This is a genomic window from Nitrospirillum amazonense, from assembly GCF_029594735.1.
Lineage (GTDB): Bacteria > Pseudomonadota > Alphaproteobacteria > Azospirillales > Azospirillaceae > Nitrospirillum > Nitrospirillum amazonense.
Genome location: NZ_JARPAF010000004.1, coordinates 1 through 230,686, shown reverse-complemented (window position 1 = coordinate 230,686; position 230,686 = coordinate 1). Strand labels below are relative to the sequence as shown.

At 68.8% G+C, this 230,686-nt stretch carries 179 protein-coding genes and 2 riboswitches (1 of these 181 cut by a window edge); of the genes, 92 read left to right on the top strand and 87 right to left on the bottom strand.

Annotation, left to right across the window (positions count from 1 at the left end):
- Nucleotides 1–267, top strand: partial view of a beta-galactosidase gene (locus tag P5F91_RS21800; protein WP_145608733.1) — the final stretch only. 684 nt of this gene lie to the left of the window's left edge; the window shows 267 of its 951 coding nt (coding positions 685–951); its start codon lies beyond the left edge, outside the window; the stop codon is at nt 265–267.
- Between the two features lie 97 nt (nt 268–364).
- Nucleotides 365–1,252 (top strand): DUF4349 domain-containing protein, encoded by an 888-nt coding sequence (locus P5F91_RS21795; RefSeq protein WP_277908246.1) that lies wholly within the window; start codon nt 365–367, stop codon nt 1,250–1,252.
- Here P5F91_RS21795 and P5F91_RS21790 read toward each other — a convergent pair.
- Genes P5F91_RS21790 through P5F91_RS21770 form a run of 5 tightly spaced genes read right to left on the bottom strand, consistent with a single transcriptional unit; the run spans nt 1,249 to nt 5,991 of the window.
- A complete protein-coding gene (locus P5F91_RS21790; protein WP_277908245.1) occupies nt 1,249–1,998 on the bottom strand; it encodes an SDR family oxidoreductase in 750 nt (249 codons plus the stop codon). The genes P5F91_RS21795 and P5F91_RS21790 overlap by 4 nt on opposite strands.
- 9 nt (nt 1,999–2,007) lie before the next feature.
- Nucleotides 2,008–2,727, bottom strand: coding sequence for a histidine phosphatase family protein (locus tag P5F91_RS21785; protein WP_277908244.1), 720 nt, complete (start codon nt 2,725–2,727; stop codon nt 2,008–2,010).
- Between the two features lie 4 nt (nt 2,728–2,731).
- Nucleotides 2,732–3,859: a phosphotransferase family protein gene (locus P5F91_RS21780; protein ID WP_277908243.1), complete on the bottom strand. Its 1,128-nt coding sequence runs from the start codon at nt 3,857–3,859 to the stop codon at nt 2,732–2,734.
- Nucleotides 3,856–4,743 carry an SDR family oxidoreductase gene (locus P5F91_RS21775; protein WP_277908242.1) on the bottom strand — a complete coding sequence of 296 codons (888 nt, stop codon included), beginning with the start codon at nt 4,741–4,743 and terminating at the stop codon, nt 3,856–3,858. The genes P5F91_RS21780 and P5F91_RS21775 overlap by 4 nt, the downstream gene beginning before the upstream one ends.
- 3 nt (nt 4,744–4,746) lie before the next feature.
- Complete coding sequence (locus P5F91_RS21770) at nt 4,747–5,991, bottom strand: acyl-CoA dehydrogenase family protein (RefSeq protein ID WP_145608739.1); 1,245 nt, start codon at nt 5,989–5,991, stop codon at nt 4,747–4,749.
- 107 nt (nt 5,992–6,098) lie between these two features.
- Between P5F91_RS21770 and P5F91_RS21765 the strand changes: the two genes are divergently transcribed.
- A complete protein-coding gene (locus P5F91_RS21765; RefSeq protein ID WP_277908241.1) occupies nt 6,099–7,052 on the top strand; it encodes a LysR family transcriptional regulator in 954 nt (317 codons plus the stop codon).
- Between the two features lie 32 nt (nt 7,053–7,084).
- Nucleotides 7,085–8,071 (top strand): tetratricopeptide repeat protein, encoded by a 987-nt coding sequence (locus tag P5F91_RS21760; RefSeq protein ID WP_145608741.1) that lies wholly within the window; start codon nt 7,085–7,087, stop codon nt 8,069–8,071.
- 28 nt (nt 8,072–8,099) lie between these two features.
- Here P5F91_RS21760 and P5F91_RS21755 read toward each other — a convergent pair whose 3' ends face one another.
- The 5 genes from P5F91_RS21755 to P5F91_RS21735 all read right to left on the bottom strand — a co-directional run bounded on the left by P5F91_RS21755 (nt 8,100) and on the right by P5F91_RS21735 (nt 16,562).
- Nucleotides 8,100–9,656, bottom strand: coding sequence for an EAL domain-containing protein (locus P5F91_RS21755; RefSeq protein WP_186454523.1), 1,557 nt, complete (start codon nt 9,654–9,656; stop codon nt 8,100–8,102).
- 114 nt (nt 9,657–9,770) lie between these two features.
- A complete protein-coding gene (locus P5F91_RS21750) occupies nt 9,771–11,360 on the bottom strand; it encodes an MFS transporter (protein WP_211106816.1) in 1,590 nt (529 codons plus the stop codon).
- 98 nt (nt 11,361–11,458) lie between these two features.
- A complete protein-coding gene (xylE, locus tag P5F91_RS21745; RefSeq protein ID WP_145608742.1) occupies nt 11,459–12,913 on the bottom strand; it encodes a D-xylose transporter XylE in 1,455 nt (484 codons plus the stop codon).
- 53 nt (nt 12,914–12,966) lie between these two features.
- Nucleotides 12,967–14,034, bottom strand: coding sequence for a LacI family DNA-binding transcriptional regulator (locus P5F91_RS21740; protein WP_145608743.1), 1,068 nt, complete (start codon nt 14,032–14,034; stop codon nt 12,967–12,969).
- Nucleotides 14,035–14,258: 224 nt separating this feature from the next.
- Nucleotides 14,259–16,562: a TonB-dependent receptor gene (locus tag P5F91_RS21735; protein WP_277908240.1), complete on the bottom strand. Its 2,304-nt coding sequence runs from the start codon at nt 16,560–16,562 to the stop codon at nt 14,259–14,261.
- Nucleotides 16,563–16,917: 355 nt separating this feature from the next.
- Here P5F91_RS21735 and P5F91_RS21730 point away from each other — a divergent pair, with 355 nt between their 5' ends.
- Complete coding sequence (locus tag P5F91_RS21730; protein ID WP_277908239.1) at nt 16,918–18,570, top strand: tryptophan halogenase family protein; 1,653 nt, start codon at nt 16,918–16,920, stop codon at nt 18,568–18,570.
- Nucleotides 18,571–18,589: 19 nt separating this feature from the next.
- Here P5F91_RS21730 and P5F91_RS21725 read toward each other — a convergent pair whose 3' ends face one another.
- Complete coding sequence (locus P5F91_RS21725; RefSeq protein WP_004274201.1) at nt 18,590–19,639, bottom strand: LacI family DNA-binding transcriptional regulator; 1,050 nt, start codon at nt 19,637–19,639, stop codon at nt 18,590–18,592.
- A gap of 280 nt (nt 19,640–19,919) precedes the next feature.
- Between P5F91_RS21725 and P5F91_RS21720 the strand changes: the two genes are divergently transcribed.
- Nucleotides 19,920–21,434: an MFS transporter gene (locus P5F91_RS21720; RefSeq protein ID WP_186454525.1), complete on the top strand. Its 1,515-nt coding sequence runs from the start codon at nt 19,920–19,922 to the stop codon at nt 21,432–21,434.
- On the opposite strand, the gene P5F91_RS21715 is transcribed toward P5F91_RS21720, so the two are convergent.
- On the bottom strand, nt 21,378–21,881 hold the full coding sequence (locus tag P5F91_RS21715; RefSeq protein ID WP_145608745.1) for a PaaI family thioesterase: 504 nt from the start codon (nt 21,879–21,881) through the stop codon (nt 21,378–21,380). The genes P5F91_RS21720 and P5F91_RS21715 overlap by 57 nt on opposite strands.
- Nucleotides 21,882–22,065: 184 nt before the next feature.
- On the opposite strand from P5F91_RS21715, the gene ppk2 reads away from it, so the two are divergent.
- Complete coding sequence (gene ppk2, locus P5F91_RS21710) at nt 22,066–23,049, top strand: polyphosphate kinase 2 (protein ID WP_246134191.1); 984 nt, start codon at nt 22,066–22,068, stop codon at nt 23,047–23,049.
- A gap of 45 nt (nt 23,050–23,094) precedes the next feature.
- On the opposite strand, the gene P5F91_RS21705 is transcribed toward ppk2, so the two are convergent.
- Nucleotides 23,095–23,883 carry a class II aldolase/adducin family protein gene (locus tag P5F91_RS21705; RefSeq protein WP_277908238.1) on the bottom strand — a complete coding sequence of 263 codons (789 nt, stop codon included), beginning with the start codon at nt 23,881–23,883 and terminating at the stop codon, nt 23,095–23,097.
- A 105-nt stretch (nt 23,884–23,988) separates the two neighbouring features.
- Here P5F91_RS21705 and P5F91_RS21700 point away from each other — a divergent pair, with 105 nt between their 5' ends.
- The 12 genes from P5F91_RS21700 (at nt 23,989) to P5F91_RS21645 (ending at nt 35,433) form a co-directional block, all read left to right on the top strand.
- Nucleotides 23,989–24,684 carry a Crp/Fnr family transcriptional regulator gene (locus P5F91_RS21700; protein WP_186454526.1) on the top strand — a complete coding sequence of 232 codons (696 nt, stop codon included), beginning with the start codon at nt 23,989–23,991 and terminating at the stop codon, nt 24,682–24,684.
- A 7-nt stretch (nt 24,685–24,691) separates the two neighbouring features.
- Nucleotides 24,692–25,609, top strand: a complete 918-nt coding sequence (locus P5F91_RS21695) for a LysR family transcriptional regulator (RefSeq protein WP_277908237.1) — start codon at nt 24,692–24,694, stop codon at nt 25,607–25,609.
- A 69-nt stretch (nt 25,610–25,678) separates the two neighbouring features.
- The gene (leuC, locus tag P5F91_RS21690; RefSeq protein WP_277908236.1) at nt 25,679–27,103 is read left to right on the top strand and encodes a 3-isopropylmalate dehydratase large subunit; all 1,425 of its coding nucleotides are present in this window, start codon (nt 25,679–25,681) and stop codon (nt 27,101–27,103) included.
- Entirely contained in the window at nt 27,103–27,717 is a 615-nt protein-coding gene (gene leuD / locus P5F91_RS21685; RefSeq protein WP_145608749.1) for a 3-isopropylmalate dehydratase small subunit, read from the top strand. Before leuC ends, leuD begins: the two co-directional genes overlap by 1 nt.
- A gap of 107 nt (nt 27,718–27,824) precedes the next feature.
- On the top strand, nt 27,825–29,153 hold the full coding sequence (locus tag P5F91_RS21680; protein ID WP_277908235.1) for a 2-hydroxycarboxylate transporter family protein: 1,329 nt from the start codon (nt 27,825–27,827) through the stop codon (nt 29,151–29,153).
- Nucleotides 29,154–29,323: 170 nt separating this feature from the next.
- Nucleotides 29,324–29,728 carry a VOC family protein gene (locus tag P5F91_RS21675; RefSeq protein ID WP_277908935.1) on the top strand — a complete coding sequence of 135 codons (405 nt, stop codon included), beginning with the start codon at nt 29,324–29,326 and terminating at the stop codon, nt 29,726–29,728.
- Nucleotides 29,729–29,829: 101 nt separating this feature from the next.
- Complete coding sequence (locus P5F91_RS21670; RefSeq protein ID WP_277908234.1) at nt 29,830–31,101, top strand: aspartyl protease family protein; 1,272 nt, start codon at nt 29,830–29,832, stop codon at nt 31,099–31,101.
- 437 nt (nt 31,102–31,538) lie between these two features.
- On the top strand, nt 31,539–32,114 hold the full coding sequence (locus P5F91_RS21665; RefSeq protein WP_277908233.1) for an RDD family protein: 576 nt from the start codon (nt 31,539–31,541) through the stop codon (nt 32,112–32,114).
- Nucleotides 32,115–32,206: 92 nt separating this feature from the next.
- On the top strand, nt 32,207–33,622 hold the full coding sequence (locus tag P5F91_RS21660; protein ID WP_277908232.1) for a short-chain fatty acid transporter: 1,416 nt from the start codon (nt 32,207–32,209) through the stop codon (nt 33,620–33,622).
- Between the two features lie 121 nt (nt 33,623–33,743).
- Nucleotides 33,744–34,181 carry a hypothetical protein gene (locus tag P5F91_RS21655; protein ID WP_145608756.1) on the top strand — a complete coding sequence of 146 codons (438 nt, stop codon included), beginning with the start codon at nt 33,744–33,746 and terminating at the stop codon, nt 34,179–34,181.
- Between the two features lie 106 nt (nt 34,182–34,287).
- On the top strand, nt 34,288–34,716 hold the full coding sequence (locus tag P5F91_RS21650) for a hypothetical protein (protein WP_145608757.1): 429 nt from the start codon (nt 34,288–34,290) through the stop codon (nt 34,714–34,716).
- A gap of 99 nt (nt 34,717–34,815) precedes the next feature.
- On the top strand, nt 34,816–35,433 hold the full coding sequence (locus tag P5F91_RS21645; RefSeq protein WP_277908231.1) for a GNAT family N-acetyltransferase: 618 nt from the start codon (nt 34,816–34,818) through the stop codon (nt 35,431–35,433).
- Between the two features lie 98 nt (nt 35,434–35,531).
- Here P5F91_RS21645 and P5F91_RS21640 read toward each other — a convergent pair whose 3' ends face one another.
- Together P5F91_RS21640 and P5F91_RS21635 are read right to left on the bottom strand one after the other, a co-directional pair.
- Entirely contained in the window at nt 35,532–36,014 is a 483-nt protein-coding gene (locus P5F91_RS21640; RefSeq protein ID WP_145618319.1) for a glutathione peroxidase, read from the bottom strand.
- 111 nt (nt 36,015–36,125) lie between these two features.
- A complete protein-coding gene (locus tag P5F91_RS21635; protein WP_145608760.1) occupies nt 36,126–36,500 on the bottom strand; it encodes a hypothetical protein in 375 nt (124 codons plus the stop codon).
- Between the two features lie 286 nt (nt 36,501–36,786).
- On the opposite strand from P5F91_RS21635, the gene modA reads away from it, so the two are divergent.
- Genes modA through modC form a run of 3 tightly spaced genes read left to right on the top strand, consistent with a single transcriptional unit; the run spans nt 36,787 to nt 39,426 of the window.
- Nucleotides 36,787–37,605, top strand: coding sequence for a molybdate ABC transporter substrate-binding protein (gene modA, locus P5F91_RS21630; RefSeq protein ID WP_246134193.1), 819 nt, complete (start codon nt 36,787–36,789; stop codon nt 37,603–37,605).
- Between the two features lie 24 nt (nt 37,606–37,629).
- The gene (gene modB, locus P5F91_RS21625) at nt 37,630–38,331 is read left to right on the top strand and encodes a molybdate ABC transporter permease subunit (protein WP_145608761.1); all 702 of its coding nucleotides are present in this window, start codon (nt 37,630–37,632) and stop codon (nt 38,329–38,331) included.
- A complete protein-coding gene (modC, locus tag P5F91_RS21620; RefSeq protein WP_145608762.1) occupies nt 38,332–39,426 on the top strand; it encodes a molybdenum ABC transporter ATP-binding protein in 1,095 nt (364 codons plus the stop codon).
- On the opposite strand, the gene P5F91_RS21615 is transcribed toward modC, so the two are convergent.
- Complete coding sequence (locus P5F91_RS21615) at nt 39,423–40,406, bottom strand: TolB family protein (RefSeq protein ID WP_145608763.1); 984 nt, start codon at nt 40,404–40,406, stop codon at nt 39,423–39,425. The two genes, modC and P5F91_RS21615, sit on opposite strands and share 4 nt — an antisense overlap.
- A 94-nt stretch (nt 40,407–40,500) precedes the next feature.
- A complete protein-coding gene (locus P5F91_RS21610) occupies nt 40,501–40,848 on the bottom strand; it encodes a winged helix-turn-helix domain-containing protein (RefSeq protein WP_145608764.1) in 348 nt (115 codons plus the stop codon).
- A 137-nt stretch (nt 40,849–40,985) separates the two neighbouring features.
- Here P5F91_RS21610 and P5F91_RS21605 point away from each other — a divergent pair, with 137 nt between their 5' ends.
- The 5 genes from P5F91_RS21605 to P5F91_RS21585 all read left to right on the top strand — a co-directional run bounded on the left by P5F91_RS21605 (nt 40,986) and on the right by P5F91_RS21585 (nt 45,528).
- Entirely contained in the window at nt 40,986–41,693 is a 708-nt protein-coding gene (locus P5F91_RS21605; RefSeq protein WP_145608765.1) for a PadR family transcriptional regulator, read from the top strand.
- Nucleotides 41,694–41,702: 9 nt separating this feature from the next.
- Entirely contained in the window at nt 41,703–43,070 is a 1,368-nt protein-coding gene (locus P5F91_RS21600) for an MFS transporter (RefSeq protein ID WP_145608766.1), read from the top strand.
- Between the two features lie 123 nt (nt 43,071–43,193).
- The gene (locus tag P5F91_RS21595) at nt 43,194–43,523 is read left to right on the top strand and encodes a hypothetical protein (protein WP_186454529.1); all 330 of its coding nucleotides are present in this window, start codon (nt 43,194–43,196) and stop codon (nt 43,521–43,523) included.
- Between the two features lie 134 nt (nt 43,524–43,657).
- Nucleotides 43,658–44,491: a substrate-binding periplasmic protein gene (locus P5F91_RS21590; protein ID WP_145608768.1), complete on the top strand. Its 834-nt coding sequence runs from the start codon at nt 43,658–43,660 to the stop codon at nt 44,489–44,491.
- Nucleotides 44,492–44,574: 83 nt separating this feature from the next.
- Entirely contained in the window at nt 44,575–45,528 is a 954-nt protein-coding gene (locus P5F91_RS21585; RefSeq protein ID WP_145608769.1) for an NAD-dependent epimerase/dehydratase family protein, read from the top strand.
- Here the strand turns inward: P5F91_RS21585 and P5F91_RS21580 are convergent.
- Nucleotides 45,518–46,405: a LysR family transcriptional regulator gene (locus P5F91_RS21580; RefSeq protein ID WP_145608770.1), complete on the bottom strand. Its 888-nt coding sequence runs from the start codon at nt 46,403–46,405 to the stop codon at nt 45,518–45,520. The two genes, P5F91_RS21585 and P5F91_RS21580, sit on opposite strands and share 11 nt — an antisense overlap.
- A 145-nt stretch (nt 46,406–46,550) precedes the next feature.
- Here P5F91_RS21580 and P5F91_RS21575 point away from each other — a divergent pair, with 145 nt between their 5' ends.
- The 4 genes from P5F91_RS21575 to P5F91_RS21560 all read left to right on the top strand — a co-directional run bounded on the left by P5F91_RS21575 (nt 46,551) and on the right by P5F91_RS21560 (nt 50,044).
- The gene (locus P5F91_RS21575) at nt 46,551–47,309 is read left to right on the top strand and encodes an SDR family oxidoreductase (RefSeq protein ID WP_145608771.1); all 759 of its coding nucleotides are present in this window, start codon (nt 46,551–46,553) and stop codon (nt 47,307–47,309) included.
- 33 nt (nt 47,310–47,342) lie between these two features.
- Nucleotides 47,343–48,236 (top strand): SDR family oxidoreductase, encoded by an 894-nt coding sequence (locus tag P5F91_RS21570; RefSeq protein WP_211106818.1) that lies wholly within the window; start codon nt 47,343–47,345, stop codon nt 48,234–48,236.
- Nucleotides 48,237–48,506: 270 nt separating this feature from the next.
- Entirely contained in the window at nt 48,507–48,788 is a 282-nt protein-coding gene (locus tag P5F91_RS21565; RefSeq protein WP_145608773.1) for a hypothetical protein, read from the top strand.
- Nucleotides 48,789–49,069: 281 nt separating this feature from the next.
- Nucleotides 49,070–50,044 carry an NAD(P)H-dependent flavin oxidoreductase gene (locus P5F91_RS21560; protein WP_277908230.1) on the top strand — a complete coding sequence of 325 codons (975 nt, stop codon included), beginning with the start codon at nt 49,070–49,072 and terminating at the stop codon, nt 50,042–50,044.
- Nucleotides 50,045–50,100: 56 nt separating this feature from the next.
- Here P5F91_RS21560 and P5F91_RS21555 read toward each other — a convergent pair whose 3' ends face one another.
- From P5F91_RS21555 to P5F91_RS21545, 3 genes are all read right to left on the bottom strand, one after another.
- On the bottom strand, nt 50,101–50,445 hold the full coding sequence (locus P5F91_RS21555) for a hypothetical protein (RefSeq protein WP_004272344.1): 345 nt from the start codon (nt 50,443–50,445) through the stop codon (nt 50,101–50,103).
- A gap of 119 nt (nt 50,446–50,564) precedes the next feature.
- Nucleotides 50,565–51,968, bottom strand: a complete 1,404-nt coding sequence (locus tag P5F91_RS21550) for an O-antigen ligase family protein (protein WP_277908229.1) — start codon at nt 51,966–51,968, stop codon at nt 50,565–50,567.
- Between the two features lie 100 nt (nt 51,969–52,068).
- Nucleotides 52,069–53,043: a glycosyltransferase family 9 protein gene (locus P5F91_RS21545; RefSeq protein ID WP_145608776.1), complete on the bottom strand. Its 975-nt coding sequence runs from the start codon at nt 53,041–53,043 to the stop codon at nt 52,069–52,071.
- 183 nt (nt 53,044–53,226) lie between these two features.
- Here P5F91_RS21545 and ygfZ point away from each other — a divergent pair, with 183 nt between their 5' ends.
- Entirely contained in the window at nt 53,227–54,150 is a 924-nt protein-coding gene (ygfZ, locus tag P5F91_RS21540) for a CAF17-like 4Fe-4S cluster assembly/insertion protein YgfZ (protein ID WP_277908228.1), read from the top strand.
- Here the strand turns inward: ygfZ and P5F91_RS21535 are convergent.
- The gene (locus tag P5F91_RS21535; protein ID WP_145608778.1) at nt 54,119–55,303 is read right to left on the bottom strand and encodes a glycosyltransferase; all 1,185 of its coding nucleotides are present in this window, start codon (nt 55,301–55,303) and stop codon (nt 54,119–54,121) included. The genes ygfZ and P5F91_RS21535 overlap by 32 nt on opposite strands.
- A 397-nt stretch (nt 55,304–55,700) precedes the next feature.
- Here P5F91_RS21535 and P5F91_RS21530 point away from each other — a divergent pair, with 397 nt between their 5' ends.
- Complete coding sequence (locus P5F91_RS21530; protein ID WP_277908227.1) at nt 55,701–58,073, top strand: HAMP domain-containing protein; 2,373 nt, start codon at nt 55,701–55,703, stop codon at nt 58,071–58,073.
- Nucleotides 58,074–58,170: 97 nt separating this feature from the next.
- Here P5F91_RS21530 and P5F91_RS21525 read toward each other — a convergent pair whose 3' ends face one another.
- Nucleotides 58,171–58,620, bottom strand: coding sequence for a hypothetical protein (locus P5F91_RS21525; RefSeq protein WP_145608780.1), 450 nt, complete (start codon nt 58,618–58,620; stop codon nt 58,171–58,173).
- A 129-nt stretch (nt 58,621–58,749) separates the two neighbouring features.
- Entirely contained in the window at nt 58,750–59,151 is a 402-nt protein-coding gene (locus tag P5F91_RS21520) for a winged helix-turn-helix transcriptional regulator (protein WP_277908226.1), read from the bottom strand.
- 215 nt (nt 59,152–59,366) lie between these two features.
- Between P5F91_RS21520 and P5F91_RS21515 the strand changes: the two genes are divergently transcribed.
- Together P5F91_RS21515 and P5F91_RS21510 are read left to right on the top strand one after the other, a co-directional pair.
- Complete coding sequence (locus P5F91_RS21515) at nt 59,367–59,981, top strand: NAD(P)-dependent oxidoreductase (protein WP_277908225.1); 615 nt, start codon at nt 59,367–59,369, stop codon at nt 59,979–59,981.
- Nucleotides 59,982–60,215: 234 nt separating this feature from the next.
- Nucleotides 60,216–60,959, top strand: coding sequence for an acetoacetate decarboxylase (locus P5F91_RS21510; RefSeq protein WP_040847588.1), 744 nt, complete (start codon nt 60,216–60,218; stop codon nt 60,957–60,959).
- Nucleotides 60,960–61,013: 54 nt separating this feature from the next.
- On the opposite strand, the gene P5F91_RS21505 is transcribed toward P5F91_RS21510, so the two are convergent.
- Both P5F91_RS21505 and P5F91_RS21500 read right to left on the bottom strand, forming a co-directional pair.
- Nucleotides 61,014–61,676, bottom strand: a complete 663-nt coding sequence (locus P5F91_RS21505) for a LysE family translocator (RefSeq protein ID WP_145608783.1) — start codon at nt 61,674–61,676, stop codon at nt 61,014–61,016.
- Between the two features lie 25 nt (nt 61,677–61,701).
- A riboswitch (ZMP/ZTP riboswitch) is annotated at nt 61,702–61,800 on the bottom strand.
- A gap of 20 nt (nt 61,801–61,820) precedes the next feature.
- Nucleotides 61,821–63,098 (bottom strand): MFS transporter, encoded by a 1,278-nt coding sequence (locus P5F91_RS21500; protein WP_277908224.1) that lies wholly within the window; start codon nt 63,096–63,098, stop codon nt 61,821–61,823.
- Nucleotides 63,099–63,941: 843 nt separating this feature from the next.
- On the opposite strand from P5F91_RS21500, the gene P5F91_RS21495 reads away from it, so the two are divergent.
- From P5F91_RS21495 to P5F91_RS21475, 5 genes are all read left to right on the top strand, one after another.
- Nucleotides 63,942–64,508 carry a RidA family protein gene (locus P5F91_RS21495; protein WP_277908223.1) on the top strand — a complete coding sequence of 189 codons (567 nt, stop codon included), beginning with the start codon at nt 63,942–63,944 and terminating at the stop codon, nt 64,506–64,508.
- Nucleotides 64,509–64,590: 82 nt separating this feature from the next.
- On the top strand, nt 64,591–66,192 hold the full coding sequence (locus P5F91_RS21490) for a flavin monoamine oxidase family protein (protein ID WP_246134195.1): 1,602 nt from the start codon (nt 64,591–64,593) through the stop codon (nt 66,190–66,192).
- An 11-nt stretch (nt 66,193–66,203) separates the two neighbouring features.
- Nucleotides 66,204–66,614: a c-type cytochrome gene (locus P5F91_RS21485; RefSeq protein WP_145608785.1), complete on the top strand. Its 411-nt coding sequence runs from the start codon at nt 66,204–66,206 to the stop codon at nt 66,612–66,614.
- A 291-nt stretch (nt 66,615–66,905) separates the two neighbouring features.
- Entirely contained in the window at nt 66,906–69,359 is a 2,454-nt protein-coding gene (locus P5F91_RS21480; protein WP_246134196.1) for a TonB-dependent receptor plug domain-containing protein, read from the top strand.
- A gap of 127 nt (nt 69,360–69,486) precedes the next feature.
- Nucleotides 69,487–69,849, top strand: coding sequence for a DUF1304 domain-containing protein (locus P5F91_RS21475; RefSeq protein WP_145608786.1), 363 nt, complete (start codon nt 69,487–69,489; stop codon nt 69,847–69,849).
- 25 nt (nt 69,850–69,874) lie between these two features.
- On the opposite strand, the gene P5F91_RS21470 is transcribed toward P5F91_RS21475, so the two are convergent.
- Both P5F91_RS21470 and P5F91_RS21465 read right to left on the bottom strand, forming a co-directional pair.
- Nucleotides 69,875–70,906, bottom strand: coding sequence for a DUF6607 family protein (locus P5F91_RS21470; protein WP_211106819.1), 1,032 nt, complete (start codon nt 70,904–70,906; stop codon nt 69,875–69,877).
- 123 nt (nt 70,907–71,029) lie between these two features.
- Nucleotides 71,030–73,312 carry a TonB-dependent hemoglobin/transferrin/lactoferrin family receptor gene (locus tag P5F91_RS21465; protein WP_277908222.1) on the bottom strand — a complete coding sequence of 761 codons (2,283 nt, stop codon included), beginning with the start codon at nt 73,310–73,312 and terminating at the stop codon, nt 71,030–71,032.
- A 241-nt stretch (nt 73,313–73,553) separates the two neighbouring features.
- Here P5F91_RS21465 and P5F91_RS21460 point away from each other — a divergent pair, with 241 nt between their 5' ends.
- Genes P5F91_RS21460 through pnuC form a run of 3 tightly spaced genes read left to right on the top strand, consistent with a single transcriptional unit; the run spans nt 73,554 to nt 77,543 of the window.
- A complete protein-coding gene (locus P5F91_RS21460) occupies nt 73,554–75,737 on the top strand; it encodes a TonB-dependent siderophore receptor (protein WP_277908221.1) in 2,184 nt (727 codons plus the stop codon).
- Between the two features lie 17 nt (nt 75,738–75,754).
- On the top strand, nt 75,755–76,942 hold the full coding sequence (locus tag P5F91_RS21455; RefSeq protein ID WP_211106820.1) for a phosphotransferase enzyme family protein: 1,188 nt from the start codon (nt 75,755–75,757) through the stop codon (nt 76,940–76,942).
- Nucleotides 76,943–76,967: 25 nt separating this feature from the next.
- Nucleotides 76,968–77,543, top strand: a complete 576-nt coding sequence (gene pnuC / locus P5F91_RS21450; protein ID WP_145608788.1) for a nicotinamide riboside transporter PnuC — start codon at nt 76,968–76,970, stop codon at nt 77,541–77,543.
- Nucleotides 77,544–77,618: 75 nt separating this feature from the next.
- On the opposite strand, the gene P5F91_RS21445 is transcribed toward pnuC, so the two are convergent.
- Nucleotides 77,619–77,894 (bottom strand): hypothetical protein, encoded by a 276-nt coding sequence (locus tag P5F91_RS21445; RefSeq protein WP_145608789.1) that lies wholly within the window; start codon nt 77,892–77,894, stop codon nt 77,619–77,621.
- Nucleotides 77,891–78,250 (bottom strand): hypothetical protein, encoded by a 360-nt coding sequence (locus tag P5F91_RS21440; RefSeq protein ID WP_145608790.1) that lies wholly within the window; start codon nt 78,248–78,250, stop codon nt 77,891–77,893. The genes P5F91_RS21445 and P5F91_RS21440 overlap by 4 nt, the downstream gene beginning before the upstream one ends.
- A gap of 138 nt (nt 78,251–78,388) precedes the next feature.
- On the opposite strand from P5F91_RS21440, the gene P5F91_RS21435 reads away from it, so the two are divergent.
- The gene (locus P5F91_RS21435; RefSeq protein ID WP_088873899.1) at nt 78,389–78,877 is read left to right on the top strand and encodes an Lrp/AsnC family transcriptional regulator; all 489 of its coding nucleotides are present in this window, start codon (nt 78,389–78,391) and stop codon (nt 78,875–78,877) included.
- A 61-nt stretch (nt 78,878–78,938) separates the two neighbouring features.
- Nucleotides 78,939–79,724 carry a type 2 periplasmic-binding domain-containing protein gene (locus P5F91_RS21430; RefSeq protein ID WP_277908220.1) on the top strand — a complete coding sequence of 262 codons (786 nt, stop codon included), beginning with the start codon at nt 78,939–78,941 and terminating at the stop codon, nt 79,722–79,724.
- An 80-nt stretch (nt 79,725–79,804) separates the two neighbouring features.
- Here the strand turns inward: P5F91_RS21430 and ppdK are convergent, their stop codons facing one another.
- From ppdK to P5F91_RS21415, 3 genes are all read right to left on the bottom strand, one after another.
- Complete coding sequence (ppdK, locus tag P5F91_RS21425) at nt 79,805–82,489, bottom strand: pyruvate, phosphate dikinase (protein WP_277908219.1); 2,685 nt, start codon at nt 82,487–82,489, stop codon at nt 79,805–79,807.
- A 240-nt stretch (nt 82,490–82,729) separates the two neighbouring features.
- Nucleotides 82,730–84,862 carry a glycine--tRNA ligase subunit beta gene (glyS, locus tag P5F91_RS21420; protein ID WP_277908218.1) on the bottom strand — a complete coding sequence of 711 codons (2,133 nt, stop codon included), beginning with the start codon at nt 84,860–84,862 and terminating at the stop codon, nt 82,730–82,732.
- A 3-nt stretch (nt 84,863–84,865) separates the two neighbouring features.
- Nucleotides 84,866–85,795: a glycine--tRNA ligase subunit alpha gene (locus tag P5F91_RS21415; protein WP_277908217.1), complete on the bottom strand. Its 930-nt coding sequence runs from the start codon at nt 85,793–85,795 to the stop codon at nt 84,866–84,868.
- Nucleotides 85,796–86,154: 359 nt separating this feature from the next.
- On the opposite strand from P5F91_RS21415, the gene P5F91_RS21410 reads away from it, so the two are divergent.
- The 4 genes from P5F91_RS21410 to adhP all read left to right on the top strand — a co-directional run bounded on the left by P5F91_RS21410 (nt 86,155) and on the right by adhP (nt 90,312).
- On the top strand, nt 86,155–87,864 hold the full coding sequence (locus P5F91_RS21410; protein ID WP_277908216.1) for a bifunctional aminoglycoside phosphotransferase/ATP-binding protein: 1,710 nt from the start codon (nt 86,155–86,157) through the stop codon (nt 87,862–87,864).
- 6 nt (nt 87,865–87,870) lie between these two features.
- A complete protein-coding gene (locus P5F91_RS21405) occupies nt 87,871–88,821 on the top strand; it encodes a DnaJ C-terminal domain-containing protein (RefSeq protein ID WP_277908215.1) in 951 nt (316 codons plus the stop codon).
- Nucleotides 88,822–88,824: 3 nt separating this feature from the next.
- Complete coding sequence (locus tag P5F91_RS21400) at nt 88,825–89,190, top strand: chaperone modulator CbpM (protein ID WP_145608796.1); 366 nt, start codon at nt 88,825–88,827, stop codon at nt 89,188–89,190.
- Between the two features lie 93 nt (nt 89,191–89,283).
- Nucleotides 89,284–90,312 carry an alcohol dehydrogenase AdhP gene (gene adhP / locus P5F91_RS21395; protein WP_145608797.1) on the top strand — a complete coding sequence of 343 codons (1,029 nt, stop codon included), beginning with the start codon at nt 89,284–89,286 and terminating at the stop codon, nt 90,310–90,312.
- 31 nt (nt 90,313–90,343) lie between these two features.
- On the opposite strand, the gene P5F91_RS21390 is transcribed toward adhP, so the two are convergent.
- The 3 genes from P5F91_RS21390 to P5F91_RS21380 form a co-directional block, all read right to left on the bottom strand.
- Entirely contained in the window at nt 90,344–90,589 is a 246-nt protein-coding gene (locus P5F91_RS21390) for a hypothetical protein (RefSeq protein WP_145608798.1), read from the bottom strand.
- A 161-nt stretch (nt 90,590–90,750) separates the two neighbouring features.
- The gene (locus tag P5F91_RS21385; RefSeq protein WP_277908214.1) at nt 90,751–92,229 is read right to left on the bottom strand and encodes a class I SAM-dependent methyltransferase; all 1,479 of its coding nucleotides are present in this window, start codon (nt 92,227–92,229) and stop codon (nt 90,751–90,753) included.
- 68 nt (nt 92,230–92,297) lie between these two features.
- Nucleotides 92,298–93,254 (bottom strand): glycosyltransferase family protein, encoded by a 957-nt coding sequence (locus tag P5F91_RS21380; protein ID WP_277908213.1) that lies wholly within the window; start codon nt 93,252–93,254, stop codon nt 92,298–92,300.
- 342 nt (nt 93,255–93,596) lie between these two features.
- On the opposite strand from P5F91_RS21380, the gene P5F91_RS21375 reads away from it, so the two are divergent.
- A complete protein-coding gene (locus P5F91_RS21375) occupies nt 93,597–95,483 on the top strand; it encodes a glycosyltransferase (RefSeq protein ID WP_277908212.1) in 1,887 nt (628 codons plus the stop codon).
- A 118-nt stretch (nt 95,484–95,601) separates the two neighbouring features.
- Here P5F91_RS21375 and P5F91_RS21370 read toward each other — a convergent pair whose 3' ends face one another.
- Together P5F91_RS21370 and P5F91_RS21365 are read right to left on the bottom strand one after the other, a co-directional pair.
- Nucleotides 95,602–99,153 carry a ligand-binding sensor domain-containing diguanylate cyclase gene (locus tag P5F91_RS21370; protein ID WP_145608802.1) on the bottom strand — a complete coding sequence of 1,184 codons (3,552 nt, stop codon included), beginning with the start codon at nt 99,151–99,153 and terminating at the stop codon, nt 95,602–95,604.
- 180 nt (nt 99,154–99,333) lie between these two features.
- On the bottom strand, nt 99,334–101,805 hold the full coding sequence (locus P5F91_RS21365; RefSeq protein WP_277908211.1) for a tetratricopeptide repeat protein: 2,472 nt from the start codon (nt 101,803–101,805) through the stop codon (nt 99,334–99,336).
- Between the two features lie 126 nt (nt 101,806–101,931).
- Between P5F91_RS21365 and P5F91_RS21360 the strand changes: the two genes are divergently transcribed.
- Nucleotides 101,932–102,837 (top strand): hypothetical protein, encoded by a 906-nt coding sequence (locus P5F91_RS21360; protein ID WP_145608804.1) that lies wholly within the window; start codon nt 101,932–101,934, stop codon nt 102,835–102,837.
- A gap of 3 nt (nt 102,838–102,840) precedes the next feature.
- Here the strand turns inward: P5F91_RS21360 and P5F91_RS21355 are convergent, their stop codons facing one another.
- The 3 genes from P5F91_RS21355 to P5F91_RS21345 all read right to left on the bottom strand — a co-directional run bounded on the left by P5F91_RS21355 (nt 102,841) and on the right by P5F91_RS21345 (nt 107,178).
- Nucleotides 102,841–104,049: an MFS transporter gene (locus P5F91_RS21355; protein ID WP_145608805.1), complete on the bottom strand. Its 1,209-nt coding sequence runs from the start codon at nt 104,047–104,049 to the stop codon at nt 102,841–102,843.
- A gap of 122 nt (nt 104,050–104,171) precedes the next feature.
- Nucleotides 104,172–104,759: a nucleotidyltransferase family protein gene (locus P5F91_RS21350; RefSeq protein ID WP_145608806.1), complete on the bottom strand. Its 588-nt coding sequence runs from the start codon at nt 104,757–104,759 to the stop codon at nt 104,172–104,174.
- Between the two features lie 148 nt (nt 104,760–104,907).
- Nucleotides 104,908–107,178, bottom strand: coding sequence for a TonB-dependent receptor (locus P5F91_RS21345; RefSeq protein ID WP_145608807.1), 2,271 nt, complete (start codon nt 107,176–107,178; stop codon nt 104,908–104,910).
- A gap of 487 nt (nt 107,179–107,665) precedes the next feature.
- Between P5F91_RS21345 and P5F91_RS21340 the strand changes: the two genes are divergently transcribed.
- The 3 genes from P5F91_RS21340 to P5F91_RS21330 all read left to right on the top strand — a co-directional run bounded on the left by P5F91_RS21340 (nt 107,666) and on the right by P5F91_RS21330 (nt 112,812).
- Nucleotides 107,666–108,862: a glycosyltransferase family protein gene (locus tag P5F91_RS21340; RefSeq protein ID WP_277908210.1), complete on the top strand. Its 1,197-nt coding sequence runs from the start codon at nt 107,666–107,668 to the stop codon at nt 108,860–108,862.
- A 379-nt stretch (nt 108,863–109,241) separates the two neighbouring features.
- Nucleotides 109,242–111,593, top strand: a complete 2,352-nt coding sequence (locus tag P5F91_RS21335; protein ID WP_145608809.1) for a TonB-dependent receptor — start codon at nt 109,242–109,244, stop codon at nt 111,591–111,593.
- A 64-nt stretch (nt 111,594–111,657) separates the two neighbouring features.
- Nucleotides 111,658–112,812, top strand: coding sequence for a metallophosphoesterase family protein (locus P5F91_RS21330; RefSeq protein WP_145608810.1), 1,155 nt, complete (start codon nt 111,658–111,660; stop codon nt 112,810–112,812).
- A gap of 7 nt (nt 112,813–112,819) precedes the next feature.
- Here P5F91_RS21330 and P5F91_RS21325 read toward each other — a convergent pair whose 3' ends face one another.
- On the bottom strand, nt 112,820–121,363 hold the full coding sequence (locus tag P5F91_RS21325; RefSeq protein ID WP_277908209.1) for a tetratricopeptide repeat protein: 8,544 nt from the start codon (nt 121,361–121,363) through the stop codon (nt 112,820–112,822).
- A gap of 247 nt (nt 121,364–121,610) precedes the next feature.
- Between P5F91_RS21325 and pseB the strand changes: the two genes are divergently transcribed.
- Both pseB and pseC read left to right on the top strand, forming a co-directional pair.
- Nucleotides 121,611–122,633, top strand: a complete 1,023-nt coding sequence (gene pseB, locus P5F91_RS21320) for a UDP-N-acetylglucosamine 4,6-dehydratase (inverting) (RefSeq protein ID WP_145608812.1) — start codon at nt 121,611–121,613, stop codon at nt 122,631–122,633.
- The gene (gene pseC / locus P5F91_RS21315; RefSeq protein WP_277908208.1) at nt 122,633–123,868 is read left to right on the top strand and encodes a UDP-4-amino-4,6-dideoxy-N-acetyl-beta-L-altrosamine transaminase; all 1,236 of its coding nucleotides are present in this window, start codon (nt 122,633–122,635) and stop codon (nt 123,866–123,868) included. The genes pseB and pseC overlap by 1 nt, the downstream gene beginning before the upstream one ends.
- Nucleotides 123,869–123,887: 19 nt before the next feature.
- Here pseC and P5F91_RS21310 read toward each other — a convergent pair whose 3' ends face one another.
- The 7 genes from P5F91_RS21310 to P5F91_RS21280 form a co-directional block, all read right to left on the bottom strand.
- A complete protein-coding gene (locus P5F91_RS21310) occupies nt 123,888–125,129 on the bottom strand; it encodes a tetratricopeptide repeat protein (protein WP_277908207.1) in 1,242 nt (413 codons plus the stop codon).
- A 68-nt stretch (nt 125,130–125,197) separates the two neighbouring features.
- Nucleotides 125,198–125,584 carry a response regulator gene (locus P5F91_RS21305; protein WP_088873923.1) on the bottom strand — a complete coding sequence of 129 codons (387 nt, stop codon included), beginning with the start codon at nt 125,582–125,584 and terminating at the stop codon, nt 125,198–125,200.
- 25 nt (nt 125,585–125,609) lie between these two features.
- Entirely contained in the window at nt 125,610–129,887 is a 4,278-nt protein-coding gene (locus tag P5F91_RS21300; RefSeq protein WP_277908206.1) for a response regulator, read from the bottom strand.
- Nucleotides 129,888–130,023: 136 nt separating this feature from the next.
- A complete protein-coding gene (locus tag P5F91_RS21295) occupies nt 130,024–132,189 on the bottom strand; it encodes a prolyl oligopeptidase family serine peptidase (RefSeq protein ID WP_145608817.1) in 2,166 nt (721 codons plus the stop codon).
- Between the two features lie 117 nt (nt 132,190–132,306).
- Nucleotides 132,307–134,436, bottom strand: coding sequence for a prolyl oligopeptidase family serine peptidase (locus P5F91_RS21290; protein WP_277908205.1), 2,130 nt, complete (start codon nt 134,434–134,436; stop codon nt 132,307–132,309).
- Between the two features lie 136 nt (nt 134,437–134,572).
- Entirely contained in the window at nt 134,573–135,187 is a 615-nt protein-coding gene (locus P5F91_RS21285) for a helix-turn-helix domain-containing protein (protein ID WP_145608819.1), read from the bottom strand.
- Between the two features lie 257 nt (nt 135,188–135,444).
- Complete coding sequence (locus P5F91_RS21280) at nt 135,445–137,970, bottom strand: methyl-accepting chemotaxis protein (protein ID WP_277908204.1); 2,526 nt, start codon at nt 137,968–137,970, stop codon at nt 135,445–135,447.
- 334 nt (nt 137,971–138,304) lie between these two features.
- Between P5F91_RS21280 and P5F91_RS21275 the strand changes: the two genes are divergently transcribed.
- Entirely contained in the window at nt 138,305–138,721 is a 417-nt protein-coding gene (locus tag P5F91_RS21275; protein WP_277908203.1) for a hypothetical protein, read from the top strand.
- Between the two features lie 38 nt (nt 138,722–138,759).
- On the opposite strand, the gene P5F91_RS21270 is transcribed toward P5F91_RS21275, so the two are convergent.
- The 3 genes from P5F91_RS21270 to P5F91_RS21260 all read right to left on the bottom strand — a co-directional run bounded on the left by P5F91_RS21270 (nt 138,760) and on the right by P5F91_RS21260 (nt 140,933).
- Nucleotides 138,760–139,947, bottom strand: coding sequence for a GGDEF domain-containing protein (locus tag P5F91_RS21270; RefSeq protein ID WP_145608822.1), 1,188 nt, complete (start codon nt 139,945–139,947; stop codon nt 138,760–138,762).
- A 130-nt stretch (nt 139,948–140,077) separates the two neighbouring features.
- Nucleotides 140,078–140,275, bottom strand: coding sequence for a hypothetical protein (locus P5F91_RS21265; protein ID WP_145608823.1), 198 nt, complete (start codon nt 140,273–140,275; stop codon nt 140,078–140,080).
- 31 nt (nt 140,276–140,306) lie between these two features.
- Nucleotides 140,307–140,933: a PadR family transcriptional regulator gene (locus P5F91_RS21260; RefSeq protein ID WP_277908202.1), complete on the bottom strand. Its 627-nt coding sequence runs from the start codon at nt 140,931–140,933 to the stop codon at nt 140,307–140,309.
- A 163-nt stretch (nt 140,934–141,096) separates the two neighbouring features.
- Between P5F91_RS21260 and P5F91_RS21255 the strand changes: the two genes are divergently transcribed.
- The 5 genes from P5F91_RS21255 to P5F91_RS21235 all read left to right on the top strand — a co-directional run bounded on the left by P5F91_RS21255 (nt 141,097) and on the right by P5F91_RS21235 (nt 144,831).
- The gene (locus tag P5F91_RS21255; RefSeq protein WP_277908201.1) at nt 141,097–141,873 is read left to right on the top strand and encodes an SDR family NAD(P)-dependent oxidoreductase; all 777 of its coding nucleotides are present in this window, start codon (nt 141,097–141,099) and stop codon (nt 141,871–141,873) included.
- Nucleotides 141,870–142,265, top strand: a complete 396-nt coding sequence (locus tag P5F91_RS21250; protein WP_277908200.1) for a Rieske 2Fe-2S domain-containing protein — start codon at nt 141,870–141,872, stop codon at nt 142,263–142,265. The genes P5F91_RS21255 and P5F91_RS21250 overlap by 4 nt, the downstream gene beginning before the upstream one ends.
- Nucleotides 142,265–143,221, top strand: coding sequence for an RHO alpha subunit C-terminal catalytic domain-containing protein (locus P5F91_RS21245; protein ID WP_277908199.1), 957 nt, complete (start codon nt 142,265–142,267; stop codon nt 143,219–143,221). Before P5F91_RS21250 ends, P5F91_RS21245 begins: the two co-directional genes overlap by 1 nt.
- The gene (locus tag P5F91_RS21240) at nt 143,218–143,778 is read left to right on the top strand and encodes a GNAT family N-acetyltransferase (RefSeq protein ID WP_145608827.1); all 561 of its coding nucleotides are present in this window, start codon (nt 143,218–143,220) and stop codon (nt 143,776–143,778) included. Before P5F91_RS21245 ends, P5F91_RS21240 begins: the two co-directional genes overlap by 4 nt.
- A gap of 81 nt (nt 143,779–143,859) precedes the next feature.
- On the top strand, nt 143,860–144,831 hold the full coding sequence (locus P5F91_RS21235; protein ID WP_145608828.1) for a rhamnan synthesis F family protein: 972 nt from the start codon (nt 143,860–143,862) through the stop codon (nt 144,829–144,831).
- A 6-nt stretch (nt 144,832–144,837) separates the two neighbouring features.
- On the opposite strand, the gene P5F91_RS21230 is transcribed toward P5F91_RS21235, so the two are convergent.
- From P5F91_RS21230 to P5F91_RS21205, 6 genes are all read right to left on the bottom strand, one after another.
- Complete coding sequence (locus P5F91_RS21230) at nt 144,838–146,520, bottom strand: methyl-accepting chemotaxis protein (RefSeq protein ID WP_145608829.1); 1,683 nt, start codon at nt 146,518–146,520, stop codon at nt 144,838–144,840.
- Between the two features lie 162 nt (nt 146,521–146,682).
- Entirely contained in the window at nt 146,683–147,243 is a 561-nt protein-coding gene (locus tag P5F91_RS21225) for a TetR/AcrR family transcriptional regulator (RefSeq protein WP_145608830.1), read from the bottom strand.
- Nucleotides 147,244–147,246: 3 nt separating this feature from the next.
- The gene (locus P5F91_RS21220) at nt 147,247–147,711 is read right to left on the bottom strand and encodes a nuclear transport factor 2 family protein (RefSeq protein ID WP_145608831.1); all 465 of its coding nucleotides are present in this window, start codon (nt 147,709–147,711) and stop codon (nt 147,247–147,249) included.
- Nucleotides 147,712–147,830: 119 nt separating this feature from the next.
- Entirely contained in the window at nt 147,831–148,508 is a 678-nt protein-coding gene (gene ribB, locus P5F91_RS21215) for a 3,4-dihydroxy-2-butanone-4-phosphate synthase (RefSeq protein WP_277908198.1), read from the bottom strand.
- 159 nt (nt 148,509–148,667) lie between these two features.
- Nucleotides 148,668–148,824, bottom strand: a riboswitch (FMN riboswitch).
- 95 nt (nt 148,825–148,919) lie between these two features.
- Nucleotides 148,920–149,840 carry a heme-dependent oxidative N-demethylase family protein gene (locus P5F91_RS21210; RefSeq protein ID WP_277908197.1) on the bottom strand — a complete coding sequence of 307 codons (921 nt, stop codon included), beginning with the start codon at nt 149,838–149,840 and terminating at the stop codon, nt 148,920–148,922.
- A gap of 5 nt (nt 149,841–149,845) precedes the next feature.
- Complete coding sequence (locus P5F91_RS21205; RefSeq protein WP_145608833.1) at nt 149,846–150,928, bottom strand: 3-oxoacyl-ACP synthase III family protein; 1,083 nt, start codon at nt 150,926–150,928, stop codon at nt 149,846–149,848.
- A 75-nt stretch (nt 150,929–151,003) separates the two neighbouring features.
- Here P5F91_RS21205 and pseG point away from each other — a divergent pair, with 75 nt between their 5' ends.
- The 4 genes from pseG to P5F91_RS21185 are packed head-to-tail and all read left to right on the top strand — an operon-like array spanning nt 151,004 to nt 156,658.
- On the top strand, nt 151,004–152,065 hold the full coding sequence (gene pseG / locus P5F91_RS21200) for a UDP-2,4-diacetamido-2,4,6-trideoxy-beta-L-altropyranose hydrolase (RefSeq protein ID WP_277908196.1): 1,062 nt from the start codon (nt 151,004–151,006) through the stop codon (nt 152,063–152,065).
- A 19-nt stretch (nt 152,066–152,084) separates the two neighbouring features.
- Nucleotides 152,085–156,176: a DEAD/DEAH box helicase gene (locus tag P5F91_RS21195; protein ID WP_277908195.1), complete on the top strand. Its 4,092-nt coding sequence runs from the start codon at nt 152,085–152,087 to the stop codon at nt 156,174–156,176.
- A gap of 27 nt (nt 156,177–156,203) precedes the next feature.
- Nucleotides 156,204–156,386 carry a hypothetical protein gene (locus P5F91_RS21190; protein WP_277908194.1) on the top strand — a complete coding sequence of 61 codons (183 nt, stop codon included), beginning with the start codon at nt 156,204–156,206 and terminating at the stop codon, nt 156,384–156,386.
- On the top strand, nt 156,383–156,658 hold the full coding sequence (locus P5F91_RS21185; RefSeq protein WP_277908193.1) for a type II toxin-antitoxin system RelE/ParE family toxin: 276 nt from the start codon (nt 156,383–156,385) through the stop codon (nt 156,656–156,658). Before P5F91_RS21190 ends, P5F91_RS21185 begins: the two co-directional genes overlap by 4 nt.
- Before the next feature lie 5 nt (nt 156,659–156,663).
- Here P5F91_RS21185 and P5F91_RS21180 read toward each other — a convergent pair whose 3' ends face one another.
- From P5F91_RS21180 to pseI, 8 genes are all read right to left on the bottom strand, one after another.
- Nucleotides 156,664–156,897, bottom strand: a complete 234-nt coding sequence (locus P5F91_RS21180; protein WP_277908192.1) for a hypothetical protein — start codon at nt 156,895–156,897, stop codon at nt 156,664–156,666.
- Nucleotides 156,898–156,968: 71 nt separating this feature from the next.
- Entirely contained in the window at nt 156,969–158,288 is a 1,320-nt protein-coding gene (locus P5F91_RS21175) for an amidohydrolase family protein (protein ID WP_211106822.1), read from the bottom strand.
- Nucleotides 158,285–159,814 (bottom strand): amidohydrolase, encoded by a 1,530-nt coding sequence (locus P5F91_RS21170; protein WP_277908191.1) that lies wholly within the window; start codon nt 159,812–159,814, stop codon nt 158,285–158,287. Before P5F91_RS21170 ends, P5F91_RS21175 begins: the two co-directional genes overlap by 4 nt.
- A 258-nt stretch (nt 159,815–160,072) precedes the next feature.
- Nucleotides 160,073–160,339, bottom strand: coding sequence for an acyl carrier protein (locus P5F91_RS21165; RefSeq protein ID WP_145608837.1), 267 nt, complete (start codon nt 160,337–160,339; stop codon nt 160,073–160,075).
- A complete protein-coding gene (locus P5F91_RS21160) occupies nt 160,336–161,172 on the bottom strand; it encodes an alpha/beta fold hydrolase (protein ID WP_277908190.1) in 837 nt (278 codons plus the stop codon). Before P5F91_RS21160 ends, P5F91_RS21165 begins: the two co-directional genes overlap by 4 nt.
- 3 nt (nt 161,173–161,175) lie before the next feature.
- Entirely contained in the window at nt 161,176–161,409 is a 234-nt protein-coding gene (locus tag P5F91_RS21155) for a phosphopantetheine-binding protein (RefSeq protein WP_145608839.1), read from the bottom strand.
- Between the two features lie 14 nt (nt 161,410–161,423).
- Nucleotides 161,424–162,188 carry a cytidylyltransferase domain-containing protein gene (locus P5F91_RS21150; protein WP_145608840.1) on the bottom strand — a complete coding sequence of 255 codons (765 nt, stop codon included), beginning with the start codon at nt 162,186–162,188 and terminating at the stop codon, nt 161,424–161,426.
- Entirely contained in the window at nt 162,185–163,237 is a 1,053-nt protein-coding gene (gene pseI, locus P5F91_RS21145) for a pseudaminic acid synthase (RefSeq protein ID WP_277908189.1), read from the bottom strand. The genes P5F91_RS21150 and pseI overlap by 4 nt, the downstream gene beginning before the upstream one ends.
- A 191-nt stretch (nt 163,238–163,428) precedes the next feature.
- Here pseI and P5F91_RS21140 point away from each other — a divergent pair, with 191 nt between their 5' ends.
- Nucleotides 163,429–164,085 (top strand): hypothetical protein, encoded by a 657-nt coding sequence (locus P5F91_RS21140; protein ID WP_277908188.1) that lies wholly within the window; start codon nt 163,429–163,431, stop codon nt 164,083–164,085.
- Between the two features lie 142 nt (nt 164,086–164,227).
- Nucleotides 164,228–165,022, top strand: a complete 795-nt coding sequence (locus P5F91_RS21135) for a HEAT repeat domain-containing protein (protein WP_277908187.1) — start codon at nt 164,228–164,230, stop codon at nt 165,020–165,022.
- Here the strand turns inward: P5F91_RS21135 and P5F91_RS21130 are convergent.
- From P5F91_RS21130 to P5F91_RS21120, 3 genes are all read right to left on the bottom strand, one after another.
- On the bottom strand, nt 165,019–166,014 hold the full coding sequence (locus P5F91_RS21130) for a KpsF/GutQ family sugar-phosphate isomerase (protein WP_088873952.1): 996 nt from the start codon (nt 166,012–166,014) through the stop codon (nt 165,019–165,021). The two genes, P5F91_RS21135 and P5F91_RS21130, sit on opposite strands and share 4 nt — an antisense overlap.
- Nucleotides 166,015–166,173: 159 nt before the next feature.
- Nucleotides 166,174–168,255, bottom strand: coding sequence for an O-linked N-acetylglucosamine transferase, SPINDLY family protein (locus P5F91_RS21125; RefSeq protein ID WP_277908186.1), 2,082 nt, complete (start codon nt 168,253–168,255; stop codon nt 166,174–166,176).
- Nucleotides 168,252–169,739: a tetratricopeptide repeat protein gene (locus tag P5F91_RS21120; RefSeq protein WP_277908185.1), complete on the bottom strand. Its 1,488-nt coding sequence runs from the start codon at nt 169,737–169,739 to the stop codon at nt 168,252–168,254. Before P5F91_RS21120 ends, P5F91_RS21125 begins: the two co-directional genes overlap by 4 nt.
- A gap of 99 nt (nt 169,740–169,838) precedes the next feature.
- Between P5F91_RS21120 and P5F91_RS21115 the strand changes: the two genes are divergently transcribed.
- Nucleotides 169,839–170,957: an aromatic ring-hydroxylating oxygenase subunit alpha gene (locus P5F91_RS21115; RefSeq protein ID WP_277908184.1), complete on the top strand. Its 1,119-nt coding sequence runs from the start codon at nt 169,839–169,841 to the stop codon at nt 170,955–170,957.
- Here P5F91_RS21115 and P5F91_RS21110 read toward each other — a convergent pair.
- From P5F91_RS21110 to P5F91_RS21100, 3 genes are all read right to left on the bottom strand, one after another.
- Entirely contained in the window at nt 170,954–172,666 is a 1,713-nt protein-coding gene (locus tag P5F91_RS21110) for a DUF885 domain-containing protein (RefSeq protein ID WP_277908183.1), read from the bottom strand. The genes P5F91_RS21115 and P5F91_RS21110 overlap by 4 nt on opposite strands.
- A 124-nt stretch (nt 172,667–172,790) precedes the next feature.
- Entirely contained in the window at nt 172,791–173,912 is a 1,122-nt protein-coding gene (locus tag P5F91_RS21105; RefSeq protein WP_277908181.1) for a glycosyltransferase, read from the bottom strand.
- A gap of 262 nt (nt 173,913–174,174) precedes the next feature.
- Entirely contained in the window at nt 174,175–174,813 is a 639-nt protein-coding gene (locus tag P5F91_RS21100) for an RT0821/Lpp0805 family surface protein (protein ID WP_277908180.1), read from the bottom strand.
- 340 nt (nt 174,814–175,153) lie between these two features.
- Between P5F91_RS21100 and P5F91_RS21095 the strand changes: the two genes are divergently transcribed.
- The 3 genes from P5F91_RS21095 (at nt 175,154) to P5F91_RS21085 (ending at nt 178,893) form a co-directional block, all read left to right on the top strand.
- Nucleotides 175,154–175,372, top strand: coding sequence for a hypothetical protein (locus P5F91_RS21095; RefSeq protein ID WP_040845900.1), 219 nt, complete (start codon nt 175,154–175,156; stop codon nt 175,370–175,372).
- A gap of 438 nt (nt 175,373–175,810) precedes the next feature.
- Nucleotides 175,811–177,910: a methyl-accepting chemotaxis protein gene (locus P5F91_RS21090; protein ID WP_186454536.1), complete on the top strand. Its 2,100-nt coding sequence runs from the start codon at nt 175,811–175,813 to the stop codon at nt 177,908–177,910.
- Nucleotides 177,911–177,921: 11 nt separating this feature from the next.
- Nucleotides 177,922–178,893 carry a BMP family lipoprotein gene (locus tag P5F91_RS21085; RefSeq protein ID WP_145608851.1) on the top strand — a complete coding sequence of 324 codons (972 nt, stop codon included), beginning with the start codon at nt 177,922–177,924 and terminating at the stop codon, nt 178,891–178,893.
- A gap of 203 nt (nt 178,894–179,096) precedes the next feature.
- Here P5F91_RS21085 and P5F91_RS21080 read toward each other — a convergent pair whose 3' ends face one another.
- Both P5F91_RS21080 and ada read right to left on the bottom strand, forming a co-directional pair.
- Nucleotides 179,097–179,834, bottom strand: coding sequence for a 2OG-Fe(II) oxygenase (locus P5F91_RS21080; RefSeq protein WP_145608852.1), 738 nt, complete (start codon nt 179,832–179,834; stop codon nt 179,097–179,099).
- Nucleotides 179,834–180,907, bottom strand: a complete 1,074-nt coding sequence (gene ada, locus P5F91_RS21075) for a bifunctional DNA-binding transcriptional regulator/O6-methylguanine-DNA methyltransferase Ada (RefSeq protein ID WP_145608853.1) — start codon at nt 180,905–180,907, stop codon at nt 179,834–179,836. The genes P5F91_RS21080 and ada overlap by 1 nt, the downstream gene beginning before the upstream one ends.
- A gap of 232 nt (nt 180,908–181,139) precedes the next feature.
- Between ada and P5F91_RS21070 the strand changes: the two genes are divergently transcribed.
- Nucleotides 181,140–181,406: a metal-sensing transcriptional repressor gene (locus P5F91_RS21070; protein WP_145608854.1), complete on the top strand. Its 267-nt coding sequence runs from the start codon at nt 181,140–181,142 to the stop codon at nt 181,404–181,406.
- A gap of 111 nt (nt 181,407–181,517) precedes the next feature.
- Entirely contained in the window at nt 181,518–182,678 is a 1,161-nt protein-coding gene (locus P5F91_RS21065; protein WP_277908179.1) for a hypothetical protein, read from the top strand.
- A gap of 192 nt (nt 182,679–182,870) precedes the next feature.
- On the opposite strand, the gene P5F91_RS21060 is transcribed toward P5F91_RS21065, so the two are convergent.
- Together P5F91_RS21060 and repA are read right to left on the bottom strand one after the other, a co-directional pair.
- Nucleotides 182,871–183,869, bottom strand: a complete 999-nt coding sequence (locus tag P5F91_RS21060; protein ID WP_277908178.1) for a ParB/RepB/Spo0J family partition protein — start codon at nt 183,867–183,869, stop codon at nt 182,871–182,873.
- Nucleotides 183,866–185,122, bottom strand: coding sequence for a plasmid partitioning protein RepA (repA, locus tag P5F91_RS21055; RefSeq protein WP_145608857.1), 1,257 nt, complete (start codon nt 185,120–185,122; stop codon nt 183,866–183,868). The genes P5F91_RS21060 and repA overlap by 4 nt, the downstream gene beginning before the upstream one ends.
- A gap of 1,159 nt (nt 185,123–186,281) precedes the next feature.
- Here repA and P5F91_RS21050 point away from each other — a divergent pair.
- From P5F91_RS21050 to P5F91_RS21005, 10 genes are all read left to right on the top strand, one after another.
- Nucleotides 186,282–187,220, top strand: a complete 939-nt coding sequence (locus P5F91_RS21050; protein WP_145608858.1) for a replication initiator protein A — start codon at nt 186,282–186,284, stop codon at nt 187,218–187,220.
- A 100-nt stretch (nt 187,221–187,320) separates the two neighbouring features.
- On the top strand, nt 187,321–189,432 hold the full coding sequence (locus P5F91_RS21045) for a S46 family peptidase (RefSeq protein ID WP_277908177.1): 2,112 nt from the start codon (nt 187,321–187,323) through the stop codon (nt 189,430–189,432).
- Nucleotides 189,433–189,666: 234 nt separating this feature from the next.
- Entirely contained in the window at nt 189,667–190,116 is a 450-nt protein-coding gene (locus P5F91_RS21040; protein ID WP_246134200.1) for a hypothetical protein, read from the top strand.
- Nucleotides 190,117–190,384: 268 nt separating this feature from the next.
- A complete protein-coding gene (locus tag P5F91_RS21035) occupies nt 190,385–192,430 on the top strand; it encodes a S46 family peptidase (protein WP_246134201.1) in 2,046 nt (681 codons plus the stop codon).
- A 362-nt stretch (nt 192,431–192,792) separates the two neighbouring features.
- A complete protein-coding gene (locus P5F91_RS21030) occupies nt 192,793–193,857 on the top strand; it encodes an HlyD family secretion protein (RefSeq protein WP_277908176.1) in 1,065 nt (354 codons plus the stop codon).
- Between the two features lie 11 nt (nt 193,858–193,868).
- Nucleotides 193,869–195,476 carry a DHA2 family efflux MFS transporter permease subunit gene (locus P5F91_RS21025; protein ID WP_211106824.1) on the top strand — a complete coding sequence of 536 codons (1,608 nt, stop codon included), beginning with the start codon at nt 193,869–193,871 and terminating at the stop codon, nt 195,474–195,476.
- 5 nt (nt 195,477–195,481) lie between these two features.
- The gene (locus P5F91_RS21020) at nt 195,482–196,984 is read left to right on the top strand and encodes an efflux transporter outer membrane subunit (protein ID WP_277908175.1); all 1,503 of its coding nucleotides are present in this window, start codon (nt 195,482–195,484) and stop codon (nt 196,982–196,984) included.
- A gap of 38 nt (nt 196,985–197,022) precedes the next feature.
- Nucleotides 197,023–197,664 (top strand): TetR/AcrR family transcriptional regulator, encoded by a 642-nt coding sequence (locus P5F91_RS21015; RefSeq protein WP_186454537.1) that lies wholly within the window; start codon nt 197,023–197,025, stop codon nt 197,662–197,664.
- Nucleotides 197,665–197,942: 278 nt separating this feature from the next.
- Complete coding sequence (locus P5F91_RS21010) at nt 197,943–199,454, top strand: efflux transporter outer membrane subunit (protein WP_277908174.1); 1,512 nt, start codon at nt 197,943–197,945, stop codon at nt 199,452–199,454.
- A gap of 138 nt (nt 199,455–199,592) precedes the next feature.
- Nucleotides 199,593–200,822: an acyltransferase family protein gene (locus P5F91_RS21005; protein WP_277908173.1), complete on the top strand. Its 1,230-nt coding sequence runs from the start codon at nt 199,593–199,595 to the stop codon at nt 200,820–200,822.
- Between the two features lie 19 nt (nt 200,823–200,841).
- Here P5F91_RS21005 and P5F91_RS21000 read toward each other — a convergent pair whose 3' ends face one another.
- Nucleotides 200,842–202,209: a sensor histidine kinase gene (locus P5F91_RS21000; RefSeq protein ID WP_145608866.1), complete on the bottom strand. Its 1,368-nt coding sequence runs from the start codon at nt 202,207–202,209 to the stop codon at nt 200,842–200,844.
- Between the two features lie 28 nt (nt 202,210–202,237).
- Nucleotides 202,238–202,909, bottom strand: a complete 672-nt coding sequence (locus tag P5F91_RS20995; RefSeq protein ID WP_145608867.1) for a response regulator transcription factor — start codon at nt 202,907–202,909, stop codon at nt 202,238–202,240.
- A gap of 193 nt (nt 202,910–203,102) precedes the next feature.
- Between P5F91_RS20995 and P5F91_RS20990 the strand changes: the two genes are divergently transcribed.
- Nucleotides 203,103–204,098, top strand: coding sequence for an FkbM family methyltransferase (locus P5F91_RS20990; protein WP_277908172.1), 996 nt, complete (start codon nt 203,103–203,105; stop codon nt 204,096–204,098).
- 84 nt (nt 204,099–204,182) lie between these two features.
- Here P5F91_RS20990 and P5F91_RS20985 read toward each other — a convergent pair whose 3' ends face one another.
- From P5F91_RS20985 to P5F91_RS20975, 3 genes are read right to left on the bottom strand one after another with little or no spacing between them, the layout of a single operon-like run.
- Nucleotides 204,183–207,302: an efflux RND transporter permease subunit gene (locus P5F91_RS20985; RefSeq protein WP_145608869.1), complete on the bottom strand. Its 3,120-nt coding sequence runs from the start codon at nt 207,300–207,302 to the stop codon at nt 204,183–204,185.
- Between the two features lie 19 nt (nt 207,303–207,321).
- Nucleotides 207,322–210,534, bottom strand: coding sequence for an efflux RND transporter permease subunit (locus tag P5F91_RS20980; protein WP_145608870.1), 3,213 nt, complete (start codon nt 210,532–210,534; stop codon nt 207,322–207,324).
- Entirely contained in the window at nt 210,531–211,979 is a 1,449-nt protein-coding gene (locus P5F91_RS20975; protein ID WP_277908171.1) for an efflux RND transporter periplasmic adaptor subunit, read from the bottom strand. Before P5F91_RS20975 ends, P5F91_RS20980 begins: the two co-directional genes overlap by 4 nt.
- A 718-nt stretch (nt 211,980–212,697) precedes the next feature.
- Between P5F91_RS20975 and P5F91_RS20970 the strand changes: the two genes are divergently transcribed.
- The 7 genes from P5F91_RS20970 to P5F91_RS20940 all read left to right on the top strand — a co-directional run bounded on the left by P5F91_RS20970 (nt 212,698) and on the right by P5F91_RS20940 (nt 221,805).
- Complete coding sequence (locus P5F91_RS20970) at nt 212,698–212,943, top strand: hypothetical protein (protein ID WP_040842394.1); 246 nt, start codon at nt 212,698–212,700, stop codon at nt 212,941–212,943.
- Between the two features lie 75 nt (nt 212,944–213,018).
- Nucleotides 213,019–214,773 (top strand): ABC transporter permease, encoded by a 1,755-nt coding sequence (locus tag P5F91_RS20965; protein WP_326486335.1) that lies wholly within the window; start codon nt 213,019–213,021, stop codon nt 214,771–214,773.
- Between the two features lie 19 nt (nt 214,774–214,792).
- Nucleotides 214,793–216,202, top strand: coding sequence for an ABC transporter ATP-binding protein (locus P5F91_RS20960; RefSeq protein WP_246134202.1), 1,410 nt, complete (start codon nt 214,793–214,795; stop codon nt 216,200–216,202).
- Nucleotides 216,203–216,411: 209 nt separating this feature from the next.
- The gene (locus P5F91_RS20955) at nt 216,412–218,616 is read left to right on the top strand and encodes a prolyl oligopeptidase family serine peptidase (RefSeq protein ID WP_246134203.1); all 2,205 of its coding nucleotides are present in this window, start codon (nt 216,412–216,414) and stop codon (nt 218,614–218,616) included.
- A 108-nt stretch (nt 218,617–218,724) separates the two neighbouring features.
- Nucleotides 218,725–220,017: an AMP-binding protein gene (locus P5F91_RS20950; RefSeq protein WP_246134204.1), complete on the top strand. Its 1,293-nt coding sequence runs from the start codon at nt 218,725–218,727 to the stop codon at nt 220,015–220,017.
- Entirely contained in the window at nt 220,014–220,757 is a 744-nt protein-coding gene (locus P5F91_RS20945; RefSeq protein WP_186454538.1) for an SDR family NAD(P)-dependent oxidoreductase, read from the top strand. Before P5F91_RS20950 ends, P5F91_RS20945 begins: the two co-directional genes overlap by 4 nt.
- 13 nt (nt 220,758–220,770) lie before the next feature.
- Nucleotides 220,771–221,805 carry a 3-oxoacyl-ACP synthase III family protein gene (locus tag P5F91_RS20940; RefSeq protein ID WP_145608872.1) on the top strand — a complete coding sequence of 345 codons (1,035 nt, stop codon included), beginning with the start codon at nt 220,771–220,773 and terminating at the stop codon, nt 221,803–221,805.
- Nucleotides 221,806–221,976: 171 nt separating this feature from the next.
- Here P5F91_RS20940 and P5F91_RS20935 read toward each other — a convergent pair whose 3' ends face one another.
- The 6 genes from P5F91_RS20935 to P5F91_RS20910 all read right to left on the bottom strand — a co-directional run bounded on the left by P5F91_RS20935 (nt 221,977) and on the right by P5F91_RS20910 (nt 230,620).
- Nucleotides 221,977–222,429: a flagellar biosynthesis repressor FlbT gene (locus P5F91_RS20935; RefSeq protein WP_145608873.1), complete on the bottom strand. Its 453-nt coding sequence runs from the start codon at nt 222,427–222,429 to the stop codon at nt 221,977–221,979.
- Between the two features lie 262 nt (nt 222,430–222,691).
- Nucleotides 222,692–224,548 carry a flagellin N-terminal helical domain-containing protein gene (locus tag P5F91_RS20930; RefSeq protein ID WP_145618213.1) on the bottom strand — a complete coding sequence of 619 codons (1,857 nt, stop codon included), beginning with the start codon at nt 224,546–224,548 and terminating at the stop codon, nt 222,692–222,694.
- 199 nt (nt 224,549–224,747) lie between these two features.
- Nucleotides 224,748–226,694: a tetratricopeptide repeat protein gene (locus P5F91_RS20925; RefSeq protein WP_277908170.1), complete on the bottom strand. Its 1,947-nt coding sequence runs from the start codon at nt 226,692–226,694 to the stop codon at nt 224,748–224,750.
- 160 nt (nt 226,695–226,854) lie between these two features.
- Nucleotides 226,855–227,448, bottom strand: coding sequence for an RAD23 family protein (locus P5F91_RS20920; protein WP_186454540.1), 594 nt, complete (start codon nt 227,446–227,448; stop codon nt 226,855–226,857).
- 346 nt (nt 227,449–227,794) lie between these two features.
- Nucleotides 227,795–229,882 carry a tetratricopeptide repeat protein gene (locus P5F91_RS20915; RefSeq protein ID WP_277908169.1) on the bottom strand — a complete coding sequence of 696 codons (2,088 nt, stop codon included), beginning with the start codon at nt 229,880–229,882 and terminating at the stop codon, nt 227,795–227,797.
- Between the two features lie 21 nt (nt 229,883–229,903).
- Entirely contained in the window at nt 229,904–230,620 is a 717-nt protein-coding gene (locus P5F91_RS20910; RefSeq protein ID WP_145608877.1) for an MBL fold metallo-hydrolase, read from the bottom strand.
- Nucleotides 230,621–230,686 lie beyond the last annotated feature (66 nt).

Below are 230,686 nucleotides of genomic sequence, written 5' to 3'. Positions count from 1 at the left end.
TTCGCCGCCGCCAACGGCGTGGGCCTGGGCGGGCCGGACATCGTCCCCGGCCGCAAGGCCCAGATGGCCAACGCCTATCCCTTCTTCAACCGATATCGGGGCCGCCTGCCCCTGGTCGCCATGGCGGTGCAGGAACCCACCCTGACCTACACCAACCCCGAGACCGGCAAGCCCTTCACCAGGCAGGCGCTGGTGGACTATGCCGAGCGCTATCTGGGCGTGGACATCATCTTCTGGACACCGGCCGCCCCCTGGCTGCGGCGATAGATGAATCGAGGCGATAAAGCCACGATTCCTTCCGAGATTTGCCACTAAGGGCTCTAAGGATCCACCAACGTTCAATTTCTGCGATGGGGATCGTACCATGATGCGATGGAGGGGCCAGCGGCGCCTGCTGCTGGTGGCGGCCGCTTGCCTGGCGCTGGGGGCCTGCGGCAAGGCACCGGAAAAGAGGGAAATGGCGGCGGTACCCCGGCCGATGGGGCCCGTCCCAGGATCGAAGGAGGATTTCGTCCCCTCTTTTGGCATGGCGCCACAGCCGGGCCTGGAGGCCATGAAGCGTCGATATGTGGCCCTCAGCCACAGCTATACCCTGCGCCTGCCGGCCGAGGCGGTGGAGGCGGCACAGCGGCGCGACCTGGACGCCTGCGCCAAGCTGGGGTGCCAGATTCTCGAGTCCCAGTTGAACCGCAACGGGTATCGGGGCCAGATCAACGCCCACACCAGCCTGCGCCTGCCGCCGGCGGCCTTGGCCCCCTTCACCGCCAGCCTGGCGGCCCCGCCGGCGGAGATCGCCGCCCATTCCGAAACCAGCGAGGACAAGACGCTGGCCGTGCTGGATGTCGACAAACGCTTGGAGACCAAGATCGCCCTGCGCGAGCGGCTGACCACCCTGCTGCGGGAGACCAGCACCAAGAACGTCGGCGACCTGCTGAACGTGGAACACACCCTGGCCCAGGTGCAGGGCGACATCGAAAGCGCCACCGCCCAGCGCGACTATCTGCGCACCCAGACGGAGATGGTGAAGGTCGACATCCGCTATGACGGCATCCAGCCGGATGAGCCCAAGCCCAACGGCGTGGATTGGCGGCCACTGAAAACCGCCGCCAAGGATTTCGGCGACATCCTGGTGGACTCGTTGGCCAACGTCATGACCTTCACCGCCCGCATCCTGCCCTGGCTGCCGCTGGCGGCTTTGACCGGCTGGCTGCTGCGGGTGGTCTGGCGCCGCTGGCGGCGCAAGGGCACTTAAGCCAGCTTGGCCACCAGCGACAGGGGCAGCAGTTTCATGATCGGCGCCATGTAGGCCCAGGGCCAGGCGGGGACATAGGCCTTGGCCGGCTCCCGCTCGATGGCGCGCACCAGCAGGCGGCTGCCCACGTCGCCGGGGACGGCGAAGGGCAGGCGCTTGGCGCCCTCGTTCAGTTCGGTGCGGATATAGCCGGGCAGGATGCTGCTGACCCGGATGGGGCTGCGCAGCAGGTCGGCCTGGATGCCCTCCGTCAGGGCGGCCAGGCCGGCCTTGGTGGCGGCGTAGGTGGTCATATGCTTGGGCAGGCCGCGCAGCGCGCTCATGGAAGAAATGACCACCAGATGGCCTTTGTTCCGGGGTCGGAATAGTTCCAGTGCCGCCTCGCACTGTGCCAGGGCCGCCACGAAGTTGGTCTGGGCCGTTGCCAGGTTGTCGGCGAAGTGCCCAGTGCCGATGCGCCGGCCGGAACCGATGCCGGCATTCACGATGACACGGTCCAACCCACCCATTTCGGCATCGAAAGCACGAAAGGTTTCGAATACCGCCGCATGGTCGGTGACGTCCAGCAGGCGGATGGATACCCGGATGCCGGGATGGGCCCGCAGCAGCTCGTCCCGCAGCGCCTCCAGCCTGTCGGTGCGGCGGGCGCACAGGGCGAGGTCGCGGCCCAGGGCGGCGAATTCCCGGGCCATGCCCAGGCCCAGGCCGGAGCTGGCACCGGTGATGAGGATGGTCTTGGCCGGCATCTTGGTTCCTCAGCGATACGTCAGCAGGCCGTCTGGCCCGTCTAGGCCCGCCTGCTCGTTCAGGCTGGACAGCGACCAGCCCGTCCCCACCCGGCCCACGGCCTTGGATGAGGCCAGCAGCTTGGTGACGCCGCCGTTGACCAGGGCCCAGTGCACCTGACGGGCACCGGCGTCATCCAGGCCCAGCACCGCCTGCACCGCCGCCATGATGGGCCCGCCGGAGGTGAAAACCAGGACGGTGTTGCCCGCCTGGGCGCCCGCTTGCGCCGCCCGGGCCAGGCCGGCCAGCACACGGTTGCGGAACACCGGCCAACATTCGGCGTAGTCGGCATCGTGCTGGCCGCCCATCCAGCGGGCCACCGCCTCGGCGAACAGGGCCTGGTAGGCCCGCCGGGGATCAGGCGCCGTGGCCAGTTCCGCCCTGAGCGCGGCGGCGTCAGCCAAATCGGGACGATGGCAGGCGACCACGTCGGCCGGGTCGTACTCATTCAGGTCGGGATCGACGGACAAGGCCGTGCCGCCCCGACCCATGGCCTCAAGGCAGGCGGCGGCGGTGTCGCGGTGACGGTTCAGGCTGCCGCTGACGGCGACGATGTCCCCCGCCCCGAGCCGGGCGCCCAGCTGCCGGCCCACCACCCGGCCCTGGGCGATGCCCAGCGCCGACAGCCGGTCGTAATCGTCCGCCCCGAAGGAGGCCTGGCCATGGCGGATCAGGTGCAGCGCCACCATGGGATCAGCGCCCCGCCCGGCGCAGGATGCGGCGGCAGCGCCAATCCAGGTAGGTCACAAGCAGCCAGAAGCGCTTGAAGGCCGGGTTGCGGGTCTGGCGGTGGTGATAGCGGTAATAGATCTGCTGGGCGATGACGGCCAGGCGGAACAGGCCGAACACCTCATAGAAGGTCCAGTCCACCGCCTTCGCATCCAGCCGGTCACCCATGGCCGCCAGGTAGTGCGCCACCACTTGGTCCCGCGTCAGCATGCCCGGCAGGTGAGTTGGCTGGCGGCGGATGGAACGCATGAAGAAGTCGTCGTCCGCCTGCACCCAGTAGGCCAACGCCCCGCCCAGATCCATCAGCGGGTCGCCGATGGTGGCCATTTCCCAATCCAGCACGCCGATGACATGGGTAGGGTCGGCCGCGTCCAGCACCAGGTTGTCGAAACGCCAGTCGTTATGGATGACGCACGCGGCGCTGTCCGCCGGCGTGTTGGCGGCCAGCCAGGCCCGCACCTTGGCGAAGGAGGGCACGTTCCAGGTGCGCGCCTTCTGGTAGCGGCCGGACCAGCCCTCCACCTGGCGGCGGCAATAGCCGTCGCCCTTGCCTAGGGCCGACAGGCCGGCAGCGTCCGGGTCCACGCGGTGCAGGGCCACCAGCTTGTCCACCATCGCCAGGCACAGGCGGCGCACGGCATCCGGCCCCATGTCCAGGCCGCGCGGCAGGTTGGCCCGGGGGATGATGCCGGCGATGCGTTCCATGACATAGAAATCGGCGCCGATGACCCGTTCGTCCTGGCACAGCCCCACCATGGTGGGCACCCAGGGAAACACGGGCTTCAGCGCCTGCTGCACGCGGAATTCACGCGCCATGTCGTGGGCGGACTTGGCCTTGGTGCCGGCCGGTGGCCGGCGCAGGATGAAGTCGCCCTCCGCCCCATCCTCGCCATAGGCCAGGCGGTAGGTCCAGTTGCTGGCCCCGCCGGAATACTGCGTCACGGCCGGCAGGCCCCGCAGGTCCGGCCGCCGTTCCTTCAGCCAGCGGTCGACCACCGCCACGTCCAGATCCTCGCCCGGCCGAACCGGGCCCGCCCGGTCGGTCACGGGACGGGGCGGGGTCTCCCCCGCCGCCACCGATGTCGCCGTCATCCGCGCGACCCGGTTGGGGCCGCCGGCTGCGGGGGCTGGGCGGCGGCGGTGCGCGACGGGGTCGCCATGCTGCGTGCCCGCTTGTCGATCATGGCCACGTACCAGGCGCGCGGCATCAGCCGCTTCATCAGCCAGAAGCGGCGGCCTTCCTTGTGCGGCAGCAGATGGCAGCGGCCCGCGGCCACGCCCTGGTAGACATACTCCGCCACATCGTCGGCCGTGATACCGGGGCGGTTCAGCAGCTTGTCCACCCGGGCGCGCAGGCGCGGGTCGGTGGTCCGCAGGCTGCTGGCCAGGTTGGTCTTGAAGAAGGAGGGGCAGATGACGCTGACGCCGATGCCGCTGGGCGCCAGTTCGTGCTGCAGCGTTTCGGAAAGGGAAACCACCGCCGCCTTGGTCGCGTTGTAGGCGCTCATCGTCGGCATATCGAGCAAGCCGGCCATGGAGGCGGTGTTCACGAAATAGCCGTGACCCTGCGCCTTGAACATCGGCGTGAAGGCCTTGCAGCCCCGCACCACGCCCATCAGGTTGATGTCGATGATCCAGCGCCAATCATCCAGCGGCGTGTCGTCGATATTGCCGGCCTGGGCCACGCCGGCGTTGTTGACGACGATGTCGACCCCGCCCCAGCGCTGGGTCAGGGCCTGGGCCGCCGCGTCCAGCGCCGCGTCATCGCGCACGTCGCAGGGGATGGAAAAGGCATCGGGAGCGATGGCCGACAGTTCCGCCACCGCCGACGCCATGGCGTCGGGGTTGATGTCGCCCACGGCCACGCGCCAGCCGGCGCGGGCGTAGCGCTTGCCCAGCGCCAGGCCCAGGCCGCTGGCCCCGCCGGTGATGAAGATACGCCCGCCCTGAGGCCCCGTCTTCGGCGTGATACCCATCCCTCAACCCTCCCCTTTTGTCTTTTTGTAACCGCGCCTGGCCAGCTCGATACGGGCGATCATGGCCTTGTGCACTTCATCCGGTCCATCAGCCAGGCGCAGGGACCGCGCCTGGGCGTAGAAGCCCGCCAGCGGCGTATCGCCCGACACGCCGGCGCCGCCGTGCATCTGGATGGCATCGTCCACCACCCGTTCCAGCACGCTGGGCGCCACCACCTTGATGGCGGAAATCTCTGTCAAGGCCGCCTGGGTTCCCACCTTGTCCATCTTCCAGGCGGCGTAGAGGGTTAGCAGCCGGGCTTGGTCGATGGCCACGCGGGCCTCCGCCACGCGTTCGCGGTTGCCGCCCAGATCGATCAAGGGGCGGCCGAAGGCAGTGCGGCTGGTGCCTCGGCGGATCATGAGGTCCAGCGCCGCCTCGGCCGCGCCCAGGCAGCGCATGCAGTGGTGGATGCGGCCGGGGCCCAGGCGCCCCTGCGCGATTTCGAACCCCATGCCAGGGCCCGCGATCAGGTTGGACGCGGGCACGCGCACCCGGTCGAACACCACCTCGCCATGGCCGTGGGGGGCGTCCCAGGCGCCGAAGACGGGCAGCATGCGTTCGATGCGTACGCCCGGCGTGTCCAAGGGCACCAGGACCATGGAATGCTGGTGATGGCGGTCGCGGCTCTCATCCGGCGTGCGGGCCATGACGATGGCGATGCGGGCGCGGGGATCGCCGATGCCGCTGGACCACCATTTGCGCCCCGTGACCACCACCTCGTCCCCCTCGACCACCGCAGTGGCCGCCATGTTGGTGGCGTCGGAAGAGGCCACCTCGGGCTCGGTCATGCTGAAAACGCTGCGGATTTCCCCGGCCAGTAGGGGTTTCAGCCACCGTTCCTGCTGCTCCTTGCTGCCGTACCGCCACAGCACCTCCATATTGCCGGTGTCGGGGGCGTTGCAGTTGAACACCTCCGGCGCCATCAGGCTGTGTCCCGTGGCCTCGGCGATGGGGGCGTATTCCAGGGTGCTGAGGCCGGCGCCCAATTCCGCGTCAGGCAGGAACATGTTCCACAGGCCCTCGGCCTTGGCCCGGGCCTTCAGCTCTTCCATCTTGGGGGGCACGCGCCAGGCGGTCCAGTCGGGGCCATCATGGGCGGCCACGTCGCGCCAGTACTGGGCCTCCACCGGGGCGATATGGTCGGCGATGAAGCGGCGGACACGATCCAGGTAATCCTGGCCACGGGCGCTGGGCTGGAAGTCCATCGGCGTTCTCTCCCTTTTTTTCCGGCGGACGCCATCGCGTCCCAGGTTTGAAAGGAGTGTAGCGCCGGATTGACATGAACCGATGGGAAGTTTATGCGCGATAAACCATGAATGACGTTCATGATATCCGCCTGCTGGCCAGGTTGGACCTTAACCTGCTGCGGGTGTTCGACGCGGTCTACCGGGCGCGCAGCCTGACGCGCGCGGCGGATGAGCTGGCGCTGTCGCAATCGGCTGTCAGCCACGCCCTGGCCCGGCTGCGGGACCAGTTGGGCCCGCATCTGGGCACCGGAAACGAACCGCTGTTCCCCCGCGACGGCCGGGGCGTGGCGCCTTCCGCCCTGGCCCGCCGGCTGGCCCCCCGGGTGCGCGAGGCGCTGGCGGCCCTGGGCCGGGCCCTGGCCGACGCCCAGGATTTCCAGCCGGACCGCGATCTGCGCCAGGCCGTCATTGCCATGCCGGAGGCCGTGGAACCCGCCTTGTTGCCAGCCATGATGGCCCGCCTGCGCCGGCACCTGGCGGAGGGGTCCAGCCCCCGGCTGGACAGCGTGCGGCTGGACCGGGCCACCATGAAGGCGGACCTGGCGCGGGGCCGCATGGATCTGGCGGTGGACGTGACCCTGGCGCCCGACCCGGACCTGCGCCATCTGCCGCTGTTGAGCGACGACTACTGCCTGGTCGCGGCCGCGGGCCATGCCCCCGTTGATCTGGAGGGGTATATGGCGGCGGGGCACATCGCCGTCTCCTCCCGTCGCAGCGGTCCGGCGGTGGAGGACTACGCCCTGTTGCGCCTGGGCATACAGCGGAAAATTTCGCTGCGCTGCCAACGGTATGAGACCGCCTGCCGCGTGGTAGCGGAGGCGGGCCTGAAAGGCGGCGGCTTGCTGCTGACCATGGGCCGGCATCACAGCCAGCCTCTGGTGGACGGCAGCCGGGGGGCCCTGGTCACCCTGCCCCTGCCTCTGGACATGCCGCCATTGGCGTTTAATCTCTACTGGCATCGCGCCAGTGACGATGACCCCGCCAACCGCTGGCTGCGCGACGTTCTGCGCCCGACCTGACGGGCCCCATTTTCGGCCAAGGACCTGACCCCATGCCGCGATCCCCGCACCAAACCGCCCATCACCGGTCGACGCTGGCCATGGCCCTGGCCGTCTTCGCCCTGCTGGCGTTCGGCGGGGGCGCCAGTCCAGCCTGGGCCGACAACGCGTCCGACCTGGCCATGGCGCGCCTGGCCATGGCCAGGCACGATTACGCCGGGGCACTGCCCACGCTGACCCAGTTGGCCAACCAGGGTGACGCCGGCGCCATGGTCGAGCTGGCCAAGATTTACGGCCAGGGCCTGGGCGTGACGGTGGACCAGGACAAGGCGCTGGCCTATCTGCGCCAGGCGGTGGAGAAGGGCAACGCCCAGGCCCAGGTGGGGCTGGCCGTGCTGTACGACCAGGGCAGCAACGGCCTGCCCAAGGACCCGGCGGAGGCCGCGCGCCTGTACAAGCTGGCGGCCGACCAGGGCAACGCCCGCGGCCAGGTCAGCCTGGGCTGGCATTACGAGAACGGCAGCGGGGTCCCCAAGAACGTGGCCGAAGCGGTGCGCCTCTACACCCTGGGCGCCCGCCAGGGCGACCCCGCCGGCCAGACCAACCTGGGCTGGATGTATCAGAACGGTACCGGCGTACCCCCCAACCCGACGGAGGCGGCGCGCCTGTACAAGCAGGCGGCCAGCCAGGGCTTCGTCCGCGCCCAGGGCCAGATGGGGGCCATCTACCTGGCCGGCGTGGGCGTCACCAAGGACCCGGTGGAGGCCGCGCGCTGGAACATGATGGCGGCCGAACGCGGTTGGGTTCCCGCCCAGTTCGCCCTGGGCTTCCAATACCGCCAGGGCGAGGGCGTCGCCCGCGACGACGCCCAGGCGCTGCACTGGCTGCGCAAGGCGGCGGACGGCGGCGAACAGGGCGCCATAGCCCTGCTGGCGCAGATGTACGAGAACGGCGACGGCGCGCCCAAGGACCCGGCGGAGGCGCGGCGCCTCTGGGCCAAGCTGCCCCCCGATCGGCGGCCGGGGGCCAAAGCGCAGTAGGAGCCGTCTCCTTTAAGGGCTCTGCTTTCTAAGAGGGCGGCTGCCGGGAATTGGCCAGCAGATCGACGCGGGACATGCGCACGATGTGTTCCGGCGCTTCCGTCCAACCACCGATCAGGTCGCCGGCAATGAAATCGGCGCCCACGCGGTCCACCAGCCCCTCCGTCTCCACCGAATCCACGCCCTCGACATAGAGTTTCAGGCGATGGCGCCGGGCCTCGGCCGCCACCAGGCCCAGGTCGGTCGCCACCCGTTCCGGGCTGGGGCGCTCCGCCCCGGGGTGATCAATGGCCGTCCTGTCCCCGGCGCCGGGCAGGATGATGCCCACGCCCTTGACCCCCGCCGCGGCCAGCGTGGCCATGTCCTGGCGCCCCAGGGCCACGCCCACCATCAGGTTGCGGCCAAAGGGGCGCAGGGCGGTGACGAAGTCCGCCAGCCGCCCGGTGGGCGTGCCCTCGGGCAGGCCCACCAGATGATAAGTCAGGAAAGGGATGAGGTGGGACGGGATGCGGCTGGCCAGCGCCACGTAGGACCGGCGGCGCTGCAACCCGGCCAGCGTCTCATAATGCACCGGTAGGGAAAGGAAGAAGCGGAAGCGGTTGTCGTAAAGTTCCAGGTAGGTGGCGATGGCCTGGCGCATCGCTTCCTCATCCAAATCCAGGATGGCGTTCAGGGTCTCGGCCGACAAGGTCCCACCAACCGAAGTCTTGGAGACCGAGTCGTAGCCATAGACAGCCTGCCCGCCCCGGCGCATGCGTCGCCCCCGGGTGATGTAAAGACATAGCGCCTGGTGGTTGGCGTCCCAGACCGGGCGGTAGACGATTTCCAGCGGCCCGAGCTGACCATGCGCCGCCCAGGCGGCCGTGACCTCGCCCTGGCTGAAGCCTGTCCGGCCGCCCTGGCTGGGCAAGGGCATCCAGCCGGGGGCGCCGGCAACGCCGGCCGCGCCCTGGATGAGGGTGCCGCCGCCCACGTCGCGGCCCGGCGCGCCGTGCAACTCGGTCCAGCCGGGCGCGGCCCTTCCCGACGCCGCTGCCTCCTCCCGTCCCTTGGCCACGGCCTCGGCGCGGGCGGTGCCGGCCAACAGGTCGGCCAGGCGATGGGGTTTCAGCACCAGGTCGCCCGTGACCTGGCGCACGGCGGTGCGCACTACGATGGTGGCGGTGTCGGCATCGCCCAGAAGCAGGCGCTGCAGGTCCTGCAGCACGCGGGCGCACAGCAGGCCGGCCGCGCGCTCGTCCATCTGGGCGAAGACAACCAGGTAGGTGTCGGGTCCATAGGGAAAAACCACGTCGCCGGGGCCCAGCGACTGGTTCAGCAGGCGTTCGGTCAACTGGTGTACGCGGTCGCGTACCGAGGGCCAGCGGGACCCGAGCTTTTCCTTCAGGCTTTCCAGGCCGAGAAGCTGGACGGTTCCGGCACTGACCCGCGCCTGATGCTCCAGGATGGCGCCCAGCCTGCCCTGGATATCGTCCGGGCCCGCGTCGGGCGTGATTGGCTCAACGGCGTCCGGACGGGTGGGACGGGCAGGTGTCACCGGCTGCTCGCCCTCGCCCAGCCACCAGGTCGCAATTTTGTTGATCAAATTTGGCATGCCGTCGCCAACACTCCCGTTCGCACAGCGCCGAATGGCTATGGTGCCGCTACCGCAAGCCGGGGAGAACTCGCACGATCGGGGTACCCCTCTGGAGAGAGTGGCTCAAGCGCCGCTGGTTTCCGCCGCCGCGGCCGTCGGCGGCGGATCCGCATCCCGCCGGCCAACCCGTGTTTCGGATCCAAAATAGATGACCAGCAGCAGCGCGGCCGCCATCAGGCCGCCGATGGCCAGCGCCAGGGTCCCCAAGCCGGGCACCAGCGCCGCGATGGCGAGGCATTGGGTCACCAGGCCGCCGGCCTTGCTGCAGCCGGCGACCCAGCCGGTGGCGCGGCCGCGCAGGCCTACGGCGTAGTTCTCGGCCGTGTAGGGCAGCAGCACGGCCAGGATGCCGTTACTGCCGACGATCAGCAGCGCCACCGGCGCCACCACGTCCAGCAGGCCGGCCCCGTCGCCCAGGCGCATGACGCCGCCCAGGCCGGCGATGGCGACGACGATCATCAGCGCCAGCGTCCACTTCGTGCTCCAGCGGAAATAGAGCAGCGCCGCCACCGCGATGGTCGGGCAAGCGATAAGGGCGGACGCCGCCAACAGGCGGCTGGACATGACCACGTCCATGCCCCTGGCCGTCAATTCGGCCGGCAGCCACAGCAGCAGCCCGAAATTGGTGAAGCTCCAGGCCAGGGCGGTGACCGTCAGGGCCAGGGTCCGGCCGCTGAGGAAGTGGGTTTCGCCCCCCTTGGACGCGGGCGCGCCCTCCGCCTCGCGCGTCAGGGCGGCGCCGAAGCGGGCCAGCGTGCGCTCCGCCTCGCGCAGGCGGCCGCGCAGCAGCAGGAAATGGGGCGATTCCGGGATTTGGCCGTTGAGAAAGACCAGGATCAAGCCCGTGGGCAGGTTCAGCAGCCACATGATGCGCCAGCCATACAGGGGCTGGAGCAGGGCCGACAGGCCGCTGGCCGCCAGGTAACCGCCAATGCCCCCCAGGCCACCCACCAGCACCAGGTTCCAGCCACGGTGGCGCAGCGGCATGGTTTCCGCCAGCAGCGCGTAGGCCACCGGCAACATGCCGCCCGCCGCCGCCCCCATGAGGAAGCACATGGCCACGTTCCACCAGAAATCGGGCATGGCCCCGCAGATGGATGTGCCGACGAACATGACGGAAGACAGCAGGATGGAGGCGCGGCGGCCATAGACGTCCGCCAGCGCCCCCCATATCAAGGAGCCCACGACCGTGCCCGCCAGCGCCGCCATGGGCAGCCAGGCCACCGTCATCTTGTCCACGCCGTATTCATCGCGCATGCCGGGCAGGACGAAGCCCAGGCTGGCCGGCTTCATGACGTCGATGACCAGGGCCACGACGATGACCGCCATCAGCCGCCAGTGCGCCGCGCGCAACGGGCCGTCGTCATGCACCACGGCGAGGTCGACGGCCGCCACCGCCGTCTTGCGCGGCAGCAGGCCATAGGCGGCGATAAGGACGCCCACGATGATCAGGCCCATGCCGATGGTCATACCCATGTCCATCGGCATGTCGGCCAGGCGATAGCCGACGTCCTTGGCCATCAGGAACATGGGCAAATGCAGGACCACGCCCGCGGTCACCACGGCGCACCCGACCCAGAAGGCCAGCACCGCCCGCCGGTCGGCCAGCACCCTGTCCCCGTCCCCGGGACTAGTCTCGAACAACGACGCCACCGGAACCACCCTGTCGGAGAAAAGGAAGCGGCGCGCCCATGCCCAGGCGGGCCGCCCAACCTATAGCTGTGACCGCTATCAACCGCCAGAAGGAAGGCTCAGCGACCGGCCGCTTTCCACACGCCCTCCATCTCCTCCAGGCTGCGTCCCTTGGTTTCGGGGACGAAGCGCCAGACGAACAGGCCGGCCAGGATGCTGAAGGCGCCATAGAGATAATAGGCGAAGCCATGGTTGAACATGGCGTTCAGCGCGGCGTTGCCATCCAGCACCTTGAACGACCAGGACACCACCCAGTTGGCGATCCACTGCGCCGCCACGGCGATGCTGAGCGCCTTGCCCTTGATGGGGTTGGGGAAAATCTCCGCCAGCAGCACCCAGACGACCGGGCCCCACGAGAAGGCGAAGCCGGCGACGTAGACCACCACCGCCACCAGCGCGCCGATGCCCATCTGGTGCTGGTTCAAGAGGAAACCCAGGGCCAGCATGGCGACCGCCATGACGGCGGCGCCGGCGATCAGCAGCGGCTTGCGCCCCAGCCGGTCCACCGTGACCATCGCCACCAGGGTGAACAGCACGTTGGCCGCCCCCACCACCACGGTCTGCAACAGCGCGCTGTCGGTGCCCGCCCCCATGTTCTCGAACATCAGCGGAGCGTAGTAGAGCACAGCGTTGATGCCCACCAGCTGCTGGAACAGCGACAGCATGATGCCCACCACCAGCACCAGGACGCCGTAGGCCAGCAGGCGGTCGGTATGCTGCACCAGGCTGCCTTCGATCTCGCGCCGGGTGAGGGCGGCCTCGGCCGGCCCCATCAGACGGGTCAGCGTGGCCTCGGCCTCCGCCGTGCGGCCCACCTTGATCAGCCAGCGCGGCGTGTCGGGCACGAAGGCCAGCAGCACCAGGAACAGGGCGGCGGGCAATGCCTCCGATCCCAGCATCCAGCGCCAGCCGACGCTATTCAGCCAGGCGGTGTCGCCCTGGGCGGCGATGGCCCAGTTGACGAAATAGACGCCGGCGATGCCCAGCACAATGGCCATCTGGTTGAAGGAGATGAGGCGGCCGCGGGCGTGCGGCGGCGCGATCTCCGCGATGTACAGCGGCGACAGCATGCTGGCGATGCCCACGCCGACGCCGCAGATGACGCGGTAGATGATGAAGGGCGTCAGCGCCGCCGGCCCCATCCGCCCGACGGTGCCCAGCCCCAGTTCCGGCAAGGCCGACCCGATGGCGGAGACCAGGAACAGCACGGCCGCCAGGAACAGGCCGCGCTTGCGCCCGAAGCGATCGGCCACCCACCCGGCGATCATGCCGCCGACGATGCAGCCGATGAGGGCGCTGGAGATGGTGAAGCCGGACAGGCTGTCGCGCGCCGTGTCGGCCAGGCCCAAGGGGTCGATGAAGTTGGCGTCGATGGACTTCACAGCCCCTGAGATGACGGCGGTGTCGTAGCCGAACAGCAGGCCGCCCAGGGTGGCGACCAGGGTCAGCATCACCACCAGGCCGGAGCCGGCATGCGCGTCATGCCCGCCCTTAAGTCTCACATCACTGGCCATGACAGTCCTCCCGCGCGGAACCGGTGCCCGCGCGCCTTGGGTGTTGGGTTGGATCAGCGCCGGGCGCGGCCGAGGGACGGCACGCTGGAGGGCGGGGCGGTCGATTCCCGCACCACCACCTCGAACTCCAGCAGACGGCGGGGCATGGGATGGGTCCAGGGCTGGCGCCGCACCGCCCGGTCGATCAACAGGTCGGCCGCCGCCGCCGCCATGCGGCTGATGGGCTGGCGGATGGTGGTGAGCTGCGGCCAGATGATGCGCGCCACCGGCGTGTCGTCGAAGCCCGCGACCGACAGGTCGGCCGGCACCGACAGGCCCAGACGCTGGGCCACCGCGACGGATGCCGCCGCCATGTCGTCGTTGCTGGCGAAGATGGCGGTGGGACGGTCGGCCAGGGTCAGCAGCTGTTCCGCGCATGCCATGCCGGTGCGGTAGGAGAAGTGACCGGGACGCACCAGTTCCGGATCCAGGGGGATGCGGTGTTCCGCCAGTTCATCCCGGAAGCCGCGGTAGCGCTGTTCAGTGGCGCCGTGTTCCGGATGGCCCAGCAGGAAGCCGATGCGGCGGTGGCCCAGGCTGATGAGGTAGGCCGCCATCTGGCGGGAGGCCGCGTAGTCGTCCATGTAGACGAAGGGCGCCGTCTCGCGGTCCGTGTCCGGCGCTATGCGCACCAGCGGAATGCGCGAGGCGCGCAGGGCGTCGAGCACACCGGCGTGGTCGACCAGCGGCGGCGTCAGGATGACACCCTCCAGCCGCAGCTGGGAAATGAGGTTCAGGACCTGGTCGCCCACGTTGGGGTCGGTGCTGTCCCAGGGCTCCACCAGCAGGTGGAAGCCGCCCTCGCGGCAGCGGGCCACGGCGCCGGCCTGCACGTCGCTCATATAATGGGCGCTGGGGTTGTCATAGAACAGGCCGATGAGGAAGGAGCGGTCGCCGGCAAGGCCCCGGGCGTTCAGGTTGGGGCGGTAGTCCAGGCGGGCGATGGCGTCCATGACCCGGGCGTGCGTCTCGTGGGAAACGCCGGCCTCGCGGTTGATGACCCGCGACACGGTCTTGATGGACACCTTGGCCAGGTCCGCGACCTCCCGAATTGTGATCGACCGCTTCTCTGGCTGGGCCAATGGGGTCTCCCAAATCAGGGGCGACATCAGGCGACGTGACGCGTTGTCATCGTGGCGTCGGACGGCGATGGCGACAGGGGGATAAAGGGATGGGCGGTGCGGGGGCACCGCCCATCAAGGCGCAGGATTCGGGGAGAGAGTATCCTGCCAAGAAGGGAAAACACCGGGGCGCGGGAGAGGAGAGCCCCCGCGCCCCGGGGGTCGAACAACGCGAACGAACCGGATCAGAAGCTGGCGTGGGCCCGCACACCCCAGGTCTGGGGCGGCTGGTACACGGCCGTCCACACCGGGGTCGCCGGGCCGCCGAAGGCACCGGCATTGGACTTGATGTTGGCGTTTTCCACGTTCTGGACGAAGCCTTCCAAGGACCACTTGCCGCTGGGCGCGTCGTAACGGACGGCCAGGTCGGTGCGGGTATAGGCTTTCTGCTCGTCGTACGTGCCAGCGTTGAAGAAGGACAGGTAGCTGCGGGTCTCGAAATGGGTGGAGACGCGGGGGGTCAGCGTGCCGCCGTTGGGCAGGTCGAACACGTGCTCGTACCCGACGGTGCCCGACAGGGCCGGGGCGTGGGGCAGCTCGTTGCCCTTCAGCTCGACCAGGTGGGACACATCGCCGCCGCTGTACAGGCGGGCGTCGATGCTCTGCAGCTCTTCCATCTCGGTGTGCTGGGCGGACAGCGACAGGTTGATCGTGTCACGCGGCGTGACCTTGGCGGCCAGTTCAGCTTCCAGGCCGTAGGCCTTGGCGCCCTGGGCGTTCTGGGTCACGATCTGCGAGCCGATGACATGGCCGGCGGCGTCACGGGTGGTGACCGCCTGGTTCACCTGATAACCCGTGAAGTCTTCATAATAGGCCGCCACGTTGAAGGTGGCGCGGCCGCCGAACAGCGTCGTCTTGGCGCCGACTTCATAGTTGGTCAGCGTCTCGGGGCCGGCCAGCTTGCCGCCGTCCTCGATGTTGCCCGACTTGAAGCCCGTGCCGACGCTGGCATAGGTCATCAGCACGTCCTTGATGATGTCGGCATCGGCGCGGACCAGCCACGTGGCCTTGCTCCACTGGCCATAGACGTCGTTGGGCGACGCCGTGTAGCCGGGGATGGAGTAGGGATCGCGGCCGAAGATGCCCTGGGTGCAGCCGTTGCAGGTGACGTTGCGGCCACCGATGTCTTCCTTGTCGTCGCGGGTGTAGCGCACACCACCCGTCAGGCGGATGTCGTCGGTGACATGCCAGGTCGCTTGGCCGAAGCCGGCGGCCGACTCGATCTCACGATCGGACTGGATGAAGCTGCCGGCCCAGCTGAAGGTGCCCAGGCGATAGCCGTTGGCCTGGTCGATGTCGAAGCGGATCTTGTTGGTTTCGTGCGAGTAGTACGCGCCCAGGATCCAGTCGATGGTGTGCGTGCCCGACGACTTCAGCTGCAATTCGTGGCTGAAGAAGTCGTAGCTGGACCAGACGGTGCTGTTCTGCTCGAACGCGCCGGACGGCGTGGTGGCGCTGGTCGGCGGCAGCACGCCGCTGTCCGCGTCCACCTGGTTGTTGCCACCCAGCCAGGACGCGCCGGCGATGTAGGACAGCTGCAGGTAGTCGTTGATGTCGTAGTCCATCTTGCTGTGGACGGACTTCGCGGTGCGGTCCTGGAACGGCGCGGTGTCGGCCTGCACCGACCACAGGTTCGTGCCCGGACGCGGGGTCTGCATCAGCGGCTCGACCGGGGTGCCGGTGTCTTCATACCATTCGAAGTTCAGGTCCCAGCTGAAGCTGTCCGTCGGGCGCCAGGCGCCGCTGACGCGGAACGACTTCTGGTCGCCGGCGTAGTACTTCGGGCCGCTGGTCACGTAGGCGGCCGGGTTCACGCCCGGCACGTTGGGGGCCGGCTGGTAGTCGACATAGCCATCGTGCTTGTCCGTCACGAAAGCGACGCGGAAGGCCAGCTTGTCGGAGACGGGCATGTTGAACATGCCGCGGGTGCCGAAGCGACCGTAGGAGCCGGCCACGACCTCGGCGTTGCCGTATTCCTTGTCGAAGGTCGGCTTGGCGGAGATCAGGCTGACGGCGCCGACGGTGGCGTTGCGGCCGAACAGGGTGCCCTGCGGACCGCGCAGCACTTCCACGCGTTCCATGTCGTACATCAGCACCGAGGCGCCCTGGGCGCGCGGCGAGTAGATGCCGTCGACGTACATGGCGACCTCGGGGTCGGCCACTTCGGTGTAGGCGCTGTCGTTGCCGATGCCGCGCAGGGTCAGGGTGATGGCGTTCTGGTCGCCCTGCTGACCGAACTGCAGGCTGGGCACGAACTTGGACAGATCGGTGATGTCTTTGACCTGCTGCTTGTCCAGGCTTTCCTGGCTGAACGCCGAGACGGCGATCGGGGTTTCCTGCAGCTTGGTTTCACGCTTGGTCGCGGTAACGACGATTTCGGCAATGGTGTCGGAGGGACCGGCCGGGGCCGTCGCGGTCTGCGCGTACGCGCCACCGGACAGCGCAATCACGGCCGCTGCTTGCAGATAGAGTCCGAGTCTCGCCTTCATCTCGCTTCCTCCCTTTTATTCTAGCCTGGTTGCTCTAGGCGGATATTCGACGGTCACCGCCCACATCCAATGGGTGCGGCGCCGTTGTGGGTCGCATGTTTAGCGGGGCTGACAATGCTGTCAACAAAATTATGACAACGTTGTCGCACAGCGCTGTCATATGGCGGCAACCGTGGTATTCTGGCCTCATGCGCGGGACGAAGCCTGCGGCAGCGCAACGATCCGGTCGGCAACCCCTGGGTGACGGGGCGGCGGGCGCCGCCACGAAAAGCGACGATCCCGCCGTAACGGTTTGAGAAACATAAGAACTGCCGCCGTTCCGCCAAGGGGACAGGCGGCCATGAGGGAGGAAGTGATGACCGCAGCGGATGGCGCCCGGCGCCGTATCCTGATCGTGGGCGGGGGCACCGCCGGCTGGCTGACCGCCGCCTACCTGGCCAAGACCTTGGGCGCCAATCTGTCCGGCGGGACAGAAATCACCCTGATCGAATCGAGCGACATCGGCATCATCGGCGTGGGCGAGGGCACCTTCCCCACCATCCGTTCCACCCTGGCCGCCATCGGCATCGACGAGGCACGCTTCCTGCGGGAAAGCAGCGCCACGTTCAAGCAGGGCGTCCATTTCGTGGACTGGGCGGAAACACCGGCGCCGGACGCATCGCCGACCCAGGCCCTGGGAGCCGTGCCCGGGCACACCCACTATTTCCACCCCTTCAACTTCCCTCACCAGGGTAACGGGCCGGAACTGTTGCCCTACTGGCTGCTGGGCGAGGCGGGGGACCTGCCCTTCGCCGAGGCCGTAACCCTGCAGAAGGCGGTGGCGGACGCCGCGCGCGGGCCCAAGCGGCCCATCGACCCGCCCTATGCAGCGCCCCTGAACTACGCCTATCACTTCGACGCCAACCGCCTGGCCGTGCTGCTGCGCACCGTGGCCATCGAACTGGGCGTACGCCACCGGGTGGGCACCGTCACCGACGTGGTGCTGGACGGCAGTGGTGCGGTGGCGCGGGTGGACACGCGCGAGCACGGCAGCCTGAGCGCCGACCTCTACATCGACTGCAGCGGCTTTAGGGCGGAGATCATCGGCCGGGCGCTGAAGGTGCCCTTCAAGTCCTATCAGGACGTACTGTTCAACGACCGGGCGGTGGCGCTGCAGGTGCCCTACGACCGGCCCGACGCGCCCATCCCCTCCTACACCGTGGCCACGGCTCATGAAGCGGGGTGGACCTGGGACATCGGCCTGAACGACCGCCGGGGCACCGGCTATGTCTATTCCAGCCGTCACACCGACGACACCCGGGCGGAGGAAGTGTTGCGCCGCTACCTGGGCCCGGTGGCCGAAGGGCGCGACGTCCGCCTGCTGAAGTTCGACTCGGGCTGCCGTGCTGCCCAATGGGTGGGCAACTGCGTGGCCGTGGGCCTGTCCGGCGGCTTTTTCGAGCCCTTGGAATCGACCGGCATCATGCTGATTGAGGTGGCGGCCCACATGATCGCCCAGTACTTCCCCTGGGGGGAAACAGGCCTGGACAGCGCCCAGACGGCCGCGTCCATGGCCGCGACGGCCCGCACCTACAACGCGCTGATGGGCAAGCGGTATGAGCGCATCGTCGATTTCCTGAAGCTGCACTACTGCATCACCCGCCGTACCGACAGCGCCTATTGGCGGGACAACGCCGACCCGGCCACCATACCGGAGAGCCTGCGCGACCGCCTGGCCGCATGGGCGCATCGGCCGCCCGGGCGCTTCGATTTCGTGGCCGACCACGAGACCTTCCTGCCGGCCAGCTACCAATACGTCCTGTACGGCATGGGCTTCAAAACCGACCTGGAGCCGGCGCGCGCCCTGCACCGCCGCATAGATGAGGCGCGGCACGAGTTCCGGGGCCTGCGCACCGTGACCCCGCAGGCGATGTCCAGCCTGCCCACCCATCGCGACTTGGTGGAGGAGGTCTACCGCAACGGTTTCCGCCCGCCCCAGGCGGCACCGGCCGTGGGCGGACGCCGCTAGGCGTCCTTGCCGCGGGGAATCAGGCCTTGCCCGGCGGGCGGGCCGTGGATTGGCGCAGCAGGATGGTGTGGGCCAGCACCTGGTGCGGCACGGGCTTGGGCCAGTCCACCTTGCCGCGCTGGGACAGCAGGCCGATCAGGATGTCGGCCGCCGTTTCCGCCATTTCCCGCACCGGCTGGCGCACCGTGGTCAGCGGCGGCCACATCATCTCGGCCAGCGGCGTGTCGTCGAAGCCCACCACCGACAGGTTGGCCGGCAGGCTGAAGCCGCGGTTGTGCGCCTCCGCCACCACGGCGGCGGCCATTTCGTCGTTACTGGCGAAGATGGCGGTGGGGCGGTGCGGCTGGTCCAGCAGGCGGCGGGCGCAGGCCACGGCGGAGGCATAAGTGAACTCCCCCTGCTCCACCAGCACCGGGTCCACCGTCACGCCGGCGTCGGTCAGCGCCTCGCAATAGCCGGTGTAGCGCAGAATGGTGGCGGTGTGGTTGGCCTTGCCCTTGATGAAGCCAATGCGCCGGTGGCCCAGGGCGAGCAGATGCTGGGTCAGGGTATAGGCCGCTTGCCGCTCATCGATGCGGACGGAGGGAGAGGTTTCCGATTCCTGCTGCGGCGTGACGCGGACATAGGGGACGCCCGCCTCCTCCAAAATCCGCAGCACGATGGGGTTGTCGGTCACGGGGGCCGTCAGCACCACGCCGTCCAGGCGCATCTGGTTGACGATGGCGCTGGCCCGCTGTTCCACGTTGGGGCTGCGATAATCGATTTCCTCGATCATCAGGTGGTAGCCGTGGGCCCGGCAGCGGTTCAGCAGGCCCACCTGGATTTCCAGGGTATAGGGGCCGCCGGCATCGCCGTAGAGGTGGCCGATGAGGTTGGAGCGTTCGCTGGCCAGGCTGCGGGCCATCATGTTGGGCTGGTAGCCCAACTCGGCCACAGCCTTCTCGATGCGCTCCTGCATGTCGGGGCTGACATAGCGTTCCTTGTTGATGACCCGCGACACCGTCTTGATGGACGCCCCCGCCAGGCGCGCCACATCGATGATCGTCGGCTTGCGGTCAGGCCCCGCCATATGTCCACTCCCATCCTTATATCGGCGCCGCTTCCCCATTCCCGGGGCGGGCGCGGGCCCACAATCGCCCAAAGCGCCGGGCTGCGGCAATCCTGCATCGATGGCGCAAAAAAGCGCGCCCGTCCATCATTTGACCGCCACCGTCCGAAAGGCATGCTGGCGTGACCGCCACCGGATGTTGTTTCCTGGGGTTGGCCTGGGTCGGAAGGGGGAGGACGGCACCGCTGTCATTTCCGCCGCCGCCACCCCGGCCCCAAGAGAAGAATTCCCCGGGGGGAAGATGGCATACGGACAGGCGCCCGTCGCCTTGAAGACCAAGCTGGGCTACGCCATCGGTGACTTGGGCCTGAACCTGCACTGGCAGGCGATGACCCTGTTCCTGGCCTATTTCCAGACGGATGTGCAGGGCGTGCCCCCGGTGTGGGTGGGCGTGGGTTTTCTGGTGGCCGCCATCGCCGACGGCCTGGCCAATCCCCTGATGGGCGTGTGGGCCGACCGCACCAGCACGCGATTGGGCCGGTACCGACCCTTCATCCTGTGGGGCGGCGTGCCGCTGGGCGCCGTCATGGCGGCCTGCTTCACCGCGCCCGGCTTCGGCCAGGGCGGCCTGATCGCCTACGCCATCCTGAGCCACATGGCCTGGCGCGGCGTCTACACCATTGTCTCCATCCCCTACGCCTCGCTGTCCGCCCGCATCACCCAGGACGCGGAGGAACGGTCCAGCCTGACCGGCTATCGCATGACCTGCGCCTTCATCGGCGGCATCACCGTGTCCTTCCTGCTGCCGGCCCTGGCCGCCCGCATCGACCACATGGCAAGCGGCGGGCACGGCGGGACGGCGGGGGCCGGCCTGGGCTACAGCATCAGCGGCCTGGTGGTGGGCAGCCTGTCCGTCGCCTTGTTCTGGCTGTGCGCCAGCGTGGTCAAGGAACAGCCATACCCGGCCCTGACACCGGCTTCGCGCGCCGCGCTTGACAGCGATGTCGTCGGCTTCCTGCGCACGCTGGGCCGCTCCGGCCCGCTGATGCGCCTGCTGGTGTCCATCGGCCTGATCCAGGTGGCGGGCGCCCTTCAGTTCCGCAACCTGGTCTATTTCTTCAAGTACGACGTGGGCGACATGGACCTGGCCGCCTATGCCATGCCCGCCTTCTCCGCCGCCAGCGCCGTCAGCGTGCCCTTCTGGGTATGGCTGTCCCGCCGTACCAGCAAGAAGGTGTCGTGGCAGACGGGAACGGGCCTGGCGGCGCTGTCCTCCCTGGCCTTCCTGATGGCGCCCAGCGACCGGCCGGCCCTGGCGGTGGCGGCCATCGCCGCCCTGTTCGTGGGCTGCACCGTCCACGCCGTGGGCTTCTGGGCGATGCTGCCCGACCTGGTCGATTACAACGAGTGGCGCTTCGGCCGCCGGGACGAGGCCAAGATATTCGGCGTGGCCTCATTGGCGCAGAAGGTGGCGCTGGGCCTGGCCGGCGCCCTGCTGGGCTGGCTGCTGTCCGCCATCGGCTTCGTGCCCAACGCCACCCAATCGGCTGAAACCTTGAGCGGCCTGCGCCTGCTCATGTCCCTGCTGCCCTGCGGCCTGTTCATCGCCACCCTGGCGTTGATGGCGGGGTACCCGCTGGACGGTGCCCTGCACCGGCGCATCGTGGAGGAACTGGACGGGCGGCCGGCCGGCGGAACACCGCCCACCGCGCCTTCACCGGCCAACAATCCAGTCGCCGGCAGCCCAGCTCAAAGTGGGTCAGGCCTTGGGCGGCCGGGGGTCGAACACCAGGCACGTGGTGGTGCCGTGGGCTAGCAACCGGCCCTGGGCATCGATCAGGCGGCCTTCGGAGGTGGCCGTGCGGCCGCCGCTGTGGATGACGCGGCCTTCGGCCCGCACCGGGCCCGTCGCCTCCGTCACCGCGCGGATATAGTTGATCTTCAGTTCCAGCGTGGTGTAGCCGCGCCCGCCGGTCAGCGTGGTCTGCACGGCGCAGGCCATGCAACTGTCCAGCAGGGTGGCGATCCAGCCGCCATGGACCGAACCGATGGGGTTGTAGTAGGCGTGGACCGGCGTGCCGGTGAAGACGGCGTAGCCGTGTTCGGCATGGCTGAGCGTGAAGCCCAGGGTGTGGGAGATGGGCGGCGGCGGCAGGTCGCCCGCCATCATGGCGTGCAGGAAATCCAGCCCATCCATGCGGGCCAGCGCCGCCATGCGTTCCGCCTCGCCCACCTGCTTGTCGGCCTTACCCGCGGCAACCATCGTTGATCCTCTTGAACGTAGCGCGTCACCGCCATCTTGCCCTTGTCACTTTCATTATGCAATCCACATAACCGAAGGGCGCATTGACATGGCGCAAGGATGGGGCGCCCCATTCAGGGACAAGGTGCTTGGCAAGGAACCGCAACGGTTCACCCGCGCACATTACTGGGAGGCCTGAGACGCCATGGCCGGCAAGTCCAAGAAGCACGCGAACCAGAACACGCAACACACGAATGGCGCCGCCCAGAGCGGCGAGGTGGGCGAGCCCACCCCGGAAGAGATGGCGGACATCAGCCCGGCCCCGCCGCTGGACGGCGAGATCCTGCGCAACGCCAAGGAACATAAGCGCATCGAGGACCGCTGGAACATCCTGGGCCCGGGCAAGCCGGGCCGGCCGCCCAAGCACTACAAGTATATCGATGAGATGGCCCGCCTGCAGTTCGAGCTGCTGAAGCTGCAGGAATGGGTGCGCATCCAGGGTCTGAAGGTGGTGGTGCTGTTCGAGGGTCGCGACGCCGCCGGCAAGGGCGGCGTGATCAAGCGCATCACCGAAAGCCTGAACCCCCGCATCTGCCGCGTGGTGGCCCTGGGCACGCCCACGGAGCGGGAGAAGGGCCAGTGGTATTTCCAGCGCTATGTCCAGCATCTGCCGGGCCCCGGCGAGATGATCCTGTTCGACCGCAGCTGGTACAACCGCGCCGGTGTCGAGAAGGTCATGGGCTTCTGCACCGAGGATGAGTACCAGGAGTTCCTGCGCGCCTGCCCCCTGTTCGAGGAGATGCTGGTGAAGTCCGGCATCATCCTGATCAAATACTGGTTCTCGGTCAGCGATGAGGAGCAGGAGAAGCGCTTCGTGGAGCGCATGCACAACCCCATGAAGCGCTGGAAGCTGTCGCCCATGGACCTGGAGTCGCGCGGCCGCTGGGTGGAATATTCCAAAGCCAAGGACGTGATGCTGGCCCACACCGACCATGCCCATGCCCCCTGGTACATCGTCGACGCCGACAACAAAAAGAAGGCGCGCCTGAACTGCATCGCGCACCTGCTGCACCAGATCCCCTACAAGGATCTGAGCCCGGTGGAACTGCCCCTGCCCCCGCGCCAGCCCGACAACGGCTACAAGCGTCCCAAGAAGTCCACGCAGCACTGGGTGGATGAAGGGTATTGATGGGAATGGGCGGGAGGTTGGCGCCCCTCGCCCACGCCCCATTTGTCAGTCCTGATACCCCGGCATCTGGCGGTCCAGCCGGCGCAGCAGGGCCGGCCAGACCAGCAGGTTGGCGGCCTGGGACACGCCCATGCGGCTGATGTGGATATTACGCTCGATGGCTTCATGGGCGGCAGGGTAGAGCGGCCGGCCCATGGTGAGCGTGCGCACCTGCATGGTGCAGGACCGTTCCAGGAAATACATGCGCGTGAACGCCTCCGCCACCGTGCGGCCGACGGTCAGGGTGCCGTGGTTGCGCAGCAGCATGGTGTTCTTGGTGCCCAGGTCGCGCTGCAGGCGCGGGCGCTCGTCATGCTCGAACGCCACCCCTTCGTAGTCATGATAGGCCAAGTCGTCGATGACCAGCTGCGCCGTCTGGTTCAGGGGCAGCAGCCCTTCCTCCAAGGTCGAGACCGCCGTGCCGTCGGCGGTGTGCAGATGCAGGACGCAGCCCGCGTCCTCGCGCACCTGGTGTACGGCGGAGTGGATGGTGAAGCCCGCCGGATTGACGGGGAAGCCGGTGTCCAGCACCACCTTGCCGTTCATGCCCACCTTCACCAGGCTGCTGGCCGTGATCTCCTCAAACAGCATGCCGTAGGGATTGATCAGGAAATGGTGCTCCGGCCCCGGCACCCGGGCCGAGATGTGGGTGAACACCAGATCGTCCCAGCCGAACAGGGCCACCAGCCGGTAGGCCGCCGCCAGATCGACGCGCAGCCGCCATTCCTCGGCCGAGACGCGGTCACGCAAGGGCGGCTGGTCGGCGGGGGCCAGCTTGGGCGCGGTGTCGAACATGGGGTCCTCCCGGTGTTTTTATGATGTGCACAGCCTACGCCCGGACGGCTTCCAAGAATGTCGCGGATTTGACAATCTGAGCCGAACCGTTTGGGGGAAGCGAAGGTGGACAAGCACGCGGCGGCCCAGGTGCTGGAGGCGCGGGGGTGGCTGGCGGAGCAGCCGGCGGATCTGCGCGCCGAGATCCTGGCGCGGGGGCGCCTGCGCACGTACCCCGACGGCCAGGCGGTCTATCGTGGCGGCGACGCGCCGGATGGACTGTACGCCCTGGTCACGGGCCGCATGCGCTTGGCCACGGTGCAGGAGGATGGGCGGGAGGTGGTGATCCTGCATGCCGGGCCGGGGCACTGGTTCGGCGAGGTGTCCATGGTCGATGGCCTGCCCCGGGGGCAGACGGCGGTGGCGCGGGGGGAAAGCGTGGTGCTGCACCTGGCGGCCCAGGCCTTCACGCAAATCGTGGAGGCCGACCCCCGCCGCTGGGCCAATTTCGCCGGCATTCTCAGCCGCCACCTGCGTCAGGCCACGCATTACCTGGGGGAGGTGCTGGCCCTGCCCACGCCCCAGCGCACCGCCCGCCTGCTGGCCCTGCTGTGCCGGCTGGAGGAGGCGCCGCCGGGGAATGCGGGAAGCGGCCCTGTGCTTCTGCCGTTGTCGCAGGAGGATCTGGCCGGCATGCTGGGGCTCAGCCGCCAGACGGCCAACCGCGCCCTGGGCCGGCTGGCGCGACTGGGCCTGGTGCGCCGGGGCTATGGGGGTGTCGAGGTGCTGGACGCCACGGCGCTGGAGCGCTTTGTCGGTTAAAGGCGGGATGGATATGGAAGTCGCGTGGCTGGAGGATTTCCTGGCGGTGGTGGCGCACGGCGGCTTTTCCCGCGCGGCGGAGAACCGCAACATCACCCAGCCGGCGCTGAGCCGCCGCATCCGCGCGCTGGAGGACTGGGTGGGCACGCCCCTGTTCCACCGCACCACCCACACGGTGGAGCTGACCGCCGCCGGCGAGTCCTTCCAGGTGACGGCGGAGGAGACGCTGCGCCGCCTGGCCAGCGGCCGCGATGAGGCGCGGGAGGTGGCGCAGGGGCATACCGAACTGCTGCGCTTCGCCGCCACCAACGCCCTGTCGCTGACCTTTTTCCCCGCCTGGCTGCGGCGGGTGGAGGCGACGCTGCCCTTCAACATCAACGTCCAGATGGTGGCCAACCATATGGAGATCTGCGAACGCATGATGATCCAGGGCCAGTCGCAGTTTCTGCTGTGCCATCATTATCCGGCGGCCAGCACCCTGCTGGCGCCCGGCCAGTTCCGCTCCGTCCACATCGGTGACGACATGCTGGTGCCGGTCAGCGCGCCGGACGCGGCGGGGCGGCCGCTGCACACCCTGCCGGGCCATACCGACGCGCCCGTGGCCTATGTCGCCTATCGCCCGGAATCCGGCATGGGGCGCATCGTGGCAGCGGCGCTGGAGACCGCCCTGCCCGCCACCCACCTGAAGCCCACCTTCACCTCGCACCTGGCCAAGCTGCTGGTGACCATGGCGCTGGACGGGCGCGGCCTGGGGTGGTCGCCGCTGAGCCTGGTGGCGGAGCATCTGGATCGGGGGGAGCTGGTGCGCGCCGGCGATGAAAGCTGGGACATCCCCATGGAAATCCACCTCTACCGGTCGCGCGCGCGGCAATCCGCCGTGGCGGAGAAGTTCTGGGCGCATGTGGCGGGACGTGCCCCCGCATAAGCTTATACGGAGACGGCATTGGGCAAGGAGCCGACGGGGCTTCCATAGTGCGTCCATAGGGAGAAAGAGATGCCCCGGACGCTCTACGACAAGATCATCGACGCCCATACCGTCTGCCGCCTGGACGACCATGGACAGGTACTGCTGTATGTCGACCGCACCATCCTGAACGAATACACCAGCCCCCAGGCCTTCAGCGGCCTGCGCGAGGCCGGACGCACGGTGTGGAACCCGTCCGCCGCCCTGATGGTGGTGGACCATGTGAACCCCACCGTCAGCCACCGCACCCTGGAGGTGGCGGACAAGGAAGCGGCGGCGCAGATCGCCTATTTCCGCGAGAACGCCCGCGATTTCGGCATCGAGCTGTTCGACATCCTGGACCCGCGCCAGGGCATCGAGCATGTGGTGGCACCGGAGCAGGGGCTGGTCATGCCGGGCATGGTGGTGGCGGCCGGCGACAGCCACACCACGGCCTATGGCGCGCTGGGCGCCCTGGGCTTCGGCATCGGCACCTCGGACATCGAGCATTACCTGGCGACCCAGACCCTGGTGTACCGCCGGCTGAAAACCCTGCGCATCACGGTGGACGGCGATCTCGCCCCCGGCGTGACGCCCAAGGATCTGGTGATGGAGGTCATCCGCCGCATCGGTGCCGACGGTGCCACCGGCTACGCCGTGGAATTCGCCGGGCCCGCCATCGACGCCATGGGCGTGGAGGGGCGCATGACCGTCTGCACCATGATCGTGGAGGCCGGCGCCCGTGGTGCCGTCATCGCGGCGGATGAGAAGGTGCTGGCCTACATCCAGGGCCGGCCCCGGGCCCCCAAAGGGGCGCTGTGGAGCCAGGCGGCGGAGGCCTGGCTGGCGCTCAGGACCGACGAGGGTGCCATCTTCGACCGCGAAGTCCACCTGGTCGCGGAAGACGTGGCGCCCATGGTCACGTGGGGCACCAGCCCCGACCAGGCGGCGGTCATCACAGGCACCGTGCCGGCGCCGGAAGCGGAGGCGGAGCCTGGCCGCCGCGCGGCGCTTTCCCGCGCGCTGGACTATATGGGTCTGGCGCCGGGCGCGGCGCTGGACGGCATCACCATCAGCCACGCCTTCATCGGGTCCTGCACCAATGCCCGCATCGAGGATCTGCGCGACGCCGCCCGCGTTCTGCGCGGCCGGCGGGTGGCGGCCGGCGTGCGCGCCATCATCGTGCCGGGATCGACCCAGGTGCGGGCGCAGGCGGAGCGCGAGGGGCTGGACCGGGTGTTCAGCGCAGCAGGCTTCGAATGGCGGCAGTCCGGCTGTTCCATGTGCCTGGCCATGAACGACGACGTGCTGCGGCCGGGCGACCGCTGTGCCTCCAGCACCAACCGCAATTTCGAGGGTCGGCAGGGCAAGGGCGCCCGTACCCACCTGATGAGCCCCGCCATGGTGGCCGCCGCCGCCATCGCCGGCCACCTGGCCGACGTCCGCACGTTCAGCACCCAGGAGGAGGTCGCCTGATGCAGCCCTTCATCCGCGTCACCGGCCCCGCCGCCCCCTTCCCCCAGCCCAATGTCGATACCGACGTCATCATGCCCAAGCAGTTCCTGAAGGGCGTGGACCGCAAGGGGCTGGACCGGGGCGTATTCTATGACCTGCGTTTCGGTCCCGACGGCCAGCCGCGTGCCGACTTCATCCTGAACCGCCCCGGCTGGCAGGGCGCCCGCTTCCTGGTGGTGGGGCCCAACTTCGGCTGCGGCTCCTCCCGCGAGCATGCGGTGTGGGGCTTGGCCCAACTGGGCATCCGCGCCCTGATCGGCACCAGCTTCGCCGGCATTTTCAACGACAATTGCCAGCGCAACGGCATCCTGACCGTAACCCTGGACGCCGCTGTGATTGATGATCTCATGACCCGGGTCGGCCAGCCGAGCGCCAACGGTCTGACCATTGACCTGCCGGAGCAGACCATCACCGTGGATGCCGACGGCCACATCATACCCTTCGCCATCGAGGCCTTGCGCCGCGACGCCCTGATCCAGGGCCTGGACGGCGTCAGCGCCACGCTGGCCCGACACGCCCAGGCCATCCGCGCATTCGAGGACGGCCACCGCCAGGCCAATCCCTGGTTCTACTGAGCCGCTGCCCCCGTCAGCGTGCCGCCTCGCACCCCACCGGGGCGCCGGCAGCGGCCCCGCCTTGCCAAAATAAGAATGGCCAAAATAAGAATGGGAGGACCCAAGACGTGACCGAGATCCCCGCCGCCATCCCCGGCACACCCTCGGCGCCGGCGCGCCTGGCCGCCCTGCGCATCGGGCCGCTGCCCCTGCCCGTCTATATCGCGTTGTGCGCCGTCACCGTCCTGGCCGCCGTGTCCGGGCGCCTGCCCAATGATGTCATCGGCGGACTGTCGGTGCTGATGCTGACCGGTTTCCTGTTGGGGGAGCTGGGCGCCCGGCTGCCCGTGCTGCGCCATATCGGCGGCACCGCCATCCTGTGCCTGTTCGTGCCGGCGGCCCTGGTGGGTACCGGTGTCGCCGACCCGGCCATGATCAAGGCGGTGACCACCACCTTCAAGACCGCCAATTTCCAGTATTTCTACATCGCCTGCCTGGTGGCGGGCAGCATCTTGGGTATGCCGCACCGGGTGCTGGTCCAGGGTTTCCTGCGCATGTTCGTGCCCCTGCTGGGCGGCACGCTGGCGGCGCTGGGCACGGGAATCTGCGTCGGCCTGGCCTTCGGCTACGGTCCTGCCCACACCTTCTTCTTCATCCTGGTGCCCATCCTGGGCGGCGGCCTGGGCGAGGGCGTGCTGCCCCTGTCGGCGGGGTATGCCGAGATCCTGGGCCGGCCCCAGGCCGACCTGATGGGCATGATGGTGCCGGCGGCCCTGCTGGGCAATGTGGCGGCCATCATCGGCTGCGGCCTGCTGAACCGCTTCGGCCAGCGCAACCCGCGCTACAACGGCAACGGCATGCTGGTGCGCTCCGGCGCCGACCAGGACCTGCTGGCGGAGCGCGCGCCCGACCGGCCCATCGAGCTGCGCCTGATGGGGGCCGGGCTGCTGCTGGCCTGCGGCCTGTTCATCCTGGGCACGCAACTGGCGCCCCTGACCGGCATTCCCGCCCCCATCCTCATGATCGTGGGGTCCGCCCTTTTGAAGCTGACCCGCATCCTGCCGGCGGAGATGGAGCTGGGCGCCTATCAGATCAACCGCTTCATGTCGACCAACCTGACCTTCGCCATCCTGGTGGCCATGGGCGCCCTGCTGGTGTCGTGGCCGCAGCTGGTGGGGGCCTTCACGGTCGGCTATGTCGCCATCTGCACCGCCACCGTGGCCGCCATGATCGCCACCGGCTTCTTCATCGGTCACAAGATGCGCATGTACGCGGTGGAGGCCGCCATCGTCACCGCCTGCCACAGCGGCCTGGGCGGCACCGGCGACGTGGCCATCCTGTCGGCGTCCGACCGCATGGGCCTGATGCCCTTCGCCCAGATCTCCACCCGCATCGGCGGGGCCGCCATGGTGGTCATCGCCACCGTCCTGCTGCGAGCCCTGGGCGGCGTATCCTGAAGGGTGCGGAGGGAAGCGCCTAAGCGTCATTCCAACCGTGTAGAATGGTGGGCGCCGGTCAGCGGACATCTGGCCGGCCACGACACCGAACCGGGAGGAGACCAGCCATGACCGAGCCCAATCCACGCCATCCCCTGCCCCACCTGACGGTCTAGGGCGCCGCCGCCGCCATCGACTTCTATACCCGGGCCTTCGGCGCCACCGAGGCGAGCCGCCACCTGACACCGGATGGCCGCGTGCTCCACGCCAGCCTGGTGTTCCCCGATGGCGGCGTGCTGATGCTGAACGACGACTTCCCGGAATTTGCCGGCGGCCGCAGCCGCAGCCCCAAGGCGGTGGGCATCTGTTCCATCACCCTGCACATCACCGTGGCCGACGTGGACGCCGCCTGGGAACGGGCCGTCGCCGCCGGCGCCACCATCGCCATGCCCCTGGCCGATCAGTTCTGGGGCGACCGCTACGGCAAGCTGACCGACCCCTTCGGCCAGGACTGGTCGCTGTCCAGCCCCCGCCGCAAGCCGTCGGCGGAAGAGATGGCCGACGTCACGGCCAGGATGTTCCCGACCAAGGGCTGACCGCTTGGAGACTCATGCAGGCCCCCGTGTCGGCGCCGTATTATCCCACTGTGAGCACAGGCGCGCCGGCACGGGGACGCATAATCCGGAATTAGGGAAAGGTGGGCCTGCACCTGTCCCGCCCCATCAGCGGAGGCGGGCCGCAGGCCATAAACCTGCCACGTGCGGACGCCGCGGCATCGCCAGTCTGCTTCCGCGTCACCGCGACAGGAACGCGCCCGCACGCGCTTGCGCTTCATGTTCCAACGTGCGACACGCCTTTGGGGGCTGGTCCCGGACCGGCTGGGGGACCTGTGGTGGGTTTGATGCTGTTCGGTGGAAAGACTCGTCGCCAATGGGCGCTCGGCATCCTGCTCGGCTTTGTAGCCGCGACGGCACTTGCAGGCCCAACCGTGGCCGGCGCGGCAAGATGCCATCTCTATCCCGTCGGAACGCTGGGCCTGACCATGGATGGCAACGCGCCCCTGGTGGCCGTGGAGGTGAACGCACGGAAGGTCTTTCTGCTGCTGGATACAGGAGCCGCCACCGGTATGCTGACGGGCCCGGCCGCAAAACGACTCGGCCTCGCCCCGCATTGGGTGCCCAACCTGTACACCGAGGGTGTCGGTGGCCGCGTCGGCGTCGATGTGGCCAAGGTGAAGGAATTCAAGCTGGGGGAATGGACGGCCCACAACCTTGACTTCCCCGTTGCCGGTAACCACGATATCGGGTCGGTGCCGGACATAGTCGGCCTTTTGGGCGAAAGCTTCCTGTCGCAGTTCGACCTTGACCTGGATATCGCCCACAACGTCGTGAAGCTGTTCAAGCCCCAGGACTGCGACGAAACGGCACTAGCCTATTGGGGCGGTTCCTATATCGAGGCTGATATCGGTCGATCCAGCCAAGCCAATCCCAAGATTTGGCTGACGGTGGAGGTGAACGGCGTGGAGATTCGCGCGGCCCTGGATACAGGTGCCTACACCTCGGTGATGACGGAGCGGGCGGCGCAAAAAGCCGGCATCACCAAGGATAGCCCCGGCATCACCCGCACTGGCACGACCAGGGGCATAGGCGACAACGCCGTCGATGACTATATCGGCGTCTTCGACAGCTTCCGGCTTGGGGATGAGGAGATTAAACACGTCCGCCTGCGCTTTGGCGAACTGTTCAGCCATGGCGGGCGTGAGATGCCCGAAATGCTGCTGGGCCTGGACTTTCTACGTGCCCACCGCATGTTCGTCTCCCACAGCCAACGCAAGATTTATTTCTCGTATGTCGGCGGTCCGGTTTTCCAGGTGATGGGTCCACGCCTGCGCCGGGTGACGCCGGAGGCGGAACCGGCGGCGGAGGGCGAATCCCCCGCACCCCAGCCGGACGATAAAAAGCAGCCCTGAGCCGTATGCCCATCACCGCGCCAGGGCCTGCCCACCCTGGCGATTATGGTGAGCTGCCCGCAATGCCCCCCGGGGATTGAAATGCGCTGATCCAAGGCGCCAGGACGTTGCGCGACCTGTCACAACTCATCACAAGTCGCCGCGCAGTCAACAAATCGTAACGCTCACCCCCTTGCCCTATTGGAGAGAGGATGATAAGAGTCGTCACACAATAATCACAGCGCCATTTACTTGGGATGAACGGCCAATTAACTCGGCAAACCATCCTGATTTAACGTAAACGGCGCTTTAATGGCGATAATATTTCAGGCACTGCCGCCGCCTTCACCGGCCCCGTCTCATTCAAGACGGTGACACTTGTTGTGGCGGCATTGTCCTCATGCTCCGATGGGCCTACCCTCATGGACCCGCCCCTCAACCAACGGACAAGAGGGACCATGAGCGTCGAGACGACCGTCCCCACCCTTCCCTTGCAAAACAGCACCATCCCCGTTGGCTGGACCTACGGCGGCTTTTGGCGCCGGGCGCTCGCGGCCCTCATCGACACGTTGATCCTGTTCGTCGTCTCCCTGACCCTGGCCGTGGCTTTCGGCTATCCGCTCGCGCCGCAGATGTCGGCCGGATCCGGGGCATCACCGGTGGCCCTAGGCACGGCGACGGTGGTGAACATCGCGCTGTATCTGGGCTATCATACTTTGTTCGTCGCCAGCGGCATGCGGGCGACGCCGGGCAAGCGCTTCATGACCCTGGTCGTGGCCCGGCCTGATGGTGGACGGGTGGGCCCCGGCATCGCCTTCGCCCGCATCGGCGTGCAGGAACTGCTGACCCTGCCGCTGCTGCTGATGCAATCCCAGGCCAAGACGGCCCCCTTGCTGTATATGGTCGTGGTGCTGGTCTTCTTGGTGGCCCTGCCGGTCAACTACCTGATGGTTGCCTTTACCGACCAGAAAACCGCCGGCCACGACCGCATCTGCGGCACCCGCGTGTTCAAGACCCCGGATGAGTGGGTATGACCGCTGTGACACCCCACCTTGCCGCTGGTTTTCCCCGTTCTCGCCGCTAAGGTTAATGGCGGCGGGGGAAGGCCCGCGTGGAGGGAACGTGAATGGCAATCAATAAGATGGAAAGCGCCGGGGCGGGCGGCGAGGGGGTGCTGGCGCGCTGCGCCGTCGCCTTCACCCGCTGGGCGGAAAAATGGTTCCCCGACGCCTTCGTTTTCGTCGTCCTGGGGGTCATCATCGTCGCCGCCGGCAACCTGGTAACGGGCGCGCCGGTGGGTGCCGTCGCCACCGGCGTGGGCGATGGGTTCTGGTCCCTGATCCCCTTCACCATCCAGATGTCCATGGTGGTGATCACCGGCTATGTCGTGGCCAGCTCGCCGCCCGTGCTGCGGCTGATCGAATGGCTGGCGCGGGTGCCGGCCACCGGCCGGGGGGCGGTCGCCTTCACCGCCTTTGTCAGCATGGCGGCCTCCTACCTCAACTACGCCCTCAGCCTGGTGCTGGGCGCCTTGCTGGTGCGGGCGCTGGCCCGGCGCCAGGACATCCGTGTGGATTACCGCGCGGCGGGGGCGGCCGCCTACCTGGGCCTGGGCGCCACCTGGGCCCTGGGCCTCAGCTCCTCGGCCGCCATGCTGCAGGCCAACCCGGCCAGCCTGCCCAAGGCGGTGGCCGACATCACCGGCATCATCCCCCTGAGCCAGACCATCTTCCTCTGGCAGTCCATGGTGATGGGCCTGGTGATTCTGCTGGTGTCCGTCGCCATCGCCTATTATTCCGCCCCCGGCGACGCGCGGGCCCGCACCGCCGCCGACCTGGGCGTGGACGTAACGGAGGCCGCCGCCGAAAAAGGAAGCGCCACCCGGCCGGGCGATTGGCTGGAGCTGACGCCCATCCTGCCGCTGGTCATCGTGGCCCTGGGCGCCGGCTTCCTGGTGCATGAGTTCCAAAACAAACCGGCCCTCGGCGTCATCTCCAACCTCAACACCTACAATTTCTTCTTCATCATGCTTGGCCTGCTGCTGCACGGGCGGCTGCGCAGCTTCCTGGCCGCCGTGTCCAAGGCGGTGCCCAGCACCGCGGGCGTGCTGATCCAGTTCCCCTTCTATGGCGCCATCGCCCAGCTGCTGACCCAGGTGCCGGGGTCGGATGGGCAGTCCATCTCCCACCATCTGGCGCATCTGTTCGTCAGCCTGGCCAGCGGCAGCACCTTCCCCGTCGTCATCGGCATCTATTCCGCCATCCTGGGCTTCCTGGTGCCCTCGGGCGGCGGCAAATGGATCATCGAGGCGCCCTACGTCATGCAGGCCGCCATCGACGTGAACGCCCACAAGGGCTGGGCGGTGCAGGTCTACAACGCGGCCGAGGCCTTGCCCAACCTGATCAACCCCTTCTGGATGCTGCCGCTGCTGGGCGTGCTGGGCCTGAAGGCCAAGGATATTGTGGGCTTCAGCTTTACCCAGCTGCTGTTCCACCTACCTTTGGTGCTGTTCCTGCTGTGGCTGCTGGCGCCGGCGGCCTAGCCTCGCGCACCGGTAGCGGTGATTGTATAAAATGCCGCATCCACCCTCCATGAGTTGAGGGGATGGTGGATGCGATGCTACGGTGAGCGCACGCCCCTTCCTCGCTTGAGGCCCACGCCTGATGAAGACCACCCTCGTCCTGGCCACCGCTTTCCTGCTGCTGGCTGGCTGCGCCGCCCCGCCGGCCACTTCGCCAACCACATCCTACGATGCGGTCCAACGGGCGGCGGCGGCGGCGCCGGACGGTGTGTTCGACACCTATGCCCTGGAGGTGCGGGCCACAGGGCGTGAGCATGGTCACATCTATCTAAATTCGGAAATGGACTACCGTGACCAGCGCAACGTGACGGTCGAGATCTTGCCCACCGCCATCCCGGCTTTTCGCCAAGCCTACGGCCAGGACGCCGACACCTACCTACAAGGCCGGCGCATCCTGGTCAGCGGCGAAGCCAAGCGGGTAACCATCTGGTTCTTCGCCAACGGCAAGCAAACCGATAAATATTATTACCAGACACACATTCTGGTGGCCGACCCGAGCCAAATCCAGTTGGGTTCCTGAACCGGTCCGGATAAGTCTGAAGGGACGGGCGCCGTGTCGCCGTCAAATTGAACGGACGCTCCTCCGCCTTATCTTGGTGACGCGCTTATCGTCATTGGAGAGCCCTATGAAGACCGCCGCATTGTCGATTCTTGCCGCCGCGCTGCTGGCCGGCTGCGCCACCCAGCCGCTGACGCCTGAGGACGCCATCCACTACGCCGCCGCTGTGGCGCCGGACGTCTATTCCGATACCTATGTCATGGACGTGGTCGCGACCGGCCGGCAGAACGGCCGCATCTTCCTGAATTCGCAGGAGGACTATCGCGACCCGCACACCTTGACGATCGAGATCCTGCCCAGCGCCCTGCCCGCCTTCAAACAGGCCTACGGCGAGGATGCCGACGCCCATTTCAAGGGCCATCGCGTCACGGTGCTGGGTGAGGCGCGACGCGTCACCATCTGGTACCTGAACCAGAGCGGCGAGCGCACCGGCCAGTCCTATTACCAGACCCATATCGTGGTGTCCGATCCGGACCAGATCAAGATCGAGTCGTGACGGCCCCATATCGCCGTCCTATTCCGCCTGACGCCTTGCCAGGCCCGCGTCCCCTCGTGGAAGGTGGGGCATGGGATTTGGTGATGTAAGGATGCCCTCATGGCGGATGCAGATGCGATACCCGCCCCAATGATCGTGCCCACCCTGGGCGACGGCGGCGTCATTCTGCGGCCCTTGCGCCTGGATGATGTCGTCGCCCGCCTGGCCCTGGGCCGCGATCCGGAAATCCACCACCTGATGGGCTGGGACGGCAGCGGCGCGCCGGCAGGGTACACCCAGGCCGACGCCGACCTATGGATGGCCGACCAGCTGAAGTTCCCCTACAGCTGGGCCATAGCCCTGCCGGAGCCGGGGGCGCAGGGGGCGGACGGCCCCCTGCCTGACCGCATGGTGGGCAGCGTGCGCCTGGGCGGAGTGAACGACGCGCTGGCGCCGGGCCTGCGCACCGCCAGCCTGGGTATCGGCCTGCTGGACCCGGCGGTGCTGGACCGGGGGCTGGGCATGCGCGCGATGCGCCTGCTGTTCCCCTACGCCTTCGGTCCCCTGGGTCTGCACCGCATAGGCCTGCGCGTGCTGGCCATCAACACCCGCGCCGTCCATTGCTATGAAAAACTGGGCTTCCAGATCGAGGGACGGGAGCGGCAAACCTATTCCCTAATGGGCCAATGGCACGACAGCCTGGTCATGGGCCTGCTGGCCGAAGAATACCGAGGCTGACGCCACCGGCCACCATCCTGGCAAGGGCGGCCGGTGACCGTGGGCGCGGCAGGGCGCGGGCCGAGGCCAAACCAGCGGACGCCCCCGCCTTGGGCCTGTCAGGCGGCCAGCGCGGCCTGGATGGCCTTTTCCAGCTTCTCGGGCTTGGCCACCGGCGGATACCGCTTCACCTTGCCATCCTTGCCCACCAGGAACTTGGTGAAGTTCCACTTGATGGACTTGCTGCCCAGGAAACCGCGGGCGCGACCCTTCAGATGCTCATACAACGGCTCGGCCTTGTCGCCGTTGACCTCGACCTTGGCCAAGACGGGGAAGGTGACGTCGTAGGTCAGGGAGCAGAAGTTCTGGATTTCCTGGGCGTCACCCGGTTCCTGCTGGCCGAACTGGTTGCAGGGGAATCCCAGGATGACCAGCCCCTGGTCCTTGTACTTGCGGTACAGGGCCTCCAGCCCCTTGTACTGCGGGGTGAAGCCACACTTGCTGGCGACGTTGACCACCAGCACGACCTTGCCCTTGTAGGCCGCCATGTCCACCGGGCCGCCAGCCGCGTCCCGCACCGTGTAGTCGTAAACCGTGGCCATGGCCTTCCCCCGTTTCGTCCTGGCGGGAAGGCCCAAGGGTCCGGTGCCCCGGGGATTCCCGATCTTTCCCAAGGCTACAGGATGAATTATATTGTGCGCAAGGTAATTTGATTACACCAGCATGTTGACGGCGCTGATCTGCCCACCCTGGCCACCATCGTTGCTGGCGCTGCTGGCATCGCTGTCGCCCATTCCCGAACCGTCCTTGGCCGCCGCCTGGGTGGCCGGCGTCGTGGTCGTGGTGGTGGAGCCGTCGGAGTAGGTGACGGTGGTGGTGGTCGAGCCATCCGGCGCCGTGGTGGTGACCGTGCTGGTTACCGTCTTGGTCGAGGAGCTGCTGCTGGTGCCGCCGGCCGAGCCGCTGCTGTCCGACGATGCGGTGGACGATGACGCCGAAGACGACGCGCCGCCGGACGTGGTCCCCCCGCTCTGCAGGAGGGAGCTGAGCGAGACGGTCATGTTGGTGCCGGACGAGATGCTGGTCATGGCGATGATCCCCAAGGCTTGAACAGGCGCAGGGCGAAGCCCCCGCAGATTGGCCGGAAGCCAGGGTGATGCCGCCCCCGGCCCGCCGCCAGCGGTAAGAGGGCATGCGGTCCGCCTGCAAATTCCGCGACTGCCTTTGGCCTGTCCGCCGTTGCGGAAGGCAGTCGTTCGCAGCACTGCGATGAAATGATCGAATCCGGGCGGCGGATACGCGTGGCGACGGCCCCAATCACACGCTATATTCATCAGGATATAGCGTGTGATTGAAACGCGAGGGGGCAAGACAATGCATGAAATGTGGAGCCGGCGGATGCTGGGCCGGCTGGCGATGGCTGGCGCGACGGTGGCGGTCGCGATTGCCCTGGGCACCGCCACCGCCCTGGCCCAGGGCGGTGGCCCCCTGGTGTTCGCGGCCGCCAGCCTGAAGAACGCGCTGGACAACGCCAATGCCGCTTTCGTCGCCGGCGGGAGGCCCAAGGCCACCGTCACCTACGCCGCCAGTTCCGCGCTGGCCAAGCAGATCGAGGCGGGCGCCCCCGCCGACGTGTTCATCTCGGCTGACGAGGACTGGATGGACTATCTGGCCGGCAAGGGTCTGATCCAGCCCGCCACCCGCCGCGATCTGCTGGGCAACGATTTGGTGCTGGTGGCCCCCGCCGATGCCAAAACCACCATCGAGATCAAGCAGGGCTTCGCCCTGGACCAGGCACTGGATGCCGCGCAGAAGGGAGGCCGCCTGGCCGTGGGCGACACGGCCGCCGTGCCCGCCGGCAAGTACGCCAAGGCCGCCTTGCAGAAGCTGGGCGCCTGGGACAAGGTGCAGGACCGCCTGGCCCCGGCAGAGAACGTGCGCGCCGCCCTGGCCCTGGTGGCCCGGGGGGAGGCGCCGTTCGGCATCGTCTACAAGACCGACGCGGTGGCGGAACCGGGCGTGCGCATCGTCGCCACCTTCCCCGCCGACAGCCACGCCCCCATCCTCTATCCCATCGCCCTGGCCAAGGAGGCCACCAACGCCCAGGCGCGGGCCTTTCTGGATTTCCTGGCCGGCCCCAACGCGCGCCCCCTGTTCGAGGCGCAGGGTTTCACCGTACTGTCGGCGAAGTGATTCCTTCCTGACCGCTCGGCCCTCATGAACGACTTCGGTTTTGGTCCGGATGAGGTGGCGGCCATCCATCTCAGCCTGAAGGTGGCCATCTGGGCCACCCTGGCGTCGCTGCCCCCCGGCATCGCCGTGGCCCTGGCGCTGGCCCGTGGCCGGTTCTGGGGGCGGGATCTGTTGAATGGCCTTGTCCACCTGCCCTTGATCCTGCCCCCTGTGGTGACGGGCTATGCCCTGTTGCTGCTGATGGGGCGCCAGGGCTGGGTGGGCAAGCCCCTGGCCAGCATCGGCATCGTCTTCGCCTTCAACTGGACGGGCGCGGCGCTGGCCGCCGGCGTCATGGGCTTCCCCCTGATGGTGCGGGCCATCCGCCTGTCCATCGAGGCGGTGGACACCAGGCTGGAGCAGGCGGCCGGCACCCTGGGCGCGCCACCCCTGTGGGTGTTCGCCACGGTGACCCTGCCCCTGATGCTGCCCGGCGTGCTGGCCGGCGCGGTGCTGGCCTTCGCCAAGGCGCTGGGCGAATTCGGCGCCACCATCACCTTCGTCTCCAACATCCCCGGCCGCACCCAGACCCTGTCGGGCGCCATCTACGCCTATACCCAGTCGCCCGGCGGCGACGCCGGCGCCCTGCGCCTGGTGGCGGTCTCGGTGGTGCTGTCGCTGATGGCATTGCTGCTGTCGGAAGCGCTGGCGCGCAGCGTCAGCCGGCGCATCGGCGGGGTGGCGTGAATGAGCGCGCCGCCCGCCCTTGACCTTGATGTAACCCTGCGCCAAGGCGCTTTCGATCTGGTGGCGCAAATGACGGCCGGCCGGGGCCTGACCGTGCTGTTCGGCCAGTCAGGTTCAGGCAAGAGCACGCTGATCGACCTGGTGGCGGGCCTGAAGCGTCCAGACCGGGGCCGCATCGCCGTGAATGGCGTGCCCCTGGTGGATACGGCGGCCGGCCTGTGGCTGCCACCCCATCGCCGCCGCGTCGGTTATGTCTTCCAGGAGGCCCGGCTGCTGCCCCACCTGACGGTGCGGCAGAACCTGCTGTATGGCCGCTGGTTCGCCCGCCGCCATGTGGCGGCGGAGGCGCCTACGCTGGACTCGGTTACCGACCTGCTGGGAATCGGCCCCCTGCTGGCCCGCCGTCCCACCACCCTGTCGGGTGGGGAGAAGGCGCGCGTGGCCCTGGGCCGCGCCCTGCTGGCGGCCCCGCGCATCCTGCTGATGGATGAGCCGCTGGCGGCATTGGATGAGGCGCGCAAGGCCGAGATCCTGCCCTATCTGGAACGGCTGCGCGACCACGCCGGCCTGCCCATCCTGTACGTCACCCACGCGGTGGCGGAGGTCGCGCGCCTGGCCACCACGGTGGTGATGGTAGACCAGGGGCGGGTGCGCGCCGTGGGCACCCCGTCCACCCTATGGTCCCGTCCCGACCTGATGGACCTGACCGGCGGGGCGGAGGCGGGGTCGCTGCTGGACGCCGTGGTGGGGGCCTGCACGGATGACGGGTTGTTCCAGCTGGACACCCCCGCCGGCCGCATCCTGGTGCCCCATCTGCCGGCCCACCTGGCGCCGGGCGCCCGCACGCGCCTGCGCATCCCCGCCCGCGACGTGCTGCTGTCCGACAGGGCGCCTCAGGGCCTGTCGGCCCTGAACATCCTGCCCGGCATCGTCGCCGACGTACGAGAGGACGCGGATGGCAGCCGGGTGGTGCGCCTGGAATGCGTGGGCGCCCCCGTGCTGGCCCGCGTCACCCGTACCAGCGCCGACACCCTGGGTATCGCACCGGGCCAGCCCCTGTGGGCCATCGTCAAGGCCGTGGCCTTGGGAAGTTAGGGCAGCGGTTCGTAGCTAACAAAGGCGAAGCGCTGGCTGTCCGGCGACCAGGAATTGACATTCAGGGAGCCCTGGCCGCCGAAGAAGGTCAGCAGGCTGCGGATGGGGGCGTCGGCCTTGGGCGTCCCGTCGCCCGGCAGATCCATCAGGCGCAGTTGCACACCGGGGATGCGGCCGTCATGCGTCCTGGTGCCGGCGGGGAAGGACAGCATCAGCAGGTGGCGCCCATCCGGCGAGGGGTGGGGGAACCAGTCCTCCAGCGCGTCGTGTGTCACCCGCTGCGCCCGCGACTCCTTGGGCCCCGCGCCATCGGCCGGCAAACGCCAGATGTCCCAGCCATCCTGGCGGTCGGAATTGATGTAGATCCAGCGCCCATCGGGGCTGTAGTCCGGGCCGTCGTCGCTGGCGGCGATGTTGGTCAGGCGCTGTTCGGCGCTTCCATCCACCGGGCCGTCCACCGGCACGCGGTAGAGGTTGTAGGTCTGGGCGCCGTCGCGCTTGGCGACGAAGGACAGCCACTGGCCATCCGGCGACCAGCCGTGGAAATAGCTGGGTGTCGCGGGCGTCATGCGCCGCGCGTCCCCGGTCCTGGCCACGCCGTCCTTGCCCACCACATAGACGAAGCTATCGCGCATGGACCCCACCCCGCAGGATGCGGCGATCTTGTCCCCGATGCGGGTATAGGCCTTGTCGTTGTTGCAGCGCAGGTCGCCCATGGGGATGGCCTTCGGATGGCCGGCGTCCGGCCCCGCGACTGGGATGCGGTAGAGGACGCCCTGGCTGTTGGCCAGCAGCGACCGGCCATCCGGCGCCCAGTTTGGCGCTTCCCACACCGTATCGTCGGTGAAAAGCACCGTGGTCTTGCCGCTGGCGATGTCGAACAGCGTGATGCGGCTGCGGAAATGGTCGTTGTCGGCCGCATGGGCGATGACGGCCGTGGCCATGGCGGCGACGAACGTCGCGAAGCCGGCGAAACGCATGGGTGTCCCTCCTGCCAATTCTTATGGTGGGAGGGATAACATGAGGGCCGCGCGGTGTCTTCTGACAACGCTGTCCAACCGGCCGCTTGCGACCTTAGGCGCCGGGTGGCCGCAGGCGGCCGGCCAAACCGGCGCGGATGTCGGCCGTGGCCTCGGCTGCCGCCTTTTCCATGGCGCGATAAGCCGCCACCAGCTCATGCCCGAACTCCGTCAGGGCAGCGCCGCCGCCCCCGCCGCCGCCTACCTGGGTGGTGACCGAAGGCTGGACGAAGGTCTGGTTCAGGGCGTCGACCAGTTGCCAGGCGCGGCGGTAGGACATGCCCATGGCCCGCCCGGCGGCGGAGATGGAGTGGTGCTCGGCGATGGCTTCCAGCAGACGAATCTTGCCGGGGCCGACGGCGCCCTGGTCACCGAAATCAATGCGGAGGGTGAGGCGGTTCATGGGGGCGCATTGAATCGCGGGCGGCGCCCGCCCGCAAGGGGCATGCGCGGGACCCGAATGGAAAACCGTCACGGCCATAAAACCCGGGTAAAAAGGCGATTGATAGTTTAATCCAACTATATTAGTTTGTTTAAACTATGAAAGCGGAACTCCTCATCCTGGGCGTGCTGCAGGGCGGCGACCTGCACCCCTATGAAATCAAGCGCCGGCTGACGGCGGCCCATGTCGACCATTACATCGACGTGGACGTGGGCACGCTGTACTACGCCGTGCGCAGCCTGGCGCGCGACGGCCTGATCGAGGCCAAGGGGGTGGAGGCGGTGGCCCGCGGGGGCGAGCGCACCACCTATGGCCTGACACCCGCCGGCCGCGCCCGGTTCCACGCCCTGATGGCGGAACGGCTGGCCGACGTCTCGCCCCGCTATCACCCGCTCTATCCCGCGCTGATGTTCCTGCACCACGCCGATCCCGACGCGGTGGCGGACGCGCTGCGCCAACGCCTGGCCGTGCAGCGGGACTATCACCGTCCCCTGAAGGCCTTGGCCGACTATCTGGCGCCCGTCCAATCCACCGGCATGCGGGCCATCCTGGAAAACGGCCTTGCTCACCTGGAAACGGAGAACGCATGGCTGGCCAAGCTGCTGGAAACCATCGAGGCAGGCGACATCCGTCCGCCCGACTATGACCGGGCGCGCCTGATGGCACTGTTTCCGGCGGGTCAGCCGCCCTTACCCCCGGGATATGCCCAGGCGCCCCCGCCAGTACCCCCGCTGCCGGTGCCCCCGCTGCCGGCCAAAACCAGACGTCCCCGGGCGGCCAAGCCCGCCAAACCCCCGTTGTCCTGAGGCAAGCCCATGTCCGCCAAGACAAAGCCGAAGCGTCCGCCCAATCCCCTCATGCACAATCGCAATTTCCTGTGGCTGTTGGGTGGCGGCGTCATTTCCATGCTGGGCGACCAGTTCAGCCTGCTGGCCATGCCGTGGCTGGTGCTGGCCGTGACCAACGACACCCTGGCTATGGGCCTGGTGCTGGGCCTGATCAGCCTGCCGCGCGCCGTGTTCCTGCTGGTGGGTGGGGCGCTGGTGGACCGCTATCCCGCGCGCAGCGTGCTGCTGCTGACCAAGTACGTGAACGCCGTGCTGCTCGGCGGATTGGGCGCCGGGGTGCTGACCGGCACCCTGACCATTCCCGTGCTGTGCGGGGTGGCTTTCGGCATCGGCCTGGCCAGCGCCTTCAGCATCCCGGCCGGCACCACCATCCTGCCCCGGGTAATCCCGGGCGACCAACTGCAGGCCGCCAACGGCATGATGATGGGCCTGCGCCAGGCCACCTTGCTGCTGGGCCCGCTCATGGCCGGTGGCCTGATCGCCGTGGTGGGCGGCAGCGGCAAGGCCGCCGCGTCGGGGGCGCCCAGCGACCTGGCCGGTCTGGGCGCCGCCTTCCTGGTGGATTGCGCCACCTTCGTCATCTCCGCCCTCACCCTGTACCAGGTGCGCATGCTGACCCTGCCGGGTGACACCCCGGCGCGGAAGGGGGAAAGCCTGGGCGCCGTCTTCCGCTCCATCGGCGACGGCATCCTCCATTTCTGGCGGGATCCAGAGCTCAGGGCCCTGTGCCTGTATTTCTCGGCCACCACCTTCTTCATCGGCGGGCCCTTGCAGGCGGTGCTGCCCGTCTTCGCCCGCGACCGGCTGGCGGACGGCGCCGATGGCTTCGGGCTGATGATGGGGCTGCACGGCGTGGGCACCCTGGTGGGCATGACGGTATCGGGCGCCCGGCCCAACTTCCGCCTGCGCACGCTGGGCGCCACCATCCTGTTGATCGACAGCCTGGTGGCCCTGGTGTTCATGCCCATGGGCCTAGCCCAGCATACCTGGCAGGCGGCCCTGCTGATGGCCATCGCCGGCTGCCTGGCGGGCTTCATCCAGATCGGCGTCTTCACCTGGATCCAGCGCCGCATACCACCCGCCATGCTGGGCCGGGGCATGAGCCTGTTCATGTTCATCGTCATGAGCCTGGCGCCCCTGTCGTCAGCCCTGTGCGGCTGGCTCATGCGCTACGTCCCGCCGCAGGTCATGTTCCTGGGCAGCGGCCTGGCGCTGTGGGGCATCGTCGCCCTAGGCCTGACGTCGAAGTCGCTGCGCGCCATCGCCATGCCGGTCCGCACGCCGCCGGCGGCGGCACCGGCGGAGACGCCCATCGAAAACCCCGCAGCGGTGTAGCGCGCCCCGGCGGGGGGCTAGCCCGAACGGCCCTCTCCGTTTGGCAGCCTCCCCCCGGCGGGGGGCCGATGTTAGGGTATGCAACGTCCCGACCGACCTCTTCTTCCCCGAAGGAACGGCCAGATGACGCCACCCGACATCCCCGATACCGATCTTCAGATCACCGAGCCGGCGCGCGTCCTGTACAGCCAGGATCCCGATGGGGCGGCCGCCCGCATGCGCCATCTGTTCCAGGCCGGCACGGCGGGCCAGGCGGCGGACTGCCGCGCGCTGGCGGAACTGCTGCTGAACGCCGCCACCGACATGACGGCGGGTGACGCGCTGGCGGTGGAGGCCATCCTGGACCGCCAGCCGCCGGAAATGCGCGGCTGGCTGTTGCAGCGCGCGGCGGCCCTGGCGGCGGCAAGCGGTGTGGTGCGGCATAAGATCGCCAGCGCCGCCAACCTGCAATGACGCGGGCGGTCACCGCACCGCCACCATCGTTAAGGAATTGGTAGGTAATCCGGGCGGACAATACCTTGCTCCGCCCGGTTCTTTGTTCGCCCCTTCCCGGCGGATCTTCCCCGCAGCGCCGCCGCCAGGAAGCGATGTCCGGTACCCCCGCCGCAGTCCGTTGCCCCCACGCACCCCGCCCCGTGCGGCTGGCGGCGCTGTGCCTGGGCGCCTTGCTTGGGACGGTGCCAGCGGCCCTGGCGGGAGAGGCGGCGGTATCCCTGACGCTGATCACCGAGGAAAACCCGCCGCTGAACTATACCGACCCCGCCACCGGACGGTTGACGGGCATCATGGGCGATTTGCTGCCGTCGCTGATGACGGCGGCGGGCATCGCCTATCAGGTGCAGGTCATGCCGTGGCGCCGCGGCTATCACACGGTGCAGGAGGTGCCGGGAACCTGCCTGTTCGCGGTGAACCAGACACCAGAGCGGCAGACCCAATTCCAGTGGGTGGCACCCATCGCGCAAGGCGGCGCCGCCCTGTTCGCCCGGGCGGACTGGCTGCACTACGATCGCGCACATCCCGACGGCACCCACACCCTGGCCAGCCTGGATGAGGTGAAGACCCTGGCCGCCGAGGCGCAGGCGCGGGGAACGCCCCTGTCCATCCTGGTGCCAGTGGGCACCATGCTCGCCACCACCCTGCGCGACCAGGGGCTGGACATCACCGAGGTGTCGCTGGCGAACCAGATGCCCATGTTGGCCGCCGGGCGCGCCGACCTAGCCGCTGCCGGCGCCATCAGCGGCCGCTGGCTGGCCCGCCAGGCGGGGGTGGCGATCGAGCCAGTGCTGACCTTCAGCGTGGCCCCGGTGGGTATCGCCTGCAACCTGGGCACCGACCCCGCCCTGGTGACCCGTCTGCGCACGGCGCTGGAGGGCTTGCGACGCGACGGCACGCTGGACCGCGTGATCCGGAACTATCAGTAAAGCTTGGCGGTTTCCCCCGTTGCCCTGCCGCCCGCGTCCGTGTCATTCAGGCGGAACCCAAGGGCTGGCACGAGGAAACAGGCATGGCCAAGATCGTGGTGACCGGGGCCACCGGGTTCGTGGGCCGCGCCTTGCTGCCCCGGTTGCTGGCCGGCGGGCATGAGGTCATCGCCGTGGTGCGCAACGCCGGCGTGAGCCTGCCCACGGGCGTGACCGCGGCACCCGTGGGTGACCTGGCCGGCCCGGTGAACTGGGCCCCGGTGCTGGAGGGGGCGCAAGCCTTGGTCCACCTGGCGGGCTTGGCGCATCAGCGCAACGTCACGCCGACCGCGCTGCAGGCCCTGAACGTCACCGCCACCGTGCGCCTGGCCCAGGCGGCGCAGGCGGCGGGGCTGCGTCGCCTGGTCTATGTCAGCAGCGTCAAGGCCCAGGGCGACCACAGCCCCGGCCGCCCCCTGACGGAACTGGATCCCGCCCTGCCGGAGGACGCCTATGGGCAGTCCAAGCGTGCGGCGGAAGAGGCCCTGACCACGCTATGCCCGCCGGACGGCCCCCTTTCGCTGGTCATCCTGCGGCCGCCTCTGGTTCATGGACCGGGGGTGAAGGCCAACATGGCGGCCTTGCTGCGCCTAGCCACGCGCTGGCCCCTGGTGCCCCTGGGCGGCATCGCCAACCGGCGCAGCCTGGTCAGCCTCGACACTTTGGCCGATGCCATCACCCGGGCGGTGGAACGGGTCGGGATCACCGGTACCTTCCTGGTCGCCGATCAGCCCGCCCTGTCCACCAGCGGTCTGGTGGCCACCTTGGCCGCCGCCGCCGGCAAGCGGCCGTGGCTGGTTCCCCTGCCGGCGGTGTTCTGGAGCCTGGCCGGCCGCCTTCCCCGCCTGTCCAGTATCGCCGACCGCCTGACGGGATCGCTGGAGATCGATGATGCGGCCTTCCGTGCCGCCTTCGACTGGCAGCCGCCGCTGAACCAGGACGAGGCCCTGGCCCGCACGGTGCGGGCCTATTTGCACGGGACGCGGCCTAGCCTTTGAACAACCCAGCCACCCAGTCGACAAATACCCGCACGCGCGGCGACAGCTGCCGGTTGTGGGGATAAAGGACGGAGACGGGAATGGGCGGCGGCGGGTAGAGGGACAGCACCTCCACCAGCCGTCCCAACGCCAGATCCGGGCCCAGGTGATAGCGCGGCGTCTGGATCAGACCCAGACCCAGGCGGGCAACCTCCGTGAAGCTTTCAGCGCTGGCGACGCTGATCCGCCCCGGCAGGGTCAGGCTGCGCACCTCATCCCCCACCATGAATTCGAAGGGGAAGGGCCGGCCGGTGGCGGACGAGACGAAGTTCACCGCCTGGTGCCCGTTGGCCAGGTCGTCGGGCGTGGCGGGTACGCCGTGACGCTCCAGATACGGGGGGCTGGCCACGGTGGCCTGGGGCATCAGGCCGACGCGGCGGGCAATCAGGGCACTGTCGCGCGGCTCGCCCGCGCGCAACACGCAGTCCACGCCCTCACGCACCAGGTCCACCAGGCGGTCGCCCTCACTGATGTTCAGGTCCAGGCCAGGATGGCGGGCCAGGAAATCCGGCAGGGCGGGGAACAGGAAGTGCCGCGCCAGCTTGCCATGCACATCCACGCGCAACAGGCCCTTGGGATCGGTGGCGCGGAAGGCGCCCTCCGCCTCCTCCACATCCGCCAGCAGGCGCAGGCAACGCTGGTAGAAGGCTTCGCCATCCAGCGTGGGACTGACTTGCCGCGTGGTGCGGTTCAGCAGCCGCGTGCCCAGCCGCCCCTCCAGTTGTTGCAGGGTGTGGGTCACCGTCGCCCGGGGCATGCCCAGATCCTCCGCCGCCGCGGTGAAGCTGCGCCGTTCCACGATGCGGGTGAAGACGCGCATGGCGTCGAAGCGGTCCATGGGCTACCGGCCTATTGTTGATCATTTTTGGATAATGATGGCAAACATAGACCATTTATCCAGGATCAGCTAGGGCGCACCTTTTCTTCATCGACTGCAGCGGCCCGCGACGGTGCGGGCCCGAACCGAAGGAAAGGATCACGTCATGACCACGAACACGAACGGCAAGAAGGTCGCGCCCAAGGTCGCGCTGGTGACCGGTGCGTCCCGCGGCATCGGCGCCGCCATCGCTGAACGGCTGGGCCGCGACGGCCACACCGTCATCATCAACTACGCCGGCAGCGCCACCGCCGCCGAGGCCGTGGCCGCCAAGATCGAGGCCGCCGGCGGCCGCGCCCTGACCGTGCAGGCCGACGTGGCCGACGCCGCCGCGGTGAAGACCATGTTCGATCGGGTGGAGGCCGCGTTCGGTGGCGTCGACATCCTGGTCAACAACGCCGGCATCATGCCGTTGGGCGCCATCGCCGACGTGGGCGACGACGCCTTCGACAAGCTGATGGACGTCAACCTGAGGGGCACCTTCAACACCCTGCGCGAGGCGGCGCAGCGTCTGCGCGAAGGTGGCCGGGTCATCAACCTCTCCTCCAGCATCGTCGGACTGTACCCGCCCACGTACGGCGTGTACGCGGCCACCAAGGCGGCGGTGGAGGCCCTGACCGTGGTCATGGCGCGGGAAATGCGCGGCCGGTCCATCACCGTGAACGCCATCGCCCCCGGCCCGACCGCCACCGACCTGTTCCTGAACGGCAAGCCGCAGGAGGTGGTGGACCGGCTGGCCAAGCAGGCCCCGCTGGAGCGCCTGGGCCAGCCCGAGGATATCGCCGCCGCGGTTGCCTTCCTGGCCGGCCCGGATGGCGCCTGGATCAATGGCCAGGTGCTGCGCGCCAATGGCGGCATCATCTGAACCGGCACCTGAGGGAATGAGGAGCATGCGATCATGAGCCAAGTCATCGTCATCACCGGCGCCTCCAGCGGGTTCGGCGCCCTGGCCGCCCGCGCCCTGGCCCAGGCCGGCCATACCGTCTACGCCACCATGCGCGACACCCGGGGCCGCAACGCCCCGCAGGTGGAAAAGGCCAAGGCCTACGCCGCCGAGCATGGCGTGGATCTGCGCACGGCGGAAATGGACGTGCAGTCCGACGCCTCGGTCGAGGCCGCCGTCGCCCAGATCATCAAGGAGGCCGGCCGCCTTGACGTCATCGTGCACAACGCCGGCCACATGTCCTTCGGCCCGGCCGAGGCCTTCACCCCGGAGCAGTACGCGCAGCTGTTCGACATCAACGTGCTGAGCACCCAGCGGCTGAACCGCGCGGCGTTGCCGCACCTGCGGCGCCAGGGCAAGGGCCTGGTGGTGTGGGTGTCCAGCAGCAGCACCCGGGGCGGCACCCCGCCCTATCTGGCGCCCTATTTCGCCGCCAAGGCCGCCATGGACAGCCTGGCCGTCAGCTACGCCTCGGAACTGACCCGCTGGGGCATCGAGACGGCCATCATCGTCCCGGGCGCCTTCACCAAGGGCACCAACCACTTCGCCCATTCGGGATCGCCGGCCGACACGGACCGCGCCGCCGAATACAACCAGGGACCCTACGCCGATGTGCCGGATCGCGCGCTGAAAGGCCTGGCGGCGCTGGAGCCGCCGGACGCCGACGCCGCCAGCGTGGCCGAGGCCATCGTGCGGGTGGTGGATCTGCCCCATGGCAAGCGCCCCTTCCGCACCCACATCGACCCGTCGCAGGACGGGGCGGAGGTGGTGAACGGCGTCGCCGACCGGGTGCGGGCCGAAATGTTCCGCCGCATCGGGCTGGAGGATCTGCTGTCGCCCAAGGCGTAAACCTGGGCCACCCAACCCGGTGCCCACAGTTTCCTAAACCAACCCGCGTAGACCGGATGGGGGTGCCTTAGTACTAGGGCACCCCTTTTTGTCATGGGCAAGCAGAGCCCCAGAATTCACCCGCCTTTCCGCCTACGTCGGACTGCTTCATGACAGGTGGCGGTGCCCATGCTAGCGTTCCACCTGTGATTGGTGATTTGCAGTCCCATTTCCTGATCCGTGAAAAAGACTTGGGGGCGTCGTTGAAACCCTTGCTGACCGGAGGAAATCTTGAAGAATAGTCGTCACCGTTTCCTGTGGCGCGGCCTGCTGGCCGCCGCCGCCCTGACCGCCGTCGCGGCCTGCGGGTCGTCCCGCCCCGAGCGGGTGGACCTCAGCCACAGCTACCGCATGGTGGACGAGCGCGGCCGCACCGCCGGCCAGGTGGTGTTCTATCCGGCCGGTGGCGGTGCCGTTTACGACGCCGACAACAACCTGATCGGCAGCGTCGCCCCGCCCAATTCCACCACCATGGCGCCGCCCCCGGCGCCGGTGCCGCGCAACTATCCCTAAAGTTCTCCCGGCCCTCAGACACGTGGTTCCCCTCCCGCCTGAGGCTCCTTGGGTGGGGACCGGCCGCCCCGGTCCCCACCCATTTTCTTGCGCCCCATGCCGTGAAAAATTTCTTGGCGCGCGGCAGTGGGCTGCGCCTGGGCTTTACCGTTCTCCCAGGAAAAGCGCCACCCTCCCCTGCATTGACGCCTCCTGAGCACCGTGGCATTGAGGCCGGATCGGCCGGCCGCGGCTGTTCAAGAAATGCGGCTGTTCAAGAAATACAGGGGAGACGCCGTTCCATGAGCCTGCCGCCCGTCCTTGCCCAGAACCTGGCGCTGCCGGTCATCGCCTCGCCCATGTTCATCGTGTCCAACCCGGATCTGGTCATCGCCCAGTGCCTGGGCGGCATCGTCGGGTCCTTCCCCGCGCTGAACGCCCGGCCGAAGGAAGCGCTGGATGAGTGGCTGACGCGCATCGACACCACCCTGGCCGACGCCCGCGCCGCCAATCCCGACGCCAAGATCGCGCCCTATGCCGTGAACCAGATCATCCACCAGTCCAACGACCGGCTGGAGCACGACATGGAGGTGTGCGTGCGCCACAAGGTGCCAATCATCATCACCTCGCTGCGGGCGCCCGGTGACATCGTGCCCCACGTTCACAGCTACGGCGGCCTGGTGTTCCACGACGTCATCAGCCTGCGCCACGCGGAAAAGGCGCTGGAGGCCGGGGTGGACGGGCTGATCCTGGTGGCCGCCGGCGCCGGCGGCCATGCCGGGGCGCTGAGCCCCTTCGCCCTGGTGGGGGAGGTGCGGCGCTTCTACGACGGCCCCATCATCCTGTCCGGCGCCATCGCCACCGGCGACGCCATCCTGGCGGCCCAGGCGATGGGGGCGGACCTGGCCTACATGGGCACCCGCTTCATCGCCACGACCGAGGCCAACGCCGCCGCCGGCTACAAGCAGGCCATCGTGGAGGCCAGCGCGTCCGACATCGTCTACACGCCCTTCTTCACCGGCGTCGCCGGCAACTACCTGAAGTCCAGCATCGTCGCCGCCGGCATGGATCCCGACAACCTGCCCCAAGTGGACCTTAGCAAGATGAACTTCGGCGCGGCCGCCTCGGGCGCCAAGGCGTGGAAGGACATTTGGGGCGCCGGCCAGGGCGTGGGCGCCATCGGCGACGTCCTGCCCACCGCCGACCTGATCGCGAAGCTTAAAGACGAATACGCGGCCGCCAGGAAGCGCCTGCTGGGCCTGCAGGCGATTGTATAAATGAAGAAGGGGCGCGCCGGCCGGACCGGCGCGCCCCGTTTTGCTTCAAAGCGGCCTTAGTGGTCGGAACCGTGCAGGATCTGGCCACGGATGCCCGTGTCGTAGGCCAAGCCCGCCTCGGTCACGATGGCGGCGTTGGGGAACTGCGACTTGATCAGGCCCTTGCGCTCCAGCGCCACCCAGGCGGCCTCGTTGGACAGGCCGGTGGCATCGGCCGACATCACGGTGTAAGGCCCCAGGTGGAAGTGGTTACCGTGCGCGTGGGGGAAGCGGTCGACCATCACGCCGCCCTCGACCACCGGCTGGCCCACGCCCTCAAGCCCGGCCAGGACCTGAAGCAGGGTCAGAGTCTTCAGCTGCAGGGCATTCAGGTTCAGCGGGTTCTTTTTCACGGGCGGCATGGGCGGGTCCTCAAAGGAAGGGCTATTGGGCAATGAATATGGGGTTGCCATTTACCCCCGCCAGCCAGCCGGGGGCAAGCCGTCAGCAATGCTGGCCTGCCCCAACGCCGCCCCCGGCGTCAGGTCTTGCCGGCCCGCGTCCACCATCCCGCCGGCAGGTTCAGTTCCAGCAGACCCGCCGCCAGCATGATGCCGCACAGCCACCAGGTCTGCCACACGCCGTAGGAGAAGCAGCCCACCGCGATGGTGGCGGCGATGGCGGCCAGCGCCGTGGCCTGGGCATAAGCCGGCAGGCGCCGCGTGCCCCAGGCCAGCCCCACGCCCAGCCATGTGTAGAGCAGGCTGCCCACCACCCCCAGCTCCAGCAGCACCTGCAGGAAAATATTGTGCGGATGCAGGGGGATGATGGGGGATTCAGGGTGGAACTTGGAAACCTCGCCCTCATCCGGGATGTTGCGGGAACTGTCCAGTCCCCAGCCGAGCAGGGGTTTTTCCAGGATGCGGCGGGCGGCCACGTCCCAGATTTCCACCCGGTGGCGGAAGCTCCACGGCATGCGCGCCTCTTCCGTCAAGCCGGCGCGGTGCAGGGCCAGCGAGATGGGGATGGAGAGGGTGGGACCGGCCACCAGCGCCACGATCAGCAGCACCCGGGCCGTGCGCGCGGAAAGCCGCGCCAGGCCGTAGAACACCAGGCCCGCGCCCAGGCCCACCTTGGCCGAGGCGCTGGTGCCGCCCAGCGCCGCCAGGAAAAAGGCCGCTGGCATCACCCAGGCCCAAGGCATGGCCCGCCCGGCCGGGAGCAGCCTCATCGCCGCTGGCGCCGGCAGGCGGGCGATGGCCCCCCGGCCGGTGACCCAGGCCAGACGAGCCAGGCCCAGACCCAGGGGCCAGGCCAGCGTGGCGAACAGCACGGCGGGCCGGTTCAGCGCCCGGTCATGGTCTACTTTCGTGCCCTCAAGCGCCTTTTCCAGGCGGTAGATGGGTTGGTCGCCCACCACCTCGACGGCGAAGATGGCCAGGCCCACCAGCATGCCGATGACGGCCCAGCGGATCAGCAGCCAGCGTCGCTGCTCATCCACCTCGCGCAGGGTGCCGATCCAGAACAGGAAGGGCACGACAGTGTAGAGGAAGGTCAGCAGCTGCCCCACGCCGTCCTTGCGCACGGGCGTCCACAGCACGGATACCGCCCCCAGCAGCAGGCACAGCGCCAGGGGCAGCAGGGGCGTGGCGCGCCAGGTCGCGCGGGCGGTGAGCAGCGTGGGCAGCCGGCGGGCGGTGAGCGCGTAGAGGATGCCGCCCAGGAAGGACAGGCTGATCAGTGCGGGTGCCGTGCCCAAGGGCAGCAGGGCGCAGACGAAGCCCAGCACGGTCAGCAGGAATAGCGTCAGGCCCGTCCATGCCAGGCTGAAGGGCGCCGCCTTCCGGGATATGGCGGTGGGCTCGGCCGCCGGCGGGGCGGCAGGCAAGGGGGACATGACCGGTGCACTGGCCCGCAGTTCGCGCGTGGTCTGGGTCGACGACATCTTGCTCCAGCGTATCTCTCCGGTGGCCCAAGGCCCCCCAGCCTGGCCACCAAGGCCCCACCTTTTACTCGGGAACGGCCATGGTCCTAGCGCTTTTTTATCAGGTCACAGGATGGGCATGGGGATAGGCCGTCACCTGGGCCAGCAATTCAGCCGCGGCGTCCGCCACGTGACTGAGGGAAAGTGCCGCCATGCGGGCCTCGGGCGACGCGCCCGGCTCGGCCACCGGCGCCACCACGGCCCGGGCTTGGGAACCCCACGGCGCATAGAGGTGCGACGGGGTGGGCCCGAACAGACCCAGCGTGGGCGTACCGGCCGCGGCGGCCACATGCATCAGGCCGCTGTCGTTGCCGACGAACAGCCGCGCCCGTTCCAGGCAGGCGCCCGCCAGCAGCGGATCGGTGCGGCCCACCAGGTCGATGACCCGGCCGGCACCCAGCGCGGCCCCCAGGGCGTCCAGCACCGGTGCGCAGCGCGGCCGTTCCGCTTCCGCCGCCAGGACCATGACCCGGGCGGGGCTGGGACCGGCCGCGAGCGGGCCGGCCACCATCCGTAGGGCCAGCGCGGCGAAGCGATCCGCCGGCCATTCCTTACCCGTCCAGTTGGCGGCGGGGCCCAGCGCCAGGATCGGGCCCCCGGTGTCGGGCCCCAGAAGGACGCGCGCCTCGTCGCGGATGGCGTCATTCAGGAACAGGCGGGGGTTGGGCGGCGGCTCCAGCCCCAGCACCTGGCCCAGAGACACGACCTTGGGCTGGCGATCGTCACCGCCCCGGAACGTGGCGCGGCGACCGGCCAGGACCAGGCGCGACACGGCGCTGTTGCGCAGATCCACCACCAAATCCCAGCGCCGGCCCGCCACCTGCCGCCACAGGTCCAGCCAGTGGCCGGCCAGCCGCCGCTTGGGCATGGCGATGATCTCGTCCAGGCGGGGCACGGCGCGGAACAGGGGGGCGGCGATGGGACCGCAGGCGATGGTGAAGCGCGCATCCGGCATCTGGTGCACCAGATGCCCCAGCAAGCCGGTTGTCAGCACCGCGTCGCCCAGACGGGTGGAGGTGATGAACAAAACCCGCAACAGACTGGCCCCCAACCCACGGCATGACCCCGGCGACCGGCCCCTTATACAAGCGCCGTCAGACGCTTGCCAATGCGGCGATGGCGGTCGACCCTTGCATACGGATGGGAACCCTTGCGGCGTAACGCGCCACCCCTTACCTGTTGAAGCACCCCATTGGGAAAACTGTTCAGGTCCGGCATCATGACTGAAGGCGTCGCATTTTCCTGGCCCCTGGTCGCCCACGGCGTGGCCGGCCGGCTTGCCGACCGGGGCGTGCTGGCGTTGACCGGGCCCGACGCCCGCACCTTCCTGCAGGGGCTGATCACCAACGACGTTCGCCGCGTCAGCGCCTCCCACGCCATCTACGCCTTGTTCCTGACCGCCCAAGGCAAGTTCCTGCACGAGCTGTTCGTGACCGCCCAGGTGGATGCCGACGGCAACGAAACCCTGCTGATCGAGACGGAAGCGGCGCGGGCGCCCGACCTGCTGCGCCGCCTGTCGATGTACAAGCTGCGGTCCAAGGTGGCCTTGGCCGACGCCAGCACCCAGTGGGCGGTGGGCGTAGCCCTGGACGGGGCGGCGGTGGACGCCGCGCCAGGTGCCGCGGGGATCATGGAAACGCCGGACGGCCCGGCCATCGCCTATGTCGACCCGCGCCATGCCGGTCTGGGCTTGCGCCTGCTGCTGCCCCGCCCGCTGGCGGAGAGCCTGCCCGACGCAGCCGACGCCTACGCCCGGCGCCGGCTGGACCTGGGCGTGCCGGATGGCAGCCGCGATCTGGTGCCGGAAAAGTCCATTCCGCTCGAGAACGGCATGGACAGCCTATCCGCTGTGGCCTTCGACAAGGGCTGCTACATGGGTCAGGAACTGACGGCCCGCACCCACTATCGCGCCCTGATCCGCAAGCGCCTGATGCGGGTGACGGCAACCGACGGAAACGCCCTGCCCGCCGCCGGCACGCCGGTGCTGTGGGGGGAGCGCGAGGTGGGCGAAATGCGCAGCAGCCTGGGGCCCCTGGGCCTCGCGGTCCTGCGGATCGAGGACGTGGAAAAGCCCGACGTGGCCCTGAGCTGCGGCGGCGTGCCGCTAACGGTCAGTGGCCCGGTGCCGGCGCCCCGGCCTTGAGCGCGGCGGCGGCGGCCGCCTCGGCAGAAGCGATCAGTTCGGCGTAGAGCCGTTCCAGCGCCTCCAGGCTGGTGGCCTGGTTGTAGGCGGGCAGCTCCGGCCGGTGACGCAGGCGGAGTCCAGCCGCACGGGCCTGTGCCATCGCCTCCAGCGCCACGCCCAATTGCTCCGCCAAGTCATCGGCATCGCCCAGGGCCGCCAGCGGGGCCAGCGCCAAGCCGCTGCCCGTTCGCGCGCCGTCGGCCGCGCTGAACGCGTCCCTGCCGTCCTGTGACGGGGGCTGCAGGATGGTGCGGGCCCCTTCCGAGGCGGAGGCCACGACGGGTACGCCGGCGTCCAGTGCCTCCAGGAACACCAGACCGAACGGTTCGAACCGGGAGGGGGAACAGAACAGGTCGGCGGCGTGGTAGAAATCTTTTACATCGCCCCGAAAGCCCAGGAAGCGGATGGCCGGGCAGTCTGCCGCCTGTTGGCGCAATGCCCCCATCTCGGGACCATCGCCAACGATGGCCAGCTTGAGGTGCGGGTGGTCCAAGCCGCGCACCGCGCTGACCAACAGGTCGAAGCCCTTTTCCCGGATCAGCGGCCCCACGCCCAAGGTCAGCACGTCGCCCGGCAGTTCCGCACCCATTTCCGCACGCAGTGCGGCGATGCGGCCGGCATGCGGGACGGGATGGGCCTGCCGCCACAGGTTCACGCGGGCGATGCGCCCCTCGAACCCGCCCAGCTTGGCCTCCTGTGCCTGCCAATCGGTGGTGGCGACCACGGCGTCGTGGTTCTGGTACCACCGGCGGCGGTAATCGGGGTGCATGGTGGCCAGCAGGGATGGGCGGCCCGGCAACAGCGGCCGCAGCCGGCCCACGGTCTGGCCCGCGCGGCCGCCATGGCAATGGATGACATCCGGCCGGAAGCGGCGGATATGGCTCCATATCCCCGGGGCCATGAGGCCGGGTCCCACCGTCACCACCCGCAGTCCCGGCAGCGCGCCCGAGGGCGGTAGCTGGTCGCGGATGGAACGACCGCCCGCGTCGGCGCAATCAGCCCGGACGATCAGCAGCACGTCGTGGTGGCGCGCCTGGGCCGTCGCCAATTCCGTGACGTGGCGTTCCGCCCCACGGAACCCTTTGGACAATATAATCTGGACGATACGCATACAGGCCCTCGATACGAAACCCGCGCAGCCACAACGGCGCAGACAACCGGGCCTCCTCACCCAGGATCCAGGCGCACCAACTTCGCCCGACCTGATCCTTCCTACGCCCTGCCCGGCGTGGGGGCAAGCCCCCGCCCGGCACCCGGCATTAAGGTCGCAATCGCGCACCCTGGTCGCGCGGTCTCTTGGTACGCGCCTGATGACGCCAACCCATCATCGTGCCAGCCGGCGCAAAGTGCTTAAGTACAAAGTCATTGACGAAGATGGGGCGCCCTCCCACACCATGCGCCTTGGACCGGGGCGCCTTGGACCGGGGCGCCTTGGACCGGGGCGCCCTGGACCGGGGCGCCCTGGAGATCGGCGTGTGTGGAAATGGGACGACAGGCGGGTGGGGGGTATGAGGTCAGGGGTCAGTTCATCGCACGGCACCGCCAGAGGGGGCCACGCCGGCAGCCTGCGGCGCGCCAGCGGCTGGATCGCCGCCCTGGTCGTCGTCGCGTCGGTCGCCCTGGTGGCGGCCGCGACCTACAACATGGCCCTGTTCAGCCGCGTGGACAGGTCGCTGGATGAGACGCCAGCCGCCGCCGCCGCCAAATCCCGCGCCCTGGATGAGGCGCGGTCGGCCCTGGGTAACGGCGGGCTTCTGAACGCGCTGGCCGTGTACGCCGAAACCGGCAGCGCCCAGGCGCGGGCCGACATCGCCCAGGCGCTGGAAACAGCGGACCGTAACGTCCGCGCCTTCGAAGGCAACCGCCTGACCACAGCCGAATCAGATCTGGCGCGCGACCTGCACCGCCTGATCGACCGCTATCGCGCGGCGGTGAATGCCGCCGGCGACAAGCCGCAGGCCCTGTCCGGCGCCACCGGCCTGTCGCTGATGACCCTGCATGCCGCCGTGGCCGACCGCATCGCCCAGCTGCGCCGGCAGGAGGTGCAGACCACGGCCGATGTCCTGGCCGGCCCCGCCCGCGCCGGCTTTTGGCTGGGAATCGCCGCCGTGGGCGCCATGCTGGCCACGGCGGCGGCGGCCCTGTGGCTGATCCGCCTGCGCCTGCTGGTACCATTGGCCCAGTTGCGCGACAGCGTGGGCGGAGTCGCCCGGGGGGATTGGCGCGTGCCCGTGGCCGGCACCGACCGCGTGGATGAACTGGGCGACATGGCGCGCGCCATCGAGGGCTTCCGCCGCCAGGTGGCCGATCTGCCCGACGTGTCCATCATCACTGAGAACGGGCGCGTGCGCCTGAAGTTCGACGGCGATGCCGGCGACCTGTTCGACCAGCTGACCGCCCGCCTGCGCAGCGCCGGTGACACCCTGGCCGGCAATGGCGACGCCGTGTCCACCCTGGTGGCCGACACCCGGCGCGACCTGACCGGCCTGCTGAGCGGCACCCAGCGCGACCTCACGGAATTGCTGGGGGACACCCGGCAGGAGCTGACCGACAGCGTGCGCCGCATGGGCGAGCTGTGCGGCGCCGTGGCCAAGGCCGCCGGCGACAGCAACCGCGAGATCAAGGAGGCGACGGAGCTGTTGAGCCGCGCCGCCCTGCAGGTCCACGCCTTCGACGACCGCGGCGGCGGTGGCGGGCTGGACAACTTGGTGGAGGCGCTGCGGCGCAACGCCGACCTGGTGGCCAACACCGTGCTGACCGCGGGCGAGGACGTGGGCCGCGTCGTGCGCGGCCTGTCGGAGACGGAGGGGGAGCTGCGCCGCGCCACAAGCCAGGCGCAAGAGGCCAACGAGCGCATGAACAGCGCCATGGGCGACCTGCAGAACAAGCTGCTGGCCTCGGTCAAGCTGCTGCGCGCCTCGGGCGAGATGCTGGCGAGCAGCTCGGCGGAGGCCACGGCCGGCCTGACGCGCGCGACGGAAGCGGTGGGCAACAGCGACCGCAACTTGCAGGCCGCCTTGGCCCACGCCGGCGATCGGCTGGAACGGGTGACGGGCCGGGTGGAAGGCTCCGCCGAATTGCTGCGCGGCACGGCGGATGAGGTCACGCGCAACCTGTCGGGCGCGCTGGACGGCCTGAACCGCGCCAACCGCCTAATCGAGACGGCAGCCGAGGCCAACAGCACCCGCCTGGAGCCGGTGGCGGAAAGCCTGGCGGCGGTACAGCGCGACCTGGCGGGGGCCGCCGCGGGCGTGGCGCTGCGCGCGGGCGAGATGACCCGCACCCTGGACAGCCTCGGCAAGATATCGGAGGCCATGCGCGCCGAGCTGGAACGCCGCAGCGCCGATCCTGACCAGAAGGCCGCCGCGGACGAGGCCATCGCGCGGCTGGAGGCCACGGCCCACGCCCTGGGCGACCGGGCCGGCAGCATCGGCGACACCGCCACCCGCCTGTCAGACATGCTGGCCGCCGGCCTGGGCGACGCCGGGACGCGGGTGGAGCAAGCGGTGCGCGACCTGCAGCGGGAAGCCACCAGCCTGGCGACCGACGCCAGCGGCGCCACCAACGCCCTGAACCGCGCCCTGGCCCGCCAGGACGAGGCGACGGAATCCCTGCGCGCGCTGACCAGCGGACTGACGGAGGCACTTACACCCCGCGTCGATCCCAACCTGGCGACCGTGCAATCCCTGGCCGACGGCCTGCGTATCCGCATGGAGGCGGCCGACCGCACCATCCGCGGCCTGCTGGACCTGACCGGTGACCTGAAGGCCCTGGTCGACAGCAGCCGCGCCCACGAGCAGGCCAGCACCGCCGCCACCAAGGATCTGGGCGACCGGCTTGCTGCCATCGCCGAGCAACTGCGCGCCACCGCCGGCAGCTGAGGCCAGCCCGGCGCCAACCCGCCCGGCGCCATTCCCGGTAAAGAAGAGGGCGACGGCCGGCCGGCCGTCGCCCTCATCGCTTCAGCGGAAGGTCCGCTTACTTCGCCGCCGGCGCCGCAGGGGCCGCGGCGGGCGCGGACGTGGGGGCCGGCGCGGTGGCGCCCACGGGCACCAGCGTGACGTTCACCGGGCTGTCGTACTTGTTGTCGGCACCGCTGGCGCTGTCGATGGCCCAGCCGATACCGCCGCCGGCCAGGATATTGCCGACGGTGGCGCCGGCCGTGCCGGACTTGTTCAGGAAGGTCGCTTCCTGGAAGCCATCCTTGGTGCAACGGATGGTGATGTCGTGCTTGGTCTTCTTCACCGTGGCCGACGCCGGGGTCTGGCTGACCCGGGCGATGACCGTGCCTTCCCGTTCCAGGGCGCAACTGGCACCGGCGGGATTGGTGTTCACAGTGATTTCCTGGGAGGTGCCCTCGATGATGGAGGAGCAGGCCGACAGGCTGAATATGGCCAAAGTAGCAGCAAGCGCTAACCGAATATGCATGAGGATTCACCACTAAGGAGATAGCAATCTCCCGAGCATATTGATTGCCGATTTGTGATTCATTGCATGATTGTGGTTAATGGTAGCCGCAAATGGCGGCATAATGTCGCAGCGTCATGCCGCCCCATCCTATGCGGGGTCGTCGCCCAGTGCCGCGTCGTACGCCCGGCGGCTGGCGCGGATGGCGGGCTGGTGAAGGGCGGCCCATTGGGCGAGTTGCGCCAGGTGGGCGGAGAAGCTGCGGCCCAGGTCCGTCAGAGCGTATTCCACTTGCGGCGGGGTGGTGGGGAACACGGTACGGCGGGCCAGGCCGTCGCGTTCCAGCTTGCGCAGGGTCTGGGCCAGCATGCGCTGGGAAATGCCCTCGATGGCGCGGCGCAGGGCGTTGAAACGGGCGGGGCCACCGTCCAGGTGACGAATGACCAGGACGCTCCACGCGTCACCCAGGCGGTCCAGCACGTCGCGCACCGGGCAAACGCCATCCTCCGCGTCGGGGCGATAGCCGGCGGCCACCACATCTTCGGCGATCATGGGTTCAGTTGGCGGGGCAGGCGCACGTCCATCCATGAGGGGTCCCTCCAGTGCGACCGGCGCCAATTCACAGGAGCGCCGGGTGGTAATGCGGCGATAACCAGGGCACGAAAACATGCCTTCTTCAAAGCCGAGGGCCAAAGTGGCATCTGGTTACCGAACGTAACCTAGTCCGCTGTGCGATTGTTCGCCAGCGCTCAAACCGGAGACATCCCATGAAAGTCGCCCTGATCGGCGCCACCGGCAATGTCGGCACTCGCATTTTGGCGGAGCTGCGCCGCCGCGGTCACACCGTCACCGCCATCGCCCGGGACGTGGCCAAGGTACCGGTCCAGGACGGCGTGACCGCCAGGGCCGGCGATACCGGCGACGCCGCCGGCCTGGCCCCTTCGCTGGCCGGCCACGACGCGGTCATCAGCAGCACCCGCTTCCAGGGTCTGGACCTGACCTCGCTGCTCAGCGCCATCAAGACCGCCGGCGTCAAGCGCCTGCTGATGGTCGGCGGCGCCGGCTCGCTGGAGGTGGCGCCGGGCGTGGCGCTGATCGACACGCCGGAATTCCCGCCCGCCTATAAGGCGGAGGCCGGCGCCGGCCGCGACGTGCTGAACGCGCTGCGCCAGGGCGACATCGGCGTGGAATGGACCTTCCTGTCGCCGTCCGCCTTCTTCTTCGCCGGGGAGCGCACCGGCCGCTTCCGCCTGGCTGACGACCAGTTGCTGGTCGACGCCACGGGCAAGAGCCAGGTCAGCTATGAGGATTTCGCGGTCGCGCTGGTGGATGAGGTGGAAAGCCCGGCGCACGCCAACCGCCGCTTCACCGTCGGTTATTGATAAGGCTGAGGAAACGGGGTGCGGCCATCCGCCGCCCCCGTCTGCCTTTGGTTTTGATGCGGCGCAACAAAAATTACTCGGACAGGGAATGGTTTTCCGGGAATGCATCCGACATCCTGGTCATCCCTTCGTCCGGGTATCGGTCCGCCGCTAAAGTCCTGCAACCATCCCGCCCATCGACCGGTCCCGGTGCTTCCCCCCTTTTGGCTCTGAACGCCTGGGAGTAGTGCCGACATGAATCGTGACGAGATCCTCTCCGCCAGTTCCATGCCCCTGTTCAGCCCCAGCTATCCGCGGGGGCCCTACCGCTTCATTCGCCGCGAATATCTGATCATCACCTATGAAAGCGACCCGGAAGCCATCCGCCGGGCCCTGCCGGAACCGCTGGAGCCGGCGCCGGGCAACCTGTGCTTCTATGAATGGATGAAGATGCCGGATAGCTCCGGCTTTGGCGATTATGAGGAGAGCGGCACCGGCATCGTCGCCCAGTTCAATGGTGAGCCCTGCAACTTCTCGGTCCAGATGTACCTGGACGATGAGCCGCCCATCACCGCCGGCCGCGAGATCTGGGGCTTCCCCAAGAAGTACGGCATCCCCCGCCTGAAGGTGCAGAAGGACACCCTGACCGGCACGCTGCACTACGACGAAGAGCGGGTGGCCATGGGCACCATGACCTACAAGCACTTCAGCCTGGCCGACCGGCTGGATGAGGTGGCCAAGGGCATCGGCAAGCTGAACGTGAACCTGAAGTTCATTCCCGACGTGGACGGCGGCCCCAAGGTGGCCCAGCTGGTGGGCTACAACCTGACCGACATCCATGTCCACGGCGCCTGGGACGGCCCGGCCCGCCTGCACCTGATGCCTCACGTCAACTGCCGCGTGGCCGACCTGCCGGTACGCCGCATCGTCGGCGGCCGCCACCAGGTGGTGGACTTCACCCTGCCCTTCGGCCGGGTGCTGCACGATTACATGGCCTGATGCGGCGCGGGTGGGCGCATCCCTCGCCCACCCATTCCCGACCCAATCGTGGCGTCAGCGCGCCAGGGCCGCGTCGCGCACGGCGTCGGCCACCAGGCGCAGGCCCAACGCCCCCATGACCGTTCCCGTCACCCGGTCGATGCCGCCCTTGGCCTTCAGATAGGCGCGGCGCGGCGCCGCCGCCGAAAAGGCCGCGGCCACCACGCCGTACCAGCCGGCCTCGATCAGGAAAATCACCGGCGGCAGAACCAGCAGCAGGTGGGACGGCGGCCCCCCAAGCTCGGACTGGGCGGGCAATAGCGCCGCGAAGATGCTGGCGTAGGCGATGGCGGTCTTGGGATTGCTGAGCTGGGTCGCCAACGCCACGACGAAGGCCCGGCCCAGGGAAGGGGCGCGGCCCTGGGCCGGCGTGTCCGCGCTCATGGCCAGCGGTGTACCGGCGCCCCGCCACATGCGCAGGGCGAGGTAAAGAAGGTAGAGGCCCCCGGCCAGGCGCAGCGCCATGTTCAGCCACGCCACTTGGGTCAGCAGCGCGGTCAGGCCCAGCAGGGCCAGGGTTCCGAAGAAGGTGCCGCCCACGCCCATGCCGACGGCGGCGGCCAGGCCATTGCGGCGGGACTGGGTGACGGCCGTGCGGGTGACCAGCACGAAACTGGGACCAGGGGCCATGGCCCCCAGCAGCAAAGCGACGAGGATGGGGATCAAGCTGGCAAGCATAGGGCGCCCTTTCCATTCAAAACGGGTGGATGGCCCAGGCGTGCGGCACGAAGGTGCGCCCGCGCTTCCCGATGGTGCCCCATCCAGCCCCGTTCCGGGGCCTGCGCCAGTCACGCGGAGGGGAAGAGCGTAACCGTCACCCCCCTAGCCCGCAACCATGGTGCGCCGGTCCGCCCGCCGGCCGAAGATCAGCGCCGTGCACAGGATGACCGCGCCACACGCGGCCATGACCAAGGGCGTGGGCAAGAGGTTCAACAACGTCGGCGCCGCCGTCATGGCCACCAGCGTTCCCAGGCAGTCCAGCACCAGGAACAGGCGGAAGACGGCGGCGATCTCACCCCCGCTGAAGCGTGTCTGGCGTAGAGTGGTCAGAGGGATTTGGCACACCGGGCCGCCTGTCGCCGTGGCCACGGCCGACAGCGCGATGGCGGGCAATGTCCATGGCGCGGGCACGAACGTAGCCAGCGCCATGACGACGAAGCCGCCGCCCACCAGCACGTCGCCCGCGACCACCAGGGCCATGGGCCGGCGGGTCAGCACACCCCCTGGCGGCAGGCTGCCCACCACCAGGTTGCTGATCAGGTTGCCGGCGCCATAGGCCGAGAACAGCAGGGCCAGGGCGGACAGGCCGCTGAGGCCGAACCCGGCCAAACCCTGCTGACGCACCAGCAGGGGCAGCGACAGCCAAATGGTCAGCGTCCACAGGCCGCCGGTCAGGCCGCTGCGCCACAGCAGATAGGTGAAGGGCGGCTCCCGCCGCACTAGGCGCCAGCCAGCAAGCAAGCGCCCCGCGAGGGTGTCCGCCGCCGCGGCCGCGTGCACAGGCGCCTTCCCCGCCGGGTCGGCGAGATGCGACCGGACACTGAACACGGCGCAGGCCGATGCCAGGAAGCTGAGGCCGTTCACCCCCATCAGCGCCACCGGCGGCATCAGCGTCGCCAGGGCGCCCGCCAGCGTGGGACCGACCAGGCGTGCCAGACGCAAGGTGCCATCGAACAGGGCGTTGGTGGCGGCCAGCAGGCTGCGGTCCGCCGTCAGCCGCGGCAGCGAGGCCTGCAGCGCCGGGTCGAACAACCCCGCCAGGGCGGATAGCGCCACCGATGGCACCACCAGGGTCCACAGGGTGAGTTGGCCGGTCAGTGCCGCCAGCACCGGCACCGCTGCCAAGCCGGCGCGCGCCAAGTCGGCCGCCATCATGACGCTGCCCTGGTCCCAGCGTTCCACCCAGGCGCCCGCCAGCAGCGCCACCGTCATCAGCGCCACCGTGTCGGCCGCCGCGACATAGCCGGTGTCTGGCCCTACCAGCCCCACGGCCAGCCAGACCAGCGCCATTTGATGCAACTGGTCCCCCACCGCCGACAGCGACAACGCGCCCCATAGACGGGCGATGGGGCCGTAGGCCAAAGGTTTCAGCAGGCGCATCGAAAGAACGTCGGGAATAGGGGCCGCGTGGGTCACTTCCTGCTTACAGCAAGCGACCGGCCTGTCCAGTGCCGTTCCCGACAGTCAGCCCCCCACAGCCTAAAGCTTCATAGGGCCGTCGCGTCTGCACAGCTTTGCGGCAACATGCCTGTAACAATCCTGAATTGCCCAATCGCTGTGCGCCCGATTCACCGTTGCCTCTGCCGAAATGCTTATATCGCAGCCGCGAACGAACTGGCCCGGTTATTGCTGATAAACCCTGACAGAGTGAAAACGGTCTCATCCCCTGAAAAATGGGGCTGGAACCGGGGTTTTGGCAGTTGGGTCGATAAAAGAGAAACGCAAGCAGACTTCCATCCACTTCTCAATTTGACAGAGACGCATGACGAAACGGGCCGTCACCATCATTGTCAAAAATATTCTCCGGGCTCCAGGCTGCGCTGACCTGGTGGCCGGCCGGCATGCCGGTAAGATTCCGACTCTCGATACTCAGTATTTTGCTAATGATATTGCAGATATGGCCGCCCACGCGGGCGGCCATTCATATTTTCGGCGATCATTTCCTTTCACACCCCCATCAACCAGAGCATGAGGACACGCCCCGGGAGCCGCGCGCGGCGCTGACCCGGCAGCGCACCCCTGTACCGGCGACTACACGGAAATTGTGCGACGCACACGTCCGAAGCCGCCGCCGACTACCCCACTCCGCCCGCCGGGCCCGGCCCGGCGGGCCGGAGACGACAAGTCCCGCCGCTTAAAACCATAAGTGGCACGGGCGCGCACCGTCAGGCAGCGGGCGTCCGTCGATACAGGACCATAAAAACGGAACAGGAGAGCCTTGCCTTGACCACCCATTCCACCCGCAGCCCCGAGCGCCGCATGGCCCGCTTCTTGGGCGCCCTGGCCCTGACCGCCGTGCTGGCCGGCATCATCACAGAAGCCGGCATCATCTCATCCAGCGGAACGGCGACGGCCAAGCAGCCCATCACCCGCACCGACGCCGCCGGCGGCTTTCCCATCTCCGCCGCCGTATCCGTGCCGGCGGGATCGGACGTGGTGTACCTCAGCGGCATGACGCCGTCGGTGGCCGACCCCAACGCGCCCAAGGGCAGTCCGCAGGCCTATGGCGACACCGCCACCCAGACCGTCAGCACCCTGAACAAGATCAAGGAGGCGCTGGCCGCCCAGAAGCTGACCCTGGGCGACGTGGTCATGATGCACGTCTACCTGGTGGGCGATCCGGCCCATGACGGCAAGATGGATTTCGCCGGCATGATGTCCGGCTACACGCAGTTCTTCGGCACCGCTGACCAGCCCAACAAGCCCGCCCGCACCACCGTGCAGGTGGCGGGCCTGGCGGCCCCCGGCCTGATGGTCGAGATCGAGGTGATCGCCGCCCGCGCGCCCTGACGCCGTTCAGGCGGCCCAAGGGCCTGGTGACGCCCGCCGCGAACCGGCGGGCGGTCCCGCGATGCGGACAAGGAGGGTGCATATGCCTGCCATGACGGACCTGCCCCGCGCCGGGGTGACACGGCGCCATTTTCTGGAAAAGGCGGCGCTGCTGGGCGGCAGCGCCATGGTGATGACGGCGCTGAACGCTTGGGGGGCGGGCATCGCCTCCATGACCAGCGCGCCGCCGGCCCTGCGCGGATCGGGTGCGGGGCACAAGCTGCTGATCCTAGGTGCCGGCGTGGCCGGCATGACGGCGGCCTATGAAATGTCCAAGCTGGGCTATCAGGTCACCATCCTGGAGGCGCGCGCCTTCGGCGGCGGTCGCTGCCAGACGGCCCGCAAGGGCTTCAAGATGACGGAGCTGGGCGGGGAGGAGCAGGAGTGCAAGTTCGATGAGGGCCTGTACCTGAACCACGGCCCCTGGCGCATCCCGTTCTGCCATCGCTCCACCCTGCACTACACCAAGACGTTCGGCATCCCGCTGGAGGTCTTCGTCAACGAGAACGATGCCAGTTACGCCCAGTTCGACACGGTGAAGGGTCCCCTGGCCGGCAAGCGCGTGCGCCAGTTCGAAATACGGGCCGACATGCGGGGCTACACGTCGGAACTGGTGGCCAAGGCCGCCACCTCGGGCAAGCTGGACACCGGCCTGGCCAAGGACGACGTGGAACTGTTCATCGAGTACCTGCGCGGCGAAGGCTATCTGGAGAGCGACCTCAGCTATCGCGGCACGGAAGGCCGCGGCTACAAGGTCAACCCGGGCGCCGGCATCGATGACCCCGGCCCCGGCGTGCCCAGCACCCCCTACGCCTTCCCCGACCTGGTGCAGTCCCGGCTGTGGCGCATGGTTCAGTCGGTCGGCACCTTCGACCAGCAGCACACCATGTTCCAGCCGGTGGGCGGCATGGACCGCATCGCCAAGGGGTTCGAGAAGCACGTCGGCCACCTGATCAAGTACAACGCGGAAGTGGAGCGCATCCGCCAGTCCGACAGCGGCGTCACGGTGGACTACCTGGACACCAAGACAGGCAAGCGCGCCACGGTCAGCGCAGATTATTGCCTGTGCACCATCCCGGTCAGCGTGCTGCGCACCATCGATGCCGACTTCTCCGACGCCTACAAGCAGGCCATGGGGCAGCTGTCCTACGACCCTGTATGCAAGATCGGCCTGCAGATGAAACGCCGGTTCTGGGAAGAGGACGACGCCATTTATGGCGGCCATGTCTACACCGACGCCCCCGGCCTCAATTTGATCAGCCTGCCGTCATCCGGCTGGCAGTCGGCCAAGGGTGTGCTGTTGGGCTATTACATGTTCGGCGCCGACGCGACGGACATGAGCGGCAACACCCCGGCGGAGCGCGCGGCCATCGCGCTGGAGGCGGGGCAGCGTATCTTCCCCCAATACAAGGACAGCTTCGAAACCGCCTTCTCCGCCTCCTGGCACCTGATACAGTACAATCTGGGCGGCTGGGGCAACTGGAGCGCGGAGGCGCGGGCGACCGCCTATCCGGTACTGGTCAAGCCCGATCGTCGCATCTACTTGGCGGGAGAGCACATCAGCTACATTGGCGGCTGGCAGGCCGGGGCCATCGAGTCCGCCTGGCACCAGATCGCCCAGATCCATCAGCGCGTGGCGGCGTGAGGGAGGGGGGAATGCGCAAGACCATCATCCTCAGCGCCGCTCTCCTCACCGCTGGCGTCACCGGTCTGGCCATGATGTCGCCCGCCCTGGCGCAGGACGTGGCCAAGGGTCAGGACCTGTTCAACCACAAATGCGCCGCCTGCCACCAGAAGACCGGCCTGGGCGTGAAGGGCGCCTTCCCGGCATTGGCGGGCGACCCCTTCGTGCAGGGCGATCCGGAACCGGTGGTGCGCACCGTGCTGCAGGGCCGGGGCGGCATGCCCACCTTCGCGGCCCTGCTGAGCGAGGAGCAGCTGGCCGACATCATCAGTTACGTCCGCCAGGCCTGGGGCAACAAGGCCCAGGCCGTGGACCCGGGCTTCGTCGCGCAAGTGAAGGCGAACGCCCATCCGCAGGACAAGGCGCCGACCGTCACCCACTGATCGGCGCGGTCGGCCTGAAGTTCAACGGGTCCTGAAGGACACCTTTCCTGGACGGGGTCGGGAAGCCCCGAATCGAGGAAAGGGTCCGGAAAGGGCCAAGACAAGGGAAAGGAGTACGCTTGTAAGTCAAGCCGCCTTTCAAAAAGGCAAATCTACTTCCGCATCGCAATCGATGAGGATTTGAAAAGAGGCGGCCGGGGCAATGAGTCGCTTCGTTTCATAAAATTCGCGGGGAATCGCGCCATCAAGCTGCCGTGATCTAACAAAACATCCAAAGATCAGGGGGCCAACATGACGCTTACAAACAACACCAACGCCATAAGTGCGCGTAAAGCCTTGGGTATCGCCCTGCTGTGCTCAGCGGGATGGCTGGCCATGGGCGCCGCCGCGACCGCCGCCACGGCGCCGGCGCCCGCCGCCGACGCCGACGCGCTGTCGGAAATCGTGGTGACCGGCAGCCGCCGCGTGGACCGCTCGGTCGCGGACAGCCCGTCGCCCATTGACGTGTTCACGCCGGACGACCTGTCGCGCCAGGCAGGCGGTGACACCAACGACCTGCTGCGCCAGTTGGTGCCGTCCTTCAACGTCGCCCGTTTCTCCATCTCCGACGGCTCGACCTTCGTACGCCCGCCGACGCTGCGCGGCCTGCCGCCCGATGAGACGCTGGTGCTGATCAACGGCAAGCGCTTCCACCGCTCGGCCCTGGTGCAGATCGGCGCCAACGGCCTGACTGTGGGCTCGCAAGGCCCCGATTTGGCGCAAATCCCGGCCATCGCCATCAAGCAGCTGGAAGTGCTGCGCGACGGCGCCGCCGCCCAGTACGGCTCGGACGCCATCGCCGGCGTCATGAACTTCACCCTGAAGGACAGCGCCGACCAGGGCACGGTGGTGGCCCAGTGGGGCCAGACCTATGCCGGCGACGGCGGCAGCGCCCACATCCAGGCCAATTCCGGCCTGCCTTTGGGCGACCGCGGCTTCGTCAACATCAGCGCCGAGTATGTGAAGAACGACCCGACCTCGCGCGGGACGCAGCGCCCCGACGCCGCCAAGCTGGCGGCCCAGGGCCTGACCATCCCCAACCCGGCCCAGCGTTTCGGCGATCCGGCGGTGGAGGCGGAGCGGCTGTTCGTCAACAGCGGCATCGACCTGGGCGACAATTCCAAGGTTTACCTGTTCGGCAACTTTGGCCACAGCTACGCCAAGGAAAGCTTCAACTACCGCAACCCCACCACGGTGTCGTGGCTGATCACGCCCTTCACTCTGGACAACGGCGCCACCTTCAAGTGGAACAGCGTCTTCCCCAACGGCTTCACGCCCTGGTTCTATGGCGACATCCTGGATAGCAGCATCACCGGTGGCTACAGGACGACTCTGAAGTCCGGCCTGATCATCGACGCCAGCGCCAGCTACGGCAAGGATGAGCTGCGCTACAGCATCCGCAACACCGTCAACCCCTCGCTCGGGCCCAGCAGCCCGCACCAGTTCTATGTCGGGACCCAAATCCAGGAAGAGACCAACCTGAACCTGGACCTGACCTACCCCATCAATCTCAATTGGCTGGCCAGCCCCCTGACGCTGGCGGGCGGCGGCGAGTACCGGCGCGAAACCTACACCATCAAGTCGGGTGACGTGGCCTCGTACCAGGCGGGCAAGTACTACACCGCCGGCATGCCCATCGGGTCCAACGGCTATCCCGGCTTCACCGCCAACGATGCCGGCCAGTACCCCCGCGGCAACTACGCCTTCTATGCCGACGCCGAAGCCGACATCATCAAGGACCTGAGCGCCGGCGTGGCCCTGCGCTATGAAGACTTCGACGATTTCGGCGACACCACCAACTGGAAGATCTTCGGCCGCTATCAGCTGACCGACTGGGTGGCGGTGCGGTCGTCCATCAACACCGGCTTCCGTGCCCCCACGCCCGGCCAGTCGCACATCAGCAGCACGCAGACCACCTTCAAGGCGGGCAGCCCGGAACCCATCGTGCTGGGCACCTTCCCGGTCGACAGCGTGGTGGCCCAGTACTACGGCGCCAAGACGCTGAAGCCCGAGACCTCGTTCAACATCGCCGGCGGCCTGGTCTTCGACCTGCCGGGCGGCGTCAACCTGACCGTCGACTACTACAACATCAAGGTCGAGGACCGCATCGGCATCACCAGCGACTTCACCGTTTCCGCCGCCGACCAGATCAAGCTGGCGGCGCTGGGCGTGGTGGGCGCCAACACCCTGGGCAACGTCAACTTCTTCACCAATGCCTTCGACACCCGCAGCCAAGGTGTGGATATCGTCGCCAACAAGACCTTTGAGGTTTATGACGGCGACCTGCACCTGACGGCGGCGGCCAACATCAACCATACCGACGTCACCAAATACGACGCCGCCGTGATTGACGCCAACCGCAAGGCGGACATCGAAAACGGCCTGCCGCATTACCGCGTGAACCTGACCGCCACCTACGACATCGGCGCGCTCAGCCTCATGTACCGTGGCAGCTACTACGGCGCCTGGCAGGATAATTCCAGCGCCGGCCAGCATTACGACCCCGCTTGGATCTTCGATGCGGAGATCGGGTACAAGGTGACCGAGGCTCTGACCGCCACGGTCGGCGCGCAGAACCTGTTCGACAAGTACCCGCAGAAGAACCGCAGCGCCGGCCGCCTGAACTATGGCGATCAGTATCCCGACACCTCACCCTTCGGGTACGACGGCGGCATGTACTATTTCCGCGTGGCCTACAAGTGGTAAGCGCCTGATCCAGGCGTGATCGAGGGGGGCCGCCCGGGCGACTGGGCGGCCTTTTCCTTTGGTGTTTGCCAACACCCCGGCACCCGGCATAGTGGGTCCATAACAACCTTTGGGGGACGTCCTTTCCATGGCCGTTATCGCGACTATCCTGGTGGCCGTTGTGGCCCTGCTGCACGCCTGGTTCCTGGTGCTGGAAATGGTGCTGTGGACCAAGCCGCTAGGCCTGCGCACCTTCCGCAACTCCCCCGAAAAGGCCGCGCAGACGGCCGTGCTGGCCGCCAACCAGGGCCTGTACAACGGCTTCCTGGCGGCGGGTCTGGTCTGGGGCCTGGCCTATCCCGACCCGGCGGCAGCGCTGCACATCAAGACCTTCTTCCTGCTGTGCGTGATCGTAGCCGGCGCTTACGGCGCCTGGTCCGTCAGCCGCCGCATCCTCATGATCCAGGCGATGCCGGCGGCCGTGGCCCTGGCGGCGCTGTGGCTGGCGTGAAAACCTGACACGGGCCGGCGCGGCGTCAGGCGCCGGACTTGGCCGGGGCTTGTGTCGCGTCGGCGATGACGCGGCGGGCCTCGGCGATGGCGTCTGGGGTGCTTTTGCCGCCCTTGGCGATGCTGTCGGCCAGGCCCATCAGCGCCTTGCCGGTGACGGAGCCGTTGTTGGCCTCCTCCGTCACGCCGACCCCCTGGTGCCGGGCGATGGTCTGGTCCCAGGCGGCACGCGCAGCCGCCCAGTAGGTGGACGTCTTGGCCCAGTAGTCGTCGGCCGCTGTGACGGGGAAGTCGCTGAAGCGGACGTAGGTGTTGACCACCGTCTCATGCACGAAGGTCACCAGGGCGCCGTCACGAATGCCCAGCTTGGCGTTATCCTGCTCATGCACCCAGCCGGCGGGCGTGAGGGCGTGGCGATTGGTGCCGCTGTAACGGTCGTAGGGCGGATGGCGGGTAGCATCGCGGCGGGCCAGGGGGCGCCAGGTCTCGTCGCTGGTCCAGCGCGAGACGCCGGCATCGTGGCGCCAGCGGCCCACCCCGCCATAGCGCGGGGAATCGTCCGTCTGCCAGACGGTCTGCGACCAGGCGCCCTTCGCGGCCGCCCCTTCCACCGGGGTCAGCGACCAGTGGCCGGTGCCCTGGTAGGTCAACACGGTGGCGGGCTGATAAACCCAATCCTGGCGCCAATGCTTCACCACCACGGGCAAGCCGTCCTCGCCATCCACCACCAGGATGTGCTGCAGGCGGATGATGGAGCCGGTGTCCTCCACCACCCGCACCACCTCGTTCCCACCGCTGACCTTGGGCGCGATGGGCTTGTAGTCGATCAGGAAGGCCGTGGTCTCCCGGAAATCGAAAGTCACCTTGTAGGTGCCGGCCATGGCCAGGATGGCTTTCCTGTCCTGCTCCGGCGCAGCGGTGGAGGGGGCGGTGGTTTCGGCCGCGCGGGCGGCCAGCGGCAGGTGGGCGGTCATGCCCAGCAGGGCGGTGCCGGTCAGGAAGGTCCGGCGGCCGGTCTTTAGGGTGTCCGGCGTCTTCAAGGTTTCATGCGTGGTCATCGGGTGGCCTCTTGGGGCAGGTCATCGGGAAAGAAGGTGGCGGCGGGCACGGGCGGGGCCCGCCGCCACGCGACCCGGCCAGGCGTCCCCCCCGCCGGCCGGATCGGGATCAGCGCTTCGGGGTCACAGCTTCAGGGTCAGCGAGGCGCCGACGTTGCGGCCCGGCTGGGTCCAGGCGTCCAGCACCGTGGAGGTGGAGGCTTGGCCGCGCACGTCGCCCCACCACCAGTACCTCTCATCCGTCAGGTTGAAGATGCCGGCGCGGATGCTGGCGTTCTCCGTCACGTTCCAGTAGGCGGTCGCGTCCAGGATGGTGAAGGCCCCCGGGATGAAGTAGGCCGCGCTGCTGACGTCGGACCGGTCCTTGGCCCCGGAATGGGTCATGGTGACCTGGCCGCCGAAGCGGCCCGCCGGGTCGCGGTAGGTGACGCCCAGCACCAGCTTCCACGGGTCGACGCTGTCCAGCGGGGTGGTGACGCCACCCGACGTGCTTTCGCCATGGGTGTAGGAGAAGGCGGCCAGGGCGCCGATGCCGGAATTCAGGGTGACCTGGCCCTTGGCCTCCGCCCCCCGCAGGGTCACCCGTGACAGGTTCACATACTGGTAGATGGCCGGGTTGGCGGCGGTGAAGGTACCGCCGACCTGCACCTGGTCAATGAAGTCGCGGTAGCGGCCGGCATAACCGGTGACACTGGCGTCCCAGCGGCCGCCGCCCAGCACGGCGTTCCCGGTACCAGTGCCCGTCTTTTCACCCCAGCCCCCGTTGAACTTGAAGCCGCCCTCGATGGTCTGGCTGGTCTCCGCCTTCAGGTTGGGGTTGGAGACGGACTTGTAGTTCTGCGTCGGATTGGCGAAGCCATTGTTCACCTGCGATGGCGCCGGCGCCTTGAAGCCCTCGGCCAGGTTCACGAACACGCCCACGTCCGGCAGCAGGTGGTAGAGGATGCCCAGCTTGGGCGAGACGTGGCTGTCGTTTTTGGAAATGGGCGTCAGCGCGGTGAACAGCGGGTCGTCCTTCTTGGGCGACAGGTCGTAATAGTCGAAGCGCACGGCCGGGTAGAGGGTCAGCCGCTTGTCGAAGGCATTGATCTCGTCCTGCAGGAAGATGCCGGCCAGCGTGTAGTCGGTGGTGGGATAGGCCCGCGAGGGGAAGGCGTCGCCGGCCGAGGGCACCGTGCCGTCGCGCAGCGATTCCTGGTGGGTGACGGAGTAGTCGCCGCCGTACACGAAGGTGTGCGTCAGGTCGCGGCCCAGCGTCTTGCTCTGCGCCTGGACGTCGAAGCCGTAGACGTTGGTATCGAAGGTGCTGTCGCGCGTGCGGTCGAGGGCGGTGTTGCGATCCTCCGCCCCATATTGGGTCGCGTGGGTTTCCTGGTAGTAGGCCGTCCAATGCAGGCTGTCGATCACGTCGGCGCCGATATCGTAGCGGTGATCCAGGCTGACGCGGTTGCGATCCTGCCGATCCCGGGCGATCAGGCCCAGCACGCTGGTGGCGGCCAGCGGTGGCTTGGCGATGGCGCTCAACACCGTGGTGTTGGTGTGGTTGTCATCATGGTCGAAGGTCAGGCGCAGGCGGTGCGCGTCCGACGGTTCATAGACCACCTTCGCCAGGACGGCGTTCGAATAGAGGTCCTGCGGGTTGGCGGTTGTGCGGTCGGTGTTGGCGGCATTGTTGTCGCCGTTGGTCGCGGTCTCGTTGCCGTCGCGGCGCGTGTACGCCACCAGGGCCTGCAGCTTGCCCACCCGGCCCGCGGCCAGCGCGCCCTTGGACCAGGCCCCGTCAGCGGAGGTGTAGCCGACGCTGCCCTGGGCCGCCCAGTCCTTACCGGTGGTCAGGAAGTCGTCCGGATCCTTGGTGATGAAGCTGACGGCGCCGGCGACGCCATCGCTGCCGTAGAGCGCCGAGGCCGGCCCACGCAGGATTTCGACGGACTTCAGCAGCCCCAGGTCGACATAGTCGCCCCGCCCCATGTTCTGGGCGCCGAAGCTGTAGGCGTCGGGCACGCGGATGCCGTCGGTCAGCATCAGGACGCGGTTGCCCTCCAGCCCCCGGATGTTGAAGCCGCTGTCGCCGTCACGGCCGGTGGCGCCGCCGGCCAGCGTGAAACGCGCCGGGCTTTTACGGACGGAGACGCCGGGTTCGTAGCGCACCAAATCCTTGATGTCCGTCACCAGCTGGTCGTCGATCTGCTGGCTGGTGATGACGCTGACACTGGCCGGCACGTCGCTGATGTCCTTGGCCGTGCGCGTGGCGGTCACGGTGACCGTCGCCGCCGGGTCAGCATCGGTGCCATCGGCGGGGGCCGGGTCGGGAGCCGCCGCCAGCGCGGTATGGGCCAGGGTGGCGCCCCCCAGCGCCGCCAGCAGCCAAACCGGAACGGTCGCCTTCAACAGCGTTTGCCGCATTCTTGTTTTCCCCATCAGGTTGGTTCCTGGTGCACCTATATGACTAATGAAATTAAGAATCAATCTCATTCTCATTGCTGGGTCCGGCACTGGCGCAACCCGGCCCTGAGCAGGCAGAGGTTTGACCCGGCGGCGGGAATCCGCCAAAAAGCCGCCAATCCCAATGCTGTTCGTGGCTTGCTCCACCCCGCGCGCCCAGCGGCGGGGCACGGCAGCGCCGCCCTTTCAGGATGACAGTCCCGTGACGATTTCCCACCGCCGCCATGCCCGCCTGATGCACTCCGTGGCGGTGATCGCCCTGGTTATGGCCGGGGCCGCGCAGGCCGAACCGGCCGACCAGCCGGCCACCGTTATCGTCACCGGCGTGCGCGACCAGGGCTTTCGCGCCACCGACATCCAGTTCGGTGCCGCCGGCACGGTGCTGGACACCCCGGCCTCGGTCAGCGTCGTCACCCGCGACCTGATGGACGACCAGCAGGCCCGGCGCCTGAGCGACCTGATCCGCAACGACGCCTCGATCGGAGAGAACTACGCGCCGGAAGGCTATTACGAGGACATCGCCATCCGGGGCTTCCCCTTGGACTTGGCCACCGGCCTGCGGATCAACGGCCTGACCATCGCCGGTGAACAGCCGGTGGCGCTGGAAAACAAGGAACGGGTGGAATTCCTGAAGGGCCTGGCCGGGGTGGACGCCGGCGTGGTGGCCCCGGGCGGCCTGGTCGATTACGTCACCAAGCGGCCGGCGGATGTGCAAAGCCTGACCCTGGGCACCGACAACCGCGGCGGGCTCTACAGCGCGGTGGACATTGGCAGTCTGTTCGGCACGCGCAAGCAGTACGGCCTGCGCCTGAACGCGGCGCATGAAGACATCGCCAGCTACGTCGACCATGCCGACGGCTACCGTAATTTCGGGTCCATCGCCGGCGACTGGCGGGCGACGGAGGACGACACCGTCAACCTGGACCTGGAATACCAGCGCCGGGTGCAGCACTCCGTCTCCGGTTACCAGCTGCTGGGCGGCACGGCCCTGCCGGCGCTGGACACGGTCTCGCCCTCACGCATGCTGGGCGCCCAGTCGTGGACCAAACCCGTCACCATCAATGCCCTGAACCTGTCCGGCCAGTATGAGCACCGCTTCAGCGACGACTGGCGCCTGACGGTGCAGGTGGGCCACAGCCGCACGGTCATCGACGACAACGTCGCCTTCGCCTACGGCTGCTATTATGTGGCCAGCTGTGCCGCCGGCGAATCGCCCGGCTATTACTTCGCGCCCAACGGCGATTTCGACGTCTACGACTACCGCAGCCCCAACGACGCGCGGGAGGATGACCAAGCCCAGGCTCAGGTGCTGGGCAAGGTGGCGACGGGCGCCGTCGGCCACAACCTGACCCTGGGCGCCAGCGTCTTCCGCCGCACGGTGACGCAGACCGACTACGTCTATGACTATGTCGGCAGCGACAACATCTACAACCCCACGCCCCTGGCCTTCGCGCCCTCGCCCAACAGTCCGGGCGCCAATTACGAACGGCTGGACAGCCGCCAGTACGCCATCAGCGCCATGGACCGCATCGACCTGGGCGCCCTGGTGACGGGGCTGGAACTGGATGCCGGCGTGCGCACCGTCTTCCTGCGCGAGCGCGCCTACGACATCGACCATGCCACCATCCGCAACACGGCGGAAACCCTGCCCCTGCCGCAGGTGGCCCTGGTCTACAAGCCGTTGTCGGCCGTGACCCTGTACGCCAGTCATGCGCGCGGCCTGTCCCTGGGCGGCCAGGCGCCGGCCTGGGCCACCAACGCCAGCGAAATCCTGTCGCCATCCCTGTCCTGGCAGGATGAGGTGGGCGCCAAGTACGACTGGAACGGGCTGCTGCTGGGCGCCAGCGTCTTCCGCCTGAGCAAGGCGTACGAGTACGCCAAGCCCGACGACAGCGAATACGGCTTCACCTATGTGCGCCAGGGGACGGAGCGGCACGACGGCCTGGAGCTGAACGCCGCCGGCCAGGTGACCGATGCCCTGCGCCTGACGGCCAGCGCCACCTTCATGCATGCCGTGGCCTACGGCACCGGCACCCCCAGCTATGACGGCCACCAGGCCATCAACGTGCCCCATGTGCGGACGGCGCTCTATGCTGACTACACCCTGCCGCACCTGGACGGGCTGGCCCTGCTGGCCGGCTGGCAATACGTGGGGGAACGGGCGGCGGCGCGTGACGCCGTGGCCACAGCGCCGGCCTATCATCTGTTCAACGCCGGCCTGCGCTACGCCCCCAGCGCGCTGGACAACAAGCTGACCCTGCGGCTGTCGGTCGACAACCTGCTGGATCGGCGGTACTGGAAAGATGTTGGCGAGAGCGCCGGCGACGCCTATCTGCATCTGGGGGCGCCGCGCACGGCGCGCTTCACGCTGCAGTATTCCCTGTAAGGTCCCCGCCCCGCTTCATGAGCGCTTCCCCCGCCCGGTCCACTCTCGACAGCTTGCATCACGCCCATGGGATGGGCGTGGGCGCCGTGCTGCCTGACTGGCCGCCCCTGACCGGGACGGAGGTGGCGGCCCTGCTGCGCCATTACCCCGATGTGGGCGCGGTGCGCGGCATCCTCAGCCATAGCCCGCGCCCCTTCTCCGCCGCCTCGGTGGTGGCGACGGCGGGTGGCGCCCGCCCGGCGGTGTTCGTGAAGCGCCACCATGCCCGGGTGCGGACCGCCGCCCAGCTGGAGGATGAGCACGCCTTCATGGACCATCTGCGCCGGCGCGGCGCACCCCTGGGCGTGCAGATCTGTGATGTGCTGGCGACGGATAGGGGCGCCCGCGCCCTGACCCTGGGCGATTGGACTTATGAGGTCCATGGCCTGGCGCCGGGCCTGGATCTGTACCGGGACGCCCTGTCCTGGACGCCCTTCCGCGACCTGGGCCACGCGCGCGCCGCCGGCACCGCCCTGGCCCGCCTGCACCAGGCCTCGGAAGGGTTCAACCGGCCGCATCGCCGGGGCCAGGCCCTGGTGTCGGGCTTCACCCTGTTTTCCAGCGACGACCCGCTGGCGGCCATGGCGGACTATGTGGCGGCCCGCCCGGCGTTGGCCGACTACCTGTCGACCCGCCCCTGGCGGCGCGACACCCAGCGCCTGCTGCTGCCCTTCCACGACGCGCTGCGGCCGTACCTGGACCGGTTGCCGGCCCTATGGACGCACAACGACCCGCACGCGTCCAATCTCACCTGGACGGATGCCGGCCCCACGGCCGGCGTGGCGGCGGTGCTGGACTTCGGCCTGGCCGACCGCACCACGGCCCTCTATGACCTGGCCACGGCCATCGAGCGCAACACGGTGGAATGGCTGGCCCTGACGGAGGGGCGTCAGCCCGCCGTGCACCTTGACCAGGTGGCGGCGCTGATGGCGGGATACCATGCCGTCAGCCCCCTGGACGCGCCCCGGCGCCAGGCGCTGGCGGCCCTGTTGCCCCTGGTGCATGCGGAATTCGCCCTGGCGGAGACCGACTATTTCCACGGCGTCACGCACTCGGCGGAGAATGCCGGCCTGGCGTACGAGGGCTATTTCCTGAGCCACGCCGCCTGGTTCCACGGGGCCGACGGCCAGGGCCTGCTGGCCTTCATCCGTGACCTGACCCTGTAACCCCGAACGGCGGCGCCCTTCCCCCATGTCCCCCTTGGAAATCGTCGCCGTCATCGTCAGCGCACTGGCCGTCTGGACCACCACCCGCCGGTCCTTATGGTGCTGGCCCCTGGGCCTGGCCTCCGTCGCGCTCTATGGCGTGGTCTTCCTGGAGGCCAAGCTGTACTCCGACATGGCCTTGCAGGCCGTGTTCGGCGCCTTCCTAGCCTATGGCTGGGTGTGCTGGTGGCGGGGGGTGCGGGATGACGGCCAGGTGGTGGTGGCGCCGCTGAGCCTGAAAGCCGCCATCCTCGGCCTGGCCGCCGGCGGGATCGCCAGCGTCGCCCTGGGCCTGGCCATGGCCCGGTGGACCGATGCCTCCCTGCCCTATCTGGATGCCACCCTGGCCGGCTTCAGCCTGGTGGCGCAGTACTGGACGGCGCGCAAGCACATCGAGAACTGGTGGCTGTGGATCGCCGTCGACGTGGTCTATGTCGCCATGTACGTGGTCAAGGACCTGTACCTGACCGCCGGCCTCTACGCCGCCTTCATCGTCTTGGCCATCGTTGGCCTGCGCAGCTGGCGGGTTGGGACGGAAGCACCAGCCGTACAGCCGCTTTAAGCTGTGCCCTCAATTGCCCGGCGGCCGCGATCGCGTCCTAACGCGATGAGGTTCCCTCATCGCGTGTACGCATCGTCAAATACTCCCTGCGACTTGATGCACGCCCACCACGCCGCGGAACAGGGCGGCCACGCGCTCGCTGTAGGCCGAGGCGGTTTCGGGCAGCTGGATGTCCACCTCCAGCATGTCCTCGCCGGGGAGGTCCGCGCGGCGGCGGGCATAGACGTGCAGGGGCACGATGTCCAGGCGGGCCAGGGTGCCCATCAGGCGGGACAGCAGGCCGGGGCTGGCGTCGGCCGCCACCGACAGCATGACGGGGCTGGCGTTCGACGGCAGGGTCGCGGCGGTCATACCCGGGTCTCCGGCAATCCTGCGACCGGCACGGCGGCGACGGCGACGGCACGGCGCACGGCGGCCTCGGCCGCATCGCCCTCATACCCGACGACGACGGCATGGGCCGTGGCCCAGGGCCGGCCGGCGCGGCGGTCGGCTTCCCCCCGATGGCGGGCCACCGACAGGGCGTAATCGATGGCGGCGTCCAGGCCGTCGGTATTTTCCAACGGGTCCAGGCGGCTCCAGTCGAGGGTCACGTCCACCGGGCCGGCGCGGTTCACGGCAAGGGCAACGAAACCATCGCCGCTGCGCACCAACGTCAAGGTGGGATGCAGGACGGCATAGTCGGCGGGGGAGCAATCCAGGGGGGGCATGGCGGCGGCTCTTCAACAAATCGTGTTCCGATGAGAGCAACAATAGCGACCAAGGCGCGCATAGTCTTTGCGAAGACTGTTCAAAATCGCCATTATCAACATGACTCATGTTTTGATGCGGCGATATGGAGATGGATCATGCGGCACAAGCTGGACGGGCTGGATTGGAAGATCCTGGACGTGCTGCAACAGGACGGCGCCGCCTCGGCCGCCGACGTGGGCGACAAGGTTGGGCTGTCGCAATCGCCCTGCTGGCGCCGCATCCAGCGGCTGGAGGAGACAGGGCTGATCCGCCAGCGCGTGGCCCTGCTGGACCGGCGGGAACTGGGCCTGAACTTCCTGGTCTTCGCCCATGTTAAGCTGGAGGCGCACGCCGGCGACAGCCTGGACGCCTTCCGCCGCGCCATCGCCGACATACCGGAGGTGCTGGAGTGCTTCGTGCTGATGGGCCAGGTGGATTTCCTGCTGCGCATCGTCGCCAAAGACGTCGAGGCCTATGAAGCCCTGTTCTTCAAGAAGCTGTCGCAGTTGCCCGGCGTGCGCGAAATAAATTCGATGATGGCAGTGTCGACCGTCAAGGAGACGACTGCACTGCCGTTGGGGCAGCTGCGCGCTGAATTGGGGTAGTCCAGGCAGGGGGCCTTGACCATCTGACCGGGCAATTCCTTCCGCCGGGCGTGCCCACACCATGACCCCCACCCGCCGCACCATCCTGTCGCTCTTGCTGGCGCTGTCCGCCGGTGGGGCGGGCGTGGCCCGGGCGCAGACATCGCCGGAGCCCGTCCGCATGCTGGTGCCGGAACTGCCGGTGCTGGGTGAGCGCGGCGCCGATGGCCAGGCCAGGGGGCTGGTGGTGGAACAGGCGCAGGCCATCCTGGACCGCGCGGGCATCCGCGCCACCGTCGAGCTGCTGCCGGTGGTGCGCGTGTATGCCGAGCTGGCGCGGGAACGGCCGCCGGGCGGTCCCAAGGTCTATGGCATGGTCGCCGTGCCCATCCGCGACCCGTACCGGGCCATCGTGCCCCTGGCCCTGACCATGGAGACACAGCTGGTGGCGGTGGCGCGTCAGGGCGTGACGCTGGCGAAGCCCGATGACCTGCGGACGGTGGGCCCGGTGGCCGTGACGGCCACGGGCACCCAGGCCCTGGTCCCGGTCATCCAGCAATACGGGATCACCGTGCAGACGGTGCCGTCCATGCTGAACGGCCTGCGCATGATGGCCCACGGCCGGGTGAACGCCGTGATGGGCATCGCCTCCGTCATCGACGTGGTGGCGCGGGAAAACAACCTGACCGACCAGCTGGGCGACCGCGTGCAGGTCAGCGCCATGGAGGCCTGGCTGTCCTGCGACCCCGCCACCCGCGACGCCCCCGAGACGGCGATCCTGCGGGACGCGGCCGAGGCCCTGTACCGTGAGGGCCGGCTGGACGCGATCGCCCGCCAGCATTTCCAGAAGGCCGCCACGGGAAGCTGAAGCCGCTTCCCCGGCTGCCCTGAAGATTGAGGGCGGCAAGGTCGCCCCGCCGCCCTCAACCTTCGACGCGGAATGGCCGCTTACGCCTCGCTGGCGGGCTTCTCGCCCATCAGGGCCGCCTGCGCCGCCGCCAGGCGGGCGATGGGCACGCGGTAGGGGGAGCAGGAGACGTAGCTGAGCCCCACCTTCTCACAGAAGTAGACGGAGGCCGGGTCGCCGCCGTGCTCGCCACAGATGCCCAGCTTGATCTCCGGACGGGTCTTGCGGCCCCGTTCGGCGGCGATGGACACCAGCTCGCCCACGCCCTCGGTATCCAGGGTCACGAAGGGGTCGTGCTCGAAGATGCCGGCCCGCTGATAGTCGGGCAGGAAGCTGGCGGCGTCGTCGCGGCTGATGCCGAACGTCGTCTGCGTCAGGTCGTTGGTGCCGAAGCTGAAGAACTCGGCCGACTGGGCGATCTCCGCCGCCCGCAGGGCCGCGCGCGGCAGCTCGATCATGGTGCCGACCAGATAGTCGATCTGCACGCCGGAGGACTGCTTCACCTCGCCCGCCACCCGGTCGATGACGGCCTTCAGGATGTCCAGTTCCTTCTTGGTGCCGACCAGGGGGATCATGATCTCCGGGATCACGGTCTGGCCGGCCTTGCCCACCTCGACCGCCGCCTCGAAGATGGCGCGGGCCTGCATCTCATAGATTTCGGGGTAGGAGATGCCCAGGCGGCAGCCGCGATGGCCCAGCATGGGGTTGGCCTCGTGCAGCTGCAGGGCGCGGTGGCGCACCCGCTGGATGTCCGTGCCGGCGGCCTTGGCCACCTCGTCCATCTCTTCCTCGCTGTTGGGCAGGAACTCGTGCAGCGGCGGGTCCAGCAGGCGGATGGTGACCGGCAGGCCAGCCATGATGCGGAACAGCTCCACGAAATCCTGGCGCTGCATGGGCGCGATCTTGGCCAGGGCGGCGCGGCGGCCGGCCTCCGTCTCCGCCACGATCATCTCGCGCACGGCGATGATGCGCTCGGTATCGAAGAACATATGCTCGGTCCGGCACAGGCCGATGCCTTCCGCCCCGAACTTCACCGCCGTGCGGGCGTCCAGCGGGGTTTCCGCGTTGGTGCGCACCTTCATGCGGCGGAAGCGGTCGGCCCAGCCCATCAGGGTGGCGAAGTCGCCGGACAGTTCCGGCTGGATGGTGGGCACGTGGCCCAGCATGACCTCGCCGGTCGATCCGTCGATGGTGATGACGTCGCCGGCGGCGATCTTCTCGCCCCGCACGGTCATGACCCCGGTCTTGTAGTCGATGCGCAGCTCACCCGCACCCGACACGCAGGACCGGCCCATGCCGCGCGCCACCACGGCCGCGTGGCTGGTCATGCCGCCGCGGGTGGTCAGGATGCCCGCGGCGGCGTGCATGCCGTGAATGTCTTCCGGGCTGGTTTCCACGCGGCAGAGGATGACCGCCTCACCCATCTGGGACTGGCGCTCCGCCTCGTCCGCCGAGAACACCACCTTGCCGCAGGCGGCACCCGGGCTGGCCGGCAGGCCCTTGGCGATGATCTTGCGCGGGGCCTTGGGGTCCAGGGTGGGGTGCAGCAGCTGGTCCAGGGACTTGGGCTCGATGCGGCGCACGGCCTCGGCCTCGTCGATCAGGCCTTCCCGCGCCATGTCCACGGCGATCTTCAACGCCGCGGCGGTGGTGCGCTTACCATTTCGGGTTTGCAGCATGTACAGCTTCTTCTGCTGCACCGTGAACTCGATGTCCTGCATGTCGCGGTAGTGCCGCTCCAGCTTCAGGCGCACGGCGTCCAGCTGCTGGAACACCTCCGGCATGCTCTCTTCCATGGCCGGCAGGTCGGAACCGTTGGCCTGGCGGCCGGCGATGGTCAGGTGCTGCGGCGTGCGGATGCCGGCCACCACGTCCTCACCCTGGGCGTTGATGAGGTATTCGCCGTAGAAGGCGTTCTCACCCGTGGACGGGTTGCGGGTGAAGGCCACGCCGGTGGCGCAGTCGTCGCCCATGTTGCCGAACACCATGGCCTGGACGTTGACCGCCGTGCCCCAGCTGGCCGGAATATCGTGCAGCTTGCGGTAGGTGATGGCGCGCTGGTTCATCCAGCTGCCGAAGACGGCACCGATGGCGCCCCACAGCTGTTCCTGCACATCCTGCGGGAAGGGGCGGCCCAGGGCTTCCTGCACCACCTCCTTGTAGCCCTCGATCACCGCCTGCCAATCGCCGGCTTCCAGGTCGGTGTCGTAGTTCAGGCCCCGGTCGCGCTTGTGGCTGTCCAGGATCTCTTCGAAATGATGGTGGTCCACGTCCAGGACGACGTTGCCGTACATCTGGATGAAGCGGCGGTAGCTGTCATAGGCGAAGCGTTCGTCGCCGGCGCGCTTGGCCAGGCCCCGGACGGTGACGTCGTTCAGGCCCAGGTTCAGCACCGTGTCCATCATGCCGGGCATGGAGGCGCGGGCGCCGGAGCGCACCGAGACCAGCAGCGGGTTCGCGGCATCGCCGAAGGTGGCGCCGATGATGCCCTCCACCGCCTTCAGGCCGGCGGCCACCTGGTCCTTCAGTTCGGCCGGATACTGGCGGCCGTTGTCATAGAACCAGGTGCAGACCTCGGTGGTGATGGTGAAACCGGGCGGCACGGGCAATCCCAGATTGCTCATCTCCGCCAGGTTGGCACCCTTGCCACCCAGAAGGTTCTTCATCTCGGCCCGGCCCTCGGCCTTGCCATCACCGAAGCTGTACACCCACTTGGACACGCTCATGGTTCCTCACCCGATGAGTTCGGCGGAGCCGCGGCCGGTTCACTCATGGGCCGCCGCTCGCCAGTTTCCCCGAAGTTTTCACTGCGATTTGTGTTTTTTCAGGATCCGGTCAAGCCGGGCCCCGTTTTGTCACGCGTACTGAAATCAAAGCCTTGCAGACTATCCGGGCCAACGGAAGGGCCAAGATTGTGACCGCAAGCGCCAAACGAAAACGGGGGCCGGTTTCCCGGCCCCCGCGACTCAACCCTCGATGACCGAGAAGTCCGCCACATGGTTCAGCGTGCGGCGGATACCGGCCAGCAGACGCAGCCGGTTGGCCCGCAAGGCCGGATCGTCCGCGTTCACCGTCACCTTGTCGAAGAAGGCGTCCACCGGGCCGCGCAAGCTGGCCAGGGCCGCCATGGTGCCCACATAGTCCTCGGCGGCCAGCGCCGGCTCCGACGCCGTGCGCGCGGCATCCAGCGCCGCCGCCAGGGCCTTTTCCTCATCCACCTGCAGCAAGACCGCGTCCGGCACGCCGTCATGGGCGTGGCCGTCCTTCTTCTCCTCGATACGCAGGATGTTGGCGGCGCGGCGGAAGGCGGCCAGCAGGTTGGCGCCGTCGTCGGTGTTGACGAAGCCGGCCAGCGCGTCCACGCGGGCCAGCAGGCGGACGAGATTCCAATCCGCACGGCTGGCAAGCGCCGCAGCGATTAGATCATGACGGACCCCTTGCTCGCGCAAGGTGACCACCAGGCGGTCGGCGAAGAAGGCAAGCAGCTCTGAACGCCACGCACTATTGGCGTCAAAGTACCGTGTGGTCACAGTAAGTCCCAAGATTCGATCCAAATCGAACCGAAGCTTGTTTTCAACAATCAGTCGAATGACGCCTAAAGCAGCTCGGCGCAACGCGAAAGGATCACGAGAACCTGTGGGCTTCTCGTTCATCCGGAAGAAAGCTACCAAGTTGTCGATCTTATCGGCTAGCGCTACAGCCACAGAAACTTTTTCGGTAGGGCAAGTATCGCTCGGCCCCAACGGCTTGTAATGGTCAGCGATGGCCTCCGCGACATCCGGCTTTTCGCCCTGCTCATAGGCGATATAGCGACCGACAATGCCTTGCACCTCGGGGAACTCACCCACAAGACCAGTCACCAAGTCTGCCTTTGCCAACCGCGCAGCCCTGATGGTTTGAGCAACATCAGCGCCAATTTCATTGGCAATGTCCCTAGCCAAGTCCTCAACGCGCCGAATTTTGTCAGCCACCGTGCCCAGCTTGGCATGGAAGGTGATCTCGGCCAGCTTCTTGGCTTGGTCCTCCAGCGGCACCTTGCGGTCCAGGTCCCAGAAGAACTTGGCGTCCGACAGGCGGGCGCGCAGCACGCGCTCGTTACCCGCGACCACGGCCTTGCCGCCGTCCTCGGTGGTGCGGTTGGCCATCAGGATGAAGCGCGGCGCCAGCTTGCCGTCGCTCGTCTCCAGGGCGAAGTAGCGCTGATGGGTGCGCATGGAGGTGGTCAGCACCTCCGCCGGCACGTCCATGAAGGCCTGGTCGATGGTGCCGATCAAGCCCACCGGCCATTCCACCAGGCCCGCCACTTCCTCCAGCAGGCCGGGATCGTCGCGCAGGGCCAGGCCCTCGGCGGCGGCGAGCGCGTTGGCCTGTTCCAGGATGCGAGCCTTGCGCGCCTCACGGTCCAGCACGACGAAGGCACCGGCCAGCTTCTGCTGGTAATCGGCGAAATCGGTGATGGTCAGCACGTCGGGCGCCAGGAAGCGATGGCCGCGCGCGGTGTTGCCGTAAGGCAGCGTGACGGCCGTGGGCTCGCCACCCAGGCAGACGTTGCCCTCCGACGCCTCGGGCGCCGGCTCGGCCGTCTTCAGGGTGAGGGAACCCGGTACCACCACGCCGTCGAACAGCGCCAGGATGGACTGCAGCGGCCGCACCCAGCGGAAGGTGTTGTTGCCCCAGCGCATGGATTTGGGCCAGGGCAGTTCGCGGATGGCGGCGTCGATGATGCCCGGCAGGGCGTCGACCGTGGCCCCGCCCGGCTTTTCCACCACGGCGAACCAGAACACGCCCTTGCCGGTGTCGCGCTGTTCGCACTGGTCCAGGCTGGTGAGGCCGGCGCCACGCAGGAAGCCCTGGACGGCGGCGTCGGGGGATCCCACGCGCGGACCCTTGCGCTCATCCCGCACGTCGGCCTGACGCACCGGCAGGCCGGTGACGGCCAGGGTCAGGCGGCGTGGGGTGGAATGGGCGATGGCATCGGTAAAGGCCAGGCCGGCGTCCGCCAGCTTGGTGGTCACCAGGCGCTTGAAGTCGTCGGCCGCGCGCACCTGCATGCGGGCGGGGATTTCCTCGGAGAACAGTTCGATCAGCAACTCGGCCATGGTTCAGGCCCCCTTACCGGACGCGATGCCCGACCCAGAAATACCAGGTAACGTCCAGTCCACTTTCTTATCGCCCTTGACCCACTCTTCGCAGCAGGCCTTGGCCAGGTTGCGGACGCGCAGGATGTAGCTCTGCCGCTCCACCACCGAAATCACCCCGCGCGCGTCCAGCAGGTTGAAGTTGTGCGAGGCCTTGACGCACTGCTCGTACGCCGGCCAGGCCAGACCGCGCTTCAGCAGCTCGGCGCACTCATGCTCCGCGTCCTCGAAATGGCGCAGCAGCATGGCGGTGTCGGCGGCCTCGAAGTTATAGGCGCTCTGCTCCCGCTCATTGCGGTGGTAGACATCGCCGTACTTCACGCCCTGGCCGTTGAAGTCCAGGTCGTACACGTTCTCGACGTTCTGGATGTACATGGCCAGGCGTTCCAGGCCGTAGGTCAGCTCCGCCGCCACCACCTCGCACTCGATGCCGCCGACCTGCTGGAAGTAGGTGAACTGCGTCACCTCCATGCCGTCGCACCACACCTCCCAGCCCAGGCCCCAGGCGCCCAGCGTGGGGCTTTCCCAGTCGTCCTCGACGAAGCGGATGTCGTGCTGCGCCGGGTCGATGCCCACGCGGCGCAGGCTTTCCAGGTAGATCTCCTGCACGTTGGCCGGCGAGGGCTTCAGGATCACCTGGTACTGGTGATGCTGGTGCAGGCGGTTGGGGTTCTCGCCATAGCGGCCGTCCTTGGGCCGGCGCGACGGCTGCACGAAGGCGGCCTTCCACGGCGTGGCGCCCAGGGCGCGCAAGGTTGTGGAGGGATGGAAAGTGCCGGCCCCCATCTCCATGTCGTAAGGCTGGAGGATCAGGGCCCCCTGCTCCGACCAGAACTGGTGGAGCGTCAGGATAAGTCCCTGGAAACTGAGCTTCGCCGCGCCTGAGGCCGCCATTGCCTGACCGTCTTCACCCTGGAAGGGCGGAAAAGGAACTTTTGGGGTTCGAAAACCCGTCCTCCCCGGCCCTTTGTTGCGTTGCGGCGCACCTTACAAGGCGGGCGAACCCCAAATCAAGGCGGCGACCGGCGCGTTTCCCGCATGTGGGCCCCGTTTTGACGCGGGTGTGACACGCGTGTTCCGCAACGGAACGGGTGTGGGTCCCCGTATGCGGGTTCCGCAAAGAAACGGACGCACCGTCGCTTGATCCCGCTCAACGCGGCGGAACCGCCGGGGGGCCTATGCTTTTCCCCAAGAGAGCCCGTAGCACCCCATCGCCCGGGTTCCGCCTTTCCGCAATCAGGGAGTCTGCCGCGATGGACGACCAGACCGAGACGCTCGCCTTCCTGGCCCATCCGGAATCCTTCGGGGCCCGTGGCAGGGTGGAGCGTATCGACACCCACATCTCCCACGTCTTCCTGGCCGGCGACCGGGCCTACAAGCTGAAGCGCGCCGTGCGCTATTCCTATCTGGATTATTCCACGGTCGAACGGCGCCGGCATTTCTGCCTGGCGGAGCTGGCGGTCAACCGCCGCTTCGCCCCCAACCTGTACCTGGGCCTGCGCCCCGTCCTGCGCACGCCCGACGGCCTGACCCTGGGGCCGGAATGGGCGGCGGGGGAGGATGAGCCGCCCCTGCCGCCCGATCAGGTGGTGGATTGGCTGCTGGTCATGCGCCGCTTCGACCAGGACGCCCTGCTGGACCGCATGGCGACGCAGGGCCGGCTGACGCCGCAGCTGATGCTGGATCTGGCCGACCGCCTGGCCCGCCTGCACCGGGCGCAGCCGGGGCGCACGGAGGGCGGCGGGGCCCAGGGCCTGGCTGAGGCCATCGCCATCACCCGCGCCAACCTGAAGCCGGGCGACGCCTTCTCGGCCGCCGACATCCGCGCCTGGAACACCAAGGTGCAGGCGGCCCTGTCGGCGCAAGGCGGCCTGCTGGACGCCCGGCGGGACGCGGGCCGGGTGCGCGACTGCCATGGCGACCTGCACCTGGGCAACGTCTGCCTGGTGGACGGCACGCCCACGCCCTTCGACGCCATCGAGTTCGACCCTGCCCTGGCCTGCACGGACGTGCTGTACGACTTGGCCTTCCTGCTGATGGACCTGTGTTTCCGCGACCGCGCGGACCTGGCCAGCCTGGTGCTGAACCGCTACCTGGACCTGACGGGGGAGGATATGGCCGGACGGGAAGGCCAGCCCCTAGGCGGGCTGCCGGCCCTGCCCCTGTTCCTGTCGGTGCGGGCGGCGGTGCGGGCCCAGGTGACGGCCGCGGCCGCCCGGCGCCAGACCACGCCCACGCAAAAGACCGCCGGGGCGGTGGAGGCCGACCGCTACCTGCAGCTGGCGCTGGACTTCCTGCGCCGCGATCGGCCCCGCGTGGTGGCAGTGGGCGGCTTCAGCGGCACGGGCAAGTCCACCCTGGCCCGGGCCCTGGCCCCCCTGCTGGGCACGGCCCCGGGCGCCCGCGTGCTGCGCACCGACGTCATCCGCAAGCAGCTGTTCGGCGTGGCGCCGGAACAGGCGCTGACCAATGAGGCCTACAGCCCGGCCGTCAGCGCCGCCGTCTACGACCGCCTGCGCACCCAGGCCGCCGCCTGTCTGGCCGCCGGACGCAGCGTCATCCTGGACGCGGTGTTCGCCGACCCCGCCGAACGCGCCCTGGCGGCGGACGTGGCGGCCCAGGCCCATGCGCGTTTCACTGGCCTGTGGCTGCAGGCGCCGGAGGCGATGCTGGCGGAGCGGTTGCGCCGGCGGAGCGAGGGGCCAGCCCGGGATGCGCCCCGGGATGCGTCGGACGCGGATATGCCCGTTTTGCTAAGCCAGATGCGCAAGGGCGCCGGCGAGGTGCGCTGGGCTATTCTGGACGCCGGTCCCACCCCGGCCACGGTGCTGCGGCAGGCGGAAGCCCTGCTGGCGCCCCCGGCGGGGGAGGCCGGGCGTCACAGCGCGGGAAATCCCCCAACGGGCCGCCCCAAGGCCGGCCGCATGATCGCGTCCCCTGGTCCCTTCCCTGGAATGAGGTAGCCTACGGTGGATCCCTACGCCTTGCTGGGCGTCGCCCGCGACGCCGATGAGAAAGCCATCCGCAGCGCCTACCGCGCCCTGGCCAAAAAGCACCATCCGGACCTGAACCCGGGCAAGCCGGAGGCCGAGGCCAAGTTCAAGGAGATCGCCGCCGCCTACGCCCTGTTGTCGGACGCGGAGAAGCGCGCCCGCTTCGACCGGGGGGAGATCGACGCCACCGGGGCGGAAACGGCCCCACGCGGGCCCGCCGGCGGGGGCAGCTATTACCGCCAGTACGCCGGGGACGGGGGGCATGCCCGCTATTCCGCCGGCGCCGAAGACTTCGGCGGTTTCGACCATGACGACCTGGAAAGCCTGCTGCGCCGGGCCTTCAACCAAGGCGGCGGCCCCGGGAGCACCCGCGCCGGCGGGTTTCCGCTTAAGGGCCAGGATGCGCACTATTCCCTGACGGTGGATTTCCTGACCGCCGCCCGGGGCGCCACCCGCCGGTTGACCCTGCCCGACGGCCAGGTGCTGGACGTCACCATCCCCGCCGGCCTGAAGGACGGCCAGGCGCTGCGCCTGGCGGGCAAGGGCGGGCCGGGCGTGAACGGCGGTCCCCACGGCGACGCCTTCGTGGAGGTGGCGGTTTCGCCCCACCCGCTGTACCGCCGCGACGGCGACGACATCATCATCGAACTGCCGGTGACGCTGAAAGAGGCGGTGCTGGGCGCCAAGGTCAAGGTGCCCACCATCCACGGCAGCGTCATGCTGGCCATCCCCCCCCGCTCCAGCAGCGGCACCCGCCTGCGCCTGAAGGGCCGGGGCATCCGCGCGGGCCACCAGGTGGTGGAGCTGAAGGTGGTGTTGCCGCCGGGCGAGGAGCCGGAGCTGGCGGCCTTCCTGGAAGGCTGGAAGCCCCGGCATGACGCCGACCCGCGGGCCGGCCTGGCCGACCTGGACCGTGAGGGAGCTTGAGCCATGGGCACGCTGACCCTGTTGACGCTGAAGGCCGTGTGCGCCCGTTTCCCAGACGTTGGCGAGCAGGATATCCATTGGTGGGTGGCGCAAGGCTGGGTGCGGCCCGACGGCGACCGCGGGCCGGAGCATGCGGCCGACTGGCGCTTCCACCCCGTGGATGTGGCCCGCGTGGGCCTAATCCGCGACTTGCGCCACGATATGGGCGTGGCCGACGACACCCTGCCCCTGGTGCTGTCGTTGATCGACCAGGTCTACAGCCTGCGCGCCGCCCTGCGCGGCGTGGCCGGCGTGCTGGACCGTCTGCCGCCCGAGGTGCGCCAGACGGTGCTGGCCGTCACGGAAGAGGTAGATCCGTCCGGTCCTTGACCCATCTCAAGGCTGCGAGCGGCCCGCCGGTATCTTCTGTCGGCGAACGAACGGCCACCGCCGTTCGCCCCCCGACAGGAAGGACCGTTCCCCATGTCTTTGCCCCGGACCATGAAGGCCGCCGTCGTCCACACCCTGGGTAAGCCCCTGGACATCCGCGAGGTCGCGGTACCGGAAGTGGGCCCCGGCCAGATCCTGGTGCGCATCCAGGCCAGCGGCGTCTGCCACACCGACCTGCACGCCGCCGACGGTGACTGGCCGGTGAAGCCGCAGCCGCCCTTCATTCCCGGTCACGAGGGCGTGGGCTACGTCGCCGCCGTGGGCGCCGGCGTCACCAGCGTGAAAGAGGGCGACCGCGTGGGCGTGCCCTGGCTCTACACCGCCTGCGGCCATTGCGAGCATTGCCTGACGGGGTGGGAGACGCTGTGCACCGCCCAGCAGAACACCGGCTATTCCGTCAACGGCGGCTATGCCGACTATGTGCTGGCCGACCCGAACTTCGTCGGCCACCTGCCGGACAGCGTGGGCTTCGAGGAAATCGCCCCCATCCTGTGCGCCGGCGTCACCGTCTATAAGGGGTTGAAGGAGACGGAGGCGCGGCCCGGCCAGTGGGTCGCCATCTCCGGCATCGGCGGTCTGGGCCACGTGGCCGTGCAGTATGCCAAGGCCATGGGCCTGCATGTCGCCGCCATCGACGTCGCCGACGACAAGCTGGAGCTGGCCCGGAAGCTGGGCGCTGACCTGACGGTGAACGCCCGCACGGAGGATCCGGCCAAGCGCCTGCACAGCGACATCGGCGGCGCCCATGGCGTGCTGGTCACCGCCGTCTCCCGCCCCGCCTTCACCCAGGCCGTGGGCATGAGCCGCCGCCACGGCACCGTGGCCCTGATCGGCCTGCCGCCCGGCGAATTTGGCCTGCCCATCTTCGACGTCGTGCTGAACCGCATCACCGTGCGCGGCAGCATCGTCGGCACCCGCGCCGACCTGGCCGAGGCCCTTGCCTTCGCCGGCGAGGGCAAGGTGAAGGCGGAGGTGGAGGTCCAGCCCCTGGACGCCATCAACACCATCTTCGACCGCCTGCGCGCCGGCACGGTCAACGGCCGCGTGGTGGTGACGCTGTAGGCTGAGTGTCCGGCGGCGCTGGCGCCATCCGTCAGCGCCGCTGCGGGCACTCGGGCTTGCCGCAGGGGGTGGAGCCGCGCGCGACGTAGGCGCCGCAGATGGCGCAGGCGTGCAAATCCTCGGCGGCGGGCTCCGTCGCGCGGGGCGCGCGACCGCCGGGGCGGCTGGCGGCGGGGGCCCCACCGGCCATTTTCCGCCGCTGGGCCAGGGCGCCCCATTGATAAGCCTTCCACACCAGGACAACCAGCCCGACCAGGACCACCAGTTTCGCCAGCATCAGAGCGCCTGCGTGATGGTGGAAGGACGGAGCGGAAGGGCGTGGGTCATGGATGTGTCGTCTTGAGGTAAACGGAGTGCGGCGGCGGAGATTAAGCCGCCACCGGGCGGGCGTCAAAGCGCATGCGCCTCTGGGGTCGCCAAGGCGCCCTGTCGTTGCCATCACAGCACGCCCAGCCGCGCCAGGCGGGACAGGGCGTCGGGGGGCATGACCATTTCGCCCGCCCAGTGGGCGGCGAGCGCGCCCATCTCCTCCACCGAGGCCATGACGCCGCCGCCGGTGACGGCGGAAGCCAGGCGTTCCGGCAGGCGGATCTCGGGATCCAGGGTGGCACCGGTCACCAGGCTGTCGGCCAGCAGGACCTGGTTTAGGCGGCGCACGCCGGGCAGGGCCGCCTGGATCTGGGCATCGGCCAGGCAAGGTGCCAGCACATCGCCCGCCACCAGGATGGCCAGGGCCCGCAGCAGCCAGCCGGCGCTGTCGGGTCCCCAATCCGGCACCGTGCGGGCCAGATGCTCCACCAGGTCCGCCAAGGTGGCGGGCCCGCCGGCCAGCACCGCCAGCACCGGGTGGAACAGGCGCGAAACCTCCGGATCGGGCGGACCCAAGGGCAGGGTGAAGTCCGGCAGGGCGGCGCCGGGTTCGCCCAGGGCCACCAGGCGCAGGGCGCCCAGGCGGGCCACGCGCTGGCGGGGGTCCAGGGCCAATGGCCCGCGCACGAAGATGTCACGGCGCAGCGGCTGGTTGGTGACGTAGTCCTTCACCGTCTCGGCCAGGGCCCGGGTGGGGGCGGCCGCGGCCATGTCCTGCTGCGCCCGGGTCATCATCAGATCGGGGAAGTTCTCGACCCAGGCGGCGCTGCCGGCGTAGCTGAGCTTGGCGGCGGACAGGTCGTCGGCCACCTGGGCATGGTAGGCCGGCTGCCAGCCGCTGTGCATGTATTCATGCACCAGGTAGGGCGCCGTGGCGCCGCGCAGGCGATCCGCCCGGGCGCTGGCGGCGGCGTTGCCGTTGAAATAGCCGGCCCCTTGGTTCAGCAGGTGCAGCAGCAGGTCGCGCGCCTGATCGCCGGCGGCGGCTTTGGGGCCGGGCAGCGCCTGGCCGTAGGCGTTCAGCAGGAACTGCACCGGCATGGCCGCCGCCCAGCCCGGCAGGCAGTTGTAGCTGAGATAGGCCACCCCGCCGGACTTCAGCCGGCGGGCGATGAGCCGGGCGATATGCCGCCGGCTCTCATCCCCCACCCAGGTATAGACGCCATGCAGGACGACATAATCCAGGGGCGGCAGCAGGCCGGCCGCATCATTGGACCCATCGGCCGCCAGCTCGGCGAAGTCGGCCTCGATCAGGCGGATGTTGGAGAGGCCGGCGGCCTGGGCCAGGCGCTGGGCACCGTGGATGTGGGTGGGGTTGAAGTCGACGGCGATGACCGTCATGTCCGGCCGGGCGGCGGCCAAGGCCAGGGCCGAGAGGCCGTGGCCGCAGCCCAGCTCCAGCCACACCGGGCCACGTTCCCCCGGTTGGGGCGGCGCCACACCCGCCAGCACCAGCGCGGTGTCCAGCCACAGGGGCGACAGCTCCCGGTACCAGCCCCGGGTATAGTCGATGTCGGAGGCGTAGCCCCGGGTCCAGTCGGTGGTCATGCGAAGGAAACTCTCAGCGCCTGAAACACGACTGATACGGCGCGGCCCTGGCGGCGGCAAGCCCGGCTTTAGGGTTGGGGCCGCCGCGCCAGGCCCTGCCACACCCCATGCCACAGCCCGCCGGCGAAGGCCGCCAGCTTGGGCAGGCGGTCGCGCTCCATCACCGCGATCTTGACGGCGGTGGAGGCCAGGATGCGCAGGGTCCAGCCGGTCAGCGCCGGCACCGCGCGCCGGTGCAGGCGCCAGGTCCACAGCGCGTTGCGCGCCTGGAACCAGCGGCGGCGGGCGGCATGATGGGTGATCGCCAGCGTCCGGCCGCCCGCCTGCACGTGGGTGACGGCGCCTAGCCGGTGGTCCACCAGGGCGTCGCGCACCGCCACCAGGCGGAAACCGGCACGGCGCAGGCGCAGGGCGTATTCCACGTCCACCCAGTCGATGAAGAAATCGTCGCGCAAAGGGCCGCAGGCCCGGGCGGCCCCGGCGCTGACCAGACTGCCGGACGCGGGGGCCAACAGAAGGTCGGGCAGCAGCGGATCGTCGAGTCGTCGCACCACGGTCCAGCGCCGGGCGTCGGGGCTGACCACCCAGGGCGAGTCGGGCCCGCCCTCCGGTTCCACGTTACGCGCGGCCAGCAAGCCCGTGTCAGGCGGCGCGGCCGCCAAAGCGGCGGCATAGGCGGCCCGCAGGCCGGGTCGCGGCACACTGTCCTGGTCCAGGAACAGCAGCCAGTCGGCCCCCTGCGCCAGTGCCTGGTCCATCAGGCGGTTCTGCGCCGCCGCCAGACCGATGTTGGCCGGATCCGTGAGCAGGACCGCGCCCGTCGTCGCCACAGCTCGGTCCACCCGGGCGTCATCGGCGGCGTCCCGGCCCCGGTCCTGTTGGAACAGGAAGACGCGGTCGACCGCGCCGGCGGCGGCGGCCAGGCAAGCGGCGAGGCCGTCATCGGGCCGGTAGGCGACGACCAGGGCCGCGATACGGCCGGGAAACGGGGCAGCGGGGGCGGGGGTGGGGAGCTCCATGGCCATCTTGGATAGCAGCCGCCCCCGGCCTTGGCGACACCCCTTCTAAGTCGCCGGCCACCAGAGGGAGGCACCCCGCATTGCCGCTTGACCCAGGGGCGGCCTGTCCCCCATGAATCGCCTAATAACGACATGGGCGGCCCCGATGGGATGGGGGACCGGCCGGTTGGGGGAGCGCCGATCAGTGCCTGGTTGAACCCGGGCGCGGGGTTGGCGCTTTGTTGTTTCTGGGGACCGGGGCGCCCGCGGGCGCCGACGGAACCGAAGCTGTTTTCCAAGAGGCGGGGCAACCGGCACGTGGATCAGAAGAACCCGGACCACCCCCCGGCAAGGGGATCGCAAGACGCGGTGGCCGCGCATGACCTGGAAGGGGCGCCCCTGGGCGCGCACCCCGGCAGCATGCACGTGCCCGGCACGGCGATAGACGCGGCCCCACCCCCGCCCACAAAACCCCTGCGCGGCCCCACGGGCATGGCGCTGGTGCGGGCGCTGAGCCGCATGGTGGCCCATGGCCAATTCGCCGACGTGGCCAGCCGCCTGTGGCAGTCGCTGGCGCCCCGATCGTTCTACCGCGCCTGGACCCTGCGCCGCGATGGCCCCCGCCGCACCGAGGCCGGCGAAATATCCGTGGCCCTGGCCCGCCTCCCCGCCCCGCCGCGCGTCAGCCTGATCATGCTGGGGCCGGAGAACAGCGGCCTGAAACCCGCCGCCTGGGCCATCGCCGTGCGCCGGACGATCGACAGCCTGACCCGCCAGATCCACGACAATTGGGACCTGTGGCTGCCGGCCGACACCGCCACCGATTTCCGCGACCCGCGCGTGAAGCGCCGGGGCGCCGGCCTGCCCGTCCTGAGCCAGGTGGAGGGCGACACCGTCGCCCTGCTGTCGCCCGGCGACCTGCTGCCCCGCCATGCCCTGGCCCTGTGCGTGCTGGCCATGGCGCAGAACCCGGACACCCAGATCCTCTACACCGACGAGGAATGGACCGACCGCCTGGGCCACCCCCTGCGCCCGGTGCTGAAGCCCGCCTTCGACCCCGACCTGCTGTACGGATCCAGCGGCGCCTATCCCGGTCAGCTGCTGTTGATGCGCACCGCCCTGGCCCGCCGGGCCATGGCCGTGGGCCAGCAGCCGGGCCGGCTGGACCGGTACCGCCTGCTGCTGGAGGCGACGCACCTGGCGGGGCGGGAGCATGTGCGCCACATGCCGCGCGTGCTGATGCGCCGCCGCCGGCCCTTGCCCGTGGGCGGGCTGCCGGCCCTGCAGTCCTTCCTGGCGACCTACCATCCGGGCGCGGTGGCCGAACCGGTGACGGAGAGGGACCCCAAGGGCGAGGGCCACACCGCCCGCCGCGTCATCTGGCCCCTGCCGGATCGCCAGCCCGTGGTCAGCCTGCTGATGCCCACCCGTGACCGGGTGGATCTGCTGCGTCCCTGTGTCGAGGCCATCCTGGGCGAGACGCGCTATCCCGCCTTCGAACTGCTGGTCATGGACCACGAGAGCCGCGACCCGGAAGCCCTGGCCTATCTGGAGTCGCTGCGCGACCGCCCGGGCGCCCGGGTCATCCCCCATCGCGGCCCCTTCAACTTCGCCGACATGATGAACCGCGCCGCCGTCACCGCCGCTGGCGAGGTGCTGGTGTTCCTGAACGACGACATGGAACCGCAGCACCCCGAATGGCTGCGCGAGCTGGTGTCGCAGGCCCTGCGCCCGGACATTGGCGCCGTGGGGCCCAAGGTGCTGTCGACCAACGGCACCATCATGCACGGCGGCATCGTGCTGGGCCTGGGCAACGGCCCGGGTGCGGCTCGCCTGGCCGGATCACGCTTCGCCGGACGGCCGGGCGACACCGTGGGCGACCTGGGCATCGGCTTGTGCGCCCACCGCGTCAGCGCCGTGGCCAGCGCCTGCATGGCCATCCGCCGCAGCTGTTTCGAGGCGGTGGGCGGCTTCGACGCCGACACCTTCCCCATCGCCTTCAACGACGTGGACATCTGCCTGCGCCTGGAACAGGCGGGTTACGCCACGCTGTGGACGCCCCATGCCGTCCTGACGGCGCTGGAGCCCTACGCGCCCGACCGGCGGGAACGGGTGGAGCAGGAGCGTTTGGCCTTCCTGGAGCGCTGGGGTGCCACCATTGGCCAAGACCGGTCCTGGAACCCCGGCCTGTCGCTGGACGGTCCGGAGGACTGGCTGGCCCTGCCCGGCCTGGTGCATGGGCCGGTGACCCGCTAGTGAGCTCCCTCAAACGCCGGCGCCAGCATCCGCTGGCTTGGCATATCCTCAGTTTCCAGCCCGCTGATGTTCCCCAGAAACTTCCGGTGGCCCCGGTCGGGGCCTACAACGGTGTGAGCTAACTGGACGCCGCCTTGGGCTCGGGCGGCACGTCCTCGTCCGGGCTGGATGCCGGCCGGTCGTAGGTCTCGCGTTCATAAGGGTCTACCAGCGTGGCATCGCCCAGGCCGGCAAGGCGGGCCAGCGGCTCCAGCGGCGGGGTGTCGGCCACCAGCGCCGCAGCGGCCTCATCTCCCGTTGGGTCACCGGACGGGACGATGGCCCAGCCCATGCGGGCCGCCCGTTCCACCTCGTTATAGGCCAGCACGGTGCGGTTGCGACCGCCCTTCTTGGCCTGGTAGAGGGCGCCGTCCGCCCGCGCCAGCAGATCCTCCAGCGTCTCATCGGGGCTGCGCCACTGGGCCACGCCCAGGCTGGCCGTCACCTGGGCCACTCGCCCATCGTAGGCGACCTCCATCTCCGCCAGGCTGGTGCGGATGCGTTCCGCCACCACCTGCGCGCCGGCGATGTCCGTCTCGGGCAGCAGCATCATGACCTCCTCCCCGCCGAAGCGGGCCAGCAAGTCCACGGTGCGGCAGGCCTTGGCCGCCACCGCCACCGCCGCCCGCAGCACCTCGTCCCCCATGAGGTGGCCGAAGGTGTCGTTGATGCGCTTGAAATGGTCGAGGTCGAACAGGATGACGGAGAAGGCGCGGCCGTAGCGGCGGGAGCGATCGCATTCCAGCCGCGCCAGTTCGAAGAAGCGGCGCCGGTTCAGGACGCCCGTCAGCGGATCGGTGCTGGCCAGCTGTTCCAGCTTGGTGTTGGCGGCGCGCAGGTCGCGGGTGCGGGCGGCGACGATGCGGCCCAGCGCCCGTTCGCGGCGCATCTGCGCCTCCGTCCGGATCGCCAGCACGCAGGCCATCAACGCCACCAGGCCGAAAACCAGCAGCAGCCGGAACCAGGCTTGTTCGTACCAATGGGGCAAGACCCTGATATGGAACGCCAGTTCGGCCATGGGCGGGATGGACAGCGCGTCCGCCGTGTTCTGGCCGGGCCGCGCCACCGGCTCGGCGTCGGGATCGAACCCGGCCGTCGCCTCCTGCCTGTTGGACAGGGCCAGGCCCGGCAGGTCGGTCCAGGCGCGCACCCGGAAAATATACTCGCCCTGCGGCAGGTTGGTGTAGACGGCCTGGGGCTGGGCGCCATTCACCTCCACCCAATCCTCGTCGAACCCATCCAGGCAATAGGCGTAGCGGGTGTCGTGCGGGGCACGGAAATCCAGCAGCGACAGGGCCAGGCGGATGGTCTTCACACCGGCGCCCAGGGTCAGGGTGCCGCCCGGTGGGGGCAGGCGGCCCGGCGGCTGCGCCTTGTGGTTCACATCCAACGCGGTGACGGCCAGCACGCCAACGGGCACGGATGGACGAAGCATGCCGGGCCGCATGACCGTCAGGCCGCCCATGCCGCCGAACAGCACCTCGCCCCCAGCGCCTCGGGTCGCCGCCTTGATGTTGAAGGCGCGGACGATGACACCGTCACGGGCGCCCAGAACGCGGGGTGGAAAGCCGGGGCCGTTGAACTTCACCAGGCTGGCCGCGGCGGCGGCCCAGACGCTGCCGTCGCCATCCACCGCCAGCGCGGATACGGCGTTGTTGGCCAGACCCTGCGTCTCATCCACCACCAGCGGGGCGATTCCCCGGCGCCCGGCCAGCGCGTCCCGCATCTGCGCCGGCGTCAGCACAGCCACGCCGCCGCCATAGGTGCCGGCCCACAGATTGCCGGCGCCATCCACGACGACATCGTTGACCACGTTGTGCGGCAGGCCGCCAATAGCGCCCGCCTGCGACGCACGCCGCAGCGTGTGGAAGCGCGGGCGCGGCATACCCGCCAGGTCGGCCACGGCGAGGCCGCCGGACGTGGCCAGCCATACCGCGCCCTGGGGGGCGTCTGCGCAGGGAGGCACCACCAGGATCTTGTTCACCTGGTCGGCGGGCAGGCTCTCCGCATCGGCCGGATCATGGACCAGATGGGTCAGGGTGCCGTCGGGCTGGCGGATGTACAGTCCGTCATAGCCGCCCAGCAACACGGCGGTTCCAGCGGGCGTGGGTGCCGCCGCCAGGGACAGGACGACGACGCCGTCCAGCGCCGGTATCCAGGACGAGGTGCCGGCCAAGGTGACGGGATCAATGCGGGTGACACCGCGCCCGCCCGCCAGCACCGCCCCGTCTGGCAGAACCGCCAGGCTGTAGATGTCCCGGCCCCGGTCCACCCCCGGCAGGACGACGTGACGCAAGGTGCCGTCGGCGGGGTCGACCACGTCGACCAACCCGCGCCCGAGGCCAAGCCACACCCGCCCCCGCGCATCCGTGGTCAGGGCATGCACGTCGGCGTCCGCCAGGCCGACGCCGCCCGGGGGAGCGGCCTGTACGGTGGAAACCAGGCGCTGCCCCGCCTCCACCCGGTCGGCGCCCCGTTGTGTGCCTACCCAGACATTGCCGCTGCGGTCGCGCAGGAAGGCGCGCACGACGTCGCCAGCCAGCGAGGTCGACACCATTTCAGAGTGCGCCAGGATGCCCACCCGGTCGTCAGCATCCAGCGTCAGGATACCGACGCCGTCGGTGGCCAGCCACAGGGGGCCGCCGGGCCCTTCCGGCTCGGTGATGGCGCGCACGGTGTGGCGCGCCGCCACGCCATCCGCGCCGCTGAGGCCCTTGATTGTCAGGGGACGGCCCGTGGTGGTGTCCAGGGCGAAGGCCCCATTCTCGCCCGTCCCCACCCAGACGCGGCCCTGGCCGTCCTCATACAGGGCCCAGACGTCGTCGGCCAGCGCACGCGCCAGGATAGGGTCATCCACCGGGGCGGCCACGCGGGTGAACGCCGTCTCACCCGCGCCGCGCCGGAACAGCCCGGGGTGGCCGCCCAGCCATAAGGCGCCCCGGCTGTCCTCCAGCACGGCGAACAGACGGGGGCTGACGCCACCGGCACCCGCGTCGGCCACCGGCGATGCCGCGGCGGCATGGGGGTCGTAATGGTCCAGCCCCTGGTCCGACAGCACCCAGGCGCCGCCGTCGCGGGCCGGCCCCAGGGCCATGATGCGGGCGGCGGTGGCGCGGTGTGCGATGGGCACGGCCCGGAAACCGTTCGCGTCCATATCGAAGCGCACCAGGCCGCCGGCGTTCGTGCCGATCAGCAGGCCGCCGTCGTCGATGTACAGCAGGCTGCGCACATAGGCATCGGGCAAGACATAAGAGGGCGGTGGCGCGCCGGCCCCCTGCTTGCCGGGCGGCGAGCCGCCGCCAGCACTGGTGTCGGGCGAGCCCCGGTATATTTGGGTGCGGTAGCCGTCGAACCGCACCAGGCCGCCGAAGGTGCCGAACCAAACCACCCCATGGCGGGTCTGCGCCAGGCTGGTCACCACGTCGCTGGGCAGGCGCAGAGCGGGGGGGAAATGGTCGAACTCGGGGCCGGAGAGGCGGGCCCAGGGATCGGAAGCGCCGGCGGGAGCGGTGGGCTGGGCGGCAAAGGCCGACGCGGCGGCGCAGGCAAGCAGCAGCGCCAGGCCCAACCGCCCGGCCCCCAACCGCCCCGCCAGGGCGCATCCCGCCCGCAAAAAGCGCCGCCCAATCATGACCGGGTCCGCATTCCCTCACAAGAAATCGCCGCGGCGGGCGACCCGCAGCCATGGTTAACGCCAAATGATTACCAAATCCTCGACAGGCAGGCGTCCGACCCCGTGTTCCTGTCAGTTTTTTGCCTGGAGCGCGGCGCGAAGGCCAGGACCGGCGCGTCCCGGGATCGGCGCAAAAGGTTAGGCGTCCGCCAGCGGTGGAATCTGGAAAAACGCTTCCAGCGCCTTCCGCCCCGCACCCGCCCGCAGCGCCACCACCGCCTGGTCCAGGCGCGCGTCGATATCGGGCAGAGTCTTCTCCGGCACGATGGGCACGAACATCGCCGGCCCCGCGCCGCCATCCAGCCGGCCGCCATCCAGTCGATAGACGCGCCCGGCCCGGTGGACGGGAAGCAGGCGGTCGGGTGTCAGCACGAAATCGACACCGGCCACCAGGGCCACCTGATCCAGGAAATAGCCCAGGACCGGGCCCCCGTTCCGGCAGCGGTCCCAGTGATACAGCAGCAGGTCGGCCACGCCCCGGGCGAAAGCCCGGGCCATGTCCCCCGGCCCGACCGCCACCAGGCCGCCGCCAACCGCGTCATAGGGGGCCGCCAGGTTGGCGGGGCCCCAGGTGGCCGCGACCGGCCGGCCGGCGGGCAGGGCGGCGACGAAGCGGGCGGGGTCGGACAGGAAAGCGGCATCGATGTCGGCGACCACCAGCGGCGCGCCATAACGGTCCTGGATTTGAGGCAGCCGCAGGAAGCGCGCGGCGGTCAGGTAGGTAAGGCGCGTTTCATGGTGCAGTTCCGGATCCAGCGCCTCCGTCGACCATCCCAGGCGCAGGCCGGGTGCCGCCGCCGCCAGGAAGTCGATGTCATCCGTCGCTGGGTCGCAGATATGGACATGCAGGCGGGTGCCGGCGGCAACGGCGGCGATGGAGGCCGCCAGGAAGGGCAGGAAGCGGCGCACATAGCGGCTGTCGGCCGCCACCAGCACCACGGGCTCTTCGGCGACGCCCGGCGCCGTCCGCCCCCAGTCCAGCGTGGCGTCGAAGCCTGCGCGCAACGGCTCGGCGGCGGCGGTCCAACGCTGGAAGTCATCGCCCAGGGGAATCTGGGCCGCGAAGGGCAGGGCCTGTTCCAAGCTGGCGAAACAATCCTTCGCCCGCCGCTCGTGCCCCAGACGCAGGGCGACGCAGCCGTCCAGGAAGGTGAACCAGGGGTCCAACAAGGGGTCACGCCCCATGGCGGCCCCTGTGACAGCCTCGACCAGCCGGGGCAGTTGCGCCGCCCCATCAGGCTTCCGCAGCAGATGGTTGCCGGTCTCCAGCGCCAGATAGTAGGCGCTTTTCCAGAAATAGTCCCGCGCCTCCCATTCCGTCGCAACCCAAGCGACCAGGCGCCCCAGGACGTCCCATGCCTGATCCGTCGCGGGCGCGATGTCGGCCAACAGGCGGGCCAGGCGGTGGCAGTCTTCCATCCCCGCTGCCCCAGCACCCGGAACCAGGGCCTGGAGCTCAGGCAGCAGGGCCGCTGCCGCCGCGATTTCGCCCTGGGAGACCAGCAAGGTGGCGCGATTGCTGGCCGCCGCCGCGCGCAGATCCGGCGCCAGGTCGCCCCTGATCATAAGGGTCGCGTAAGCGGACAGGGCTTCCGCATCCCGCTTGGCCTGGTGCAGCAGGCGGGCGCGGGCGAACAGCAGGTCGGGGCGGTCCGGCGCCAGCGCCAGCGCGGCGTCCAGGACGGCCAGCGCCTGGTCCGGCAGGTCCTGACGCTCGCGCAACTGCCATAGCGCCTCATGGGCCATGAGGTTGGCGGGCTCCCGATCCAGTACCGCCTGGAAACAGTCAGCGGCGGCCTCCAGCCGGCCCAGACCGGCCAGCACCTGGCCCAGGCCGAAGCGGGCGGGCAGCAGACCCGGCGCCAGGACCAGCGCCGCCTCATAGGCCGCGGCGGCGTCCTGCGCCCGGTCCCGCTTGTGCAGCAGCGCGCCCTGCACCTGCAGGCCCTGCGCCGCCAACAGGGGATCGCCGGCCGACAGCCCGGGGACGGCCAGCGCGGCCTGGTAGGCAGCCAGCGCCGCGTCCTCCTGCCCCTGTGCCTCCCGCACGCGGCCCAGCGTGATGTGGGCCGCGGCCGCGGTCGCCCCCGTCGCCGGGGCCAGGGCGCGGGCCAAGGCCGCCGCCGCCGCGTCCAGCCGCCCAAGGGCGTGGAGGCAGCGCCCCTGGTCCAGCGCCAAAGCCGCATCCGTCGGCGCCAACCGGCTGGCGCGTTCGAACAGGCCGGCCGCCTCATCCTTGCCACCTGGCTCGCCCCGGCCGGCCAATAGCCGCGCCAGGGGTGCCAAGGCCTCCGCCTGGTCCGGCTGCTGGGCCAGGACGGCGCGGAACTGGGGGATGGCGGCCTCCGCCCGGCCGGACGCCATCAGCGCCTTGGCCAGGGTCAGGCGATAAGCCACGGCCTCCGGCCGCAGCGCCAGCGCCCGCTCCAGCCCGGCCGCAGCCGCGTCGAACTGGCCAGCCTGTGCGTCCAGCACGGCCAACAGGTAAAGGGCGTCGGGGGTGTCGGGCGCCACGGCCAGGATCCGGCCGTAGAGGATGCGCGCCTCGGCCAAGCGCCCCGCCTGATGATGATCCAAGGCGGCCTGCAGCGCCTCAGCGATGGTCGCCACGGCGACACCCCTTTCCCCAAAATGCCCCAAAGAGCCCCACTCCCACGCCGCTGGCGCGGGGACGGGCTTATGGTAAACTAACGATTGTCGACGCAGTCTCGACCAAAGAGGCCAGGCCGCACAAGCATGTCCAGGGAAACGGCATCACCGCCGGCCCCCAACCCCGACGTCCGGCGCCGTCCCCAGGAGGGTCGGCGGGGGCGTGACACTGACCAATCCCGCCGCTATCGCGCCACCCGTCAGAAGATCGCCCAGCTGAACGAGGCTGTGCGCGCCCTGGGCGCCGATTGCGCCCGCACCCTGGCGGCGGAACCGCACGTGGACGAGGCGTATGCAACCCTGCGCCGCCTGTCGCCCCTGTTCAGCGAGGTGCTGTCGTTCGTCGCCGTCATCGGCACCCAGGTGGACACGTTGGAGGAACCGCGCCGTACCGAGGCGATGGAGCAGCTGGCCCTGCTGGAACGCCACCTGGCCCGGCTGGAGCTGGAAACCAGCGCCACGCTGATGGACCAGCTGGCGGCCTCGACCGCGCCCCGCGCCCTGGGCACGCGCCATGTCCTGGAGCGCTGGCTGGCGGGCACGGAAGGGTTGGAGGAAAAATTGGACCAGGACGGCCAGGCGCGGCTGGGGCATATGCGCGCCCTGGCGCGGGTGGTGGCCGATGGCTGCCCCGCCCTGCCAGACTTCTCCACAGCGCAGATGCCCGCCGGCGAGGGCGGGCGGGCGGATACCGTCCCCTTGCTCACCCGTGCGCCCGCAGCATCCCGGCCGGATACCGGCACCGTCCAACTGGCTTTCCGCACGGGTGAAAAGGGGGTGCACATCGACCCTGGCCAATCGCACAACCTGGCGGCGGAGGTGCGGCGGCTGAAGCTGCAGGTGGCCATCGCCGCCGTGCTGGACATCACCCCGGCCAACGTGGCCCTGGTGCTGACCGGGCGCGACCCTTTCCGCGCCGTCCAGGCCACGGCCCTGGCCGACGTGCTGCGCCGGCACATCGGCGCCGACCGCCTGGTGGTCAGCGGGCCTTGAGCCTCATACTTCCTGGCGGCGGGCGTGGGCCAGCAGCCAGCAGCCCAGCAAGGCCAGGGCGATGGCGCCGCCAGTGGCCGACACGGCCAGCCAGCCGCCCAGGTCCCACGCCAGGCTGGCCACGGCCGAGCCGCAAGCGCCGCCCACGAAATAGGTCGTGAGGTAGACCGTGGTGACCCGGCCCCGGGCACCATGGTTGCCCGCGTAGATGACGCTCTGGTTGGTGATCTGCAGGCCCTGCACGCCAATGTCCAGCAACAGGATGCCGGCGGTCAGCGCGATCAGCGACCAGTGGGTCAAGGCCATCAAGCCCCAGGCGGCCAGGCAGGCGGCAGCGAACAGGCCGGTGGCGGCGTGGGCATGGCCCTTGTCGGCCAGGCGGCCCGCCCGGCTGGCGGCCAGCGCGCCGGCCAGGCCCGCCAGACCGAACAGGCCTATGGTGGCCTGGTCGAAATGATAGGGCGCGTCGCTGAGCACGAAGGTCAGGCCCGTCCACAGCACACTGAAGCCAGCGAAGCCCAGGGCCCCCATCAGCGAGCGCCAGCGCAGCACCGCGTCCGTGCGGGCCAGGTGGAGGACGGAGGCCATCAACCGGCCGTAGGGGATGCTGGGACGGGCGGGGTCGGCCGGCAGCGCGCGCGCCAACAAGGCGCCCAGCACCGTCATCACGACGGCGGCGGCGATATAGACGGCGCGCCAGCCGGCATAATGGGCGATAGCGCCGGCGATGGTACGGGCCAGCAGGATGCCCAGGATGAGGCCGCTCATGACCGTGCCTACGGTGCGGCCCCGGCTGTGGTCCGGCGCCAGGGACGCGGCGAAAGGCACCGCCACCTGGGCGGCGCAGGATAGCACGCCCACGCCCAGCGAGGCGGCGGCGAAGGTGAGGAAGCCGGGGCTGGCCGCGGCCCCGAGCAGCAGGAGGATGCACAGGGCCAGCAGGGTCAGGATCAGGCGCTTGCGGTTGTGGGTATCGCCCAGGGGCACCACCAGCAGCAGGCCCAGGGCATAGCCCACCTGGGTCACCGTCACCAGCATGCCCGCCGACCCCATGCCCACCTGGAAACTGGCGGCGATGTCGGCCAGCAGCGGCTGGACGTAATAGATGTTGGCGACCACGGCACCGCAGGTGATGGCGAACAGCAGCGTCAGCCCGGCGGACAGGCCGCCCGATGCGGTTTGGCCGGGTGTGGTTTCGGATGACACGGTCATGGGACGGCGGACCTGTGCTGAAGACAAGGGCGGCCGTCTTCAGTACCGGGGTTCTGTCAAATAGGAAACGGTTAGTTGCGAAAACCAGCCGCGCCCCGTGCGGGGGCTTGACGGCGGCCTTTTCAGTCCACGTCCATCACCCGCAGCAGGGGCCAACGTTCCAGCCAGCGCTTCTCGCGCACCCGCTGACGCAAAATTTCGCGCTTGGCGCCCCGGAAGGCCGGCGTGGGGCGGATGACGCGGCCGAACAGGTCGTCCAAGCCGAAGGGCGCCAGAATCTCCAGCGCATCGCCCGGGGTCAGGCGCACTGCCACGGCTGTGGCCGTTTCCGGCCAGTGGCGCAGGGCATCGGCGCAGCCGGCATAGGGCGCGTCGCCATTGCGGCAGTGCATGCGGGCCTGGTTTTTCACCGACCAGGGAACACCGGGCGCCAGGGCCAGCAGGCGGTCGGTAAGGTCCCGATCCACCGCGATGGACGGGCGCACGGCGTCGAACCACACCACATCCACATCGCTGTCGGGCGCTTGGCCCGCCGTTTCGGGGCCGGCCTGTTGGCGGTGCAGCTGATCCCACACGGCGTTGCGCACGAAGCCCGCGCCAATCCAGCAATCCGGCAGGTCCAGGGCGCGAACATGGGCCAGCAGCCGCATGCGCCAGGCATCGTCCCGAATCACGGCCTGCAGGCGATCGCCATAGGTGAGCTGGTGCATGGTGCCGCCCCATCCTGCGCGGATAAAAAGAATGGGCCCCGCCGGTTAGCCGGCGAGGCCCCTGAAAGATATATGTCTTTCCTCATATGGGGTGAGACCGCAAAAGGTCACACCCCCAAAATGTCGCACTTATGCAAGTTACGCGGCCTCAGAACTTCTTGCGCACGGAGACGAACACGGCGGCGGGGGCGCCGGCCTGCAGCGTCTGGAAGCTGCCCGTCGGGTCGCTGACGGTGTAACCGTTGGTGCCGATGGACGAGATGTAGTGACGGTCGAACAGGTTGGTGACGTTGCCCTGGATTTCCAGGTCACGCTGCCAGCCGCCGCCCTGGAAGCGGTAGCCGAAGCTGAGGTCCACGGTCATGTAACCAGGGACCTTGCCGTCGTTGATGTAGGTGTAATACCGCTCGCTCATGTAGTTGCCGGAGACCGCGCCGAACAGCATGCCGTTGTCGAACGACAGCTCGGCCTTCACCATGTTCTGCGGGCTGTCCACGGTGATCTTGCCCTTGGTGGCGGCGTACAGGGTGCCGTCGCCGTTCAGGGTATCGTCGTCGTAGGTGGACTTGTTGTACGAGTAGGAGCCGTACAGCGACCAGTTCTTCACGAACTTCCAGGTGCCGGCCAACTCGATGCCCTTGGAGGTGACACCACCCACGTTGGACAGAGCCGACGGGTTGCCCTGGATGCCCGAGCCCACAGTGGTCGCCAGCAGGCGGTCATGGAAGCTGACGTAGTAGGCGGCGGCCACCGCCTCGAACGTATCGACATGGGCGCGGGTGCCCACCTCGAAGGCGTCGGAGGTTTCAGGCTTCAGCTTGCCCTTGATGGCGTTGAAGCCGGACTGGGTGGTGGAGAACGGACCGTCGGTGTGCGAGCTGACGAAGGCGCGGGCGTTCTTGGCGTAGTCGCCGAACAGCTCGGCCTCGTCGGTCAGCTGGTAGTTGAAACCCACCTGCGGCAGGAAGCCCTTGGAGGTGTCGATAGAGCCGTTGATGATGTCGCTGGCCGAGGTGTAGCGCTGCGTCTGGCTCTCGTTCTCCACCTTGATCGACTTGAAGCCGTAATTGATCTTCAGCTTGTCCAGGGCCTGCCAGGTGTCCTGCAGGTGGAACACGTAGGTCTTGGTGTTGAAGGCGTACTGCCACTGGGTGGCGAAGGGATTCTCCTGGAACTCATCCGCCGTGCGGCCGGGGCTGGCCAATCCCAGGCCGTAGTAGCGCCGGGCCTGGTCGAAGTCGTTGTTCTCGAACCACAGGCCACCTTCGATGGTGTGGTCGGCCAGGGTGTAGGTCAGGCTGTCCACCGTGCCGATGCGCGACACCGTGTATTCGGTGGTGCGCATGGAAATGGGGGAGCCGCCGAACGCGGCGGGGGTCGGGACGTAGGGGGTGTCCCAGGTGCCCATGCCCTTGTCGTGGTGGCCATAGACCATGGCCTTCAGCGACAGGCGGTCGTTGATGGGGTATTCCAGCTGGGTCGAGCCGATGATGTCTTCACGGTTGCCGGCGCCGTCGAAGTAGACGTCGTCAGGCGTGGAATACGGCGCCGGAATGGCCTTGCCCGCCTGGTAGGCGGTCGCGATGGCCTTGGCCAGCGTGTAGTTGTCAGAGATGTTGTCCAGCTTGTAGCCGAACTTGCCGATCAGGGCCAAGGACAGGTCCTGGTAGTCGTTCTCATGCCGGTCCGAGTAGTTGACCATGGTGGTCAGCGTGCCCTCGCCCACCGGCTGGACGAACTTGCCGTTGGCCTGCTGCTGCCACTGCTCGCCCTGGCCCTTCCACTTGTTGCCGTGCTGGTAGTCGTAGCTGAGATAGCCGCGGCCGCCGCCGTCGATCTCACCCGTTTCGATGCGGCCGAAGGCGCGCACCGTGGCGTTGCTGCCGTAGCTGACGGCGGCCAGGCCGCCGGCGGTGGTCTCCGGATCGGCCGACTTGAACTTCAGCGTGCCGCCCAGGTTGGAGGTGGAGGCGGTGTCCAGGGCGCCGGTGCCCTGGGCCATCTGGGTGACGCCCAGGTTCTCGGACGAAATGGCGCGGCTGATGTGCAGGCCATTGTCGTTGGCGTAGCTCATGTCACCCAGCGGGATGTCATCGAGCGTGAAGCCCAGCTGGTTCTGGTTGAAGCCGCGCACCGAAATGCGCACGGCCCATTCGTAGGCGCCGTAGGGATCGGCAGCCTGATAGTTCACGCCCGGCAGCTTGGAGATCACCTTGATGGGGCTGGCGCCCGGAACGGCGATCTGCATGTCCATGGGCGTGATGGCCTGCACCTGGCGGGTTTCGCCGCGGCCGAACACGACGATTTCCTGCAGCGCGTCGGCATCCGCGGCGGCGTCCGGCGCCGTCTGCGCGAACGTGGCGCTGGAAATACCGAGGATGAGCAGAGACACACCTGCCAACAACCGATTCTTCAGCATCGAATTTCCCCCTTCGATTTATTTAAAATCTTCCCCGTCCGGCAGTACACATAAGTGATATGGTCACCTTTATGTCCGGCTTGAAAGCGCATGCTGCATAGCAACGCGATGTGAATATTTTAAGTCAGTGCGATTACCGATCCGTTTACTGGCAACGGTGTGACATTTTGGTATACGGTCCTTCCCCCTCGGGGGTGGCGGGCGTCCCACCCTTGGGGTGGCTGCCGCCCAAGCCCCGCGCGCGCCCGGCGCCGGCGGGGCTGCGGCCCCCAGCAGCAACCGCGACAGGGCCCGGCGGGGCTCACCAAGGTCATGGACGATCATCCGGCGAGGGTTGGGAAACCGTCCGTTACGCCATCCGCTTGAAAAGACGGCGACATATTGGTTAACGATTCATGACCGTCTGGGCACCGGTGTCCGATGCTGGCGTCACCAGCCCGGCTGGGGCACCTTAGGCGCCAGGGGCCGACGCCCCAGGGGAGAGGTCATGCGTATCGTTCTGTTCAAGGGCCAGTCGCAATACGGCTCGCTTCGGCTGCATATCGACCAGTTGGCGGCGGCCCTCGCGGCCATGGGGCACGAGGCCATTGTGATCGACCTGTTGCTCCCGGACGGAATGGCGCGGCTGAACGCCGCACTCAGCCAGCCGGTGCAGTTCTTCTACTCCCTCAACGGCATGGGGGTGGATATGCGCGTCGCCGACCAGACGCTGTACGATGCGGTCGACAGCCTGTTCATCACCTTGCATGTCGACCATCCGGTGCATCTTTGGCCCCGGCTGGAGATCAAGATGGACCGGCGGCTGATCGTCAGCTTCCTCGACGAAAGCCACGTCAAGCTGGTGCGCGACAGCTTCCCCCCCGAGCATTTCGCCGCACTGTCGCTGATGCCGCCAGGCGCCAACACCAGCATTCCGCCGGCCATGCCGGATGAAGAAACGCTGTTCCAGGACTGGGCGGTGCTACGCGACATCCCCCTGCTGTTCACCGGCACCTACCGGGGCGCGCCCCAGCGGAAATGGCATAGCGCCGAGCGCAACTTCGTCACCACCCTGTTCGACGACGCCGCCGACCTTGCGCTGAGCCAGGACACGCTGTCGCTGGAGGAGGCCATCGACCAGGTGCTGGCCGTCCGCGACACCAGCCTGCCCCCCGCCAGCCGAATCCAGTTGATCCGCAAATCAGGCGAGGTCTACCGCTATGTGGAAGCCTATCGCCGACACCAGTTGCTGGTGACCCTGAATGCCGCCGGGGTGCCGCTGGTGGTTTACGGTAAAGGGTGGGAGGACCGGCCCTTCCCCGCCTTCGATTGGCGGGGGGAAGGCAGCTTCGAAGAGACGCTGCGCCTGCTGCGCCGCACCCGCCTGGTGCTGAACAGCAACAACAACTTCGTCGCGGGCGGGCATGAACGGGTGTTCGCGGCGCAGATCAACGGCGCCGCCGTGGTGTCGGACACCAGCCGCTACTACGACCGCCACTACACCGACGGGCGTGACATGCTGTTCTATCGCTGGACCTCCCTGCAGACCCTGCCCGCCCAAATCGAGGCGGCGCTGGCCGACCCGGCCGGCCTGGCGGCTGTGGCCCGGGCGGGCTTCCGCCAGGCCGCCACGCACCACACCTGGGACGTCCGCGCCCGCCACATCCTGGATTTGTTCGCGGCCGTCAACATCCTGACCCGCTGACTCCTGATCCATCACCTTCGATCCACTGACCGGAAACGTGGCCGGTTACCCGCTGCGTCATAGTGGCGCAGCGGGTCCACTCGCGCACTTTGAAAATCATTATCAGTATAAAGCTGGTTTCGTTCTCCGCGTTCATGTCAAACGGTGATCGGCATCAAGGCCATACCAACAAAAACCAAGTGCTTCCGCCGGATTCCCATGCCCATCGCGTCAAAACTAACAGAATGTTTAATTAATAACAAAGTCGTTAATCGACCATAGCCCAAGATAATTTCTTTCCATGTAATAATACCGAAATAAACAATCAACCAAAATTTAACGTGCACCCCCAAGGCGCGAAACCTAGTGAAGCGCCACGTTTTTCATGGGGAGCCGAAAAATGTTCAACAAAACAAGAAGCAGCCGCCGTTTCCTCCGCGCCGCCTTGTTGGCCGGCAGCGCCGTGGGCTTGGCCTGGGCCGGCGGGGCCTGGGCCGCGCCCGCCGATGCCGTCGTGGACGCCGGCGCCAGTGGGAACACGGGCAGTGGGGATACGGGCAGTGGGGATACGGGCACCGGGGACACGGGCGGGGGCGCCAGCCGCTCCACCGCCGGCACCGGCTCGGAAGGTGTGGACGTGGACACCATCCTGATCGAGGCGGAGCGCAACCGGGCCGCCGCCGAGGCGCCCGTGAAGGCGTCGCTGGACCAGACCCAGCCGAAATCCTTCATCAGCCGCCGTTACATCGAGCAGGCGACGCCCGAGACCGGCGACTTCACCACCACCGTCCTGATCGCCCCCAGCATCGGCGGCATCGCCTCCAACGGCGGTGGCGTGGGGGAGACCAACAAGGTCACCCTGCGCGGCTTCGCCGACGGGCAGTTCAACATCACCTACGACGGCATGGCCTTCGGCGACACCAACGATCCGACGCACCACCCCGCCTCATACTTCCCGGCGTCCACCATCGGATCGGCCGTCGTGGACCGCGGCCCGGGTGCGGCGGGCGACCTGGGCCAAGCCAACTTCGGCGGCGCCATCCACTATTTCTCGCCCACCGTGGACGACACGTTCGGCCTGTCGCAGAAGATCACCTTCGGCTCGTTCAACACCCAGAACTTCGTTTCCACCATCCAGACCGGCAAGCTGGACGAACTGGGCGGCACCAAGATCCTGCTGAACTTCGATGAGCGGCAGTCGGACGGCGAGCTGAGCTTCTCCAGCGGCGAGGCGCAGAACCAGCTGATCAAGATCCAGGTGCCCATCAGCGAGACGTGGCAGGCGACGCTGTTCGCCACCCACAACCGCACCCACTTCTACCAGTCCGACGCCGGCCCGGGCGAAACCTGGGCCCAGGTCGTGGCCTACGGCAAGGACTTCGCCCTGAACGACAACCCCAAGGACGAGCATTACTACAAGTACAACCAGCAGCGTAAATCCAGCGACTTCGACTACATCAACGTCAAGGGCGACCTGGGCGACGGCTTCAGTGTCGACAATGACGCCTACACCAATTTCTATTCCAACCAGACGGAATCGGTGAACGACGTCACTGGCCTGGTGGGGGCGGCCAACACCTCCAGCACCGGCAACAAGAACCTGCCCAAGACCGACATCGGCGGCTACAGCAAGGGCAACCGCTACCGCGTCTTCGGCGACATCCTGCGCGGCAACAAGGACTGGACCTTCGGCACCCTGAAGGTGGGCGGGCTGGTCGAAACCTCCAGCACCGACCGGCACAACCTGCTGCAGGACCTGACGCAGGGCATCGATGACCTGAAGTATTCCAGCCTGACGGCGCCGGTGGTGAAGAACGTCTCGAACGTCAAGACGCTGGAGGACAGCTCATGGTTCCAGTACCAGCTGTTCGCCGATTTTGAGCTGCGCCCCATCGAGCGGCTGACCATCACCCCGGGCGTCAAGTACGTGAACTTCGACCGCACCGTGGACGCCGCCATGGAGAACAGCGGCGTCACCAACTTCACCCGCGGGCCGCTGCACGGCGACAACGTCTATGACAAGACGCTGAAGTTCCTGACGGCCAACTACAAGATCACGCCGGAGGTGGCGGTCTACGCCCAGTACGCCACCGGCTTCCTGATCCCGTCCCTGTCCACGCTGTATGTGAACAACCTGGACCTGAACGCCCTGAAGCCGCAGGAAACCACCAACTACCAGCTGGGCGCGGTGTGGAGCCGCGACAACATCACCGTCGATGCCGACATCTACAGGATCGACGTCACCAACCTGTCGGTCGCCGACCCCACCGGCCAGTTCTACGTCAACGCCGGCAACGCCCGATATAGCGGTGTGGAAGGCCAGGCGGCCTACAGCTTCGACAACGGCGTGACCTTCTTCGTCAACGGTTCGATCAACGCGGCCAAGGACCTGACGGCGCACCAGGGCCTGACCAAGGTGCCGAAATGGACGGACGCCATCGGCGTGCTGTTCAACCAGGGACCCTGGCAGATGACGCTGAGCCGCAAGCAGGTGGGCCGCCAGGTCGTGGCCTACAACGGCAACACCGCCACCACCACTGCCGACGGCACCTTCCTGGCGCCGGGCCAGGCGTGGGAGATCCCCGAGTACACCACCACCGACGCCTCGATTTCCTACGATTTCGGCATGGTGCGGCTGAAACTGGCGGCCTTCAACCTGGCCAACGACCGGGCCATCACCACCTATGGCGGCGGCCTTTACACCTTCCAGGCCGGCCGCCAGATCCAGGGCACCATCCAGGTCAAATATTGAGCCTAGGCGCAACCGTCGGGGGCGGCCGCCTTGCCGCCCCCTTCCCCATTTTCAGGTTTCCCCCATGATCCGCACCGCCCGCCTGCTGGCGCTTGCCGGCGCCTGCCTGTCTGCCACCCTGGCCGCCGCCCTGGCCGCCGCCCTGGCCGCCCGGGCAGCGCCCGCCGACGATCCGGTAGTCTTCCACTTCGCCACGGTGGGCGACAGCCGCCAGGATCCGGAGGACCCGCGCCTGACCGTGCATGACGCCCCGTTCCTGCAGGCGACGCGGCAGCTGGCCCGCATTAGCCGTGAGGTGCAGGCGGCCCATGCCCAGGCCTTCATCTTCCTGGGCGATATGGTCATGGGCTACACCCCCGACCGGCCGTTGCTGGACCGCGAGTACGCCTATTGGCGCGGCATGATGGCCCCGCTGATGGAAACGGGCACCTACGTCCTGCCCGTGGCCGGCAACCATGAGACGGAAAGCAAGGTCAAGCAGCCCAACGGCAAGACCCTGAAGCTGGCCAACACCGCCAACGAGGACGCCTGGCGGGCGAACATGGGCGACCTGGTGCTGGACGCCCCGCTATGGCAGCGGCTGACGGGCGTGCCCGCCACCCATTGGTCGATGGACAACACGCCAGCCATCGGCACCGACCGCATCACCAGCGACCAGCGCCAGCTGACCTACAGCTTCGACACCGGCCCGGTGCATATCGCCGTCATCAACACCGACCCCAGCGGCGCCGACGGCACCGCACCCGTCGCCTGGCTGGAGGCCGACCTGACGGCGGCCGAGGCGCGCGGCGCCACCCACATCTACATCTTCGGCCACAAGATGGCCTACAACTACGACTTCCCCGTGCCGAAGGACAAGGTGGGCAAGGCCGAGAAGGAAACCGGCCTGGAGGCGGGCGGCGAGGCCATGCGCGACACCTTCTGGCAGATCGTGGAACGCCACCACGCGACATATTTCTGCGGGCATGAGCACATCTTCCACGCCTGGCAGCCGACCAAGGCGCAGGGTGGGCAGGCCTGGCAGGTGATCATCGGATCCGGCGGGTCGCCCCTGGCGGCGGTCAAGGCGGGCGGCACGGGGGAGGTGGACCGCCTATACGCCTGGGCGGAAGTCTGGGCCTATCGCAGCGGCCGCACCCACGTGGCCATCCACGGCTTCGACGACGGCGACGCCGCCAGCCGCACCCTGCAGGAATGGGACATCCCCGCCGGACGCTGACCCGGGTTTATTCCATCAACCGCTGGAGCTGCATGGCCATGGCCTCCAGCGCCCGTTCGGGTTCCAGCTGGTATTTCTCCAGCGCGAACAGCCGGTGTGACGGGAACCAGGGACGGACCGGGGTGCCCAGGGTCGTCCAGTCGCGTGAGGCGAAGCGCCAGCAGGGGGTGCCCACCGCCCCCGCCATCTCACCCACCGCCGTGGCGGCACCGATCACCAGGTCGCAAGCCGCCGTCAGCGCGGCGGCCGTTTCCAGATCGTCGCGCAGGTCGGCATCGGCGAAGCGATGGACCGTCAGGCCGTGGTCGCGCTTCAGCGCCGCGATCTCTTCCACCGCCGGCTGATAGTGCAGGCTGACCGCCATGACCCCCGGCAGGGACAGGATGGACCGCCATTGGGCCAGCGTGGAATAGGCCCGCGACCGTTCGGTGCTGAGCTGGCCGGAACGCCAGGCGATCCCCACCACTAAGGCGGGCCCGGAAGCCAGCTCCGCCAGCCGGCACCGCCAATGGGCCACCCGCCCCGCATCGGGCAGCAGATAGCCCGCCGCCATCCCGCTGCAGGCGAAATCCGCCAGCGTCGGCGCCAAGAGGGCCGCCAAGTCGCCGGCCGCCACCACGAAGTCGGCGCCCGCCGGCTCCAGCGCGGCCGCCTCCTGCCGGCGCGGCCGGGACAGGAAGCGCAGGGAGGGAAAGCTGCGGCCCAGCAGACCGGCCAGGCGCGGATCGCACTCCACCAGCACGGCCGTGGCCCCCTGGTGGGCCGCCCGCGCGGCCAGCGCCTGATAGAGGCTGGCGAACAGCAGTTCGTCCCCCAGTCCCTGTTCGTGCCACACCCGCAGGGTGCGGCCTGCCAGGCTTTCCCCGCGCCAAGCCGGGCGGTCGAAGCGGGGTGCCGTCCCTTTATCCTCGGCCGCGAAGCGCCAGGCATAGCCCTGCCAGCCCCGCTTCAGGATGCCCAGCTGCAAATCGACCAGGCCGCGGTTGAAATGCGCCGTGGCCAAGGCCGGATCCAGTTCGATGGCGCGGGCATAGCTGTCGCCGGCAGCGGCATAGCGGCCGGCATCGTTCAGGCAGCGGCCCCGGTTGTTCCACGCGGTCGCCTGGTCGGGCGCCAGGGCCACAGCGCGCTCCAGCCAGGGCGGTCCGGCGAAGATGTCGCCAGCGCGGCGCAGGGCCTCGCCCAGGCCGCACAGGGCGTCGATGACCACGGGATCCTGCGTATCCGACACCTCCTGCGGCAGCAGGGCGCCGCCCAGCGCCCGGCGGAAGGCGTCGATGGCCGCCGCCGGGCGGTCCAGCGCCAGTAGGGCCGTACCCAGGTTGGACGCGGCCGCTGCCAGGTCCGGCGCCAACTGCAGGGCCCTTTCCTGGCAGGCCGCCGCCTCCGCCGCGCGGCCCTGCGCCAGCAGGGCGTTGCCCAGATTGGTCAGGACATCCGGCCGGTCCGGCTCCGCGTCCAAGGCCAGGCGATAATGGCCTTCGGCCTCCGCCGCGCGGCCCAGGGTCTGCAGCACGTTGCCCAGGTTGGACTGGGCGGCGGCATAGGCAGGCGCCACCTCGACCGCCCGGCGCAGGAAGGGCAGGCCCGCCTCCGCCCGGCCCAGCTGCGCCAGGGCCAAACCCAGGAGATGCAGGGCCACCGGCTGGTCCGGCTGGCGGTCCAGCACGGCGCGGTAGCGCGCCAGGGCGCCGGCGGCGTCGCCCGCCTGATGACGCGCGGCGGCGGCCAGCAGGCCATCCACATCGGAAGGTGACGATTGCGGGGGTACGGGCAGCCCGCGGCGCAGCCGATCCACGGTGGCCACCACCGTCGCCACCGTGTCGGCGGCGCGGCCGTCGGCCGGGGCCGGCACCACCGCCATGGCGGCGAACCAGGGCCGCACGGCGGTGCCCAGCATGGACCAGTCCATGCGCGTTCCCACCCGCCAGACCGGCACGCCCAAGGCGCCCGCCAGTTCCCCGACGGAGGTAGGGGCCGTGACCACCAAATCCAGGCAGGCAGTCAGGGCGCCCGCCGCCTCCAGATCCTGGCGCAGGTCAGTGTCGGCCCAGCGGTGCAGAGTGACGCCCAGGGCGGCCTCCACCGCCCGCACCTCCTCCTCGACCGCGCCGTATTGCAGCATCACCGGGATGACGCCCGGCAGGCGCAGCAGGGGCGCCCAGTCGGCCAGGCGGGTGTAGGCGCTGTCCCGGTCCAGGTCGCGCACCATGCTCTGCCAGCACAGGCCCACGCGCAGGCCCGGCCCCAGCGCGTCCACCCGCACCCGCCAGGCGGCCAGGCGCGCTGGATCGGGCGTCAGATAGGCCTGCCCCGTGAAGGCACCCAGACCGTCCCGCAGCACCTGGGGCAGGCTGCCGGCAGGGATGTGCAGGTCGGCGCCGGCGGCAGCGGCGGTGATGAAGTCCGGCGCCACCGTCACCCTGCCGCTCCCTGGGTCCACGAAGGCGCGGGTGAAATAGCCAGCCAGCCGGGCGTCGCATTCCAAGACGAAGCTGGCCTCGGGATGGGTGGCGATCAGCTCCCGATACAGGCTGGCGAACAGCAGCTCGTCGCCCAGTCCCTGTTCCCGCCACACCAGCAGGCGGCGCCGGCCCAGCGCCTCCCCCTGCCAGCGGGCCTGGGGAAAGCGGCGGTCGGGCAGGGCCTGGCCGGCGTCGAAGCGGGCCTGGTAGCCGGACCAGCCGGTTGGCAGCCGCCCCTCGGCCAGATCCAGGATGGCCAGATTGTAGCGCGCGGGCGCGAAATCCGGCCGCAGGGCAAGGGCCCGCTGGAAGCCCGCCCGGGCCTGGCCCTGGGTCTGGCGAATGGCGTCCCGCGTGGGCCCGCGTTCCCCCAGCCAGGTCAGGGCCAGGTTGTTAGCGGCCTCGACATAGGTGGGGTCCAGGGCCAGGGCCCGTTCGTGGCAGGCCCGCGCCAGTCCCCACATCTCCTCCGTCCCCAGGGCCAGGCCCAGATTGGTCAGGGTGTAGGGCGTCTCCTCCGCCGCCACGGCGGCCCGCGCGGCGGCCAAGCCCTCAGCCGTGCGCCGCAGGCCGGCCAGGGCGCGGGCCTGCTCCACCAGGGCCTTGGCATATCCTGGACGCAGCGCCAGGGCGCGACCCGCCGCCGCCAGCGCCGCATCCCAGGCGCCGAGCTCGACATGGGCCCCGGCCAGGTTGCCCCAGGCCTCGACATAGTCCGGCACCAGTTCCGTGGCGCGGCTGAAGGCGGACAGGGCGCCGGGCAAATCGCCGCCGGCCCGCAGGGCGCCGCCCAGGCTGTTGTGCGCCTGGGCGAAGGCGGGGTCCGCCGCGACCGCGCGGCGCAGCAGGCTGGCCCCTTCGTCCACCCGGCCATCCTGCACCATAACCACGCCCAGCAGGTGCAGGGCATCGACATCCCCGGGCACCCGCGCCAGCACGGAACGGTAGATCGCCTCCGCCCCCGCCAGATCGCCGGCGCGATGGGCGGCCATGCCGGCCTCCACCGTGGCCGGGTTATCCATCGGCGGGCTGGCCACCGTCTCCGCCCTCAGGCGCAGCAGCGCCGCGCGTATGGCCGGGACGACCACCTCCGGCGGCCCCCAGCCGGAAAACCATTGGCGCTGCGCCGGGAGCCAGGGCCGCGCCTCGGTGCCCAGGGACGCCCAGGCCGGCATGTGCTGAAACCGCCAAGTGGGTATGCCCAGGGCCGCCGACAGCTCACCCACCGCCGTGCCGGCCGACACCACCAGATCCAGCCCCGCCATCAGCGCCGCGACCCCCTCCTGATCGTCGCGCAGGTCCAGGTCATCCCACAGATGCAGGGTCACGCCGGTCGCGGCGGCGACCTCGGCCATCTCCGCCGCGGCGTCGCCAGCGCGGGCGTCATACTGCAGCACCACGAAATGGACATCCGGCACGGTCAGCAGCGGCACCATCTGCATCAGAGTCAGGTACAGGTTCTGCCGCCCCAGGCCGCGCAGGCCGCTGCGCCAGCACAAACCGACCTTGAGGCCGGGCCCGAGGGCGGCGAGGCGGCCGCGCCAGAACGCCGCCCGCTGCGGATCGGGACGCAGCCAGGGCGGCGGATCCCCCGGAAAGTCCCCGAGGGAGCGGCGCAGCAGGGCCGGCAGTCCGCCCAGGGGCACATGCATGTCGGCGTCGCGCGGCGTGTCGGTACGGCCACGCACCACCAGGTCCAGGCTCGCCGGGACCTGCGGCTGCAGCGCCCGGGACAGCAAGCCGACCAGCCGGGCGTCCACCTCCACCACCACGCGGCGGCAGCCGCGCGCGCCCAGCCAGCGCAGCAGGTCGGGCAGGCAGCTGGCGAACAGGATTTCATCGCCCAGGCCCTGTTCGCCCCATACCAGCAGGGCGCGGTCCCGCACGTCGCCACCGGTCCAGGCCGGCAGCACCAGGTCCCGCCGGGCCGTACTGTCGGGCACGGCGAAGCGGGCGGGATAATCGTGCCACCCGGCCTCTAGGTCGCCCAGCTCCAGCGCCAGCATGGAGAGGTTCACCCGCGCCTTGGCCCAGCCTGGCCGTAGCGCCAACGCGCGGCGGTAATGGTCGCGCGCCTCTTCCACCAGGCGCAGGTCGAACAGGGCCCGACCCAAATTGAGATGGGTATCGGCGTCGTCGGGCTGCTGCGTCAGCACGGCGCGCAGATGGGCGGCGGCGGTTTCCGGTTGGCCCAGCAGCAGGCGCAGGTTGGCCAGGCCACTCAGCGCCGCCGCCGATGCCGGCTCGATCGCCAACGCCCGGTGAAAGGCCTCAAGCGCCGCGTCCGGCCGGTTCAGCCGGGTCAGGGCGACACCAAGATTAACCCAGCCGCCGACCCAGCCGGGGTCGGCCTCCGTCGCCCGGCGCTGGGCCTCTGCCGCCGCTTCGTCATTCCCCAGCGCGGTCAACGTCAGGCCGCGGTTGGCATGCAGGACCGCCCGGTCCGGCGCCAGCTGCACGGCCCGGTCGTGGCAGCGCAGGGCGTCAGCCCCCTGGCCCAAGCCCTGCAGGGCGAGGCCCAGGCCGGACAGCGCCTCGGCATTGTCGGCGCGCAGGCGCAGCAGCTGGCGGTAACGGTCCGCCGCCGCCGCCCAGCGCTCCTCCCGCCGCAGCAGGCCGGCCAGCGCCGCCAGGGCACTGGCATGGCCAGCGTCCGCCGCCTGGCCCAACCGCTCCACAGCCAAGTCCACCCGGCCGGCGTCGCGTGCCGCCAGGCCGTCGGCGTACAGCGTGTCAGGTGACGGTGCCGGGGGCAATGGCGCTGGGGGCGACGGCGCAGGACCATCGGCAAGGGCGCTCCGGACCAGACTGGCCAGCCGCCAGGCGAGATGCGGCAGCACCACGCCGATGACCTCGCCCTCCGGCGGGAAGAAGGGCTGCTGCGCCGGGAACCAGGGCCGCGCCCCGCTGCCCAGCCGGGTCCATTCAAAGGTGGCGCCCAGCCGCCAGCACAGCACACCCAGGGCGCCGGCCAGTTCAGACACGGCGGTGCCGGCCGTCACCACCAGGTCCAGGCCGCTGATCAGGGCCGCGACGCCGTCCAGATCATCGCGCAAATCCAGGTCGGGCCAGCGGTGGATGCGGATGCCCAGGCGCGCCTCGGCCGCCATCAGCTCGGGCTCCGCCGCCGCGCCGTCGTACTGCAGGCTGACAAAGTGCACGTGCGGCAGCCGCAGCAGCGGGTCCCACTCGTCCAGCTGCGGGTACAGCAACCGGCCGCGTTCTTCAGTCCGCAGGCCGCTGCGCCAGCACAAACCCACCTTGAGGCCCCGGCCCAGCGCCGCCAGACGGGTGGCCCACACTGCCGCCAGCGCCGGGTCGGCCGTCAGATAGGCCGTCGGGCCCCCGGCGAAACTGGCCAGGTCCGGCCGCAACAGGGCCGGCAGGTCGCCCGCCGACAGGGCCGCGTCGGGCATCGGGGCGTTGCCACCGTTCAGCACGCGGCCCGCCGGCGCGATGACGGCGCCGGGAAAGGCGCGGGTGAACAGCGCGGCCAGACGCGGATCGCAATCGATGACCAGCCGGCCCACCCGGTCCGCCAGGTCGGGGTAGAGGCTGGCGAACAGCAATTCATCCCCCAGGCCCTGTTCGCGCCGCACCAGCAAGGTGCGCCCCGTCAAATCCTGCCCCCGCCACGGCGGCGCCGGCAGCGGGCCCGCCGCCCCGCCCAGGTCGCGGCGGGCATAGCCCTGCCAGCCTGCCGCCAGGTCCCCTTGCGCCAGGCGGGCCAGGCCCAGGTTGAACTGGATCAGGGGCTCACCGGCGTCCAGCGCCCCGGCCGCGGCCAAGTGGCGCGTTCCGTCCGCCAGGCGGCCCTGGGCCACCAGGGCGGTACCCAGGTTGCCGTGTGCATGCGCCATCCCCGGCGCCAAGGCCACCGCCCGGCGAGCCAGGGATTCCGCCTGCCACGGAGCCCCCAGGGCCGTCATCGTGCCCGCCAGGTTGACCAGCGTTTCCGCCCGCTCGGGCGCCAGCCGCAGGGCGTGCAGCAGCGCCGCCTCCGCCCCCGCCAAGTCGCCCCGGTCGCGCAGCAGCGCCCCCAGGTTGGATGCCGCCGCCGCCAGGGCCGGGTCCTGCGCCAGCGCCCGCCGGTAGGCGGCCTCCGCCTCAGCCAGGCGGCCCAGCTGGCGCAGGATGTTGCCCAGGTTGTTGGCCGGCATGGCCGATTGTTCCGGCGGCAGCAGGGCCAGGGCCTGGACAATGGCGGGCACCGCCCCGGCGGCGTCACCCCTATGGAAGCGCGCCAGTCCCAGCAGGTGCAGCGCCTGGCCCCGCGCGGTCGGCGCCAATTCGCCCCATGCGATCAGCGCGTCCAGGGCGGCCACCGCCTCCGTCGCGCGGCCGGCCGTCAGCAGATCATAGGCCTGGGCCAGGGTCGGCAAGTCGGGGGGGCGGGACATCGCCCGGGGCGCCACCCCACGGTCATTTGTTTCGATACCAAAATCAGCCAGCGTCAGCAGGGCCATCCGCACCTGGTCCAGGGCATCGGCCACAGTCTCGGCCGGGAAGATGCGCATGGCCGGGTACCAGGGCCGTACCCGGGTCCCGAGCATGGACCAGTCGCCCGGCAACTCCATGCGCCAAATGGGTACGCCCAGGGCGCCCGCCAGCTCCCCCACCGAGGTGGGGGCGGTGATCACCATGTCCAGGGCGGAAATCAGGGCGGCCACGCCCTCGATATCATTGCGCTGGTCCAGGTCGGTGAAGCGATGCGGCAGGCGAAGCCCCTGTTCCGCCGCGGCCCGCCGCTCCGCCGTGACGTCGCTGTATTGCAGATCCACCCAGGTGATGCCCGGCAGGGACAGCAGCGGCGCCCACCGCGTCAGCCCCAGGTAATTGGGGTCGCGGTGCGGCGCCCTGATGCCGGAGGTCCAGCACATGCCGATTTTCAGCCCGGGGCCCAGATCGGCCAGGCGTTGACGCCAGTGCGCCACTGCCTGGGGTTCGGCCGCCAGCCAGCCGGCGCCGCGCCCCGCGTAATCACGCAGGCGGGCACCGAACAGGGCCGGCAAGCCGCCGGCGGGCAGGTGTACGTCGAAATCGTTGCCGCCCAGCGGTTCGGGCCGCAGTTCCACGCGATCGGCCAGATCCGGCACCTCGCGCCGCAGGTAGCGCGACATGAGGCCGATCAGCCGGGGCTCCGTCAGGATGACGACACTGCCGCCGGCAGCCCCCCCCAGCGCCGCACGTAGGGCCGGGACATAGAGGGGTGAGAACATGAACTCATCGCCCAGCCCCTGTTCCCGCCACATCATCAGGCGGCGGCCATCCAACGCGTCCCCTGCCCACTGGGGGCGGTCGGGATATCGCCAGGGCTGGATATTTCCGGTAACGAAACGACTGGTGTAATCGGCCCAGCCACCCGGCAGCTGGCCCATCGCCAGCCGCACATAGGCGCGGTTATAGCGCGGCGCCGGATCCTGCGGGTCTGCGGCCAGCGCCCGGGTGAAGGCGGCCTCCGCCTCCGGGAGATCACCCAGGACCTGAAGCGCGTTGGCCAGCGACATCAGCCCCCGGGGGTTGGCCGGCTCCAGCGCCAGCAGGCGCCGGGCCATGATCGCCGCGCCCTCGCCATCATAGAGTTGGCGCATCAGGTCGCCCAGGTTCAGCAGGGCGGGGACATGGGTGGGGGCGATATCCAGCAGGCTGTGATAAGCGGCCATGGCCGCCGGGTGGTCCTTCAGCTCGGCATAGGCCAGGCCCAGGGACATCCAGGCGGAAACGCTGCGGGGAAACAGGCGCAGGGTGTGCCGCAGCAGGGGCACCGCCGCCGCCGCGTCCCCCACCTGCACCAGCAGCAGGCCCAGGTTTTCCAGCGAGCCTTGGTCGTCGGGCCGCGCGGCCAGCGCCCGTTCCAGCAGGGCGCGCCCCTCGACCGAGCGCCCCTGCTGATGGCAGGCCACGCCGCAGAGGTTCAGCGCGTCGGCCTGGGCCGGATCCAGTGCCAGGATACGGCGGTAGAGCGTCTCCGCCCCCGCGAGATCGCCCGCGCGGTGCCGGTCCATGGCCTGGGCCAGCAAGCCGGCGATCTGCCCGCCAGCCTGCCGGTCGCCCTTCGCCCCCGTACCGGCGCCGCCATGGACCATTTATCACCTGTCAGGAACATTGTTCGGAGGTTCAACCCCCGTTTCGCCGCCAACGGAAGGCCCACCCCGTGTAACCACCCCGTTAGGATAGCAGTTGTATGGTGATTACATAAACCACACAGATTGTTGATACTTGCCGTGGTGTTGGCGCTATACTCACCCCAACCATCCGGCGACCGTCCTGTCCGGGCGATCTCCGCGAACTTTCAGGCCCGGGGGGACGGCTCCACCGGCGGCGGGGGCAGACATGACGTCGAAGTTCCTTAAATCGGCCCTGGCCGACTTCAACGGCGCATCCATCCTGATCACCGGCGGGACCGGATCGTTCGGCCGCCAGTTCGTGCGCTATCTGCTGGAACACGCCAAGCCGCGCCGGATCATCATCTTCTCCCGTGACGAGTTCAAACAGTATGAAATGCAGCAGCAGCTGGGCGTGGCCCACGAGGGCGTGCTGCGTTTCTTCATCGGCGACGTGCGCGACCGGTCCCGCCTGGAAATGGCGATGCGCGAGGTCGAGTACTGCATCCACGCCGCCGCCCTGAAGCATGTGCCGACGGCGGAGTACAACCCCATCGAATGCATCCGCACCAACGTCTATGGGGCGGAGAACGTGGTGCACGCGGCCCTGGCAGCGGGGGTGCGCAAGGTCATCGCCCTGTCCACCGACAAGGCCGCCAGCCCCATCAACCTGTATGGCGCCAGCAAGCTGGCCTCCGACAAGATCTTCGTGGCGTCGAACAACCTGTCGGGATCGGTGGGCACCCGCTTCGCCGTCGTGCGCTATGGCAACGTCGTGGGGTCGCGCGGCAGTGTCATCCCGCTGTTCCGCCGGCTGATCGCCGAGGGCGCCGGCGAACTGCCCATCACGGATGAGCGCATGACGCGCTTCTGGATCACCCTGCAGCATGGGGTGGAGTTCGTGGCGTCCTGCTTCGGCATGATGCAGGGCGGCGAGATCTACGTACCCAAGATTCCCAGCATGCGGGTAGGCGACCTGGCCCGCTGCATGGCGCCGGACCTGCCGCACAAGGTCATCGGCATCCGTCCCGGCGAAAAGCTGCACGAGGTCATGATCACCGAGGACGACAGCCGCCAGACCTTCGAGATGGAGGATCGCTACGTCATCGAGCCGGCCTTCAACTGGTGGACACGCCAGGCCTACGTCAAGCTGGGGGCCAAGCCGGTACCCGATGGCTTCAGCTATCGCAGCGACAGCAACACGGATTGGCTGACCCCCGAACGCCTGGCCGTGCTGCTGCAGAGGCCGTGATGGCTGCCGACACCCCGTCTGTGCCTTCCTACCTGCCCTACGGCCGGCAGGCCATCGATGAGGACGACATCGCCGCCGTCACCGCCGTGCTGCGCGGCGACTGGCTGACGCAGGGCCCCACCGTCACCCGGTTCGAGCAAGCCTTCGCCCAAGCCGTGGGCGCCCGCCACGCCATCGCCTGCGCCAATGGAACCGCGGCGCTGCATCTGGCCTGCATGGCGTTGGACCTGCAGCCCGGCGACGCCGTGGTGGTGCCTGCCGTCACCTTCCTGGCCACCGCCAACGCCGCCCGCTATTGCGGGGCGGAGGTGGCCTTCGCCGATGTCGATCCTGAAACCGGCCTGATGGGCCGGGCAGACGCCGAGGCCGCCATCGCCCGGGCGGAGGCTGCCGGCTGGCGGGTGCGCGCCCTGGCGCCGGTGCACTTCGCCGGTCAGGCGGCCGACATGGACGCCCTGGGCGACCTGGCCGAGGCGCGCGGCCTGGCCATCATCGAGGACGCCTGCCACGCCGTGGGCAGCCGCCGGGCCAGGACCAATGGGGGTGTGGGCACCGTGGCCCTCGGCGCCTGCGACCGATCCGCCATGGCCTGCTTCTCCTTCCATCCGGTGAAGACCATCGCCGCCGGCGAGGGCGGCATGGTCACCACCAATGACGACGCCCTGGCGCGCAGCCTGCGGCGCAATGTCAGCCACGGCATGGTGCGGGATCCGGCCGCCTTCCAGGACAGGGCCGCGGCCTTTGGCGCCACCGGTGCCGCCAACCCCTGGTATTACGAAATGCCGGCGCCCGGGTACAATTACCGCCTGACCGACATCCACGCCGCCCTGGGCCTGAGCCAGTTGGGCAAGCTGGACCGCTTCGCCCGCCGCCGGGCGGAGATGGTGGCGCGCTACGACGAACGCCTGGCGCACCTCGCCCCCGTCATCCGGCACGCGGGGCGCAGCGGGGGCGAGCCCGCCTGGCACCTCTACGTCGTCCTGATCGACTTCGCAGCCCTGGGCCACGACCGCGCCGCCGTCATGGCGGAGCTGCGGGCCGAGGGCGTGGGCAGCCAAGTGCACTACATCCCGGTGCATCACCAGCCCTATTACCGGGAGCGCTATGGCAGCCTGAACCTGCCTGGCGCCGACGGCTGGTACCAGGCCTGCCTGTCCCTCCCCCTGTTCCCCGCCATGGCCGACTATGATGTGGGCCGGGTGGCGGCGGCGCTGGAACGGCTCGCCGGGGCCTGAGCGAGGCGGTCGCCCTGTGTCAGCCCGCCTTGCGCGCCAGTGCGGCCACGCGGTCCTGATAGGCGGGCGGGTATAGGGCCAGCTGACGGTGCATCAGCGCCCCACCTTCCGCGTCAGCCTCGCGATAGGCGGCCACCGCCTCGGCCGCCTGCCCGGCACCATCCAGCACCATGGCCAGCAGCAGCTTGGCCAGCGGCTGGTTGGGCGCCTGGGCGCTGGCCTGCTTCAGGCTGGCGACGGCCTCGGCCAGGGCTCCGGCCTCAAACTCCACCAGGCCGCGGCACTGGTTGGCGAAGTAGTTGCGCGGCTCACGGGTGCAGCCCGCTTGGGCGTGGGCCGCCGCCTGAGCCGTATCACCCCGGCGCAGCGCCACCAGGGCACGGTGGCTTTCCGGCAGGGCCCAGCCGGTGTCAACCTGGGCGCAGCGGCTGAAATGCTCCTCCGCCGCCGCCAGGTCGCCGGCCGCCAGGTCACGCATGCCCCATTGCAGCAGCAGGTTCTTGTCATCCGCGGCGCCCGCGCCCACCAGGGCGACGTAGCCCTCGATCTCGGGCACCGCCTCCTGTGGCCGCACCAGGCGCACCAGGCAGCGGATGATCTGGAAGCGCAAATCCGGACGGGTCGGCACCAGCCGGCTGGCCACCCGCGCGGCCGCCAGCGCCAACTCCGTCCGCCGCACCTGATCGTCCCGCCACTGAGCGAAAAGGGTGTTGGAGACATCAGCCAGGGCGCTGGCCAGGTCGTCGGCTGAACTGGCCGGGATGTCGCTAGCCACCGTCAGCGCGTGCGCCCAGGCGGCCAGCGCATCGGGGATGCGCCCTTCAACGTGGGCCGCCAGGCCGGCCAGCGCCGACACGCGAATGTCGGTGGCGGGCGCCAGCTCCACGAAGCGGCGGGCCCAGGCCACGCCTTCCGCCTTGCCATCCTTCAGCAGGCGGGCGGACAGGTTGGCGCAACCGTCCAGCCACAAGGCCGGCGCGCGTGCCTGCAGGTCGGCCTGCCGTTGCCGCGCGGCCTCGGCTTGGCCCAAGCGCTCTTCCGTCCACGCCAGCAGGGGATACAGGATGGCCAGGTCCGGCTGGATCTCCACAGCCCGCTGCAGGGCGCCGAGGGCCGCCTGGGCGTCGCCGCCCATCAGCAGGGCGATGCCCATCTCGAAATGATAATTGGCGAAGGTGGTCTGACGTATGCGATCCCGCCAACGGCCGATCGCCGCCTCATCCAGCGCGGTTGCCGCCTGGTCCCCTGCCGTCACGCTCATCTCCTGCCTTTCATGGTCGCCGACCGTGTCGGCGACACTGTACCAATCCACGGCGGCCAAGCCACGGCCTATCGCCGCCCGCGCGCCTGGGCGATGCAGCGTTCCATGCGGGGAATGAATTCCTCAGCCTTAAAGGGCTTCAGGATCACGCCGGCGGCCCCATTGCGCAGGGCCTCCTGCAACACTTCGGCCTCGGCATGGCTGGTGACCATGATGACCGGCACCATGGACAGGGCGTGGCTGCCGCGCACCGCCTTCAGGGTTTGCAACCCGTCCAGCGTGGGCATAGTGATGTCCAGCAGCAGGGCGCGCGGCTGCACCTGGCTCAGCATCCGCAGGCACTGGGCACCGTCGGACACGGGCACGGGGGTGTAGCCACCGGCCTTCAGCAGGGCGCCGATCATGGCCCGCAGGCCGGGTTCGTCCTCCGCGAATACGATCGCACCCTTGCTCATGCTTTCCTGCCGCCATTCCTGGGAGTTAGTCGTCCGCCACCTCCACCGCCTTACCGATAAACCGTTCGCCCAACGCCGTCCAGGCGCCGGGGCCGACACGGCCGATGCGGACGGCAAGGGCTCGCACGGCACCCATATCCCCGTCGGCGCAGGCGTCGTGCATCTGGCGGCCCAGCGCCTGCAGGCCCACAAGGCCGACATTGCCGGCGGTGGAGATCAGGTCGTGTGCCTCCGCCCGCAGGGGCGCCAGGTCCGTTGCCTCCGCCAGGGCCTGGATGCGCCGCACCCGGGCCAGACCGTGCTCGACGAAATTCTCCACCAGCACCTGGAAGTCGGCCGCCGGCACGATGGCCTGCAGCCCAGCCAGCACCATGGGGTCCAGCCGGCCCAGGCTGGCGTCGTCCTGCGCCATCGGATCCGACGGCGCCGCCTCCACATCAGGGAGCGGGCCTGCGGCATGGTCGGCGCCGCTGGCCACCCAGCGCGCCACCGTGTCCAGGAACTGCTGCTGGTCGAAAGGCTTGGAGACGTAGTCGTCCATGCCGGCGGCCAGATATTCCTCGCGCATGCCCACCATGGCGTTGGCGGTCATGGCCAGGATGGGCAGATGGCGCAGACCCAGGTCACGGCGCAGCACCTGGGTGGCGGTCACGCCGTCCATCACCGGCATCTGCACGTCCATCAGCACCAGGTCATAGGCCGTGGTCCGGCAGGCGGCCACCGCCGCCTGACCGTCCTCCGCCATGTCGACGGTATAGCCGTCGCGTTCCAGCATGATGCGCGCGACGGACCGATTGACCATGTTGTCGTCCACCAGCAGCAGTCGGCGGCCCAGCCCGCGAGCCCCCTGGTCGCGCGCCAGCGGCCCGTCCACCTCGGTCTCCATCACGTCGCCGCCGCCAAAGAGCCGCAGAAGCAGGGCGCGCAGCGCTGGAGCCCGTACCGGCTGGGTCAGCACGCCGTCCACCGCCATATCGGCTTCGGCCACCTGCTGCCGGTCGGTCGCCACCACCATCTTGGCCGCCGCCGCCCGGGGCAGGGTGCGCAGCCGGGCGGCCAGAGTGGGACCGTCCGCACCAACGGCGGCATCGGAGGGGGTCTCGGCGACGACCACGATGTCGAAGGCCCAGGCCTCATCCGCCGCCACCTCGGCCACAGCGGCGTCCGCGTCCGCCACGGACGTCACCATGAGATCCAGGCGCTCCAGCGCCTTCACCAGACCACTGGCCCCGACCACCAGGGCCCGCAGGCCGCTGAGTGCGGCCACGGCCGCGGCGCGGCGGGCCACCTGCACGCTGGACGGCTTCAGCGGAATGGTGAAGGCGAAGGTGGAACCGGCGCCGGGCACGCTGTCCAGGGTGATGCCGCCGCCCATGAGACGCACCAGCTCGCGCGAGATGACCAGCCCCAGGCCGGTACCGCCATAGCGCCGGTTGATGGACGTGTCGGCTTGGGTGAACTTTTCGAACAGGCGGGCCTGCTGGTCGGCGCCCATGCCCACGCCCGTGTCGACGACGGTGAAGCGCAGGCGGCGGCGGTCGTCCGCCCGGTCTCCGCCGTTTTCAGCGGGTGCCGCCGTGATGGCCAGGCTGACGCGCCCCTCGGCCGTGAACTTCACGGCGTTGCCCATCAGGTTCAGCAGCACCTGGCGGAGGCGGGTGGGGTCGCCGCGATAGGCGCCGGCAACCTCGGGCGCCACGGAGACGTCCAGATCCAGCCCTTTTTCCCGCGCCTGCGGCGTCAGCAGGGCCACCACGCCTTCCACCACGTCATCCAGGACGAAGTCCACCATCTCCAGCTCGACCTTGCCGGCCTCCAGCTTCGAGATGTCCAGGATGTTGTTGATGATGTTCAGCAGGGCCTGGGCGCTGTCGTGGATGGCCTCGGCATAAGCGCGCTGCTCGGTCGCCAGCGCGGTGCCAAGCAGGATCTGGGTCATGCCCATGATGCCGTTCATGGGCGTGCGGATCTCATGGCTCATATTGGCCAGGAAATCGGACTTGGCGCGATTGGCCGCCTCCGCCGCCTGCTTGGCGCCGGCCAGATCATCGGCCAGGGCGGCCAGGTCGCCCTCGCGCTTCTTCTCCCGCGTGATGTCGGACAGGGTCACCACCAGGCCACGCCCCCAGGGCACGGCGGTGATGCGGAACCAGCGCCCGTCCTCATCCCGGTGATATTCGAAGGTGGTGGCGCGGCCCGTGTCCACCACCTCGACATAGCGGTCGAACAGGCCACCGGCCGCAAGATGCGGAAACAGCTCCTTCAGGCCCCGGCCCACCAGGTCGTGGGCGGAGCGGCCGGCCATCTTCTCGGCGGTGACATTGACCAGCTCGAACCGGAAGTCCCTGACGTCGAAGTTTTCGTCCCGGATGGTCTCATAGGCGAAGACCCCGTCCAGCGAGGCGTTCAGCACGTTGTCCAGCAGGGTGCGTTGCGCCTGCAGGGTGGCACGCGCCGCCTCCAGCTCCGTCACCTGGGCGTTCAGGTGCAGGGTCGCCGCCACCTGGTCCGACACGTCGCGCAGCAGGGCGACGTAATGGGTGACGCGGGTGCCCACACGGGCCGGGAAGATGGCCAGGTCCACCCAGAAAGGGCGGCGGTCGCGGGTATAGTTCAGCAGGCGCTGGCGCACCGGTTCCCCCGCCGCCAACGCCTGGCGGATGCGCTCCAGCGCCGCCCTGTCGGTCAGCGGCCCCTGCAGGAAGCGGGGGGAACGGCCCACCGCCTCGTCCCAGGAGAACCCGGTGACGGTGGTGAAGGCCTCGTTCACGAAGATGATGCGGGGGCCCGGCTCGTCCAGCGCGTCGGCCTCGGTGATCATGATGCCATCGGTGGCGTGCACCGCCACCGATTGCAGCAGGCGCAGGCGCTCTTCCGCCGCCACTTGGTGGGTACGGTCGCGTCCCGACCCGCGAAAGCCCCGGAATACGCCGGCTTCATCGAAGAAGGGCTTGCCACTGATCACCACGTGCCGCAGTACCCCGTCCTCGCCGTACAGGCTGTAGGTCAGGTTGCGGAATGGCTGGCGCGCCGCCAATCGCTCCTCATAAACTAACAGGTCGGGATTGTCGGGATCGAGGGCGAAGTCGCGGCGGGTACGGCCCAGGAAATGACCCGCCGGGATGCCCAGGCTGCTGACGCCCTGGGACATCTGGGTGAAGCGCCCTTCCGGATCGGTTTCCCAGAACCAGTCGCTGGATACCTCCGTCAGGTCGCGGAACTGGGCCTCGCGCTGGGCGATCTCACGCTCGTGCCGGTCCAGCGCCGCCGCCATGTCGTTGAAGGATCGGGCCAGCTCTGCGAACTCCGCCGTGCCCGGCGCGATGGCGGCGCGTACGCCCCTGTCACCGGCGGCCAGGCGGGAGACGGCATGGCGCAGGGCCAGCACGCCGCGCAGCACCGTCGCCTCCACCCCCACCCAGCCCAGAAGCAGGGCGCAGAGGGCGGCCACGCCGCCAAAGGCCAGGGTGCGCCGCTGATCGGCCAGGATGGGGGCCAGGACGGCGGCGCGATCCGCGCCCACCACGACATGCGCCCCGCTGCTGGGCAGGGCGGCGATGCCCACCAGCCGGTCCACCCCGTCCAGGGTGACGAATTCCCCCCGGTCGGTCGGCCCGTCCAGCACCGCCTGAATGAAAGGATTGTCCTTGAAATTATGCCCCACCAGATCCCGCCGTTCGGGGATGCGGGCCAACACCGTGCCGGCGCGGTCCACCAGCAGGAACAGGGACCCGTCGTGGCTGAAGCGGGCGCCCGTCTTCTCGATCCAATCCATGCTGAGCCCGGCCAGCACCAGCGCGTCCGGCTTGCCCGAATCCGCCGGCCTGTCCGGCCGGTACACCGGCTGGGCGGTGCCCAGGATCACACGGTTGCTGGGCCGCCCGAACACATAGTCGCTGGTGCTGGCCCGGCCGGTCTCGAAGGCCTGGCGCACGTATTCGCGGTCGCTGTAGTTGGACCAAGGCTGGTCCGCCGATGAGCAGATGACAGAGCCATCGGGCTTGACCACGTGGATGTTGGAAACCCAGGGCTGGGACGCCTTCAGGATGCGGGCGTCATCGACACACTGGTCCGTGGGCAGCAGGGCGGAATGCTGGGCGAAGCCCAGGCTGAGCCGCCGCACCTGGTCCAGCAGGCGTTCCTGTTCGTCCGCCGCCATGCGGGCCAGTTCCACCGCCTGGGCCTCGACGGCGGCGACGGCTTCGTCCCGCCGGGCCCGGCTTTCGCCCAGCAGCAACAGGAAGAAAGGCACGGTCGTACCGATCAGCAGCAGCAACAGGCGCCGCCGCAAGCCCAAGGCCATCCCTCATCCCCCAACAGGCCGGGGGCATGGAGGCCCCGGCCGTTCCCGCCAGGGGACCTTTGTCGCACCCGGATGCCGCATCCGTCCAGGGCGCGGACGGAGAGGCTACATAGATAGGATTTGCGTGAAACGATCCCTAGTCGGCGGCCCCCGCCACCACCTGGCCGCCGGCGGGACGCTCGGCATGCCGCGGCATGAGGCGGGAGGCGAAGTAGGCCAGTTCCAGGGCGGGGCCCCGGGCACGGGCGGCGTCATCCAGGCCCCGGGTGCCGTGCCCGCCCTCGTCACTCTCATAGAACAGCACGGGCTTGCCCAGCGCCTCCATGCGGGCAGCGAACTTGCGTGCATGGCCGGGGCCCACGCGGTCGTCGTGGGTGGCCGTCATGATCAGGGTTTCCGGGTAGGTGCGCGTGGGATCCAGCCGCTGGTAGGGGGAAATGCTGGCCAGGAAGGCGCGTTCCTCCGGCACCGAGACGCTGCCGTATTCCGCCACCCAGGACGAACCGGCGGCGATGGCCTCATAGCGCAGCATATCCAGCAGCGGCACCTTGATGGCCACCGCCCCCCATAGGTCGGGGTGCTGGGTCAGGGCGACGCCCATCAGCAGGCCGCCGTTGGATCCGCCGCTGATGCCCAGGCGTGCCGGCTGGGTGACCTGGCGTTGAATCAGGTCGCGCGCCACAGCGGTGAAGTCGTCGAAGGACTTCTGCCGGTGGGTCTTCAGCGCCGCCTCGTGCCAGGCGGGGCCGAACTCGCCCCCGCCCCGGATGTTGGCTACGACATAGACGCCCCCCCGGTCCAGCCACAGCTTGCCGATGGTGGCGGAATATGTCGGCAGGCGCGACAGGTTGAAGCCGCCGTAGGCCGTCAGCAGGGTGGGGTTGTCGCCGCTGAGCACCATGTCCTTGCGGTGGACGATGAAATAGGGGACGGCGGTGCCATCGGTGGACACGGCCTGCCACTGGTCCACGGTGTAGGGGCTGGCGTCGAAGCCAGGGCTGCCGGCCTTGACCAGGGTGGCGGCGGCACTGTCCAGGTCCACGCTCCACACCGCCTGGGGCGTCAGGAAGCCGGCCACGGTCACGGTCAGCTTGTCCTTGTCCTCGCTGCTGGACTTGATGCTGACGGCCGACATATCCGGCAGATCGACACGGGTCGTCTTCCAGCCACCGTCGACGCGGGTCAGCACCGTCAGGCGGCCGCGCACATTCTCGTCGCTGGTCACCACCAGGTGCGACCTGGCCTTCACCAGGTTGGTCACGGCCTCGCGCGGGCCGGGCAGATAGACGGGGGCCGCCTTCAGCTTGGCCGGGTCGTGGCGGGCGGCGTCCAGATCCACCGAGACATAAGAGCCGGCGGGAAAGGTGCGGCCGCTGGCCGTCTGCCAGTCCTGCCCCAGCTTGACCACCAGTTGCCCGTTGGCCAACACCGCCAGTTCGGCCAGCGGCGGCAGGCCCAGCTTCAGGGTGTGGCGGCCCTCGACCAGATAATGTTCCGTGGTGAAATAGCTGGGCCGCCGTACCAGCACAATGGCGCGGTGGCCCTGGCGGTCGCGGAAGATGGCCGGGCTGACGGAGGTGTCGGTGACACGGCCCTGGAAAATCTCATGCGCCTGGTCCAGCGGCTGGCCGCGCTGCACCACCTTGACCACGTAGGGATAGCCGGAGCGGGTCAGCGCCGCGTCGCTGGAATCCCAGCCACGGGCCACCAGCAGGGTGTCATGGTCCAGCCACACCACCGTCTGCTTGGCGTAAGGCAGGTGGAAGCCGCCGGGCACGTAAGCCTTGGCCACAGGGTCGTATTCCCGCACCTCCACCGCGTCCTCGCCCGTGCGCGACAGCGACACCAGGCAGGTGCGCCCCATGACCACCGGGTCCGCCCCCGGGGCCGGCGGCGGCGCATCGGGATCGACCGTGCCGTAGCAATTGGACCCGGCATAGACATGGCGCACGCCGTCGATGGTGGTGACGGCCGGATCCTTGCCGTCCACCGCCCCGCCCGAGGGCAGCGCGCCGCTGCCACCCTCTTCCGACGCCTCATGCGCCAGCAGGGTGGCGGTGGAGATGAAATCGGACAGGGGCGCGTCCTGCGTCAGTTCCGCCAGCGTGCGCTGGTTCTGCCGCGCCACCCAGGCCAGCGCATCCGGCGAGTCGGGCGTTTCCAGCCAGGCGTAGGGATCGGTGTAGGTGGAGGACAGGCCGGACAGCGGGCTCGCCGGCTCGGCAGCCGGTTTTTGGGCGCATGCCGCCAGCGACAGCGCCAAAAGCAGAGCCGGAAGGACACGGGAACAAACGGACGGCATGGGACGCGACAGCCTCGGCGGATCGGGACCTGTCCCCTGGCGACAGCGGCGGCGGCCGGGGTCAGGAACACAGCGGAACGGAGGCAGGGAACACCTGCCCCGTTCCAGGATTGATCCCTAATCCTTGAGTTTCCGTAAAAGGTAGGTGAACTCCAGCGCCTGCCGCCTGGCGGTTTCCTTCAGGTTGGCGCTGGCCGCGTGACCGCCCTCGGTGTTCTCGTAATAGAGGTAGGGCAGGCCCATCTCCTTCATCTTGGCCGCCATTTTGCGGGCGTGCCCGGGATTGACCCGGTCATCCTTGGCCGAGGTGACGAACAAGGGTTCCGGATAGGTCACCCCTGCCTTGAGATTGTGGTAGGGCGAGATGCCCGCCAGGAAGGCCCGCTCTTCCGGCACCGCCGGGTCCCCGTATTCCCCCATCCAGGAGGCGCCGGCGCCGATGACGGGGAAGCGCAGCATATCCAGCAGCGGCACCTGGATGACGACGGCGCGCCACAGTTCCGGATGCTGGGTGAACTGCACGCCCATCAGCAGGCCGCCGTTGGAGCCGCCCTCGATGCCCAGCCGGCGGGTGCTGGTCAGCTTGGTGGCGATCAGGTCGCGGGCCACGGCGACAAAGTCGTCGTAAATGGCCTGGCGCTTGGTCTTCAGGCCCGCCTCGTGCCAGGCGGGGCCGAACTCCCCACCGCCCCGGATGTTGGCCAGCACATAGGCACCGCCGCGTTCCAGCCACATCTTGCCGGTGGCGCCCAGGTAGCGGGGCAGCATCGGCACCTCGAACCCGCCATAGGCGTACAGCAGGGTGGGGGTGGATCCGTCGAAGGGCACGTCGCGCGGCCGCACGACGAAGTAGGGCACGTGGGTCCCGTCGCTGGACACCGCCTCACGCTGTTCCACCACCGCCTTGGACGCGTCAAATTGCGGCGGCGTGGACTTCAGCCTTTCCACCGCCCCGGTGTTGGTGTCGACCAGCGACAGGGTCAGCGGCTCCAGGAAGCCGGCCACGGTGACGAAGGCGCGGTCATGGTCGCGGTCGGTGCCGGTGACGGTGATGTTGGCGTTGTCCGGCAGCTGCAGCTGCGCGCGGCGCCAGCTGCCGTCGGCATTGCGGTCGGCCACGTAGACGCGGCCCTTCACATTGTCCGTCAGGCTGATCAACAGGTGGTGCCTGGTGAAGTCCAGGTCGTTCAGGCCTTCGCGCGAGGTCGGCGTGTAGACAGGCACGGGATGCAAATGGTCCGGATCGGCCGTGGCCGCCGCCAGATCCAGCGCCACGACGGCCCCCTGGGGCACAGCGGTGCCCCCCGCGGTCCAGTCCTGCTTCACCTCCACGATCAGCTGGCCTTCGTGGATGCCGTGCACGCGGGCCTTCAGCGGCAAGGCCAAGCGCTTCGGTTGCCCACCCGCCAGCAGATAGGTCTCCACCTCGAAGAAGCTGAGGTTGCGGGTGATCAGCGTGGCCTGGTAGCCCTGGGCGTCACGCATGGTTTCGGCGCCGACCGACATGTCCGACGGCTGGCCCCGGAACACCTCCTGCGCCTGGTCCAGCGGCTGGCCGCGCTTCAGCGTCTTGATGACCAGGGGGTAGCCGGCGCCGCTCATGGTGCCGGGACCCCAGTCGCGGGCCACCAGCAGGGTTTCGGTGTCCGCCCAGGCGACCGTCTGCTTGCCACGCGGCAGGGCGAAGCCGCCGGCCACGAAGGCCCGGCTCTTCATGTCGAACTCGCGGATCGTCACCGCGTCCTCACCCCCGTTGGACAGGTGGACGACGCAGTGGCGACGGGTTTCCTCGTCGCAGTCGGTGCCCTTGAACACCCACTTCACGCCCTCGGCCTCGGCCAGGGCATCGACGTCCAGCACGGTCTGCCAGTCGGGCTTGTCCTTACGGAAGCTGGCCAGGGTGGTGGTGCGCCACAGCCCCTGGACGTGGTCGGCGTCCTGCCAGAAATTATAGACGGCGTCGCCGCGGAAGCTGACGCCCGGCACGCGGTCCTTGCTTTCGGCGATGGCCGTCGCCTCCGCCAGCAGGGCGGGATAGCGCGGGTCAGCCTGCAGCACGGCGGTGGAGCGGTCCGTTTCCGCCTTGGCCCAGGCCAGGGCGTCCGCGTTGTTCATATCCTCCATCCACGCCCGGCTGTCCTCGGGGATGCCGGTGGGCGGCGTGGCGGGTGTGGAATCGGCGAAGGCGGCGGTCGCCCCCAGCATCAGGCCGGGCGACAGCAGAAGTGCGCTGATCGTGTTTTTCATGAGCCCCATCCGTGAGGGCGGCCGACCGCTGCCACGGATCGCCCCTGCCCCTGTCTGTTGCCTTTAGTAGTGGGTCAGGACGAGGCCGGATGCAATACGCTGCTTAGGACAAATGGAGGTGACCCGGAAGTCGATCTCAGGCATCGGCCTCGCCGGCCTCGATGACGCCGTCGGCCGACTTGCGGAAGATGGACGGGGTGCCGACGTACAGCAGCACCACGTCCTGGTCCGAGGCGTTGCGGGCGCTGTGCGGCTGCAGGCTGTCGAAATGCAGGCTGTCACCCGCACCCAGCTTGGCCTTGGTCTTGCCCACCGTCCCCGTCATCTCCCCCTCCACGACGTAGAGGAAGTCCTCGCCGTTGCGCTGGTCGGTGGGGAAGGCATGGCCGGGCGGCACCCGCATCAGGATAATGTCCAGCTTGCGGTCCGCCAGGTTGCTGGCCAGGTCGATGTAATCCACCGGGCTGTCGACCTCGATGCGCCGGGGCTTGGCCGCGCGGTGAACGATGGTGCCGCTGTCCGGCACCTCCATGAAATAGGTAAGGTCCACGGTCAGGGCGTCGGCCAGGGCCAGCAGCGAGACCAGCGAGGGCACGCTCAAATCCCGTTCCGCCTGGCTGATAAAGGGGGCGGACAGGCCGGAGCGCTCGGCCACCTGCTGCAGGGTCAGGCCCAGCGCCTTGCGCCGCGCGCGGATACGGTCGCCCATAGGCATTTGCCGCCGGCGGTCGGTGGCGCTGACGATCTGCATGGCTGTATGCCCCCCTTTAACTCAGGCCCATCCCGGCGCCCCCCGGCACCGTCCCGTCTTTACCCCGGTTGGTCCCGGGAGATGGCGGCTTAACGTTTGTCCCTCCCTGGTAATGCGCCCTCGCACGTAGGTAAAGCCGCCAACCCCCGCCGCCGCCGCATAGCGGCGACGCCTGGGGCGGGACTGTTCAAATTTGTGGATGCGTCAAAATTTTGCATGGGCGGCCGAATGGCCGCACCCCCGCGATTTGGGGCACGCTATTCGTCCTTGAACGCCACGCGGACATTGCCCCAGATGCGGCCGCGCACCCGGATGGGGGCGTCCACCTCCTTCAGGCGAACGATGACCCCGCCGCCCATGTCTCGCGAATAGGACTGCACCAGGAAATCGCCGGTGTTACGGCCGGCGGCCAGGCCGGCGCGGTCGTTAAACAGGCGGCGGTTGCGGCTGTGCGCCATGTTCCAGGTATAGTCGCCCGGCCGTTGCGGCTGCGACACCCGCTTCATGTGGGTGGGCAGATAACCCGAGGGCACGACGGCGGCGCAGAACTGGATGCGCGGGTCGCCTGCCGCCACCGGTTCCTGGATGTCGGGGAACAGGCGGTCGGTGATGGGGGTGTAGGCCGCCATGTACTGCTGCGGATCGGTGTCGGGAATGGGGTCCAGGTCGTGCGAGAACAGCGCCGTCTCGGTGATTTCGCCCGCCTGCAGGGCCCCTTCCAGCGCTTGGCCCATGCGGCCGGCGGCGCCCAGCGCCAGGTCGATGAAGCCGCGGTGCCGTTCCAGCGCCCGGTCCAGCGTCGCCTTCAGCCGGCTTTGGGTCGCGGCATCGACATGGATGAAGCACAGGTGCAGGCCCAACTCGCTGGTGCCCGCCACCACCGCCGCCACCGTGCCCACACCCTCCACGGCCAGCGCCACCTCCTGCTGGTCGGCCAGGGCGGGCAGGCCGTCCGCCGCGACCAGGGCGCCGCGCGCCGACAAGTCCTGTAGCCGGCCGGCGTAGGGGCGGCCGTTCACCTCCACCGTCGCCGGCATGTCGCAGGGCACGCGGTCGGCGGCGCGGCGGTCACCGGCCAGCGACTGGCGCAAGGCGATGGTCATGCGCCGCTTCAGGTCCACCACCGCGGTCTGCGTTTCGCCAACCCGCAGATCCAGGTCGGCGGCAATGGTGGCGATCTCATCAGATTGTCCCCGGATGCTGCCCACGCTGTGCGACACCTGCCGGGCGGCGCCGGCGGATTCCGACGCGCTGCGCCCGATCTCGGCATTGGCGGCGGATTGCTGCTCCACAGCCGCCGCCGTGGCGGACGAGGCCTCGTTGATTTCACTGATCACGGTGATGACAGCACGGATGGCGTCCACGCTGGCCGACACGGCGCCGCGCAAGCCCGCCACCTGGGTCCCGATGTCGTCCGTGGCCTTCTGCGTCTGGCCAGACAGCGACTTCACCTCATGCGCCACCACGGCGAAGCCCTTGCCGGCGTCACCGGCCCGCGCCGCCTCAATGGTGGCGTTCAGGGCCAGCAGGTTGGTCTGGCCGGCGATATCGGCGATGAGGTCGGTGACGGTGCCGATCTGGCGCGTCGCCTCCTCCATGCGTTCGATGGCGCCGGCGGCCAGGCGGGCGCTGTCCACGGCGCGGCGGGCCACGTCGCTGGAGCGGGCGGCCTGGCGGGCGATCTCATCCCCCGCGGCGCCCAGCTCCTCCGTCGCGGCGGCGACGTTGCCGGCGTTGCCGCTGGCCTGCTCCGCCGCGGCCGACACGGCCACCGTGTTCTCCCGCACCACGGTCACGGCCTGCTTCAGATGGGCCACCCCATCCACCGCGCGGTGGCTGCCCCGCTCCACCCCCATCCAGGTGGCGGTCAGGTCGGCCTCGATGGCGCGGCAGGTTTCCAGCAGCGCCAGGCGCGCCTCCTCGCGCGTGCGCTCCATCAGCTCCACCCGCTCGTCTGTGCTGAAGGCCAGGCGCGCCCGCAGGGCCCGCAGCGTCGCGGTCATGGCCTGGAACTCCGCCACCGGGTCCGCCGGCATGGCGTGGTCGAATTCCCCCGCCGCCACGGCGGCGAAGTGCCCCTCCACCCGGCCCAGGGCTTGGCGCAGGGTACGCAGGATCAGGCTGCCGCCCAGCACGGACACGGCCAGCGACACCAGGATAATGGCGGCGTTGGCGCCCAGCCACAGGGCGCTGTCGGCGCCCGCGTCCATCTTTTCGCCAAAGGGCCCGAGGAAACGCAGGCCGCCCGCCACCAAGGTGCAGGCGATCATGGTGCCCATGGTCAGGATCATGCGGCCGCGCACACTGCCGGCGTAGTGGCGCAGGCGGGGGCCAAGGCCATTGGCCACGGCCACGCCGTCCTTGAGAGTCCCCCGGCCGGCGCGAAGCTCGGCATACAGCGCCTCGGCCGCGCGCACCTCGTCCCGGCCGGGCTTGCTGCGGATGGAGATGAAGCCCGCGACCGTGCCGCCCTCCATCACCGGCGTGACATTGGCGCGCACCCAATAATGATCGCCGGCCTTGGTGCGGTTCTTGACCAGCCCGTCCCAGGGCCGGCCGGCGCGGATGGTGGCCCAGAGGTCGGCGAAGGCGGCCTTGGGCATGTCGGGATGGCGCACCAGGTTGTGCGGTGCGCCGATCAGTTCCTCATGGCTGAATCCGCTGACGCGGACGAAGGCGCGATTGGCATAGGTGATGCGGCCCGACGGATCGGTGCGGGAGACCAGCAGCTCCCCCTCGCGCAACTCCACCTCACGGTTGGTCACGGGCCCCGTGTCGCGCATCGCATTCCTCCCCCGAGTACCTGTCCCAGGCCGTTCCTTTCGCCCCCGATACGGGCTCTGGCCTGGTGTCCAGCCTCGCGCCGGAAAGGTTAACCCGGCGTAAAGGCTTTAGCCGCCTGACCAAAAGTAGTGAATCATCCCCCTAAAAAGTCATTAATCTCTGATATTGAAATTAATAATGATTCTCATTATCGTGGTCCGACCGGAAATCACAGCTGCCAGGCCCGAGATGCCCCACGATCTGATGATCACCCACCGTGACAGTCTGCCTCAGCCCGCGCCGCTAGAAGGCCTGAGTTCCGGGGAAAGGTTGCTGGTATGGAGCCTGCGCCACATGGCCCAGCCGTATTCCAGCCCGGCCCGACGCGGCTGTCCCCTGATCCGCCACGCCTTCCTGCAGGCCTGCGGTGAGGACGCGGACGAGGTGATGGCCACCTTCCGCGCCTTTCTGCTGCTGTACGGCCGCTCGGCCCGGCAACGGCCGCTGGTGGGGTGCCCCGGTTGCCAGGATCTGACGCCGGATGAGCGAAAGCTGCTGCGCCTGCTGGCCTTGGCACAGCCCTCCGCCGACCCCACCGCCGCCGCCCGGCTTTATGCCTTGGTGGAGCACCTGATGCGGCCGGGGACCACCGACGGCCTGATGGTGGCGTCCCGCGCCATGGCCGGCGCCCTGGGTGCCCACGGCCTTTCTCTGCCGGTGCGGCCCATGGCGCTGGAACGCACCGCCACCCCCGGTCGCTATGACGCCTGACGCAGCGTGACACCTTCCGTGGTCCGGAAAGGCGGCGATCAGGAATCCGCGCTGAGGTGCACGCGGTTGCGGCCCGCCGCCTTGGCGGCGTAGAGGGCCAGGTCGGCCCGGCGCAGCGCGTCGGCCAAGCCGTCGTCCCCGCCGGACACTCGGGCGGCGCCGATGCTCACCGTCCAGGCCAGGGTGGCATGGCCGTTGACCGGGGCCGCCTCCACCACGCGACGCAAGGTCTCGGCCCGGGCAGCGGCGTCCACGGTATCGGCGTCGGGCAGCAGGACGGCGAATTCCTCGCCGCCGATGCGGCCCGCCACCTCGCCCTCCCGCAGCCAGCCTTGCAGCAGCCGGCCGAACTGGGACAGCACACGATCACCCGCAGCGTGGCCCAAGGTATCGTTGATGGCCTTGAAATGATCGATGTCGATCATCAACAGGGCTTGGGGCTGGCCCGCCTCACGCCCGCGGCGCACCTCCCGCTCCCCCACATCCAGGAAATGGCGGCGATTGGGCAGGCCGGTCAGCACATCGCGGGTGGCCATGTCGTAGAGGCGGCCGGCGTAGGCCTTCAGCCGGCCGACCAGGGGGCGGAAGATGAACACGGCCTCGGCCAGCAGGGTGGTCAGCAGGATGGCCAACACGCCCTGCTGCGCCCGCCGCAGCCCCTCGATACGCTCCGTCGCCTCGGTCTCGAACTGCCGGACCGCCTGGTCCAGCATGGGCATGATGATGTCGCGGGTTTGATCGCGGATCTCGCCGAAGGCGCGGGCGCGGATGTCGGCTGTGCCCGCGTCCAGGGGCTGCGGCCCCTCCGACCCCGCCAGGATGCGGGCGGCCAGAACCAGATCGCGGGTGCGGCGGTCCAGGTCGGTGGGCGGGGAGAAGTAAAGGGCGCGGGCGGCGTCCGACAGGCCATGGGTGATGCCCATGTCGCCGGTGCCGCCCAACAGGGCGCGATGCGCCCGTTCCATGGTGGCGGCCGCCTGCAGCAGGGGGACGCGCGCCGCCTCGTCATGGCCCTCATAGAAGTCGCGGGCCAGCAGGCCGATGCGCTGCGACAGCATGCGCTGACGGCCGGCGACATTGATGATGGTGCCACTGTCGCGCTGCTGGGAAATGACATGGTCCAGCAGCAGGTGCACCGATCCCGACAGCAGGGCGATCAGGGACAGGGCGGCGACATAGGCCACCGTCAGGCGGCGCGTCGGAAGGCTGTCGTCGGCACGCGTCATGGTATCGGGGCGGTCCTGCGAAGGGGACGGGCGTCCCCTGCAGGGATACGGCCGCGCTTGCCAAGTGAAACTGGCCTGATCATCAACCGGACCGTTTCGTATGACAAGTGTTGGCGCCCTGACCAGAGGGCTAGTGCCGGTCCCCGGGGCCGGGAACGTCCCTGCCTTGTTCGGAGTCTTCCGGGAAACGGGCCGCGTCACGGTCTTCGCTCAGGTGAACGACCCGCCGCCCCAGGGATTGGGAACGGGACAGGGCCTGCAGGCGGCCCCGGATGTCGATGGCGTTCACGTCACGGGTCCGGGGCAGGTCACGGGTACGGGTGGGCATGGACGTCCTCTCCGTTCACGTGGGATGGCCGTCAGGCCTGTTCGATGGCTTGCGCGGCTTGGTCCAGGGCCTGGGCGATGGCGCGCGCCTGCTCTTCCGTCAGGGTCCCGCCGCGCAGGCGCAAGCGCAAGGCCATTTTCAGGTTTTCCATGGCACGGATGACCGAAGCCGGGGGCATCCAGCCGCGCACCGCGCTGATCTTGTCCAGCCGTTCCTTGATGGCGGCCAGGACGTGGCAGTTTTCCTCCAGGAAGGCGGCGCCGCTCTCGGTCAGGGTGTACAGCTTCTTGCCACCCTCGCCCACCGAGACCTCGGTATGGCCCATTTCCTCCAGCAGGGTCAGCGTCGGGTAGACGACGCCGGGGCTGGGGCTGTAGCCGCCGCCGACCTTTTCCTCGATGGCCTTGATGATCTCGTAGCCATAGCGGGGCTTTTCCCGGATGAGGTCCAGGAACAGGAAGCGCAGGTCGCCATTCTCGAAGACGCGGGCGGCACCGCCTCGGCCACCCCGGCCGCCGAAGCCCTCACCCCGCTCGCCCCGGCCCCAATGATCGCCGTGGCCGCCCCAGGCGCCCCAGAAGCCCTCGCCGTCGCGGCCCCGGGCGTGGCGACGTCCCCCCTCGGGGTGTTTGCCGCCATGATGTTTGAAAAAGTGCATGATGGTCTCTCGATCCTATCTCGTCTGTTATTCGATATATCGTGAATTAAGATATATCTCGATCCTTTCTTGAGTCAAGGCGTCACCGCCGGAATTTATCGCAGATCATTGACGGGCCCGCCCCGGGGCCCGGATAGTCGGGGCGAAAGATAAGGAAATGCCCATGCCCCAGCCCAGCGACACCCTGCACAATCCCATGAGCCTGGCCGGCCGGTCCCTGCTGGTCACCGGCGCGTCGGCCGGCATCGGCCAGGCCACGGCCGTGCTGCTGTCGCGCCTGGGTGCCCACGTCACCCTGAACGGCCGGGACGAGGGGCGGCTGGCCGACACCCTGTCGCGCCTCACGGGTGAAGGGCACCGCGTGGCGCCCTTCGACATGGGCGACCTGGACGCCATCCCGGCCTGGATGAAGGAGCAGGCGGCCCTGTCCGGGCCCTTCGACGGGGTGGCGCACTGCGCCGGCATCCAGACGCTGCGCCCCATCCGCATCTTCTCCCAGGAATTCTTCGACCAGGTGATGCGGGTCAACCTGGGCTCGTGCCTGGCCCTGGCCAAGGGCCTGCGGCAGAAGGGCGTGCGGGCCGAGCGCTCGGCCATGGTTTTCATCTCCTCCACCGCCGCCACTGCTGCCTCGCCCGCCAACATCGTCTACGCCGCGGCCAAGGGTGGCATCATCGCCGCCACCAAGGGCCTGTCGGCCGAGTTGCTGCCGGACGGCATCCGCGTCAACTGCGTGGTGCCCAGCATCGTCATGACCGACCTGATCGAGCGCGGGTTCGAGAAGCTGAGCCAGGAACAGATCGACCATCTGCAGCGGCTGCAGCCCCTGGGCTTCGGCCATGTCGACGATGTGGCCCACGCCATCGCCTATCTGCTGGCCGACACCGGCCGCTGGATCACCGGCACGGCCCTGACCGTCGATGGGGGGCGCACGGCGTGACGGCCCCCTGGATCAAGCTGGGCGACGCCGCCAGCGTGGCCGGCCATGGCGATTACCTGACGGGCCGGGCGCCGGATGCCGCCGGGGCCGCCATCCCCGTGGTGGTGCAGAATTTCCAGGGTGCCTTGAAGGCCTTCCGCAACGTCTGTTCCCACCGCTACGCCCTGATCCACGACCAGCCGTGCGGGCGTGGCCTGCTGCGCTGCCCCTATCACGGCTGGGTCTATGACGCCGCCGGCGTGCCCATCGGCATTCCCTTCGACGACAGCGACTTCCACCTGGATGCGGAGGCCCGCCGCCGCCTGGCCCTGGCGCCGGTGGGCCTGGCCGTGGCCAACGGCCAGGTGTGGGTGAACGCGGACGCCGCCGCTATCTTCACGGAGCCGGCGTGATGGGGGAAATGCTGCCCGCCCGCTGGTTCGACGATCCCGATTGTCACGCCCGGGAACTGGCCGCGCTACGCCGGCAATGGCTGTACGTCGGCACCCGGTTCGACACACCCCTGACGCGTACGGTGCTGGGCACCCCGGTCACCGTGACCGCCGCGCTCACGGCCACGGATGGCCAGGGCCGCGCGCTGGAAGTGGATGCCTGCGGCGCCTTCGTCTTCGTGCGGCTGCAAGGCGGAGGCCCGGGCCTGGCCGACCACCTGGGGCCGGTGGCGGCACATCTGGCCCGGCTGTCGGACCAGTGCGACCAGCCCATCGCCGAGGACCACGTGGAGTTCGCCGCCAATTGGAAGGCGCTGGTGGAAAACACCATGGACGACTTCCATGGCTCCACCGTCCACCCCACCACCATCCACCCCGCCGTCCATGCCGACTGGCAGACACATCTGGAAACCACCCGCCGCGGCCGGCACAGCACATCCAGCTGGCTGTTGTCCGACGGGACGGAGACATGGTGGCGGCGTATCGACGGCAAGATGGGCCTGCGCCGCGTGACCGACCACGCCCGCTATGATCATTGCTTCGTCTTCCCCAACCTGTACGTGGCCAGCTTTTACGGCGCCATGGTCATCACCCACACGGTGACGCCCCTGGCGGCGGACCGCAGCCGCCTGGACTGGCGCCTGTTCCTGCCGGTGACGGCCCCGGAAAAGCCGGCCGTGGCCGCCTTCCGCCGGTCGCTGACCAGCGTGCTGGCGGGGTCCGCCCGTGCCGTGATCCTGGAGGACCAGCCGCTGTGCGAACGGGTGCAGCAAGGGCGGGCGGCGGCCCTGGGCCCCGGCATCCTGGGCCGGCGTGAGCGCCGCATCGCCGATTTCCATCACGCCTGGGCCCGCGCCCTGGGACTGGACGCCCCGCCGCTGCCGGCGGATGCGCCCTATGAGGAGAATGCCGTATGACCCTCAGCTATCGCCGGCCGACGGAAGAGGATGCGCGCCTGCTGCTGGACTGGCGCCTACGCCCCGACATCTCCCGCCACCTGTTCACGCAGGTTGAGGACGACATCGGGAAGCAGCGGGCCTGGCTGGCGCGCAGCAACGCGCGCGATGACTATCACCACCGCATCATGATGGTGGATGGGGTGCCGGTGGGTTACGCCTCCATCACCATCACTCATGCGGCCTGGGGTATCGCCACCCTGGGCGCCTACATGGCCGACCGGCGCGGGCGCACCGGCTCCGCCCCGCTGAATTTCGCCCACGCCCTGAATCACGTCTTCTACGCCCTGGGCCTGCGCAAGGTGGTGAACCAGGTCATGGCCGACAATGACCGTGTCCTGCGCGGCCAGACCATGCTGGGCTATCGCCATGTCGGCGTGCTGAAGGACCATGCCGTGAAGGAAGGTCAGGCATACGATGTCCACCTGTTCGAGATATCGGCGGCGGAATGGGCGGAAAAACGGCTGAAATTCAGGGAATATGCCGATTGGGATGGCCATATGTGGCCCCCTGGCTAAAAGGCGGATAGGCCGCAAGGTCTCTTGGTTAACGGTCGTGGAAGGGACAAGCAATTAGTTCCCAGGGCAAAGACCCCGACCATGATCCCGACCGGTTATCCCCCCATTATCATCCCCCGCCGCGTGGCGCTGTTCGCCCATTTCGACCGCGACGGCCAGATCGACGACCATGTCCTTTATTACCTGCGCAGCCTGCGCGAGGTGGCGGAGCGCATCCTCTTCGTATCCGACGGCGCCCTTATGGAGGGCCAGGCGGAGCGGCTGGCGGGCTTGGCCGAGCTGGTGCATGCCGGCCGCCACGGCGCCTATGACTTCGGCAGCTGGAAGCTGGGCGTCCAGGCCCTGGGCGGCGACCTTGCCCTTTATGACGAGGTCATCGTCGCCAACGACAGCTGCTATGGCGGCGTGTTCCCCTTCGCCCCGGTGTTCGACACAATGGCGGGGCGGGACTGCGACTTCTGGGGGCTGACCGATGGGCTGGTGGATGGCGACATCCGCTATCTGACCAGCAACTTCCTGGTTTTCCGGCCGGCGGTGACCGGCCATCCGGAATTCAGCCGCTTCTGGGACGAGGTGACGCGACAACCCGACAAGGCGGCCGTCTGCCGCGCCTACGAATTCGGCCTCAGCCAACGGCTGCTGGCCCTTGGTTTCCGTCCCGGCCGTTACCTGCCCCGGCCCTTTGTGGCCAAGGAGCTGTATTCCGACGTCTATTTCGACGCGTGCCTGGAAACATACCGCATGCCCCTGGTGAAGGTGGCCGTGTTCAGCCAGAACCAGCAGCGCGTGGCCCGCCTGCGTGAGCGGCTGGAGCGCATGGCCCAGTACTATCCCGTCAACCTTATCGAGGCGCACGTGGCCCGCCTGTGCGGCACCCCCCATCCCGTCATCCACGACCTGCCCTGGCGGCAGGAGCGTACGCGCCTGGCCCCGCTGCCCGGGACGTACAGGCGCAGCAAGTACAGCCGGAGCCTGCGCTGGTGGCTGTGTTACATTCGCGTCCTGGGCGTGCCGGTGTTCGCCACCGCCCGGCGGGTGCGGGCGGTGGCATAGCACGGGTCAGGCGGCCCGGATTTCCGACAGGAAGCGGACCACTTCCGACCGCAAAGCGATGGACTGGCTGCCCAGGGAGCGGGCGGCGGCCAGCACCTGGGACGCCGCGGCACCGGTCTCCCCCGCGGCCCCCGTCACCCGGGTGATGTTCGACGACACCTCCTCGGTACCCTGCGCCGCCTGGGTGACGTTGCGGGCGATTTCCAACGTAGTGGCGTTCTGTTCCTCGACCGCCGCCGAAATGGTGGCCGAAATGCCGTTCACCTCCTCGATGGTGCCACTGATGCCCTGGATGGCGGCGACGACGCCGCTGGTGGCCTCCTGCATTTCCTGAATTTGGCGGGCGATGTCCTCAGTCGCCCGCGCCGTCTGGTTGGCCAGGCCTTTCACCTCGCTGGCGACGACGGCGAAGCCCTTGCCGGCCTCGCCAGCCCGTGCCGCCTCGATGGTGGCGTTCAGGGCCAACAGGTTGGTCTGGCCCGCGATGGATTGGATCAGTTCCACCACGGTGCCGATGCGCTGCGCCGCGTCCGCCAGTCCTTGGACCAGGGTGTCGGACCGGGTCGCGGCCTGCGCCGCCTGGGACGCCACGCTGCTGGACCGGGCGGCCTGCCGGCTGATCTCCTGGATGGAGCTGGTCATCTCCTCCGCCGCCGATGCCACGGTCTGCACATTGGCGGAGGTCTGTTCCGCCGCCGCCGCCGTGGCGGCGGCCTGGGCCTTGGTGCGCTCCGCCACGTCGGTCATGCTCTGCGCGGTCGAGTCCAGTTGGACCGCGGCGCCGCTGACCGCCTCGAGAATGCCGGCGACCGCGCCGTCGAAGCTTTGGACCAGCCGGTCCACCGCCTGGGCGCGGCGCAACTTGGCCTCTTCCGCCTGGCGCTGCTCCGCCGCCAGCCGGTCCGCCTCAATGGCGTTCTGCTTGAACACGTCCAGTGCGCGGGCCATGGCACCCACCTCGTCCCGGCGCTGCAGGCCGTCGACCACGATGCCCCGGTCGCCCTCCGCCAGCCGGCGCATACGGTCGGTCAAGGCTGAGATGGGGGCCGCGATCGTACCGGACAGCATCAGCGCGGCCAGGATGGCCACCACGATCGCGGCGATACCGCCCAGCACCGTGGTCCAGTAGGTCATGTGGAAGGCCGCCTGCTGCTCATCATGCCGCTGGTCCAGCAAGTCCCGCTCCGCCGCCGTGATTTCGGCCACCTTGGCGCGGATGGCGTCCATTTGCGCCTTTCCGCCGTTCACCGACTCCAGCGTACGCGCCTGGTCCCGCTGGTCCGTCTTCATGCGCGCCACCAGCTTTTCCGCATAGTCGTTGCGCCATGCGCGGGCCAGACGGTCCATATCGTCCAGGCGCCGCTGCTGGGCCGCATTATCCGCCGTCAAGGTGCGTGCCGTGGCCATCGCCTGGGCATAGGCGCCGGCCCCGCTGTGGTAGGGGGCCAGCACCGCCTCGTCCGCCGCCACCAGATATCCCCGCAGGCCCGTTTCCTGGTCGACCAGGGCGGCAAGCGCCCCATCGACGGCGTCCAACACCTTGTAGCTGTGTGTGGTCCACCCGGTGCTGTCTTGGATGAAAGACACGCGGGTGTAGGTCAGGCCGCTGACCACGAAGGAGATGACCAGCACCAGGGAGAAGGCCGCGGCCAGTTTCCCCAGGATTCGAAGATTGCTTAGCAACGTCATGAGGCACGCTCCGCCAGGTGGATTTCACCCAGGGATTACGCAAAGAGGATAGGTTTCAGACCACAAGACCTTGGTTTTGCTACAAAGGTGGTATTTCAGACGATAGATACGCCCGCGGCCGGGGGACCGCGGGCCGAGGGAATAGGCCATTCGGACGCCCTCTTAATCGTCTGCCAAGGTCCGCCGCAGCCGCGCCAGCGTGCGGGTGAAGACACCAGTGTCGTTCAGCGCCCGCGACAACACCAGGGCGCCCTGGATGCCGGCCACCACCTCCTCCGCCTGGGTCTGGGCCTGGTCCGGGTCGCGGCCGGCCCGAACCAGGGCCCCGGCCAGGGCCCGGACCCAGGCGGCGAAATAGCCATGCACCTGTTCGGTGAACAGGTCACGGGCGTCACCCAAGGCGAAAACGCCCACGACGCACACCCGCTGGCCGGATCGGAAATAGGCATCGGTGGCCTGGAACATGGCCTCCACCGCCTTCAAGCCGTCTCCCGTCCGCTCGAGCGGCTCGAAGACGTGGGCGCGGAACCACCCGTCGATATGGGCCAGCACCACCTCCGCCATCTCGGCCTTGCCGCCGGGGAAGAAGTTGTAAAGGCTGCCCTTGCCCAGGCCCGTGCGGGCGGTGATGGCCGACAGGCTGGCGCCTTCGAACCCATGGTCGCGGAAGACCTCGGCCAGGACGGGGATGACGTCCTGGCGGTCGGCGAGGGTGCGCGCCATGGCTTACAGGCCCAGGTCGCTGAGGCCGGGGTGGTCATCCGGACGGCGGCCCAGCGGCCAGTGGAATTTGCGGTCCGCCTCCTTGATGGGGTGTTCATTGATGCTGGCGTGGCGCGCCCGCATCAGGCCGTCGGCGTCAAACTCCCAATTCTCATTGCCATAGGCGCGGAACCAGTTGCCGCTGTCGTCGCGATATTCGTACGCGAAGCGTACGGCAATGCGGTTTTCGGTGTACGCCCAGATTTCCTTAATCAGCCGGTAGTCAAGTTCCTTGGCCCACTTGCGGGCCAGGAAGGCCTCGATGGCCGGGCGGCCGGTGACGAACTCCGCCCGGTTGCGCCAGCGGCTGTCGACCGTGTAGGCCTGCGCCACCTTGGCGGGATCGCGGCTGTTCCAGCCATCCTCGGCGGCGCGCACCTTCTGGATGGCGGTCTCCAACGTGAAAGGCGGCAGGGGCGGACGGGACATCGGAACCTCCATGGATTAGGGTTTGTACCAATCGGTACGTTGTGGACCGATTGGTACAATGAAGCCCAACCTTTAGCAAGGGGCTTTTTTGCCCCGTCCGCGTTTTCAGCAGGGAGTCGTCAAGCGACGGCGCGCAGCGGGGCCGCCACCGCCACCAGATCCTCGATGCTGACCAGCGGCATGCCTTGGGTTTCGGCATACGCCACCAGGTCGGGCAGGCGGGCCATGCTGCCGTCGGGCTTCATCACCTCGCACAGCACGCCGGCGGGGATGCGACCCGCCCGGCGCACCAGGTCGATGGTGGCCTCGGTATGCCCGCGACGGGCCGCCAGCCCGCCGGGATGGGCGCGCAGGGGGAAGACGTGGCCGGGGCGGGCCAAGTCTTCCGGCTGGGCGCCATCGGCGATGGCCGTGCGGATGGTAGTGACACGGTCCGCGGCCGAGACACCGGTGGTGACGCCGGTCTTGGCCTCGATGCTGACGGTGAAGGCGGTGCCGTAGCGCGAGGAATTGGCGCCCACCATAGGCGGCAATTCCAGGACGCGGGCGTGTTCGTCGGTCAGCACCAGGCAGACGATGCCGCTGCAATCACGGATCAGCAGCGCCATCTGTTCCACCGTCAGGCTGTCGGCGGCGTAGATGATGTCGCCTTCGTTTTCACGGTCGGCATCATCGACGACGATCACGCCCTGGCCCGCCTGGATGGCGGCCACGGCGCGGGCCACCCGGGATTCGGCGTCGCCGAACCGGGACAGCAGATCGTCGTCATGGGCGGGGGTTTGGGAAATCTGACTCAAGGGTCTCACTCCGTTGAACAATCGGGCGAGCCTGAATCAGGGCAAAAAGAGACTATGGGCGAACGGGAGGTTCCCCCGAGGCAGACCCCATCCGCGGACGCGCGCCCAAACCCGAGGCCCGGCAGGGCCCCAGGGGGTGCGCCCGCACATCGCGGGCCGGCTCATCCTCTTCCATCCGGACTGTAACCGTCGGCCCCGGCATTTCACCGGGTCTGCTGACCCCGTGGGCGTTACCGCCCCCGGGCGCTCGCGGGCTCCCCCTCCATCAAGAGGGGATACCGCCGGTCGGGATTTTCACCCTGCCCTGAGAACAAGCGTGTCGCCATCCGGCGATGGCCGGATGACCTGTCGATAGGACAGGCCCGCGCCCACCCTGTCAACACGGGGACGGTTGGAATTTCCTCATGGGCCTTATGAGGGGCCCAGGCCTTGCGCCAAACGATCCAGGAAGCCCAGGGCGGGGCCGCCGGTGCGCAGCAGGCCTTTGTAGCGGGCCACCGGTTCCGGCACCGTGCGCAGGATGTGGGCGAACTGCGCCGCCTCGGTTGCGGTCAGGTCGGCCAGGGCGCGCTGATAGGTGCGGATGGTGAACAGCACGGCGCCGGTGGCGGGCAAGCGGCGCAGGGTCTGGCGTTCGATGCGCAGGAACAGGCGGTGCCCGGCGCTGTCGGCGGTGATGGCGGCATCGGCAGCGGTGTGCGCCACCTCGTCCGGCTGGAACAGGGCGGGGTCGTCGCTCAGGCCCCAGTTCATGCGCCATACCGGCCGTTCCGGCGCCAGGGTTTCCAGGAAGCGGTCCACCGGCCGCCCCAGTTTCTCACCATAGAGGGCCACCGGCGCGTGGATGCCGGCCATGGGCCGCCCCAGCTTTTCATGCAGACGCCAACGGTTGGGAAAGCACAGCACGGCGGCCGCCAGCACCGGCACGTCATCAGGGCCCGGCAGCAACAGGCAGAGATCCTCCGCCACCAGGCGGCCGGCGACCTCCAGCGGATTGGCGCCGGCGGCCGCCAAGTCCCACGCCTCCCCGGTGATGTGGCAGGTGAAACGGTGCCCCTCGCGGGTGTAGGCACGCGGGAAATGATGGGGCAGATGGTCCGCCAGCAACGCCAGCACTTCCCCCTGGGCCGCCCCGCTGCCCGGCAGGAAGCCGGTCACGGCCCCCTGCCGCTGGGCCAGCAACTGGCGGCGCTGCGCCAGCAGGGCGGGGCAGCTGTCGTCCACCATCAGCCACCGGGCGGGGTCCAGGGCCATCAGGCCCATGGCCATGCGCCAATCGCCGCCGTTGAACGGCCAGCACGGCTGCTCCGGCGGCAGGTCCCAGGCGTTCACGGGCGTCAGACTTCCAGCGGCGCGAAATCGTCCGGCATCTCCGCCAGCGTGGGCTCGGCGATGGGCCCGACCTCCGCCACCAGGGTGCCCCAGGACCAGCCGACGCCGAAGCCGGCCATCAGCAGCTTCTTCGGACCTTCCGCCAGCATGGGGCCCAGGCGGTGGCAGATGGCCAGCGGGACGGAGGCCGAACTGGTGTTGCCGAATTTCTCCATGTCGATCAGGAAGCGCTCGGGCGCCGCCCCGATCTTCTTGCGGATGTGGTCCAGCATCATGCGGTTGGCCTGGTGCGGGACGATCATATCCAGATCGTCCAGCGTCACGCCGGCATGCTCCATGGCCTCGCGCAGCAGCGGCGGGACGGAGCGCAAGGTGAAGGTGAAGACCTCCGCCCCGTTCAGGTGCAGGCGGGCGTCGCGGTAGAGGCGCTTGTGCTCTTCCTCCGACCAGGGTTCCTCCCCCGGGATCAGGCAGTCGCGCTTGCCGCCGGCCTTGACGAAGATGTGCTTGGCCCCGCTGCCATCCGTACCCAGGATGGCGTGGATGGGGGGGGCATCGGCATCCACCTCCAGCGCCGTGGCGCTGCCGGCGTCGCCGAACAGGGGAAGGGTGGCGCGGTCATCCGGGCGCAGCCAGCGGGCGGAATTGTCACCGGCCAGCACCAGGGCACGCCGCGCCGTGCTGCCGCCCAAGAGGCGCGCCGCCATCCAGGTACCGTAGGCGAAGCCGGAACAGCCCAGCGGCACGTCGAAGGCCGCCGTGCTGGTGGGCAGGCCCAGGCGCCGCTGCATGACCGCGGCGGTGACGGGCAGCACGTAATCAGCATCCTGGCTGACGAAGATCAGGAGATCGACCGAGGCCGGGTCCCAGCCCAGCTGTTGCATTAGCCCCTCGGCCGCCGCCACGCACATGTCGGACGCCATGTAGGGCCGGGGCAGCAGACGCCGCTCCGCCACGCCGATGGTGGCGTAGAGCTTCTTCGCCTCATCTTCCGTGAACAGGGTGTGGTCTTCCAGATAGGAATGCCGTTCCTTCGGCACCACGGCCCGGAAGCCCTTGATCCGCACGCCTTCGACGATGGCCTTCACCGCAACCCGCCCTGAGAGAAGTGTCCTTAGCTGCTATACTATGGCCATTCCCGCCCCGATGCCAAAGGCCCTCTGTTGAGCACCATCCTGATCCGCGCCGACGCCACCGCGTCCATGGGCACCGGCCATGTCATGCGCTGCCTGTCGGTGGCGGAGGCCTTGCGGGAACGGGGGGTATCATCCCTGTTCGCCGCCGTGGATCTGCCGCCGGCCCTGGCGCATCGCCTGGATGCCGCCGGCTTCGGCGTAAGCCTGGTGCCGGGCCCGGCGGCAAGCGGGGCGGATCTGGCCGGCCTGGCCGAACAGATCCGCCGGCACCACGCCGGCGTCGTGATCCTGGACGGTTATCACTTCAACGATGACTATCGTGCCGGACTGGCGGCGCTGGGCAAACCGGTCGTGGCCTTCGATGACGGGCCGGGGACGCGGCCCTTGCACGCCCATATGATCGTGAACGCCGGCGCCGCCGTGGACGCCGCCGCCTATCGGGCCGCCAACCCGCATGCGGTCCTGGCGCTGGGGCCCGCCTATGCCCCCCTGCGGGCGGAGTTCCGCCGGGCGCGGGGCGTGGCCCTGCCGCCGCTGGACCGCCGTCGCCGCTTGCTGCTGACCTTCGGCGGCACCGACCCGGCGGGCCTGACCCTGCCCTGCCTGAAGCGCCTGGCCCCGGCCTTGCCCGCCGGTGTCGGCCTGGACGTGGTAGTGGGCGGCAGCAACCCCAACACCGACTGCATCCGCACCGCCGGAGACCGCTACCCCAACACGGTTGTCCATGTGGAAACACCGCGCATGGCCGACCTGATGCGCGAGGCCGGCCTGGCCCTGTCCGCCGCCGGCGGCACGCTGGGGGAGCTGGCCTGCCTGGCGGTGCCCACGCTGCTGGTGGTGGTGGCGGACAACCAGGCCAGCAGTGCCGGCGCGGTGGCGGCATCGGGCAAGGCCCGAGTCATCGATGCACGCAGCATGGACAAGGCCGAGGCGGCGGAGCGCATCACGGCCGACGCCCTGGCGCTATGGGCCGATGCCGACGCACGCGCGGCCCTGAGCCACCGTATAGGCGAGGGCGATGACGGCCAGCTGGTGGATGGGTTGGGCGCGGTGCGCATCGCCGACGCGTTGCTGGCCCTGCCAGGCTGATCGCCGTTATGGTCGCCGCATGACCCCGCCCGATCTCGACGCGCTTTCGCCGCTAGACCGCATCCTGCTGCGCCTTATCGCCCTGATCGGCCCGCTGCCGCCGGCCCGCGCGCTGCTGGATTGCCTGAACCAGGCGCGCGTCAGTCCGGCGCTCTGGACCCATGAGGCGTTGACCGAGGCGCAGAACAGCCTGCGCCGACACGGCCTGCTGAACAACAAGATGGCCTGCGCGCCCGCGCTGGCCCACACCGTGGCGACCACGGCGCTCGAAACGGCGGAGGGCAAGGCCCTGGCCATCGCCATCCGCACCCAGTTGCCCGGCGACTCGAAAAGCTATTGGGACCCCAAGCTGGTGGAGATCGATTTCGCGCGTGGCCTGAGGTTGGCCGCTTTGCAGAACGATGGGGCGGAGGTCCAGCGCCTGCTGGGCCTGGTCAGGCGTCCCGCCCATGCGCTGCCGGAGCTGTTCAATCGCCATTTCACGCTGGTGCCGCTGGGGGTCGACTGGCTGGCCGGACGCGCGCCGGTGATCCAGGCGACGCTGCTGGCGGCGAAGCTCGGCCATTGGATGGCCACGGCGGAAATGTCGCCGGATTTGCCGGCCCTGGTGGACCACGCCCAGGCGCACCCGATCCTGCGCCGCGATTGCTTCACCCTGATCGCCGACTTCCGGCTGTTGAGCGGGCAATTGCCAGCGTTGCAAGCGTTGCTGGCGGATGCGCCGACGCCGGAGGCGGCCCTGCCCTATGCCGCCGCCCACGCCCTGCTGTCGGAGGACGCGCCCCGGGCCCGTGCGCTGTTCGGCGAGGCCGTGACGCAGCACCGCCGGGCCCTGCGCAAACGCAAGGGCGGCCTGCCTGGACACCTTGGCGTGCTGCATCTGTGTGCGCAATTGGCTGGGGGCGACCCGGCCCAGCACGCCGCCATCCCCGCCCTGGCGCAGGACATGGCCCAGGCGGGGCAGATCCCCCTGGGCTCCATGGCCGTCGAGGCCCTGGCCAGCCTGGCCGCCAACAAGCCGGAAGCGGCGCTGAACGGCGTGAAATGGTTGCTGAGCGCCACCGACACCATGGCACGGCCCTCCCCCCTGGGCCTAGGGCTGGTGGCCGTGGCGGCGGCCGTGGTGGATGCGACGCTAGCCCGCCAGCATGCCGACGCCTGGGACCAGTGGTTCCGCCATCTGGCCCCCACCATGCCCCTGGCCGCCGACCTGATGGCGGAGGTGCTGGCCCGGGTGGCCAACGACCCGACCCCCTATCAAACCCATCTGGCGCGGCCCGACAGGTGGGTGACGCTGCGCTTCTTGACCCTGCTGCCGGTCAAGGAACCGTGGGAGCGGGCGCTGGAGAGCCTGGAGGTGCTGCTGGAACCGCCGGCGCCGGTAGAAAAGAAGATGACGGGCAAGCGCCTGGCCTGGCTGGTCGATCCCAGCAGCGGCGCGGTGGAGCCGGTGGAACAGGTGCAGCAGCGCGGCCCGACCAAAAGCCCGACCCAGGGCTGGAGCGTAGGCCGGCCCATCCCGCTGAAGCGCCTGTACCAGGGTGACGCCCAGCTGAGCTATCTGGATGAGTTCGACCGGCGGGTCATCGCCACCATCGCCCGCGATTACGACGGCTGGGGCCACGGCCGCTCCCGCTACGACTATTTTCTGCCACCACGCGACACGCTGCCGGCCCTGGTGGGCCATCCCCGCGTGTTCTATCGCCGCCAGCCGGGACCGCCGGTGGAGCTGGTGCTGGCGCGGGCGGAGCTGGTGCTGGCCGGCACCCGGGGCGGCTATCGCCTGGCCTTGTCGCACCCGGCCGCCGAAACCGACGCGATCATCGAGGTGGAGGGCCCCACCCGCTGGCGTGTGGTGGTGATCGACGACAAGGCCGTGGCGGCGGGCAAGCTGCTGGGCGCGGACGGCATCACCGTGCCGGCCATGGCGCGCGACCGCCTGGCCGCCATCGCGCGCTCCCGCCTGCCCGACCTGCCGGTGCGGGTGGAGGCCGCCGACCTGGACGAGGGCCGGACGGAGGCGGGCGACCCCGCCCCGGTGGTGCGGCTGCGCCTGCTGGACCCTGGTTTGAAGGTCTCGCTGGTCGTGCGGCCGCTGGGCCCCGACGGCCCCCATTTCGCACCGGGCCAGGGCAGCCGGCGCGTCACCGGCAACGGCCGGCGCGCCCTGCGCGACTTGGCGGCGGAGGAACGCCTGGCCCAGGCCCTGGCCGACGCCTGCCCCAGCCTGGGTGGCGAGGGCCGGGAATGGGAGCTGGAAGGCCTGAGCGCCGCGCTGGAATTCCTGAGCGAGCTGAAGGCCCTGCCCCAACCGCCGGCCCTGGAGTGGCCGGAGGGGCAGAAGCTGACCCTGCGCGGCGACGAGGCCGGCACCAGCCATTTCAGCACCACAGTCAAAAGCACCGAAAGCTGGTTCGCCGTGGCCGGGACCCTGAAGCTGGACGAAGGGCTGGTGCTGGACCTGAAGGATTTGCTGATCCGGCTGGAGGACGCGCCCGGCCGTTTCGTGCCCCTGGGCGACGGCCAGTTCGTGGCCCTGGACCGCCATTTCCGCCAGCAGCTGGATCGCCTGCTGCGCATTGGGGGAACAAAGGTGCCGCGCGCGGCCGGTACCGCCCTGCGCGGCCTGGTCGAGGAAGCGGCCTCGGCCCAGGTGGACCAGGCTTGGCGCGCCTTCATCCAGAACCTGGACGACGCGGCGGCCTGGCAGCCGCGCCTACCCAACGGCCTGACCGCCGAACTACGCGACTACCAGGCGGAGGGTTATTTCTGGATGAGCCGGCTGGCGCGCCTGGGGGCGGGCGCCCTGCTGGCCGATGACATGGGCCTGGGCAAGACGGTGCAGGCGATAGCCCTGATGGCGGCCAAGGCCGGCGACGGCCCCATGCTGGTGGTGGCCCCCACCTCCGTCGCCGGCAACTGGCAATCGGAACTGGCGCGCTTCGCCCCCGGCCTGACCGTCCACCGCCTGGCCGAGACGGGCGGGCGGCAGGAGGTGCTGCGCGCCCTGGGGCCCGGCGACGTGCTGGTCACCACCTATGGCCTGCTGGTGCGGGAGGAAGCCTTGCTGGCGGCCGTGCCCTGGGCCGTGGCCGTGCTGGATGAGGCGCAGGCCATCAAGAACCCGGATACGCGCCGCGCCCAGGCCGCCCGCGCGGTGAACGCCGGCTTCCGCCTGGCCCTGACCGGCACGCCGGTGGAAAACGACCTGGAAGAGCTGTGGAGCCTGTTCCAGTTCACCAACCCCGGCCTGCTGGGCAGCCGCAAGACCTTCGCCCAGCGCTTCGGCACGCCCATCCAGGCGGCGCGCAGCCCTGGCGCCCGCGCGGCCCTGCGCGCGGTGGTCCAACCCTTCCTGCTGCGCCGGACCAAGGGCGCCGTGCTGGCCGAACTGCCGCCGCGCACGGAGCAGACCCTGCTGGTCGAGCGTGGGGCGGAGGAGATCGCCTTTTACGAAGCGTTGCGCCGCCGCGCCTTGGAAAAGCTGGAGGAGATGTCGGGAGAGCGATCCCGCATCCATATCCTGGCGGAGATCACGCGCCTGCGGCAGGCCTGCTGCCACCCCGACCTGGTGGCGGCCGACGCGCACCTGCCTTCGGCCAAGCTGGACGCCTTCCTGGAACTGGTGGAAGAACTGCGCGAGGGCGGCCACCGCGCCCTGGTGTTCAGCCAGTTTATCGGCCACCTGGCCCGGGTGCGCACCGCCTTGGACCGCATGGGTGTCACCTACCAACTGCTGGACGGTAGCCTGACGGCGGCGGAACGGCAGCGGCGGGTGGCGGCCTTCCAGGCCGGCGAGGGCGACCTGTTCCTGATCAGCCTGAAGGCCGGCGGCGTGGGCCTGAACCTGACGGCAGCCGACTATGTCATCCACCTGGACCCATGGTGGAATCCCGCTGTGGAGGACCAGGCCTCCGATCGCGCCCACCGCATCGGCCAGCGCCGGCCGGTGACCATCTACCGCCTGATCCTGAAGGGCAGCATTGAGGAGGGCATCGTGGCCCTGCACGGCCGCAAGCGCGACCTGGCCGACGCGCTGCTGCAGGACGCCGACACCGCCGGGTACTTGTCCGACGAGGATCTGCTGGCCTTGATCCGGGGGGTGGGCTGAGCGGTGGGCCTGTGGTAGGCTACCGCCATGACCGAGCCCGCTTCCATTTTCGACATCGTGGACGAGGACGCCAAGCGTCGCGCCATCGAGGAGGCGCGCGCGTCGGTTGCCGCTGGCAACGTCGTGGATCACGATGTTGTCGTGGAATGGCTTGAGCAGTTGCTGGCGGGAAAAAAAGCTCCCCCGCCCTTCTCCTCTGGGTCAACTTGAAGCGAATTCGCTGGTCTATTGATGCGCTCGGCGACATCGATCAGCATGTCGCCTACATCGCTGCTTTCAATCTTGTCGCCGCCGAACGGGTTTTGCGAGCGCTGCTGACCACGGCGAACAGCCTGCTCACCTTCCCAAATCGGGGCCGTCGGGGTAGCGTGCCGGGAACGCGGGAGTTGCTGGTCTTTCCGCCCTACGTGATCATCTACGAAATCATGGACGATGAGATCATCATCCTGCGCGTCTGGCATGGGGCGCAGGATAGGGGCTGATCCGCCTACCAGTGCCGGTCCACCCAGATCCATGCCTCGATGAAGCCGCCGAGGACGGCCAGCAGGGCCACGGCCAGGCCCAGGCTGCGGGCGAATTCGCCGAACTCCCCCTGCTTGTGGGCGCTGCGGGCGGTCAGCAGCAGGTAGGCCGCCACCATGGCACCGATGATCACCCAGACGGAGACGCCGTGGATCCAGCCGCTGACGGTGTCGCTGAGGTCGTAGTACCAGTCGGGCATGGGGCCGGGTCCAAGAGAAAAGGGCGGGGCGCCCCGTCGGAACACCCCGCCCCCCCTTTAGACGATAATGCTTAGTTGCGATAGGCCGGCGGCAGGGCCGCGTCGGGCGTCTGGTAGCGATGGGCCAGATCCTGTGCCCGACTGGTCAGGGGCGCCTCGGTCCCGCGGACGAAGACATGCTCCGCCACCGACAGGATTTCCAAGGGGTCGCCGGACCACACCACCAGGTCGGCGTCACGGCCGGGCTCGATCGAGCCCGCCCGGTCACTGAAGCCGAAGACCTTGGCCGGGGTGGCGGTGATGGCCGCCAGCGCCGCCGGCCACGGCATGCCGTGGGCGACGGCGTTGCCGGCGTTGTAGCGCACCTGGCGGGCGTAGTGGCCGACGTAGGGCCCCTTGATCACCACGGTGGCACCGGCCGCCTGCAGGATGGCGGCGTTTTCCAGGCGCGCGTTCAGGCTTTCGAAGTCACGCGGCAGGTTGGCCAGGGGATCGACCACCACAGGCACGCCCGAGGCCGCGATCTCCGGCGCCATCATCCAGCCTTCCTCCACCCCATCCAGGATGAGCTTCAGCTTCAGGCGCTTGCCCAGTTCCAGGGTGCGGCGGATGTCGGCGACCCGGTGCACGCCCACCAGCAGGGGCATCTTGCCCTGGATGACCGGCAGCAGGGCCTCAAGGTCCTCCTTGCTCTGGCGGTAGGGCCGGTGGGTGCCGTGCTCATACCCGCCCTTGTTGGCGGCGTAGCTGGCCGCCTCCTCCAAGCTGGATTCCAGCAGTTGCAGCACGCCGCCATGGCTGCCGCCCAGATGCTCCATGGCCTCGATACCCACGTCGACCACCAGCACGGCGCGGCGCTTGGTAATGCTGTCCGTGCCGCCGGACATGTCGACCACGGCCGCTTGGCCGGCGAACAGCTTTTCCCCCTTCTTTTCGCCCCGTCCCGACAGCTCCGGCGTGACCAGGGCCCGGGTGACGCCGCCCACGCGGGCCACCGGCACCAGCATGGAGGCGGGGTTGATGCCCAGCGACACGTCGAAGGACGCCGACATCTCGGCCGTCGCCCCGGCGAAATCGTTGCTGGAGGCCTCGCCCTCCACCTCGCCGGCGCCCAGGCTGGTGTCGCTGGCCACCAGGCCCGGCGTCACGATGTGGCCCTTGGCGTCCACCCGGCGCGCGTCGGCCGGAATGGATACCGAGGCGCCCACCGCCTGGATACGGCCATCGCGGATGAGGATGGTGCCGGACGGAATCTCCCCCGCCGGACCCATGGTCTCGATACGCGCGTTGGTGATGGCCACCGTCTCGGCGCCGGCGGCGCCGGCCAACAGGACCAGGGATGAGGCCGCGGCCATCAGGGTATGGCCCATTAAGGTGTGACGGCGGCTCATTGCGGCTGCTCCGTGCTGGTGGTCAAGACGGGGCGGCCGGGTCCGACGCCCTGGGGCCCGGGATGGGCAGGCCCGGTCTGGCCCAGTTCGAAGTCGGACTTGGGCTGCGCCGCCGGGTCATGGCGATCGTAGACCAGGGCGCCGTCGATGAAGACTTGGTCGGCCGTGGCGTAGACGCTGAAGGGATCGGCGCTCCACAGCACCACGTCCCCCATCTTGCCGGGTTCCAGCGTGCCGGTCTTGTCCAGCACGCCGATGGACTTGGCGGGGTTGGCCGTCACCCACTTGATGGCCTCGGCCTCGTCGATCTGGATACCCATGCGCCGGCCGGCGGCCAGGGCGATGGTCGCCTCCTGCACCAGGTGCTGGGTCAGGATGTCATCGTCGGAGTGGATGACGGTGCAGACGCCGGCCTTCTGCAGCAGGGCGGCATTCTCCTCGATGCCGTCGTAGGCCTCCATCTTGAAGCCCCACCATTCGCCCCAGGTGGCGACGCAGATGTCCTCCTTCTTCAGGATGTCGGCGATCTTGTAGGCCTCCGACCCATGGTGGAACATGGCGATGTGGAAGCCGAACTCGTGCGAGATGTCGATCATCTGCGCCATCTCGTCAGCGCGGTAGCAGTGGTTCTGCACCAGGATGCTGCCGTCCAGCACGCCGGCCAGCGTGTCCATCTGCAGGTCGCGCTTGGGCGCGTCGGGCGCCTTGTCGCCCTTGCCCGCCTTGTAGTCGGCCAGCTTGCGGCGGTAGTCGTCCCACTTGCGGCGGTATTCCTGGGCGTCGATCCAGGCCTTGCGATAGCCGAAGACGTTGCCCATGCGGGTGGCCGGGGTGCGACCCTTGCTGCCGTAGACGCGCTTGGGGTTCTCACCGCAGGCCATCTTCAGGCCATAGGGCGCGCCGGGGAACTTCTTGTCCTGCACCGTGCGGCCGGGCACGTTCTTCAGGATGACGGCGCGACCGCCGAACAGGTTGGCCGAACCCGGCAGGATCTCCAGCGTGGTGATGCCGCCTTCCAGCGCGCGGATGAAGCCCGGATCCTGCGGCCAGACGGAATGTTCGGCCCATACCTGCGCGGTGTTGGGGTCCGTCATCTCGTTGCCGTCGGAATTGGCCCAGACGCTGGGTGTGGCATAGACGCCCAGGTGGCTGTGGGCGTCGATGATGCCCGGGGTCACGTACTTGCCATGGGCGTCGACGACCTTGGCGCCGGCCGGCACCGCGATGTCCTTGCCCACCGCCGCGATCTTGCCATCCACCAGCACCACCGTGCCGCCGTCGATGCGGGCGCCCGTGCCGGTGAAGATGGTGGCACCCACCAGGGCCGTCGCCACCGACGGCAGGGGATGGTAGGTGCTGGGGAAGGGGTTCTTGTCATCGGCCGGATCGAGGCCGGCGTAGACCGGCTTGTCCTTGCCTTTGTCAGCCGAGGATGCGGCCGGGTTGTCCTGGTGCGCGCTGGAAGCGCAGGCGCCGAGCAGCGCCAGTGCGGCCACCAGCGGGGCCACGCGATGGTGTCGTTTCATGGAAGTATCGTCTTCCCGTTCTGCCGGGTGCCCAGAAAGGCGCCCGCCCCCGGGATGGGAACGCCGCCTTCGCCCCTGTTGATTGTTGTAATGCCCCAAGGGGTTAAGGCAGGCCGCCTCAAAAAAGCGCACTGCTTCAACCTTGTTGATCAGGCTAACAGAGGCCGGGGCGCCTGGAAACGGCGCGATACAGTTCCGTTACAAATCGGATAGAGTATCCGATCTGTTCCCGATGCGCCGGCGGCGGACGCAGCGGTATTACGCTTCCAGGTACAGCGCCGCCAGTTCGCCGGCGGTGGTGAACTGGCGAAAGCCGGCCCGGAAGGGATCCATGCCGGTCAGCTGCTCCAGCGCCACCAGCAACGTGGCCAAGTCCAGGCTGTCGAAGGGGAGCCCGCCGTCCAGGAATCGTGTCTCCGGTCCGAAGGATCCGGTCCAGGCCTCGCCCTTGTCGGCCAGGATCTTCAGGACCTCACTATGGATCAGCGCGAGCATGGCGCCCTCGTTCAGTCCGATCGTGCTCATGCGTGGAACTCCGTCAGCAGGGCATTGACCCGCGTGGCCGCCTGCGCCTGGGGCATGTGGCCGACGCCGGGCAAGCGATGCAGGATGATATAGGGTGGGATGGCGCCTGCCTCCGGCGGCGGCACGATATCGTCGGCCTCGCCCCAGATCAGCTGCAGCGGCGGCAGCGGCTGGGTCCAATCGAACTGCCGCGGGGCGGCGTCGATGTCGGCCACCAGCCGGTCCAGCAGCCGGGTCAGCGGGCCGCGGGCCACGGGGTCGGCCAAGCGGGACAGGAAGGCGCGCGCCAGCACGTCGCGGTTGGGCGGCGCCCCCGCGAACAGCCGGTCGATCAAGGCGCGGGCCTGGTCCAGGGTTTCCAACGTGCACAGCGCATGCAGGAAGGCCGCATCCACCCGGCTGCCCAGCCCGGCGCAGGCGATCAGGCTCATGCGGCGCAGCCGGTCCGGATGGCGTTCGGCCAGCAGCAGGCTGACCCTGCCGCCCATGGAATGGCCGATGATGTCAGCCTTGTCCACGCCGGCGGCGTCCATGAGCCGCACCACCCAGTCGGCGACACCGCCCAGGCCGGACGGCACGTCGAGGGTGGAGGCGCCATGGCCCGGCAGATCCACGGCCAGCACTCGGCGGCCGATTGACCCCGGCGCACCCTTCACCAGCGCCTGGATGTTGAATTGCCAGGACAGCGCGTCGCCGCCGAAACCGTGGATCAGCACCAGCGGCGCGTCGCCGGTCTCCTTCGGGCCCCGGTCGACGGCGGCGCCGGGGCCGCCGGCGAAACGCAGCATGCGGCGGCCCGCCAGCAGCCGTTCCGGCTCAGTCCCTGAACTCACCGGTCAGGCCGTGACGTGGTCCGACACCAGGGCCAGCAGGTCGTCCACGGTCTTGGCCTTGGCCAGATCCTCGCCCGCCACCACGGTGTTGAACTTCTCGTCCACCAGGGCGATGAAGCTGATGACCGCCAGGCTGTCCCAGCTGTCGATGTCATCCAGCGTTTCGCCGCCCTTCAGGGTGCCGGGGTCCAGCTCCAGCATCTCATCCAGCGCCGCCAGGAATTCGTTCCGGTTCATCTCTTCTTTTCCTCTCAAGCCAAGGGTTTCTGCACCACGTCGCGGTTCAGCAGCACCCAATCGGGGTGCCGGCGCAGCACGTCCAGACAATCCGTCCAGGTGAAGTGCGGCTTGGCCGGCAGCAGGGTTTCAAGCAAACGGCGGACCAGTTGGAAGTCCTCCACCGTGTCCACGCACCAGCGCTGCGGCCCCATCTCCACCGGCGCCGGGCCTGCCGGCGGCAGGGAACCCAGGCGGAAACGGTCCGGCCGGCGGTAGATGAAGGGCGTCACATGCTCACGCTCGAACGGTTCCCTTGCCTCTTGCCACGCCGCCTGCAAGGCCGTCATTGATATGGCTTCGGCGTCCAGGCCGCGCGGATAATAGCCTATATCGACGGAGGCATGGTCCAGCGGCGGGTCCGCCGCCAGGAAAAGGGTCAGCAACTGGTCGATCAGGCCAGGGTCGATCAGGGGGCAGTCGCCCGTCACCCGCACCGCCACATCGGCATGATGGGCAAGGGCGGCCCGGCAAAAACGATCCAGCACGTCATGCTCGCTGCCCCGGAAGCAGGCGACGCCCAGGACGCGGCACTGGTCGGCGATGGCGTCGTCGGCCGCGCGGTCGCTGGTGGCCACCACGACCTCATCCACCAGGGCGGCACGGCGCAACCGCTCCACCTGGTGGGCCAGCAGCGTCCGGCCCGCCACGGTCAGCAGCACCTTTCCCGGCAGGCGGGTGGACCCCATGCGCGCCTGGGTGATGCAGACGACCCGGTGCTTTTGGGCCGCGGCCGTCACGGCTGGACCATCCCCCAGTCCAAAGGCTGGCCGGCATCGATATCCCGGGTGGCGCGGGCGCCCAGCACCTGGTCCAGATGCTTGGGCGGCAACCCCAGGCCCGGGCGGACGGAGCGGACGTTGGCCGGCGTGAACACGTCCCCCGCCTTCACGGGAGCGGAGACGTAGAGCGAGCGGCGGAAGGACCGGCCGCCGGCCTCGGACGGCTTGACGGCATAGCCGACCTGGCCCAAGGCGGCATGGGCCACGCGGCAAGCGTCGGCCATGGCCTTGAACTCCCCCGGTTCCAGGGAGAAGGAGGCGTCGACGCCGCCCTCGGCCCGCGACAGGGTCAGATGCTTCTCGATAACGATGGCGCCCAGCGCCACCGCCGCCACTGGCACGGCGATGCCATGGGTGTGGTCGGACAGGCCGGTGGGCACGCCGAAGGCCTGGGCCAGGTGAGGGATGGTGCGCAGGTCGCATTCCTCCGGCGGGGTGGGATAGCCGCTGGTGCAATGGAGCAGCACGGGGTCGGGCGTGCCCGCCGGCGCCGCCTCGCGCGCGGCCGTCACCGCGTCGTCGATCTCACCCAAGGTGGCCATGCCGGTGGAGATGATCAGCGGCTTGCCCTTGGCGGCTGCGTAACGGATCAGCGGCAGGTCCACGATTTCATAGGAGGCGATCTTGAACGCCGGCGCGCCCAGCCGGTCCAGCAGATCCACCGCCGTGGGATCGAAGGGTGAGCTGAAAATGGTGATGCCGATCATGGCGGCATGGGCGAACAGCTGGGGATGCCAGGCCCAGGGGGTGTGCGCCTCCTCATACAGCTCATGCAGGCTGCGGCCATCCCAGGGACCGCCATGGATCTGGAACTCCGGGCGGTTGGACTTCAGGGTGATGGTGTCGGCCGTGTAGGTCTGCAGCTTGACCGCGTCCGCACCCGCCGCCTTGGCGGCATCGATCAGGCGGATGGCGCGCTCGATCTCCCCCTTATGGTTGCCGGACATCTCGGCGATGAGATACGGCACCTGGCCGGTGCGGAAGGTGAGACGGGCGGGATCGGACATGGCGCGGACCCTTGGGCGGCGGCGGATTGCTCACAATGCTGTCACCCTTGATAGCACTTCGCGGGGGGCCGCTGGAATGGCGCTGCGGAGGACGGACCGCCACCAACCGGCCCACTGTCCCGCCAGGCGTCATCGACACCAAAGAAGTTGCTTATCGCGCAACTTGCGCTCATGCTGAGTTGTGGACGGTGGTGCAAGACATCCCACGGGGCGAGGTCATGACGGCGGAGCATTCGGGTTTTGACGGCGAAAGCGCCGGCGCGCGCAACCTGATCAGCGGGAAGCCGCGCCACTGGCCCTATCGATTGGCCGGGGAGCTGCTGCGCCTTCGGGCCGAGGGTCTGCGGCGACGGTGGGCCAAGGGCACTCGCGGGCGGACGCCCGAGGGGGCGACAATGGTGGATGAGGCCCTGCTGATGGAATTGGGGACGGCGATCCTGGCCGTGACGACCGCGATCAACACCCAGCTGGTGGCCAGTTGGCAATCGCCTGATGATCCCTGGACGCCCAAGGCCATTCAGGCGGCCTGCGACGCCGTGGCCGCTGCGGCGGTGACGGCCGTCGCCTGGGGCGAAAAGGTCCGGGCCCTGCCGCCGTCGCCGCTGACGGATGCGGTTCGTCCGCTGCTGCTGGAGCAGGTGGACCATTTCCTGACCGAGTTCGAGGCGATACCCAAGCGGTTCTCGGGCCTGTCCCTGGTGCTGGCCTTCGGGGGGCCGCCGCGCCTGCGCATCACCTTCACGTCGCCCCCGGGGTGGAAGCGGCGATTCAAGGCCGCCATGCGGCGGGCGCGATCCCTTATCGTGCAGGAGGCGCTGGCCGAGATGCGCGCGCGGCGGTCCGCCTGAACGGCCCCCTTTCCAGACGTACAGGGTTCGCCCGTGCGGGCTTGCCTGTCGGCGTCCTTGATCGCACGCTCGTCTGGATGGGTTGGCCCGGATCGGGCTGGAACCACGTGTCGAGGTCGAGGCCGCAATGCCGTCAACGCCCTTGGAAACCAGTCAAAGCGACCTTCCCTCCATTGACAGCCTGATCGAGGCGGCGGTGGCGGAGATGCGGCGCGACGATGACCGCACGCCGGCCCTGGTGGCCCTGCAGGGCATGGGCACCCAGGCTGGGCTGGCCCGCATCCTGGACCTCAGCCGTTCACCTGAGCCGATCCGCCGGCGCCTGGCCGCCGTCGTCCTGGGGCAGATGCATGGCCCCGGCCAGCGCAGTGACGAACGCGCCTTTCCTGAACCGGCGTGCAGCGTCCTGCTGCGTCTGCTGGACGATGAGGACGCCGGCGTCATGGTCGATGCGATCTTCGCCCTGGGCCATCTGGGCAACCGGCGCTGCGACCCGGTCCTGGCCGCCCGCTGCCACCATGAAGATCCGCACGTCCGCTACGCCATCGCCTTTGCGCTGTGCGGCAGCACCACGCCGGTGGCGGTGGAGGCCCTGCTGGCCTTGATGGAGGACGTGTACGACCAGGTACGGGACTGGGCGACCACCGGGATTGGGCAGACCACCGAATTGGACGGCCCGGAGATTCGCGCAGCCCTGCTGCGCCGGGTGGATGATGAGGATGTGTTCACCCAAGCGGAAGCCATGCATGGCTTGGCACGGCGGCGGGACGCGCGGGTACTGCCGCCCCTGATCCACGCCCTGAGCCACGAGCACCTGATGCCCCACCTGTTCGTCGATGCCGCCTTCGCCTACCTGGGCCTGGAGGAGGACACCGACATCACGGAGGCGGACCTGATGGCCCGCCTGCGGGCGTTGCTGGAAAGCGAGACGCCTTAGCCGGCGGTGCGCGCCACGTCCAGGCCGGCCAGGTCATGCATGCGCAGCAGGCCCAGCACCTTGTTGTCCGCATCCACCACCGGCAGGACATAGACCTGCGAGGGGCTTTCCATCTGGGCCAGCGCCGCCATGGCGGTGGTGCCGGTGCGGCAGGTGCGCGGCTTGGGCGTCATCAGGGCGCGGGTATCGCGGTCCAGCAGATCCTTGCCCACGCGGGCCAAGCCGCGGCGGATGTCGCCATCGGTGATAAGGCCCAGCAGCCGGTCATCGGCATCAACCACCAGGGCGGCGCCGGCAGGGTGGCGCGTCATTTCCAGCAGGGTTTCCAGGATGGGCCGGTCGGGGCCCACCAGGGCCACATGATCCGGAGCCCTGGCCATCAGGTCATCGACATAGGCGCCCAGCACCACGCCCAGGGTACCACCGGGATGGTTGCGGCCGAAATCCTTGGCGGTGAAGCCCTTTTCCGTCGCCACCGCCACCACCAAGGCGTCGGCGAAGGCCAGCATGGCGGTGGTGCTGGCGGTCGGCAGCTTGGTGTCCGTCGCCTCGGACTCCACATGGACCTTCAGCGTCCAGTCGGCCATGCGCGACAGGGTGGAAGGCACGCGCCCCACCATGGCCGCCACCTTGACGCCGCGCGGCTGCGCCGCCTTGGCCACGTCCACCAGTTCCTGGGTCTGGCCGCTGTTGGACAGCAGGATCAGCAGGTCGCCCTCGCGCAGCAGGCCCAACTCGCCATGCAGGCTGTCGATGGCGCTGTAATAGAAGGCGCGGGCGCCGATGCTGGCCAGCTTGCTGGCGAACTGGCGGGCCACCAGGCCCGACTTGCCGATGCCGGCCACCAGCGTGTTGCCGTGTTCACCGCAGATATGCTCGACAACGTTCAGGAAGTCGCCATCCAGCGCCTCCACTTGGTGCAGGACGGCGTTGGCCTCGATGCGCAACAGATCGGAAGCGGCGGCGAGAACGGCGGCGCGGTCGATGGTCATGCGGACGGTATCCATTCCCTTGAGAAGGCTGGCGGCGAAGCGCCGGCGAAATTGGGCACGGGTGTAACGCAAAGTACAAGGACCCACCACGCGCCAGATCACAGCGGCAGCCGTGTGTTACCGGTATGGTGGGCATCCCTCGCGCCGGGCGAGGTATGCTTACGTCACATCGAACCCCAGGGGTGGTAGCCGGTCCCGCACCCGCCCCGCCATGCGGGCGTACACCTTTTCCAGCCGGCGGCAGAACGTGTCCGTGTCGAAGGGCCCGCCGGGGAGCGTCCGGGCGGCGGCCAGACGGGCGCGTACATTCGTCAAACGCGCCGAATCCCGAGCCAAACTCAGGGCTGCGACCTCGTACGCTTCCAGGCTGTACGTCACCAGGTCCGGTAATCCCAAGGCCGTCAGCAGGCTGGCGGCCACCCGGGAAATGAAGGGGCCGCCCGCCCGGGTCAACACCGGCAGGCCGGCATAAAGCGCATCGGCCGCCGTGGTGTGGGCGTTCACCGGATGGGTATCCAGGAACAGATCGGCGCAGGCGTGGCGGGCCAAGTGGTCGGCCATGCGCGCCTTGGGCAGGGCCGGCGCCACCACCAGGCGGCCGGGATCGACACCCTCGGTTGATAGCGTTGCCTGCAATGCCGGCAGAGCGGATCCCGGATCCAGCAGCCACAACACCGATCCCGGAACCTTGGCTAACAGCCGGGCCCAGCAAGCCACGACCTCCGGCGTCAGCTTGTAAGCGGCGTTGAAGCAGGCGAAGACGACGCCGTCGGCCGGCAGGCCCCAGTCCGCGCGTGTGGTCGGCGGGCCGACGGGCCGCTTCCCATCGTTGGCTTGATAGCAACCAAGCAGGCGCACCACCGCCTCATCCCAGAAGCCCGTCCGCTCCGGCGGCAGCACCACGGCGTCGGCCAGCACATAATCAATGCCCGCCCCACGGCCCAGGGTGCCGGGATAGCCCAGGTACTGAACCTGAACCGGGGCGGGGCGCAGCTGGGCGATGCCGGGCCGCCCCCCCTCGGTATAACCCTTGAGGTCGACCAGGATGTCCACGCCGGCAGCACGAATGGCTTGCGCCGCCGCCCGGTCATCCAGGCCACGCAGTTCAACGAAGCGGTCGGCCCCGGCCCGCAGCCGCGCCCGCATTGGGCTGCCGTCGTCGGGCCCATAGGAAAAGGCGGTGACCGCTACCGCCGCACGGTCATGGCGTTCCAACACGCCGGCCATCAGGTAGGCGGTGGGGTGCTGGTGCCAATCAGCGGAGAGGTAGCCGACGCGCAACGGTTCTCCGGCGGGTCCCAGGCTGGCCGGCGGCAAGGGCGCGCCGGCCGAGCGCGCCACGGTCGCCGCGTGCAGGCGGGCCGCCCGCTGGTGCCAGGCCTCATCCACATCCAGGCACAGCACGGCGAAGGGCGGAGCACTGTCGTCGCCCGCCTGCACCGCGGCCAGCAGATCCGACGTCCGCGCCGCGACGTCGTCCCAGCGGCAGAGGCGGGCGTCGATGTGCACCAGATGGGCCAGGGCGCCCGCCCGCCGGCTGGTGCCCCGGTCCAGCGCCGCCTGCAGGCAAGGGCGCGCCTCCACATCGCGGTGCCGGCGCTGCAGCAAGATGCCCAGGTTCAGCCAGGCATCGGCCATGTCCGGCCGCTGGGCCGTCAGCGCCCGGTATTCCATTTCCGCCACATCCAGCTGCCCCAGGTCTTCCAAGACGGAGGCCAGGTTGAAACGGGCGATGGCCTGCGTAGGATCGGCCTCGACGGCGGCGCGCAGAACGCCTTCGGCCTCCACCAGGCGGCCCATGCGGTGCAGGGCCACACCCAGGTTGGCATGGGCCGCGCCATGCGCCGGGTCCAGCGCCGCTGCCCGCTCCAACGGTGCCAGCGCTTCGCCCGGACGGTTCAGGTTCAGCAGCAGGGTGCCCAGGGCGAAGGCGGCGCCGGCATGGGAGTCATCGCGGGCCAGGGCGGCGCGGAACGCGGCCTCCGCCGCCGGCAGGCGACCCAGCGCTGCGCGCAGGCGGCCCAGGTTGGTCAGAATTTCCGCATCCGGCCGCAGGGCGGCGGCGCGCGCCACCAGCCCCTCACCCGCTGCCGGATCCCCTTGCTGCCCGCGCAGCACACCCAGCAGATGCAGGGCATCCGGGTGATGCGGCTCCGCCGCCAGCACCTGGGCGTAAAGGTCCGCCGCCTCATCCAAGGCGCCCGCTTGGTGGCGGGCCACGGCCTGATGCAACGGCGTCATGGTGTCGGGGCGGCCAGCCAGGCGCCCAGCCGGGCGGTCAGGCGGGACAGGGGCGCGCGCCAATCGCCCATCTCTTCCTGCCGCAGCTGCACCAAGCCGGGATACCAGGGGCTGTCCACCCGCCCCTTCTGCCAGCGCCAGCAACCGTCATAGCGGTTCAGCAGCCAGACGGGGCGGCCCAGCGCGCCGGCCAAATGGGCGACCGAGGTGTCGATGGTGATCACCAAGTCCAGGGTGGCCGCTAGGGCGGCGGTGTCGGCGTAATCCGCCAGCTCCGCCGTCCAGTCGATCAACGGCAGGGCGGCCGGGGCGGCAGGGCCGCCCTTCTGCAGGCTGACGAAGGCGACCCGGTCATGGAAACGCGCCAAGGGGGCCAGCAGCGCCGGATCCAGGCTGCGCCTGGCGTCGACCGGATTGCCCGGCGCCCCCGCCCAGCACAGGCCCACGGTCCGCCGGCCGGCCGCGACGTCGATCAAGCGCGCACGGAACGTCGCCGCCTGGGCCGGATCCGGCGCGAGGTAGGGCTGGGCCGTCGCCAGCTCCGCAGCGCTGGTCAGACCCAAGCGGCCTGGAAGGCTAAGCAAAGGGCAGAAAACGTCATAGGCGGGCAGCAAGGGATCCGCCGTCGACACGACCTGGGCCACGCCGGGCGCCGTGGCCAGCAGGCGGACCAGTTCCGGCTGGCAGGCCAGCACGACGCGGGCGCCGCGGGCCGCCAGGGGCGCGATGAAGCGGGCGAATTGCAGGCTGTCGCCCCGGCCCTGTTCGCTGTGCACCAGGATGGTGCGCCCGGCGGGGTCGGCGCCATCCCATTCCAGCCCGTGCGGCCGGGCCAGGACATGGCCGGCGCGGCCCCGCCGCGCCTCGAACTGGGGCCAGCCGGCGGCGTAGTCACCAGCCATCAGCAGGGCCAGCGCCAAATCCCAGCGCGCCTCTCCGCCCCGTTCGCCCAGGGGTTGGCCGGGCGCGGGGGCGGTCACCTCCACCGCGCGGCGCAGCAAACCCAGGGCGCGGGGCAGCTGGCCCCGGTCCGTCAGCGCCACACCCAGGTTGATCAGGGTGACGGCATGGTCGGGCGCCAGGGGCAGCGCCCGCTCCAGGCACGCGATGGCGGCGGCCAGCCGGCCGGTGGCGTGCAACACCCCGCCGAGGTTGGCCATGGCGTCGACATGACCAGGATCAATGGCAAGCGCCTGGCGATAGGCTTCTTCTGCCAGATCGAATCGGCCTTGGGCCTTCAGCGCCGTGCCCAGGTTGCTGCGATAGGTGGGGTTGTCCGGGACGATGGCCGCCGCCAGCATCATGCTTTCGGTGGCGCCGTCCAAGTCACCCAGCTGGATGCGGGCCAGGCCCAGGAGATGCAGAGCCCCGTGGTTGCGCGGCTCGGCGTCGATGATGCGGCCATAGAGTGTGACCGCCGCGTCCAGCCGGCCGGCGACGTGATGCTCATAGGCAGCGGAGAGGGCTTCGGTCACATTGGCCATGGCGGCAGAATGAGGGTTCCCAGGCGGCGGAACAAGGCCCGGTTGGGCTCGGGAACCGGTTGGACTGGGGAAAGAGATTTGGGGCAAAGGATTCAGGGCATGACGGATAGGTTGGACGCGATGCGGGCGGCGGTGGGGCCGGAGGATTATGGTGCCGCCGCCGCCGCGGCGGAGACGCAAGCCCTGTTCGCCCGCCTGTGGCACTTCGTCGGCTTCGATGACGAACTGACGGCGCCCGACGGCTATCTGGTACGCACCATCGCCGGCGTGCCGGTGGTGGTGCAGCGTTTCGATGACGACATTCGTGCCTTCCGCGACGTCTGTTCCCACCGCCATGCCCGCCTGCACACGGCGGAGCGCGGCCACGGCCCCCTGCGCTGCCCCTATCATGGCTGGACCTACAGCCGGGAGGGGGTTCCGGTGGGCATACCGGGCAACGATCCCTGTTTCCAGCTGGACAAGGCGGACAAGGCCGCCCTGGCCCTGACCGGATATGAGGTGACACGGCGCGGCCGCTTCATCTTCGTCCGCCTCATTCCCGGCGGGCCCGACCTGGACATCTGGCTGGGTCCGCTGGGCGCCTGGCTGGACGCCGTGTCCGACGGCTTCGCCGCGCCCTTCGACCAGGCGCCGCTGGAGTGGCGTGCGGACTGGAAGGTGGGCATGGAAAACGTGCTGGAGGTCTATCACGTCGACAGCGTGCATCCGGAAACCTTCCGCACGGTCACCGAGGGCGTCTGGAAGTGCGCCGAGCACGGCCCCCACAGTACCGGCACCATCGGCCTGACCGCCGAAACCCGCCGCTGGTGGGAGGGGGCGGCCAAGCGGCTGAAGCTGACGCCCCTGACCGCCTTCACCGACTATGACCACGCCATCATCTTCCCCAACCTGGCCATCGGCCTGACCGCCGGCCTGATGGCCAGCGTACAGACGTATGAGCCGGTGTACGCGCCGGACGGCACGGTACGGCCGGGCCGTTGCCACCTGCGCTACCGCCTGTCATTGGCCAGGCAGCAGCCGGGCGCCAGCGCCGCCGCCCGCCAGGGCGTGGAAGGGCATCTCGCCGACTTCAACCGCCGGCTGCTGGCGGAGGACCAGTCGGTGGCGGAGGCGGCCTGGGCCGGCAGCCAGCAAGCCGGCCGCCCCGCCCTGCTGGGCCATAACGAGGGACGCATCCGCGCCTTCCACGCGGCCTGGCTGAAAGAGATGGGCCGCTAGCGCCCCTGCGCCGCGATCCAGCCATTCACCTGCTCCTCCAGCAGATCCAGCGGCAGGGAGCCTGAAAGCAGCACGGCGTCGTGGAAGGCGCGCTCATTGAAGCGCTCGCCCAGCCTGTCCTGGGCCCGCTGGCGCAGTTCCAGCAGCTTCAGCTCGCCGATCTTGTAGGCCAGCGCCTGCCCCGGCCAACCGATGTAGCGCCGCAGCTCCGTCTCTATGTTGTGCGGGGCCAAGGCGGTGTTGTCGATGAAGCAGGCGCGGGCCTGGTCCAGGGTCCAGTGCTTCCAATGGATGCCGGTATCGGCCACCAGGCGGCAGGCCCGCCACATGTCGAAAGACAGGCGCCCAAACCGCTCATAATCATCGCGGTAGATGCCCATTTCCTCCCCCAGCTGCTCGGAGTAGAGGCCCCATCCCTCGCCATAGGCGTTGATATAGGCGCGGCGGCGGAAGGGCGGCAAATCTTCCAGCTCCGCCGCCAGCGCGGTCTGCAGGTGATGGCCCGGCACCGCCTCATGCAGGGCCAGGGCCGGCAATTCATAAAGGGGCCGCTGGTCCAGCTTGCCGGTGTTGACCATAAAGCCGCCGGCAATGCCCTTGGCGGCGTCACCGGGGAAATAGCGGCCCGTGGTGTACGTGTCCTCGATATCGCGCGGCACCTCGCGTACGCCATAGGTCAGGCGCGGCAGCCGGCCGAAGTGGCTCGGCAGCTGGTCGTCGATGCGCTTCGCGATCTCCGAGGCCTTTTCCAACAACGCCTGGCGCGTGGTGACGTAGAAGCGCGGATCGGTGCGCAGGAAGGCGAGGAAATCCGCGAAATTGCCGGTGAAGCTGGTGCGGCGGATCAAGGCCTCCATCTCCCCCCGGATGCGCGCCACCTCCTTCAGGCCGATCTCGTGCACGGCATCCGGCGCCAGGCTGGTGGTGGTGTGGTGGTGGACCGCCCAGGTGTAATAGGCCTCACCATCGGGCAGGTCGCGCGCCGCCAGGCTTTCGGGGGCCGCCGGGCGATATTCCCGCTCCAGAAAGGTGACAAAGGCGCGCTGGGCGGGACGCACAATGTCGGCCAGCACCTGGCGCGCCCGCGCGCGCCATTCCGTCATCGCGGCGGGGTCCCCCGACCCGGCGAAGGGTGACAGCAGGCCGTCCTCGTCCAAAGGGGTGTCCGCCTGTCTGCGGGCGATGTCCAGCACGGCGTCCACGATCAACCTCGGCTGGACAAACCCCGTGGCGATGCCACGCCGGGCGTTGGCAATGTTGGCGGCGTAATAGTCGGGCGCGGCCTCCAGGCAGGCCAGCCAAGCTTCCGCCTCCGCTTTCGTGCGCACATGGGTGCGGCTGGCAGTGTAGGTCAGGGTGGCGTAGAAGCCGCTGTCGCTGTTGAAGGGCATGCGGTCTTGGTCGAAGGCCATGCCGGCCAGTCGATCCTCCGCGTCCCAGCGCATGAAGCGATAGGTCAGGCGGTCGGCCGGCGTCAGGCCGGCGGGGTCGATCGCGCCCAGGCGGTGAACGAACGCCTCCAGGCGCTTCCGCCGCTCGGCCGCCGCTTTGGGCCTGACGTCCGGCAGGCAGCGGCCGTCTTCTTTCCCGCCCTGAAGCAGGGCATCGTAGTCGGCGACCAGAGGGGCTATGGATAGCGGGCCGGCTTCAGCTGCCAGCGGCGCCAGCAACGCCATCAAAATCAGAGGAAAAATCGCCGCTTTGCCCATTGCCGCCTTCCTTTCGTTGACTGGCAGGAAAGGCGAAGGAGCCACGAGGGGCAAGCCTGATGATGGACATGGACGGGTTATTCGCCGGCAGGCGACCTGAAAGGCCCCACAGCCGCGCGCGCGTCTATATGGCCACGGGCGCCTGCGCGCCGGCCAGCTGGGCGTATAGCGCGCCAACCTTGGCCATCTGCACCTCCGGCCGAAAGCGGGTGAGATCCACGGCCCGGGCGGGCGTCCGGCCGTCCAGCGCGGCCAGCAAGGTCTCGGCCATGGCGTCCGCGTCCTCGGGCGGGCAGAGGAAGGGATAGTCGAAGCCCAGGATTTCCAGCGGCCCGCCGGTGCGGGTGGCCACCAGGGTCACACCGGCGTCGGCGTATTCCAGCAGGGTGAGGCCGAAAGGTTCATGGCGGGAGGCGACGACGCCCAGGTCGAGGGCGGGGAGGTAACGGCGCACATCGGGGCGGAAGCCCGCGAATACCACCCGATCGCCCAAGGCCAGCTGTGCCGCCTGCTCACGCAGGGCGGCCATCTCCGCCCCCTGACCGAACAGCACCAGGCGGGCATCCGGCCGGTGGGCGCGCAAGCGGGCGTAAGCATCCACCAGCACATCGAAGCCTTTGCCCAGTTCCAGCCGGCCCATGCCGCCGATAACGGGCGCGTCTTGCGGCAAGCCCAGGGCCAGGCGCGCCTCCGCCCGGGTCAGCGCGCCCCTCTGCGGCAACACCCAGTTGTGCACGGTGACGGAGCGATCACGGGCCGCCGCCGGCATCATGCGGGCCTGATAGTCGGCGATGCGGATGATGCCGTCGAAGCGGTCATGCAAGCCGGCACGAAAGCCATTGTGCAAGGTGACGACACGGGGACAGCCCGGCCGGCAGCGCAGCACCCGCCGGGCGGCGGTGTTTAGGTGGGCATGGACGATATCGGGGCAAAGGGCCAACAGCTTCCAGAACAGCGCGGCCGTGCGCATGCGCGCCGGCAGCCACACCACCGACACCCGCGGGTCCAGTGATTCGGCAAGGTGCCGGGCGCCGACGCCCCCGTCCTCCCCCGGACCCAGGATGACCATCACCTGGTGATCGTCAGCCTGGAATTCCGCCAGTTCCATCACATGCTTTTCGGCACCCCCGAAGCCGTGGGGGATGATCACGTGGGCGATGCTGGTAACGGCCCCCGTCGAGGACGGGATCAGGCGCCGGGTGGCACCTCGCGCGGCCGGGTTGTCTGACAGGGCGATGGAGGACATGCCGGCGCACTGCTCCCCTACGGATTGGAAAGTCCTGCGATCGGCGGGGTGGGCGATGCGAAGCGGTGCCGCCGGACTGCCGCCGGCCATCACCACCACTGCCTGGCTGTTTCTTCGGCGCGCCCCACCCGTCGCCCACAGAATGGCAACTGTTCCGTTATACGCGGGGGAAGGTGCTAACCTGTCGCAGGGCTGTAACATAGAGGGCCATAAGGGGTATCCGACCAGGACACCCCCGCCGAGCCGTTACTGACACGGACTATCAGTTGTCCGCGACCACATGCCAAGCGCCGTCGGGCTGCTGACAGGCGGTGCCATAGGCCTGTTGCGTCTGGCCGCCTATGGTCACGTTCTGCTGAAACTCCCGGCAATACTGGCCATCGGTCGTGTGGCCGTCGCGCAGGGCGGTGACGCTGCCGCTGGCCGGGCCGTCGTTCCAGACGACAGGCTGGCCCACCGGCGCCATGGTGGCCCGGATCTGCGCATCCTCAAGCGCGCGTTGCTGCTGTTCCGCCACACTGTCCAGCAGCGTCAGGGTGATGGCCGTCAGGCCCAGCCAACGATAGGCCTCTTCGTCCCGGTAATAGTGGCCATAGCCGGTGTAATAGACGCCGTAAGGGCGCAGCACGACCACGTCGCGGTACACATGGCGGCGATATTCCGGAACGATGACCGGTCCGCGGCCATAGATGAAGACGTCATGGTCGCGGAAATGGCCCCAATGCGGCGCCCAGGGGCCACCCCTGTGGTCGTCCCCCCTGTGGTCGTCCCACCGGCGTTCCTCACCCCGATGATGATCATCCCAGCGATCCTGGGCCAGGGCCGGCACGGTGGCGGCGGTGACGGCCACGGTGACCGCCAAGGCAAGGGAACTGAGGGCACGGAACGTCAGGCGTCGCATACGGGAATTCCTGTTCATCGAAAACAGCATGGCCCCTGCGGGGGCCGTCACAGCCAAGCGGCCGGGCAGATTGATACAACACCGCCATTGCGTCCGATTTATGGCCGGTCACGGGCTGGATCAAGCGGCAAGCCGTTGTATCGGGGTGAGATAAAGCGTCGCGCGCGGCGCCCTTTTGACCGCCTCAATAGTGTTCCAATTATGGAACGCGGAGTGCCGACAAGCCCAACTACCGCCAAAATCGTTCCAGAAATATAGTTCAGACATCAAACACGTTAGACCCCGGCCCCGAGCCCCGCTGCACCGCCGCTAGGACCCGACGCCAGGAAAGGAGACGACGATGACCACGCTTTGCCTCGCTTGCGCCGCCCGTTCGGCTCCGGCCCTGTTCAGCCGCGCACCGGCCCGCGCCGCCGTGATGGATACCCTCGGCCGCCGCGCCCGCACCCTGCTGCCCGCCCTCCTGGCGCTGACCGGCTTGTCCTTCGACCAGATGGTCGTGCTGCGCGCTGGGCTGGACATGGTGCTGCAGAGCACCCGCAACGGCCGTTTCCACTGATCCCCCCGCGACCGGGATTTCTTCCCGAGTCGCGGGTACGGTGCCGCACCGATATCGCGGCCTGATCCGTTTATCCAATATACATCGCCAACCTTAGGCGACCTGTGGCTTTCAGCCCGCTGCCCTCCCTGATTTTTGCCTAAAGAATCCGCTGTCTGCCGCCCGGTTGGGCGCTAGCCGGAAGGATAGGCCGTGACTTGACCATATGGTCAGTTTTTTCTTTGTCCGCCCCCCGGACTGTCACACAGTGATCATCAAGATTTCCTATGACTGCACGGACGTCCAACCGGCCTGATGGGGGCTTCTGAGGACGGCGGTCGGGGGACGGGACGGGGCTGAACTCCGCCCGGTGACATGGGGGAATGACGCGCCCAGGCCTCTCCAACCGCATCGGGAAGGGACGGAGCCATGGTCGCCGTGACGACACTGCCTATAATTATGCGGAACACCGACTTAGGCCAGGTGGGCAAACGGCGGTTGGGCTTGGCCGTGCGCCTGGGCCTGGCCTTTGGCGCCATCATCCTGGCCATGCTGGTCATCACCGGCCAGAGCTGGCTGACCTACGCCCGTGTGGACAGCACGCTGAATGGCATCGTCGGCGAGACACTGCCCCGGCTGGACACGCTGGACGCCCTGTCCCGCGCGGCAGAGGGACTGGCCGGCACGTCCATGGACGCCTCCATCGCCACCACGCATGAAGAGGCGCAAGCCACCCGCAAGGCCCTGACCGTGGCCGAGAAGGCCTTCAACGACGCCTTGCGTCAGGCCAACGCCCAGTTGGGCCAGACGCCGCAGCTGGATGAGCTGCGGGTACTGGGCGGCCGCTTCTCCGCCCTGCTGCAGGTGCTGAACGGCGCGGAAGATGCCCGCTGGCGCCTGCGCCAGGCCGTGGCCGCCGCTGAGAAGGCGGTGGCCGAGGCCGATGCCAGGGCGCAGGCCGCCCTGATGACGGCACTAGGTCGCAGTCCCAGCCCCGCGGTCCTGTCCGCTTTGGCTGAGATACGGGCCTTCGACGCGCTCCTCGCGACGCCGGCCACGGCGGGGGAAGACCCGGCGGCGGCCAAGGCGGCCCTTTCCGCTGCCCTGCAGCATCTGCGCGCGACGCAAGCGGCCCTGCCCGCCGATACCCGCGCCATCGTCGCCGCTAGCCTGGACGTGTTGACCCGCGTGGCCTTGGGCGAGGCGGTTGCCGCCACACCCGGCTTCGGCGACGTCACCGCCGGTGGCCTGGCCGTGATGAAAAGCCGCCTGGCCGACGCGCAGGACCAGAGCACCGGCCTGCTGCACCAGAGTGCCGCCATCGCCGCGCGGGTGCAGAAGTTGGGCGCGGAACTGGGCGCCCAAACCCAGGCGGAGGTGCGCACCAAGGCCAAGGCGCTGGAGGACGTGGTGTCCTTCGCCCGCGGCCTGCTGATTGCGTCCGGCCTGGCGGGTGTCGCCATCGCCGTCGGCGTGGCGGTGTTTTATGTCGGCCGCAGCATCGCTGGCCGCGTCGCCAACCTGTCGCGCAGCATGCTGGCGCTTGCCGGCGGCGACCTGGATGTGGAGATCGATACCCGCGGCAGCGATGAGATCGCGGAGATGGCGCGCACCGTCACCGTTTTCCGCGCCAACGCCGTGCAAGTGCGCGAGCATGACGTGCAGCTGGCGACCGAACGACGTGAGTCGGCGCAGAAGCGGCAGGCGGCCATGTCGGCCATGGCCGACAGCTTCGAGGAGTCGGTGGGCGGCATCATCGCCGCGCTGGTGGATGCGGCGGCGCAGATGACCGCCCTGTCGCAGAGCATGGGCCAGTCGGCCGATGCCACCGCCGAGCAGGCCAACACCGTGGCGATGTCCAGCGAAGCGGCCTCGCGCAATACCCAGACCGTGGCCGGCGCCACCGAACAGCTGTCCCTGTCGGTTCAGGAGATCAGCGGCCAGCTGCAGCAGGCCATCAGCATCTCGCAGCGCGCCAATGAGGAAGCCGATGGGGCCGCTGACATGGTGGAGCGTCTGACCGGTGCCGCCGAGCGCATCGGCAGCGTCACCCGGCTGATCGACGACATCGCCGGCCAGACCAATCTGCTGGCGCTGAACGCCACCATTGAGGCGGCGCGGGCCGCTGCCGCCGGCAAGGGCTTCGCCGTGGTGGCGTCGGAGGTGAAAAGCCTGGCGGGCCAGACCTCCAAGGCCACGGGCGACATCGCCGGCGAAGTCGCCGCCGTGCGCAGCGCGGTGGGCGCCGTGGTGGATTCCATCCGCCAGATCGGCGGCACCATTGTGCAGCTGAGCCAGGTGTCCAGCACCATCGCCGCAGCGGTGGAAGAGCAAAACGCCGCCACGGCCGAGATCAGCCGGTCGATCAGCGAGGCGGCGCTGGGCGTGGAAGAGGTCAACAGCACCATAGGCCGCGTGCACACCGCCGCCCTATCGACTGGCGAGTCGGCCGGACAGGTCCGGGCCAGCGCCCAAGGACTAGCCGATCAGGCCGCGCGCCTGGATGAGGCGGTGCGCCGATTCCTGGGCCAGGTCCGCGCCACCGAAGCCGCCGCTTGAGGAGAGACAGCATGATCCGGATCGCCCTCGCGGCCGCCCTATTTGCCAGCACTGCCAGCATCGCCAGCGCCGCGGCCTTTAAGCCTTGTGTCGTTTATACCGAGGCTGGGAAGTTCGATAAGAGCTTCAACGAGATGGCTTATGACGGCAGCCAGACCTTCGCGCAGAAGACGGGCGTCGCTGTGGCCGAGTTCGAACCGGCGGGCGAGGAGGCCTACCCCGGCGCCCTGCAATCCGCCGTCACCGCCGGCTGCACCGACGTGGCGCTGATCGGCTTCCGGTTTCAGACCGCGTTGGCCGCCTTCGCGCCCCAACATACGGACGTACGCTTCACCCTGTTCGACGGCGTGGTGCCGGGCGCCAATGTCGCTTCCGTCCTGTTCGCGGAGAATGAAGGTTCCTATCTCGTTGGCGTGGCGGCGGCCCTGGCCAGCAAGAGCGGCACGGTCGGTTTCATCGGCGGCATGCCGGCGACGGTGATCGAGCGGTTCGAGAAGGGCTACGCCCAGGGTGTCAAGGATACCCGGCCGGATGCCACGGTGATGACCGGCCTGGTGGCGGGCGATCCCAAGGGCTTTTCCGACCCCTTCGCCGCCTCGGAAATTGCACGGGACATGCTGCGTCACGGCGCGGACGTGCTGTTCCCGGCCGCCGGCGTGTCCGGCTTGGGCGCGCTGGACATCGGCCACGCCAAGGGCGCCCTGGGCGTGGGCGTGGACAGCAACCAGAACTACCTCTATCCCGGCCACATGCTGACCTCGATGGTCAAGCGCCTGGACGTGGCCATCGCCCGCGCCTTCGAAGCCGGCCGTAGCCAGACCTTCACTTCCGGCATCACGCGCCTGGGCCTGAAGGAGGGCGGGGTGGACGTGGTGGTGGACGCCGACAACCGCGCCGTCTGGACCCCCGCCATCGTCGAGGCCGTGGCCCGCGCCCGCCAAGCCATCGTCAGCGGCCAGGTGAAGGTCGCGAGCCCTAGTTAGGATGCCCTGCGGGCGCGGGCATCCGCCCGCTTGCCATCCTCGTTTTGCAGTCCGCTACGCTCCCCACAAAACTCGGGCGAACGCAGTCGCCTTCTACAGCGGTATAAGGCACCACCTCATGCCGCTCATTATATATAGAGTGCACTTAGGCCGGCAGGCGCCCGGTCCCGCACGAAGATCGGCCAACCGCGGATGCCAGAGCATCAAACAGCATCATGGAAGATGATACCCAGCGTGTGCCGCTGGCCCGTGCGCAGTCGGCTGACGCCGTGGCGCAGGTTCACCCGGTAGGTGCCTCGCGTTCCTGACAGCGGCCGGTGGTGGACGGCGAAGATGACGCCGTCACCCTGGCGCAGGGGCACCACCTCGGCCCGCGACTGCATACGCGGCCGCTGCTCGGTGATCACGAACTCCCCGCCCGTGAAATCCCGCCCCGGTTCCGACAGCAGGACGGCCACCTGCAAGGGGAACACCCAGTCGCCATACAGGTCCTGGTGCAGGCAGTTATAGTCGCCCGGCCCATACCGCAGCAGCAGCGGCGTGGGCCGCACCTGGCCACTCTGATGGCACAGCGCCAGGAAGTCGGCGTGGCTGTCCGGATAGCGCACTTCCTCCCCCAGTCGCTGGTTCCACCGATTGGCCAGCGGCGCCAGCCGGAAGTAGAGACCGATGCGCAATGCCTGTACCGGGCCCGGCAGGGGGTAGGCCCAATACTTGTACTCGCCCATGCCGAAGCCGTGCCGGCCCATGACCACCCGGCTGCGGAAGCCGTGGTCCCGCGCGTACAGGGACGACAATTCCCCGCACGTCTCGGGATTCAGCAGCCCGGGAAGTACAGCGCAACCGTACGCATCCAATTCGGTGGAAATCGCTGACCAGTCATAGCCGTCGATGCTGGCAATGCCATCGCAGCCGGCATCGCGGGAGCCCATGTCCCCCATCACACCCTCTCGCACGCCAACAGGGCCCGCTTGCGCTCCACGCCCCAGCGGTAGCCGGACAGCGCGCCATCGGTTCGCACCACGCGGTGGCATGGGATGGCGACGGCGATGGCGTTGCTGGCGCAGGCTTGGGCGACAGCCCGCACTGCCTTGGGCGCACCGATGCTGGCCGCCACCTGGGCATAGCTCACCGTTTCCCCCGCGGGGATGGCGCGCAGCGCCTGCCACACCCGTTGCTGAAAGGCAGTGCCGCGCACATCCAGCGGCAGGTCCAGGCCCAGTCGCGGCGCCTCGACGAAGCCCACCACCCGGGCGACCAGGGCGTCGAATTCCGGATCATCGCCCGTCAGCCGCGCCTTGGGGAAACGGTCCTGCAGGTCCCGCACCAGCATGTCCGGATCATCGCCCAAGGTGATGGCACAAATGCCGCGCTCGCTGCGCGCCACCAGGATGGCACCCAAACTGCACTGGGCGACGGCGAAGCGGATGTCGGCATTGGCGCCACCGGCACGGTAGTCGCCCGGTCGCATGCCCAGCATGCCCTCCGCCGCCTCATAGAACCGGCTGCTGGCGTTGAAACCCGCATCATAGAGGGCCGTGGTGACCGTGACGCCGGGGCGGCTCAACTCGTCCCGCACCCGGCGGGCACGGTGGGCCGTGGCATAAGCCTTGGGCGTCAGGCCGGTGACGGCCTTGAACACGCGGTGGAAATGATAGGGGCTGAGGCCGGCCTGGTCAGCTAGTTGTTCCAAGCCCGGCGCCTCCTCTGCAGTCTCAATGCTGCGGCAGGCCTCCGCCACCAGCTGGGCCTGGCGCTGGGCGATGCCCTGCTGGTCCGGCTTGCAGCGCTTGCAAGCACGGAAGCCTGCCCGCTCCGCCGCGGCACAGCTATCATGGAAAGCGACATTCCGCGGTTTGGCCAAGCGTGAGGGACAGGAGGGCCGGCAATAGACGCCGGTGGTCTTCACCGAATAGACGAAGCGGCCGTCCTGGCTGGCGTCCCGGTTCAGCAGCGCCTGCCAACGTGGATCGGCGTCGGCCTCGAGAGGGGCGCGGGTCGGGGCGGATGTCATCGGGACCTGAAGTGCGGGGATAGGGAGTGCGGTGACAGGCGGCATGGTCGTCATCCTGATATGGTGTCGTTCCTGCCTCTGATGTACCCCTGGTCCCCGGCCCCGACATCCCGGCTCTTGCGGTCAAATCCCGGGGCTCCGGCCGGCCGGTTTCACTGACACGGCGGCACATCGCCCGACATTTCCCATAGGTGATTTGACTTGACCCCCCTGGGGGGATAGGAGTCAAGGGATGACGCACGCCACCACCCCCGACATCCTGAACCGCCTGAAGCGGGCGCAAGGCCATTTCGCCAAGATCGTGCAGATGGTGGAAGAGGGGCGCGATGCCCTGACCATCGCCCAGCAGCTGCAGGCCGTGGTCAAGGCGGTGGACAAGGCCAAGATCGCCCTGGTGCTGCACCATATCGAGCATCATCTGGAGGAGGCCACCGGCCCCTTGCCCATTGAGACCCGGGCACGGCTGTCGGAAATGGCCGAGATCATCAAATACCTTTGATGCCGGACCGCTGGGGTGCTCGTTCCATCAGAGAAAAGCTAAATCCTTAATAACTTGCTTTCCACCCTGTACATCTCCAATGTTTCTGGGGACGCCGTGTGGGGGAATAGGATGAGCCAAGACTGGTGGGATGTGCCCGGGAACCCCTATGCCCCGGCCAAAATCCAAGACCCGGCCATCGCTGAGCCCCCGTCCCCCCCCGCCCCCGCTCCACAAGGTGGCGGCGGCCCTAATCAGCCCTACACCGCAGCGGAGCTGCTGGCGCTGGAGGGAGCCACTGCCGCCCTCGTGCGGCTGGATTGTGGGCTGGCCGCAAGCAGTCGCGCCGTCGCCGCAGGCTGGATCAACCGCATGGCCATTGAGGAGGCGGCGGCCTCCGCCCGCCTGAACGGCGTCCTTATCGACACAGCCGACCTGCGCCTGCTGGCCTGGGACAGCCTTGACCGTGCGCCCGACCCTGACTTGGCCCAGGCCCTGCCCCTTTATGATCTCGTGCGCCGCATCGTGGCCCGCCATCCCCGGCATCTTTACACCCCCCGTCGATTGGCGGCGCTGGACCGGACGCGCCTGACTCGGAGCACCGGCTTTTCCCTATGGAATGGGGCAGCCGACGATGTGGAGGCGGAGGAGCGTTGGGCCGTGTTGCAGGCCGCCTTGGCCCCCGATGACCTGACACGCCTCCGGGCCGCGCCTGCGCTCACCGGTGCGGCTGGTTTCCTGGCCCACTGGCATCGGGTACGGGCCGACCGCAGCGCCGGCGCCGCCCTGGGCCGGCTGCTGGCGGCTTGGTGGCCCGCCCGTCAGGGCCTGGTGATGGCCCGTCGTCATAATCTGGATGGGGTGACCTTCGAGGGTTCAGATACCTTCGTCAGCCCGACCCATCCTGCCTTCGCCGGCGGTCCGGTGCTGATGCCCTCCATCGGCTTCCTGGGTCATGCCCTGGAGTATCGGCCGGATCGGCAGGAAGGTTGGCTGCTGGCTTTCCTCAGCGCCGCTGCCCGCGGCCTGGCCCGGGGCGAGGTACTGCTGCGTCGTCTGCGCCTGGCCGAGGTTAGGCTGGCGGAGGCCTTGCGGCCCAAGCGTTCCACCTCGCGGGGGCCACAGGTGGCAACCTTTCTCTTGGCCCAGCCGGTGGTCACCTCCGGCCGGTTGGCCCAGGCACTAGACATGAGCGGAACGGCCGCCCGCACCTTGCTGGATGGGTTGCACCGTGACCGGCTGGTCCTGGAGATTTCCGGCCGGGACGCCTACCGCGCCTATATGGTGGAATGACATCCAGCCGCTCTGGCCCGCCCTCCAGCGCCGGTTTTTCTGAAAAAACTTCGGTAACCGTTCCCTTGAAGAGGCGCCCCGTTTGCCGTCCCGGTTTAAAGAAAAAAGCCCCGTCGCGGGGACGGGGCCGTTTCGAAGTTTTTTCAGAAAAACCGCAGGGATGAACCCTGGCCGTACAGATAAGGCGAACCCTTAATCCGGCACATCCAGGCCGCAGCGGCGCAGTGCCTCTGGCAACTGGGCGAACAGCGCATCCAAGGCCTGTGGTGGCAACCCCGCTGCCAGGCGCAGGATGGGCCGCCCCTCATGCAACGACAGGCGCACAAGCACTTGGCCTGTACGGGACCGGATGACGCGCTCCCCAGCCAGTTCCGGTTCCGGGACCCCTTCCCCCTGCGCCGCTGCCATCAGGGCACGCAGACGGGCGGCGAAGCTCAAATTATCATCCGCCCCCTTCCCGCTCAGTTCGCCGGCGGTTGCCTCCACCCGGGCGGCCACCTCTTCGCTTTCAGCCATCAGGCGAGCCAGCTTGGCCCCATCGCTGATCTTCAACGGCCTCGGATCATCCAGGGCAGCAACCACCGTGGCCGGCAGCTCGGCGAACTTCAGCAGGTTGGACAGATGCCCCTTGCTGAAGTCCAGCCGCTCCATCAACTCAGCCCGGCTCATCAGCCCGGTATCCAGCACGGTCTTCAGCTGCACCGCCCGTTCGTAGGCGGAGATGTCGGCGCGGGCCTCGTTCTCCTGCACCATCTTGATCAGCAGATCGCGGTCGTCCGCCTGCATCACCCGCGCCACCACCTTGCGACCCAGTTGACGGCAGGCCGCTGTCCGGCGATGACCGGCGATCAGCTCATATCCGTTGCCGTCCGCCGCCGGGCGCACCAGCACCGGTGCCAGCTGGCCATGACGCAGGATGTCCTGCACCAGGGTGGCGAAGGCGGCATCGGCGAAGGCGGCGGTGTGCCGGTCCTGGTATTGGGTGCTATGGATGTCGGCCGGATCCAGCTCCAGCAATACGCGTCCACTGTCGCGCAGCGTCTCCAGCTCCTTGGCACTGTCCTGGAACACGCTCTCGATCTGGTTGACGATCGGGATAGCGGATCGGGGGGAAACGGGCCGCGCCGCCCGAGTGGCGGTCAGGTCGCCGATGGCATTGTCCAGTTCGGCCATTCTGTCCTTGCGGCTCATCGCGTTCCCTCCCGCGCCGGCGTGCGCTTCCAGATGTCCCAGATAACCCGCTCGATCTCGGCGTTCACGTTGTTCAGATATTCCAGTCCGCGCTCATAGGTCCGGCGGTTCACGTCGCTGGCCTCCAGCTCGTAATAGCTCTGCTTCAGGTTGCCGGCGCTATCCAGACCCGTGGTCAGTGCCATGCGGTTCTCCAGCAGCGTGTCGGCGAAGATGCTGCCCATCCACTTCACCAACTGGCTCTGGTTGCCATCGGCCGTCTGGTATTTGGAAACCAGCAGGCGCACGGCGTCGAAGGTCTTCACCCGACCGCCTTCGGCTTGCGCCAAGGTGGATAGCGTTTCATAGACCATCCGGAAGAAGCGGCCAGCGGAACTGAAATCCAGCATGCTGGGTGGAATGGGAATCAGCAGGAAATTCGCGGCCATGACGGCGTTGATCGACAAGTAGCTGAGCGATGGCGGGCAGTCGCAGACGATGATGTCGTAATCCTGGTCGATGCTGGGCAGGGCGTCGGCAAGGATGCGCCAGAAGCGAAGTTCCCGCTGGCGCATCTGCCGCACCGGCACTTCGAACTCCGTGGAGTACAGGCCAAGGTTGGCGGGGATGACGTCCAGCCCGTCCCAGTAGGTCTTCTGGATCAGCGGCCGCAGATCGTTAATCCGTTGGCTGTCGTCCAGGGTGAACAGGCGGTACAGCGTATCCAACCGGTCGAACTGCTCATCCGGGACGAAACCGAACAGCGATGTGGCGCTGGCCTGGCTGTCGAGGTCTATCATCAACACCCGATAGCCTTGCAGAGCCAGGTACTGCGCCAAGTGGACGGAGTGGGTGGTCTTGGCCGCCCCGCCCTTGAAGTTGGCGACGGTGATGACCGACAGCTTTTCCCCCGCTTCACGATCGCGACCCACGCGATAGCGCACGTCACCGGTCTGCTGGAACAGCTGGCGGCGAATCTGGTTCACCTCCGCCAGGGTGAAGCCGCGGCGGTTGTTGCCGCCGATGACGGTGCCCTGGGGGAACTGCTCGTTCTTCAGCAGGGCACGCAGGTGGCTCTCCGAGATACGGATCAGCCGGGCCGCTTCCGAGGTCGGAAATAGGCGCAGGCTCTTGGCGTGGCCGGGATAGGCCTGCACCTCGATGATCTTGCGCTGGATGGCGTCACAGCCTTCCGAGTGGTCCAGGAAAATTTGCAAGGGGTCGTCGCCGGCCGGCATGGCGTTATCGGCGGGCGCGCTGACATCGGTGGTCATTGGTGTATCCGAGGGGCTGCCAGAGATGGCCGGATAATGCCCAACCGCGATCCGGACGCCAACCGCGATCTTCAGGCAAATATGCGGATAACTGACTCACCATCGATTTTTTGCCGATTAGGCGAAAAAATTCGCTGATGGGATTTCATCAATTGGCTGGGCCACCGCCTTTGGTAACTGTAACCTTGAAAGCGGGGCGATCGGAACTGCAAACCGTGGCGATCTTCTATTGGGCGCACCCCGATCTTCAAGGGAACGGATACCAATTCCAACGTATGAGGTGTCCCGTCGGAAATGGCGCATTTCCTGGGTTTTCTCTGAAATACCGATGACGAGCGCGCATCGATCGGGGAGTGAGCTTGAGGGGAAAGCCAGCTGTGGAACCCGCAAAGCTTGATCCCGTGGCCATTGTCCGTGTCCCGGAAAGGCTGGCCTGTGGATAGTTTCTTTAAAAGGATTCAGGGTTAAAGAGATATAAGGTTTAACTGTTACAGCGACAGAAAATGCCGTTTTCCCAATAGCTTAATGACGCATTTGGTAACCATTCCCGCGACTCCCGGTTTCCGAACCCTGGGGCTGCGGAGTCCAAACCCTGGAGTCTCGGGTCACCGAACCCTTGGCCGTTGGTTTCCAAACCCTGGAGTTGGGAAAAACGGTATCCGAACCCTTGAGGGAAAACAGGGCGAGTCGACCGGAGTCGGTTGCCATACCCTTGATCTTGGTTGCCGTTCCCTCAATCCCGGTTGCGGTTCCCTTGAGTTCGGGAGGTTGGGCGGTCCGGTTCCGGACTCTGATACCGCGATCCGACTCACCATGGGCCCGAGTCCGGCTGATTTCACCCCGCCGTGATGAGTCGGCCAAGTCTATCCCGAGTCGATTCAAGGGTTCGGTTACCGAAGCTCACGGGTTCGGATACCTGCGATCCTATCGACTCGACGTGGACACCAGATTTTGGGGGTGGCACCGCCAGAATCTCAAGGGATCGGCAACCAAGCGTGTTTTTGCCGTTGGCGGTGACGATTGGCCGCGTTCATCATCCGGAGTCCGAACGCCCTATCCATGGTGGATGGGGCCTGCTGTGTGAGGGGTGGCGACAATGGCGGGGACGATGACAGGGACTGCGGACAGGATTTCCGCGCCGGCCATGGTGGAAGCCCCGATGGCTGGCAGCCAGCTGGCCCTGGCCCTGGATAGCCCCCTGATCGGCAAGGTGAAGAACGACCGCCTGGTCATGGTCTTCAACTTCTTCGCCCTCAGCAAGGAGACGGTGACGGAGCTGCCGGTCTACGATGACGGCACCGTTCGCATCGAGGTCACCGGCACCAAGCACGGCGTCGCCAACATCTGGGACAAGGAGGTGCTGATCTACCTCGTCTCCCTGATCCAGGACAAACTGAACCGGGGTGAACCGGTCAGCCCGCGCCTCACCTTCACCGGCCATGATTTTTTCCGCGTGGTAGGCATCCACGCCACCAACACCGCCTATCAACGGCTGGAGGACGCGCTGAAGCGCCTGCAGTCCACCCAGGTGCTGACCAACCTGGAGACAGGGGGCGAGGGGGAAACGGGCGCCTTCTCGTGGGTGCTGGACTACCGCATCAACTACCGTCGCGACAAGGATGGTGGGAAGACCATGAAGTCGCTGACGGTGCAACTGTGCGACTGGCTGTACCGGGCGGTGGTCAAGGACCGCAAAATCCTCACCTACCACCCCGACTACTTCAAGCTGTCGCCCACGGAAAAGCGGCTGTACGAGATTGCGCGCGCCCATTGCGGCAACCAGGGCGCGTTCAAGATGAACATTGAGAAGCTGCGCCTGCGTGTCGGCGCCGAAAGCGACTTGAAGGTGTTCAAGGCCCGGCTGGTGGCCCTGGCCAAGAAGCGCCAGGCGCTGCCGGAATACGGGCTGACGGTGGTCGATCCCCGCCGCTGGGGCCGCGACCGCAACGCCCCGCCGCCGCCGGGTCGCACGCCGCTGAAGAGCCACATGGTCTATTTCTTCCGTACCGACAGTCTGTCGGCCATGGCGCCCTTCGACCAGGCACCGGAGTTTCCGGACGCCCAGCCCGATATGATGATGGGTGACCTGGCGGCCTAAGGGGCCGCCGCCAACCTTGCAATCCCACGACAGACATGCTGCAAGTCGGAAAACCCGGCTGCGGGGCACGGGATCGACCTGTCGTGAGGAATTTACTGGTATGCGCGATTTCCTGAAGGGCGTGTCGTTGAGCGCCCCGGTGGTCACCGTTTTGGCCGCCGCTTTGGCTGGCCTGCTGCTGGTGCCCACGGTGGCCGGCGCCGATGAAGGCATGTGGACCTTCAACAATTTCCCCAGCGCCAAAGTGAAGCAGGCCTATGGCTTCAGTCCGGACCCGAAGTGGCTGGAACGGGTGCAGCTGGCCTCGGTCCGCCTGGCGCGCGGCTGCTCGGGCGCCTTCGTCTCCGCCAGCGGCCTGGTGCAGACCAACCATCACTGCGCCCGCGCTTGCATCCAGCAGGTCTCCACCGCCGACCACAACCATATCAAAGACGGCTTTTACGCGGCCGAACTGAAGGACGAGGCCAAGTGCCCCGATATGGAAGTCAACCAGCTGGTCCAGATCACCGACGTGACCCAGCGGGTGAACGCCGCCACCGCCGGCAAGGAGGGCGATGCCTTCTCCGCCGCCTTGAAGGAGGTGCAGGCCGCCATCCAGACGGAATGCACCGGCGGCGCCGATGACACCCGCTGCGACGTGGTCGAGCTCTACCACGGCGGCGCCTACAACCTTTATAAGTACCATCGCTATCAGGACGTGCGCCTGGTGTTCGCGCCGGAAGAGGACATCGCCTTCTTCGGCGGCGATCCGGACAACTTCGAGTTTCCGCGCTACGACCTCGACGTCTCCTACGTCCGCGTCTACGACAAGGACGGCAAGCCGCTGAACACCAAGGCGACCTATTTCCCTTACGCTTCCCATGATGCGAACGAGGGGGACCTGGTCTTCACCTCCGGCAATCCTGGCCGGACGGAGCGCTTGGACACCGTGGCCGAGCTGGAATATGAGCGCGACCATGCCCTGCCCGACCGGCTGCTGTACCTGTCGGAACTGCGGGGCATCCTGCTGCAGTTCACGGCTCAGGGTGAGGAGAACGCCCGTATCGCACGCACCAAGCTGTTCACCCTGGAGAACAGCTACAAGGCGCTGTACGGCGGGCTGCAGACCCTGGTCGACCCGGCCCTGATCAATGCCAAACGCAAGGAGGAGGCGGCGCTGAAGGCGCTCATCGACGCCGACCCGGCGTTGAAGCAGCAGTACGGCGACCCCTGGGCGGCCATCGCCAAGTCGGTGGACCACTACGCCGTGGTCGCCACCCGCTATCAGGTGCTGGAGGGCAGCCGCAGTTTCACCCAGTCCGACATGTTCACCTATGCGCGCAACCTGGTGCGCGCCGCCAGCGAACGACCCCTGCCGGACGGCAAGCGCCTGCGGGAATACACCGACGCCAACTTCCCCTCCATCCGCCAGCGCCTGCTGTCCAACAGCCCGGTCTATCCGGAGCTGGAACGGGTGCTGATGCGCATGCAATTGGTCTACATGCAGCGCCAGCTGGGCCCGGATGACCCCCTGGTGCGGAAGGTCTTCGGCAACCGCTCTGCCCAGCAGATCGCGGATGAACTGGTGAAGGGCTCCGGCCTGGGGGACCCGGCGGAGCGCAAGCGCCTGCTGGAAGGCGGCCAGGCGGCCCTCGACGCCTCCACCGATCCCATGATCACGTTCGCCAAGCTGGTGGACGCCGACGCCCTGGCCGCCCGCCGCGATGTCGAAGCCAACGTGTCGGCCGTGCAGCAGAAGAACGCTGGTTACATCGCCCAGGCCATGTTCAAGGTGCACGGCACGTCCGTCTACCCGGACGCCACCTTCAGCCCTCGCGTCTCCTACGGGACGGTGAAGGGCTATGAGCAGAACGGCCAGCACGTGGCGCCCTTCACCACCATGGGCGGCACCTTCGACCGCGCCACCGGCGCCTTCCCCTTCGCCTTGCCCGACAGCTGGCTGAAGGCCAAGGACGCCATCAACCCCGCGCAGAAGTTCGATGCCGTCAGTACCAACGACATCATCGGCGGGAATTCCGGTTCCCCCGTCATCAACAAGGACGCGGAAGTCGTGGGTCTGATCTTCGACGGCAACATCCAGTCGCTGGGCGGCGACTACGGCTATGACGGTTCGGTCAACCGCGCCGTCTGGGTCTCGGTCGGCGCCCTGAAGGAGGCGCTGGCCAAGGTCTACCAAGCCAACCGCCTGTCCAAGGAGCTGGGCGCCCATTGAGAACCAGGGGTGGGGGAGGGGCGGCGGATGCATACCGCGGGCCTTTTTCCATGCGCGGGCATCGGAGTAGGTAAACCAAATGCCGCACCCGCCGGGCCGTCAGGTAAAGGCCATAATCCCGTATTATAGGGCAGGGATGGCCCCGAGCGCCCCGGGGCCCTTACCTGACGTGACCAAGGGCGGCTTGGGGCGGAGTACCGCATCGGCGGCTCCGCCGTCTGAAAGAGGATGATCATGCAGCGCGTGTTCAAGGCTCCGTTCCTGGTGATGATGTCGCTGGTGGTGGCCTTGCTGGCGTTGGCCGGCGGCGCCGCCCCGGCGAGCGCCCGCACCTTCGTCAGCGTTGGTATCGGCGTCGGCCCTTTTTATCCGGCGGGTTATTACGGCGCCTATTGGCATGACCCTTACTGGCGCTGGCGCGGCCCTTACTGGGCGCCCTACCCCGTGGCGTACGCACCCTATCCCTACTACGCGCCTCCGGCCTATGTAGCGCCGGCCCCGGCCGTGGTTCAGGCGCCGCCGCCGGTGGTGGCACAGCCCGTCCAGGCTGTGGCGGCCAAGCCGGCCTATGACCAGGCCAACTGCCGCGAATACACCTCCACCATCACCGTGGCGGGACAGCCCAGCCAGCAGGTGGGTACCGCCTGCCGGCAGCCTGACGGGTCCTGGCGCATCGTCAACTGACGGGCCAGCCCCTGTCCCTGTCATTGAAGTCCCTGTTCATTGGAATAGGCGTCACGCGAACCCCAGGGCTTTCCCTGGGGTTTTCGCGTTCCGGGCCGCGACATTTGCACTTCCGTTACAAAATCCTGTCCCGCCCGCATCTGGCTTAGGGGTATGCTCATGAGAATGTACCGCCCGGCGGGGAGGCCGGGATCAAGAGGTACAAACGGGCATGCAAGGGACAGGGACCATGCGTACGGGGCTTAGGGTGGCTGTGGTAGGCGGCTGCTTGTCCGGGTTTTTCGCCTCCACGCCTTTCGGGGCCCGCGCCGATGAGGGATTGTGGACCTTCAACCACTTCCCCAGTGCCAAAGTCCAGGAGACCTACGGCTTCGAGCCTACCGCCCAGTGGCTGGACCATCTCCGCATGGCGTCCCTGCGGCTGCCCCGGGGCTGCTCCGCTTCCTTCGTTTCTCCCGCCGGCCTGGTCCAGACCAACCACCACTGCACCCGCGATTGCCTGCAGCAATTGTCCTCACCCACTAACAACCTGGTGCAGGACGGTTTCTACGCCGCCAAGCCGGAGGACGAGGTGAAATGCCCCGACGTGGAAGCCAACCAACTGGTGGGCATCACCGACGTCACCCCCCAGGTCAGGGAGGCGGTGGCGGGCCGTGAGGGCCAGGATTATGGTCGCGCCCTGCGCGAGGTGCTGGCCAAGCTGCAGCGTGACTGCGCTGGCGGGGATGAGGCCATCCGCTGCGACGTGGTGGAGTTGTACCGGGGCAGCGTCTACGACGTGTACAAATACCGCCGCTACCAGGACGTGCGCCTGGTGTTCTCACCCGAGGAAGACATCGCCTTCTTCGGCGGCGATCCCGACAATTTCGAATTCCCCCGCTTTGACCTGGATGTGGCCTTCCTGCGCGTTTATGACGAGCATGGCGCGCCCCTGAACACCCAGGCCAACTACTTCGCCTACGCCCCCCGGGATGCGCAGGAGGGCGACCTGGTCTTCACTTCGGGCAATCCCGGCACCACCGAACGCCTCGATACGGTGGCGGAACTGGAATATGACCGCGACGTCGTCCTGCCGGAATGCCTGGTCTATCTGGCAGAGCTGCGCGGCCTGCTGCTGCAATTCTCCGCCGAGGGGGCCGAACACGCGCGCGTGGCCTTCGCCAAGCTGTTCGCGGTGGAAAACGCCTACAAGGCCCGCCTGGGTCAGTTCCGCGCCCTGGTCAATCCGGGCCTGATCGACAGCCGCAGGCGGGCGGAGAATGAGCTGCGGGCCAAGGTGGCCGCCGACCCGCAGTTCCAGCAGCGCTTCGGCGATCCCTGGGCCGCCATTGCCCAGGCCGTGAGCCATTACCGCGCCGTCGCCGACCGCATGGAGGTGGTGGAGGAGGGACGCGGGCCCCAATCCGACCTGTTTGCCTACGCCCGCCTGCTGGTGCGCGCGGCGGAACAGCGCCAGCTGCCCGACATCAAGCGATTCCAGGAATTCACCGACGCCGGCATCCCTTTCACCCGCCAACGCCTGCTGGCGAACGCACCCATTTCCAACGACCTGGAAAAGCTGTTGCTGCGCGCTTGGCTGGTCCAGCTGCGGCGGGTGCTGGGGCCGGACGATCCCCTGGTGCGCGACGTGCTGGGCGCGCAGACGGCGGAGAAGATGGCCAGCGATTTGGTGGACGGCACCCGCCTGGCCGACCCCAACGAACGCAAGCGCCTGCTGATGGGCGGCATCGAGGCCATCAAGAACAGCCACGACCCCTTGATCCGCTTCGCGCAGGAGGTGGACAAGCAGGCACTGGCCATCCGGCGCGACGTGGAGGTGAATGTGGAAGCGGTGGAACGGCGCAACGCCGGTGTCATCGCCCAGGTCGTCTTCGCCGCCAAGGGCACCGGCGCCTACCCGGACGCCACCTTCTCCCCCCGCGTGTCCTACGGCACGGTGAAGGGCTATGACGAGAACGGCCGCCATGTGCGCTACTACACCACCATGGGCGAGGCCTATGGCCGCGCCACCGGGGCGGAACCCCTGGCCCTGCCGCGCTCCTGGCTGCGTGCCCGCAACGATGTGGACTTCGGCCGCAAGCTGAACATCGTCAGCACCAACGACATCGTGCGCGGCAATTCCGGCTCGCCGGTGGTCAACACCGACGGCCAGGTGGTGGGCATGATCTTCGACGGCAACAGCCAGTCGCTGGGCGGTGATTTCGGCTTCGATGACAACTCCAACCGCGCCGTCTGGGTGTCGGTCGGGGCGGTGAAGGAAGCGCTGACCAAGATCTATGGCACCACCCGTCTGAACCGCGAACTGGGCATCTAGCGTCGTCGGCTGACCCTGTGATCGCCGCCGCTGACAGGCGCCTCCAGCTGGTGATAAGCGAGGTGGCGTCATCGCGGAAAATGGCCTGGAATTTTAAGGTTTTGGCCGGGCGTACGGGCCTGCGCTCACATCTCACGGTGTTGGCGCTTGCCGCATCCCAGATCTGCGCCATCCTCATTAGGTGCGTTCCGGAACCATAAGCAATAACTTGCTTGCAAGCAGTTTCCGCGCCGCAGGATTTCGCGGCACCTTCCACACATCCCCATTCCTTGACCCGGCCAGGCCGGGCCCAAGGCGTTAGCACCCCTCCCGGGTGCCCAAGCCCGATCCGGCCTTCAACGATCAGGGACCAAAGGACCATCATGACCAGCGCGCCCACCGCCCTTCCGCCCAAGCGTTCCCCCCTGCCGCGTATCATCGGTTTCGGCGTGCTGGCCATCATCGTGGTCGGCGGCGTCGTCCTCTGGCTCAGTGGACGGGGCAAGGAATCCACCGACGACGCCTTCACCGAGGGCCGGGTGGTGACGGTGGCGCCCAAGGTTTCAGGCCTGGTGGTTGAGCTGGCGGTGCAGGATAACCAGAAGGTGAAGGCCGGCGACCTGCTGTTCCGCATCGATCCCCGCGATTACCAGAACACCCGCGACCGTGACGCCGCGCAGCTGCAACTGGCGCAGGCGCAGCTGGCGCAGGCGCAGACCAACCTGGAAATCGCCCAGGTCTCCTACCCGGCGCAGCTGGACCAGGCCCGCGCCGCCCGCGCCCAGGCCGAGGCCACGCTGGTCCGGGCGAAGTCCGACCTGGCGCGCCAGACCGAGATCGACGTCCGCGCGACCACCAAGTCGCAGATCGACGCCGCCCAGGCGGCATTCCGCACCGCCCAGGCCCAGCTGGCCGACGCCGACGCCAAGCTGCGCTCGGCGGAGCAGGCGCCGCGCAATATCGAGGTCGCCGCCACTCAGGTGAAGCAGTGGGAGGCCCAGGTGGCCGCCGCCCAGGCCGAACTGGCCCAGGCGGAGCTGAACCTGTCCTACACCACCGTGGTGGCGCCGCAGGATGGCTGGGTGACCAAGCGCGCGGTGGAAAAGGGCAACTATCTGCAGGTGTCGCAGTCGGCCATGACGTTGGTGACGCCGGAGGTGTGGGTGGTCGCCAACTTCAAGGAAAACCAGCTGAAGCACATGCGCGTGGGCCAGCCGGTCGACATTGATGTCGACGCCTTCCCCGACCTGAAGCTGACCGGCACCGTCGACAGCTTCCAGATGGGCACCGGCTCGCGCTTCACCGCCTTCCCGGCGGAAAACGCCACCGGCAACTTCGTGAAGATCGTCCAGCGCCTGCCGGTCAAGATCAAGGTGACGGGCGGCCTGCCCGCCGATCACCCCCTGCCCCTGGGCCTGTCGGTCGAACCCACCGTCAACCTGAACTGAGGGGGGCGGCGGTGAGCGAAGGACTTCCCCCACCCGAGGCTGATCACGGGGCGTCGGCCTGGCGCCCCAAGCACAACCCCTACCTTGTCGCCATGGTGGTGACGGTCGCCACCTTCATGGAGGTGTTGGACACCACCATCATCAACGTGGCCCTGCCGCACATCGCCGGCAGCCTGTCGGTGGGCACGGATGAAAGCACCTGGACGCTGACCTCCTACCTGGTGGCCAACGGCATCGTGCTGCCCGTGTCCGGCTGGCTGGGCCGCATGATGGGGCGCAAGAACTACTTCCTGCTGTCCATCATCATGTTCACGGTGTCGTCGCTGCTGTGCGGCCTGTCGACCTCGCTGCCGGAACTGATCATCTTCCGCCTGATGCAGGGCTTCTTCGGCGGCGGCCTGCAACCCAACCAGCAGTCCATCCTGCTGGATACGTTCGAGCCGGCCAAGCGCGCCACCGCCTTCGGCGTCACGGCCGTCGCCATCATCGCCGCCCCCATCATGGGGCCGACGCTGGGTGGCTGGATCACGGACAATTTCAGCTGGCGCTGGGTATTCCTGATCAACGTGCCGGTGGGTGTCATCGCCACCTTCGCCATCTCGGCGGTGGTGGAGGATCCGCCCTGGGCCAAGGCTGGTGCCGGCAAGGGCAAGCGCAACATCGACGTGGTCGGCCTGTCGCTGATCGCCGCCGGCTTCGCCTGCCTGCAGATCGTGCTGGACCGGGGCGAGCAGGAGGACTGGTTTTCCAGCGGCTTCATCCAGGCTTTCGGCGTTGGCGCCGTGCTGGGCTTGGTGGGCGCCGTCGTCTGGCTGCTGGACCGGCCCGATCCCATCGTCAACCTGCGGGTCTGGAAGAACAAGGATTTCGCCATCGGCACCCTGTTCATCAGCATCATGGCCGCCACCCTTTATGGCAGCGCCGTGCTGATCCCGCAGCTGGCGCAATCCCAGCTGGGCTACACCGCCACCTGGTCGGGCATGATCCTGTCGCCCGGTGGCTTCATGATCCTGTTCATGATTCCCATCATCACCCGCGTGCTGCTGAAGAAGTTCCAGGCCCGCTTCATCGTGGCCACCGGCTTCTTCCTGCTGGGCATCGCCATGTTCTACACGGGCACCATCACGCCCCAGGTCAGCTTCCTGAACCTGATGAGCATGCGTCTGGCCCAGACCTTCGGCACGGCACTGCTGATGATCCCCATCAGCACGGTGGCCTTCGCCTCCGTCCCGCGGGAGATGAACGGCGACGCCGCCGCCCTCTACGCCATGTCGCGCAACCTGGGCGGCAGCATTGGCATCGCCCTGGTCACGGCCTATCTGACCCAGCGGTCGCAGGTGCACCAGGCCTATCTGGTCGAACACCTGTCGGACCTGAACATGGGTTATCAGATGACCAAGCAGGCCTGGATGAACGGCCTGGCCGGCCACGGGCTGACGCCCTCGCAGATGGACTCCTCAGCGCTGGGCGGCATCTACCGCGCCCTGGTGCGCCAAGCGGCCATCCTGGGCTACGTCGACGTCTTCCGCATATCCGGCGTGGTCGCCTTCTGCGTCGTGCCCCTGGCCTTTTTCATGAAATCCACCAAGGCGGCGCCCAAGCCCGCCGCCGCGGAGTGACCCTGATGCCCGCTTCCACTCCCCTTTTCCCGCTTCCGCGCCGAGCCCGGCTGCTGGCCGCCACGGCGGCCCTGGCCTTGACCGCCGCCTGCACCCTGGGTCCGGACTACCAGCCGCCGGCGGCCGACGCCCCCACGGCGTGGAGCGCCACGACCACCCAAGCGACGGGCCAGGTGGCGGGCAAGACCCAGGTCAATACCGACCCCACCGTGCTGGCCCATTGGTGGACGGAGTTCCACGATCCCACGCTGGACAAGCTGGTGGCCGATGTGGTCGCCGGAAACCTGGACCTGAAGGTGGCGGAACAGCGCATTCTGTCCGCCCGCGCCCAGCGCCAGCAGGCAGCGGCGGCCCAATACCCCAGCGTGAAGGGGGAGAGCGCGGCCATGCGCAACCGCCTGCCCCCGGGGGCGACCGGTTCACTGGGGGGTACCAGCAACATCTTCCTGGCGGGCTTCGACGCCTCGTGGGAACTGGACCTCTTCGGCGGCACGCGCCGCAGCGTCGAGGCGGCCGACGCCAACATCGAGGCGGGTATCGAGAACCGGCGCTCGCTGGTCATGTCCATGCTGGCGGAATTGGGCACCGACTACGCCGCCTTGCGTTCCGTCCAGGCGCGCATCGTCATCGCCAACGAGAACGTGCGCCTGTCGCAGGAAACCCGCGACCTGACGGCCGCGAAGTACAAGGTGGGCCTGGCGACCGAACTGCAGCTGGCGGAGGCTGACGGCCAGTTGGAACAGCAGAAGGCGGTACTGCCGTCGCTGGCGACCCAGGCGGCCCAGCGGGCCCACGCCATCGCCACCCTGACCGGCCGCACCCCCGCCGACGTGGACAGCCTGCTCACCACCGCCGGACCGGAGGTACCCCTGCCGCCCTCCCTGCCGGCCAGCCTGCCGTCCGAGGTGGTGCGGGCCCGTCCCGACATCCGGGCCGCCGAGCGCACCATGGCCGCCACCAACGCCCAGATCGGCGTGAAGGAGGCGGCGCGCTTCCCCAAGCTGTCGCTGGGCCTGATCGGCGGCTTCCTCAACCCCGACATCGGCAAGCTGCTGCAGGGCGACAGCTTCGGCTGGAGCGTGGGCCCCACCCTCAGCGGCCCCATCTATGATGGCGGCCGCCTGAAGGCCGGGGTGAAGGATGCCGAGGCCCAGGCCGAAGAGGCACGTCTCACCTACCGCAAGACGGTGCTGACCGCCTTCCAGGAGGTGGAGGACGCGCTGGTCGCCTACGCCAACGAGCGCCAGCGGAACGAGACCTTGCACCGCGCCCTGGACGCCGCCCAGTTGGCGCAGGACCGCGCCCGGTCGCAGTACCGCGCCGGCCTGGCCGACTTCCTGACCGTGCTGGATGCCGACCGCACCCTGGCCACGTCCAAGGACGCCGTCGCGCAGAGCGACTATGCCCTGGTGCAGCAGACCATCGCCCTCTACAAGGCGCTGGGCGGCGGCTGGCAGGCCGGGGAGACGACCACGGCCGCCGGCGCCGCCAGCGCGCCGCCAGCGTGACCCGGGGGGCGGCAATGGGCCAGGGTGAGACAGCGGTGATGGAAGATGACACCTCCGGAGAGCGTCCCGACGGCCGCCCCGGTGGGCGCCAGCGCAAGGCGGGCGATACCCGCCGGGCGGAGATCATCGCCGCCGCCCTGGAACTGCTGCATGAGGTGGGGCCCGGCGGCACCACGACCACGGCCATTGCCCGTCGCATCGGCATGGCCCAGGGCTCGCTGTTCCGCCATTTCCCCACCAAGCGCGCCATGTGGGAAGCGCTGCTGGACAGCCTCTCCCACCGCATCGCCCCACCGATCCAAGAGGCGCTGAACGGTGCCGGCAGTCCCATGGCCCGCCTGCGACAGGTCATGCACACCTGGCTGGGTCTGGCTGAAAGCATCCCGGCGCTGTCGTCGCTGATGTTCTCGCGCGAGGTGCTGGCCGACAGTCCCGATATGCGCAGCCTGCTGGCGGAACGCCTGCAGCGGCCCCACCGCATCTATTGCGCCCTGATCCGCGAAGGCATCGCGGCGGGCGAGGTCTCGCCCGACACCGATGTGGAACGCGTAGGCTGGATCCTTTCGGGCATGAAGCACAGCCTGGTCATGCGCTGGACTTTGCTGGACCGCACACTGGACATGCACGCCGACCTGGACGTGATGCTGGATACGATTATCGCCGGCATGAGCCGGCGGTAAGTATCGGTGCATTGGCCTCAGGCGCGCTGACCGGATGGTGGCGGGGCGGCAAATGGCCGAGCCCCGTGTCCATTTTTCCCGACAGGTTGGCGGCTTTTGTTTCGTACCATCGGGCGGTCACGGGGGTGGGCGTTCCACTTCGCCCGCTGGTGGCTGGGCCAATTGGGCGCAGGCCCAGTTCGTCCGTGACAGGGGGCTTCCGGTGTGAAAAGAAGGGCGCCGGGTCTGTTCCCATTTCGCGTTTCCATCTGGCCTCCCTTCCTGGATCACGTCCCGCGATGCTGCGCCACCGGTCGTCCCGTTTCCCGCTTTCGTCCGTCGCCAAGCGGCCCCTGCTGATCTTCCTCATGGCGGGCGCGCTGACGGGCTGCACCGTGGGGCCGGACTATGAACGGCCGGAAACGCCGCAGCCGGCGGCCTATCGTGAAACGGTGACCGGCGACGCCGCCAAGGACGCGACCCTGCGCACGGAAATCGCCGCCGACTGGTGGCGGCAATTCAAGTCGCCGGAACTGGACAGCCTGATCGCCCGCGTGGCGTCGAATAACTTCGACGTGCGCGCTGCGGTGGCCCGCATCCGCCAGGCCGAGGGGACGGTGGACGAACAACGCTCCACCCTGTTCCCCACGGTGACGGCGAGTGCGGGGCGCACCCGCAGTCAGACGGGCGGCGGCACCACCACCGTCAGCAACGGCAACTTCATCACCCGCAACAACATCAGCAGCAACTATTCGGCCAAGTTGTCGGCCAGTTACGAGCTGGATTTCTGGGGCAAGAACCGGTCCGCCTTCGAATCGGCCAAGGCCAGCCTGAACTACAGCCGCTACGACAAGCAGACGGTGCTGATGACGGCCATCGCCACGGTGGCCACCGACTACTTCCAGGCGCTGGCCTACAAGGACCGCCTGGCCCTGGCCCGCCAGTCGCTGCGCGATGCCGAGGACGTGCTGCGCGGCATCCAGGCCCGCGCCCGCGCCGGCACCGCCACCGATGTCGACGTGGCCAACCAGGTGAACGTGGTGGAGGGCGAGCGCGCCGCCATTCCGCAGTATGAGCAAAGCCTGGCGCAGCAGATCGACGCGCTGGCCGTGCTGGTCGGCGTGCTGCCGGAACAGCTGAAGATCGAGGGCACCACCCTCAGCGGCCTGGCGGAGCCCGAGGTGGCGCCCAACCTGCCGTCCACCCTGCTGACCCGCCGGCCGGACGTGGCCTCGGCCGAAGCACAGCTGATCGCCGCCAATGCCACCCTGCGCAGCGTCATCGCCCAGCAATACCCCAGCCTCAGCCTGACCGGCAGCTACGGCTATCAGAATGAGTCGCTGGGCGACCTGTTCAACCCGGCCAGCAAGCTGTGGTCGCTGGGCACCTCGCTCAGCCAGACGGTGTTCGACGCCGGCAACCTGCAGGCCCAGTCCGACGTGCAGCGCGCCCGGGTGGAGGAGCTGGCGGCGGATTATCAGAAGGCGGTCGTCACCGCCTTCTCCGATGTCGAGGATGCGCTGGCCGGGGTGCGCTACACCCGCGACATCCGTGGCGCCCAGGAAAAGGCCACGGCCTCGGCCGACGTGGCCCTGCGCGGCACCACCGGGCAGTTCCAGCGCGGCACCGCCGACATGGTCAGCGTGCTGACGGCCCAGCGCACCCTGTTCAGCGCCCAGGACAGCCTGGTGCAGAGTCGCCTGAACTACCTGACCTCCATCGTCACGCTGTACCGCGTGCTGGGCGGCGGCTGGTCGGTGGAACAGACCGAGGCCCAGGCCGATACAGCGCCCGCCAAGGCCGGTGGCTGACTGCCATCCTCAAAGCCAGGGGCGCCATCGTCATTTCCGGCAAAATGCCGACCTTGGGGCTAGCCGCGCGGGACGCGTGCTGGCACACCTGATCGCATCCCCGCGCCGTTCCCTGGTTGAAAGGCCTGCCTGTTCCCCATGTCCGCGCCCGCCTTGGACCGCCCTTCCGTGGAGCCCTCTCCCGCCGCCAAGCCTGAACGCCTGCTCTCGCTGGACATCTTCCGGGGGCTGACCGTGGCCCTGATGCTGCTGGTCAACGATCCCGGCACCTGGTCCGACATCTATTGGCCGCTGCGCCACGCCAAATGGCATGGCTGGACGCCCACCGATCTGATCTTCCCCTTCTTCCTGTTCATGGTGGGCATCACCACCCACCTGTCGCTGACCCAGCGGCGGGCACGGGGGGATGACGATGGCGCCTTGGCCCGCCAGATCCTGCGGCGCGCGCTCATCCTGTTCGGCCTCGGCCTGTTCATCGCCTGGTTCCCGGGTTACGCGCTGGCCGGTCACGGCACGCTGGCCGATCGCGCGGCGGCCCAGGTGCTGTCCTGGCGCATCCCCGGTGTGCTGCAGCGCATCGCTCTGTGCTACGCCGCCGCTGGCCTGCTGTCGCTGCGGATGGGGCCGAAGGGGCAGGGGGCGCTGATCGTGCTGCTGCTGCTGGGCTATTGGGTGGTCATGACCTGCGTGCCGGTGCCCGGCACCGGCGCCACCGGCCTTGCGGCACTGGCCCATCCCGGCGCCACCGTGGCGGCGGCGGTCGACCGCGCGCTGTTCGACTGGGGCGCCTGGGGCAACCACCTGTGGGCCGCCGCCAAGACCTGGGATCCCGAAGGCGTCCTGTCGACCCTGCCGGCCATCGCCACGGCGCTGCTGGGCGTCCAGGCCGGCCGCTGGCTGGCCCGGCCCCTGCCGTTGCCGGCCCGCATCCGGGGCCTGATCGTGGCCGGGGTCGTGGGCGTCCTGCTGGGCGAAATCTGGGATCTGGCCTTCCCCATCAACAAGAGCCTGTGGACCAGCTCCTTCGTGGCCCTGACCGCCGGCATGGCTTGCCTGTGCCTGGGTGCCCTGCTGTGGGTGGTGGAGGTGCGCGGCTGGCGCCGCTGGACCCGGCCGGCCCTGGTCTTCGGCGTCAACCCCATCCTGGCCTATGTCGGATCGGAACTGATGGCCATCATCATCGGCGGCGTCATCACCCTGCCCTGGGACCACCGGATTGCCCCCCTGCAGGACGTGATCTACGAGGCGGTGTTCTATCCCCTGCTGCCGGAAAAGGCGGCCTCGCTGGCCTTCGCCCTATGCTTTGTCGCCCTGTGGTGGGCGATCCTCGAGGTGCTGTACCGCCGGCGGATCTTCCTGAAGGTATGAGGTTCCCTGACGGGTCTTATCAAGCAGCCTTATCCTCAAAGCACAGGCTGAACAACGCGCCGCCGCCGTGGCGGTCGCGGGCGGCCAGGCGGCCGCCGTGCTGGCGCATGATTTCCATGGCGATGGCCAGGCCCAGCCCTGAGCCGGTGATGCCGGCGCCGGCGGCGCCGCGCACGAAGGGCTCCGCCAAGGTCAGGGGATCCTCGCCTTGCAGGCCGGGGCCCCGGTCGGCGACGGACAGGATGGGGCCGGGGCCCACGCGCACCTCCACCGTGCCGCCGGCCGGGCCATAGGCCACGGCGTTCTCCACCAGGTTGCGCAGGGCCTCGGCCACGGCGCCGGTGTTGCACACCAGGGGGAAGTCCTCCACAACCTCCAGCTCGATGGATTTGCCCAGGGAGCGGATGAAGGGCGCCAGGGTCACCAGTTCCCCCGCCGTCAGTTCGCCCGCCATGACGCGATCGGTGCGGGGCAGGGGGGTGCCGGACAGGCGCGACAGCGACAAGAGCTGCGCCACCAGGCGGGACAGGCGGCGCACGTCGGCGCGCACAGCCGCCATGTCGGCCTCCCCGCTTTCTAGGCGGGCCTGCACCACGGCCAGGGGGGTGCGCAGCTGGTGGGCGGCGTCGGCGATGAAGCGGCGGTGGTGGCGGAAGCTGCCTTCCAGCCGGGCCAGCGCCGTGTTGAAGGCGTCGACCAGGGGCAGGACTTCGCTGGGCAGGTTCTTGCCGTCCAGCCGGTGGTCCAGCCGGTCCAGGCCGATGGCCGCCGCCTCCTCCGACACCTCCTGGATGGGGGTCAGGCTGCTGCGGATGGTCCAGACGCCGATGGCGGCGGCGATCAGGGCCACGGGGATGCCGAACAGCAGGATGTCGCGGACGAATTCATCCAGCAGGCCGTTGATGATCTTCTGGTCGGCGGTGGGCGATTGCGCCACCGCCAGCGTCAGGGTGCGGTCGCCCAGCTTGATGGGCGTGCCCAGGCCATAGCGCTCCGGCTCGCCCGGCGGGCGGAAGAAATATTCCGTGTCCGGCTGGTTCAGCGCCTCGCGCAGGGTATTGGCGGCGCGGGGCAGGGACTGGGTTAGCAGCCGGCCGTGCTGGTCCCACACGGCATAGATGACGCCGTCCTCTTCCAGGGCATAGCGGTTGGCCAGATCCGGCGGCAGGCGGTCCAGCGACAGGCCACCGTGGTTGAACACGGCCATCAGTTCATTGGCCTGGCCGCGCAGCACCTTGCGCTGCACGACGCCGCCTGCTTCCTCCAGCCGCACCACCAGGGGCAGGATACCCACGGCGACGGATGCCAGGAACAGCAGGCCCAGGCGCCAGGCCAGGCGGCCCTGCAGCGACCGGTGCCGCCAGATCTGCGCCAGGGTGGCCAGCATCAGGAAGAAATCCGAGGAAAGAGGGGGCTCACGACGCGCTCATCATATAGCCCAGGCCGCGCATGGTGATAATGCCGGCCGTGGCCTCCGCCGTCGCCAGCTTGCGGCGCAGGCGGGACACCAGGGCCTCCACCGCGTTGTCGGTGGCCTCGTTGCCGAAGCCGTAGAGGGCGCTGTCGATGTGCGCCTTGGTCACCACCTGGTCCACCTTGCGCAGCAGCACCTCCAGCAGGGCCAGCTCGCGCGCCGTCAGGGTCAGCGGGGCACCGGCCACGGCCACGCTGCGGGCGGCGCTGTCGAAGGACAGGTTGCCGCATTCCAGCACCACGCCAATGACGCCACCCGGCCGACGCAGCAGGGCCCGCAGTCGGGCCGCCAGCTCCCCCATGTCGAAGGGCTTGACCAGGTAATCGTCGGCGCCGGCGTCCAGCCCCTCGATGCGGTCATCCAGGGTGGACCGGGCCGTCAGCATCAGGATGGGCACCTTGCGGCGGCAGCCGCGCAGGCGGCGCACCAGGCTGACGCCATCGCCATCGGGCAGGCGCCGGTCCAGAACCAGGGCGTCGTAGTCGGCGGTGGAGATATAGTCGTCGGCCTCGGCCAAGCTGCCGCAGGCATCGACGGTGAAGCCGATTCGCGACAGGTGATCGGCGGTTAGTGTCCGCAGATCCCGTTCATCCTCGACCAAAAGAAGCCGCATCGGCCAAGTTCCCACAAGTCGCCCACTGCGGGCGGCAGACGTATCTATACGCGCGAACAAGCGCGGCCTGTCGGTGTCCTGCTGATTTTCACGGGGCGGGGCCGGTTTGAGAGGCGAAAAACCGCGTCAGCAAGGCGTCAGCTTGACTGTGCCATCGTTGCCACGCGCTGATCAACCGAGGGTGCTGACCACCATGACCGTCCTCACCGCCGCCCTGTTGCCGGACCCGTCTTCCGGATCCTGGGACGTTCCGCCCGCCGGTCCAGCGGCCGGCACTCCCGTCATCGACTATCGCGCCCCGGTGGCACCGGTGGACGATGGCTTCGGACGGCATCGCCCCGGCGGGCTGCCGGGCTTGCTGCTGGCGCTCGGCGCCGCCCTGCCGGCCAGCCGCTGGGGCCGGGTGGCCGGCGGCGTCCTGGGCCCGGTGGTGCGGGTCATGGTGCCCTGGCTCTACGGCTCCGTCATTGATGTGGCGGCCGATGGCCTGCGCCGCCGCCTGCACGTCCGCGACCATGCCGACGACCGCCGGTTCCTGGCGCTGCCCCGCCAGGCGGCGGCCCGGGCCCGGGCCCATGTCGCGGCGGCCCTGCCAGCCGATGGTGTTTTTGTCGATGTCGGCGCCGGCACCGGCCTGCACACCCTTGCCGCTGCGCGCCACCTGGGCCCCCAGGGCCGCGTGCTGGCGGTGGAGCCGAACGCCGCCACCCGCGACCGGCTGGCGGTCAACCTCTCCCTGAATCCCATCGCCGCTACCGTGACCCTGGCGGAAGAGGCGGCGGGCCCCACTTGCGACGGCCTGGTCCTGGCGACCGGCGCCCGCAGGGCCGCCGCGGTGCCCGCCTGGGAGGCGCCACCGCCGGCCCTGGTGCGCACCCGCCCGCTGCTGGATTTGGTGCGGGCTGCCGGCCTGCATCGTGTCGATGTGCTGCGCCTGGGCTACAAGGCCGGCGCCGACCTGGCGCTGATCCCCTTCCTGCAGGCGGCACCCCAGGCCCTGCGCCCCCGGCTGGTCGTCATCGACCGGCGCGGCGCCAGGGGCTGGGGCGTGGATCTGCCGGCCACCCTGGCCCTGTTCGGCTACCGCGCCTGCGGCGTCACGCCGGACGCGCTGCTGTTCCAGGGCGATGCCGTTGCCGACTCCGGCGCCCTGTGGGAGCCGGCCGACTGGTCATTGGTCGCCTCCTGATCCGGCCCGTCTGATCCGCGCGAAAATGAGAAGGGCCCACCGGGGTGATCCGGCGGGCCCTTTCCATTGGTCCTGTCGGATGCCTCAGCTTCGCTTCACCCCGGCCATGGCCGCGTGCAGGCGGGACAGCATGGGCCTGCGCGGCCGCAGGTTCCGCAGCGCCAGGTAGATCACCGGCGTGGTGTAGAGGGTGATGAACTGCGAGACCAGCAGGCCGCCCACCAGGGCGACGCCCAGCGGCTGGCGCAGCTCCGCCCCCGTGCCGCCGCCGATGGCCAGCGGCACGGCGCCCAGCAGGGCGGTCAGCGTGGTCATGGTGATGGGGCGGAACCGTTCGCGGCACGCCTCCGTGATGGCGTCCACCGGGGACATGCCCTGGATGCGCTCCGCCGCCAGAGCGAAGTCCACCAGCATGATGGCGTTCTTCTTCACGATGCCCATCAGCAGGATGATGCCGATGAAGGAGATCATCGACAGCTCGAACCCCGTGGCCATCAGCGCCAGGATGGCGCCGATGCCGGCGGAGGGCAGGGTGGACAGGATGGTGATGGGCTGGGCCCAGCTTTCGTACAGCATGCCCAGTACGATGTAGATGGTCACCAGCGCCGCCACGATCAGCAGGGGCTGGCCCTGGTTCTGCTGTTGGAAGATGCGGGCGATGCCGCCCACCTCCACCCGCATCGAGGCCGGCATGGCCAGTTCCGTCACCGCCTGCTGCGCCCGGGCCAGGGCGTCCACCTGGGCGACGCCGTCGGCCAGGTTGAAGCTGAGGGTGGAGGAGGGGTACTGCCCCTCATGGTTCACCGACAGGGGCGATTCCTGCACCTGCACCTTGGCGAAGGTGGATAGCGGCACCATGCCCGCCACCGACTTCACATAGATGCGCACCAAATCGTCCGGACCCTTCTGCTCATTGGGCGTCGCCTCCAGCACCACGTGGTACTGGTTGCGGGCGCCGTAGAGGGTGCTGACCTGCTTCTGGCTGAAGGCGTTGCCCAGGGCCGCGTCCACGTCCGATGGCGTCAGGTTCATGCGCGAGGCCAGGTTGCGGTCGATGACCACCTTGGCGTCCAGGCCGGCCTTGTCCTGGTCGGAACTGACATCCTGGAAATAGTCCGGCAGCTCCTTCAGCTTGGTCACCAGCTTCGGCCCCCATTCATAGAGGTCGTCCAGGTTGTCGCTCAGCAGTGAGACCTGGAACTGCGAGTCGCTGCTGCGTCCGCCAAAGCGCAGGTCCTGCTCCGCCTGCAGGAAGACCTGCAGCGCCTCCATCTTGGCGAACTTGGGCCGCAGGCGGGCGATGACCTGGTCGGCGCTGGCGTCGCGCTGGTTCCTGGGCTTCAGCGAGATGGTCATGCTGCCGGTGTTGGCGCTGCTGCTGCCGGGGCCGCCGCCGCCGCCGCCGGTGGTGCCGCCGATGGCCGCCACCGCCGGATCGTCGGCGATGATCTTCACCACCTCCTGCATGCGGCGTTGCATGGTCTGGAACGAGGTGTCGGCCGAGGCGCGCACGCTGCCGCGCAGCAGGCCCGTGTCCTGCTGGGGGAAGCCGCCCTTGGGCACCACGCCATACAGGTAGACGGTGCCGAAAATGGTGCCGATGGCCACGAACAGCATGAGGATGCGGTGCCGCATCACCCAGCCCAGGCCCTTCATATACAGGTTGGTGGCACCGTCCAGCGGCCGGCCCACCCAGCGGTCGGCCCAGTTGGCCTTGCGCTCCCGGGCATGGTCGACGAAGCGGGCGCACATCATGGGCGTCAGGGTCACCGATACGATGCCCGACACCAGGATGGCCGCCGTCAGGGTCATGGCGAATTCGTGGAACAGCCGGCCCGCCAGCCCGCCCATGAAGATGATGGGCATGAATACGGCCACCAGCGACAGGGTCATGGACACGATGGTGAAGCCGATCTCGCGCGCGCCGTCCAGGGCCGCCTGCAAGGGCGGCTTGCCCATCTCACGATGGCGGACGGCGTTCTCGATCATGACGATGGCGTCGTCGACCACGAAGCCCACGCTGATGGTCAGGGCCATCAGCGACAGGTTGTCCATGCTGTAGTCCAGCATCCACATGACGGCGAAGGTGCCGGCCAGCGACAGGGGCACGGCGGTGGCGGCGGCCAGCGTGGGCGCCAGGCGGCGCAGGAACAGGCCCACCACCAGGATGACCAGGCCGATGGAGATCAGCATGGTGATCTGCACGTCGTCCACGCTGGCGCGGATGGTGCCGGTCTGGTCGTTGACCACGTTGATGTCGATGCCGGGCGGCAGCCACTTCTGGATCTGGCCCAGGTTGGCCTTGATCAGGTCCACCGTCTTGATGACGTTGGCGCCGGGCTGCTTCAGCACCGAGACCAGCACGGCCGGCTGCGTGCCGAACCAGCCCGCCTGCCGGATGTTTTCCGAGCTGTTCAGCACCGTGGCCACGTCACCCAGGCGGAAGACGGTGCCGCTGGCGGTGCGCACCACCAGGTCGCGGTAGTCCTGCGCCTTCAGCATGGTGTCGTTGGTGGTAACCGTCATCAGCGTGTCTTCGCCGTCCATGGTGCCCACGGGCTGGCTGACGTTGGCGTTGGTGATGGCGGTGCTGATGTCGGCCAGGCTGATCTTGCGCGCGGCCAGGGCGTTCACATCCACCTGCACGCGGATGGCGGACTTCTCGCCACCGGCGGCCGAGGCCTGGGCCACGCCCTCGATCTGCGACAGGCGCTGGGCCAGGATACCGTCGGCGGCGTCGAAGATGGCCTGGTTGGTCAGGGTCTTGGACGTCAGGGCCAGCGTCATGATGGGCCGGCCGTTGGGGTTGGCCTTGCGGAACGTGGGTTGGCTGGTCAGGCCGGAGGGCAGGTCGGTGGCGGCGGCGCTGATGGCCGCCTGCACGTCGCGCGCCGCGTCCGTCACCGGCCGGCTGACGTCGAACTGCAGGATGATGGTGCTGACGCCCAGCGACGTGGACGAGGTCATCTCGTTCACGCCGGCGATCTCACCCAGGTGACGCTCCAGCGGGGCGGTCACCGTCGCGGCCATGGTCACGGGGTCGGCCCCCGATTCCCTGGCCTGGATGAAGATGATGGGCAGGTCGGTGTTGGGCAGGGACGCCACCGGCAGGAAGGCGTACGCCACCGCCCCCACCAGCGCCAGGCCGATGGCCAGCAGGGCCGTGCCGATGGGCCGGCGGATGAAGGGTTCGGAGATGCTCATGGGGTGGCTGCTCCGCGCCTCAGTCCGCCAGGCCCGTCAGGGGTGGGGGCGCGCCCGGGGGCACGTCTTCCGTCCGGTCGCCGCCGGTGCGCCGGGCGACCCAGGCGCGCAGCCGCTCCATGTACAGATAGATCACCGGCGTGGTGTACAGGGTCAGCAGCTGCGACAGGATCAGGCCGCCGACGATGGTGATGCCCAGCGGCCGGCGCAGCTCCGACCCCGTGCCATGCTCCAGCGCCAGGGGCAGGGCGCCCAGCAGCGCCGCCATCGTGGTCATCATGATGGGGCGGAAGCGCAGCAGGCAGGCCTCCACGATCGAGTCGTGGGGGGATTTGCCTTCCACCCGTTCCGCCTCGATGGCGAAGTCGATCATCATGATGGCGTTCTTCTTCACGATGCCCATCAGCAGCACGATGCCGATCAGGGCGACCAGCGACAGGTCGTTGCCGGTCAGCCACAGCGCCAGCAGGGCGCCGATGCCGGCCGATGGCAGGGTCGACAGGATGGTCACCGGGTGGATGATGCTCTCATACAGCACGCCCAGCACGATGTAGATCGTCACCACGGCGGCGGCGATCAGCCACGGCTCGCTGGCGATGGAGGTCTGGAATTCCGCCGCCTCGCCGGCGAAGGACCCGGTCACCGTGTCCGGCATGCCGATGTCCTTCTCCGCCTTGGTCACGGCGTCCACCGCGTCGCCCAGCGACTGGCCCTCGGCCAGGTTGAAGGTGACGGTCAGGGCCGGGAACTGGGCCTGGTGGTTCACCGTCAGGGGCGCGCTGGTGGTCTCGATCTGTACCAGAGAACTCAGCGGCACCTGGGTGTTGGTGGTGACCTGGGTGCTCTGCGCCACCGTGTTCACCGCCACCGGCCCGCCGGTGCTGGGCACATACAGGCGGCCCAGCGCCTCGGGGCTGGATTGCAGCTTCTCCGGCACCTCCAGCACCACGCGGTACTGGTTCATCTGGGCGTAGATGGTGGAGATCTGGCGCTGGCCGAACGCGTCGTACAGCACGTCGTCGATGCTCTGGATGCTGACGCCCAGGCGGGCGGCCAGGGCGCGGTCGACGTTCAGCACCACTTGGCGGCCATTGGTCTGCTGGTCGCTGGCCACGTCGCGGAACTGGGGCAGGCTGCGCAGCTTGGCCACCAGCTTGGGCGCCCATTCCGCCAGTTCCACGCCATCGGCGTCGGCCAGGGTGTACTGGTACTGCGTGCGGCTGGCGCGGGCGCCGATCTGGATGTCCTGCACCGACTGGACGTAGACCTCACCCTGCACGCCCGACAGCTTGTGGCTGAGGCGCACGGCGACCGCGTCGGCATTGGCCGACCGTTCGTCCCGCGGCTTCAGGCCCACCGACAGGTGGGCGGTATTGGGGGTGGGGTTGACGGTGCTGGCGCCGGCGAAGCTGGTCACCGACACCACGTCGGGGTCCTGGGCGACGATATCGGCCACCTGCTGCTGCAGGCGGCGCATGGACGAGAACGAGCTGTCCTGGTCGCCGTCCACGGTGATGGCCAGGATGCCGGTGTCCTGGCTGGGCAGGAAGCCCTTGGGCATCCACATGTAGAGGACGACGGTCAGCACCAGGGTGCCGATGGCCACCAGCAGGGTCAGGAACTGGAAGCGCATGACCACGGACAGGGTCCGCTCATAGCCCCGCAGCATCCAGTTGAAGCCGGCTTCCGTCCATTCCAGGGGGGAATATTTGGCCCAGCGCGCGCGGCGTCGGTGGGCGGCCTGTTCCTCGGCATGGCTGCGCAGCAGGCGGCCGCACATCATGGGCGTGACGGTCAGCGACACGACGGCCGAGGCGACGACGGCGATGGTCAGGGTCAGCGAGAACTCGCGGAACAGGCGGCCGATGATGCCGCTCATGAACAGCAGGGGGATGAACACCGCCACCAGCGACACCGTCAGCGAGATCACGGTGAAGCCGATCTGCTTGGCGCCCTTGTAGGCGGCCGGCAGGGGCGCCTCGCCCGCCTCGATGTAGCGGATGACGTTCTCGATCATGACGATGGCGTCGTCGACGACGAAGCCGGTGCCGATGGTCAGGGCCATCAGCGACAGGTTGTCCAGGCTGAAACCGCACAGCGCCATGACGCCGAAGGTGACGATCAGCGACAGGGGCAGGGCCACGGCCGGGATGACGGTGGCGCGGCCGGACCGCAGGAAGGCCAGGATGACCAGCACCACCAGCACGGTGGTCAGCACCAGGGTTTGCTGCACGTCGCGCACGCTGGCGCGGATGGTTTCCGTCCGGTCGGCGACGATGGTCAGCTTGATGCCGGCGGGCAGGGCCGATTGCAGCTCATGCAGCTTGGACTTCAGCCGGTCCGCCGTTTCCACGATGTTGGCGCCGGGCTGGCGCTGGATGTCCAGCAGCACGCCCTGCTTGCCGTTGAACCAGGCGCCGACGCGGGAGTTTTCCAGCCCGCGCGTCACCACGCCCACGTCTTTTAGGTGGACGGGGGCGCCGTTCTTGTAGGTGACGATGACGTCGGAATAGGCCTCGGCCTTTTCGATCTGGTCGTTGGCGGTGATGGTGTAGGCCTGGGCGACGCCGTCGAAGCTGCCCTTGGCCTGGTTCACGTTGGCCTTGCCCAGGGCGGTGCGGATGTCCTCCATGCTCAGGCTGTAGGCGGCCAGGCGCTCCGGCTGGATCTGGATGCGCACGGCCGGGCGCTGATTGCCCTGCACGGTGACGCGGCCCACGCCCGACACCTGGCTCAGCTTCTGCGCCAGCAGGCTGTCGGCCGTGTCGGAAAGGGTGGAGATGGGCAGGGTTTCCGAGGTCAGCGCCAGCGACAGGATGGGCGGATCCGCCGGGTTGACCTTGGCGTATGTGGGCGGATAGGGCAGCGTCTTGGGCAGGGTGCTGCCGGCGGCGTTGATGGCCGCCTGCACGTCCTGCGCCGCGTCGTCGATGTTGTGGCCCAGGCCGAACTGCAGCGTGATGTTGGACACGCCGAAGCTGGAGATGGACGTCATGACGTCCAGGCCGGGAATCTGCCCCAGCTGGCGTTCCAGCGAGGCGGTGATCAGCGTGGCGGTGGTGTCGGCGCTGGCGCCGGGCAGCTGGGTGGTGACCTGGATGACGGGGAAGTCCACTTCCGGCAGCGACGACACCGGCAGCGCCCGATACCCCAGGAAGCCCACCAGCACGATGCCGATCGCCAGCAGCGTGGTGGCGATCGGCCGGGCGATGAAGGGGGCGGAAACGTTCATCGCGGCTGGCCGCCCTGGCTATTCGCTGGCGCGGGCTGGCCATTGGCGGGCTGATTGGGGTTGGGCGTGCCCTGTGGCGTCGGGCCCTGGGCCGGGTCGCTGCCCGGCTGGCCGCCCTGGTTGCGGCGGCGATGGTGCTCACCCTCGGGCCCGGCCTGGCCGTTGCCGCCCTGACCCTGGCCGCGGTGGTGTTGGCCGGTGGCGCCCGCGGGCGCCCCGGCGTCCGGCGTCGCGCCCGCCGGGGCGGCGATGTTGATCTTGGCGCCGTCCTGCAGGCGGTCCTGGCCGTTGACCACCACGCGCTCGCCCACCTGCACGCCGTCGGACAGGGCGGACTTGTCGCCTTCGTTCAGGATGACGGTCACGGGGCGGGGGGTGACGGTGTTGTCCTCGTTGACGATGTAGACGAAGGTGCCGTTGGGGCCATGCTGGATGCTGGAGGCCGGCACCACGGCCAGCTTGGGCTTCACCTCCAGCAGCAGGCGCATGTTGACGAAGCCGCCCGGCCACAGGCGATTGTCCTTGTTGGGGAAGGACGCCTTCAGCTTGATGGTGCCGGTGGTGGTGTCCACCTGGTTGTCCAGGGTGGTCAGGGTGCCCTTGTCCAGCTGGCGGCCGTCGGAACTGACGGCCAGCACGCTCAGCGTCTCGCCCTTGGCCAGGTGGGCATTGATGACGTCCAGCTGCTGCTGCGGCAGGGTAAAGACACCCGAGATGGGCTGCATCTGGGTGATGACCACCAGGCCGGTGCTGTCGCCGGAGCTGACGATGTTGCCCACGTCCACCAGGCGCAGGCCGGTGCGGCCGTCGATGGGCGCCTTGGTCACCGTCCAGTCCAGGTTGGTCCGGGCGGTTTCCACGGCCGCCTGGTCGTACTTCAGCGTCGCCTCATACTGGGCGACGGTGGCCTTCTGCGTGTCATAGGTCTGCTGCGTGCCGTACTTCTCGGCCGCCAGGGCGCGGTACCGCTCCAGGTCCAGCCGGGCGTTGGCCAGTTGCGCCTGGTCCTGTGCCACCTTGGCCACCGCCTGGTCATACGCCGCCTGGTACAGGCGCGGATCGACCACCGCCAGGGTGTCGCCGGCCTTCACGGTCTGGCCTTCGGTGAAGGCGACCTTGGTCAGCTGGCCGCCGATGCGGGTCTTGACCGTGACGGTGTTCAGCGCCTGCACCGTGCCCAGGCCGTCCAGGTAGACCGGCATGTCGGCCAGCACCACCGGCGTCACCGCCACGGTTGGGATGGAGAAGCCGCCGCCGCGACGCCCGCCGCCCCCACCGGGGCCCCCGGGGCCGCCCGGGGGCGGGCCGCCGGCGCCGGGCCGCCCACCCGGCGCACCTGGGGGGCTGCCCGCGTCCTGGCTGCTCGGCTTCTTGTGCATGACCCACCACGCGCCACCACCCAGCAGCACCACGACCAGGGCAGACACCCAAACACTGCGTCGCATCGAAATCCCAACCTTCCCGATGATCTCTGGAACCCGGGTTTATACGCCGGCCGTCCGAAGATCCTGTTGTCTCGCTTATTCCTGCGGATGGGCGTGGCCGGTAAGATTTGAAAAGGCCCGTACCCGACTGCCCTGCCTTGTATTTCGCGCCTTCTCTTACCCCGAAAACCGCCAGGCGTCAGCACCGCTTGCACCCGCCCGCCTGGGTCCGCTTCGCCGTCCATCCTCAGGGCCATCCCGCCCATGCCGGCCGGCAGGCTATAGCGGTGCCGGGTGACGGTTTTATGTCATCCCACGCCGGATACCGCCTGCGCCAATTGGCGCATGGCAGGGTGAAACCGGCCCGCGCGGCATGATCGGGACCGGATGATTTTGCATCGCGGCAAATCGCGCTCTGGTTTGGGGTTGACGCGGGTCCCCCGCCCGGTTTATTGGCGGGCCGTCGGTTGTCCTCCGCCGTCTGGAACCCCGGTTCCGCACGACGGGCGATATGCCGTCAACCCCAAGAGAACAGTCACCCTGAGAATGAACCCTCGACCTAGTGAGAGCGGCGCGGACCCGTTTGGCCGGACCCATCCGGCGCGACTGGTCGCTACAGACCGCCAGCCGGGACAGGGGTGTGGGTGGGAGTGTCGGGCCCCTCGCTGAGACGGGGGCATCGACGCCCCCATCCCCGCCTTCGTCCCCGCCGGGCACCGGCCGCGTGACGGAGGCAGCAATGGCCCTCAACAAGACCCGTTTTTCCGCCGGGACCGATCCCGTGTCCGCCGTCATGGCGGCGGCGGCCCGTGCCGCGCAGGCGCAGCGCGCGGCCCTCTCTGGCCATGGCCTCACCCTGGTGTGGCGGCAGGATGCCGCCGGCCGCCCCGTTATGGGCTGGATGCTGATGCGCCGGCCGGTGGCCGCCAATGACATCGCCGCCAACGACGCACCGTCGGAGGGCCGAACGCGGTACGCCCGCTGACCGGTACCTGATTCCCCTGACGCTGTTCGGGCCCGACACCCCATCCGAAACCAAGGGTGACGGGGGGAACGGCCAATGACGATGCATGTCCTTCACGGCGGCCGTGACGGGCTGGGATCACCCAGCCCGCTTGCCCGCCTGGCGCCGTCCCGCTGGGACGTCGTGGCCTTGCCGCTGGTCCTGGGCCTGCTGGCCCTGTTGGTCTTCGGCGGGCACGAGGTGGCGCAGCCGCTGTCGCAGCTGGAACGCACGCCCATCACCCTGGACCCGTGGACGCTGCCCTACTACGCCCTGCGCACGACGCTGCGCATGCTGGCGGCCCTGGGCGCATCCCTGCTGTTCACCCTGGTCTATGCGCCGCTGGCGGTGAAAAGCCAGCGCGCGGGGCAGATCCTCATCCCGGCGCTGGACATCCTGCAGTCCGTGCCGGTGCTGACATACCTGTCCTTCACCGTGACCTTCTTCCTGGGCTTGTTCCCCGGCCAGGTGGTGGGGGCGGAGCTGGCCTCCATCTTCGCCATCTTCACCAGCCAGGCCTGGAACATGACCTTCAGCTTCTACCAGTCGCTGCGGACGGTGCCGTCCGACCTGGAAGAGGTGTGCACGGGCTATCACTTCTCCACCTGGCAGCGCTTCTGGCGGCTTGAGGTGCCCTTCGCCATCCCCGGCCTGGTCTGGAACATGATGATGAGCATGTCCGGCGGCTGGTTCTTCGTCGTGGCGGCCGAGGCGGTGACGGTGGGCAGCACCACCATCACCCTGCCGGGCGTGGGCGCCTATCTGGCGCTGGCCATCGAGCAGCGCGACCTGGGCGCCATCGGCTGGGTCATCCTGACCATGCTGGGCGTCATCATCCTTTATGACCAGCTGCTGTTCCGGCCGCTGGTCGCCTGGGCCGACCGCTTCCGCGCCGACACCGTGCAGGCAGAGGAACGCCCGACCTCCTGGGTGCTGACCATGGTGGAACGCTCCACTCTGTTCCGCACCTTGGGCCGGCCGGCCGGCGGCGCCGCCCGCGCTACCTTGCGCTGGCGCCTGCCGTCCCTGCCCAAGCTGCCGGCACCCAGGCTCAGCCCCCGGGCCGTGCGCATGGGGGATTATGTGTGGCAGGGCGCCCTGGCCGTCATGGCGCTGTACGTGGCGGTGCACGGCGTCCAGTTCATGGCCACCGGCGTCACCTGGGGTGATGTCGGCCATGTGGTGCTGCTGGGCCTGGCCACCATGGTCCGGGTGGTGGTGCTGATCGTCCTGGCGGCGGTCATCTGGGTACCGATCGGGGTGATGGTGGGCATGCGCCCGCGCCTGGCCGCCATCGTCCAGCCGCTGGCCCAGTTCCTGGCCGCCTTCCCGTCCAACCTGTTCTTCCCCGTGGCGGTGGCGGCCATCGTGCACTGGACCCTGAACCCGGACATCTGGCTATCGCCGCTGATGATCCTGGGCACGCAGTGGTACATCCTGTTCAACGTGGTGGCCGGTTCCCAGGCCTACCCCGTGGATCTGCGCGACGTTATCGCCAACCTGCGCCTGCGCGGCTGGAAGAAGTGGCGGGACGCCCTGCTGCCCGGTGTCTTCCCCCACCTGGTGACGGGGGCCATCACCGCCAGCGGCGGCGCCTGGAACGCCAGCATCGTGGCCGAGGCCGTGTCCTGGGGCGATACCCACGTCCAGGCACGTGGACTTGGCGCCTATATCGCCCAGATGACGACAGACGCCGACTTCCCGCGCCTGGTGCTGGGCAACGTCGTCATGGTCTGTTTCGTCGTGCTGTTCAACCGTCTGGTCTGGCGGCCGCTGTACGCGTACGCCGAACGCCGCCTGCGCGTGTCCTGAAGGAACGGAGGTCCCCATCATGAACCTGACCCCGAAGTCCCTGCGCGCGGCCCTGGGCGTGCATGCCCCGGCCGACCTGGCCACCGCCGGAGTCGCTCCCCGTGGGGCGTCCTCCGGCCCCCGTCCGCTGCCCAGCGGCGTGCCCATCCTGACCGTGAAGGACGTCAGCAAGCGTTACGACGCCGACCCCGACAGCCCCCTGGTGCTGGATAACGTCAACATGACGGTGGACCGGCGCGAGATTGTGGCCCTGCTGGGCCGCTCCGGCTCCGGCAAGTCCACCCTGCTGCGCATCATCGCCGGCCTGCTGTCCTCCACCTCGGGCCAGGTGTCCGTGGCGGGCAAGCCGGTTTCCGGCCCGGCCAACGACGTGGCCATGGTCTTCCAGTCGTTCGCCCTGTTCCCCTGGCTGACGGTGCTGGAGAACGTGCAGGTGGGACTGGAGGCGCGCGGCGTGCCCCCGGCGGAGATGCGCAAGCGCGCGCTGGCCGCCATCGACCTCATCGGCCTGGACGGGTTCGAGAACGCCTATCCCCGCGAACTGTCGGGCGGCATGCGCCAGCGCGTGGGCTTCGCCCGCGCCCTGGTGCTGGATCCCGGCATCCTGTTGCTGGACGAGCCGTTCTCGGCCCTGGACGTGCTGACGGCTGAAACCGTCCGTACCGACTTCCTGGACCTGTGGGGCGATGGTCACCTGGCCATCGGCGCCGTGTTGCTGGTCACCCACAACATCGAGGAGGCGGTGCAGATGTGCGACCGCATCCTGGTGATGTCGTCCAACCCGGGCCGGGTCGCGGCGGAGATCGAGGTGACGCTGCCCCATCCGCGCGTCCGCACCGACCCGGCCTTCCGCCAGCTGGTGGACCACATCTATGGCCTGATGACCCGCCGGCGCAAGGCGGCGCCGGGCATCGCCGAGACGCTGGCCGCCGGCCTCAGCCTGCAGCTGCCGCATGTGTCGACCAACGTGCTGGCCGGTCTGATGGAAATGGTGGATGCCGAGCCGCACAACGGCGTGGCCGACCTGCCCGTCATCTCCTCCGCCCTGCAGATGTCCACCGACGACCTGCTGAAGGTGGCGGAAACCTTGCAGATGCTGGGCTTCGCCGAGGTGGTGGAGGGCGACATCCGCCTGCTGCCCCCAGCGCGGCAATTCGCCCAGGCCGAGCTGGACGTGCGCAAGCGCCTGTTCGCCGACCATCTGCTGCAACGCATCCCGCTGGCCAGCCACATCCGCCGCGTCCTGCAGGAACGCCCAAACCACCGCGCCCCCCGGCCCCGCTTCGAGACGGAGCTGGAGGATCATATGTCCGAGACCGCGGCGGATGAGACGCTGAAGGCCATGATCAGCTGGGCGCGCTATGCCGAGGTCTTCGCCTATGACGGCGACACGGCGCAGTTCCACCTGGACGCGGAGGAAGAGGCTTAGTTTTTTCCTCAAGCGCCGGCAGCCGCATTCACGGCTTTGGCTTTCCTCGATTTTTAGTCCGCTCCGCTTCCCAAAAATCTCCGGCGGACGCGGTCGCGTCCTAGGAGGAGGGTTAAGGGGCCAGCATTCCAAGTTTGCGAGAAGAGGCTTGGCAGAACGGGCCGCCGGTGGTGCACTGCGCGGCCCGTTCCCCTTTCTGGACACCGCCCATGGCCCGCCTGGCTGCCCCCCGCCTCATCGCCCTGTCCTTGGCTGGAATGGCTTGGTTTGGCGGTGGTGCCGGGGCGGTGGGTCTGCCCTCCACCCCGGCCAAGCCCGTGACGGACAGCTTCTTCGGCCAGCCGGTGGCCGATCCCTACCGCTGGCTGGAGGATTGGTCCGACCCGGTGGTGAAGCGCTGGTCGGCTGATGAGAACGCCTACAGCCGCGTCTACCTGGACGCCGTACCCCAGCGCGCCGCCATCAAGGCGCGCCTGGAGTCGCTGATCGCCGCTACGCCCAGCCGTTATTCCGGCGTGCGCGCCGCCGGCGGCCATCTGTTCGCCCGCTATATCGACCCGCGCCTGCAACAGCCGCAGGTGGTCATGATCGATGATGGGATGACCACGGCGCCGTCGCGCGCGCTGGACGTGAAGGTGATCATCGACCCCAACCGGATCGACTCGCGCGGCCTGACGGCGGTGGACTGGTTCGTGCCGTCCCCCGACGGCCGGCTGGTGGCCGCCAGCCTGTCCACGGGCGGCAGTGAGAATGGCAGCGTGCATGTCTTTGACACCGCCACCGGGACGGAGGTGGGTGAGGTCATTCCCCGCGTGCAATATCCCACCGGCGGTGGCGACCTGGCCTGGTCCGCGGACGGCAAGGGCTTCTGGTACACCCGCTACCCGGGGGAGGAGCGGCCGGAGGCCGACCGTCATTTCTACATGCAGGTCTACTGGCACCCGCTGGGTGGCGATTCACGCAACGACAGTTACGTGCTGGGCCGCGACTTTCCCCGCATCGCGGAGGTGGAGCTGGACAATCGCGAAGGCACGGGGCCCCTGGTCATCTCGGTCGCCAACGGCGATGGCGGGGAATTCGAACACTTCCTGCTGCCCCAGGCCGCCGGGCCTACCGGCACACCGGCGCCGGTGACCCGGTTCGCCGACAAGGCGGTGGCGGTGGCGCCCGGGCCCGACGGCGCGCTTTACCTGATTTCCCGCCTGAATGCGCCGGCGGGGCGCCTGTTGCGCCTGGCGCCGGGGGACACCAACCTGGTCCATGCCAAGGTGCTGGTACCCGAGGGCAAGGCGGCGCTGCTGTCCGACCGGGGCTCCCACTCCCTGGCCGTGACGGACAGCCGCGTCTATCTGCGCCGCATTGAAGGCGGCCCCATCACCGTGGCCATGGTGGCGCCGGCCACGGGTCAGCCGCTGGGTCCGCTGCCCCTGCCGCCGGTCTCCGCCAACCATGAGCTGGTGCCCCTGGCCGGCAACCGCGTGCTCTATGACATGACCACCTATCTCAAGGCGCCCGCCTACGCCATCTACGACGAGCGCCGGCAAAGCATGGACGAAACCAAGCTGTCCGCCGCCGGTGGGCTGGATTTCAGCGACGCCGAGGTGGTGCGCGACGCCGCCACCTCCGCCGATGGTACCTCGGTGCCGGTCACCATCATCATTCCGAAGGGCGCGCGCAAAGGGGGCAAGGCGCCCGCGCTGCTGACCGGCTACGGCGGCTTCGGCGTCAGCCTGACGCCGGGCCAGCTCACGGCGGAACAGCGCTTGTGGCTGGACGCCGGCGGCATCTACGCCATCGCCAACTTGCGCGGCGGGGCGGAGTTTGGCGAGGCCTGGCACGATGCTGGCCGCCTGACGAACAAGCAGCATGTCTTCGACGATTTCGCCGCCGTGGCCCGCCTGCTGGTGCAGCGGGGCTATACCGATGCCGACCACCTGGCCCTGATCGGCGGCAGCAATGGCGGCCTGCTGATGGGCGCCACCCTGACCCAGCATCCGGACCTGGCCCGCGCCGTGGTGGGCAATGTCGGCATCTACGACATGGTGCGGACGGAACTGGACCCCAACGGCGCCTTCAACATCACCGAATACGGCACCGTGAAGGATTCGGCGCAGTTCCAGGCGCTGTACGCTTATTCGCCCTATCACCATGTGACGGATGGGGTCCGCTATCCCGCCGTGCTGCTGGCGACGGGGGAGAATGACGGCCGCGTGAATCCCATGCATTCGCGCAAGATGGTGGCCCGGCTGCAGGCGGCCAACCCCACCGGCCTGCCCATCCTGCTGCGCACCACCGCCAATGCCGGTCATGGCCATGGCAGTTCCCTGGCCGAGCGCGTGGCCCTATCGACGGACATCTACGGCTTCCTGTTTGACCAGCTGGCCATGACCCTGCCGCCGCCATCGGCCAAGTGACGCATTAAGCCGGATGGTGCATTAAGGCTGTCGCGGGCGGGGTGGCTGGCCCATAGTAGGGACCTGTTTTTCCTGATCCTGTTCCCCCGCAAGGAACCGCCTGGTGCCATGATGTCCCCGCCTGCCGCCCCGCCGCCATTCCCCGCTCCGGCGGATGGAATGGGCTGGCTGGACCCTGCCTGCCGGTTGATCCAGGACGGCCAGTCCCATGACCAGGCGGCCTTGCTTGAGCGGGCGCGGGACTTGGCCGGCCGGTTGCGGCCCGCCGCGCGCATCGCGGCGGTTGCGGCCACACCGCTGGCTGTGGCGGTGGCCCTGCTGGCGGCCCGCCTGCTGGACGCCGAGCTGTTCCTGATGCGGGGCACTGCTGTGCCCGCCGGGGTTGACGCGGTGGTGGATGCCGGCGGCGGGGTAACGCGCCCGGGCGGTGCGTTGTCCGGGGCCGCGCCCGGCTTCGCCCTGGTGCTGGAAAGCTCCGGCACCACCGGCACGCCCAAGCGTCTGCGCCACGCTTTCGATCGGCTGGCGGCCCGTATCCAGGGGGGGCGGGGGCGGGGCAGCGTGTGGCTGGCCACCTTCGACCCGGGTGGCTATGCCGGCCTGCAGGTGCTGCTGACCGTGTTGCGCGGTGGCGGGACGCTGGTGGCGGGCGACGCCCCCGACGTGCCGGCGCTGGCGGACCTGGCGCAGCGTCATGCGGTCACCCACATCAGCGCCACGCCCAGCTTCTGGCGGGCCTTCCTGCTGACGGGGAAGACGCCGCCGCTGAAGGCGATGACTCTGGGGGGTGAGGCGACGGACCAGTCGTTGCTGGACCGGCTGGCGGCCGCCTTTCCCAACGCCGCCGTGCGTCACATCTATGCCAGCACAGAGGCGGGCGCCCTGTTCGCCGTAGCGGACGGCCGCGCCGGCTTCCCCGCCGCCTGGCTGGAGACCGGAATTGAGGGTACCGACCTGGCCGTGCGTGACGGTGTGTTGTGGGTCCGGGGGCCCCGGCTGGCCATCGCGTTGGCCGGCGGCCGCCTGCTGACCGATGCCGACGGCTGGTATGCCACGGGCGACCGGGTGGACATCGTGGGCGACCGGGTGCTGTTCCGGGGGCGTGAGGACGGTGTGGTCAACGTCGGCGGCGTGAAGGTCATGCCCGATGAAGTGGAGACTCTGATCCAGGCGGTGCCGGGCGTCGCCGACGCCGCCGTGCGGGTGCGGGCCAGCCCCATCACCGGGCATCTGCTGACGGCACAGCTGGTGGTGGTACCGGGCCAGGATCCTGAGGTCCTGCGCCCCAGGGTGGCGGCGGCCCTGGCTGGCTTGCCGGCGGCGGCCCGCCCCCGGCGGCTGGAATTCGTTACGGAGCTGGAATTATCCCCGGCCGGCAAAAAGAAACGGGTGCAGGAATGAGTGACCATATCATCGTCACCGGCGGCAGCCGGGGCCTGGGCTTGGCGCTTGTGCGCGCCCTGCTGGCGGACGGCTGGCGCGTCTCCACCTGCGCCCGCGGGCCAACGGCGGAGGTGGAGGATCTGACGGCCCGGCACGGCGACCGCTTCCTGTTTCAGGTGGCGCAGGTGGGCGACGCGGATCAGGTGACCGCCTTCGTCGACGCTGCCACGGCCTGGGCCGGCGGGCTCTATGGCTTGGTCAACAATGCCGGCATCGCGCGCGAGGGCATCCTGGCCACCTTGCCCCAGGTGGAAATCGACACCCTGATCCAAACCAACCTGAACGGCGCCATCCAGGCTGCCCGGGCGGCCTTGCGGCATCTGCTGCGCCGCCCAGCCACGGCGGCGCCCGCTGGTGGGCGCATCATCAACATCTCTTCCATCATCGGGCAGCGCGGCTATACCGGCCTGGCCGCCTATGCCGCCACCAAGGCGGGAATGGATGGCATGACCCGGGCGTTGGCGCGAGAGGTGGGGCGGCGGGGCATCACCGTCAACTCGGTGGCACCAGGTTATCTGGAGACAGAGATGTCCTCGACCCTCAGCGCCGGCCAGCGCGACCAGATCATCCGGCGCACGCCACTGGGCCGCCTGGGCACGGCAGACGACGTGGTGCCGGTGGTGCGCTTCCTGCTGGGCCCGTCCGCCGCCTATATTACCGGGCAGACCTTGGTGGTCGACGGCGGCATCAGTTGCTGATGGGAGATCGTTGATGGCGTTGGCCCGGTTGAACGGTGTGGCGGTGCGGGGCATCGTCTCGGCACTGCCGGCCCGGGTGGAGGATACGGCGGACCTGGCCGCCCGCTTCGGGGAAGAGGCGGCGCGCCGCCTGGCCACCGCCACCGGCATCCATGCCCGCCATTTGGCGGCGCCCGGCCAATGCACATCCGACCTGGCGGTGCCGGCGGCCCAAGCGCTGCTGGACGGGCTGGGCTGGGCAGCCGACAGCGTCGACCTGCTGGTCTTCGTCAGCCAGACCCACGACCAGGTGCTGCCGGCCACGGCTTGCCTGGTGCAGCGGCGGCTGGGCCTGTCCAAGAGCGCCGCCGCCTTCGACCTGTCGCTGGGCTGCTCCGGCTATGTCTATGGCCTGTGGGCGGCGGGCTCGGCGCTCGCCTCACTGCTACCGCGGGCCGATGGGCGGCCGGCGCGGGCCTTGCTGCTGGCGGGCGACACAACCAGCCATATCCTGGATCCGGATGACCGGGCGGTGGCGCCCCTGTTTGGCGACGCCGCCGCCGCCACGGCGCTGGAGATCGACGCCGCCGCGCCGCCCATGATCGTGGACGTGGGCACGGATGGCGCCGGTGCCCCCTATCTCATGGCGGCGGGTGGGGCTATGCGGGGGCCGGACCGGCCGCCACGCCTGTTCATGGACGGCACCCAGGTCTTCGCCTTCACGTTGCGTGAGGTGCCGGGTGCCATCGCCGCCACCTTGGCCGCCATCGGCTGGACCGCGGCGGATGTGGACCGTTTCGTCCTGCACCAGGCCAATGAAATGATGCTCCGCCGCCTGGGCCATAAGATCGGCGCCACGGACGAACAGCTGGTGCTGGCCCTGGCCCGCCATGGCAACACCAGTTCGGCCAGCGTGCCGCTGGCCTTGACCGACGCGGTGGCGGCCGACCTCAAGGCCGGGGCCTTGCGGGTCCTGTTGTCCGGATTCGGGGTGGGATGGTCCTGGGCCACGGCGGCGGCCACCCTGGGGCCGCTGGCCGTGTGCGAGACCATTGTGCTGCCGGCCTGAAAGGCCGGAGCTGATACCCGTGGCATTTGATCGTGACCGCTCAAATGCCCCCTCAATCGCCGGGCGCCAGCATGCGCTGGCTCGGCTTCCTCGCTGTGCCCTGCGGTGCTCGCTCCGGCGCCCGCGGTCGCGGGCTACACCGGCACGAGTCAACATCTCGTGCCGGTGGTATTATTCGTCGACGGCGGGGGCGGCCACCTTGCGGCGGCGGCGCACAACCTCCACCGGCGGCTTGGGGGCCGGCGCGGCCTCGGCCGTTTCCTTGATGTCGAACAGCTTACGGCACAGCTTCAGGGCGCGATAGTTGTTGCCCTCGCGCACCAGCGTCTGCACTTCGTCGAACAGGTCGGCCTTGTCGGGATGCTGGACCCGCGCCTCTTCCAGGATGGCGGCGAAGTGCACCATGTTGGTGCTGGCGTCCTCGGGGAAGATGTAGATCAACTGGATGATGAAATAGAGCCGCTTCTCGATGGTGTCGCAGTTCTCTTCCTTCAGGATTTCCCGGCCACGCAGGAAATTCACCTTGTTGTAGAAGAATAGCGAGACGGGGTGATCGCCGATGCCGATGACGGCGCCGTTGACGATCAGCTTTTCTCCCGGGCGTAACACCAGTTTCAGCGGCAAGGGGGCAATCCTTCCTTCAGAACGCAGCCTCGGGGCCAGGGCCCGGGGCCAGGGTCCAGCCGCGTGGGCCGAACCGGGCAGAACCTTAAACGAATAAAGCCGCCCGGACGGGCGGGCGTATGCGCGCACCCCTAGGAATTACGGCAGCCGACCCCGTCCGGTCACCAAAAAACCGCTGGCCGCCGGAATTGACCGACCAAAAAAGAAGGTGGCGGACGTTGCCGTCCGCCACCCTCCGTACTTCCATGCTTGGGCTGGTCTATTAGAACAGCTTGAGGATGGACTGCTGAGCCTGGTTGGCCAGGGACAGGGTGGTGACACCCAGGGACTGCTTGGTCTGCAGGGCCAGCAACTGGGCGCCGGCTTCGTTCTGGTCGACCTGCGTCAGGTTGTCGGCACCGTCCTGCAACACATTGTTGAACGCGTTCGTGAAATCCGAACGGGTCTGAATGATGTTCAGGTTGGTGGCGAGCGTCTGAGAGGCGGAACGCAGAACGTTGGTCGCGTTGGTCAGCTGGGCCTGGGCCTTGTCGATGTCCGCACGATCCAGGAAGTTGTTCTGGGCGTAGTCGACGGCCAGACCCTGGCCCGAGGTGGTGACGTTGGTCGCCGCCACGGTGATGCCGCTGCTGTTGTTCTCGTTGAACTGGACGCTCAGGTCGTTCGACGTGCCCGCCGCGGTGGTCTGCGCGGTGGAGATGTTGGCGGCCTTGTTGGCGCTGGCCGCCTGCCGGACGTTCGAGGCATCGACATTCAGACGAACGGTGCCGGTGCTGAACGAGAAGGCGTTCTCACCGTCGGACAGCTTGGAGTCGCCTCGCTCGTTGGTGCCGGAACGGGTCACGGAGACGCCGTTCAGGTCCGTGGCGGTCACGGAAACATCCACGTTCTTCTCGATGGTGGACGTGCCATTGCCGGCGGTACCCAGCGCTTCCAGCGAGGCGCGGTCCACGGTGAAGGAAACCACCGTGCCTGACGAGAAGGACAGCGAAATGTCCTTGGTCAGTGCGTTGGAGGCCGAGGTGCCCAGCGAGAACGAGCTGGCGGTACCAGCGGTGGCACCAGCGGTGATGGTGAACTGGTTGTTGGCACCGCCCGCACCGACCGAGAAGCCCGAGAACGCGCCGTGCAGGGCGTTGCCAATCACCGTCTTCAGGTTGGTGGCGATGTTCTGCTGACGGGTCGCGGTATCGGCCGCCGACACGTCACCCGCCGAAGCGGTGTAGGTGAAGGACGTGCCGTTGATCGTGGCCGTGAAGGTGTCACCCTGCTCGATATTGCCGGTGATGGACACCTGCGAGATCTGGGCCGTACCCGACGAACCAGCAGTCTGCAGCGTGTTGGTGGCAGACTGGGTGTTATCGAAGAAGTTGATGGTCCGCGACTCGTCGCCTTCCGTCACCACGACGCTGCGCTGCTGGCCGACCGCGCCGCGGGTCTGGATGGAGATGTCGGAGAAGTTGCCGGCGGTCGAGCTCAACGTGCCGGAAACCTTCAGGCCGAAGACACCGCGGGCGGTTTCGGCGTTGGCGATGTCGGCGGCGGCGCCGGAGACGGCGCCGGTGCCCGAGATCTTAACCGAGTAGGTGTCGGCGCCGGTGATGTTGGTGACGCGGGCGTTCGAGATCGAGGTGATCGAGTTCGCGGTCGCGATCGTGGTCGAGGTGGCGGCGTAGGACTGGCCGTTGCCGGCGACCAGATTCTTGCCCGAGTAGCCGCTGTCACCCGCCAGCTTGTCGATCTGGTCCTTGATGCCGTTGAACTGATCGGCCAGCGACTTGCGGGTCGCGACGGAACCGGCATCCGTGCCCAGGTTGGCATAGGCGGTCGTCAGCAGGCCCTGAGCCTGGGTCACGAGCGACTGGATGGAGGTGATGCCCTGGCTGCCAGCCTTGATGGTGCTGACGGCCTGCGACATGCCGTCCTTCAGGGTCGACAGGTCGCTCGCGCGCTGATTCAGGCTCTGCGCGGCGAAGAAAGCGGTCGGACCGTCAAGGGCGGAATTGACCTTGTTACCGGTCGCCAGCTGGTTTTCCAGCTTGCTGGTCGAGGTGTTGGTCTGCTGCAGCAGCAGCAGGTTGGTCCGCATGCTGGACGAAAGCTGAACGGCGTCAGACATAAAAAGTCTCCTTTGGAGAGGGTATGTGTCGCCCGAGTTTTTCGGACACGTTAAGTGATGACTGGTTTCTGTGACGGAGTCAAGGCACGATTGATAAAATTTTAGACGTTTTGTCTATGTCTCAGGATCTACCCGCCGTGCCGGCCTTCACCACGATGGTTCAATACATCACCAACCGTTGATGGATCCTTAACATGGATCAAGGCGCCTCGATAGCGGTATCAGCGACACGCCGCGCCAGGTCGGCGGCCACCCGGGCCATGATCGGACGCCAATCCCCGCGCGCCTCCTGCCGATAGAGGCGGGCGCTGGGGTACCAGTCACTGTCCGTGCGGCCCATGCCCCAGCGCCAGTCGGGGATCTGCGGCAGAATGACCCACACCGGCCGTCCCAGGGCCCCGGCCAGATGGACCGGGGCGGTGCAGGAACTGATCAGCAGGTCCACCTCAGCGAGGATGGCGGCGGTGTCGGCGAAATCCTTGATGTCCGGGGCCAGGTCGGTGAAGGCGGCGGGCAGGTCCGCGTCCGCCAGATCCCGCCGCCCATCGCCCATTTGGATACTGAAGACGTGCGTCCCCGGCACACGCAGCACCGGCGCGAAGGCTGCCAGCCGCGGGGAGCGCCAACGGTCGCCGGTGAAGTTCGGGTTACCGGCCCAAACCAGCGCGACCTTCAGGGCGCCGGGATCCGCCATGGCCCCCCGCAACCGGTCACGCCAGCGCGCGCGGCGATGGTCTTCTCCCGGCAGCCCGTCCAGGGAAAGATAAGGAACCTTGTTGGGAATCGGGACCAGTCCGGCCTGGAAAAGGCCCGGCAGGCTCATGACGGGACACTGCAGGTCGAAGGGGGGCAGCGGCTGGTCCGTGGGCGCCAGTTCCAGCCGGCCGGGTTGCACCAACCCCTGGAACAGGGCCGCAAGCTCCGGCGGTGTCTCCACCAGCAGGCGGCCACCCCGCGCGGCGATGAGCGGCAAATAGCGCGCCGCCATCAGCATGTCACCCAGGCCCTGCTCGATATGGACCAGCAGGGTGCGACCCGGGAAGGGCCCGCCGTCCCAGCCTGGGCGGTCGAAGGTGCGCAGGCGGTTGGTACGGCTGTGGCGCCGCCATTCATACAGCGGCCAACCCTTGGCGTATCGGCCCAGCAGCAGGGACACCAGCGCCAGGTTCCAATTGGGCTCCACCGCGTCGGGCTTGAGGGCCAGCGCTTTTTCCGCCGCCTGGGCCGCATCCTCGAGTCGGCCCAGGTCGTACAGGGCGGCGCCCAGGGCGGTCCAGGCGCGGTGGAAGGTGGAATCAAGGGCCAAAGCCCGGTGGTAGGCATCGACCGCGCCGTGCAAATCATCCATGGCGCGCCGGCCCATGCCCACATTCAGCCAGCCGCCGACGAAAGCGGGGTTCAGCCGCACGGCCTCCTCGTAGGCGGCCAGGGCTTCGGCCGGCCGTTGCAGTTCGCTCAGCACGGTGCCCAGGTTGGTGTGCAACTCGGGTATCCGGGGGAACAGGGCCAGAGCCTGGCGGTAGCTGGCCGCCGCCTCGTCCAACCGTTTGGCCGCCTTCAGCGCGCCGCCCAGGTTGGACAGCGCCTCACCGTATCGCGGATCCGCGGCCACGGCCGCCTGGAAGGCGGAAATGGCTTCCGCGGTTCGCCCCCCCGCCAGCAGGCAGGCGCCCAGGCTATTCCATGTTTCGGGACTTGGCACCAAACCGGCCCCGCGCCGGGCGGCCGCAGCCTGCTCATAGAGAGGCAGCGCGTCGGTGGCGTGCCCCTGCTCCAGCAGGGCGGCGGCGCGGCGCTCCTGCAATGTCGCCAGGGCATCGGCGGCCTGCGCATGGCCAGATTCCCTCTGCAGCACATGCCGATACAGCGCTTCGGCGGCATCGGGCTGACCCTGGCCCTGGCGCACCGTGGCCAGCAGCAGGGCGATGGCGGGAATGTCCGGCGCCAGGTAATGGGCCCGTTCCAGCCGAGCCAGCGCCACCTGGTCGTCCCCGCGCTCGTGGGCAGCCATGCCCCAAAGATAAAGCGCCTGGACATGATCTGGCGCCACGGCCACCACGCGGCCATACAGCAGTTCCGCCTCCGCCAGGCGGCCGGCCTCATGGTGGTCCAGCGCCAGCTTCAGCCTGTCTTCAACGGTAGCCATAGTGATCGTGCCGTCCCGGCCGGTGCTCCACGCGATAGGCCCGCAGCATGGCCGCGAGCGGCATGCCGGTTCAAAACAAATCGCGGACTGGATCGGAAAAGCAGGCAGGCCCCGCCCTACCAGGCGGACGACGGCCATTGGCCTGTACGGGGAAGAGGCGTCAGGCGACCACGTTGACGGCCGCAGCACCCAAGGTCACCGCCGCCACTAGGGGGCTTATCAGGGCGCTGCCCGATCCGGCGCCGCCCGTGCTGGTGGACGACGCGCCGGTGGTGCCGGCGGAGGAGGCGGTGGTGCTGGTGTTGGACGCGGTGGCGCCCGCTGCCGACTGGTCGTTGGAGGGGGCCGTCACTTCGGCCGGCAACAGCGGATTGCCACCCTTGTAATGCGGGGCGCCGGTCGCGCGCAGGCGATATTGCTCCACCACCTGGCGGGAGGGGATTTGATAATCGACGGCACCGGTGGTGCTGTCCCGGAACTGGGTGATGGCGATGGCCGCCTGACTGTCATATGTGACGACCGGGCTGATGTAGGCGGGCGCCGACAGACGCGACGTCGTCTCCTCCCCCGCCGTGGAGGTTCCCCCGGAGGCGGCGCCAGGCGTGGACGAACCAGGCGTGGGCGAACCAGGCGTGGACGAACCGGCCGTCGCCTCGGCCGAGGTGTCGTTGGTGGCATAGCCCAAGGTCGCCAGGGTCCCGTTGGGGATCTGGGTGTAGACGGAGCCAGTGCTTAACACGCCATCCAGGGCCATGGACTTCGGTCCTTGGTTAGGAGACAATCGGAAATATTCGACACGCGCCCGTAAGGGACGTGCGCAGGCCAGGAAGACATCGGTTCGGACCCCTTATTCCACCTCTGGTTTCGAGGGGCTTCCCAGGGACGAGTCCTTTGGAAAAGACCGGCGAAAAGGTGGTCGGGGGTGGCGGATTCACGCCACAGTAAATTTTTCAACAATAACTTTAACAAAATTGACGCGGCCGCACAAATTTTTTTCGCAACTCTACCGTTAGGATAGGACGCGGCTTCGCCCTGCTTGCGATCAGAGATTGCCGCGGGGGCCGAGTTTCGATGCGCGATCAATCAAAAAGATAACATTTTCAGGGGATTGGTTTCGCAACCAAGTCGATTGCCAACTGGCGCGCCGTGGCTGACCAATCGCCCCAACTCTCTTGACGATACAGGCGCAGGGTGGGGTACCAGGGGCTGTCGGCGCGATCGCGCAACCAGCGCCAGCAGCCGTCGGTGCGGGACAGCACCCATACCGGCCGGCCCAAGGCCCCCGCCAGATGGGCGACCGCCGTGTCCACGGTAATGACCAGATCCAGGCAGGCCACCAGCGCGGCGGTGTCGGCGAAGTCCCGCAACTCCCCCGTCCAGTCCAGCAGAGGAAAGGGCGCCGTGGCTGCCTGTGCGGCCGGGGTGCCTTTCTGCAGGCTGATGAAACGGACGTCATCCGCGGCGGCCAGGGGAGCCAGCACCGCCAAGGGCACGCTGCGCCGTCGGTCGATCAAGGCCGATACGGGGTCGTCCGGGCGGGGGTCGCCGCCCCATACCAGGCCCACGGCCCGCATGCCCGCCGGCACGGCCTGGGCCAGCCGCGCCCGCCAGCCCTCCACCGGCGGCGGCGTCAGATAGGGACACTGGGCTGGAATGGTTTCCAGCGTCGTGCCCAGGCGGTGCGGCAGGCTCATCAGCGGGACGCGGGCATCCCAATCGGCGGCGCTGACCGTGGCGCCGGGTGGAACCACCGTCACGCCGGGTAGGCTCAGAGCCATCAGCCGCGCCAACGCCGGCTGCACTATGAGACCGACGCGGGCCAGGCCCAACCGGCTGGCCGCCCCCGCCAGCAGGGCGGCGTAGCGCGCGAATTGCAGCGTATCGCCGTGTCCCTGCTCGGCATGCACCAGCAGGCGTGTGCCTGCCATCGCCGTCGGATCCGGTCCCCGCCATTCCGGCAGGACGGTCAAGCTGGGGTCCGGCGGCGGCATTTGGCCGGTCTGGTGGCGCCATTCATATTCCTGCCAACCCATGGCCAGGTCACCCGCCAACAGGCGGGCCAGCGACCGCTGCCAGTGCACCGCCGGTTCCCCGGGCGCCAGGGCCAGCGCCTTGAGGTAAAGCGCTTCGGCCCCGTCATCGTCGCCCAGGTCCTTCAAGACCGTGGCCAGATTGGTCAGCGGCCGGTGGTCGTCCGGCGCTGTGGCGGCCGCGCGGGTCAGGACATCCGCCGCCTCCGGCAGCCGGCCCTGGGCGTGCAGCAATACGCCCCGGTGGTTCAGCACCTCCGCCCGGCCGGGGTCCTGCGCCTCGGCCTGGTCCAACGCGGCGGCGGCGGCATCGAAGTGGCCCAGCCGGGTTTCCAGGAAGCCCAGGTTGATCAGGATTTCGGCCGTCTCGTCCGCCATGCCGGGCAGGGCCAGGGCCCGGCGCAGGGCGTCGGCCGCCGGCTCTGGCTGGTTCAGGGCCATCAGGGCCAACCCCAGCCGCGCCCAGCCCTCACGCCGGCCGGGATCCAGCTCCACCGCACGGCGGGCCAGGGTGGCGGCGGTCGTGGCCCGGTGGCCGCTGGACCCCTGGGGGGCGCCCCCCTCGGAGAGGGAGAGGTAGTCGCCGGCCTGGTTCAGCCAGAGGCTCACCAGGTTGCGCGTCGCGCCAGCGTGGCCGGGCTGTCGCCGCAGGACCTCGGCGAACGCCGTTTCCGCCTCGTCCGTCAAGCCAGCCCGCGTCAGAGTCACCGCCAGGTCATCCAGGATGTCGATATCGTCCGGCGCCAGGGCGGCGGCGGCCTTCAAGGCCCGCACGGCGGCCGGCGCGTCCCCCATGGCCGCCAGGGCGCGGCCCCGCCGCCGCTGCCAGCCCGCCGCCTGGGGCGCGGGCGGATTCAGGGCCAGGGCCTGCTCCAGGCAGTCCGCCTCCAGCGCGGGGCGGCCCAGTGCTGCGGCCGCGTCGGCGCGGGTGATGTGAAAGGCGGCGGCCGCCGGGTTGACCCGCGTGGCCTGGCCGGCCAGGTCCAGGGCTTCCTCCGCCCGCCCCGTCTGCAGGCACAGCACGGCCAAAAGGTTCAGCGCGTCGCCTTCCGCCGGTGCCACGGCCAGGATGCGGCGATAGATCACCTCGGCATGGCCCAGGGCGCCCTCGCGGTGATGGCGCAAGGCCTCGTTCAGGGCGTCGGTGATACTGGCCATGGGATTTTCCAGAAGGGAAGCTCAGCCCCGCGCCACGGCGCGGTCGGACACGAAGGGGTTGCTGCGCCGCTCCTGGCCGAAGGTCGAGGGCTCGCCATGGCCGGGCAGGAAGGTGATGTCGTCGCCCAGGGGGAACAACTTCTCACGAATGGACCGGATCAGGGCAGCGTGATCGCCACGGGGGAAATCGGTACGGCCGATGGAGCCCTGGAAAATGACGTCGCCCACGACGGCCAAGCGAGAAGCCGGATGGATGAAAACCACGTGGCCGGGGGTATGGCCGGGGCAATGCAACACATCCAGCGTCAACTCACCCACCATGACGGTGTCGCCATCGTTCAGCCAGCGGGTGGGGGTGAAGGACTTGGCGTACAGCATGCCATACTTGGCCCCGTCTTCCGGCAGGCGGTCGATCCAGAATTTGTCCTCCAGCTGCGGCCCCTCCACCGGCACGCCGGTCGCGGCCGCCAGGTCCGCCACGGCGGCCGCATGGTCGACATGGCCGTGGGTCACCAGGATGCGTTCCAGCGTCAGGCCCTGGCGCGCCAGGAATTCCTTGATCTGAGTGACGCCGTCGCCAGGATCGACCACCGCCGCCCGCTTGGTCGCCGTGCACCACAGGATGGAGCAGTTCTGCTGGAACGGCGTCACCGGCAGGATGGCCACCTTCAGGGGCGGCGTACCCGGCGCGGGCTTTGCGGCGGCGTCCGACGCGGGGGGGACGGTCTGGTCCGGCATGGCTGTCCTCGGGCGGTGGGGGGTGGAAGGGCGCCTCACCGTCATACCCCGCCGGGCACCGGCAGG

Coding starts and splice junctions, on each gene's coding strand:
- P5F91_RS21295 (WP_145608817.1), bottom strand. CDS start 132,189: ATGCCGTCCGTTTGTTCCCGTGTCCTTCCGGCTCTGCTTTTGGCGCTG.
- P5F91_RS21230 (WP_145608829.1), bottom strand. CDS start 146,520: ATGACGTTGCTAAGCAATCTTCGAATCCTGGGGAAACTGGCCGCGGCC.
- P5F91_RS21255 (WP_277908201.1), top strand. CDS start 141,097: ATGCCCCAGCCCAGCGACACCCTGCACAATCCCATGAGCCTGGCCGGC.
- P5F91_RS21470 (WP_211106819.1), bottom strand. CDS start 70,906: ATGACCACGCATGAAACCTTGAAGACGCCGGACACCCTAAAGACCGGC.
- P5F91_RS21500 (WP_277908224.1), bottom strand. CDS start 63,098: ATGCGCCTGCTGAAACCTTTGGCCTACGGCCCCATCGCCCGTCTATGG.
- P5F91_RS21550 (WP_277908229.1), bottom strand. CDS start 51,968: ATGTCGTCGACCCAGACCACGCGCGAACTGCGGGCCAGTGCACCGGTC.
- P5F91_RS20960 (WP_246134202.1), top strand. CDS start 214,793: ATGAACCTGACCCCGAAGTCCCTGCGCGCGGCCCTGGGCGTGCATGCC.
- ygfZ (WP_277908228.1), top strand. CDS start 53,227: ATGACTGAAGGCGTCGCATTTTCCTGGCCCCTGGTCGCCCACGGCGTG.
- P5F91_RS20915 (WP_277908169.1), bottom strand. CDS start 229,882: ATGGCCAGTATCACCGACGCCCTGAACGAGGCCTTGCGCCATCACCGC.
- P5F91_RS20995 (WP_145608867.1), bottom strand. CDS start 202,909: ATGCGGCTTCTTTTGGTCGAGGATGAACGGGATCTGCGGACACTAACC.
- P5F91_RS21245 (WP_277908199.1), top strand. CDS start 142,265: ATGGGGGAAATGCTGCCCGCCCGCTGGTTCGACGATCCCGATTGTCAC.
- P5F91_RS21030 (WP_277908176.1), top strand. CDS start 192,793: ATGACCAGCGCGCCCACCGCCCTTCCGCCCAAGCGTTCCCCCCTGCCG.
- adhP (WP_145608797.1), top strand. CDS start 89,284: ATGTCTTTGCCCCGGACCATGAAGGCCGCCGTCGTCCACACCCTGGGT.
- P5F91_RS21180 (WP_277908192.1), bottom strand. CDS start 156,897: ATGCCCGACTGGTACTACGACCTCAGCGACACCGTCAGCGGCTGGATC.
- P5F91_RS21790 (WP_277908245.1), bottom strand. CDS start 1,998: ATGCCGGCCAAGACCATCCTCATCACCGGTGCCAGCTCCGGCCTGGGC.
- P5F91_RS21265 (WP_145608823.1), bottom strand. CDS start 140,275: ATGCCCACCCGTACCCGTGACCTGCCCCGGACCCGTGACGTGAACGCC.
- P5F91_RS21435 (WP_088873899.1), top strand. CDS start 78,389: ATGCGGCACAAGCTGGACGGGCTGGATTGGAAGATCCTGGACGTGCTG.
- P5F91_RS21285 (WP_145608819.1), bottom strand. CDS start 135,187: ATGCAGATCGTCAGCGCCACCGACCGCCGGCGGCAAATGCCTATGGGC.
- P5F91_RS21760 (WP_145608741.1), top strand. CDS start 7,085: ATGCCGCGATCCCCGCACCAAACCGCCCATCACCGGTCGACGCTGGCC.
- P5F91_RS21280 (WP_277908204.1), bottom strand. CDS start 137,970: ATGCGCGACACGGGGCCCGTGACCAACCGTGAGGTGGAGTTGCGCGAG.
- P5F91_RS21770 (WP_145608739.1), bottom strand. CDS start 5,991: ATGGACTTCCAGCCCAGCGCCCGTGGCCAGGATTACCTGGATCGTGTC.
- P5F91_RS21175 (WP_211106822.1), bottom strand. CDS start 158,288: ATGAGCCGCCGTCACACCTTAATGGGCCATACCCTGATGGCCGCGGCC.
- P5F91_RS21310 (WP_277908207.1), bottom strand. CDS start 125,129: ATGAGCGTGACGGCAGGGGACCAGGCGGCAACCGCGCTGGATGAGGCG.
- P5F91_RS21795 (WP_277908246.1), top strand. CDS start 365: ATGATGCGATGGAGGGGCCAGCGGCGCCTGCTGCTGGTGGCGGCCGCT.
- P5F91_RS21415 (WP_277908217.1), bottom strand. CDS start 85,795: ATGGCGGCCTCAGGCGCGGCGAAGCTCAGTTTCCAGGGACTTATCCTG.
- pseI (WP_277908189.1), bottom strand. CDS start 163,237: ATGTCCGATCCCGCCCGTCTCACCTTCCGCACCGGCCAGGTGCCGTAT.
- P5F91_RS21270 (WP_145608822.1), bottom strand. CDS start 139,947: ATGACGCGTGCCGACGACAGCCTTCCGACGCGCCGCCTGACGGTGGCC.
- P5F91_RS21165 (WP_145608837.1), bottom strand. CDS start 160,339: ATGAGCACGATCGGACTGAACGAGGGCGCCATGCTCGCGCTGATCCAT.
- P5F91_RS21070 (WP_145608854.1), top strand. CDS start 181,140: ATGACGCACGCCACCACCCCCGACATCCTGAACCGCCTGAAGCGGGCG.
- P5F91_RS21370 (WP_145608802.1), bottom strand. CDS start 99,153: ATGATTGGGCGGCGCTTTTTGCGGGCGGGATGCGCCCTGGCGGGGCGG.
- P5F91_RS21330 (WP_145608810.1), top strand. CDS start 111,658: ATGATCCGCACCGCCCGCCTGCTGGCGCTTGCCGGCGCCTGCCTGTCT.
- P5F91_RS21355 (WP_145608805.1), bottom strand. CDS start 104,049: ATGACCGTGTCATCCGAAACCACACCCGGCCAAACCGCATCGGGCGGC.
- P5F91_RS21000 (WP_145608866.1), bottom strand. CDS start 202,209: ATGCTGGCCACCCTGGCGCAGATCTGGCGGCACCGGTCGCTGCAGGGC.
- P5F91_RS20975 (WP_277908171.1), bottom strand. CDS start 211,979: ATGCGACGCAGTGTTTGGGTGTCTGCCCTGGTCGTGGTGCTGCTGGGT.
- P5F91_RS21585 (WP_145608769.1), top strand. CDS start 44,575: ATGGCCAAGATCGTGGTGACCGGGGCCACCGGGTTCGTGGGCCGCGCC.
- P5F91_RS20920 (WP_186454540.1), bottom strand. CDS start 227,448: ATGGCCCTGGATGGCGTGTTAAGCACTGGCTCCGTCTACACCCAGATC.
- P5F91_RS21775 (WP_277908242.1), bottom strand. CDS start 4,743: ATGGGTATCACGCCGAAGACGGGGCCTCAGGGCGGGCGTATCTTCATC.
- P5F91_RS21410 (WP_277908216.1), top strand. CDS start 86,155: ATGGACGACCAGACCGAGACGCTCGCCTTCCTGGCCCATCCGGAATCC.
- P5F91_RS20970 (WP_040842394.1), top strand. CDS start 212,698: ATGGCCCTCAACAAGACCCGTTTTTCCGCCGGGACCGATCCCGTGTCC.
- P5F91_RS21225 (WP_145608830.1), bottom strand. CDS start 147,243: ATGGCGCGCACCCTCGCCGACCGCCAGGACGTCATCCCCGTCCTGGCC.
- P5F91_RS21455 (WP_211106820.1), top strand. CDS start 75,755: ATGAGCGCTTCCCCCGCCCGGTCCACTCTCGACAGCTTGCATCACGCC.
- P5F91_RS21610 (WP_145608764.1), bottom strand. CDS start 40,848: ATGAACCGCCTCACCCTCCGCATTGATTTCGGTGACCAGGGCGCCGTC.
- P5F91_RS21705 (WP_277908238.1), bottom strand. CDS start 23,883: ATGTTCGACACCGCGCCCAAGCTGGCCCCCGCCGACCAGCCGCCCTTG.
- P5F91_RS21485 (WP_145608785.1), top strand. CDS start 66,204: ATGCGCAAGACCATCATCCTCAGCGCCGCTCTCCTCACCGCTGGCGTC.
- P5F91_RS21695 (WP_277908237.1), top strand. CDS start 24,692: ATGGATATGGAAGTCGCGTGGCTGGAGGATTTCCTGGCGGTGGTGGCG.
- P5F91_RS21580 (WP_145608770.1), bottom strand. CDS start 46,405: ATGGACCGCTTCGACGCCATGCGCGTCTTCACCCGCATCGTGGAACGG.
- P5F91_RS21360 (WP_145608804.1), top strand. CDS start 101,932: ATGTCCAGGGAAACGGCATCACCGCCGGCCCCCAACCCCGACGTCCGG.
- P5F91_RS21570 (WP_211106818.1), top strand. CDS start 47,343: ATGAGCCAAGTCATCGTCATCACCGGCGCCTCCAGCGGGTTCGGCGCC.
- leuD (WP_145608749.1), top strand. CDS start 27,103: ATGCAGCCCTTCATCCGCGTCACCGGCCCCGCCGCCCCCTTCCCCCAG.
- P5F91_RS20990 (WP_277908172.1), top strand. CDS start 203,103: ATGACCGTCCTCACCGCCGCCCTGTTGCCGGACCCGTCTTCCGGATCC.
- P5F91_RS21195 (WP_277908195.1), top strand. CDS start 152,085: ATGACCCCGCCCGATCTCGACGCGCTTTCGCCGCTAGACCGCATCCTG.
- P5F91_RS21780 (WP_277908243.1), bottom strand. CDS start 3,859: ATGACGGCGACATCGGTGGCGGCGGGGGAGACCCCGCCCCGTCCCGTG.
- P5F91_RS21520 (WP_277908226.1), bottom strand. CDS start 59,151: ATGATCGCCGAAGATGTGGTGGCCGCCGGCTATCGCCCCGACGCGGAG.
- P5F91_RS21100 (WP_277908180.1), bottom strand. CDS start 174,813: ATGCGACGCCTGACGTTCCGTGCCCTCAGTTCCCTTGCCTTGGCGGTC.
- P5F91_RS21490 (WP_246134195.1), top strand. CDS start 64,591: ATGCCTGCCATGACGGACCTGCCCCGCGCCGGGGTGACACGGCGCCAT.
- pseB (WP_145608812.1), top strand. CDS start 121,611: ATGACGTCGAAGTTCCTTAAATCGGCCCTGGCCGACTTCAACGGCGCA.
- P5F91_RS21765 (WP_277908241.1), top strand. CDS start 6,099: ATGAATGACGTTCATGATATCCGCCTGCTGGCCAGGTTGGACCTTAAC.
- P5F91_RS21335 (WP_145608809.1), top strand. CDS start 109,242: ATGTTCAACAAAACAAGAAGCAGCCGCCGTTTCCTCCGCGCCGCCTTG.
- P5F91_RS21720 (WP_186454525.1), top strand. CDS start 19,920: ATGGCATACGGACAGGCGCCCGTCGCCTTGAAGACCAAGCTGGGCTAC.
- P5F91_RS21600 (WP_145608766.1), top strand. CDS start 41,703: ATGTCCGCCAAGACAAAGCCGAAGCGTCCGCCCAATCCCCTCATGCAC.
- P5F91_RS21240 (WP_145608827.1), top strand. CDS start 143,218: ATGACCCTCAGCTATCGCCGGCCGACGGAAGAGGATGCGCGCCTGCTG.
- P5F91_RS21665 (WP_277908233.1), top strand. CDS start 31,539: ATGAGCGTCGAGACGACCGTCCCCACCCTTCCCTTGCAAAACAGCACC.
- P5F91_RS21300 (WP_277908206.1), bottom strand. CDS start 129,887: ATGGCCTTGGGCTTGCGGCGGCGCCTGTTGCTGCTGCTGATCGGTACG.
- P5F91_RS21015 (WP_186454537.1), top strand. CDS start 197,023: ATGGAAGATGACACCTCCGGAGAGCGTCCCGACGGCCGCCCCGGTGGG.
- P5F91_RS21595 (WP_186454529.1), top strand. CDS start 43,194: ATGACGCCACCCGACATCCCCGATACCGATCTTCAGATCACCGAGCCG.
- P5F91_RS21445 (WP_145608789.1), bottom strand. CDS start 77,894: ATGACCGCCGCGACCCTGCCGTCGAACGCCAGCCCCGTCATGCTGTCG.
- P5F91_RS21605 (WP_145608765.1), top strand. CDS start 40,986: ATGAAAGCGGAACTCCTCATCCTGGGCGTGCTGCAGGGCGGCGACCTG.
- P5F91_RS21340 (WP_277908210.1), top strand. CDS start 107,666: ATGCGTATCGTTCTGTTCAAGGGCCAGTCGCAATACGGCTCGCTTCGG.
- P5F91_RS21575 (WP_145608771.1), top strand. CDS start 46,551: ATGACCACGAACACGAACGGCAAGAAGGTCGCGCCCAAGGTCGCGCTG.
- P5F91_RS21650 (WP_145608757.1), top strand. CDS start 34,288: ATGAAGACCGCCGCATTGTCGATTCTTGCCGCCGCGCTGCTGGCCGGC.
- P5F91_RS20930 (WP_145618213.1), bottom strand. CDS start 224,548: ATGTCTGACGCCGTTCAGCTTTCGTCCAGCATGCGGACCAACCTGCTG.
- P5F91_RS21390 (WP_145608798.1), bottom strand. CDS start 90,589: ATGCTGGCGAAACTGGTGGTCCTGGTCGGGCTGGTTGTCCTGGTGTGG.
- P5F91_RS21645 (WP_277908231.1), top strand. CDS start 34,816: ATGGCGGATGCAGATGCGATACCCGCCCCAATGATCGTGCCCACCCTG.
- P5F91_RS21130 (WP_088873952.1), bottom strand. CDS start 166,014: ATGACCATCGACCGCGCCGCCGTTCTCGCCGCCGCTTCCGATCTGTTG.
- P5F91_RS21400 (WP_145608796.1), top strand. CDS start 88,825: ATGGGCACGCTGACCCTGTTGACGCTGAAGGCCGTGTGCGCCCGTTTC.
- P5F91_RS21480 (WP_246134196.1), top strand. CDS start 66,906: ATGACGCTTACAAACAACACCAACGCCATAAGTGCGCGTAAAGCCTTG.
- P5F91_RS21615 (WP_145608763.1), bottom strand. CDS start 40,406: ATGCGTTTCGCCGGCTTCGCGACGTTCGTCGCCGCCATGGCCACGGCC.
- P5F91_RS21020 (WP_277908175.1), top strand. CDS start 195,482: ATGCCCGCTTCCACTCCCCTTTTCCCGCTTCCGCGCCGAGCCCGGCTG.
- P5F91_RS21730 (WP_277908239.1), top strand. CDS start 16,918: ATGACCGCAGCGGATGGCGCCCGGCGCCGTATCCTGATCGTGGGCGGG.
- ppdK (WP_277908219.1), bottom strand. CDS start 82,489: ATGAGCGTGTCCAAGTGGGTGTACAGCTTCGGTGATGGCAAGGCCGAG.
- P5F91_RS21560 (WP_277908230.1), top strand. CDS start 49,070: ATGAGCCTGCCGCCCGTCCTTGCCCAGAACCTGGCGCTGCCGGTCATC.
- P5F91_RS21530 (WP_277908227.1), top strand. CDS start 55,701: ATGAGGTCAGGGGTCAGTTCATCGCACGGCACCGCCAGAGGGGGCCAC.
- P5F91_RS21385 (WP_277908214.1), bottom strand. CDS start 92,229: ATGACCACCGACTGGACCCGGGGCTACGCCTCCGACATCGACTATACC.
- modA (WP_246134193.1), top strand. CDS start 36,787: ATGCATGAAATGTGGAGCCGGCGGATGCTGGGCCGGCTGGCGATGGCT.
- P5F91_RS21555 (WP_004272344.1), bottom strand. CDS start 50,445: ATGCCGCCCGTGAAAAAGAACCCGCTGAACCTGAATGCCCTGCAGCTG.
- P5F91_RS20910 (WP_145608877.1), bottom strand. CDS start 230,620: ATGCCGGACCAGACCGTCCCCCCCGCGTCGGACGCCGCCGCAAAGCCC.
- P5F91_RS21105 (WP_277908181.1), bottom strand. CDS start 173,912: ATGTCCTCCATCGCCCTGTCAGACAACCCGGCCGCGCGAGGTGCCACC.
- P5F91_RS21040 (WP_246134200.1), top strand. CDS start 189,667: ATGCAGCGCGTGTTCAAGGCTCCGTTCCTGGTGATGATGTCGCTGGTG.
- P5F91_RS21060 (WP_277908178.1), bottom strand. CDS start 183,869: ATGAGCCGCAAGGACAGAATGGCCGAACTGGACAATGCCATCGGCGAC.
- P5F91_RS21045 (WP_277908177.1), top strand. CDS start 187,321: ATGCGCGATTTCCTGAAGGGCGTGTCGTTGAGCGCCCCGGTGGTCACC.
- xylE (WP_145608742.1), bottom strand. CDS start 12,913: ATGGCCAGTGATGTGAGACTTAAGGGCGGGCATGACGCGCATGCCGGC.
- P5F91_RS21380 (WP_277908213.1), bottom strand. CDS start 93,254: ATGGCCATGGAGCTCCCCACCCCCGCCCCCGCTGCCCCGTTTCCCGGC.
- P5F91_RS21725 (WP_004274201.1), bottom strand. CDS start 19,639: ATGGCGGGGCCTGACCGCAAGCCGACGATCATCGATGTGGCGCGCCTG.
- P5F91_RS20925 (WP_277908170.1), bottom strand. CDS start 226,694: ATGGCTACCGTTGAAGACAGGCTGAAGCTGGCGCTGGACCACCATGAG.
- P5F91_RS20965 (WP_326486335.1), top strand. CDS start 213,019: ATGACGATGCATGTCCTTCACGGCGGCCGTGACGGGCTGGGATCACCC.
- P5F91_RS21350 (WP_145608806.1), bottom strand. CDS start 104,759: ATGCACCAGCTCACCTATGGCGATCGCCTGCAGGCCGTGATTCGGGAC.
- P5F91_RS21440 (WP_145608790.1), bottom strand. CDS start 78,250: ATGCCCCCCCTGGATTGCTCCCCCGCCGACTATGCCGTCCTGCATCCC.
- repA (WP_145608857.1), bottom strand. CDS start 185,122: ATGACCACCGATGTCAGCGCGCCCGCCGATAACGCCATGCCGGCCGGC.
- modB (WP_145608761.1), top strand. CDS start 37,630: ATGAACGACTTCGGTTTTGGTCCGGATGAGGTGGCGGCCATCCATCTC.
- P5F91_RS21515 (WP_277908225.1), top strand. CDS start 59,367: ATGAAAGTCGCCCTGATCGGCGCCACCGGCAATGTCGGCACTCGCATT.
- P5F91_RS21590 (WP_145608768.1), top strand. CDS start 43,658: ATGTCCGGTACCCCCGCCGCAGTCCGTTGCCCCCACGCACCCCGCCCC.
- P5F91_RS21235 (WP_145608828.1), top strand. CDS start 143,860: ATGATCCCGACCGGTTATCCCCCCATTATCATCCCCCGCCGCGTGGCG.
- P5F91_RS21260 (WP_277908202.1), bottom strand. CDS start 140,933: ATGCACTTTTTCAAACATCATGGCGGCAAACACCCCGAGGGGGGACGT.
- P5F91_RS21785 (WP_277908244.1), bottom strand. CDS start 2,727: ATGGTGGCGCTGCACCTGATCCGCCATGGCCAGGCCTCCTTCGGGGCG.
- P5F91_RS21005 (WP_277908173.1), top strand. CDS start 199,593: ATGTCCGCGCCCGCCTTGGACCGCCCTTCCGTGGAGCCCTCTCCCGCC.
- pnuC (WP_145608788.1), top strand. CDS start 76,968: ATGTCCCCCTTGGAAATCGTCGCCGTCATCGTCAGCGCACTGGCCGTC.
- P5F91_RS20940 (WP_145608872.1), top strand. CDS start 220,771: ATGGCGTTGGCCCGGTTGAACGGTGTGGCGGTGCGGGGCATCGTCTCG.
- glyS (WP_277908218.1), bottom strand. CDS start 84,862: ATGGCCGAGTTGCTGATCGAACTGTTCTCCGAGGAAATCCCCGCCCGC.
- P5F91_RS21525 (WP_145608780.1), bottom strand. CDS start 58,620: ATGCATATTCGGTTAGCGCTTGCTGCTACTTTGGCCATATTCAGCCTG.
- P5F91_RS21080 (WP_145608852.1), bottom strand. CDS start 179,834: ATGGGGGACATGGGCTCCCGCGATGCCGGCTGCGATGGCATTGCCAGC.
- P5F91_RS21505 (WP_145608783.1), bottom strand. CDS start 61,676: ATGCTTGCCAGCTTGATCCCCATCCTCGTCGCTTTGCTGCTGGGGGCC.
- P5F91_RS21305 (WP_088873923.1), bottom strand. CDS start 125,584: ATGAGCAAGGGTGCGATCGTATTCGCGGAGGACGAACCCGGCCTGCGG.
- P5F91_RS21290 (WP_277908205.1), bottom strand. CDS start 134,436: ATGAAAAACACGATCAGCGCACTTCTGCTGTCGCCCGGCCTGATGCTG.
- P5F91_RS21275 (WP_277908203.1), top strand. CDS start 138,305: ATGGCCCAGCCGTATTCCAGCCCGGCCCGACGCGGCTGTCCCCTGATC.
- P5F91_RS21120 (WP_277908185.1), bottom strand. CDS start 169,739: ATGGCCAATGTGACCGAAGCCCTCTCCGCTGCCTATGAGCATCACGTC.
- P5F91_RS20945 (WP_186454538.1), top strand. CDS start 220,014: ATGAGTGACCATATCATCGTCACCGGCGGCAGCCGGGGCCTGGGCTTG.
- P5F91_RS20985 (WP_145608869.1), bottom strand. CDS start 207,302: ATGAGCATCTCCGAACCCTTCATCCGCCGGCCCATCGGCACGGCCCTG.
- P5F91_RS21155 (WP_145608839.1), bottom strand. CDS start 161,409: ATGAACCGGAACGAATTCCTGGCGGCGCTGGATGAGATGCTGGAGCTG.
- modC (WP_145608762.1), top strand. CDS start 38,332: ATGAGCGCGCCGCCCGCCCTTGACCTTGATGTAACCCTGCGCCAAGGC.
- P5F91_RS21125 (WP_277908186.1), bottom strand. CDS start 168,255: ATGACGCCGTTGCATCAGGCCGTGGCCCGCCACCAAGCGGGCGCCTTG.
- P5F91_RS20955 (WP_246134203.1), top strand. CDS start 216,412: ATGGCCCGCCTGGCTGCCCCCCGCCTCATCGCCCTGTCCTTGGCTGGA.
- P5F91_RS21345 (WP_145608807.1), bottom strand. CDS start 107,178: ATGCTGAAGAATCGGTTGTTGGCAGGTGTGTCTCTGCTCATCCTCGGT.
- P5F91_RS21065 (WP_277908179.1), top strand. CDS start 181,518: ATGAGCCAAGACTGGTGGGATGTGCCCGGGAACCCCTATGCCCCGGCC.
- P5F91_RS21095 (WP_040845900.1), top strand. CDS start 175,154: ATGACCACGCTTTGCCTCGCTTGCGCCGCCCGTTCGGCTCCGGCCCTG.
- ppk2 (WP_246134191.1), top strand. CDS start 22,066: ATGGCCGGCAAGTCCAAGAAGCACGCGAACCAGAACACGCAACACACG.
- P5F91_RS21465 (WP_277908222.1), bottom strand. CDS start 73,312: ATGCGGCAAACGCTGTTGAAGGCGACCGTTCCGGTTTGGCTGCTGGCG.
- P5F91_RS21735 (WP_277908240.1), bottom strand. CDS start 16,562: ATGAAGGCGAGACTCGGACTCTATCTGCAAGCAGCGGCCGTGATTGCG.
- P5F91_RS21640 (WP_145618319.1), bottom strand. CDS start 36,014: ATGGCCACGGTTTACGACTACACGGTGCGGGACGCGGCTGGCGGCCCG.
- P5F91_RS21510 (WP_040847588.1), top strand. CDS start 60,216: ATGAATCGTGACGAGATCCTCTCCGCCAGTTCCATGCCCCTGTTCAGC.
- P5F91_RS21430 (WP_277908220.1), top strand. CDS start 78,939: ATGACCCCCACCCGCCGCACCATCCTGTCGCTCTTGCTGGCGCTGTCC.
- P5F91_RS21220 (WP_145608831.1), bottom strand. CDS start 147,711: ATGTCCCGTCCGCCCCTGCCGCCTTTCACGTTGGAGACCGCCATCCAG.
- P5F91_RS21655 (WP_145608756.1), top strand. CDS start 33,744: ATGAAGACCACCCTCGTCCTGGCCACCGCTTTCCTGCTGCTGGCTGGC.
- P5F91_RS21715 (WP_145608745.1), bottom strand. CDS start 21,881: ATGGTTGCCGCGGGTAAGGCCGACAAGCAGGTGGGCGAGGCGGAACGC.
- P5F91_RS21050 (WP_145608858.1), top strand. CDS start 186,282: ATGGCTGGCAGCCAGCTGGCCCTGGCCCTGGATAGCCCCCTGATCGGC.
- P5F91_RS21090 (WP_186454536.1), top strand. CDS start 175,811: ATGCGGAACACCGACTTAGGCCAGGTGGGCAAACGGCGGTTGGGCTTG.
- P5F91_RS20950 (WP_246134204.1), top strand. CDS start 218,725: ATGATGTCCCCGCCTGCCGCCCCGCCGCCATTCCCCGCTCCGGCGGAT.
- P5F91_RS20980 (WP_145608870.1), bottom strand. CDS start 210,534: ATGAACGTTTCCGCCCCCTTCATCGCCCGGCCGATCGCCACCACGCTG.
- pseC (WP_277908208.1), top strand. CDS start 122,633: ATGGCTGCCGACACCCCGTCTGTGCCTTCCTACCTGCCCTACGGCCGG.
- leuC (WP_277908236.1), top strand. CDS start 25,679: ATGCCCCGGACGCTCTACGACAAGATCATCGACGCCCATACCGTCTGC.
- P5F91_RS21115 (WP_277908184.1), top strand. CDS start 169,839: ATGACGGATAGGTTGGACGCGATGCGGGCGGCGGTGGGGCCGGAGGAT.
- P5F91_RS21475 (WP_145608786.1), top strand. CDS start 69,487: ATGGCCGTTATCGCGACTATCCTGGTGGCCGTTGTGGCCCTGCTGCAC.
- P5F91_RS21010 (WP_277908174.1), top strand. CDS start 197,943: ATGCTGCGCCACCGGTCGTCCCGTTTCCCGCTTTCGTCCGTCGCCAAG.
- P5F91_RS21085 (WP_145608851.1), top strand. CDS start 177,922: ATGATCCGGATCGCCCTCGCGGCCGCCCTATTTGCCAGCACTGCCAGC.
- ada (WP_145608853.1), bottom strand. CDS start 180,907: ATGACATCCGCCCCGACCCGCGCCCCTCTCGAGGCCGACGCCGATCCA.
- P5F91_RS21325 (WP_277908209.1), bottom strand. CDS start 121,363: ATGGTCCATGGCGGCGCCGGTACGGGGGCGAAGGGCGACCGGCAGGCT.
- P5F91_RS21535 (WP_145608778.1), bottom strand. CDS start 55,303: ATGCGTATCGTCCAGATTATATTGTCCAAAGGGTTCCGTGGGGCGGAA.
- P5F91_RS21190 (WP_277908194.1), top strand. CDS start 156,204: ATGACCGAGCCCGCTTCCATTTTCGACATCGTGGACGAGGACGCCAAG.
- P5F91_RS21110 (WP_277908183.1), bottom strand. CDS start 172,666: ATGGGCAAAGCGGCGATTTTTCCTCTGATTTTGATGGCGTTGCTGGCG.
- P5F91_RS21635 (WP_145608760.1), bottom strand. CDS start 36,500: ATGACCAGCATCTCGTCCGGCACCAACATGACCGTCTCGCTCAGCTCC.
- P5F91_RS21660 (WP_277908232.1), top strand. CDS start 32,207: ATGGCAATCAATAAGATGGAAAGCGCCGGGGCGGGCGGCGAGGGGGTG.
- P5F91_RS21170 (WP_277908191.1), bottom strand. CDS start 159,814: ATGAAACGACACCATCGCGTGGCCCCGCTGGTGGCCGCACTGGCGCTG.